Raw genomic sequence first — 230,686 nt, 5'->3', positions numbered from 1 at the left:
CTTCATCGGGGTTTCCGGGGGTACGGTGCCGGAGCCGGCCGTGGCTTCCATGGCCGAGGGTGCGTTCGTCTTCGCGATGGCCAACCCGAATCCCGAGGTGCACCCGGATGTGGCGCACAAGTACGCGGCGGTCGTCGCCACCGGGCGGTCGGACTTCCCGAACCAGATCAACAACGTGCTGGCGTTTCCGGGGATCTTCGCGGGGGCGCTCCAGGTGCGGGCGTCCCGGATCACGGAGGGGATGAAGATCGCGGCGGCGGAGGCGCTGGCGGGTGTCGTCGGGGACGATCTCGCCGCGGACTATGTCATTCCGTCGCCCTTCGACGAGCGGGTCGCGCCTGCGGTCACCGCGGCTGTGGCTGCGGCGGCGCGGGCGGAGGGGGTTGCCCGGCGGTAGCTCGAACGGCCCCGTCCGTCTTGGGCGGGGCCCTTCTTTACCCACCCGCCCGCCCGTTCGGGGGATGTGGAGGGTGGACGTTGCCTGTGGGTGGCTGGTGTCGCTTGGCGGCCTCGGGGCGTGGGGGCTTTTTTGTTTCCCGCCCGCCCGTTTCTGGCCGGTTGAAGGGTGATCCTTTGCCGTGGAGGGCAGGGGTCGCTCGGCGGCTGCGGGCGGTGGACGGTGGGGTCTGGGGGCGCAGCCCCCAGGAAACGGTCACGCAGACACCCCGCACCCCTCGCGCAAGAGGGCATGTGTCACAACCCGAGGTAGTTCCCTGGTCAACCGGCGGAGCCTATCGTCGGGGGCATGTTCGCCGTCTACGCCGCCCGAATCGACCGCGACCAGCCGCTCTCCGGCCTTGAGTTGGGGGAGCGTCCCGCCCCCGAGGCCCGGCCGGGCTGGAGTGTCGTCGACGTCAGGGCCGCCTCCCTCAATCACCATGACCTCTGGTCCCTGCGCGGCGTCGGCCTCGCGGAGGACAAGCTGCCGATGATCCTCGGCTGTGACGCCGCAGGTGTCGACGAGGACGGCAACGAGGTCGTCCTGCACTCCGTCATCGGGCAGACCGGTCACGGCGTCGGTCCCAAGGAACCCCGTTCCATCCTCACCGAGCACTACCAGGGCACCTTCGCCGAGCGGGTCGCCGTACCGACGTGGAACGTGCTGCCGAAGCCGAAGGAACTCTCCTTCGCCGAAGCCGCCTGTCTGCCCACCGCCTGGCTGACGGCGTACCGCATGCTCTTCACCAACTCCGGTGTACGGCCCGGTGATTCGGTGCTCGTACAGGGTGCCGGCGGGGGCGTCGCCACTGCCGCCATCGTCCTTGCCAAGGCGGCCGGGCTGCGCGTCTTCGCGACCAGCCGGGACGAGGCCAAGCGGAAGCGGGCGCTGGAACTCGGTGCCCTGGAGGCGGTGGAGCCGGGTGGGCGGCTGCCGCAGCGCGTCGACGCCGTCATCGAGACCGTCGGCGCCGCCACCTGGTCCCACTCGGTCAAGTCGCTGAAGCCCGGCGGCACGATCGTCATCTCCGGTGCCACCAGCGGCGACCGCCCTTCGCACGCCGAACTCACCCGCATCTTCTTCCTCGAACTCAAGGTCGTCGGCTCGACCATGGGCACCAAGGACGAGCTGGAGGATCTGCTCGCCTTCTGCGCGACCACCGGTGTACGGCCGGTCATCGACGAGGTGCTGCCCATGGACCGCGCCCGCGAGGGCTTCGAACGCCTCGACTCCGGCGGCCAGTTCGGCAAGATCGTCCTCACGAACGGTTAGCGACCCCGGTTTCAACCCCTTCCCTGTGTGTGGCTCTGTGCGTGGCTCAGCGCGTGGCTCTGTGCGGCCGGTCCGGTTCTCCGGGCCGGCCGTCTGCGTGTGTCGCCCTTGCCCGTCAACTTTGGTTGACATCTGGGGCGCGTCAACTTAGGTTGACATCATGACCGAAGCAACGGATCTCGCCGAGCGCGCGGGTGACCGTGATCCACGGGTCGGCCTGCGTGCCGTCTCCGCGCTGCGCAGGCTGGTGGAGCAGTTGGAGGCGGTGCAGGTGCGCAGTGCGCGCAACCAGGGCTGGTCGTGGCAGGAGATCGCCGCGGAACTCGGTGTCAGCAGGCAGGCCGTGCACAAGAAGTACGGGAGGCAGTGATGTTCGAACGGTTCACGAAGGACGCCCGCGCCGTGGTGCAGGGCGCGGTGGAGCACCGCGAGCGGTCGGGGCCCGGTTCCGTCGACCCCGAGCACCTGCTGCTGGCCCTCCTCGACCGCCGGGGCAGCCGCGCCTCCTTCGCCCTGACCGCCCTCGGTCTCGCCCCCGAGGAACGCAAGGAGTCCGTACGGCAGGCTCTCGGCGACGCCCGTCGGCGTGCGGGGCTCTCCCAGGCCGAGGCCGACGCGCTGGCCGGGCTCGGTATCGACGTCTCGGAGATCGTCGCCCGGGTCGAGGAGGTGCACGGCGTCGGGGCGATGTCCGGTGAGGGGAAGTCCAGGGAGTCGTGGTCGGGGCGCCGGACCTTCAGCCGAGGCGCCAAGAACGTCCTGGAGAAGTCCCTGCGCATCGCCGTCGCCCACCGCGACCGGCACATCGGCGACGAGCACCTCCTCCTCGCCCTGACCATCCTCCCCGGCGTACCGGGTGAGGTGCTCGCCGATCACGGGGTGACGCACGAGGCGGCCACGCGCGTGCTCTACGGCGGGGGAGAGGCGAGGGCGGCGGGCTGAGAGGCCTGGGACTTGGTGATCCGCGCGCCGGGGTGGTGCGCCTGGGATTGATCCCCTGGGCGCACCACCTGCGGTTCGCGGCTCCGGCTCAGCCCTTGCGGCCGCCGCGCAGCACCGCCCCGATGTGCGCCGCCGCCGCGGACAAGTGGCGCCGGGTGTCGCGGAGTTGGTCCTCGGTGACGCCATGGTCGCGGGCCGCGTCACGGATGTCGTCCCGGAAACGGTCGAGGAGCCGGTCCAGATCGCGGGCCGGTTCACCGGTGGAGTCCTCGTGGGCCCAGGTCGGTTCGTACTCGGCGGGGAAGTCCTCCGGGGTCTGGCCGTACTCGGGTGTCGATCCCCCGGGTGTCGTGGTCGGGGCCGACTTGCCGGTACTCGGCCGCCCCCCGAACCCGAAGTCCTTGCCGAACTCCTTCCCGAAGTCGCCGAACTCCTTGGCCAGTTCGGTCAGGCTCTCCCGTACGCCCGTGGGCCAGTCGCCGCGCGCGAAGTGGTCCTGGGCGTGCTCCTGGACCTGGCGGCCGATGCGCTGCATCTCCTCCTGGGCCTGCGCCCACGCCCGCGTCTGCGCCTCCTTGGCCTGGCGCCGGGCCTGCTGAGCCTCCTCGCGGGCTCGTCGGCTCTCGTCTTTCGCGCGGCGGGCCTGTTCCTTCCACTCCTGCTTGGCGCGGCGCATCTCCTCCTTGGCGGCGCGCCACGACTCCTTGTCACCGAAGTCCGTGAAGTCCCCGGCGGGGCCTTCGTGTTCACTCCGATGACCGCGCCCGGTCCCGTTTCCCTGCCGGGCCTCCGTGGCCGCCGCGCGCATCTCGCGGCGCAGGTCGCCCGCGGCGCCCCGGACGTCGGCCCGGATCTCGGCGGCCAGTTCGGCGACCGACTCGCGGATCTCCAGCTCCAGGTCGGCCAACTCGCCGCTGCGGTCGGCCAGTTCGGCGCGGCCGGCGTCCGTGATGGCGTACACCTTGCGGCCGCCCTCGGTGGTGTGGGTGACCAGGCCCTCGGCCTCCAGCTTGGACAGGCGCGGGTAGACCGTGCCCGCCGAGGGCGCGTACAGCCCCTGGAAGCGCTCCTCCAGGAGGCGGATGACCTCGTAGCCGTGTCGGGGGGCCTCGTCCAGCAGCTTCAGCAGGTAGAGGCGGAGGCGGCCGTGGGCGAAGACGGGAGGCATGTCAGAGCACCTTCTTGTCGGTCGTGCCGTCGGCTGCGGTGGTGCCGGAAGCACCGCCCGGGCCGGAAACGGAATTGTCCCCCGAGTTGCCCTGAGCCCCGTCCACAGGGGCGCCGGAAGCGTCGTCCGTCACGCCGGGCGCGGGCGCGTCCGCAGAGTCGTCCGAAGCGTCCGGCCCCGTTTCCCGCGGCCTCGCATCCTCGGCCGTGTCACCCGGCCCACTGTCCTCGGGCCCCGTCGCCACAACAGGCTTCGCCGCTGCATCGGGCCCCTTCGTCATGTCAGCCCGAGGTGTCTTGTCAGCCCGCGTCGCGGAGACGGTCGCCTCCGCGTCCCCGCCCCGCGGCCCGTCGTCCTCGCCCTCGTCCTCCGCCGCCGGGCGGCGCAGCAGCGCGATCGAACCGGAGACGGTCGTGGCGCGCAGCTTCCCCGTGCCCGCGCCCAGGCGGCCGGTGATCTTGTGGGCGCCCCACTGGCCGTGCACCCGGAGTCCGTCGAAGGCGTTGGAGATCGAGCCGCTCGCCGTGTTGGCCTCGACGTCCGCGTCCGCGGGATGCGGGAGGCGGATGGCGATCTCGCCCGAGACGTTGGTGAGGCGGACGTCGGTCGGGCCGTCCGGGTCGAGGTCCACGATCATGGAGCCGCTCACGGACTCGGCGCGCACGGAGGGGCCCGAGCCCTCGACGACGGTGAGGTCGCCGGAGACCGAGTTGAAACGGAGGTCGCCGGTGACGGCCTGGGCCTCCAGGTTCCCGGAGACGGTCTCGGCGCGGACGGATCCGGAGAGGCTGACGAGGGTCGTGTCGCCGGTGACCCCGCGTACCACCGAAGGCCCGCTGATCCCGGAGACGACGGCAGCGGCGCCGACCACCCCGACCTCGACCCGGGTGCTCGCGGGGACGGCCAGGGAGACCACCGCGCTGCGCCGCCAGCCCTTCCGGTCGAGCCACTTGAGGAAGCCCTTCCAGGGGAGGTCCTCGTACGCCACCGTCAGCGTGCCGTTCTGCTGGGTCACCACCAGAGGTGGCCCGTCGATCTCGGAGATTTCCATGCGGGCGGAACCCTCGTCCGTCCCCACGACGTTCACCGTTCCGTTGACGATGCGCACGTGGAGATCGCTCACGGGCTCGTCGAACGTGAGCTTCTTGGGCTCTGCGACGGACCACTCGGACATGATGCAGACCTCCTCGGCCTAACCGGACGGAACATGACGCGCCATATCGCGTCTTCCGAGAAACACGATATATCGCGGATGCGGAAAGTCAAGACACTCGTTCCGGTGACCACCGGAGGTCGGACGTCGAGCACCGGGCGTCGAACAACCGGCGGAAAAGGGTGCATTGCCCTAGCGTGTGACCATGTCGACGGAGAAGCCGCAGGCCAGACACCGGACCGGTGCCACCCCGGGCGCCCTGCTGCTCTGCCGGGCGGACCCCGAGTCCGTCGCCCAGGCGGCCCATCCGCTCCGCGAACGCATGCTGCTGACCCGCGCGGGCGACGACTGGAGCGTGCTCGTCCCCGAGGGCAAGCCCTGGCTGCACGGCGGGAAACCGGTCGACCGCGTCCTCACCGGCTGGGCCACCGCACTCGCCGTCGGCGCCCCCTGGCCCGTACTCGCCCTGTGGTGGGACGCCGACCGCGCGGGCTACACCCTGGCCTCGGGATTCCGCCGCCCCGTCGGCTACGTCTGGCTCACCGACGGCACCCCGGCCGGCGAGGACGAGGCGATGCGCACCTTCGCCGCCCGCCTCGGCCTGGACCCCGTACTGGACCTACAGTCCCTGGACCAGCTCACGAGACCGGACCCCGAAGCCGACGCCCGCGCCCGCCTCCGTGGCCTCCTGGCGGTCCTCACGCGCGCGGGAGTGGCCCTGCCCACCGGCCTCACCCCGGGCGAACCCGCCGACCGGCTCCGGGAGATCGCCCGCGTCCGCCCCGATGCCCGGCAGGTCGAACGGGCGGGTTGGCGGGAAGCGGTCCGCGCGGAACTCGACGCCGTCGACAGCAGCCGTCTCGGCCCCTGGATGCCCTGGTCCGGCACCCCCAGGGCACGCGCCCTGGCCCTGACCCAGGCGGCAGCGGGCCTCCCGCTCGCTACCTGGGGCCTACGACGCCGTAGCGGAGGCTGGTCCGTCGCGGGGGCGCTGCTCCTGGCCCACGGCACGCTGGGCCTCGCCTACGACCTCGCCCGCCCGCGCGACTGACGGACAGGGGCGGCACGGCCGTAGGAACTACTCGTCGTCGTCCTCGTCGTCCAGTCGGGCCAGCCAGGTCGCCAGGCGTTCCACCGGGACCTCGAAGTCCGGGTTCAGATCGACGAACGTCCGCAGCTGCTCGGCGAGCCACTCGAAGGTGACTTCTTCCTCGCCGCGCCGCTTCTCCAGTTCTTCGATGCCACGGTCCGTGAAGTACATGGGTCAAGGATAAGTGCGCGCAAACGGCCGGGCCGCACCCCCGGAGTGGGGGTGCGGCCCGGCCGCGTACGACAGTGCGGGGCGCTTACGCCTCGAACACCTCACGCACCAACTGCTCCTGCTCCGCCTGATGCCGCTTGGCCGAACCCACCGCCGGCGACGAGCCGTGCGGGCGGGAGATCCGCCGCAGGCGCTCGCCGTGGGGCACGTCCGCGCCGACCGCCAGGTCCAGGTGGTCGATCAGGTTCAGGGCGATGAACGGCCAGGCGCCCTGGTTGGCCGGCTCCTCCTGGGCCCAGAGGTACTTCTCGGCGTTCGGGTACTTGGCGATCTCGGCCTGGATCTCGGCACCGGGCAGCGGGTACAGCCGCTCAAGGCGGATGATCGCCGTGTCCGTGGTGCCGCGCTTGGTGCGCTCGGCCTCCAGGTCGTAGTACAGCTTGCCCGTCACGAAGACGACCTTGCGGACGGCCGCCGGGTCCGTCACCGACACGTCGCCGATGACCGGGCGGAACTGGCCCGTCGTGAATTCCTCCGTCTTCGACGCGGCGGCCTTGAGGCGCAGCATCGACTTCGGGGTGAAGACCACCAGCGGCTTGTGGTGCGGGTTGTGCACCTGCCACCGCAGGAGGTGGAAGTAGTTCGACGGGAGGGTCGGCATCGCGACCGTCATGTTGTTCTGCGCGCAGAGCTGGAGGAAGCGCTCCACGCGAGCAGAGGAGTGGTCCGGCCCCTGGCCCTCGTGGCCGTGGGGGAGGAGGAGCGTGACGCCGGACGTCTGGCCCCACTTCTGCTCCGCCGCCGAGATGTACTCGTCGACCACCGACTGCGCGCCGTTGACGAAGTCGCCGAACTGCGCCTCCCACATCACGAGCGCGTCGGGGCGGGCCAGCGAGTAGCCGTACTCGAAGCCCATGACCGCGTACTCGGAGAGGAGGGAGTCGTAGACGTTGTAGCGCGCCTGCTCCTCGGAGAGGTACTGGAGCGGGGTGTAGTCCTCGCCCGTCTGACGGTCGATGAGGACCGCGTGGCGCTGGCCGAACGTGCCTCGGCGGGAGTCCTGGCCGGAGAGGCGCACCGGGGTGCCCTCAAGCAGCAGGGAGCCGATCGCCAGCGTCTCGCCCATGCCCCAGTCGATCGTCCCGTCCTCGACCATCGTCGCCCGGCGCTGCAACTGGGGCAGCAGACGCGGGTGGACGTGGAAGGTGTCCGGGATGTTGACCTGGGACTCGGCGATCCGCTTCACGACCTCCGAGGAGATCGCCGTGGACACCGCGACCGGGAACTCCGCCTGCGGGTCCGACATCGGGGCGGCACCCGGCTGGGCGGTCGCCTCGCGGACCTCCGTGAAGACCTTCTCCAGCTGGCCCTGGTAGTCCTGGAGCGCCTGCTCCGCTTCCTCAAGGGTGATGTCGCCCCGGCCGATCAGCGACTCGGTGTACAGCTTGCGCACCGAGCGCTTCTTGTCGATCAGGTCGTACATCAGGGGCTGGGTGAAGGCCGGGTTGTCCGACTCGTTGTGACCGCGGCGGCGGTAGCAGATGAGGTCGATCACCACGTCCTTGTTGAACGCCTGACGGAACTCGAAGGCCAGCCGCGCGACGCGGACCACGGCCTCCGGGTCGTCGCCGTTCACGTGGAAGATCGGGGCCTCGATCATGCGAGCCACGTCCGTGGCGTACATCGAGGAACGCGACGACTCGGGAGCCGCCGTGAAGCCGACCTGGTTGTTGATGACGATGTGGATCGTGCCGCCGGTGCGGTAGCCGCGCAGCTGGGACATGTTGAGCGTCTCGGCCACCACGCCCTGGCCCGCGAAGGCCGCGTCACCGTGCAGGGCGAGGGGCAGGACCGTGAAGTCCGTGCCGCCCTTGTTGATGATGTCCTGGCGGGCGCGGACGATGCCCTCGATGATCGGGTCGACCGTCTCCAGGTGGGACGGGTTCGCCGCGAGCGTGACCTTGATCTGCTCGCCGTCCAGGCCGGTGAAGGTGCCCTGGGCGCCCAGGTGGTACTTCACGTCGCCGGAGCCGTGCATCGACTTCGGGTCGAGGTTGCCCTCGAACTCGCGGAAGATCTGGGCGTACGACTTGCCGACGATGTTCGCGAGCACGTTCAGGCGGCCGCGGTGGGCCATGCCGATGACGACCTCGTCGAGGCGCGACTCGGCCGCGCTGTCGATGACCGCGTCCAGCAGCGGGATGACCGACTCGCCGCCCTCAAGGGAGAAGCGCTTCTGGCCGACGTACTTCGTCTGGAGGAAGGTCTCGAAGGCCTCCGCCGCGTTCAGGCGGCGCAGGATGCGCAGCTGCTCCTCGCGCTCCGGCTTGGAGTGCGAGCGCTCGATGCGGTCCTGGATCCACTTGCGCTGCTTCGGGTCCTGGATGTGCATGAACTCGATGCCGGTGGTGCGGCAGTAGGAGTCCCGCAGCACTCCCAGGATGTCGCGCAGCTTCATCAGGGACTTGCCGGCGAAGCCGCCGACCGCGAACTCCCGCTCCAGGTCCCACAGGGTGAGGCCGTGCTCGGTGATGTCCAGGTCGGGGTGCTTGCGCTGGCGGTACTCCAGCGGGTCGGTGTCGGCCATGACGTGGCCGCGGACCCGGTAGGAGTGGATCAGCTCGAAGACGCGGGCGGCCTTCGTCACGTCGTTGTCGTGCGACGCGTCGATGTCCTTGAGCCAGCGGACCGGCTCGTACGGGATGCGCAGCGCCTCGAAGATCTCGTCGTAGAAGCCGCTCTCGCCGAGCAGGAGGTTCGCGACGTTCCGCAGGAACTCGCCGGAGGCGGCGCCCTGGATGACCCGGTGGTCGTAGGTCGACGTGAGCGTCATGACCTTCGAGATGCCGAGCTTGTTGAGGGTGTCCTGGCTCGTGCCCTGGAACTCCGCCGGGTAGTCCATGGAGCCGACGCCCATGATGACCGACTGACCGGGCATCAGACGCGGCACCGAGTGGACGGTGCCGAGGCCGCCGGGGTTGGTCAACGACACGGTGACGCCCGTGAAGTCATCCATCGTCAGCTTGCCGTCGCGGGCACGGCGGACGATGTCCTCGTAGGCCTGCCAGAACTCGAAGAAGTTCAGCGTCTCGGCCTTCTTGATGCCGGCGACGACGAGCTGGCGGTCGCCGTTCGGCTTCACCAGGTCGATGGCGAGACCGAAGTTGACGTGCTCCGGCTTGACCAGCGTCGGCTTGCCGTCCTTCTCGACGAACGAGTAGTTCATCGACGGCATGGCCTTGATGGCCTGCACCATCGCGTAGCCGATGAGGTGGGTGAAGGAGATCTTCCCGCCCCGGGCACGCTTCAGGTGGTTGTTGATGACGATGCGGTTGTCGAAGAGCAGCTTGACCGGGACCGCGCGCACGGACGTCGCCGTGGGCACCTCGACCGAAGCGTTCATGTTCTTCGCGACCGCGGCGGCGGGACCGCGCAGCGTGATGAACTCCGGGCCACCGACGGCCTCGGCCGCCGGCTCGGCCTTCTTCGGCTGAGCGGCCGGGGCCGCCGCCTTCGCAGGCGCAGGAGCCGGGGCTACGGCCTTCACCGGCGCCGGAGCGGCCGCTGCGGGCGCCGGCGCGGGGACCGCCGGAGCGGCAGGCGCGGCGGGCGCAGCAGGAGCCGGGGCCGGGGCGGCGGGTGCCGCCGGGGCCGGGGTGGTTCCTACGGCCCCCGCGGCCGCAGTACCCGCCGAAGTCGAGGTCGGGGCGGCAGCCGCGCCCGGCTTGTAGTCGGCGAAGAAGTCCCACCAGGCTCGGTCTACCGAGTTCGGATCCTGGAGGTACTGCTGATAGATCTCGTCGACGAGCCACTCGTTGGGCCCGAACGCCGCCGCGGGATTCTTACCCGCGGCTTGGTCGGACTCGGTCGAGATGGTCGAGTTACTGGGGGACTGTGACGACACGGCGGCAACCGCCCTCTTCCGCTTCACAAGGTGATGGACAGCGGGAATTAAGGCTACGCCCCCATGACGGCCAAGGTCAGGTCGGGCCGGTCCATCGTCGCGTAAGTCACATCGGAAAGTGTGTTTCGAGCACTGAAATGGCGGGAAACAAGCGTGGTTCCGCTACGGAAGACGCGCGTCGATGCGGGCCGGACGCGCCGATGGCGCGGGCCTGTGCCTGATCACACGTGTCCGTCGGCGCGGACCGTCGTGGATCTTGGGGCTCCGGTTCGAACTTTACGTCAACTTGGCATGGAGGGCAGTCCCGGGAGGGTGACGATGATCCGGCAGCCACGGTCGGATTCGGCCACACCGATCCGGCCGCCGTGCAGATCCACCGCCCAGCGGGCGATCGCCAGGCCGAGGCCCGTACCGCCGTCGCTGCCCGGTCCGTGCGGCGAGCTGACCGCTCCCCGGTTGAACCGCTCGAAGATGTGCGCCCACTGCGCCTTCGGGATGCCGGGCCCCTCGTCCAGGACCTCCAGCTCCAGCGACTCCGGCCGCGAACCGCGCCGCGCCTTCACCGTCACCCGGCCGTGCGCGGGGCTGTGCTTGACCGCGTTGTCGATCAGGTTGGCGACGACCTGGTGGATGCGCTCCGGGTCGGCGAGCGCGGTCAGCTCGGGCGGGGTCACGTCGAGGTGCAGATGGACGTCCGTCCGCGTGTGACTGCCCGAGCCCGACGCGATGCCCGCGCGCGCGGAGGCGACCATGTTGGCCTCCTTGAGCACGCCCGAGAGATACGGCCACACCTCGAACCGGCGCGTCTTCAGCGGTACGACGCCGTTGTCCAGCCGGGAGAGATCGAGCAGCGTCTCGACGAGACGTCCCAACCGCTCCGTCTGCTTCAACGCCGTCCGCATGGTCTCCGGATCGGCGGCCGAGACGCCGTCGACGACGTTCTCCAGTACGGCGCGCAGGCCCGCGATGGGGGTGCGCAGCTCGTGCGAGACGTTCGCGACGAGTTCCTTGCGCTGGCGCTCCTGCGCCTCCAGCTCGTCGGCCATGACGTTGATCGTCCCGGCCAGGTCGCCCAGTTCGTCACGGCGGTTCTCGCGCACCCGGCGCGTGTAGTCGCCGCGCGAGATCGACCGGGCCACCGTGTTCATCTCGTCCAGCGGCGCGGTGAGCGAATGCGCCACGAACTGCGTTATCAGCAGTGTGGCGATCATCGAGAAGACCGTGATGAAGCGCAGCTCCGTCGCCGTGCGCATGGCGATCATCATCAGCCCGGTGGTGATGAGCACCGCGATGACGACCAGCGCGCCCAGCTTGGTCTTGATCGAGAACGGGCGTACGCCGCCCCAGGGTTCCCCGGGGCTCCTCCGTGACGTCGGCCCTTCGTTCGTCATGGCGTCGGTGTCTCCAGTGCGTAGCCGACGCCGTGCACCGTGCGGATCCGCTCGGCGCCGATCTTCCGGCGCAGCGCCTTGATGTGGCTGTCGACGGTGCGGGTGCCGGAGGCATCCGCCCAGTCCCACACCTCGGCGAGCAGCTGCTCGCGCGAGAGCACGGCACGCGGGGTGTTCGCCAGGCACACCAGCAGGTCGAACTCGGTGGGCGTGAGATGAACGTCCTCGCTGCGCACCCGTACCCGGCGCTGCGCGTGGTCGATCTCCAGCTCGCCGAGGCGCAGGATGCCCGAGCGCGGGGTGGACGCGGCCACCACGGCACGCTCCACCCGGCGCAGCAGGACGTGCACGCGCGCCGCCAGCTCCCGCATCGAGAACGGCTTGGTCATGTAGTCGTCGGCGCCGACCCCGAGCCCGACCAGCATGTCGGTCTCGTCGTCGCGCGCGGTGAGCATCAGCACCGGCACCGGGCGGGCGGCCTGCACACGGCGGCAGACCTCCAGCCCGTCGAAGCCGGGCAGCATGATGTCGAGGATCAGCAGATCGGGCTGCCAGGCCTCGGCGGTGTCGACGGCCGAAGGCCCGTCGCCCGCGGTCTGCACGAGAAATCCCTCGGCACGCAGACGGGCCGCGATGGCGTCGACGATCGTCGGGTCGTCCTCGACCACGAGCACCCGGCGCTGCGCGCCCGGCGTGGCCGTGGCCGTACCGTTGTGGGAGGTGTGTGTCTGCTCCATCGCCCGCCCCTGAAGTGTGCTTTCCGGAACCAGTGGGGTGATCCCATGACTGCGCTTGACGCTTGAATGATCTGCGCCAGGGAAGCAGAGTACGGGGAGTGACGTCGCCTTTGCTATCCAGGTCGTACGGCGAGATGCACGACGTCGGGAACTCCTCGGGCAACCGGGATCTCTTCGGTACGCACCCGTTGGAACCCGGCATTCCATAAGGTTCGCTCAAATTCCGGAGAGGGCTGCGCCGACCATACGGCGAGTACCCCTCCCGGTCTCAACACCCTTGCGCAGCTTGCCAGTCCGGCCGGTGAGTAGAGGCTGTCGTTGCCCTCGGTGACGGTCCAGCCGGGGCCGTTGTCGATGTCGAGACAGAGCGCGTCGAAAGTGGCGCAAGTCTCATTGACGAAAGCGACTAGATCCGTTTTCACAATGTCGGTCCGCGGGTCGGCGAGAGCGGCCGCGGAGAGGGCCGAGAGCGGGCCTGAACGGTGCCATTCGACGATCGCGGGTTCCCGTTCGACGACCGTGATCCGGCCCCAGCGCGGGTCGGCGGCGGCATGCGCGAGCGAGAACCCGACGCCGAGCCCGCCGATCAACACGTCCGGCGGCACGTCGGGTTCGGGGCGCGGGTCGAGGGCGTCGCGTGCGGCGTCGACCAGCAGCCGCTCCGACCGCCCGTCCGAAGTGTCCATGAGGAAGCACCCGTTGGCGATGATCTGGAGCAACTCCCCGTGCCGGCGCAGCACGACCTCGCCGTAGGGGCCCTCGCGACGGTCCAGGACAACAGGGGTGTCATACGGGGAGGTGTCGTACGCGGTGGTCATGCAACTCATCCTGGCAGTTTCACCGGATCGTGCGGCCGAATTAACCCAGGGCGAACACGTCCGGGTGCAAGGTACCTGCGGACGCGCGGGAAGGCTTTCAGGTTGCTGTGAATCGGCTCTCGCGTGGCGTCGGTCATAGACAGGGGCAGGTGGGACGGCGAAGGGTGGGGTGTGAACCGGAAGGAGCGCCTCACCGTGGAACGGATCGCGACGGCCGACACCCAGGCCTCCGCCACGCCTTCGGGCGGGCCCCTGGCCGATGAGTCCGGGCCGGCTTCGTCCCTGGATTCCGGGCTGCTGGACGCGATGCCGAGACAGCGGGAAGTGCCGGACGGGGCTGGGGAGTTGAGGTTCGCCACGCCGACCCCGGCGGCGGTGTCCGTCTCGGCATCCACCCCCGCCGTCCCCGGAGAATCGCGCGTCCTGCTCGCGCTCCGCGGCCTCCACCCGTGGCGGCTGCTGCCCACGCCCACCGGGACGCCGTTCACCTTCTGTTACGGGTTGCTGCTCGTCGTGACGTCACTCGTGGCGCAGTACGCCGATCCGACCTTCGTGAACCATCTCCACCAGGCGTCCAGCACGGACGTCACCCACCTGCTCCGCGACCCGTTCCTCGTGCTGGTCGCCAGCGCGCTGTGGATCGTGGGCGGGGTGGTGTCGCCGTACGCGTTCCTGTTCCTGCTGGTGCTGACCGCGCTGGAACGCCGGATCGGCGGGGTACGGGCGGCCGGAGTCTTCCTGTCCGGACACATCCTGGCCACGCTGGCGACCGAAGGCACCGTGGGAATCGCGGTGTTGGTGGGCCACCTCCCCGACAGCTCTCTCCACCGCCTCGACTACGGCATCAGCTTCGGCGTGGCGACGAGCATAGGAGCGCTGGCGGGTCTGCTGCGGCCGTGGCTCGGCCTCCCGCTGATCACCCTGTTCGGCTGGTCACTGGTCACGGACCTGATCGCCTTCACCGACCCCATGACGAACTGGGGCCACCTGATCTCCCTGACGATAGGCATCGCGACCTGGCCGCTGATACGACGCTGGGCGCGGGCGGCGCAGGTGGATCGGGCGGCAAGGGCGCCTGGGGCGGCTCGGGTTGAGGTCGCGGGGGTCTGACTCCCTGCCCAGTCGGCCGCGTTCAGCTTCTTCTCTGGTCCCGCCTAGTCCCAGGGTGCCAAGTCGGCGCTCTTACCGGCCGGTTGCTCCGGTGACCACACGTACGGCGTGGTCGTGGTGATCGCCCGGAACCCCAGCCGGCGCAGGATCGGCGCGCTGTCGTCCGAGGCGTCCACCTGTAGATACGGCACTCCGCGGGCGACGGCGAGAGCGGCTCGGGTGGCCACGAGGGCGCGGTAGATGCCCTTGCCGCGCCACTCGGCGCGTGTCGAGCCGCCCATCATGTTGGCGAACTCCGTCCCCGGCCGGAAGGCGAGCCAGGCCGCGGAGACCATCTCGCCCTCCGCCTCCACGGCGTAGACGGCCATCTCGTCCGGAGCGGCGGCGATCCGGCCGAGCAGGTCGGTGGCCAGCCAGTTCAGGTCCATGTCCCAGATAGCCGATTGCAGGGCGCCGATCCGCCGCAGGTCCGCCACGGCGGTCACCCGGCGGATCGTGACCCCCTCCGGCAACACGGGCTCTCCTACGGCCATCTCCTCGGCCAGCCCGATCAGCACGGTCTCCGGTTCCTCGGGCACGAACCCCGCCGCGCGCAGCCGGTCGGTGAGGTCGGCGGGCACGTCGTGGGATCGGGTCTTCCACTCCACGCTCTCCCCGCGCACGGCGAAGAAGTCCCGCTGCCGGACGATCAGTTCGTCCAGTTCCCGCCCCTGTACGCCCAGGTCATGCGGCCCGCTCACCAACCCCCGGAACTGCCCGACGATCCGTAGCAGCGGCCCGTCCTTCTCGTACGTCACTCCGGCGGGCGGGATGGGCGGGGTGCCGCGCATCTGGTTGTCGTAGGCGGAGAGGAGGGTCTGGGTCTCGGTTTCCGGTTCTGTCACGGGGTGACGGTACGGGGAGGTGTGCGAGCCGGGGCAACTGGTTATCGGCGGGCGGTGGTGGTCTTGATGTGCCGTAGGAGGGCGGTGAGTTGGGGGCGGTGGGTGTGGAGCACGGTGGTGGGGGTGTCGCTTTCGCGGAGGGCGAGGGTGAGTGGAGTGGCGCCGATTTCAATGCAGTTCGTCTCTGCCGATCCGGAGAACGACGACTTCTGCCAGGTGATCTCGGGCATGTCCCCAACTTTCAGGTGCTGTCCGCAAGGGCGCGGATGAACTCCCGTGACTCCTTCACGGGGAGCGCGGCCTTGGTGACGCGCTCCATCAGTGCACGGTAGTTCGCCAGTTGGGTCTGCGCATCAAGGAATTCAGTGGTGGTCGCCGTGTCGAGCTGAACGGTGTCGAGCTGCGGCACGGCGCCGGAGGCGTAGGTCATCGTGAGCCCGGGGACAGGGAAACCGCCCGCGCTGAAGGGGATCACCCGCACGGTGACGTTCCGGCGGCGGGAGGCGTCGACGAGTTCCTGGAGCTGGGTGCGCATGATTTCCTGGGTGCCGAACCGGAGCCGTAGCGCTGCCTCGTGGATCACGAAGGTGCACGTCGGTGGATCATCCCGGTCGAGGATGTCGCGGCGCCGCATGCGGTGCGAGAGCCATCGCCGGAGTTCGGGCATAGGCCGGGCGGGAACGGTCTCGGACAGGACCGCACGCGCGTACAGCTCCGTCTGCAACAGGCCGGGCACGTGCATGGCCACGAAGACGCGCAGGCTCGTCGCGTGGTACTCGAGTTCGGCGAGGTCGAGACCGACTGCCGCGATGGATCCCCGGTATCCTTCCCACCATCCGCGCGTGCGGTCGCCGGCCATCGCGGCAAGGGCGTCCACGTAGCCGGTGTCCGGGCAGTCGTAGAGGGTGGCCAGCGTGCGCACGCGCTCGGCGCTCACTCCGAAGCGGGCCAGCTCCATGTTGGTGACGTGGGAGCGGTTCGTGCCGAGTCGGTCGGCCGCCTCCTGGATGGTCAGCCCGCAGTTCTCGCGCATGCGCCGCAGTTCGGTGCCCAGCCGCCGCTGGCGCTCGGTGATGAAGGTCCGTGAAGCCATGCCCCCTTCCTATCGGTCGCCGGACGACATGTCATTTACTCGTTCGGGTTATCAGGCTGCCAATCTGCGCCATTCGGTGGCACTAGTTAGGTGCGCCAGCCTACGGTGAGTCTTGAATCAACTCCACCTCGTCATAGGAGAGTTGCCATGGACGAACGCCTGCCCGAACCCCCTTCCGAGTGGCGCTACATCCTCCGCGTTCCCCACGACCCCCTCGCCCCCGCCATCGCCCGCGACACCGTCCGCTCCGTCCTCACCGGCCACGCCCTTCCCGAACTCGCCGACACCGCCGTTCTGTTGACCTCCGAACTGCTCACCAACGCCTGGCGCCACGCGCCCGGCCCTGCCTCCTTGAGTCTCAAGTGGGCGGACAAGCGGCTGAGGGCCAGTGTCTGGGACGCGGGCTTCCTGCTGTCGTACCCGACGGGCTGCCCGGAGCCGTACGCCGAAGGTGGTCGGGGGCTCGCCCTCGTGGAGCTGTGCGCCGATGCCTGGGGGAGCTTCGTGATGGGGCCTGCGCAGGGAAAGGTCGTGTGGTTCGAGCTGCTGCCGGACGCGCGGGGCCGCGTGGCGGCGTGAGAGCGGTCGCCGCACCCGGGGTACCCCCTCCAGAAAAGTGTGACACTTTAGCCGCAAGTGTCACACTTTCGCGGCTCACCCTTCCCTGATCGCGCGATCGCGATACTCCTGGAACGCATGCCAGCCCGAGGGCCCTCCCGGAGTGATCAGTTCTCCTGAGGAGCAGTCCAGCACCTTGCAGCCGAAGGCGCCCGCGAGGCGGAAGGCGGAGGCGAGCACGTCGTCGCCGGAGCCGCGGACGTGGAGCATGATCGAGTCCACGGGATCATCCGAGCCGATGTTGAGTTCGATGGACCAGGTAGGTCCGGTGAGGTCGCCCCAGGTGGGATCCGAGAGGTCGGCTGAGGGCTCGGCCCGGCTCACGGTCGCGAGGACCTCGTGCAGCGGGCCGAAGGGGCGCGGGGCGTAGTCGTCGGGTATGTCCTGCGCCGAGGTGATGTCGTCGGGCAGATGGAGGAGAAGAACGTCCCAGCTCATGTGGACCTTCCGGGTCGGGAACGGGCGGTTGGGCTGTCGGCGGGGGTCCAGGTGAGGCTGAGCTGTTCTCCTGGCGGTCGGGGTGTGAGCGTGCTGCGGAGTCGGCTGACGGTCGCCCGCCAGGGGGCGCCGTCCGGTCCGTCCCAGAGCTCCAGGAGTTCGGACGGCTCGGTCATCACGCGGTCGAGGGCCTGGAGGGCGAGGGCGCGTAGACCGGTGAGGTCGGGGAGTGGTTCGTCCGGTCCGTAGTGGGGGTGGGCGGGCTCGCCGCCGGGGCTTTGCGCGGCGACCAGGGCCGCTGCCGCGACGGCTTCGTCGCCGACGTCCGCGTAGAGGAAGTCCGTGGTGTCGGCCGCTCGGACGAGTGCGTCCCGCACCAATCCCTGACGCGCGTCCGGAGAGGCGTCGTCGAGGCCGCCGCACCAGTCCGCCGCGGTGTCGTTGTCGAAGGGGCCGGTGTCCCAGGTGCCCATACGTCTCCCCTGAACCGTGATCGTGATTGTGATCGTGATGGCGTCGCGTCAGGGGATCGTGGCAGGCGCCACTGACATCGACCGCCGATGCCGACCGCCGATGCCGACCGTCGAGCCCCGGCCAGCCCGTAAGAGCACCCCGTCAGCGCACCCCGTCAGCGCAGCCCCAACGCACCCCGCTCCCCGGGAAGCCCCCACCGCATTTCCGTGTTGACCTGCACAGAACCCGGCGCACTACCGCTGATCGCTCACGGCGAACACGGGGTGGGGAACAATCGAAGACGCCCAAGCATTGAGTCGGCATAGCTCAACTTGACTGCCTAAGGGGAGATCATGGCTTCGACGTCCACACCGCTCACCCTGCCCGTGCTGCCGCTCGACGACGAGGTCGTGCTGCCCGGAATGGTGGTTCCGCTGGACCTGAACGACACCGATGTACGCGCCGCCGTGGAGGCCGCTCAGGCCGCCGCGCGGTCCGAGTCCGGAAAGCCCAAGGTCCTGCTGGTGCCACGGATCGACGGGACCTACGCGAGCACGGGTGTGCTCGGCACCATCGAGCAGGTCGGCCGGCTGGCCGACGGTGACCCGGGTGCGCTGATCCGCGGCCGTAGCCGCGTGAAGATCGGGGCCGGGACCACCGGGCCCGGTGCCGCGCTCTGGGTCGAGGGCACCGCGCTCGACGAGAGCCTGCCCGAACCCTTGCCCGGCTCCGTTTCCGAGCTGGTGAAGGAATACAAGGCGCTGGCCACCGCCTGGCTGCGCAAGCGCGGGGCCTGGCAGGTCGTCGACCGCGTGCAGGCTATCGATGACGTGTCCACGCTTGCCGATAACTCCGGCTACTCGCCTTTCCTCACCACCGAGCAGAAGATCGAGCTGCTGGAGACCGCCGAACCGGTGGCCCGGCTGAAGCTCGCCACCCAGCACCTGCGCGACCACCTCGCCGAGCAGGACGTTGCCGAGACCATCGCCAAGGACGTGCAGGAAGGCGTCGACAAGCAGCAGCGTGAGTTCCTGCTGCGGCGCCAGCTCGAAGCCGTCCGCAAGGAACTGCGCGAGCTGAACGGGGACACGAGCGACGGCGAGGAGTCCGATGACTACCGGGCCCGGGTCGAGGCAGCCGATCTTCCCGAGAAGGTCCGCGAGGCCGCGCTCAAGGAGGTCGAGAAGCTGGAGCGGTCCTCCGACCAGTCGCCCGAGGGCTCGTGGATCCGCACCTGGCTGGACACCGTTCTCGAACTGCCGTGGAACGAAAGGACCCAGGACGAGTACGACATCCAGGGCGCCAAGGCGATCCTCGACGCCGAGCACGCCGGTCTGAACGACGTGAAGGAGCGCATCACCGAGTACCTGGCCGTGCGCAAGCGGCGCGCGGAGCGGGGCCTGGGTGTTGTCGGGGGCCGGCGCGGTGGTGCCGTGCTCGCGCTCGTCGGTCCGCCCGGTGTCGGCAAGACCTCGCTCGGTGAGTCCGTCGCGCATGCCATGGGGCGGAAGTTCGTCCGGGTCGCGCTCGGTGGGGTTCGCGACGAGGCCGAGATCCGCGGTCACCGGCGTACGTACGTGGGTGCCCTCCCCGGTCGTATCGTCCGGGCCATCAAGGAGGCCGGGTCCATGAACCCGGTGGTCCTGCTGGACGAGATCGACAAGGTGGGGTCCGACTACCGGGGCGACCCGGCGGCCGCTCTGCTCGAAGTGCTCGACCCCGCGCAGAACCACACCTTCCGTGACCACTACCTGGAGGTCGAACTCGACCTGAGCGATGTGGTGTTCCTGGCGACGGCCAACGTGCTCGAAGCCATCCCGGAGGCACTGCTCGACCGTATGGAACTGGTGCGGCTGGACGGTTACACCGAGGACGAGAAGGTCGTCATCGCCCGTGACCACCTGCTCCCGCGCCAGCTGGAGCGGGCGGGGCTCAAGGACGACGAGGTCGTCATCGACGAGAGCGCGCTGCGCAAGCTCGCCGGCGAGTACACCCGTGAGGCGGGCGTCCGTACCCTGGAGCGGTCGATCGCCCGGCTGCTGCGCAAGGTCGCGGCCCAGCACGAACTGGGGCAGCGGGAGCTGCCGTTCACGGTGACCGACGCCGACCTGCGCGCGCTGATCGGACGGCCGCACCACGTGCCCGAGTCCGCCCAGGACCCGGCCGAGCGCCGCACGGCCGTACCCGGTGTCGCCACCGGACTCGCGGTCACCGGCGCGGGCGGTGACGTCCTCTACGTCGAGGCGTCGCTGGCCGACCCGGAGACGGGCGCGGCGGGTCTGACCCTGACCGGTCAGCTGGGTGATGTGATGAAGGAGAGCGCGCAGATCGCCCTGTCCTTCCTCCGCTCGCACGGCGCCGAACTGGAGCTGCCGGTGGGCGACTTGAAGGACCGGGGCGTGCACATCCACTTCCCGGCGGGTTCGGTGCCGAAGGACGGCCCGAGCGCGGGTGTCACGATGACGACGGCCCTGGCGTCGCTGCTCAGCGGCCGCCTGGTCCGCACGGACGTGGCGATGACGGGTGAGGTCTCCCTGACCGGTCGGGTCCTCCCGATCGGCGGCGTGAAGCAGAAGCTGCTCGCCGCGCACCAGGCCGGGGTCACCACCGTCATCATCCCGAAGCGCAACGAGCCCGACCTGGACGACGTCCCGGCCGAGGTCCTGGACAAGCTCGACGTCCACGCGGTGACGGACGTCCGCCAGGTCCTGGAACTGGCGCTGGCGCCGGCCACGAACGGCGCGACGTCGGAGGTTCCGGTGGCGGCGTGACGGACGTCCACCGGTAGGTGAAGGCCCGGGTCCCCTTTCGCGAGGGGCCCGGGCCATCGCCGTAGTACGGATGGCTGCTCAGCCGTTGGCCAGGGCGACCACCCGGTCCAGCGCGCCGTTGAACTTGTCGTGGTCCCCGACCGTCGTCCCGGACGACGTGTACTGCCACATCGTGTAGAACGACCATCCGCCCGGCAGCGTCCCCGGGTCCGACGCGTACCGCGCGATCCACAGCGGGTCGGCGGACGCGAAGGCGCCGGAGTTGCCGGTGCAGTCCGACCACCAGCTCGTCGCCGTGTAGATCACCACGTCCCGGCCGGTGCGGGACTTGTACGTGGACAGGAAGTCGGCGATCCAACTCACCATCGCCGCGGCCGACTTGCCGTAGCAGGACGCGCCGTACGGGTTCCACTCGATGTCGAGGACACCGGGGAGGGTGCGGCCGTCCTTGGACCAGCCGCCGCCGTGGTCGACGAAGTAGTTGGCCTGGGTGGCGCCGCTCGTCGTGTCCGGGGTCGCGAAGTGGTAGGCGCCGCGGATCATGCCGACGTCGTAGGCGCCGTTGTACTGCTGGGCGAAGTACGGGTTCGTGTAGTACGTCCCCTCGGTCGCCTTCGTGTAGGCCCACTTGACCCCGCTGCTCCACAGGGTCGACCAGGCGACGTTGCCCTGGTAGCCGCTGACGTCGACGCCCTCCGTCTGGGTGGCGTCACCGCCGGTCGGGGTGCCGTCCTGGCCGTCGTGCGCCAGGACGCCGATGCCGAGGTAGGCGGAGCCGCGGGCCGGGACCGTGGCGGCGCCGGCCGGGTGGGAGAGGCCCGCCAGTAGGAGTCCGGAGAGGGCGAGGGCGAGGGAGAGGTGCCGCAGGCGTGGGGTTCGGGGTCCGTACACCGGCACGGGTGTGGGCGTGGGCATGGCGTGCCTCCGAGGGCGCGGTCGAGCGCGGTGGGGGAGTGGGGGGAGGAGCGTTGATGTTGGCGTGGCCATGCCAGTCGTTGCGTGGTAAGGAAGCTACGCATCCAGAAGACCGCGTGGGAAGGGGGTCCGGACGACGCCGTTGGTCTAGCCCTGCGAAATACTGGCGGAGCTGCGGCGATGACGGTGTTTGGCGGAAACTTTCACGATCGGGAAAGCGGACCAATGGGTGCTGACGTGCACAAGGGCGAGGACAGGAACGGCGGCGGGCCTCCCGTGGACGGCGGCGGCCTGTCCGGAGACGGCGACGCGCTGTCCGTGGGCCCCGACGGACTCGCCGTCGACCACGAATACCTGTCCCTGGAGCGCGAGTTGACGTTCCTCTTCCGCCGGGCCCGGGCCAACCAGGGCGAGATGGCCCGCGAGGTCCACCCCGACCTGGAGTCCGCCGCGTACGGCCTGCTGGTCCGGCTGGACGAGTACGGCCGGCAGCGCGCCACCGAACTGGCCGCCTACATCGGCGTCGGCAAGGCCACGATGTCCCGGCAGCTGCGCGCCCTGGAGGACCTGGGCCTGATCGCCCGCGAGCCCGACCCGGCGGACGGCCGCGCCTGGCTGGTCGACCTCACCGTCGAGGGCCGCCGCCGGGTCGCCCACGTCCGCGAGGCCCGGCGGGCGCGCTACGTCAGCCAGCTCTCCCACTGGGACCGCCGCGAGGTCGCCGAACTGGCCCGGCTGATCCACCAGTTGAACGGGGTCATGGAGAAGTGAGACCGGTGTAGGGGCAGTTCACGGTTCGACATGCCCGGGACATCGATGTGGCGGCCGGTCACAGCTCGACGTACACGACCGTCGCGTCGTCGTGCGTCTTGCTCCGGCGCAGATACGTCCGCTCCTCCGCGTCGGCCCGCTCCAGCGCCCGGACCCGGGCCACCAACTCCGGTGCCCCTTCCTTCCGTACGAGGGCGAAGCAGTCCGCCCAGTCGCCCTGGCCGAACTTCTCCACCCACCGGGTCGCCCCGTCCGTGAGGGCGGTGAGGGCGCGGACGTCGGCGCGGGGGAGTGACCCCGTCACCGCCCGGGCCGCGACCGAGGGATCGGCGGCGGCCGTGAAGAAGCCGCCCTCCTTGTTACGGAGCGTGGTGTCGATCATGGCGTCCGTCGCGAGGGCGCTGCGCGGAAGGCGGGAGAGGCGGTCGTCCAGTACGGCGGTCACCTCGCCGGCCGGGGATACGGCCAGCAGGGCGGAGTCCGAGAGGACCAGGTATTCGACCTCCTGGGGGGACCAGCGGGCCACTACGACGGTTGCCTGTGGGGTGCGTGGGTGAGAAAGGTCACAGGTGGTGGCGTGGGCCTCAGCTGTTCGGAGGATCGCCCGGGAGAGAATCTCCGACAGGGGCAGATCCCGGTAGGAAACGGTCAGTTCGGTCAGCGCGCCGCCCAGGCGCGCGGTGTACCAGGGGACCGAATGCAGACAGCCCGTCCCCCCTCTCGGGGGCGTCACACCGTCCAGGACGATCAGCGAACCGCCCTGTCCCGAGGCCGGAAGGCCGACGCTCGCGAAGTCCTCGTTGGGGCGGTCCGGGTCGCCGGGTTCCGACACAAGTTCCGTACGCATACGGCCAGTCTGCACGACCTCTTCACAGGCTCCGCAAAAGCTTGGCACTCATGGTCGAATGGGCGCAGTCGCGCAGGTCAGACGCCTGGTTTGGGCTGTAATGGATCACTCCGGAAATGCGTGGCGGCGAATCCTGCCAAAGCCCGCCGCTCACGTCCAACCGGCACGCGCCGCGAGGGCTTTGGACCGGCCGCCGGAACTTGCCCGCCAACTCCCGTCCGGGGTTCACTCCTTCGGGTGGCGGGCCGGACGATGCGCGGCCACTGCCTACCGGCACTGGGAGGGTCGCCGTACCGGGATGACGGAGCGTCACCCGGGCCCATGGGTATCACGAGTCAGGAATGCGAGCACCGGTGCAGAAAAAGCGGCCGCGGCGCACAGGCAAGCAGACGGCCCCTCAGGGGGGCGCCACCGGTGCCGCCGTGCCCGACCCCGCGGGCAGGGGGCGCCGTACCCACGTCCGCAACCGGCTCATCATCGCCGTGGCTGTCGTGGCCGCCGCCATCGCCGCCGCCGGTGTCCCCTCCCTCATCACCGCCTCGGGCCAACTGAGCGACTCCCAGGACCTGGTGACCCTCGCCGGGCAGACCCAGGACGCGCTGTCGCTGGCCCACTCCCTCGCCGACGAGCGGGACGCGGTCACCTCCTACATCGCCGCCGGACGCCCCAAGTCCCAGGCGCCCGACGAGGACCACAGCGCCCGCGTCGACCGCCAGGTCGAGGAACTCCGCGCCGACACCGACATCTCCGCCGCGCTCCGCTCGGACCTCGACGACGTCGCCGCCGTACGACGGGCCGCGCTCACCGGCAAGAGCAGCGCGCTGGAGGCGCACGTCGCGTACTCCGGCGCCATCACCGAACTGCACCGGCTCGCCGAGCAGTTGGCGGAGAAGATGCCGCCGCGGGCCGGTTCCGGCGCCTACGCGCTCGCCGAACTCGACGCCGCCGTCCAACAGGCCGCCGCCACAAGGGGACTGCTCCTCGCCGCCCTGAACGTGCCGACGACCACCGAGACGGTCATCAGCCCCATCACCGGTCTCTCCGTCACCGAGACCACCTCCACGAAGGCCCAGGCCAAGGAGCGCGACGCCCTCAGCGCCGCCGCCCAACAGGCCCGGCTGCGCTCCGACGCCGCCCTCGCCGACTTCCGCGACGGTGCGACGAAGGACGCCGTAGCGGGCTACGACTCCGTGGTCACCGGGACCGAGGTCAACTCCGCCGAGAAGTACCTCAGCTCCCTCACCGCCCAACCCACGCTGTCCGACGACCAGTTGGACACCAGCACGAAGAAGCTCGACGCGGCGCTCTCCGCCCGCGTCGACCTGATGCGCGGCGAGGAGTCCGCGCTCTACGTGGACCGCGCCAAGAACCTCGCCCAGCTCCGCGACGACGACGTCACCGCGCTGGAGATCCGCATCGCGCTCCTCGGCGCCCTCATGCTGCTCGCCGTGGGCATCGCCACCGCCATGGCCCGCACCCTCACCCGCCCGCTCTCCGTCCTGCGCCGCGGCTCGACGCGGCTGGCCGAGGCCGAGGACCCGGCGGCCGAGGAACCCATCAAGTTCACCGGCCGCAACGACGAGTTCGCCCAGGTCGTCCGCTCGGTCAACTCCCTGCACACGCACGCCGCCGCCCTCCACGAGCGCATCGTCACCCTGGAGGCCGACCGCAAGCACCTCGTCGGCCAGCGCCAGAAGATGGCCGACGCCCGCGAGGAACTCCGCGCCGAAGTCACGGACTCGGCGGGCCAGTTGGAGCGCCTGCGCACCACCATCGGCGGCACCTTCGTCAACCTCGCGCTGCGCACCCTGGGCCTCGTCGAGCGCCAACTCGCCGTCATCGAGGGCCTGGAGGAGCGCGAGCAGGACCCCGACCGCCTCGCCACCCTCTTCAAGCTCGACCACTTCGCCACGGTCATGCGCCGCCACAGTGAGAACCTCCTCGTCCTCGCCGGCACCGAACATGTCCAACAGCACGCGGGACCCGTCCCGTTGGTGGACGTGGTCCGCGCGGCGGTCAGCGAGATCGAACGCTACGAACGCGTCCGCATCTCGGCACTCCCTCCGCACGCGCACGTGGCGGGCTTCGCCGCCGACGACCTGAGCCACCTGCTGGCCGAACTGATGGAGAACGCGAGCTCGTTCTCCCCACCGGACGCCCCCGTCGAGATCTCCGGCTGGCTCCTGGAGAACGGCGAGGTCATGCTCTCCGTCCAGGACGAGGGCATCGGCATGACCATCAGCCGCATGGCCGGCCTCAACACCCGCCTCACCGAGTTCGACCCGGAGTCTCCCTACGACCAGGAGGGCGAGGAGGGTCTGGGCCTCGGCCTGTACGTCGTGGCCCGCCTGGCCCACCGCCACGGCGTCCGGGTCCAGCTCCGCGACCAGAAACAGGGCGGCATCGCGGCGGTGGTGGTCCTCCCCGGCCCCCTGCTCGCGGCAGCCCCCACGTCTGCGGTCCCGTCCGCCACCCCGCTGACCGGCGACACCCACTCCTACTCCCTCCCCGGCGCCTCCGCGGAGGCCAACTCCAACGTCCTGCACGGCCGTTCGGACCACACGGACCCCCTGGTGGCCCTCGCGGAACAGGCGGTACGGGAGACTCCGTCGGAGACGTCGGCGGAGATCCCGGCGGAAACGTCGGCGGAAACGACGGCGGAAACGACGGCGGAGGCTCCGGCGGGAATCCCGGTGGAGATCCCGCCGGAGTCTCCCGCGGAGATGACGATGGAACTCCTGCTGCCGCTGGTGGCGGAGGACCGAGCAGCGACGGAACCCCCGCGAGCGGCAGACGGACGGGGAGCAGACGCACGGGCAGCCGCGCACGAACGGTCGGCCGCCGACGGCGAGTTCGCCCCACAGGGGCCACTCGCACCCGACGACGATGGCCGCACGGGCGGTGCGGGTGGGAACAAATTCACGGCTGACGGCGAAGCCGAAGCCGTGGAACACGAACGAGCCCAGGACGAGGACCCCGTCACGGACAAGGGCCTCCCCAAACGCACCCCCAAGATCACCCAACCCGCCCAAGCCCCGCGCCAGCGGACCGGCACAGTCGACGCGGACGCCCTACGCCGCAGACTGGGCGGCTTCCGCGCGGGAGCCTCCGCGGGCTACAAGGACGTAGAAGCGGAAATCGCCGAAAAGACCGGCCAGAACCCGGTCCCGGCACCGCGAAGCGCAACCGCACGATCCGAAGAACCCACGGGGGGCACCGTCGAGGAGGCAAGCAGTTGACCGCGCCCAGTACCTTCGGACTGAGCAGTGAAGCCCGCAACCTGCACTGGCTGCTGAGCAACCTCGTCGAGGAGGTGCCCGGCATCCAGTCGGTCGCGGTCGTCTCCTCCGACGGCCTGCTGCTCCTCTCCTCCGATCCGGAGAGGAACGCCGAGGCCAAAGAGGCTCTCGAAACCAAGCGCACCGGCCCGCGAGGCTCCGCCGCGGACCTGGCCACCATCGTCTCCGGCATCGGCAGCCTCACCATCGGCGCCGCGAAACTGCTGGACTCCGGCCCGGTGAAGCACACCATGGTCGCGATGGAGGAGGGCAGCCTCTTCGTGATGTCGATCAGCGACGGTTCGCTGCTCGGCGTGCACGGCGCCGCGGACTGCGACATGAGCATCGTGGCCTACCACATGGCGCTCTTCGTCGGCCGCGCCGGCCACGTCCTGACGCCCGAACTCCGCAGCGAGCTACGGAAATCCCTCGAAGACGCGACCTCGGGGAGTGCGCGATGAGCCGTACGCCCAACAGGCTCCCGGTGCGCGGCGGCGACCGCAAACCCGCCCGGGTACGCCCCTACTCGCTCACCGGCGGCCGTACCCGATTCGGCCATGTCCTCCTCGTCGAGACCTTCGTGGCGGCTCTCGAAGCCCCGGAGGAGCGCAAGGAGTTGACGAACGGTTCCCTCAACACCCGGGTCATGCCGGAGATGCGGGCCATCGTCGAACTCTGCCGCCGTATGCGCACGGTGGCCGAGATCGCCGCGCTGCTGAAGATGCCGCTCGGCGTGGTCCGCGTGCTCCTGAGCGATCTCGCGGACCAGGGAAAGATCCGTGTGTACGGAACCGGAACCGCTCACGGTACGGGCCGTCCTGACCGCGCTCTGCTGGAAAAGGTGCTGAGTGGACTCCGTCGTCTCTGACGCCGCCGCCTACGGCGTCGCCCCGCTCCTCAACGACGAGAAGCAACTCCTCGATGGCGAGGAGCAGTTGAGGCCCTGGCAGCAGGACCGCACCCGCGCGCCCGTCGCCACGAAGATCGTGGTGGCCGGCGGCTTCGGGGCCGGCAAGACCACCATGGTCGGCGCCGTCTCCGAGATCCAGCCCCTCCAGACGGAGGCGCTGATGACCGAGGCCAGCGAGGAGACCGACGACCTCACGGCCACCCCCGGCAAGATGACGACCACGGTCGCCATGGACTACGGCCGGCTCACGCTCGACGACGACCTGGTGCTCTACCTGTTCGGTACGCCGGGACAGCAGCGGTTCTGGTTCATGTGGGACGACCTGGTGCGCGGCGCGATAGGCGCCGTGGTCCTCGCCGACACCCGCCGCCTCAAGGACTGTTTCCCCGCGCTGGACTACTTCGAGAGCTGTGGGCTGCCGTACATCGTCGCGGTCAACCACTTCGTCGGCAGCGAGCGGTTCGAACCGGAGGACGTGCGGGAGGCGTTGACGGTCCCCGCGCACGTACCTGTCATGATCATGGATGCGCGGCGGCGGATCTCGGCCATCGAGACCCTGCTCGCCCTTGTCGGCCACGCGCTGGACGTCACCCCCGAGTAGTCGCGACCAAGGAGCCACCACCCGTATGCGGAAGATACTCGTCGTCGGAGCCGGCCAGTCCGGGCTCCAACTCGCCCTCGGACTCCAGTCGCACGGGTACGAGGTCACCCTGATGTCCAACCGGACGGCGGACGAGATCCGCTCCGGACGGGTCATGTCGACGCAGTGCATGTTCACCACGGCACTCCAGCACGAGCGCGATCTCCAGCTGAACTTCTGGGAGTCCCAGGCCCCGAAGATCGAAGGACTCGGCGTCTCGGTCGCCGCCCCCGGCTCGCACGACCCGGGGCCGACACAGCGCGCGATCGACTGGGTGGGCAAGCTCGACGGGTACGCGCAGTCGGTCGACCAGCGGGTGAAGATGGCCGGCTGGATGGAGACGTTCGCCCAGCGCGGCGGCCAACTGGTCATCCACGGCGCGGCTGTTGGGGACCTCGACTACTTCGCCCGTACGTACGACCTCGTCCTGGTGTCGGCGGGCAAGGGCGAGCTGGTCTCGATGTTCGCCCGCGACCCGGAGCGGTCCCCGTACACCGAGCCGCAGCGCGCCCTGGCCGTCTCCTACGTCCACGGTCTCGGACCGCGTCCGGAGCACCCGGAGTTCGACGCGGTCCGCTGCAACCTGGTGCCCGGCGTCGGCGAGTTGTTCGTGATGCCGACGCTCACCACGTCGGGCCGTGCGGACATCCTGTTCTGGGAGGGCATACCCGGCGGGCCGTTGGACGCCTTCAACGGCATCAAGGACCCGGCCCGGCACCTCTCCCTGACCCTGGAACTCATGGAGAAGTTCACGCCGTGGGAGTACGAGCGGGCGCGGGGCGTCGAACTCACGGACGCGGGTGGGACGTTGGCCGGGCGGTACGCGCCCACCGTCCGTAACCCGGTCGGTCAGCTGCCGGGTGGTGGCCTGGTGCTGGGTGTCGCGGATGTCGTCGTCGCGAACGACCCGATCACCGGGCAGGGGTCCAACTCCGCGTCCAAGTGCGCCGCTTCGTATCTCGCGTCGATTCTTGAGCACGGGGAGAAGGAGTTCGACGGGGACTGGATGACGGCGACGTTCGAGCGGTACTGGTCGACTGCGCGGCACGTTACGAAGTGGACCAACGCGATGTTGGCTCCGCCGCCGGAGCATATTCTCAACCTCATTGGGGCGGCTGGGCAGTTGCAGCCGGTGGCGGATCGGTTCGCCAACGCGTTTGATGACCCCGCCGATTTTGAGAACTTCTTCTATGAGCCGGAGAAGACTGGGGCGTACCTGGCCTCGGTCGCCGGAGCCTGACGGGCATCTGACCTGCGGCCGAACAGTCGTCGTTGGTCGTTATTGGTCGTCGTGGGCCGTCCTTGGACGGCCCACAGACGGCCCCGGAGAGCGTGCGTGACCTGCTACGACGTGAGATCTGGCTAAGGGCGGAAACAGTGACGGCCTGCACCGTTCGGTGCAGGCCGTCACCATGGGCAGGGTTCAGCTGAGGGGCGGGCTGTAGCGCAGGACCCAGCCGGGGCTAGGGCGGTGCACGGTGACCTCCACGGCACGGCCGGTCTTCGTGTAGCCGGTGTGCGTGATCTGAAGCAGGTTGCTACCGACCTCAACCCCGAACGCCTCTGCTTCGATCGAGGTTGCCGGGTACAGAGAGACCTCCTCAATCGCTTCGGTCTGCTCGAACCCAGCGTCACGCATCCGGCTGATGATGCCGCCAAGCCCGGGGTCAGGGTTCTCTACGCCGGCGGCCTCCGCCACGTCCACAGGCACGTACGAGTCGGCAAGCTGCACCAGGCTCTCGCCGTTGTACATGTGCCGAGCGCGGATGACGGTCTGGTCGGTGGCCGCGATGCCGAGGAGTTCGGCCACGTGAGAGGGCGCGACGTCGCGACGGATCGCGGTTTCCACCCGGGGAGTCCCCCCGAGCCGCTTGATCTCGGTCTCGAAGGCGCCCCGGCTCTCACCTGCCTCCCGTCGAGCGGTGCGGTAGCGCTCTGTGGCGTCGCGGACGATGGCGGTGTTGCTGCTCACTTCGGTGTTTCCTCTCAGACTGCGGGCAGGTCGATGGGCCACTCATAGCTGAGTGACCAAAGGGTGATGGGCATAACGTGCACGCAGACCTCCACAGCCCTGCCGCTCTCGGTCAGGCCGACATGGGTGATCTCGTAGACCAACCTGTCGGCTGAGACACCAAGGGACTCGGCTTCAGTCTTGCTCGGGGGCCGTACGTCGATGGACTCTCGGATGCTGGTCTGCTGGTACCCGAGTTCGGCAAGACGAGACTTGCTGCCGCCGTCTCCTGTGTCCTGCTGTTCGAGCTGAGTGTCGAACGCCACATCCCCAGGGAAGTACGAGGCCGCCACCTGGACCACGGTGGCATCGGCGCGCATGATTCGCGCCCGCACCAGTGCCTTAGCGGCGTGATGGATGCCCAGAATCTCGGCAACCCGCTTCGGTGGCCGCTCCCGACTGATCACGGTTGTCGCGTTCGAGGTCATCCCCAGCCTGGCGATTTCCGCCGCGAACGCACCACGGGCGCCGGCCTCTTCCCTGGCCGACTTGATGTAGCGGCCAGTTCCGTCCCGGTGGATCTTCCCGAGGATCGGAGACACGAAGGTGCCCTCACCCCTGCGGGAAATGATCAAACCCTCGTCTTCGAGCACTCGATACACGTCGCGCACGGTCTGGTAGGCGACGCCTTCGGATTCCTGAAGTTCTCGGACCTTGGGCAGCGCGGACCCCGGGGGGTACACCCCCTGCCGAATCTTCGTCCGCAGCTCAGCGGCCAGCCGCTGAACCTTCGGAACCTTGGTCTCCTCCACGCGTGACTCCCTCGGATGTGTGGCTCGCGCCCCCAGTCTTGCAGAACTAGTCCTAAGAGGATAGCCGGGATCGTTTCGCGACCGCCCGAACGAATCTCGAAGACTCTGAACTAGTTCTGTTGACACCCCCTCCGGGGCGTGTCTTAATCGTCACAGCGCACCGCAGAACTAGTTCAGCGGAGCGCAGGGAGGGCCCTTCTTTGGGCTGCTTCGAACTACACGACCGCAGAGCGCCCGGCGGGTCTCGTGAGGACGAGAACCCCTCTGACCAGGGGTTACCGCGCTTGCCGGGGAGGATCTGTTCTTTGAAAACTCAACAGAGTGTTTGAGGGGGACCCGCCCCACCTCCGCAAACAAGCGGGCGGGCGCGCACGGTTTCTGTCCCGTGCGCGGTACAGCGCAACCCGACCTTTCCGCAGCTCAACAGCTACGGCCGGTTGCCTCCGCTGTTCGTCTCGTACGAGCGGCGCTGAGGGGAGCCGGATTCCCGACTTCAACGGCGCGCGGCCCCGGGTGGCTAGACCCGGGGCCGCTGTTCGGGCCGTTCCACGCTGAGAGGAACACGACCCAATGAAGCACATCGTCACTGTTCAAGAGACTGTTACCGCGTTCGCCGACTGGATCGAGCCCACGGACGCGGAACTGGACGCGATCGAGCAGGAGATGCCCGCCATCACGGCGGGCGTCAACCTGCTCAGCGCACAGATCATCACTCTTGACCGCACCCCGAGCGAGCTGGACCAGCAGCGCATCCGCCGTGCCTGGCGCCGCCTGCTGACGGCCCGCCGTGAGCAGGCCAACCGCACCACCGAGGGCATGCCGGGGGTGGGCGCATGAGCGCCACCGACCAGAACCTGACCGCTGCGCACGCTGAGGTGAAGGCGGAGATTGCGCGGACCGACAACAAGACCGCCCTGTTGCTGGCGTTCGTCGGCGCGGTCCTCGCCGGCGCCTGGACCATCGCCAGTTCCCTCCCGCTCATCCCGCCCGCCCTGGTGGTCGGCGTGCTCGGGATGGGGCTGCTGATCGGCGCGGCAGGGCTGTTGCTGCGCTCGGTACGCCCCAACCTGAGCGGCCGGCACGGCTTCCCGTTGTGGGCCACCCTCACCCCCGAGCAGATCGCCGACGCCGTGTCCGGTGACCTTGCCGCCGACATCGCGGGGCTGTCCCGCCTGGCGGTCGCCAAGTACACGGGCCTGCGCCGCGCGGTCGACCTAACCCTCACCGGCGGCACCCTGCTCATCATCGCCGTGCTGATCGCGGCAGGGGGTGCGGCATGAACGAGGACCTGACGCTGAGCGGCCTGAGTGGACCGCTTGCGACGCTGCGCCTGCTCGCGGTCGATTTCCCGCACCTGACCGCTCCCGTCGTGGAAGTGTCGCCCATCTACCCGAAGGTGCTGCGACTGTCGCTGCACGGGATGACGTGCGACAGCTTCGGCGCGTTCGAGCAGTGGCGCCACGCGCTGAGGATCGAGCCCGACTCGGTCGACTTCCACATCCAGTGCGACCACCGCACCGCCGTCCTCGATGGCCACGGCACGTACGGGGGCGCGGAGATCGAGCTGACCGCCTACGCCACCGTGCCCGCCGGCGACACGGCCCTTGCCGAGCAGGCGGGAGGTACACGGTGAACGCCAAGACCACCAAGACCGTGCTGCCGGCCGTCGCCATGACGGCCGTGTCCATGGTCCTCACCCTCGCCGTCGTCACGATGTGGCTGGGCAGCGCGATGCCGTGGCTCGTCGCCCTCGTCGTCGGACTCGGCATCGACGGCGGATGGCTCGCCACCCTCGCCTACGAACGCCGCTTGGCCGCGCAGGGCGACCACTCCCGCGTGGTGACCGGGGTCGGCTGGTGCTTCGGTGCCATCGCGGCCGGCGTCCTCGTCGCGCACGCGCTCACCGCTGAAGCGTCCTCCGGGGCGTGGTTGGCGGTGGCGTGGCTGCCGATCGCGGCCAAGGCTTTGTGGCTGGTCCACGGGATGTGGGAGCGGACCGCGCTCACCCCGACCGCGCTGGACGCGATCCAGGGCATTCAGCAGGAAGCACGTGACGAAGCCGCCGTCGCCCGCGCCCGCCTGCGGGCCGAAGCCGCCACGGAGGCAACCCGGTTGACGGCCGTGACGCAGGCGGGGGCGAGCGTCGCACGGGTGCAGGCCAAGACCGCGCAGAGTCTGTCGCGGGCGTGGTCGACGCTGGAGACGGCCCGGCAGGGCAAGGACACCGGCAGGGCACTGACCAGCGTGACGAGGCCCGTCACGCCCGGCGTCACCTCCCAGTGGGAACTTCCCGTATGGGGACGCTCCGAGCCCGTTCCCGCCCTCGGATGGGCGGCACCCGCGCTCAGCGACGGGGACCTTGACGGCCTGGTCGACGAGATCCGTACCAGCGAGACACCCGCCCTGTCGTACCGCGAGATGGCGATGCGGTTCCGTGCGGCCGGCCACTCCGCATCCGAGGTCCGCCTCCGCGCCGCCTGGAAGCGGGTCGCCTGATGGGCATGTGGCGGGACAAGACCCCGCGCAAGGACGACGAGATCACCCGCCCGGACCCCGGCCCCATCAACCCCGCCGGCAAGTCGCCCGGCACGTGGGGGCGCGCAGGGGTCCGGCCCGGCGACTCGCCCACCGGCCCGATGGCCACCCCCAACCGCCGCCGCAAGCCGAAAGCGAGCTGACCATGCGGTCCCAGCCTCTCGCCGCTACCGGCGCATGGCTGCTGGTCATGGAAGCGGCGGGCTACCGCTGCCAGTGCACGGGGGCGTGCGGCCAGCCTCACGCCAAGACGGACGGCCGCTGCCCGCGTGAGCACGACGGATACAGCAGCAAGCACGGCCACCGCATCCGCCTGATGGCCGCGCCCGTCGACCCGCTCGTCACCGGCATCGCCGCCGCCCGCCTTCCCGCCACGGAACTGCTCGCGTGGTGCCCCGACTGCCACAGCGCCGCCGCCCGGCTCGCACGCAAGCAGGCGCCCGCGTCCTCCGTGGACCAGGGCGGCCTGTTCGACCTCTGAGGGGGAGTTGACCGTGTCCAAGTCCGAGATCCGCCGCCTGGACCGCGAGATCCAGAAGGCACAGAACAAGCTGTCAGCGGTACAGCGGGGCGAGTGGTGGCCGCTGACCGCCCGCGAGCGTCTCTCCATGACGCGCGCCCTGGCCAGTGGTGCCCACAGCGTCCACAAGGGGCGCAGCACGGGCGGAGCCGAGAGCCGGATGGAGTCGATCGACTCCTCGATCACCGCCCGGCTGACCGCCGAACTGACCGCCTTCCACAACGAGAAGCAGCGCCTGCTCACCGAGGCGGCCCGCGCCAAGGCCGCCAAGAAGTCTTCCGGCTGGTTCTGACCAGCCTGTACGGCCCGCCAGGGTGGCCGCCCCGGCCTTTCCTCAACTCCCGCCCCCAAAGGGGCAGTCAGGAGCACTTCCAGCATGTCCGAGAACGTCGTACGCCTCGTCAAAACCCCGCCGACCGTTGCTGAGCCGGACGGGACGCCCACGGTGCTGACCGTGGTGCCCGACGCCCCGCCGGCGCCCGTGGTGCCGTTGTGGGTGCGCTCGGGGCGGGCCGTGAAGACTGCGGTCACGCACGAGAACACCAAGTCCGCCGCCCGCGCGGTCGCCCGCCACAGCCTCTACACGTTCAACGGCGGGCGGATCGTGGCCCGCCGCACCTGGGACGGGAAGACCGGGGCCCGTTACGAGCGGATGATCCGCGCGGCGGAAGCCGCGGGGAACCTTGAGTTGGCGGAGGAGTGGGAGGAGCGGTTGCAGCGCTTCCGCGCCGCCCGCCACCACCGCCGCATGGATCTGCTCCACTCGCCCGTGGAAGCCGCCAAGGGCGTCGGAGTCGGCGCCGCCATGAGTGTCGGGGTGCTGGTCGCGCTCGGGGTCGTGATGGCCATCAACACCCACGATGTCACCGATGTCATCACGCCGTTGATGGCCACGATCGACTTCATCGCGACCCTGATCCGGATCGTTCAGGTCATCTGGCCCACCGCTGTGATCCTCGGTCCGCTGTTCGCGCTGCTCGGTCTGTGGGCGGTCGGCAGCAAGCAGCAGGCCGCACCCCAGTGGGCGCTCCCCGCCAACGTCCGTACCGGCGAGGGTGAGCCGATCACCCCGTCCATCGTCGTCAAGGCCCTGCGCGACCTCGGGGTGCCCGCGCTGCGCAACGCCATCAAGGAGATGGGCGACGCCGGCGCGGCGATGCTCGGACCGATCCGGATCGCCGGATGCGGAGTCGAGGTCGACGTCACCCTCCCGTCCGGGGTGTCGACCAACGAGGTGCAGAACAAGCGGCGCAAGCTGGCCGAGAACCTCGCGCGGCACGAGCACGAGGTGTTCATCACCATCCCGACCGCCGCCCGCACGGTCCGTCTGTGGGTGGCCGACTCCGGGGCGTTGGATGAGCCGATCGGCCCGTCGCCGCTGGTCACCGACGAGACGATGACCGCCGACTACACCAAGGGCAAGGCCCCCTGGGGGCAGGACCTGCGCGGGGACGCTGCCGCGCTGAGCGTGTATCAGCGCCACCTGCTGATCACCGGGTTGTCGAACCAGGGCAAGACCGTCGCCCTGCGCTCCCTGGCCCTGTGGCTGGCGCTGGACAAGTCGGTGCAGTTCCTGATGGGCGACCTCAAAGGCATCGGCGACTGGAAGATGTTCGACGGCGTGGCCACCACCCTGATCCAGGGCCCGACCGACGAGCACGTCATCCAGGTGACCGAGATGGTCGAAGGCGCGGTGGACGAGATGAACCGTCGTCTGATGGCGCCGCCCGGCACCGTGTTCCCCGCGCTCATCGTCCTCGTCGACGAGGCGCAGGTCGCGTTCATGTGCCCGCTCAAGGACGACGAGGGCCGCTTCTACGGCGGCTCGAAGGCCACCTCCCGCTACTTCATGGCCGTCCGCAAAATCCACAACCAGGGCCGTGCCGTGAACGTGCTGATGTGGCAGGGCACTCAGGACCCCACCGACCAAAACCTCCCCAAGCTCGTCCGCGAAGGCGCCCACACGCGGGCCTCGCTCGCCCTGGGCACCGAGTCGCAGGCGCGCATGGCGCTGGGAGACAAGGCCGTCGACGGCGGCGCCGCACCGAACCTGCTGCGCCCAGGTCTGGATCAGGGAACCCTCGTCGTCGCCTCGTCGGGCATCGACATTCCCAAGGGGCAGTCGTCGATCACGGTGCGCACGCACTACGTCGACGACGACGCGGCAGAGGCCATCATCGAGCGCGCCAAGGCCCTGCGCGACGGCGTCACCACGCTGACCGTCATCGAGCGCGGCGAGGACCGCGACCCACTCGCGGACATCCTCGGGGTGATGGGCGATGCGTCGCGTCTGCTCACGCTGGACATCCTCAAGCGCCTCGCCGTGCTGGACGAGGCGGCCTACGACGGCTGGACGTTCGGCGACCTCAAGCGCGTGCTGGAGGCCGAGGGCGAGGAGCCCAAGAAGTCCAACGGGCGCATGGTCGTCCACCGCGATCACGTCCGGCGCGCCCTCACCAACCGCGACGACGAGGGTTCCGCTTCCACCGCCGGATGACAGGGAGGCACACCCTCCCAGGGCAGGGAGGCGGGGCAGAGTCCCCGCCTCCCTGCCTGACCCCGCATCCCCCGCATTGATCAGCGGAAACATCATTTCGGGGAGGCGGGGAGGCACCCCAGGTAAGCCCCCTGAAACCCCCTCCAGAGCGCCCCTCGAAGGGGGTGTCCCTGCCTCCCTGATCCATGTTCGGAAGGGATTCCGCATGCACCCCGAGACCACCCCCGGCACCACCCCGCCGGACGCCGTGATGAGCGACGTCGAAGCGGCTGCCGAGGCTCGCCGGATCATCGCCGACGCCTACCGGCCCACCGCCTACCGCGACACCACCCCCGTCCCCGCCCGGGGAGACACCCCGCCCGTGGCGCAGCCGGGACGCCCCCCGATGAGCCAGGGCGCCACCGACGCGAGCGTGCTCATGCTCGCCGGCGGCGTCACCACCACCATGGTCGGCGGCACGGCCGCTGTGCTCATGTACGTGTCCCAGTACGCCAACCCGCTCGTGTGCGCGCTCGTCTTCGGCGCCCCCACCGCCTTGGTCCTCGCGCTCTCCCGCCTCGCCAGGCACGCGAAGCCCGCCCCCGACATCCACCAGCACTACGAGGGCCCCGTCTACCAGGACCAGCGCAACATCCACACCCGGACCACCGGCTTGTGGGCCAAGACGCACAACGACCAGGACTGACCGCACCGCCCAACGCCCCAACCGCCCGACCGAGAGGAATCGCGCATGATGCGCATCCGGCTCAAGGCCCTCGGCTGCCCCCGCAGGACACTCTCGCTCATCGACACGGCCCGCCCCGACTGCCCCAACTGCCGGGGCACCGGCGGCATCGCACACGACTACGGCCACCCCGAGACGGGCGAGTACGAGGGCACCCGCTGGGAGCCCTGCCTCTGCTGCCCCTGCCGCGCTGGCTGCGCCGCACCCCGCGCGGCGGCTACAGCAGCGAACCGCCCTTCTAGCCGCGCCAAGGTTGGCTCCGCAACGCTCGGTTGCCGAGTTCGAACCTCGATCAGCGGTTGTACGACTGCCGTTCGACCTGGTTGAGGACCTGGTTGGCCAGCTCCATGAACCTGCTGATTGACGGCGCTTCCACGAACAACAGCTTGCCGCGATCGCTCCCGTTCCCGAACCCGCAACCGCTGTCACGGACCAGAGGCGTCAGCCAGTGAACGGTCAGGCGTTCGGCCGCGAAGTAGACGACCGGCCGATCAGACCACGAACCGCCCGAGGCATGGCTCCGGCAGCTCGCCGCTGGAAAACACCCGACGGAGGAGAGCGCAAAAGACAGTCCCGCCACCCCGATCTCCAAGCCGTCCAGGACGCCTTCCTCACGGTCGCCGTCCCCGACGATCTCCAGAATCTCGCTGCCCGGGTGGCGCTCCGCGAAGCCGGCCGGCAGGGAGTCGGGATCACCGCTCTCCACGGCGCCGGCGACGGCCTCGAACTCCTCAGGCGTCGTGGTCACTTGATCCACCAGGTGAGCCAAGTGCCGCTCTTCTTCCACGATCGCGCGGGCCTCCTCGTGGGTGACACCGCTGATGTCCCACACGCCGCGGAAGAAGCCGTATCCCTCCTCGCTGATCTCGTCCTCCGCAGGCATGTCCATGGGCACACCCTCCGGGAATGACGGATCGACCTTCACGTCGATGAGTGGGATCACGAAAACCTCCTGATGGCTGCCGGAACACCCCGGTGCACGCCGAACGCCCACCTCTAGCCACGCCAAGAGCGACCCCGACCTCACGCCAATGAATCCGGGGCCGCTCTTTGTCCACCAGCACCCTCAACAGGACTGGAGACATTCAGCATGACCGATCCAACCGACATCCGGCGAGCCCTCATCGAGCCGCCGACGATCGTTGCCCTGTGTGCCGGCTACGGCGGACTCGAAACGGCGATCCGTTCCGGGATCGGCGGCCAGGTCGCCGCGTTCGCGGAGAACGACCCGTACGCCGCGGCCGTGTTCGCCGCGCACCACCCCCAGGTGCCCAACCTCGGGGACATCACCACCGTCGACTGGCAGATGGTCCGGGACCTGTACGCGCCGGACGTGGTCGGCGCCGGTTTCCCCTGCCGCAACATCTCCAACGCTGGACGAAGGGACGGAATCAATGGCCAGTGGTCTCGGGTCTGGAAAAACGTCGCTCAGGCTGTGGGCGTCCTTCGACCGCGCCTCGTCTTCCTGGAAAATGTGGCGGCGATCCGCTCGCGGGGGCGGGGCCTGGACGTCGTCGCCGCAGACCTGGCCGCGCTCGGGTATGACGCGCGGTGGACATGTCTACGAGCTGGTGACCCCGAAGTCGGCGCCCCGCACCCGCGGGATCGCTGGTTCGCAGTTGGCTATCCCGCTGATGCCGACCCCGACCACGGCGGACGGTACCGGTGGGCCCGGCACCTCCCCCAACCGCAAGGGCGGACTGAACCTGCGCACCGCCGTGACCAGGCTGCCGGCGCCCCCGGAGGAGTGAGTCTGTTCCCCACGCCCACCGCGGCCGATTCGAGGGGGACCGCGAATTTCAGGGCCGACGGATCACCGTACGGAACCGGGTACGGCAGCACCCTGACGGACGCCGTCCGCAACCTGCTGCCCACCCCGGCCGCGCGGGACTGGAAGTCGGGCGCCTCCAACCTGTTGGGCCGCAACGCGCGGCCGTTGAACGAGGTGGTCGTCAACCTGCTGCCCACCCCGACCGCACACCGCTACGGCCGCAACCGGTCTGCCTCGCAGGGTGCGAGCTCGCGTCCGTCCATCGAGTACCTGGCCCGCGACCTGGCCGACGGCCAGCAGTGGGTGGCAACGGACGGCACGGACTTCGGGCCCGCGATCCGCCGGTGGGAGCGCGTGACCGGGCGGCCAGCGCCGTGCCCGACCGAGCCCGGCACCCGCGGCAACCGACGCCTGTCGCCGGCGTTCGCAGAATGGCTCATGGGCCTGCCCGCCGGCTGGGTCACCGCCGTTGACGGCATCCCCCGCAAGGAACAACTCAAGATCCTCGGAAACGGCGTTGTGCCCCACCAGGCCCACCACGCCTACGGCCTCCTCCTGGGCGCCCACACCACCGCGCGGCGGGAATGGGGGACCGCAGCATGAGCCACCTGCGGACCGCGCTCGACCTGGCCGCGCACGGCGTGCCGGTGCTGCCGCTGCGGGCGGGGAAGGTCCCGTTCGGCAACTGCCGTACCTGCGCGAAGAACGCGTGCGGCGGCCGGCCGAACATGAAAACCCCCGGCCCCTGCCAGTGCCCGGGCGTCTGCCACGCGTGGGCCGCCGCCACCACCGACCCGAACGTCCTCAACTCCCCTCAGTGGGCCATCGCGTGGCGGCGGGCGGCGGCGGTCGCCTACCACCCTGGAGGCGCCGGGGTGACCGTCGTCGACCTGGACAACGCGGCAGCCATCGCGTGGGCCCGCGCGACGCTGCCCACCACCCGGACCGTGCCGACGACTCGCGGTGAGCACTGGATCTACCAGGGCACCATGCAGTCCGTGAACGCGGTCCGGTCCGGCATCGACATCAAGTCCCTTACGGCGTACGCCCGTTGGCTCGGAACCGGAAACGGCTCCATGGCCTCTCTACCGGACGCTGTGCGCTCTCTGGCATTGAGGCAACCGTCTACGACCCACAGGGCGCCGCAGGCAGCCTCAGCGCCTCTGAGGGGGCAGGGCGGGGTGTGCCCGCACCGTACGCCCGCCTTTCTTGACCGTGGGATCGCCATGGCGGAGCGGCAGATCACCGGCGCCCGGGAGGCGATCCACTCGACCGTGTACCGGACGTTCCTGGCCGTGCTGTCGACGCATGGGCGGTGCGGCTGCCTCACGGACACGCACGTCGCCCGGCTGTTCACCGCCGCGCAGGCCAAGGGCGAAACGCCCCGGCACTGCACCGACGCGTGGACCAACGCCCTGACCACGTTGGGACTGTGACATGTCCGAGGACGAGAAGAACCCCGCCCGCGAGATCATCGCGGACTACGCGCAATCCCACTTCCGCTACTTCCGCACCGCAGACGGGACCGTGTACGCGCAGCGCAACGGCCACCCCGTGGCCCGCCCGATGCGCTCCCAGGGCACCACCGGCAGCCACCGGCAGGAACTCATCGTCGGCATGTACCGGGACGGGGTCGGCGTGTTCAACGGGACCGCGCTCAAAGAGGCGTTGGACCTGATCGAAGCACTCGCGCTGTACGAGGACACGCACGCCGTGAACATCCGCGTCGCCCCCGGCTTCGACGGGGCAACGTGGCTGGACTTGGGCCGCGATGACGGGCAGTCCGTGCGTATCCACCCGACCGGGTGGGACATCCTCACACCCGACCCGCAGGAAGTGTGCTGGCGGCGCACCCAGCTCACCGGGGAACTCCCCCTGCCTGTCAAGGACACGAACGGCAAGGGCATCGACCTGTTGATGCGGCTGTGCAACTTCTCCGGTGCGGAGACCGAGTGCCTGGCCATCGCGTGGCTGATCGGCTGCCTCGGACCCTCCGTGCCCGTCCCCGCCCCCTTCCTCACCGGCCCCCAGGGCGCCGGGAAGTCCACCGGCGGACGCATGCTCGTGCGGATCATCGAGGGCATGAGCGGTGACCTGCGCCGGGCCCCGAAGGATGAAGAGAACCTGATCGCAGCCGTGGCAGCGGGATGGGTCACCGCGCTGGACAACCTCTCGCACATGACGCCAGACCTGTCGGATGCGATGTGCTGCATCGTCACCGGGGCCGAGAGCGTCAAGCGGGCTCTGTTCACCGACGGGGACGTGTTCCGCGTCGGCTACCGCCGGCCGCTGCTCCTGACCGGTATCGATGTGGGAGTCATCCGGCCCGACCTCGCCGAACGCCTGCTCCCGCTGCGGTTGGAGCGGCCCCGCGTGCGGCGGACCGAGGCGGAGTTGTGGGCTGAGTACGCGGAAGTCCTGCCCGTCGTGCTCGGCTCACTCCTGGACCTCACGGTCAAGGTCCGCGCGGCGCGGGCGGAGACCCCCACCGACCTACGCATGGCCGACTTCGCGCACCTCTGCGCGCAGCTCGACGCGGCCACCGGACTCGGGGCGCTCGCCGCCTACCGGGCCCGCCTGGACGACCTCAACGACGACGTGATCGAGGGCGACCTGCTCGCACAGACCGTCCTCCGGCACGCCGACACCATCGAGCCGGGCACGGCGGAGCGGATGACGTCCACGGAGTGGCTCAACTGCCTGAGCCGTCTCTACAGCGGCGACGACTGCCGGCCGCTGCCCAAGGGGTGGCCGACCACCGGCAAAGTCCTCTCCGACCGTCTCAAGCGCCTACAGCCCACCCTCGCCGCCCGGGGTGTCCTCGTCGACACGGGCCGCACCAGCGAAGGCAGGTACCTCGAAATGGCCCGCCCCGCCGCACCACCCCCCTACGAGCAGCAGACGCTCTGACCGCGCTCCGCAGGCTCACCCGGACAAACAAGAGGAGCACCGGCGCGCGATGCGGCGCGTGCTCCTCTTGCTGTTCGGCGCAGCGCGCCGCCCCAAGAACGCGCCGCGTAGCGGCCCCTTCTCTGCTCTTTGAGAGCGGCTCCGACTACGACAGACCCCCCCTGTTTGTCCTAAGAGGGGAAACGCTGCGTCATGTGCGTCATGCGAGCCGGAAAACGGCCCCTGATCTGCGATGACGGGCATGACGCAGACGGCCGCGCCTGCGTCATCCTGCGTCATCTGCGTCATGGTCCGCGTCACCCATGACGCAGCCCATGACGCACCCATGACGCAGGCCTCACCCCCTGCGTCACTCAAAGCCGCAGGTCAGAAGCCTGAATGACACTGATGACGCAATGACGCAGAAATCCGCACCTAGGACAGGCACCGCCCCCGCCCCCATGAACGAAGCCCCGAAGGAGTCTCACCGTGGCTCGCCCCAAGCTGCTCGAACTCCCCGACCCCCCTGACCGACCGGACCCCCGCGCGATCCTCCGGGAAGGCCTCCCGGACCGGTACCTCACCCCCGACGACATCGCCGAGATCTTCGAGGTCCCCAAAGAGACCGTCTACCAGTGGCGCAAGAAGCACGTCGGCCCGCCCGGATTCCGCATCGGCAAACACCTGCGCTATGACCCCACCGACGTTCGCGCCTACGTCACCCAACGCAAGAACGAGGACCAGGCCGCCGCCTGACCCAGCCACAACCTCACAGCTCAACACCCCAGGGAGGGCCACACCGTGGCCCTCCCTTCCCATGCCCCGAAGGGAACACCCCCGCATGGCAGGCCACATCCAAGACCGCTGGTACAAGACCGAAACCGACACCAACGGCAAGGAGAGCAAGGTCAAGACCGACCGCCACGGAACCGGCCTGCGCTACCGGGCCCGCTACGTCGGCCCCGACGGCACCGAGAAGTCCAAGAGCTTTCGCGACGGTCAGAAGCGGCTCGCTGACCAGTGGTTGAAGGACATCGAGGCCGACATGACGAGTGGTCAGTACGTTGACCCCCGTGCGGCCAAGACGACGTTTCAGCAGTACACGGAAAAGTGGCTCAGCACTCTCGGGGCCGACCCCAACACCATCGAGTCCATGAACTCCCAACTCCGGTTGCACGCCTTCCCGTACATCGGGTCTCGCCCGCTCGGGTCGTTCAAGCCGGAGCACATCCGTGAGTGGGTGGCACAGCTCGAAGCGAGCGTGCCCGGCTCATACGGCCGGATCATCTACGCGAACGTGCGTGGCGCCCTGAGCGCTGCCGTTGACGACGGATACCTGAGCCGCAACCCGGTTTCCGCGCGCTCCGTCAAGCCGCCGGCGGTTGACCCCAAGCGCGTGGTGCCGTGGTCGGCTGAGCGCGTGTTCGCGGTGCAGGCCGCGATGCCTGCGCGGTACCGGGCGATGGTCGACCTGGGGGCGGGGTGCGGCATGCGGCAGGGGGAGATCCTGGGCATCGAGGTAGACGCGCTCGACTTCGACTCCGACACGCTCCACGTGGTCCAGCAACTCAAGCTCAGCAGCAGCAAGCCCGTGTTCGCTCTGCCGAAGGGCGGCAAGACACGCGACGTGCCGATTCCTGGGCCCGTGGCCGATGCGCTCCGGGCCCACATGAAGCAGTTCCCGCCGGTTGAGATCACCCTGCCCTGGAAGACACCTGACGGCCCGAAGGTGACCAAGCGGCTCGTCTTCATGGCGCCGGGCGGAAACCACGTGTGGCGTACGAGCCTGAACGAGGAATCATGGAAGCCCGCTCTCGTGGCGGCCGGAGTGATCCCCAAGCCTGAGACGAAGGCAGATGGGTATGCCGCCGCTCGCGAGCACGGTATGCACGCGCTGAGGCACTTCTACGCGTCCGCCCTTCTGGACGGCGGGGAGAACATTAAGGCCGTCAGTGAGTACCTTGGTCACAGCAATGCGGCCCTGACGCTGAGGATCTACGCCCACCTCATGCCGAGCAGTCAGGAACGCACGCGCACGGCGATTGCGACCGTCTACGACAACGCCCCACGTCTGGCCTGACGGTGAGCCAGGCCCGCTAGTGCCAGAGGGCGCGCTGGCACTAGCGGGCCATTCGGTGAGTAGTGGCGTGGACGACGTTGCGCCAGCCCAGCTTCTTCTTCGTGCACTGTCAGTGACCTGCCGGTTCTCCGACCATGCGGTGGATTCTGGTCCGGTGGACGACCCAAACGCCATCACCAATGCTGAGGGACCGGGTGTGCATGAGGGCGCGCAGATCTGGTGGCCACATAGTGGCTGCTGTCCAGCGGGCTCCGGAGAGGCGCAGGAGACCGCGGCTGCTGGCTTCCCACGGGCCGGAGTCGATGTCCATGAAGATGGCGCCGCTGAGGTCGGCTTCTTCGAAGTCGGCCTTCCAGAGCAGGGCACCGGTGAAGTCGACGTCTCGCAGATCTGCACTGCCAAGGTTGGCACCTCGAAGATCTGCCCCCCTCAGATCGCAACCTCGGAGTCTGCCTCGCATGAGTTCGTGCCGTCGCAGATCTGTGCCCCTGAGGTCGGTCCCCTCCAGGTTCGCCGTGTGAAGAGCCGTCCGCAGGCATGCACCTCTCAGGTCGGCGCCCCGCAAGTCGGTATGGCTTAGATGGGCATTCCTCAGATCGGCGCCCCGCAAGTCGGCGGCGTGAAGGATCGTGTCCGAGAGCGTTGCTTCCCGTAGGTCGGCACCGGCAAGGTTGGCGTGGGCGAGGGTTGCGCTCCGAAGGCGCGCGTAGCGCAGATCAGCGTCCGTCAGATCAGCCTGCCGCAGGTCACACTCGTTCAAGTGGGCGTCCCTCAGGTCGGCTGTGTGCAGGTTGGCGCCTTCCAGAGTGGCCGAGGTGAAATTGGCTACCTGGAGATTCGCGCCGCGGAGGTCAGCCTCCCTGAGATCCGCGCCGCGGAGGTCAGCGCCGCGCAGGTTCGCGTCCGACAGCACGACTCCGCGCAGATTGGCCTTGGGCAGGTCCACGTTGACCAGCTGCGCTTGCGATGCGCCCCCGGCCCCGCTGCCTGCGCGTTTCGAGTACTTCCTCAGTTCACGGGCGGGTTGACGGTGCGGTGTGCCGGGGCTAGGCGCAGAGCGAAATGCCGGCGCGCGGCGCGAGAGCACGGAGATAATGCGGCCAACGAGGCCGTCTGCACGCATAGCAGTCAATCTCCCTTGGGGGCGGAAGTTGTCTGTCCGGCTGCCGTATTGGATCGAGCAGGCAGGTTCCCTGGCTGCTGTTCCGGCCCCGTTGGGCTGCCGTCCACCTGTTGCAGCGGGACGCTCTTGTCGCCGTGGATGACGAGTGGGACTAGCACGGTCACCTTCTCCAGGACCAGCGGCGCGGTGGCACCCGTAAGCACGGCGATCCAAGCCGAGGCAGTCTGGGGCGACGTACTCACCACGGTCGCAGACAAGCCCGCGCCGATCGCGATGCGCAATGTGCCCGCGATGGTGTAGGCGAGTAGGCCCGGTGCGGCCAACTCAATGGGCGGCTGATGGCCATGATGATTCGGAGCAACCATACGATCAGGGGTGAGCGTGCTCGCCCCCACACTCCACGGCAGTCTGCGCCACCGGCGAACCGCAGTGATGTAGTCCAGCGCTTCCATGGCGAATCCGCCAAAGGCGCCCCACGCCATGCCTTCCCAGAATTCCATGGAAGGGACGATAAGAGCGCGTCCAGAGGGCCGTGATCGATGACGGAAAGCAGGGAACACGTGAACTGAATCGTCGCTCCCACGACCTGACAAAGGCCAAGCGGTGGCGCATCGTGACCAATCGCGATTCCCGCAGTGTCTGATGCGGCCCTGCCCTCGCAGCGTGGAGCTTGTGATGACAGGGGACGTTGGGAGTCATGGGGGAGACGCGTCGGAGGTTCAATCCGACAAGACTCAGCGCTCGGCCTGACGGCCCACAGACGGCCCACGGCTCTCTACGGGAACGCCAGTTGGTGGAAACCTGCTGGTAGAAAGCCTGTGGGGCCGTGGGCAAGTTTCTATGAGCCGGAGAAGACTGGGGCGTACCTGGCTTCTGTGGCCGGGGCCTAGTCGCCGTTGGGGTTGTGGGGAGTGGGCGGCTGCCGGTCCGATGTGGCTGGTCGCGCTCACGCGGCGGAGCCGCACAATGTCTCAGCCCCGCGCCCCTTCAGGGCGCGAGTCTGGACGTACTGCTCCAAGGATTGGGTAGGACGCGATGGGCGACACCTGGACCTTCTCGCCTGTGCGGGGGGCCTGCACCACTTGGCCTGCGCCCAAGTACAGCGCCACGTGTGTTGCCTCGGGGAAGTAGATGACCAGGTCGCCGGGGCGGAGTTCGTTGAGTGGGACTCTGGGCAGCTCGGCCCACTGCTCTTGGCTGGTCCTCGGGATTGTCGTCCCCGCGTAGCCCCAGGCCTCGGACGTCAGGCCCGAGCAGTCGTACGTCTTCGGGCCCTCCGCGCCCCACTCGTAGGGCTTGCCGATCTGTTGTACGGCGTAGCGCAACGCCCGGTCGCCCTCGCGTGAGGGTTCGCGGGAGTCGTCGCCCAGTGCGCCTGAAGTGACGAGCTTCTGCTGGGCCTTGTCGACGTCGGTCTTCTCGAAGGCGGCCAGCGCGGTGAGTTGGTCGGGGGTGAGGGACGTGAGGAGCTTCTCGACGTCGGTGAGGCGCTTGCGGACGTCGTCCTGGTCCTTCTTCTGGTGGGCGGCCAGGGTGAGTTGGGTGTCCAGGGCCTTGCGGGCCTCGCGGGCCAGGCCGTCGCTCTTCTTCTCGCTGCCGACCAGGCGGCCCACCGTCTCGGCGCGCTCCCGCGCCAACTGGCCGATGACATGGCCCTCGTCGAGCGCGTGCTGCGGATCGCGGGCGAGGAGCAGTCGTACGTACGGGGAGATGGCGGTGCTGTTCTGGTACTGCTCGCGGGCCAGGCGGCCGGCGGCGCCTCGGCTGTCGTGCAGGGTGAGGCGGGCGCGGGAGAGTTCGGAGTCGAGGCGGTCGACCTCGGTGCGCTGCTTCTTCAGCTTCTCCTCGGTGGCGTTGTACGTCTCCGAGGCCTGTTCGGCATCGCGGTACAGGGTCTGAAGATCCGTCAGCAGTTCGGCGACGGGGCGTTGTCCGGGTGCCTGTGGTTCGGGTACGGCCGCGGCGGGCAGCGGGGCGAGGACGGTGCCGGCCGCCACCGTTGCCGTACAGACCAGACGCAGAAGCCTTCCTGACACGTCATCACCTCCGGTGCGCGGCGGGCCTTCCGCCCCGCACCGTGAGCATCAGTCGGGGGCGGCGGGTCCGCGCGCGGGGTGTGCGCGGTTCGGCGTAACCCGGTCACCCGTGGGTGTCGTCCGGCTTGCCGCCCGGCGTGGCGTCTGGCTTGGACCATGGCCAGCGCACGGCGCTGCCGCGCTTCCCTTCCGGGTCGTACTCGTACTTCCAGCCCTTGGGGAGGCCGAGCCGTTTGCCGTGGGCGCGGGGGACGCGGCGGTACACGAGGACCGTGGGCGGGCCGCCGGCGTCGTCGGGGACCGGGATGCGGTAGGTCTTCGGCGGGGTTCCGGTCGGGCCGAGCAGGACGGGCAGGGAGCGACCGTCCATCGGGCCGCCCTCGAACGGGGTCTCTTCGCTCTTCACGGGACCAGTCTCAGCCATCCGCCGCGAGGCCCTGGACCAGCGCGGCCGTCTGCGGGTCCCGCCGCGCCGTCACCGACAGCACCGCCCCGAACTGCTCGACCAGCCAGTCCCGCAACTCGTCCAGCGGCGGCTGCTTGTCCTCGTCGAGCCAGATGAGAGACGCGGCTTCTACGGCCGTGATCCACATCCGTACGGTCATGCGGAGGCGGGGGCCGGGGTCGGCCACTCCGAGATGGCTGAGGATGTGCGTGGCCGCGGCCCTGCGGACGCCGTCCACGATGGCTGTCGTACGGGATGTCTCCACGACGCTGCCGCCCTGGAGCAGTGCGCTGAAACCGGCGTCGTGCTGGTCGACGAAGCCGAGGTAGCGGTCCAGGGCGCGGGCGAGGCGGGGGAGGAGCGGGCCTTCGCGGGGTTCGTCGAAGCACTGCTGGAGTTCGTCGGCGGCGGAGCGCAGGGCGGCTTCGTAGAGCTGCTGCTTGCCGCCCGGGAAGTACCGGTACACCAGGGGTCGCGAGACCCCGGCCGCCTCCGCCACGTCGTCCAGGGAGATCTCTTCGGGGGCGCGGTGCGCGAAGAGGGTGAGAGCGGCGTCGAGGAGCTGGCTGCGCCGCTCCTCGACGTTCAGGCGACGGTAGGCGGGGGTGGAGGCGGCGGGGGGCATGGGTGCAGGGTAGTCGGGCGGGTGCGGGTGCGTCGTGGCTGGCCGCGCCCCGCGGCGGAGCCGCTGATGTCACAGCCCCGCGCCCCTAAAAGACACCGGCCCGGCTGCGCTTTTAAGGGGCGCGGGGCTGTGACATCAGCCCCCACCGGGCCGCACTCCGAAATCAAGCCAATAGCCCCGACGCCTTCCACAGCCGTCGCCCCACACCCCGCAGCACACCGATGTCGTCCAAGAAGTCCGTCAGCTTCTTCGACCCGTTCTGCATGACCTCCCGCCGATGCCCACTCGCCTGCACCTGAGCCACCGCCTCCCGCCGATCGAGCCCCACGTTCGTGTACACCTCGGGATTGACGAAGGCGATCGAGAAGATACGCGCGAACTCCCCGGAGGTGACCCGCGTGAACTCCTGCGACCACCGCGGCGCCGTCACCATCTGCTGCCGCAACTCCTCCCGCGCGTACCGCACATGACGCGCTTCCTCGACGACATGGATCCGAGTGACCCCCCGGACCAGCGTCTGCACCCGCTCATCCGGAAACGTCAACCGCTGCATCCAGTCGAGGACTTCCTCCCCGAGCAGCGTGGCCGTGAACGAACCAGGCGTGGTGGAGATCGTCTTGAACAACCGCCCCAGGTTCTGATGGGCCCGGCTCACCGGATACCAGGGAGTCTCGCCCCGCGATATCAGCCGGGCGAACATCTTCGAGTGCCGGCACTCGTCCTCGATCTCGGTCAGCGCGTAGCGCACATGCGCACTCGTCGCCGCCTTGTCGTAGATGTGCCGCACGAGCAGCTGCATCAGGATCAACTCGAACCAGATACCCAGCGAGGCGAGCGCCGCGGCCTCGTGCTGGGAGAGCAGGACGCGCTGTTCCTCGCCCATCCGTTTCCAGAGCGGGGTGCCGTACAGGGACACCAGCTCCGGCGGCCAGAACCACTTGCCCTCCTCGAAGGGCGCGTCCCAGTCCAGTTCCTTGTCGGGGTCGAAGGAGTGCTTGGCGGACGACGCGAGCAACCGCTCGGCGACCTGCTCGCGGTCCTTCAGCAGCCCGAGGGCGTCACGCAGCCCGTCGACCGCGTCGGCTTCGGTCAGGGTCGTCATGGTTCTCCCACCTCGCGGATCAGCGTGTTACCCGGGGTCACATCCTCCGACGTCTTATGAGACTGCTTGTCAGCAAGCCCGTCAACCCTCGTGCGGAACTTATTGACCGGGCGGCGGCGATCCGTACACCTGTACGGTGCTGGCGTGTCCATGCCTCCCTCGCCCCCGCAACCCCCGCAGCCCCCGCAGCCCCCGCAGCAGTCACAGCCTTCACCGCCGGGGGGCCTCCACGGCCCGTCCGCCGCCTACGGCTGGGGAGTTCAGCCCGTCCCGGTACCGCCCTCCCCGCTTCGGCGGCGCACCCAACTGGCCCTGAGGGTCCTGGCCGTGATGCTCGGGCTCGGCTTCGTCGTCAACGTGGCGATCGTGCGGGTCCGGGAGGCGACCGCGGCCGAATTCCCCAAGGCGGAGTACGAGTTGACCCTCCCCGGGACACTGCTCGACGGCCGCTACCGACTCGCGCACGACCTCTCGGGCACCGCCGGCCGGGAGATGGAGGAGAAGCTGTCCCACAGCCGGAACTCCCGGGTCACCCACGCCGTCGTCGCCCGTTACAGCCTCTACGGTGACGCAGGCCAGGGCGCGTTGGTGATCTCCGGCTTCTCCGGCCGGCTCAGGAACACCGGCGCGATCCGTGTGGGCGCGCTGAAGGCATTCGGGGCCGGTGCCGGCAAGACGGTGATCGTCCCGCCGAAGGACGTCACCCCGGCGGGCTCGGACACCGGGATCAGCTGCGAGATCGTCACCGACAGGTCGGCCGGCCCGAAGTACACCTTCCCGGTGTGCACCTGGGCGGACGGCAACACGTCGGCCCTGGTCGCTGAGATGACCTTCGGCGGGGCGGTTCCGGACCTGGACCTGAAGTCGGCCGCCGGAGCGGTGCTCCGCGTGCGCTCCGAGGTGCGCACGCCGATCAAGTAGGCGGACGGTCCGCTACACCGAACAGCCCAGCCCCTCCGGGATGTTGACCGGCCCCACCGGCCCCGCCCCCTGCGCCGGGAACGACGTCCGCAACGTGAACGCGTACGGCGTCGGGCCGTGCGCCCGCAGATGCAGCAGCCGTTCCTCCGCCTCCGCCACCGTGGGCCGGTGGCCCGCCGGGACCCACCACAGGACCGCCATCGCCTCCCGCACCCGCTCGAACCACTCCCGGCGGCGGGCCAGCAACTCCCGGTGCTGCCCTTGGTACATGAACGCGGTGAGGGCGTCCGGGTCGCGCCACACCGACATGTTGATGATCAGCCAGTCGTCGCCCAGGACGGGGACGTCGGTCGCGTTGCCGGTGTCGGACTGGAGGCGCCAGACGAAGCCGTCGGCCGTGTCAGCCACGGCGTTCACCGGATCGAGGGCGGCTACGAAGTCCTTCAACTCCGGGGAGTCCAGGGGGAACGAGAGCCGGCCGACGTTGGCCTGGGCGAGTTCGTACGCGGGTGTCCTTAAGGGGTCGGTCATGACCGAACGGTAGGTCGGGGTGGACGTCTCCCGATAGACCCCGTCTCACGAACCGAGCACCGCCTGCATCACCGCTTTCGCGATCGGCGCCGCGTCGCCGCCCCCGCTGATGTCCGAGCGGTCCGCCGACGCGTCCTCCACCACCACCGCGACCGCCACCTTCGGCTCGATGTCGCGCTCGCCCTGCGCCCAGGACACGAACCAGGCATACGGCGTACCGGAGTTGCCGATGCCGTGCTGTGCGGTACCGGTCTTGCCGCCGACGGTCGCGCCGGGGATGGCCGCGTTCGTTCCGGTGCCCTCGGTGACCACGTCCTCCATGAGTTCCTTCATCTGTACGGCTGTTGCCGGGTGCATCGCCTGACGGACGGGGCGTGAGCCCGGCGTCGACACCGTCTCGCCGCCTCGCCTCGTCGTTCGTTCCACCAGGTACGGCTCCCGCACCTGCCCGCCGTTCGCGACCGCCGCCGCGACCATCGCCATCTGCAACGGCGTGGCCCGCGTGTTGTACTGCCCGATCGACGACAGCGCCAACTGGGCTTTGTCCAGCGTCGTGTCGAAGGTGCTGGGGGAGACCGAGAAGGGGATCCTCGCGTCGGTGTCGTTGAAGCCGAAGGCCTCCGCCGTGGTGCTCATGTTCCGCACGCCGACATCCACGCCCAGTTTCGCGAACACCGTGTTGCACGACCACTCGAAGGCGGAGCGCAGGGGCGCGTCCACGCAGCCGTCGCCCTCGTTCGTGAGGGTCGTCGAGGTGCCGGGAAGTGTGTACGGGTCGGGGGACTTGGTCGCCGCGTCCAGGTCCGTCACCACCCCCGCGTCCAGCGCCGCCGCCGCCGTGACCACCTTGAACGTCGAACCCGGCGGATAGGTCTGCCGTACCGCCCGGTTGAGCATCGGCTTGTTCGGGTCGGCGTTCAGACGGGCCCAACTCCGGTTCGCGGAACGGCTGTTGCCCGACAGGGCGCCGGGGTCGTAGGAGGGGGTCGAGACCAGTGCGAGGATGCGGCCGGTCGACGGTTCGATCGCGGCCACCGCGCCCGTGCGCGTGCCGAGTCCGGCGAACGCCGCTTGCTGTGCGGCCTGGTTGAGGGTGGTGACGACGTTGCCGCCGGGGTTCTGGGCGCGGGTCAGGTCGTTCCAGAGGGGGAACGGCGAGAGCATCGAGTCGGTGCCGGCGAGGATGTCGTCCTCGGAGTGCTCCAGGAACGTCGTGCCGTACTCCTGCGAGGCGAAGCCGGTCACCGGCGCGTACAACGGGCCGTTCCTGTACGTCCGTTCGTAGCGGAGCTGCTCGCCGGAGTCGCGGGAGCCGGTGATCGGTTTGCCGCCGACGAGGATGCCGCCCCTCGGCTGGTCGTAACGGGCGATGGTGTGGCGGCGGTTGGCGACGTTGTCGTCGTAGGAGCGGGACTCGAAGATCTGGATGCGGGTGGCGTTCACGAGCAGGGCCAGCAGGAGCAGGGTGCAGAAGGCCGCGGCGAGGCGGATGTGGCGGGTCATGGAGTCGGTCACGCGGCCACCTCGATGTCGTACTGACGGCGGGACGAGTCGCTCAGCCGGATCAGGAGGGCCACGATCGCCCAGTTGGTGACGACCGAGGAGCCGCCCTGGGCGAGGAACGGCATCGCCATGCCGGTCAGCGGGATCAGGCCCGTCACCCCGCCCGCGATCACGAACACCTGGAGCGCGACGATCGAGGCGAGCCCGACCGCGAGCAGTCGGCCGAAGGGGTCGCGGAGCGCCAGGCCCGCCCGGTAGCCGCGCTCCACGAGAAGGCCGTAGAGGATGAAGATCGCGGAGAGGCCGGCCAGGCCGAGTTCTTCGCCGGCCGTGGCCAGGATGAAGTCCGACTTGGCGGCGAAGCCGATCAGGATGGAGTGGCCGAGGCCGAGGCCCGTGCCGAGCATGCCGCCGGCCGCGAACGCGAAGAGGGACTGGGCGAGTTGGTTGGGGCCGTGGCCCGCGTCGATCGAGGCGAAGGGGTGGAGCCAGTCCTGGACCCGGCTGTGGACGTGCGGTTCGAGCCGGCCGACCGCGACCGCGCCGAGGGCCGCCAGCAGCAGGCCGACCGCGATCCAGCCGGTGCGGCCGGTGGCGACGTAGAGGAGGGTCACGAACAGGCCGAAGAAGAGGAGCGAGGTGCCGAGGTCGCGTTCCAGGATCAGGACGCCCACGCTCAACAGCCAGATCGCGACGATCGGGCCCAGCACCCGGCCGGTGGGGAGCTGGAGGCGCCAGACGCGGCGGCCCGCGTAGGCGAGCGCGTTGCGGTTGGCCGCGAGGTACGCGGCGAAGAAGACGGCGAGGAGCACCTTCGCGAACTCGCCCGGCTGGATGGAGAATCCGCCGATCCGGATCCAGATCCGGGCCCCGTTCACGGCCGGGAAGAGGACCGGGAGGGTGAGGAGGGCGAGGGCGGCGGCCACGCAGACGTAGGCATAGCGCTGGAGGACGCGGTGGTCGCGCAGGGCCACGACTACGACGATGAAGAGGGTCACGCCCAGGGTGGACCACACGAGTTGGGTGGGGGCGGCCCGGTCGCCGGGGGTCTCCAGGTCGAGCCGGTAGATGAGGACGAGCCCGAGGCCGTTGAGGAGGACCCCGATGGGGAGGAGGAGCGGGTCGGCGTACGGGGCCCGCAGCCGTACCGCGATGTGCGCGAGCAGGGCGAGCACGCCGAGCCCGGCGCCGTAGCCGGCGGCGCCGGGCGGGACCGTGCCGTTCTTGGCGAGACCGACAGCGCAGTAGCCGTACACGGAGAGGAGGACGGCCACGACGATGAGGGTGAGTTCGATGCCACGGCGCCGGGGGAGGCGTACAGCGGGTGTGGGAAGGTCCGCTGTGACGGTGGTTCCGGCGTTGGTCATGTCCGGAACTTACCCAAATGGGACAGGTTGTGTGCCTTGGGTGGTGCGTGTGTCTTGTCCGTCAGCACCAGCGGGGGGCGGGGCCGATGTTGTCGATGTACCGCGCCGAGCCCCAGGCCCAGGTGCCGTCCGTGAGCAGGTACCAGAGCGGGTTGCCCTGGACGTTCGAGCCGCCGGTCTTGCAGAAGATCGAGACGTGCTCGCCGCGGTAGGCGTACCGGATGATCCTGCTGCCGCGGTCCGGGCGGGAACGCAGGGCGAGTTGACCGGCCGTGACGATACCCCGGTAGAGGCGCGGGTTGTCGTGGTCGCCGTGGTCTCCGTGATCGCCCTGGTTGTCGTGGTCGCCGCGGCCGCCGAAGTCCTCGTCGCCCTGCTGGTTCCACCCACCGTCGTCCTGACGGCTGACGCCCGGGTCTTCGTCGCCCCACTCGTCGTCGGCCACGGCGGGCGCGACGGCGGCGGCGGTGACCAGCGCACCGGCGGCGACCGCTATGCCGATCCGGCGGAGGGAGAGGCTGAGGGACATGGGGGAACCTCCAGGGGTGGGGCGAACCTGACTTATCGCCACATTAGGAGGGGTGGACGAGGGGCGCTCGCCACACTGGTCCACACGAGCAGGGTTCATCGGAGCGGCGGCCCATACGAGCGCGGCCGGCACGAGCGCCCGGAAGGGGCGCGGGGCTGTGTCGATATGCGGCTCCGCCGCGTGGGCGCGACCAGCCCCCACCGACCCGCGGTCGACGAACTACCGCTCTCCACTCATCGGAGCGTCAACGTCGCAAGCGCCCCACCACCATCCCCGGCGTCCACATTCGAGAACTCCAACCGCGCCCCCAACACCTCCGCCTGCCCCAACGCGATGGTCAACCCGAGCCCATGCCCCGTCGCCCCACCCTCCGTACGGAACCGCTGCGGCCCATGCTCGACGAGGTACTCCGGATACCCGTCCCCGTGATCCCGCACAGCCACCACCGCCCCGTCGACGGTCACGACAACGGGCCCCCGCCCATGCCGATGCGCATTGGCGACAAGATTCCCCAGCACCCGCTCAAGCCGCCGCCGATCCGTCTCCACCCACTCGTCCCGTACGACGACGACCTCCGCGTCCGCCCCCGACGCCCGCACCACCCGCTCTGCCACCGCCCCCAGCCGCTCGGCGTCCAACTCCACCTTCTCCCGCCGCGTATCGAGCCGGGAGATCTCCAACAGGTCCTCCGTGAGCGTGCGCAACGCGGCCACCCGATCCCGCACCAGCTCGGTCGGCCGCCCCGGAGGCAACAACTCGGCCGCGGCGTGCAACCCGGTCAACGGCGTCCGCAACTCGTGCGCGACATCCGCCGTGAACCGCTGCTCGGTCAGCAGCTTCCCCTGCAACGACGAGGCCATCGTGTCGAGCGCGGCGGCCACCGCGGCCACCTCGTCCTGCGGCAGGGTCGCGTCCTTCGTACGTGGATCGTCGACCCGCGCGTCCAGGTCACCCGCGCTGATCCGCCGGGCCACCTGCGCCGTCCCGTGCAACCGCCGCGTCACCCGGGTCACCGCGAACGCGCCGACCAGCAGCGTCGCCCCGATCGCCAGCGCCGAGGACCAGACGATCGCCCGGTCGAGTCCGGCGATGGTGTCGGCGCCCTGCGAGTAGTCGACCGCGACGGCCAGCACCCGGTCGCCCGAGGCCGGTCCCGCCGCCCACATCGTCGGGTGCCCCCGGCGTTTGCCGACCATCGTGCCGCGCTCCCCGGCCGCCGCCAACTCCCTTAGCGGCAAAGGCATTTCCTCGGGATCGACGCCGGCGCCGTGCACGAGGGAGTCCCCGGCCTCGTACTGCGTCGTCGCCTCCTTCAGCCGCGACAGCGCCAGGTCGCGGGCCTGGCCCACGGTCCGGTCGGTCACCGAGACATGCACGAGTACGCCGAGCAGGGCGGCCAGCGCGCAGCACATCACGGTGATGAACACGGCCGCCTTGAAGGCGAGGGTCCCGGCCCATCTGGGCAGCGCGAGTCTCATCACGGGGTCGCCGAGGGGGACGTAGGAGAGGCGGGAGAGGCGGGAGAGGCGGGAGAGGCGGGAGAGGCGGGGGAACCGGGCGGCGCGGGGGTCGCGCGGCGGACTCCGTGCTTGCGGCTGCCCGTGCGCAGGAACTCGTCGTGGGTCAGCAGCATCGCCTTCTGATCGGCGTCCCAGGTCCACTGCACGCGGTATTCGTACCCCGCGAGCTCCGAAGGCGAGCGGATGATCACCGAATGCCCGGCCAGTTCGACCCCGCTCACGGCATCGTCGTTGGCCATGACCTGCACGAGCCGGTGCTTCTCGACGGTGTAGACGCGCACGGCGGTCATCCTGGTCGGCAGCAGCCGGAACCCGAGCGTCAGGTCGTCGCGTCCGTCGCCGGTGAGATCGCGGTAGTAGGGCTTGAGAACGGGACAGGCGCTACGGTCCCCACCTTGCCCGCAGTCGCCGATCCGCTCTGCTGTCCCCCGATACGGCGCTTTGGGGCCGTCGTAGTCACTCGGGTTCGCGGCGATCTCGGCGCGTACGACGGCGATCGGGTCCACTTTGCGGATGTCGTCGCCGGGGACGGCGATGCCCTTCACGGTCTCCGTGTCCGCCTCGTCGAAGTCGTAGGCGGGGGAGGCGGCGGGCGACAGATTCGGCCAGAGCTTGGCGGGGCTGGTCGCCGTCGGGGTCGCCCCCGCTGCCCGCAGCGCGCCGGTGTCACCGCAGGCCACCGCGGTCGCGAGCAGCAGGGCGACGGCGGCGGTGGTGCGGGCGGCACGGGTGGCACGCACGGGGCGACTGGGTGGCACTGCTCTCCTGCGGGGCGCGGGTGTGGGACCCGTACACCCTATTCGTAGGGAAGTCCTTTTTGTTCATATGTGCGGACGGGTTGAGGGAACGATTACTCGGCTATCCGGCTACTCGCCTACTCGGCCAGCTCCTCCAGCAGCCGGGCCGTGGACAGTCCGGTCCGCAGATACGCGACGAACAGTTCGTTGTGCAGCGCCCACGGGGACCGGCGGGAACGGATCAGCCGTATCGCCTCCTCCGTGGAGTACCCGCGGCGGACCAGCGCGTGGGCGACGACCAGGCCCGACCTGTTGTAACCGGAGTAGCAGCGGACGAGCACCTTCCGCCCCTCGTCCAGCGCGTCGCAGGCCGCTACGGCCAGCCGCATCACGCCGGCCAGCTGCGTCCCGTCGAGCGGCCCGTCCGGAATCGGCCACACATGGTGCTCGACGCCGGTGTCGGGCCCGTGCCCGGGCAGCCGTAGCAGCGTCTGTACGAGATCGAACTCGTCCCGCACCACCGCGAACTCCAGTTGCCCCGACCGCCCCCGGAACTCGTGCCCGCCCATCCACAGACCGGGCGTGATCTCGCTCCACGGACTGTCCGGAGCGGGTACGTCGGGTTGCTTCCTGCGCGTCCGCAACGGCGCCTCCCCAAGCCCCAGCGACTGACCCAAAGGTAACCGGGTTCTTGCCCCTTGAGCACCCCGCCTGTTCCCATGGTCGAGGGGTGATGGTGCATGAACGGACTGCGCGTCATACCGACCTGGCGCCATGGTCAGGAACGGCTGTACGTCTGTCACACCGACGGAAGGAACGTCGCCTGGTACGACAGGGAGGCGGCGCGGATCAACCTGCTGAGCGAGGACCGCAGAGAGGACGTCCTGCACGCTCTCGGCCCCTTCCTCACCGGCCCGGTCACGGTGGGCCCACCCCCGGTGCCGACGCCCGCGGAACTGGCCCGCCTGACCCTCCACCCCGACGACGACCTGGCCCCCAACCGCCCCGGCGAGGCCCTCCACGTGGCCCTCGACCGCGACCCGGGCCCGCCACACCGCCTGCGCGCCGACCCCCGCCGCCGAGCCCTGACCGCGGAACAAGCGGTGGGCGAAGCCCTGGACGCCCTGGACGGCGCGGGCTGGCACGCCCTCCACTCCATCCCTCTCCCCGGCGGTGACCGCCTCCACCACCTGCTGATCGGCCCCGGCGGTCTCTTCGCCCTCCACACGCTCTACGCCCGCAAACAACGCGTCCAGATCACCGACCCCATGATCACGCTGGGCCGCCGAGACCCCCTCCCCCTACTCCGCCGAGCCCGCTCCGACGCGGCCCGAGCGTCGTACGCACTGACGGCCGAGGTCCACCCGGTCCTCGCCCTGTCCGGCCCGGCGGACATCAGGATGACGACTCCACTGCGCGAGGTCCGCGTACTCCAGGACACGGAACTGTCCGGACTGGCAAGGACGGGCGGGGTGTTGAAGCCGGCGGATGTGGAGGCGCTGCATGCGATGGCGAGGGACCGGCATACGTGGGGGAGGGTGTGAGGGACATCTCTTGGGGTTGCTTCAGTCGTGCGAGGTGCCTTCACTCGGAGTGACGTGGGGACACGCCTGGCTTTCTTCAAGTGACCGTTGGGCCGCCCGCTTCTTGGCCAGTGTCGGGCTTCCACGGCCCGAGTAAAGGGCGCTTCGCTGCGCTACGCGTCGCCTGCGGCGATTCCGCTCCGCTCCACCCTTGACTAGGAGTTGTCTTCAAATGTCACGCCCACATCAGGAGCGATGCGAGGGTGACGGCTGCCTGGTAGGACTCGGCGGTCTTGTCGTAGCGGGTAGCGATGCCGCGCCACTGCTTCAAGCGGTTGAAGCACCGTTCCACGACGTTGCGTCGCTTGTAGAGCTGCTTGTCGAAGACCGGCGGGCGCCCGCCTCGGCTGCCGCGCCGGAGCCGGTTGCGGACCTGGTCGGACCGCTCGGGAATGGTGTGACCGATGCCCCGCCGCCTGAGCCACGTGCGGATGGCCCGGGAGCTGTAGCCCTTGTCGCCCAGCACATGGGCGGGCCGTGTGCGGGGCCGTCCCGGGCCGATGCGGGGCACCCGGATGGTTTCCATCATGGCGGTGAACTGGGTGCAGTCGTTGGTGTTGCCGCCCGTGAGGGTGAAGGCGAGCGGGCGGCCCACGCTGTCGCAGGCCAGGTGGATTTTGCTGGTCAGGCCGCCTCGGGAGCGTCCGAGGCCGGGACTGCGGGCCCCCTTTTTCGGGCCCCGGCGGCGTGCTGGTGGGCGCGGACGACGGTGGAGTCGACCGACACCAGCCAGTCAATGTCCCCGGCCGCGTCGGCGTGCGCCTGGGCGGCCCGGAGCATGCGCTCGAAGGTGCCGTCCAGCGCCCACCGGCGAAAGCGGGTGTGCAGGGTGGCCCACGGGCCGTACCGCTCGGGCACGTCCCGCCAGGCCGTCCCGGTACGGAACTTCCACACGATCCCGTTCAGCACCCTGCGGTCGTCCAGCCGCTTCCGGCCCCGCAGCGACACCGGCAGCAGCGGCCCGACGAACTCCCACTCGGCATCGGACAGTTCATGGCGACGTATCACCCCACCATGATCCACCACTCAAGATCTTTTGAAGACACGGCCTAGGGGCAATGCCGTTGCTTTACTGGGCTGTTGGTCTCGGTGGGCGGATGGTGACGGCGTCGTCGTGTGTTCTGGTGGGCTGGGGCCAGGCACGGTGCTCGGCCCGTTTGAGCAGGTAGTTGGACATCTTGCGCTTGACGACACGGGGCTGGCTGCGGAGCCGGCGCGGTGGCAGCAGCGTGGTCAGCAGGTCGTCGCGGAGCCGGACCAGCGCCGTGATCAGGTGCTCAGGGGGAAAAGATGCCGGGCGCGACGGTGACGCTGCGGCGGGCCGCACGCAGGGTGTCGGTGAACGAAAGCCGGTCCGGGTCGATGCCGTGGACGGCAGCGGTTCTGGATATCAGGGACCTCAGGGCGTGGTGGACCAGCAGGTGGGCCCAGATCTGCTGGCGCACGCCGTCGGGGGTCTTGCTGGCCAGGACGACGTGGGGGCCGCGCTGATGGGTCTTGATCTCGTCGAAGACCGACTCGATCTCCCACCGCTGGGCATACAGGGCCGCGAGTTCGGCCGCGGGGAAGCGTTCCGGATCGAGGAGGTCGGTGACCAGGCGGTAGTGCGTGTTCTGGGTGCTCGCTCCGCCGTCGGACAGCTGATAGGCGAGCACCCTCACGCGCACCGGATCGCGTTTCTTGCCGTCGGTGCCTGCGTGCAGGCGACTGAGCCAGGAGCCGTCGGGAAGGAGTTCCTGCACGGGCAGGACCCGGTTGGCCGACACCCGCCACAGCAGGTGGGCGCCGGTGGCGGTGAACGCTCTCCACAACGGCACCCCCAGGAACTCCCGGTCGGCCAGGACCAGCATGTCCGGCCCGGTGGAGCGGACCAGGCAGGCGGCGAGGGTGAGTTCACCGACCCGGCAGCCGGCCAGTTCCGCATCCAGCACGGCATGGGTGCCGCACTCGACCAGAGCGGCCATCCGCACCTGCGGGAACGCTGACCTGTCCGGGCCGCGGGTGTTGCCGGGACGGCCGAACTCCTGGTCGTTCGCGGCAGTGTCGGCGGCATCCCAGCAGGTGCCGTCCACCGCCGTCAGCCGCAGCCCGCGCCAGAACGCGCCCGGTGTCTCCTCATCCGCCAATGGACGGACGGTGGCCGCGAACAGCACCCGCAGGGGCTCGGAGCCCAGTCGGCCACGGGCCCTGAACAGGGAGGACTTCGCCGGGATCCGCCAGTTGCCCCACAGCCCGCACGCACGCAGTCCGTCGGTCAGATGCCGCAGCACCTCCAGATACGGAGCGGGCGAGAACAGGGCCAGACCGAGAACGAAGTACACCACCACCCGAGCGGGAAGCAGCCGTCTGCGCTGCTCGGTCCGGCCGCACGCAGCGACCACCCGATCCACCAGACCCGGCGGATACACCCAGGTCAACAATCCAAGACCGGATAACTCCGGGACACTCTCCGCCACCGGCACCACCCCCGACGCCCTGCCAGCAGGCTACGCCGCCAACTAAAGCAACGGCATTGGGCCTAGGGCCGCTCCAGCCCGTTTGAGAAGCGAGCGGGCGGCCCGAAAAGACGGTTGCCCAGGTAGGTAGGCCCTCGGGCCTGCTATGCCCTCACCCGGCACAGGGGGCGCGCTCGCGTCTCGCCAGCACGCCGCGTCGGCTCAGCGGCCAACGCCGAGTGGGGTCAGGTGAGATGAGGCGGGGTGTGCCGATGGAGCGGGCGGGATGGGTCGGGATGGGGCGGGGCGGAGCAGGTGGTGTCAGGAAGCTGTCGAAAAACTAACCGCCTACCTGCTACTTGACCGGTTAGAAAAACACCCAGCTTCCCGAACCCCCTCATACCCTGCGGCTCCCGGCAAGGGTCGCCAGCCCACCCGACGGCGTCCCGGGACCGACCGAACGCACCACCCGCCACTCGGACTCAGCCGCCGAGCCGCCCCGGCATGCCGTCTCCGGACTGACGTGCCCGCTTCCCACTCGCTCGCAGCCGCTAAGCCGACGCGGCGTGCCGCCGACCCGTCGACGCGCCACTCCCACTCGGCGTTGGCCGCTGAGCCGACGTGGCGTGCCGCCACCCTGCCGACGCGCCACTCCCACTCGGCGTTGGCCGCTGAGCCGACCCGGCGTGCTGGCGAGACGCGAGCGCGTTCCTCAACACTGGCCAGCCACGCAACCGCCGTAACGGGCCATCTCCCTGGGCAACCGTCATTCGGGGCCGCTCGCTCGCTTCTGAAACGGGCTGGAGCGGCCCTAGTCAAGGGTGGCCCGCAGGGCCATCGCCGAAGGCGACGCGACCGCAGGGAGCGCCCTTTACTCGGGCCGCGGAAGCCCGACACTGACCAAGAAGCGGGCGGCCCAACGGTCACTTACGAAAGAGCCAGGCGCATCCCCACGCAACCCCTCATCAGGGCAGCGCTCCCGCTAGTCCGGCGTCGAGCAACGGTTCCAGCAGATCGCCGTACTCAAGCAGCCGTACCTCCAACTCCCTTGCCGGAAAAGTGAGTTGATCCGGTTCACCGCACATCGACACCTCCTCCCACGTCACCGGCGCCGACACACACTCCGCCGCCCGAGCCCGCAACGTATAGGGCGCCGCCGTGGTCTTCCGCGCAGCGTTCTGGCTCCAGTCGACGAACACCTTCCCCACCCGCAGGCTCCGCGTCATCCGATGCACGACAAGCCGAGGAAGAGCCGCCTCCGCCTCCACGGCCAACGCCTTCGCGTACGAGACAGCCCGCTCCGAAGGCACCGGCGCCACCCCCGCCAACAGATGCAACCCTTTCGCCCCGGACGTCTTGACGTACGCCTCGATCCCGTCCACCGCCAGCCGTTCCCGCAGCCACACCGCAACCTCGCAGCACTCCACGACGGTCGCAGGCGCTCCCGGATCGAGGTCGAACACAAGCCGGTCGGCGACACCGGGTGCCGCGATCACCCACTGCGGCGTATGGAACTCGGTGACGAGATTCGCCGCCCACATCAGGGACGCCAGATCCTGCACCAGCACCATCCGGGCAGGCCCCTCCGACCGGGGCACTTCCGCGGTGGTGACCCAGTCGGGCGTACCCGGAGGCACGTTCTTGGTGAAGAACACCTGCCCCTCGGGCCCGTCCGGATATCGCAGAAAGGACACCGGCCGGTCGCGCAGATGGGGCAGCAGAACCTCGGCGATGGTCGCGTAGTAGTGCAGGACCTCACCCTTGGTGAACCCGGTCGCCGGGTACAGCACCTTGTCCAGGTTGCTGAGCGCGACCCTTCGCCCCTCCACCTCTGCGATCGGCGTCATACGATGAGAATCCCACGGAAACGTGACGAACCGGACGTGCGTCGGGCGTGAGCCGAAATCGGAAGGCGGGTGCGGCAGGTGCGATCCATATGGAACGGCGCCATATCCTTCGGCCTGGTCAGCATCCCGATCAAGCTGGTGAACGCGACCGAGAACCACTCCATCTCGTTCCGCCAGATCCACACGGAGGACGGCGGCCGTATCCGCTACCGCAAGGTCTGCGAACTGGAGGACCGAGAGGTCGCCCAGGCCGAGATCGGCAAGGCGTACGAGGACGCGGACGGCACGATGATCCCGATCACGGACGAGGATCTGGCGCAGCTGCCGATCCCGACGGCGAAGACGATCGAGATCGTGGCGTTCGTGCCGGCCGACCGGATCGACCCGCTCCAGATGGACGCGGCGTACTACCTCTCCGCGAACGGCGTCCCCGCGGCCAAGCCGTACACCCTGCTCCGCGAGGCGCTGAAGCGCAGCCAGAAGGTGGCCATCGCGAAGTACGCGCTACGAGGCCGCGAACGCCTCGGCATGCTACGCGTGGTCGACGACGTGATCGCCATGCACGGCCTGCTCTGGCCGGACGAGATCCGCGTCCCCGAGGGCGTCGCCCCCGACACGAACGTCAGCGTCCGCGACAAGGAACTCGACCTCGCGGACGCCCTGATGGACACGCTGGGCGAGGTCGACCTCGCGGATCTCCACGACGACTACCGCGAGGCGGTAGAGGAGATGATCACCGCGAAGGCATCCGGCGAACAGCCCGCGACGACTCCGTCCCCGGCCCCCGGCGCGAAGGTCCTCGACCTGATGGCGGCCCTGGAGAAAAGCGTCCGAGAGGCGAAGGAATCGCGAGGCGAGGAACCGGACAGCAAGCAAACGGGAACAAAGGCCGAGGTCAGGCGTATCTCACCCCGAGCGACCCCCAAACAGACCCCTGGCAAGAAGTCGACCTCCACGGCAACAAAGAAGACGGCAACGACGAAGAAGTCCCAGTCCGAGTCACCGCCACCGGCGAAGAAGTCAACGCGCGCAACCAAAAAGACGACGGCGACCAAGTCCACCGCGACGGCGAAGAAGCCCCCGCCGAAGAAGGCGACTCCCCGCAAGCGAACGGCCTGAGCCGCGGCCTCCTGGCCGGTCCCCATGTGGCGCTGTCCCTCATGAACACCGCACAGGGCAGCCAACCCAGGCACGCGGGGCTATATCAATGTGCGGCTCCGCCGCGCGGGCGCGACCAGCCACAACGAGCCCGCACCCGCCCCAAAACCGAACCTGGTCCCCGAGTAGCGCTGCCCCACCCGTCACCGCGACGAAGTCCACCGCGACCCCGGCGAAGACCTCAGTCAAGGCCCCCAGCGAAGAAGGCAACTCCCCGCGAGCGAACGGCCTGAGCCGTGGCCTCCTGGCCGGTCCCCGCGCAGCATCACCCCCACCCACTGCCCCCACCGCGACCAACTCGCCGCGCCAGCGAAGAAACCCCCGGCAAGGACTCCGGCGAAGCAGCCCCCCGCCCCCCCCGAAAACAACCAGCCCGAGCCGCAACCCCGTCGCCAACCCCCGCGCAGCGCTACCCCACCCGCCGCAACGCCAACACCGCGTTATGCCCCCCGAACCCGAACGAGTTGCTCAACGCGAGATCCCCCACCCCGGGCGCACCCCCGTCCCCGCCCCAAGGCAACTCCCGTGCCACCCCCGTCACCACATCCAGCCCGATCGAGTCATCCAGCTCACCCGCCGCCCCCAACGTCGCCGGCACCACCCCGTGATGCAACGTAAGCACCGCCGCCACAGCCTCAATCCCACCCGCAGCCCCCTGCAGATGCCCGAGATGCCCCTTGATCGCCGTGACAGGAACGTTTCTGCGGCCGAACACCGCCCGCAACGCCCCCGCCTCGGCGAGATCCCCCTCCACTGTCGCCGTCGCATGCGCGTTCACATGGACGACGTCAGCGATATGCCCGCCCGCGTCCCGCACGGCCCGCCGCACGGCGAGCGCGACCCCGGCGCCCGACGGATCCGGCGCAGCCATGTGGTGCGCGTCGGCCGACAGCCCCCACCCGGCCGCCTCGCAGTAGATCCGCGCTCCACGCGCGCGTGCGTGTTCCTCGGCCTCCAGGACGAGCACCCCCGCACCCTCCCCGTTCACGAACCCGTCCCGGTCCTTCGCGAACGGCCGTGACGGCGACGAACCGTCTGCCAGCCCCCGCGTGGACAACGCCCGCATCGCCGCGAACGACGCCATGATCGCCGGCGTGACGACCGCCTCGGCCCCGCCCGCGAGGGCGATGTCGACACGGCCGTACCGTATGCGGTCGATGGCCGCCCCGATCGCCTCCGTGCCGGAGGCACACGCCGCGGTGACCGTGCGGGCCTCGCCGGTGATGTGCAGGTCGAGGGAGACCTGGGACGCCGCCTGCGACGGAACGGTCATGGGCGTGGTGAGCGGCGAGACACCGCGCGGCCCCTTGTCCCGCAGCTTGCGGTCGCCGCCGACGAGCACGGACGCGTCCCCGAGGATCGCCCCGAGACTGACCCCGACCCGTTCGGGATCGAGCCCGCTCTCCCGCGTGCCGCCCGCCACGAACCCGGCGTCACCCCACGCCTCCCGCGCGGCCAGCACCGCGAACTGCGCGGCCCGGTTCATCCGCCGCGCCGCCTGCCGCGGCAGCAGCTCCATCGGATCGACGGGCACGGTCCCGGCCACCCGCACGGGCAGCTCCGCGAACTCCTCCCCGTCCAGTTCCCGTATCCCGTGCCGCCCGTCGAGCAGCCCCCGCCACAACTCGTCGACCCCTACCCCGAGCGGCGTCACGGCCCCCAGCCCGGTGACCACGACCCGCCGCGGCCCACCCGCGGCCGCCACCCGCTCCGGTCGCGGATGATGCCGTACGACGAACTCGCCACCGCCCGCCATGCCGGCACCCGGCGTCCCCACACCGGCACCCCGCGTCTCTCCACCAGCGCCCGGCGTCCCCGCACCAACCCGCGCATCAGCACCCGAGGTCTCCGAGCCGACCCCCACACCAGCCCCCGTAACCCCCGAACCACTCCACCCCCGAACCTCCGCATCGCTCAGAACGTCATCCCCCGACCCCCCGTCGAGATCCCGATGCCACACCCCCCACCGCCGCGCGTACGACACCTCGCCCGCCCCCGGATCCACCACCCGCAACGAACTCACCCGGTCGCCCTCCCGGAACCCGACGGACGAGAGGTCGTCGGAGACGAATCGCGGCACCGCCCCGACGTCCAGTCGCCGGCACCCGCTGATCACCCGGCGGTCGCGGCCGAGCACCTCGTCGTGGTCCGTGCCGCCGAGCGGCGGCCGCAGGGTGACGCGGATCGTCTCGGGCGTCTCGGGGAGGGTGTGGGTGACGACGTACCAGCAGGCGCGTTCGGCGTCGGCCGGGGTGAGGGCGATCAGATCACCCGGGATGACCTCGGCGGCGGACACCGGGTGCGGAGCGAAGGGGACTTGTGACGAATCGGATGAATTGGACATATCGATACACGCTTCCTGGGGGACGGAACGGGCTTATGCCCTACGGCAAACCATCCCGAGTGAACTGGACGAAACCGGAAAAAGCCACGGTTGAAAGTTGGACCTGTTGCGCCCCGAGACCTTTCAAGGTCCGCTGAAATAGGGCGAGTTGTCCAGTTGGTCACCAGGGTTATGTGTGGAACATCACTTTCATGGCCGTAACGCCCGTCCCCGCACTCACTTGTTCCCTGGATTTAACGCGGGCCCCTCTGGCAACTCCCTTTCTACGCGCGTAACTTGAGCCGACTCCCCACAGGCACCCCGTATCGGCAGCTACACGAAGTACGAGGAGACCGCCAGCGTGTCCAGACCTGAAGGGCGCAGACCCCGCGCCCGCCGCACCGCCCAAGCGATCGTCTCGGTGGGCGCGGCGGGAGCGTTCGCCTTCACCGCCCTGCCCGCCGCGTCCGCAACTCCGTCCGCCTCGGCGGTCATTGCCGAGGTGTACGGCGGCGGGGGCAACTCGGGAGCCACCCTGACCCGGGACTTCGTCGAACTCGGCAACGCCGGTTCGACGGCCTACGACCTGTCGGGCTACAGCGTCCAGTACCTGCCCGGTACGCCTTCCTCCGGCTCCACTTGGCAGGTCACCGCCCTCACCGGCGCGATCGCCCCCGGCGCCCGCTACCTGGTCGGCGAGGGCACCGGCAGCGGCGGCACGACCGCGCTGCCGACCACCGACGCCACCGGCTCGATCGCCATGAGCGCCACCTCCGGCACGATCGCCCTGGTCTCCGGCACCACCGCGCTCACCTGCAAGACCGCCGCGGACTGCGCGGCCGACCCGAGCATCGTCGACCTCACGGGCTACGGCACCGCGGTCGTCCGCGAGGGCAGCGGCCCGGCCACCGGCGCCTCCAACACGGCCGCCGTCGCCCGCGCCGACTCGCTCGCCGACACCGACGACAACGCGGCGGACTTCACCGCCGGCACCCCGTCACCGGTCAACTCGGCGGGCCAGACGCCCGGTTCGGGCGACGGCGGTGGCGACGGTGGCGGTGACGGCGGCTCGCCCACCGACCCCGGTACCGTCCGCGTCCACGACATCCAGGGCACGACCCGCCTCTCGCCGTACGCAGGCCAGACGGTCACCCGCGTCCCGGGCATCGTCACCGGCGTCCGCACCAGCGGCTCCCTCGGCTACTGGATCCAGGACCCGACCCCCGACACCGACCCGCGCACCAGCGAAGCCGTCTTCGTCTACACCGGTTCCACCAAGCCCACGGTGGCGGCGGGCGATTCGGTCCTGGTCACCGGCAAAGTCAGCGAGTACTACCCGAGCAGCACCAGCCAGTCGAACACCGAGATCACCGGCCCGACCACCACGGTCCTCTCCGGCGGCAACGCGCTGCCGGACGCCGTGACACTGGACGCGACCTCGGTCCCCGACGCCTACATCCCGACCGCGTCCGGCGGCAGCATCGAGTCACTCGCGCTCCAACCCACCGTCTACGCCCAGGACTTCTACGAGTCCCTGGAGGGCATGCGGGTCACCTTCAGCGACGCCCGCGTGGTCGGCGCTTCGGACGCGTACGGCGAGCTGTGGGTCACGGTCAAGCCGAACGAGAACGCCACGGCACGCGGCGGCACCCTGTACTCGTCGTACGACCAGCCCAACACGGGCCGCATCGAGGTGATGTCGCTCGACACGACCTCAACCTTCCCCGTGGCCAACGTAGGTGACGAACTCTCAGGTACGACCACGGGCCCCCTCGACTACTCCACCTACGGCGGCTACAACGTCCAGGCCACCCAGCTCGGCGCCCTCGTCGACAAGGGCCTGAAGCAGGAAGTGACCCGTCGTCAGAAGAAGGACGAGCTCGCGGTCGCCACGTACAACGTGGAGAACCTGGACGCGCTCGACACCCAGGAGAAGTTCGACCGGCTCGCCGAGGGCGTCGCGGTGAACCTCAACTCGCCCGACATCGTGGCCCTGGAGGAGATCCAGGACGACAACGGTGCGACGAACGACGGCACGGTGACGGCCGAGGGCACCCTGAAGCGCTTCACGGACGCGGTCCGCGCGGCCGGCGGGCCGGCGTACAAGTGGCGTTACATCTCGCCGACCAACGACCAGGACGGCGGCGAGCCCGGCGGCAACATCCGCCAGGTCTTCCTCTTCAACCCGAAGCGGGTCTCCTTCACCGACCACAAGGGCGGCGACGCGACCACCGCCACGAGCGTGGTGAAGACCCGCAAGGGCGTCGAACTCACCTACTCCCCGGGCCGTATCGACCCGACCAACGCGGCCTGGGAGGACAGCCGCAAGCCGCTGGTCGGCGAGTTCACCTTCCAGGGCGAGCAGGTCTTCGTGATCGCCAACCACTTCATCTCCAAGGGCGGCGACCAGCCGATCCACGGCCGCTACCAGCCCCCGGCCCGCAGCTCGGAGACCCAGCGCGCGGCCCAGGCGGCGGAGGTCAACACCTTCGTCAAGTCCCTGCTCGCGGCGGACAGGAACGCCAAGGCGGTCGTCCTCGGCGACCTGAACGACTACGAGTTCTCCCAGACGGTGACCACCCTGACGGCCGACAAGGTCCTCAAGCCCCTGATCACCACCCTCCCCGCCGCCGAGCGCTACACCTACGTCTACGACGGCAACTCCCAGACCCTGGACCACATCCTGACCAGCCCCGCGGTGACGTCCTTCAACTACGACGTCGTCCACATCAACGCGGAGTTCGCGGACCAGGCAAGCGACCACGACCCACAGATCGTCCGAATCGACCTCTCGAAGTGCCGTAGCCACTAACCCTGTTGAAGGCCAACGGGGCGGAACGGCCCAAGCCGTCCCGCCCCGTCAGCTCCTCGGTGCCGGACAGGGCAACCCCTTAAGGGGCGCGGGGCGGTGACATTTGCGGCTCCGCCGCGCACGTCCCGCCTCCCTGTACCGGTCAAGGCAACTCCCCCAAGGGGCGCGGGGCTGTGCCATTTGCGGCTCCGCCGCGCGCCTCCCGCCTCCCTGTACCGGACAGGGCAACCCCTTAAGGGGCGCGGGGAACTGCGCGACCAGCCACAACGCGCTCGCACTCGCCAGACAACACAAGCCACTCAGACGCCAAGGCGCACACCCCGGTCCACCACACTCCGCCCCGTCACCATGACCAGCCCAACCCCCACGGCCAACCCCAACGCGGGCAGCACCGGAAACCGCCCTCCATAGGCGAACCCATGCCCCGCGAACCAGATCAGCGCACTCACACTCGCCGCCATCCCACCCCACAACGCCCAAGGCCAACGCGGGAGTTCAAACGGCAGATCCCCCGGCCGCGTCCACTCGTACACCACCACGAGCCCCCGCTCCAACGGCCGCAACGCCGCGACGACCCCCACCAGCACAACCCCCAGCACGACCAGCCAGGGCACCCGCAACGCCCACCAACTCCCCGACCCGTACGCCGGTTCGGGAGCGAGCCCGGTGAGATAGAAGGCGCCGGCGACGACCAGCACCGGCAGCATGTGCCACAGGTAGAGCGTCATACTGGCGCCCCCCAACGGCCGTACCAGCCACCAGAGTTGCTCGCGCTCCAACAGCCGCCGCAGCACCGGCGCAAGCAGCAGCGCCACCCCGACCTGCCCAACTACCCACGCCAGCATGGCCACCGACGGGGGATCGGTGTTGCTGGGACTCTGCCCGGTCACCAGGATCAGGCTCACCGGAAACGGCCCGAACGAGACCAGCCCCGCGAAGGCGACCGCACCGCCCGCGGCCATGACGCCGGGCAGGACGGCCCGTTCGGTGAGCAACATGTCCCGCCAGCAGAAGCCCAGTTGATAGGCGACGCCCCACACGAGCACGTAGTTGAGCAGCCCGACGAAGGGCGCGTGCACGGCGACCACCAACGCATCGGCACCGACCGCGACCACCCCCATCACCACCGGCACCCGCAACCCCCACCGCCGATGTGCCGCGTGCAGAACGGGAGTTGCCGCGCTGAGCAGCAGATACACCGGCAGGAACCAGAACTGCATCGCCATCGCCCACCCGACGAGCGCGAGGATGCCGGGGTCCACCCCGACCGCCGAACAGATCGCGACGGCGACCAGCACCAGCCCGCTGTACACCCCGGCCGGCAGCAGCAGCCGTAGCGCCCGCTGCCCCACCCAACCGGTCGCCGTACGGCCCTCGTTCCGGGCCCGCGCCCAGGAACCGCCGGCGGCATGCCCGCCGGCCAGGAAGAACAGCGGCATGATCTGGAACCCCAGGGTGAGCCACTGGGTCCAGGGCACGGTGGCGAGCAACTCCGGTGCGGTGAACACCCCGTTGGGGTCCCGCACCAGCCCGGTGATCAGCCAGTGCCCGACCACCACCAGCACGATCGCCCACGCCCGCAAGAAGTCGACGTAGCGATCCCGGCTCCCGCTGCCCCCGCTCAAATCCCCCATGGGACGCCATGGTGCCGCCGCCGGACGGCAGTTGTGGGGGAGCGGCGCCGTCCCGCAACCAATCCGTGCCCGTCACGACACCCGTCGCCGATCCGCGGCGGGCCCGCCGTCGCTCCCCAAATCCCTTGACCCGCCCTTGCCTTGACTCGCCCCTGTCAACGCTGCTTCCCTGAGCCCACACAGCGAATTGGTCTGCACCAATATCGATCCAGGATTGAATCGATTCACCCGGGCGATTGACCCCCACTTGGAGGACGTTGCATGCGCACCCGATCGAGATCCCGCTCCCTCCTCTCCGCCCTCTCCACCACGCTCCTGACCGGAGCCCTCGCGGCCGCCGGTCTCACCGCGGCGACCCCCGCATCGGCGGCCTCGTCCCCGAATGCCTGGCCCGCCCACGTCTTCGCGCCCTACTTCGACGCGGGCTCGGGAAACGTTTCCCTCACCGACGTGGCCAACAACTACGGCACCAAGTTCTTCACCGCCGCATTCGTCGACGGCCCCGGCTGTCAGTGGCAGGTGCCGGGCCAGTCCGCCCTCCAGTCGCAGATCGACGGCATCCGCGGCCTCGGCGGCGACGTCTCCGTGTCCTTCGGCGGCTACACCTCCGACACCGCGCTCACCGAGATCGGCGACTCCTGTTCCAGCCCGGATGCGGCGGCAGCGCAGATCGAGAACGTCATCACCACCTTCAACCTCTCGCGCGTCGACTTCGACATCGAGTCGGCGTCCCTCACCAACTCCTCCGGCATCGACCGCCGCGACAAGGCCCTTGCCCAGGTGCGCACTTGGGCCGCCAACAACGGCCGCGCGCTGTCGATCTCCGTCACCCTCCCCGCCCTCCCCAGCGGCCTCTCGGGCGATGGCCTGAACGTCCTCAACAACGCGCGCTCCAACGGTTTCACCCCGGACGTCGTCAACCTGATGACCATGGACTACGGCTCCTCGGGCACCGACATGGGCAACGCGGCCAACACGTCCGTGGACGCGGCGGCCGGCCAGGTCGCGAGCGCCTTCGGCATCTCCACCTCCGCCGCGTACGCCAAGCTCGGCAACACCCCGATGATCGGCCAGAACGACAGCGCCGGCGAGGTCTTCACCCTCGACAACGCCCGCAGCGTCGAGGCCTTCGACGCCTCGCGGGGGATCGCCCTGACGTCGTACTGGTCGCAGAACCGCGACAACGGCGGCTGCGCGGGCTCGACTTCGGCACAGAGCACGTGCAGCGGCGTCAGCCAGAACTCCGGTGACTTCGCACGGATCTTCCAGGCGTTCACCTCCGGCAGCAGCAGCAGCGGTGGCGGAGGAACCGGTTCAACTGTGCAGTCCCTGCCCGGGACTTGGACCCAGTGCGCGAGCGAGAACGGCACCTGCGCGGTCAGCGGCACGACCGCCGTCGCCTACGGCGCGAGCGGCAGGTTCAACTACGCCACGGAGACCGGCTCCACGGCGTGCACCAACGCGGTCTTCGGCGACCCGATCTCCGGCACCGCCAAGTCCTGCTACGGCCAGAGCGCCCCGCCCGCGACCAACGTCTGGACCTCCTGCGCCACCGAGGGCGGAACCTGCGCCTTCTCCGGCGTGATGACAGTGGCCTACGGCGCGGGCAGTTCCTTCAACTACGCGACCCTGCCCGGCGGTACGGCGTGCTCCAACGCCGTGTTCGGCGACCCGGCCTCCGGCACCGCCAAGTCCTGCTACCTGATCGGCGCACCGCCCTCCTTCGCCACCTGGACCAACTGCGCGGCGGAAGACGGCACTTGCACCTTCTCCGGCACCCACGAGGTGGCGTACGGCGCGGCCGGACGGTACGTGTACCGGTCCGTGTCCGGCTCCACCGGGTGCTCCAACGGGGTCTTCGGTGACCCGACCTCCGGAACGAGCAAGTCCTGTTACGTCCAGTAACGCACTCCTCACGAGGAAGGCCGGACGATGTTCAGATCGAAGTTGAGAGGAAAGGCCGCGCACACCACCGGACGTAGGTGGAGGTCAAGGCCGAGGTCGAGACGCCTGATCTGGCTGGCGACTCTGGCCCCGATGGTCGCCCTCCTCTACGGCACCACGACCACCCAACCCGCGCTGGCCGCCGCCCCCGGAGCCCCCTCCGGCTGGTCCACCGTCTTCACCGACGACTTCAACGGCTCGGCGGGATCGGCCCCTTCGGCGGCCAACTGGAAGTTCGACACCGGCCCGGGTTCCAGTTTCGGGACCGGTGAGATCGAGACGATGACCGACTCCACGGCCAACACCCACCTCGACGGCAACGGCAACCTCGACATCACCGCGCTGGGCTCCGGCAGTTCGTGGACCTCGGGCCGGATCCAGACCCCGACCGCGAACGTGGGCGCACCGGCCGGCGGCAAGCTGGAGGTCGCCGCGTCCATCCAACAGCCCAGCCCCTCAAGCGGGTTGGGTTACTGGCCCGCGTTCTGGATGCTCGGCCCGGGCCAGTGGCCGGAGAACGGCGAGATCGACATCATGGAGGACGTCAACGCCCTCTCCGACGTGGCCGGCACGATCCACTGCGGCACCTCCCCGGGCGGCCCCTGCAACGAGGGCACCGGAATCAGCAGCGGCCTGCGCGCCTGCTCCGGCTGCCAGAGCGGCTTCCACACGTACGCGATGATCCTCGACCGCACCAACACCTCGGCGGAGACGATCACGTTCTACCTGGACGGCAACGCCTACTACTCGGTCTCCGAGTCCCAGGTGGGCACGGCCACTTGGCAGGCGGCCTTCGACCACAACCAGTCGATCATCCTGGACCTGGCGATGGGCGGCACGTTCCCGGACGCGGCCTGCGGCTGCACAACGCCGTCAGGCTCGACGACATCGGGCGGCACCCTGAGCGTCGACTACGTAGCGGCGTACACCACAACAGGAAGCACCACAGGCTCCACCACCCAAGCCCTGCCCGGCACTTGGCCCAGTGCGCGAGCGAGAACGGCACCTGCACGCTCAACGGCACATCGGCGGTGGCCTTCGGAGCGAACGGCCGCTTCAACTACACGACGGCCACCGGCTCAACTCCCTGCACCACGGCGGTCTTCGGCGACCCGACCTCCGGAGTGGTGAAGTCCTGCTACGCGGAAGCGGCACCCCCGGCAACCGACATCTGGTCCTCCTGCGCGTCCGAGAACAACACCTGTTCCTTCTCCGGCGTGATGACGGTCGCGTACGGCGCCGCGGGTTCGTACCGCTACGCCACCCTGCCGGGCGGCACCCCCTGCACCAACGCGGTCTTCGGCGACCCGATCTCAGGCACGGCGAAGAGTTGCTACGTCGTCTCGCCACCCCCGACGTTCGCGACCTGGACGAATTGCTCGGCGGAGAACGGCACCTGCTCCTTCTCCGGCACGCACGAGGTGGCGTACGGAGCGAACGGCCAGTACTTCTACGGCTCGTTCAACGGGGGCACCCCGTGCACCAACGGAGTGTTCGGTGACCCGGCATCAGGAACGGCGAAGTACTGTTACTACCAGTAACAATGCGCAGGTCGGCGGCCCGCCGTTACTCACTTTCGGGTGACGCTCCCGACGGGCCTGGGGTGGCGCACCATGGCGAAAACGGGACCCGGCCCAGTGCCCACAAGGTCCGTCGCCCCGCCAGGGCGTCAACCTGGTGCATCACGCACATAAATGGACGGTACAGCCGACAGTCACGGAAATACGACCGACTCGTAACACGATTCACGTATCGCTCATATCCCGTCCGCCCGGTGGAGAAGGTGTGGGTGTGCGGCCAACAGGCCGCCACCCGCACACCGCACAGCCCGGGGTCCGGCCGTAGCCGTATCCAGGGAAGTGCCCGCACCATGCTGGGGGAACCCGTGACCTCTTCACCTTCCGTGTCCGTCCGCCGTCTGGCCGCAGCCGCTCTGGCCGCCGGCGCTCTCGTCGGCGCGGCGGCACTGCCGGCGACCGCTGCCGACCACCACGCGGCCCGGGCGAACGTGGAGATCAGCCGCGTGCAGTACGACTCTCCGGGACCGGAGGACCGCTCCAACCGCTCCCTGAACAACGAGTGGGTGGAGATCACCAACCACACCCGCAGCGCCGTCAACCTCGACGGCTGGAAGCTCTCGAACAAGGACGGCCAGACCTACACCTTCCGCCACTACCGCCTGGACGGCCACGCCACCGTCCGCGTCCACACCGGTGTCGGCCGCGACACCAACCGCGACCTCTACCAGGACCGCCACAACTACACCTGGGACAACCGCTCCGACACCGCCACCCTCCGCAACGACCACCGCCGCCTCGTGGACGACAAGTCCTGGGGCAACCACGGCGGCGGCCACGGCGGTGGCGGCCACAACGGCGGCGGCGGTCACAACGGTGGCGGCGGTCACGGTGGCGGCGGCCACCACTGATCACCCGCACTACGGCGTCCTGGCGCTATGACGCCGTGAGGCCCGAGCGGTGACGTGACATCCGCGGCGCGCTGCCCCATCCAAGGGCGGCGCGCCGCTTGTTTCTGCGCCGGGAGCAGGTGTGGGTAGCTTGGCCCCAACCACACGGCAGGGACGGGGCGTTCACACGATGGCGAAGAAACCGGTACGCGCGGCGGTGGGAGACATCTGGCTCAAGTGCCAGGTCTGCCAAGGAGATCTGTTCCGCGACCGGGGCGTCCTCCTGAACAGCACCGGCATGGAATTCATGAAACTGGCCTGGGCCGACGAGAACGCCACCGGCCTGATCTGCTGGCGCTGCGGCTACGTCCACCTGTTCGTGAACAAGGACATCAAGCTGTACCGGGCGGGCGAGTAGCGGAGCCCGCCGCGCCAAGTGGACTGGCCGGCCGACCTGTTGGGGTCGGCGGCCCGGACAACAGGTCCGCAGGCCGAGGCGGACGGAAGCTCCGGACCGCGCAGAAGCTCAGGGCTAGGCCGCACGGTTCTGGACACTGCTCCATTGCCCAACTGCCCAACTGCCCAACTGCTCTACGGCGGCTAACCGCACGAGTCGCAAACGCCCGTCGCGGGGAGCTGGACGAAGCACCTGCCACAGATCTGCGGAGGCCTTTCGACACGCGCGCGTCGGCGCTCGACGGCTGCCTGATGTCTGGGAGCGAGCGCAGGGACGCCACCACCGGGCGGCAGGGTCGCTCCGAAGTGCCGATAGCAGGCGAGCCGGGCATCGGCGGCATGCTGCTCACGCTCCAACACGTCCTCCACCGGCGTTTCTCCGGCGACTTCCAGCACTTCCTTGTAGCCGTTGCCCACCATGCCGTCGTCGCTGTGAACCACCAGCGCGGTCAGCGGCGGATCGCCCCGCCGATGCGCTTCACGGACCACCTTGCCGAGCGTGGAGCCGATCCAGTGATGCAGGCGAACCTTCGTACGGAATCCCGTACCGCTCTGGATCTCCTCAGCCAACTCCTTGTAAGTGATGACGGCGTGATAGCTGCGCGCCACGCCCACGAGCACGGAGTACGCCTCCACGGCCCAGGCTTCGCGAACCTCCTGCGTCGTAGGCAAAGCACCGTCGACCTCACGCTCAGGCTCGCTGTCCTTCATCCCCACCTCGCCATGGACTCGTTGAACGATGCCCCGCCGCGGCAGTGTGATCAGCAACAAACGGCGGTTTCCATTGACACCCGCCTGAACATACGCGAAGACCCCGTCCTCAGCTAAAGCGCTGACGGCGGGGTCTTTGGGCACCTAGTACAAGGTGCCCCCGGCAGGATTCGAACCTGCGCACACGGCTCCGGAGCCCAGGTGAGACCGTGACGCTTTTGTAGGCCTGACCTGCGGGGGAGGGGCGTCGGTGGGGCCCGCTGAGCAAGGTCATCACGTCCCTATTACGTGGGCGGCCTGTCGAGCGGCGAGGCGGCGCCGTATGGTCGAAGGCATGATCTCGGGCAGCGGCGGGGACCAGGACGGCGGCACGGAGTTCACGGAGGAGGGCCTCGGGGCTGTCCTGCGCGAGGCGTGCGCGAAGGCCCAACTGGACCCGGACGGTGCCGAGTTGCTGAGGCTCGGCTCCAACGCGGTGTACCGCTTATCGAAGTCGCCGATCATCGTTCGCGTTGCCCGTGACCTCGATGTCCTCGAAGACATGGAGCGGGCCGTACGAGTGGCGCGATGGCTGGAGGCGGAAGACCTTCCGGCTACTCGGGTGCCGGCGGGCATCACGCAGCCGCTCGTTGTCGGCGGTCGGGTCGTGACCTTCTGGGAGAGCGTTCAGGAGCACGAGGAGTACGCCACGGTGGGCGAGTTGGCCGACCTGCTGCGCCGACTTCACTGGCTTGAGGAGCCTGAGTCCCTGAGACTCCCGTACTTCGATCCGTTCGCGAATCTGTCGGCCTCCCTGAGGCGGATGGACGGCGTCACGGAGGAAGACCGCACGTTCCTGGAGGACCGTGCCGCAAAGCTCCACAAGGACTACGACCGGCTGGACTTCGTCCTCCCCTTCGGGATGATTCACGGGGACGCGAGCATCGGCAACGTGCTCCGCCACCGGGACGGTCACGCGGTGCTCATCGACCTCGATGGCTTCGCGCTCGCTCCGCGCGAGTGGGATCTGATCCAGACCGCGATGTTCTACGACCGGTACGGCTGGCACACGAAGGCTGAGTACGCCGAGTTCGTTCACCGGTATGGCTTCGAGCTGATGAACTGGCCCGGCTACGAGACCTTGGCGGATCTCCGTGAACTGATGATGGTGTCCTGGCTCGGCCACCAGGTCGCCGGCAGCGAGCGTTCCGCGGCGGAGTTCGCGCGGCGCGTGCGCTCACTGCGTACCGGCGAGGGACGAGACGAGTGGGGCCCGTTCTGAGCGGCGGCCCTACACGCGGGAGTCAGACACTGACGTGGGCCTCGGAAGCCACCCAGAGTCTGTGCTCTCCGACTTGCTCCGTGAAGGCTCGCGCTTCCGTGGTGTTGCCGACGGCGGCTAGGCCCTGCCGAAACTCGGCGAGGTAGCTGACACACCGGGCTGACTTGAGCTGTTCGCCGAGGTCCAGCGCATCGAGCGCCACCCTGCACGCCTCCTCGACATCGCCGGCACGTAGGTGCGCGTCGGCGAGAACCATGGTCGCGAAGAAGTCACTCCGCACGTGATTGCCGCTCATGGCGTTCTCGGCGTGAGAGACGGCCTGCCAGGCGCTGTTGACGTCACGGAAGCAGTGCGCGGCCTCGGCGGCAAGCTCTGTCTCGTCGAAGTAGCTGATCCACTCGGGCTCGTCGTCGCTGTTCCGGCTCTCCAACGCCCCGGTGGCTGCGCTCAGAGCGGCTTCGCAGGCTCGCACGTCGCCAGTTCGGGCTAGAGCGCGGGCTTCCATGACGTGGAACTGGGCGCGCAGTGTCGGAGTAGCCACGGGGGAGATGCCCATCAGGGCGGCACGGGCGAGTGTCGCGGCCTGGGTGTAGCGACCGAGGAACGTCGCCTGATGACTCATGGCGGACAGGATGCTCCCGGCGAGCCGGCGGTCGTTGGCGTCCTGGGCCAGTCGGAGGGCCTGGAGGAAGTACCGCTGCGCCAAGCCGTGGCGGCAGGCGTCGTAGGACATCCAACCGGCCAGGAGAGTTGCCTCGGCCACGGTGGAGAACAGGGCCCGCCCGACCTGCTCGGTGTACTGCCCGCGCAGGAGCGGTGTCACTTCGGTGCTGAGGTATTGGACAGCAGCGTGCCGAGCATGGTCGCCACCGAAACGGTCGTCCAACTCGGCGAACATGTCCGCGGTGGTCTTGATGGCGGCCACGTCTCCGAAACCGACGCGCATTCCATCCCGATGTTGCCGAGGAGAGGCTGGCTCGGGTGCGACCAGCCACCGAAGCGAGGCTTCGTTCCATGCGGGCTCGGACGGCTCGGCCTGTAACAGGGGCTCGTACCGGTTCAGATCAGCGCGCCACAGCAGGCCGACGGTCTCGATTGCCCCTTCGGGGCTTGCCGGATAACTGGCGTCGAGGAGTCCTGTGTCTCGCTGGCCCTCGTGGTTCAGCCCCAACTCGGCGGCGCTGAGTCCGTACGCCTCACACAGAAGTGGACCGTAGAAGTCGTCCGGCGTGCTGTGCCCGTTCTCCCAACTGGCGATACGGCGCTTCACGCTGGCGTCCGACGGAAGGTGGTGGCCACGGCGGAGCGCAACCTGACGCAGCTCCCGTACCAACCGCGGCTGACTCCAGCCGCGACCTACACGGGCTTGCCGTAAGTGAACGCTGATCGGCTCCAGCGAGGACGTGACCGTTCCCTCCCCACTTGTACATGGGTGCGACTTCTGGGGCACGCGATTCTTTGGCTTCTCGACCGAATGTACGCGCTGTTCACCGGTGCGCGCTGCAAGTAACCGGAGTTCGCGGGTTGTTGACCCGTGACGGGGGATGACGCGTGCACTCGGGACGTGTCATCCCCCGTCACCTCTCGTCATCTGCCCTCACCAGGGTGGTGCCCCTGAGTCTGGACACCAGGCGGCATTGCGGCCGCAACTGGGTTCTGACCGAGGTGAGATGACGTGCAGAGGATGACCAGAAGTGGCATGGAGTGGCTCTCCGCCGCAGCGGACGATCCCGCCGAGTGTCGGCAAGTGTGGGCGGACGATCCCCGGAGGCCCTGCGCGCTGTCGACCGGCCGCTTCTTCGACGTGCTGAGCGTGGACCAGCGTCTCGGGCTGGAGATGTTCGACCGTCTTCGACGAAATGGCATGCTGTTCGGGCCGGCGGTCGTCGACCGGAGGGCGCAGCGAGTCGGCTTCTTTCTGGGCTCGCAGGGCCGCGAGGTCTTCACGTACTACCTCGAACGCGAAACGTCATCGCCACCGTCGTACCGGTACCTCGACCACGGCTGCGCCATTGTCGTCCCCGGAGCCATCCCTCTGTCCGAGGACCGCTACCAATGGCTTCGCGCACCTACCCGCCGACCGGAAGCCAATCCGCGGCGCCCGGTCGCCCTCGCAACCGTTCTGGTCGCCTCCGCGGAACTCCTGGCACGGATGGACCGCTTCGACGAGGAGTACCCGACGCCCTACTCAGCGGTCGTTGCCCTCCCTGAGGAGACGACCACAGATGCCGGATGAGCCGACCCACGGGCGCGACGCTGCCGCGTGGTCACCTCTAGACAGCGACGGCTGGTACGCGGCCCGAGACGCGACCACTGCATTGCGCGACGTCCTTGTTCGCGCCGGCCTGGAAAAGGACTTCCCTTACCTGCGCGCGGACGTGAACGCCTTCGGACACGGTCTCGTCGACTTGGGCCGAGTGTCCCCCGCCACGGCCGAGCGCCTCGCAGAACTCCTTCGCCTGGCGCTGGCAAGCGGATACCGCCGAGACGGAGACGACGGAAGTCACGGATCGTCCATTGCCGAAGAACACGAGGGAAGGGCCTGACGCCATGACCGACCGGCGCGGAGTGGTGGCCAAACGAGCCGAGGACTTGTCCCCTGGCGTGCCCTACGTACGCGGCTGGAACCGCGCACGGCGAGGCGCCAGCACCCTGGCTGATCAGCTCGTGTTGCTCGGCCTGGACTCCGACTTCGCCGGCCTGGCGGCCGACGTGAACGTCTTCGGTGACGGGATCGTGCAGGTCGGGACCGTTCGGCCTGAAGCGGCCGAGCTGCTGGCGAGGTTGATTGCGGCCGGGCTCGCTGCGGAATCGAGTGACATGACGACGAAGGCGCCTCGGCTCTCGCCTCGGGAAGCTCCTGCGGCATGAACCACTGCTCGGTGGCGGTTGGTTGTCCTGCCGCTCGGCCGGGACCGGCGCCCCAGCGCCGCAGCCCGGACGAACGGCAGGACAACTACTACATCAGCTTGGGAAGCTGCGATCACTTGTAGCTTGCCGCCACTTGGCCGAACTGTCTCGACAGCACCGAACTTCGTAGGCACGTCGCAAGGGGCCCGCTGGAGGGCAAGAGCTGTGCCGCCCTTGGGAGAACAGCCCGGGAAGCTTGGGTTATCTGGCGACAGTTGCTGCGCTAACCAGCGGAGGAGTGGTGTTGGAGTCCCGGTTCGTAAATGTGGCCAGCCTCCTTGTTGTTCTTCACTGTGTATCGATCGGCTGCTGTCGACAGAACGGCTGCGCCGGTCTCAATCTTATTTACCGCTCGGTCAATAAGATTGAACTCGTCACTGTGTTTCTCCTCGGCGTCGCGGCATGAATTTGGACGTTAAGGGAACTCGGCCGGACCTTTTTCGCGTCACCTGGTTGATATTTTCGAGGGCGCGCCGCGCGAGCAGAGTGCTTGGATGGCCCTCGCCGAGGACACGCTCACGGTAGGCCAATACGCTACTGAGCAGGGCGAGCGCTTTATCTTCTTGGCGATTGGATGCGTACATCTTGCCAAGAGTGTAGCGAATTGAATAAATGGCAGGGTGATCCGCATCAAGAACGTCCTCATGGCGCTTTAGAGCAGCCTCGTGAGTCGAGATGGCATCTTCTAGGCGCCCGGCATCCTTAAGAGCTGAAGCAAGACAACGATGCGCTTCCAAGGTACTTGGGTGGTCAAACCCAAGTATACGTTCACGGTCAGACAGTACCTTCCTGTGTAATTCCAAGCCTTCTGAGTGCTTACCTGCTGAAGTGAGTGCGTGAGCAAGACTGTGCTGAGAACTCAAAGTATGCGGATGGTCTGTGCCGAGTACTCGTGTTTGGTCAGCTAGGACGGAATAGTGTAGCTTCAACGCTTCCTCGATAAGACTCATAGAATTGTAGGAATTGGCAAGACAATGACGGGCCAGGAGGGTGTGAGGATGATCCCCGCCCAGGACTCTCTCCCGGTCAGATGCGAACGCGCGATGAAGATCCAGGGCCTCAGATTTCTGATCTGCACCATCAAGTGCATGAGCGAGGCTATGCAGTGTCTCCAGCGTCGCCGGGTGATCAGTACCGAGCACTCGGCGTCTATCGGCTAGCACGGATCGAAGAAGACTGACTGCTTCTGGAATTTTGTCAGCCGAGTGGTACACATCGGCAAGCTTGTGCTTTGCGCTTAATGTTCGTGGATGTTCTGGACCGAGCGTCTTCTCGTACTTTCCGGCCACGGCGGTTTGCAAAGCGATGGCATCACTGTGCCGTTCGGCTTTGCTTAAAACATTCGCCAGACTCTGTCGGACGATGAGCGTACTGGGATGCTCTGAACCGAGTATCCTTTCGTGATCAGTTAGAGTGCTTCTGTATAGATCGATGGCCTCGTTGTACTTCCCATTGGCGCTTACAGCGGAAGCTAGGTTGTGCATGGAGGTGAGGTAATTTGAGTGATCAGACCCAAAGACCCGGGCTCTGTCTTCTGTCACTGACCTAAGGAGCGCAACTGAATCGTCACCGCGCCCCATTGCATTAAGGGCGCGTGCGAGCCCCTCGCGGGCATCGAACACATCAGGGTGATCGGGGCCCAGAAAGTTCTCCTGATCGGTCAAGATTTTTCGATGGAGTGCCAGAGAATCATCCGAACGCCCGGCTTTTCGATAGGCTGCCGCTAGACAATGCCTGGCTTCAAAAGAGGACGGGTGGTTAGCCCCGAAGAGCCTCTCTCGGTCAGCCAATACGTGCTCGTGGAATCTCACTGCGTCAGCGTGTCGGCCGGCTGAGCTGTAAGCGTGCGCGAGGCTATGTCTGGATGCCAGCGTGTCTGGATGATCTGATCCTAGAGACTTCTCACGGCTTTCTAGCACTGTTTGGTGGAGTGAGAGAGACTCGACAGTACGCCCTTCAGCGTTGTAAGCCGTGGCTAGACAGTGGCGGGCTCGATCGAACTCGCGATGACGGGGTCCGTAGGTGGCACGATAGGCTTCGAGTAATTCCTGGTGACGGATGAGCGCCTTATCCTTGAACCCCGCCTCTCCGTAAGCGTGGGCGAGGCTATGCCGAGCTGCTAGCGTTGCTGGGTGAGAGTTTCCGATAACTTTTTTGCAATCCGTGACAAGAAGCTCGCCCATTGAAATTGCTCTTACGCCATCACTGACTTCAGTGAGATAACGCAAAGACCAGGTGCGAGTCTCTATTAAAGCCAGCGCCAGGTCCTTATTGTGTCGAGCAAGCGGCACCTGTAGGTACTTTGATGTGACCGCTATCTGCTCGACCAATTGGAATCCTTCTACTCGATTCTGCCACGAGTGATCTTGTGGAATGCGGCTATGCAGGAAATGTTGAACTATTTTCTCGCCAATGGACATTAATGACCCTGTGGCTGCGCCGTGATCGCGGATGATGCGTTGAACGAGTCGATGGGCTATCACGGTAGAACGATCTACGCTGTAGGAGATGAGCGATGCATCAGCGAGATCGCCGAGTGCTCGATCTATTTTGGCAGGCGAGACATCCTGAAACACGCTTGAGAGTGAAGAGCGCTTCACGCCTGCAGGGGGGAGTAGTGCAAGCGCCTCAAGCACTTGCCGGGGAGTGCGGTCGCGCGCTGAGGCTTCGACCTGTTCGACTGCGAGAAGAACGGTCTGTGCAGTCCCGTGAGGGTACGTATCACCTTGGGCGGCCTGTAGAATTTCTGCGACTGGCGTAGTATTTAGAATTTCGAGGTATTGTGAATAAGTATAGCCTCGAATCTTGATGAGCCAAGCCGCTTGCGCGAGGGCGAGGGGTAGGTATCCGACCTCCTCTGCCAGAAATTGCGCCCCCTGTATATCTTCAATCCCCGTTCGTTGGATTAGGTATTCGATCGCCTGATCCGCAGTATAAGTGGAGACGCTGATGGCTTGTGCTGCATTTTCAAAGGAATGCTTATTGGTGGTTATGATGACTTGGGCGCTTCCAGAGGTGGGAACCCAAGGGAGGACATCACCAGGATCTTCAGCGTTATCGATAACTAGCAGTGTTGGCACGTCTGTGATCTCAAGCCACGACTGAGCCGCCCTTGCGGCTGTTGCGGTATCGTGATCTGGATCTGATAGGCCCAAGCGTGATGCAAGAACAGATAGGCCGCTAACGATCTGGTCAGAGCTTTCGCCAGTGATCCAAGCGACTACGGGCCAGTTATTTTGCAAACACATTCGAGCGTACGCTGCTGCTAGGTGGGTTTTGCCGACTCCGCGGAGCCCAGTGAGGGCCTGGACGATCGCCAAGCCCTCACTTCTTGCAGTTACTTCCAATTGCTGGAGGAGTGCGCTGCGAAGCTGGTAACCCGGTGGCTCACGCGGGATCTCCCCCAGCCTGATTACTTTTGGGCGAACCACCTCCGACCCTTCAGCGTGCGGAGGTGTAGAAGTTGACGACGTCCCGAAGTTGAAGGTGGCACCTTGAAAGTTTTGGCCGCCATCGCCAGCAGATAGATTGAACCCAGATCCACCGATGCTCTGAGTCGGAGGGGGTGCTGGGTCGGACTGAGCTTGCTGATCTTCGGGCTGATTGGCATTGCTTGGTTCCGCCCTGCGCTCTGCCCAGCCGGGAGCCCAAGCGCCGACGAGCCCGCCGATTACGCTGCCGACTGCTGTGCCAATGGCAATCCGGTTCGAGACATCACCCGGAACCAGAACGTAGGCCAGACCTGTGGATGCTGCGAGTACTAGGACGGCTACGCCAACGGCGGTGAGCCATTTTGATGTTGTTGACACTCAAGTCCCCCTGATCGCATCTCTGTCACTAGCTCAGCACAAGTCGCACCCGGTGTCAGCTACTAGCACAACCTGGCTCTTCGCGGCACTTCAGGTCGACTGATCGGGGACCGCGCTGACTGGTCAATCCAGTCAGGCTTTATGTGCATGAGCGCCTCTGGCGTTGCTCGACGCGGGCCCCGGACCGGGGCGGAGGCAGGAGCGCAGGCCCGCTCAGCGACCGGGCCGCGCGCGGTGAGCGGAGCGAGCCGCCTTGATGACGTGGAGAAAGTCTGAGCCAACTGAGGTTCGGCTACAGCCTGAAGGACAGTTCCAGATCGTCGCCGGGAAGGTGGAACTCCTCTAGGGCCAGCGGCTTGTCTCCCTCGGCGAGCGTCACGCGAATGACATGCAGGAGCGGGACACCTTCGGGCAGGCGGAGGGCTTGGGCCTGGTCCGGTAGGGGCATGCGGGTGCGGATGTACTCCGTGAAGTGGAGTTCGTGGCCCAACGCGGCGAGCGCGACGTAGAGCTCTGGCGCTGGCGGCGGTGCCTCCTCCTCGTACTTCGTGTCGACCAGGACGGAGAACGGCACGTAGGTGCGGTGGAGTTGGCGGAGGCGGCCGTGGTCGGCGGTCTGCAACACGTCGTACGTGAACATCGGCTCGCCTGGCGGGATGCGGAGGAGATCCGCCAATGCCAAGGGGGCGTCCGTGCGCGTGGCTACCGGTGGCTCGCCGTTCGTCCACTGGATGCCGTCGGCCTCCATGTACCGCCCGTCGGGGGCCAGGCGTACGCCGCGCGGGCGCGTGAGGCTTGGGCGGCTCTGGGGTGAGCGGGCGAATGTGCCTCGGCCCATGATCACCTCGACCAGGCCGGATGCCCGTAGCTCTGTGAGGCCCTGACGGACTGTGGGACGCGTCACGCCGAACTGCTTTGCCAACGCCTCCTCGGAGGGGAGCGGTTGGCCGGCGGGGAAGGTGCCGTTCAGGATGCCTTCGCGCAGGTAGTCGGCGATCTGCCGATACTTCGGCTGCGTGTTCTTCGGCGGCATGCGGGCCCTCCGTGGCCGTGATCGTCTCTCGGCTGTGCGTCTGCGTGGACAGTTCGTCCACGTGCGTAGACAGCCTCTCTCATCACAAGGCGGTTGACAACCCGTACTACGGGTCGCACTCTGGACTCCGGTCACCCGTACTACGGGTGGTCTAGCAACCCGAAGGATTGGCTTTCGGGTGCCAGAGATGAGGAGTTCAGATCAGTGGCAAGCCTTCCGATCGACACCGCGAAGTTCACGGGGATCATCTGTGCCGTACCCCCGGCTCCGCGGGTTGCGAATCGCGAGACCGGTCAGCTTCGCGTTGACCGTGACACCGGCAAGACCGTGTACCAGGTCGGTCTTTGCCTGATGGCCGGGTCATCGGCGGACGTGGTGAACGTGAGCGTCGCCGGCGAACCGGCCGGTGTGCAGCTCGGTATGCCCGTGGCCGTACGGGACTTGGTCGCCACGCCGTGGGAGAACGACGGGCGGCACGGGGTCGCATTCCGTGCGGCAGAGATCCGGCCCCTGAGTGCTCCGGCGGGGAAGGGGGCCGGGCAGTGATGATGCTGGCTTCCTCCACCTCCTCGGCCGGGACGGTCTGGCCGAGTTGGGTTCTGGTGGTGGCCGCAGTGCTGGTGTCGGGTCTGCTTCTCGCAGGCCCGGCCCTGCGCCGCCGCTACCCCGTGGCCTGGTGGCTGTTACTCGGCTTCCCGGTCATGGTCGTCCAAGTGGTGCGCACCTGGCGGCCGTTGATGGCCGGGTGCGGACTCGCCGTGAGCCGTCGGCCGGCGCTGACCGTGGTGTCCGGGCTCGTCGGCAACGGAGCGCCTCCGCCTCAGCCGCGTGTCCCGCGGCACGGGCTCATACGTCCGACGGGCGGCGGATTCTGGTTGCTGGTACGGCTGTTGCCGGGACAGGTGCCCGAGGACTTCGTCAAGGCGGGGCCCGCCATGGCGGAGGGCTGGCAGGTCCATGGGGTGCGGGTCACCTCCTGGAAGCCGGGAGTTGTACGGATCGCCGCCTCGGTGGCCGATCCACTGGCCTCTCCTCGGTTGCCGAAGCAGCGTGGGCCCGCTCAGCTACTCCGAGTCGCCGTGGGTGTGTTGGAGACCGGTGCCGGTTGGGTCATCGATCTGCGCCGCGTGCCGCACTGGCTGATCGTCGGTGCCACCCGGTCCGGCAAGTCGACGTTGATCAACGCACTCGTAGCGGGTCTGGCTCCGCAACCGGTCGCTCTGGTCGGCATCGACTGCAAGGGCGGCATGGAACTGTCGCTCTACGAACCCCGGTTGTCCGCCCTGGCGACCAATCGTGAGCAAGCGGTTCGGCTCCTGGCGGCGCTCGTCGACCTGACCCTCGACCGCATGACTGTCTGTCGGGCGGCCCGCGTACGCAACATCTGGGGTCTGTCGGAGGAGGAACGCCCGGTCCCTGTCGTCGTGATCGTCGACGAGATCGCGGAACTGTTCCTCGTCGCGAGCCGCAACGAGAAAGACGAAGCGCACGCGGCCGGTACGGCGTTGATCCGACTTGCTCAACTCGGCGCTGCGCTCGGGGTGTTCCTCGTCGTGGCCGGCCAACGGGTGGGCTCCGACCTGGGGCCGGGCGTCACGGCACTGCGTGCCCAACTCGGCGGACGCGTGTGCCACCGAGTGGCCGATCCCGGTACGGCGGAAATGGCGCTCGGCGACCTCAATCCCGACGCGCTCAAGGCCGCACAAGCCATCACCCCGGAACAGGCCGGTACGGCCGTGCTGGCCTCCGGCGACGGCTGGGAACGCGCCCGCTCGCACCTGGTCACAGAGGCGGACGCGGAAGCCATCGCGGCCGAGTACGCGCACCTCGCCCCGGTCCTGCCCGAACTGCTCACCGCGGCCAAGTGAGAGGGGGGCTGTCGTGCTGGTGTCCATGTCGGCCGTACTGCTGCTCGGCCTGTTCATCTGGTTCCTGCTGCGCATCCGCTACCTGCGCTGGGCGGACACGTTGCTCTGCGGGACCTTCGGCTTCCTGGTGGCAAAGACCGTGGCCGCGCCGGTGGTTCAGGCGGTCCTCGTCGCGGTCAGCGGCTTCCTCGGCCAACTCCGCTTCTGAAGCGACCTCACCTGATCTCCGAACAACAGAGAGGTGGGCGAGCCATGTCCACGTACGAAATCCGCTCCGGTGACAGGGCTGCGTTCATCGCCGGCCTGCGCGAGCTGGCGGACTTCCTCACCGCGAACCCCAGTGTCCTCGTACCGCGCAACGCATCGTTCGGCGTCTTCGTCGACGCGGCTGACTCCACCGCACGCAGGGAGGGCGCGGAACACGTCGCCGCTCCGCTCGACGTCCCTGTGGAAGACCTCGGCGAGGGCTACTACGACGCACGTCGCGCCTTCGGACCGATCGCGTACAGCGTCGTCGCGATCCCGCCCAAGGAACAGCAGTGATCGCCCGTATGACGGGCTCCCGACGGGGCGCGAAGTCGCCAAACCCGACCCCGTCAGGAACCCACTCCATCCGCCACGTGAGCAGTGAAAGGAGTACTCACACTTTGTCCACCGCGCATCGATCGCGCAAATCCCCTCTGCCCGAGTGCGAATTGAGGGTCGTCGACTCTGAGGTGTCGACCTGCGACGGACGGGAACAGATCGTCCTCGTCGGGCTCGACGGCTTCGAGCGGCATCTGTGCCCGGCACACGCCGCTGCACTCTGGCTCACGGACCCGACACTCCGGTTCAGCGCCAAGACTCGTACGGAAGCAATCGCCGCCGTGATGGGGCAGGCGTTCGGAGGCGGTGGTCGGCAATGACGGCACCCCTGCCGAAGAACGTTGCTGCCCTGCTCACCAGAGCAGTAGAGCCGGAGTTCGCAGCCTGGCGGCGCAACATCGTCAGCCTCGCCGGCTGCACCAACCCGATCCACCTGGTCGGCGGTGCAACCGTCGTCGACACGACCACGGGCGAGGCCCTGTTCTCGTACGCGTCGGACGTCTACGGCGGTCGGCTCCTGACCGCATGCGGCAACCGGCGTGCATCGGTCTGCCCGTCCTGCTCCCGCCTCTACCGAGCCGACACCTATCAACTGATCCGGGCTGGACTGGTCGGCGGCAAGAACGTCACGGAGGCGGTGACCGGGCACCCTCGGGTGTTCGCCACACTCACCGCTCCGGGCTTCGGGCCGGTTCATACCCGTCGTGAGCGTGCGGGGCATGTACGGGCGTGCCGTCCCCGGAAGGCGGGGGAGTGCTGCCCGCATGGCTCGCTCGTCGGATGCCATGAGCGACACGCAGAGGGTGAGCCCCGTCTCGGTGAGCCTCTGTGCCCGCGCTGCTACGACTATGCCGGGGTTGTCCTCTGGCAGGCGTGTGCCGGTCAGTTGTGGCACCGGTTCGCACTGGAGCTGCGTCGCGAGGTCGCGCGGCGGGCTGGGCTGTCCCGTACCGAACTCGGAGACGTGGCCCGGTTGTCGTACGCGAAGGTGGCCGAGTACCAGCGGCGGGGCCTGGTCCACTTCCATGTCGTGGTCCGCCTCGACGGACCGGATGGACCGGCCTCGGCTCCGCCCGGTTGGGCCACAACGGCTCTGCTGATGGACGCGATACAGGCGGTCGTCGGTCGCGTGCGGCTCATCGCTCCTGGCGTGGATGTCGTCGGCACTCGCGTGCTGCGGTTCGGCGAACAGGTCGACGTGCGGCCTATCGCGGCGTTCGGAGCGGGGGAGCGGCTGACCTCCGCGGCTGTTGCGGGCTACATCGCGAAGTACGCCACGAAGGGTGCCGAGTCCGCTGGTGCGGTCGACGGTCGGATTCACCAGGCGCGGGAACTGGTCATGTTGCCGGTACGGGCTCACGTCCTCCGCATGATCAGTACGTGCTGGTGGCTCGGCGGTCTGCCTCCCTTCGAGCCTCTGGGGCTGCGCCGTTGGGCCCACATGCTCGGCTACGGCGGCCACTTCTCCACCAAGTCACGGCGCTACTCGACGACTCTGACCGCACTCCGTGATGCGCGTGCAGAACACCGTGCGGAGGAGCAGCGGACCGCCCTCGGTATCAGCGGGCGGACAACCGTCACCGTCGGGCAGTGGCGCTACGCCGGCCGTGGTTACTCGCCGGAGGCGGCCCTCCTGGCGGCCTCCGTACGGGAGGTCGGTGGTCCTCATGGCGCGTGAGAAGACGGCCGAACTGCTCACCGTGCGGCAGGTGCTCGAAGAGCTGGGCGGGATCTCCCGGCGCACCTTCTATCGCTGGCGGGAACTGCGCCTCGCGCCGGCCTGTATCCGTTTACCCAACGGGGAGTTGAGGGTCCGCCGCGACGTCCTCAACGACTGGTTGGCGGAGCGTGCGGAGGGGGCCGCGTCGTGAAGTCGTACAAGGTCGTCATCTGGAAGTTGAGTATCAACCGCTCCGCGAAGAAGCCGACGTACCTCGTCCGCTGGTCCGTGGATGGCGAGCCGTTCCACGAGTCGCACAAGACGAAGGCGCTCGCTGACCGCTTTCGGGCCAAGCTGCTTCGAGCCGCCGACAAGGGCGAACCGTTCGACACAGTGACCGGTCTGCCTGACTCGCTCCGCGGTGGGAAAGCGGCGTTGTCGTTCCTCGACCTGGCAGTGAAGTACGTGGCAGCGCGCTGGGCGGAGGCGTCGGCGAAGCAACGGGACAGCATGACCGATGCCCTGGCGACGGCCGTTCCTCTCCTCGTCAAGCCGGGGAGGGGGCGGCCCGGTCCCGAGATGCTGCGGAGGGCACTGCGCTCGTACGTCCTGCCAGTCTCCCGCAGGGAACGAGAGCGGCCGGAAGAGATCGCGGCGGCCGTGCGGTGGATCGAGAAGGCCTCGCTCCCCGTGGGTGAGTTGCAGGAGATCGCGCGAGTGCATGAGCTGATCGACGGGTTGGGCCGGAGGATGGACGGCAAACCTGCGGCGACACAGACGTACCGCCGACGCAGGGCGGTGGTCTTCAACTCACTTGAATACGCAGTGGAGTTGGAGCACTTGCAGTCCAACCCGCTGAGCCGAGTGCGGCGTAAGCGAGGCAAGCGTGCGGTGCAGGAGGTTGACCGTCGAGTGGTGGTCAATCCTCTGCAGGCTCGCGAACTGCTGACCGCCCTCACCTACGTTGGTGGCTATGAGCGTGCGAGCGGCCGACGGCTGAAAGCGTTCTTCGGGTGCCTGTACTACGCGGCCATGCGGCCAGGCGAGGCGCTGGGACTCCGCCGCTCCGACTGCACACTTCCGTCGTCCGGCTGGGGGCGGATTGAGCTGGCGGAGACCCGTCCCACGGCCGGGAAGGCGTGGACGGACTCCGGGGAAGCCCACGATCGACGCGGCCTGAAGCAACGGGCCAGCGGTGAAGTGCGCATCGTGCCGATTCCGCCTCCGCTGGTGCGACTGCTCCGCGAGCACCTGAAGGAGTTCGGTACGGCGAAGGACGGCCGGCTGTTCTCCAGCGAGCGGGGCAACGTGATCGCGGCCTCGTCGTACTCACGAGCGTGGAAACAGGCTCGGGAACTGGCGCTCATACCGCATCAGGTGTCATCGGTCCTGGCCTTCCGGCCGTACGACCTCCGTCACGCGGGCGTCTCCCAGTGGCTCAACTCCGGTGTCCCTGCTCCCGAGGTGGCGGCCCGTGCCGGTCACTCGGTCGACGTCCTTCTGAAGATCTATGCCAAGTGCATCGACGGACAGGAGCAGGAGATGAACGACCGGATTCTGAAGGGGCTGGGGGAGGAGGACAAGCCCAAAGAGTGAAACGGTCCGCAGGACCAGCGGGCGCGAGCCCTGGAAAGATTCGGGGCTCGCGTCGTGCTCAGGGAGTCGCGTTGCGGGAATCACGAAGGCGACTCTGGACTACTGACTGGAGCCCTACGATCACTCTGGCCGTCCGAGTTGGCGGCTTTGGGTTCACTCTGAGAGGACGCTGGTGCCCCCTCGTGCTCGCGCCAAGTTCGTCGCCGTAGTCGCTGGCGCTGCTGCCGTTATTGTCGCGCTACTGCCGGTCAGTTTCACTAGCGATGTAGATGGAGCCACATACTCATGTGGGACGGCGATTTCTGCGGCCTTCCACCGGTGGCCCGGGTGCCGGAATGCCGCCCCTCCCTACCTGATTGGTGCGGTTGTGATCGCTGCTGTCGGTGCGTTGGTCGCCGTTGGTATGGCGAGCAAGGACGAGTGATCTCGTGGCGTCCAGCTTGATGCGAGCGAAGGTTCCGTGAGGTGGCACTGCTGACCTGCAACGAAGCCCTCAAGATCATTACGTCGTCATTACGTGATCACTGACAAACGGCTGCTTTCAGCGGCATCCGCCTGCACACACGCGAAGACCCCGTCTTCAGCTAAAGCGCTGATCGCGGGGTCTTTGGGCACCTTATAAGGGGTGCCCCCGGCAGGATTCGAACCTGCGCACACGGCTCCGGAGGCCGTTGCTCTATCCCCTGAGCTACGGGGGCGTGTCCGTCGCGGTGATCGCGGCGACGGGTAGAACCCTACCAGCTCCCTACCGGTGTTCATGAACAGGTTTCTCGGTGGTCAGGGAGGTGGGCAGTGAGGGGTGGTGGGTCGCTCGCAGGGGGTGGAAGTGGGGAAAACCCGGACGCGGTGGCCGGTCCGGACCTACTCTCGGAGTTGTGCCAGGCGCGTCGGGTCGGGTGCTTGTTGTGGACGACAACAAGGTCATCCGGCAGTTGATCAGGGTCAATCTCGAGCTGGAGGGTTTCGAGGTCGTGACCGCGGCCGATGGTGCCGAGTGTCTGGACGTGATTCATCAAGTGCGGCCCGATGTCGTGACCCTGGACGTGGTCATGCCTCGGCTGGACGGGCTGCGTACCGCCGCTCGGCTGCGTAGCGATCCCCGGACCCGTGATCTGCCCCTCGCCATCGTCAGCGCCTGTACCCAGTACGAGGTCGACAGCGGGCTCGATGTCGGCGTCGACGCGTTTCTCGCCAAGCCCTTCGAACCTGCCGAACTCATCGCTCTGGTACGGCAGTTGATCGAGCGGGGGCGACGTGAGCCGCGGGACCCGCGGGGCCCGCATGATCCGGCTGACGGTCTCTCCCTCGGTGGTGCCTTCGGTGCCGGCGCCGGTGAGGGTGAGCGGGCTGGGCGGGGCGGGCGTAGCGGCGGCTGAGGGCGAGACGAGACTGCCTACGGCTCGCCACTTGTCGCCACTACTTGTAGGTCCCCTCACTTGCTCCCTCTATTACTTGCTCCCCGTATATACAGACCCGCCTCCGCGGATGCAGCGCCCGCTCCATCCCGTCAGCCCCGTGCCCGTCATGTCCACATCCCGGACCACCAGACAAACCGGCTGGCCTACCCACCCCCCTCCTCCCATACGCTTGTCCCGTGACCCCCGTCGAGCTCTCCCGTACCGTGCTGCGCGCGGTGCGTCGTGCTGTCGAGGACGGGGAGCTGCACGTCGCCGTACCGGAGAAGGTGTCGGTGACCGTGCCGGGGGCCGGCGGGTGGGGTGACTACGCCACCAACATCGCCCTCCAGCTCGCCCGGCCCGCGGGGGAGACGCCCCGCCGTGTCGCCGAGCTGCTGCGGCCGCATCTCGCCGGTGCGCATGGCGTCAGCGGTGTCGAGATCACCGGGCCCGGGTTCCTCAACATCAGCCTCGGGAGTACGGCGTCCACCGCCCTCGTCGAGGAGATCCTGCGGCGCGGACCGCGGTACGGGTACGGGTACGGGTACGGGTACGGGTACGTCGACAAGGCCGCGGCCGGCATCAGCCATGACGCCCCCGCCGGCCAGCCCGCCGTCGGCAGCCCGGATCCCCTCATCGGCCAGCCCGCCTCCGGCAGCCCGGACGCGCCCACCTGCCAGCCCGCCTCCGGCAGCCCGGACGCGCCCACCTGCCAGCCCGCCTCCGGCAGCCTGAACCCCCTCAGCCGCCAACACACCCCCATCCCGTACCTCGTGCAACTGCACGCCCCTCACGACCCCCGCGCCCTCGTCGTCATGGAGGTCGTCGCCCGCCTCCTGCGTTCGCAGGGCTCCCTCGTCCGCACCAGCTGCGAGGCCCGGCCCGAGCCCGAGTGGACGACGGTCCTCGGTGTAGGGGTCGACGCGTACGGCACCCCGGCGGCACCGGCCCCCCTCGACGTCAACGTACGGCCCGTGCCCGCCCCCGACCCCGCGGAACTCCTCTCCCTCGGCCGTGACGCCGCCCGCTGGGCCCTCCTTCACCCCGCGGCCCACGACCGGCCCCGTCTCACCGCCGACCATCTCGTGCAGCGGGAGAGCAACCCTCTCTTCCGGGTCCGTTACGCCTACGCCCGCACCCGGGCCGTCAGCCGTAACGCCGCCGACCTCGGCTTCACCGCCGAACCCGGCGACGTACGACAGGACACACAACAAGACGTACGACACGACGTACGAGAGGGCACCGCCCCCCCCACCCCCGCGGACCCCACCCCCCTCCTCACCCACCTCGCCGACCACCCCCGCCTCCTCACCCGCGCGGCAGCCCACCGCACCCCGGACCTGCTCGCCCGTCACCTGGTCGCCGTAGCCGACGCGACGCTTCCTCTGCTCGCCGGCACGTTGCCGCTCGGGGACGAGAAACCCTCGGCCGCCCACCGTGCCCGGCTCGCGCTCGCCGAAGCCGCCGGGGCGGTGCTCGCCGGTGGCCTGTCCCTGCTCGGCATCGATGCCCCCGAACACCTCTGAGCGCCACGACCGACAAGACACCGCACGATCTGAGCGCCAGGAAGAGACAGAAGAGAAGACGACATGAGCCGTTCCGCACATCCCGCCGGTCCCCGGCACGCCGACGTTCTGCCCGAGGGGCACTACTCCGCCCCGGCCGCCGACCTCAACGAACTCGACCCCAAGGTGTGGGCGCAGACCGTGAGTCGTGACGCGGACGGTGTCGTCACCGTCGGCGGTATCGACGTGAAGACGCTCGCCGAGCAGCACGGCACCCCGGCGTACGTGCTCGACGAGGCCGATTTCCGGGAGCGCGCCCGGGCCTGGCGTACCGCGTTCGGGCAGGACGCCGACGTCTTCTACGCCGGCAAGGCGTTCCTGTCCCGTGCCGTCGTGCGGTGGTTGGACGAGGAGGGGCTGAATCTCGACGTGTGTTCCGGTGGGGAGCTCGCCACCGCCCTCTCCGCCGGGATGCCCGCCGACCGCATCGCCTTCCACGGCAACAACAAGTCCGTCGGCGAGATCACGCGGGCCATCGAGGCCGGTGTCGGGCGGATCGTGCTCGACTCCTTCCAGGAGATCGTGCGGGTCGCTCATATCGCGCAGTCCCTCGGCAAGCGGCAGCGCGTGCAGATCCGTATCACCGTGGGCGTGGAAGCGCACACGCACGAGTTCATCGCCACCGCCCACGAGGACCAGAAGTTCGGGATTCCGCTTGCCGGGGGCCAGGCCGCCGAAGCCGTGCGGCGCGCTCTTCAGCTCGACGGGCTCGAAGTCATCGGGATCCACAGTCACATCGGGTCGCAGATCTTCGACATGTCCGGGTTCGAGGTCGCGGCCCATCGGGTTGTCGGGCTACTCAAGGCCGTTCGTGACGAGCACGGTGTCGAGCTTCCCGAGATCGACCTCGGGGGCGGGCTCGGCATCGCCTACACCAGCGACGACGACCCCCGCGAGCCGCACGAGATCGCCAAGGCGCTCACCGAGATCGTCACCCGTGAGTGCGAGTCCGCGAAGCTGCGGACCCCGCGGATCTCCGTCGAGCCGGGGCGCGCCATCGTCGGGCCGACCGCCTTCACGCTCTACGAGGTCGGCACCATCAAGCCCCTCGACGGGCTGCGGACGTATGTGTCGGTCGACGGGGGCATGTCCGACAACATTCGGACGGCGCTCTACGACGCCGAATACAGCGTCGCTCTCGTGTCCCGGCGCTCCGACGCCGAGCCCATGCTCGCGCGGGTCGTCGGCAAGCACTGCGAGAGCGGGGACATCGTGGTCAAGGACGCCTTTCTGCCGGGGGATCTGGCACCGGGTGACCTGATCGCCGTACCGGCCACGGGTGCGTACTGCCGTTCCATGGCCAGCAATTACAACCATGTGCTCCGGCCGCCGGTCGTCGCCGTGAAGGATGGGGAGTCGCGGGTCATCGTCCGCCGGGAGACGGAGGACGACCTCCTGCGTCTCGACGTCGGCTGAGATCTTCCATAAAAGAGGAAGCAAGAAAGGGTGGAAGATCTTCGGTCTTCCACCCCCCTGTAAATGAAATCGATGTCTCACGATCCGGACCATGGATAGAAACTCCCGTCCGGTGAGTGAGACTGGTCCAACCGATGACGGTATGAGGAAACGAGGTCGGATGATGCGTACGCGTCCGCTGAAGGTGGCGCTGCTGGGCTGTGGAGTGGTCGGCTCAGAGGTGGCGCGCATCATGACGACGCACGCCGACGACCTCGCCGCCCGCATCGGCGCACCCGTCGAGCTCGCGGGCGTCGCCGTACGACGGCCCTCCAAGGTCCGCGAAGGCATCGACCCCGCCCTCGTCACCACCGACGCCACGGCTCTGGTGAAACGCGGCGATATCGACGTCGTAGTAGAGGTCATCGGGGGGATCGAGCCCGCGCGTTCGCTCATCACCGCCGCCTTCGAGCACGGTGCTTCCGTCGTCTCCGCCAACAAGGCGCTGCTCGCCCAGGACGGTGCCGCGTTGCACGCCGCCGCCGAGCAGCAGGGCAAGGATCTGTACTACGAGGCCGCCGTCGCCGGTGCGATTCCCCTCATTCGTCCGCTGCGCGAGTCCCTCGCCGGTGACAAGGTCAACCGGGTGCTCGGGATCGTCAACGGGACCACCAACTTCATCCTCGACAAGATGGATTCGACCGGCGCCGGTTACCAGGAGGCCCTCGACGAGGCCACCGCCCTGGGGTACGCCGAAGCCGACCCCACCGCCGACGTCGAGGGCTTCGACGCCGCCGCCAAGGCCGCCATCCTCGCCGGAATCGCCTTCCACACGCGCGTGCGTCTCGACGACGTCTACCGCGAGGGCATGACCGAGGTCACCGCCTCCGACTTCGCCTCCGCGAAGAACATGGGCTGCACCATCAAGCTGCTGGCGATCTGCGAGCGGGCCGAGGACGGCGGGTCCGTCACCGCGCGTGTGCATCCCGCGATGATCCCGCTCAGCCACCCGCTCGCCTCCGTACGCGGCGCCTACAACGCCGTGTTCGTCGAGTCCGACGCCTCCGGGCAGCTGATGTTCTACGGCCCCGGCGCGGGCGGCGCCCCCACCGCCTCCGCCGTGCTCGGTGACCTCGTCGCCGTGTGCCGCAACCGGCTCAACGGGACCACCGGGCCCGGCGAGTCGGCGTACGCCGGACTGCCCGTGTCGGGCATGGGCGAGGTCGTCACGCGGTACCACATCAGCCTCGACGTCGCCGACAAACCGGGTGTTCTCGCACAGGTCGCCACCGTGTTCGCCGAGCACGGAGTCTCGATCGATACGGTTCGGCAGCAGGGGAAGGACGGCGAGGCATCCCTCGTCGTCGTCACGCACCGCGCGTCCGACGCCGCCCTGGGCGGGACCGTCGAGGCGTTGCGCAAGCTCGACACCGTGCGGGGTGTCGCCAGCATCATGCGGGTTGAAGGAGAGTAACCAGCAATGACCCACCAGTGGCGCGGAATCATCGAGGAGTACCGGGACCGGCTCCCGGTGTCCGACAGCACGCCGGTCGTCTCCCTCCGCGAGGGCGGCACGCCCCTCGTGCCCGCGCAGGTGCTCTCCGAGCGCACCGGCTGCGAGGTCCACCTCAAGGTGGAGGGCGCCAACCCCACCGGGTCCTTCAAGGACCGCGGTATGACCATGGCCATCACACGGGCCAAGGAGGAGGGCGCGCAGGCCGTCATCTGCGCCTCCACCGGCAACACGTCGGCCTCCGCCGCCGCCTACGCCGTACGTGCCGGGATGGTCTGTGCCGTCCTCGTGCCGCGCGGCAAGATCGCGCTCGGCAAGATGGGCCAGGCCCTCGTGCACGGCGCGAAGATCCTTCAGGTCGACGGAAACTTCGACGATTGCCTCACCCTCGCCCGCGAGCTGAGCGACAACTACCCTGTGGCGCTGGTGAATTCGGTCAACCCGGTGCGCATCGAGGGTCAGAAGACGGCCGCCTTCGAGATCGTCGACATGCTCGGCGACGCACCCGACATCCACGTCCTGCCGGTGGGCAACGCGGGCAACATCACCGCGTACTGGAAGGGCTACAAGGAGTACGCCGGGGATGGGATCGCCGCCAAGTCGCCCCGCATGTGGGGCTTCCAGGCTTCCGGGTCCGCGCCCATCGTGCGGGGCGAGATCGTCAAGGACCCCTCGACGATCGCCACCGCGATCCGCATCGGCAATCCCGCGTCCTGGCAGTTCGCGCTGGACGCGCGGGACGAGTCCGGCGGGTTCATCGACGAGGTGACGGACCGTGAGATCCTGCGCGCCTACCGGCTGTTGGCCGCTCAGGAGGGCGTTTTCGTCGAGCCCGCGTCCGCCGCTTCCGTCGCCGGTCTGCTGAAGGCGGCCGAGCAGGGCAAGGTCGACCCGGGCCAGACCATCGTCTGCACGGTGACCGGAAACGGCCTCAAGGACCCCGACTGGGCCGTCGCCGGCGCCCCGCAGCCGGTCACGATCCCGGTCGACGCGCCGACGGCCGCCGAGCGCCTCGGGCTGGCGTAAAGCCGCCTGGCGGGTATTCGCCACGGGGGGTGCACAGGGGGCTTACGACACGCATCGTGCGCCTCCTGTGCGCCCTATGTCGCCACAGAACCTTCCTTCGATAGGCTGTACCGAACCCGCCCGCCGCATATGCCTGCGCGCATGGCTCGGCACCGCGCCGTCTCCACGGCCCGAGGGTCTTCACGTACCTATCGAATCTCATCGAATGTCTTCGACAGTCACGCAGCTCAAGGAGAGTCATCGAGCGATGGCCGGTCCAGCCTTCCGCGCCGCCGCCGTCCGGGTGCGCGTCCCCGCCACCAGCGCCAACCTCGGCCCGGGCTTCGACGCCTTCGGCCTCTCGCTGGGGCTCTACGACGACGTCGTCGTCCGTGTCGCCGACTCCGGGCTGCTCATCGACATCGCCGGCGAGGGCAGCGAGACCCTCCCGCGCGACGAGAACCACCTCCTCGTACGGTCCCTGCGCACCGCCTTCGACCTGCTCGGCGGACAGCCGCGCGGCCTGGAGATCGTGTGCGCCAACCGCATTCCGCACGGCCGCGGCCTGGGCTCCTCCTCCGCCGCCATCTGTGCCGGCATCGTCGCCGCGCGCGCCGTGACCATAGGCGGGGACTCCCGGCTCGACGACACGGCCCTGCTGGAACTCGCCACCGAGATCGAGGGCCACCCCGACAACGTGGCGGCCTGTCTGCTGGGCGGCTTCACGCTCTCCTGGATGGACGGCGGAGCCGCGCGGGCGATCAGGATGGACCCCGCCGACTCGATCGTTCCGGTGGTTTTCGTGCCCGGGAAACCGGTACTCACCGAGACCGCGCGCGGCCTGCTCCCGCGCAGCGTCCCGCACGTCGACGCCGCCGCCAACGCGGGTCGCGCCGCACTGCTCGTCGAGGCCCTCACCCGGCGCCCCGAGCTGCTGCTGCCCGCCACCGAGGACCGCCTGCACCAGGAGTACCGCGCTCCGGCGATGCCCGAAAGTGCCGCGCTGGTCGACCGGTTGAGGGCGGACGGGGTTCCGGCCGTCATCTCCGGTGCCGGACCGACCGTGCTCGCACTGGTCGACGCCGACAACGCCGACAAGGTGTCCCACCTCGCCGGTGAGGGCTGGGCCGCCAACCGGCTGGATCTCGACGCACAGGGCGCCTGCGTACTGCCGCTCGCGGCCCCGAGTGCCAATTGACTACGTACCGTCGCCGGATTTCGAGAGGGGGAATGTTTGTTGGATCCGGTAGTGTTAATCTCAAGTCTGCACCCGACCCCACCATGGCGAGGTGCTTGTTGTCCCCGTCCGGGACAGACATTCTTCCGGGAGCCTCCCAAGCCGCACCGTGTTCTGTAGGGGCACAGAGCGGTTCGCCGGGCACGCTCCGGAATTGGTGCGACCAAGCCACGTGACACAGACACTCGGTGCCACTGCTTCGGGAAGCGCCGTCACCAGCAATCTCTTCCGCCGCTTAGGCGGACCACCGCCCCGGCACGGTTCACACAGCAAGAACCGAAGCCGGACAGCACAACCGGTCGCCGAGCCAGACAGGCCGACGTCCGCTCCAGGGAAGGACCCTTCGTGAGCGACACCACCGATCTGATGGGCGCGCGTGTCGAGGAGACCGCTGCCGCGCCCGCCACGGACGCCTCCGCGCCTGCCACCGGTGCCGGCTCCCGGCGGCGCCGCGGTACCGGCCTCGACGGCATGGTGCTGGCCGAGCTTCAGCAGGTCGCATCCGGCCTCGGCATCAGGGGCACCGCGCGGATGCGCAAGAGCCAGCTGATCGAGGTCATCAAGGACGCGCAGGCCGGCGGGGGTGCTCCGGCCAAGGCCGAGACCGCCACCGAGACCAAGCCGAAGCGCCGCGCCACCTCCAAGACCCGTACGGGCGACGAGGCGGCCGCCCCGGCCGAGCAGAAGGCCGAGAAGGTCGCCGCCGAGAAGGCCGTGGCCCAGCAGCAGATCGAGATCCCCGGCCAGCCCGCCAGCGACGACGCGCCGGTTGAGCGCCGTCGTCGCCGTGCGACCGCCGAGGCCGGCAGCCCCGAGACGGTCGTCGCCGAGGCGAAGAGCGAGCCGAAGGCCGAGACGACCGCCGCCGCGCAGGGCGAAGCCGGTGACGACGGCCGTCAGGGCCGCCGGGACCGTCGCGACCGCGACCGGGGTGACCGCGGTGGCCGTCAGGACCGCCAGGACCGCGACCGCGGCGACCGCCGCAAGGACAACGAGCAGCAGGGCGGCGGCCAGCAGCAGAGCGGCGGCCGTCAGGACCGCCAGCAGGGCGGTCAGCAGCAGGACCGTCAGCAGCAGAGCGGTGGCCGCCAGGACCGTCAGGACCGGCAGCAGCGCGACAACGGCCCGCAGGACGACGACGACTTCGAGGGCGGCCGGCGCGGCCGTCGCGGCCGGTACCGGGACCGCCGTGGCCGTCGCGGACGCGACGAGTTCGGTGGCAGTGCCGCGGGTGAGCCGCAGGTCGCCGACGACGATGTGCTGATCCCCGTCGCGGGCATCCTCGACATCCTCGACAACTACGCGTTCATCCGTACGTCCGGCTACCTGCCGGGCCCGAACGACGTGTACGTGTCCCTCGCCCAGGTCCGCAAGAACGGCCTGCGCAAGGGCGACCACGTCACGGGTGCGGTCCGCCAGCCCAAGGACGGCGAGCGCCGCGAGAAGTTCAACGCGCTGGTCCGCCTCGACTCGGCGAACGGCATGGCGGCCGAATCCGGGCGCGGGCGACCGGAGTTCAACAAGCTGACGCCTCTCTACCCGCAGGACCGGCTCCGCCTGGAGACCGACCCGGGTGTGCTGACGACCCGCATCATCGACCTCGTCGCGCCGATCGGTAAGGGCCAGCGCGGTCTGATCGTGGCCCCGCCGAAGACCGGCAAGACCATGATCATGCAGGCCATCGCCAACGCGATCACGCACAACAACCCCGAGTGCCACCTGATGGTCGTCCTGGTCGACGAGCGTCCGGAAGAGGTCACCGACATGCAGCGGTCGGTGAAGGGCGAGGTCATCTCCTCGACCTTCGACCGTCCCGCCGAGGACCACACCACGGTCGCCGAGCTCGCCATCGAGCGCGCCAAGCGCCTGGTGGAGCTGGGCCACGACGTCGTCGTCCTGCTCGACTCGATCACGCGTCTCGGCCGTGCGTACAACCTCGCGGCGCCCGCCTCCGGCCGCATCCTCTCCGGTGGTGTCGACTCCACGGCGCTGTACCCGCCCAAGCGCTTCTTCGGTGCCGCGCGCAACATCGAGGACGGCGGTTCGCTGACCATCCTCGCCACCGCGCTCGTCGACACCGGCTCGCGCATGGACGAGGTCATCTTCGAGGAGTTCAAGGGCACGGGCAACGCCGAGCTGAAGCTCGACCGGAAGCTCGCCGACAAGCGCATCTTCCCGGCGGTGGACGTCGACGCGTCCGGTACCCGTAAGGAAGAGATCCTGCTCGGCAGCGACGAGTTGGCCGTCACCTGGAAGCTCCGCCGGGTGCTGCACGCGCTCGACCAGCAGCAGGCGATCGAGCTGCTCCTCGACAAAATGAAGCAGACGAAGTCGAACGCCGAGTTCCTGCTCCAGATCCAGAAGACCACTCCTGGCAACGGGGACTAAGGCAAGTCAGCGTTATCAAAGGGCCGCTCCCTGTTAAGGGGGCGGCCCTTTGGGTTGTCAGTGGCTGGCTGTACGATCGCGCCCTTCGGACTTGTTTTCGATAATCGTCCGAACTTCTGATCCCGAGGGGGGACTTGAGTGGGTACGCCCATGCCTGGGGCCGGTCGGCACAGACGCCGGATACGTTTCGGCCTGCCTGTCGCCGCGGCCGGTATCGCCGCCGCCGTGACCGCCGCACTGATCACCACGTCCGCCGGCGCGGCCACCGCGCTGCCGACGCCGACCGTGAAGCCCGCCGTGAGCACCACGTCGCTCGCCACGCTGAAGAAGCGCGTCGCGGGCGCCGAGGCCGGTGACGACATCGCCGGGGAGACGACCAAGAAGGCGTCCCTGAGCGCGAGCACCACCGGCACGACCGCCGGCCCGAAGATCATCGGTGGCACGACCACCACCATCAACACCGCGCCGTTCATGGCGCAGCTCTGGTACTACGACGACAAGGGCACCACCGACGAGAGCGACGACCTCGGCTTCTTCTGCGGCGGCTCGGTCATCTCGCCGTCGAAGATCCTGACGGCCGGGCACTGCACCAAGGACGAGCACGGCAAGGCCTACAACTGGGCCAAGTACGGTGCCGTCGTCACCAGCGCCACCGTGCTGCCGACCACGGACACCGACGGCAACACCGACCTGCACGGCGGCCAGGCCACCGCGGTCCTGCGTCAGTGGACCCACCCGTCGTACAGCCCGACGACCATCGACAACGACATCGCGGTCCTCACCCTGGCGGCCCCCGTCAAGGCGACCCCGATCCGTATGACGACGAACACCGACACGGCGTCGTACACGGGCACGCCCGCCAAGACCGCCAAGGTCTACGGCTGGGGCCGCACCAGTTCCCAGACCCAGGACATCTCCCAGACGCTGAAGACGGCCACGCTGCCGATCCAGTCGGACGCCACCTGCACCGGCGCCTACGGCAGCCTCGTCATCAAGGCCCACATGGTCTGCGCGGGCACGCCCGCCACCGGCAGCGACACCGGTACGACGGCGATCTGCAACGGCGACTCCGGCGGCCCGCTGGTCGTCGGCGGCCGGATCGTCGGTGTCGTCTCCTGGAGCGGCGACGACGGTGACGCCACCACGGTCAACGACTGCGTCGTCGAGGGCACCTACGGCGTCTTCACGAAGGTCAGCGCCTACGTCGGCGCGGCCTACGCGCAGGTCGACGACGGCAACCTGAGCTACACCGACAACAAGGCCGACATCTACGCCCGCAAGTCCTCCAACAAGGTGGGCTACGAGCTGGACTCCAAGGGCACCTCGCTGGCCACGCGCGTGTCCCTGGGCGACTGGGGCGGCGTCAACCTGGTCCGGTCGGCCGACCTGAACCGGGACGGCTACCAGGACTGGATCTACCGGACCACCGCCGGCGCGGTCTACTGGGACCACTTCCAGCTCAACAGCGCGCGGGACGACGGCAGTTGGGTCAGCACGAAGATCTTCGCCAACTGGAAGACCCGCACCCGGATCATCGCTCCCGGCGATGTCACCGGCGACTACCTGCCCGACCTGGTCTCGGTCGACAGCGCGGGCGTGCTGTGGATCTACCCGGGCAAGGGCAACGGCACCTTCTCCTCGCCGTCACGGGTCGGCGGGGGCTGGAGCCAGTACAACACCCTGGTCGGCCACGGCGACTTCAACGGTGACGGCAAGGCCGACCTGCTCGCCCGCAACAAGAGCACCGGCGTCGTCTACCTGTACAAGGGCGCCGGCAAGTCCGGCTCGGGTGCCTTCGCGGCCCGCGTCAAGGTGCGCACCTGGGGCAGCTACAACGCCTTCGACGCCGTCGGTGACTTCACCGGCGACGGCAAGGCGGACCTCCTGATCCGCAACGCGAGCAACGTGCTGTACCTCTACCCGGGCACCGGCAAGGCCACGAGCGAGATCTTCGGCACACCGAAGTCGCTCGGCACCGGTTTCCAGCAGTACGACATCTTCGGCTGACATCGCAGGTGAGCGGGGCATTACCCGCTCGCTCGACTACGCGGAGTGCCCATCGCCGTACGCGATGGGCACTCTGCGTTGTGCAACCCTTTCCCGAGTTTCCCTGTCTGACCTGGCGGAGCGACCATAGAGCGAGGATTGAGCGGTATCGGTCGCTTCGGCCAGGCCTGAACCCTGAAAGCAGGGGGTAACCGACCCGGAACGAGATGCGAGGAGCCCATGTCCGCCGAGAGCACGCCGGAGCCCGCCATACCGGGCAATGACGGCACCAACGGCCCGCGCCACCGCGCAGGACGCCGTAAGAAGGACCGCAGTCCGCGTCACAAGGCCCTGCTGATCACGGCCTGGGTCGCGGCCGGCGTCGTCGTGCTGGGCGGCACCGGCGCCGGGTACGTGTACTTCAAGCTCAACGGCAACATCAAGAGCGTCGACATCAACCAGGCCCTCGGCACCGACCGGCCGGTCAAGGTCGACAACGGCTCGGAGAACATCCTGGTCCTGGGCTCGGACAGCCGCTCCGGCACCAACAAGAAGCTCGGCGGCGGCACCGACGACGGCAGCGCCCGCTCCGACACCGCGATGATCGTGCACGTCTACAAGGGCCACAAGAAGGCCAGCGTGGTGTCCATCCCGCGCGACACCCTCGTCGACCGCCCCGAGTGCACCGACACCAAGGGCGTCACGCACGACGCGGCGTCCGGCGTGATGTTCAACGAGGCGTACTCCACGGGTGGCGCCGCCTGCACGGTGAAGACCGTCGAGTCCGTCACCGGGCTGCGTATGGACCACTACCTGGAGGTCGACTTCGCCGGCTTCGAGAAGCTCATCGACGAACTCGGCGGCGTCCCGGTCACCACGACCAAGGCCATCAAGGACCCGCAGAGCCACCTCGACCTCAAGGCCGGCACCCACACGCTGAGCGGCCAGCAGGCCCTCGGCCTGGTCCGCACCCGGCACGGCGTCGGCGACGGCTCCGACCTGGGCCGCATCCAGCTCCAGCAGGCCTTCATCAAGGCCCTGGTCAACCAGGTCAAGCACATCGGCGTCCTCACCAGCCCGACCAAGCTCTACGACCTCGCCAACACCGCCACCGAGGCCGTCACCACCGACTCCGACCTCGGCTCGGTGAACTCCCTCACGTCCTTCGCCAACGGCCTCAAGACCATCAGCTCGAAGAACATGAACATGGTCACGATGCCCGTCGAGTACGACCCGGCCAACCCGAACCGGGTGATCGTGGAGAAGACGAAGGCCCAGATGGTGTGGACAGCGTTGAAGAACGACCTGCCGATCCCTACGGCGGCGACCAAAGGCACGGCTACCGGTGAAGCCAAGGGTGTGGTGACGAGCTCTTAAGGGGCGCGGGGCTGTGTCGATTAGCGGCTCCGCCGCGGGGGCGCGCTCAGCCCCCACCGGCCCGCAGGGAATAGACAACGCTAACCCCCGGTTTTGGGAGATGGCTCCAGTGCTGGCAGACTGGACAGTCGGCCCCGGTTCACGTCCCGCAACCCGCGGAGCGACCCGGCGCCCTCCCGAAACTAGGAGACACCCTTGAAGCGCGAGATCCACCCCGAGTACGTCGAGACCCAGGTCAGCTGCACCTGTGGCGCGTCGTTCACCACCCACAGCACGATCGCGAGCGGCACCATCCGCGCCGACGTCTGCTCCGAGTGCCACCCGTTCTACACGGGCAAGCAGAAGATCCTCGACACCGGTGGCCGCGTGGCCCGCTTCGAGGCCCGCTTCGGCAAGGCTGCTGCCGGCTCCACGAAGTAGCGAGCTTCCCTAGGGCCTGTCCGGCGGATCCTGTCGGAGACGCGGGGCCTGGCACGCACATCTGCGGCGTTGTCGTCGGTCGCCAACGCTCCGCGTTGACTCCGTCCTCCGCCTTGCAGCTGCACGCACCAGGCCCCGCTCACCGGCATTTATGAGGTTCGGCGGATTTCCTCCGACCTGATCCGCCGGACAGGCCCTAGCGCCGGTCCACGGCCACGCCCTCCACAGGTGTGCCGGGACCGGCGTTTTTGGTCGCCCGCCTTCCCTTCCGTACGCATTTCAGGAGCCCAAGATGTTCGAGGCTGTCGAGGACCTCATCGGCGAGCACGCCGACCTTGAGACGAAGCTCGCCGACCCGTCGGTCCACGCCGACCAGGCCAACGCGCGCAAGCTGAACAAGCGCTACGCCGAGCTCACCCCGATCGTCGCCACGTACCGCTCCTGGAAGCAGACCGGCGACGACATCGAGACCGCGCGTGAACTCGGCGCCGACGACCCGGAGTTCGCGGCCGAGGTCAAGGAGCTGGAGAAGCACCGCGAGGAGATCACGGAGAAGCTGCGGCTGCTGCTCGTGCCGCGTGACCCCAACGACGACAAGGACGTGATCCTTGAGGTCAAGGCGGGCGCCGGCGGCGACGAGTCCGCGCTGTTCGCGGGTGACCTGCTGCGCATGTACCTGCGGTACGCGGAGCGCGTCGGCTGGAAGACCGAGATCATCGACGCCACCGAGTCCGAGCTGGGCGGCTACAAGGACGTCCAGGTCGCGGTGAAGACCAAGGGCGGCAACGGCGCGACCGAGCCCGGCCAGGGTGTCTGGGCCCGCCTGAAGTACGAGGGCGGCGTGCACCGCGTGCAGCGCGTCCCGGCGACCGAGTCCGCGGGCCGTATCCACACCTCGGCGGCCGGTGTCCTGGTCACCCCCGAGGCGGAGGAGGTCGACGTCGAGATCAACCCGAACGACCTCCGCATCGACGTCTACCGCTCCTCGGGTCCCGGCGGGCAGTCCGTCAACACGACCGACTCCGCGGTGCGCATCACGCACATTCCGACCGGAGTCGTCGCTTCCTGCCAGAACGAGAAGAGCCAGCTGCAGAACAAGGAGCAGGCACTGCGTATCCTGCGCTCCAGGCTGCTCGCCGCGGCACAGGAGGAGGCGGAGAGGAATGCCGCCGACGCCCGCCGCAGCCAGGTCCGCACGGTCGACCGCTCCGAGAAGATCCGTACGTACAACTTCCCGGAGAACCGCATCTCGGACCACCGCGTCGGATTCAAGGCGTACAACCTCGACCAGGTCCTGGACGGCGACCTCGACGCGATGATCCAGGCTTGCGTGGACGCGGACTCGGCCGCCAAGCTCGCGGCGGCGTAAGGCACGGCACGGTTCGGCACGGACGAGTACGACACGGAGGACTTGCGTGAACCTGCTGCTCGCAGAGGTGGCCCAGGCCACCCAGCGGCTGGCCGACGCCGGCGTGCCCTCGCCGCGCAACGACGCGGAGGAGCTCGCCGCGTACGTGCACGGTGTGAAGCGGGGCGAGCTGCACTCCGTGAAGGACGTGGACTTCGACGCCCGCTACTGGGAGACCATCGCCCGGCGCGAGCAGCGTGAGCCGCTCCAGCACATCACCGGCCGGGCCTTCTTCCGGTACCTCGAACTCCAGGTCGGGCCAGGGGTGTTCGTGCCCCGCCCCGAGACCGAGTCGGTGGTCGGCTGGGCCATAGACGCGGTCCGCGCGATGGACGTCGTAGAGCCGCTGATCGTGGACCTCTGCACCGGATCCGGCGCCATCGCCCTCGCCCTCGCGCAGGAGGTCCCGCGCTCCCGGGTGCACGCCGTGGAGCTGTCCGAGGACGCCCTCCAGTGGACCCGCAAGAACATGGAGGGGTCGAGGGTCGACCTGCGGCAGGGGAATGCCCTGGACGCCTTTCCCGACCTCGACGGCCATGTCGACCTGGTCATCTCCAACCCGCCGTACATCCCGCTCACCGAATGGGAGTACGTCGCTCCCGAGGCGCGGGACTACGATCCCGAACTCGCCCTGTTCTCGGGCGAGGACGGCCTCGACCTGATCCGCGGCATCGAACGCACCGCCCACCGACTTCTCCGCCCGGGCGGTGTCGTCGTCATCGAGCACGCCGACACCCAGGGCGGCCAGGTGCCGTGGATCTTCACCGAGGAGCGTGGCTGGGCCGACGCGGCCGACCACCCCGATCTCAACAACCGCCCGCGCTTCGCGACCGCCCGCAGGGCTACGCCATGACAGCCGCGTTCGCCTGGCAAGCAGCGAGTGAGCCGAAGGGGCGCGTCGGTGTCGAGAGCCCGAGCGCGCGGAGGCCCGAAGGGGTGAGCACGGTCGGGGGCTCGACGCCGACAACAGGCGCCCCGGAGGCGAACCGAGCTACAAAAAAAGGAGACCGCTAGACATGGCACGGCGATACGACACCAATGACGCGACCGACCGCACGACGGGTCTGCGCGAGGCCGCGTCCGCCGTCCGCCGGGGCGAACTCGTGGTCCTGCCGACCGACACGGTCTACGGCATCGGGGCCGACGCGTTCTCCTCGGAGGCCGTCGCCGATCTCCTGGACGCCAAGGGCCGGGGCCGCAACATGCCCACCCCCGTCCTCATCGGCTCCCCGAACACGTTGCACGGCCTCGTCACGGACTTCTCCGAGCTGGCCTGGGAACTCGTCGACGCGTTCTGGCCGGGCGCCCTCACACTGGTCGCCAAGCACCAGCCGTCTCTCCAGTGGGACCTGGGCGACACCCGGGGCACGGTCGCCGTACGGATGCCGCTGCACCCGGTCGCGATCGAGCTGCTGACGGAGGTCGGTCCGATGGCGGTCTCCTCGGCGAACCTCACCGGCCACCCCGTGCCGGAGGACTGTGACGCGGCCCAGCAGATGCTCGGCGACTCGGTCTCCGTGTACCTCGACGGCGGTCCTACGCCCGGCAACGTGCCGTCGTCGATCGTCGACGTCACGCGCGAGGTGCCGCTGCTGCTGCGCGCGGGCGCGATCTCGGCCGAGGAGCTGCGGAAGGTCGTCCCCGACCTTGAGGTGGCGAATTGACAGCCCCTGACGCGGGGCGTGGCATAGGCAACGGGGAAGTGACGGGGACCTTCGGTCTCCCCATGGACAGCTTCCGCATCCTCCACGTCAGCACCGGCAACGTGTGCCGCTCGCCGATCACCGAGCGGCTGACCCGTCATGCCCTGGCGGACCGGCTCGGCGACCCGCTGTGGGGCGGGCTGATCGTGGAGAGCGCCGGCACGTGGGGCCATGAGGGCGCACCCATGGAGACCAACGCGGCGACCGTCCTCACCGACTTCGGCGCGGACCCCTCCGGGTTCACCGGCCGCGAGCTGCTCGACGACCACGTGATCCGCGCCGACCTGGTCCTGACGGCCACCCGGGACCACCGCGCCCAGGTCATCTCGATGGGCCACTCTGCGGGCCTGCGCACCTTCACCCTCAAGGAGTTCACCCGCCTGGTGAAGGCCATAGACCCCGCGACCCTCCCACCCCTGGAGGACGGCATGGTGGCCCGCGCCCGCGCCCTGGTCCGCGCGGCGGCGGCCCTACGAGGCTGGCTCCTGGCCCCCACAGCGGAAGCGGACGAGGTCTTCGACCCGTACGGCGCACCCCTGCCGTTCTTCCGCTCCATCGGCGACGAGATAAATCAGGCGATCGACCCGGTGGTGACCGCCCTCACCGGCGTTCCGGCGAAGACGTAGCAACGCCCGCGCGGAGGTGATCCGGCGGTAGCGGAGTCGGCGACGCCCGCCGCGGAGCGGCTGATGTGGCTGAATCAGGCGATCGACCCCGCGGTGACCGCCCTCACCGGCGTCCCCGCGAAGACGTGGCAACGCCCGCGCGCCCCACCCGCCCCGGGCCTACATTGGACGTACGTCACCGTCGACGGTCCGGAGTCCATCATGTCGGTCACCCCTGTCCTTGAGGCCGATGTCCTGCGTCGGCAGGACCCCGAGCTGGCCGAGATCCTGCTCGGGGAGCTGGCGCGGCAGTCGACGACGCTCCAGTTGGTCGCCGCCGAGAACTTCACCTCGCCCGCCGTGCTGGCCGCGCTCGGCTCCCCGCTCGCCAACAAGTACGCCGAGGGATACCCCGGCGCCCGCCACCACGGCGGCTGCGAGATCGTCGACGTCGCCGAGCGGGTCGCCGTGGACCGGGCGAAGGCGCTGTTCGGGGCCGAGCACGCCAACGTGCAGGCGCATTCCGGGTCTTCGGCCGTGCTGGCCGCCTACGCCGCGCTGCTGCGGCCCGGTGACACCGTCCTCGCGCTGGGGCTGCCGTACGGCGGGCATCTCACGCACGGGTCGCCCGCGAACTTCTCCGGGCGGTGGTTCGACTTCGTGGGGTACGGGGTGGACGCGGAGACCGGGCTCATCGACTACGAGCAGGTCCGCGGTCTCGCCCGCAGCCACCGCCCCAAGGCGATCGTGTGCGGGTCCATCGCCTATCCCCGGCACATCGACTACGCCTTCTTCCGCGAGGTCGCCGACGAGGTGGGCGCCTATCTCATCGCCGACGCCGCGCATCCCATCGGGCTCGTCGCCGGGGGAGCGGCGCCGAACCCGGTGCCGTACGCCGATGTCGTCTGCGCGACCACGCACAAGGTGCTGCGCGGGCCGCGCGGCGGGATGCTGCTGTGCGGGAGCGAGCTGGCCGAACGGGTGGACCGGGCCGTTTTTCCGTTCACGCAGGGTGGCGCGCAGATGCACACCATCGCCGCCAAGGCCGTCGCGTTCGGCGAGGCGGCGACGCCGGCCTTCACGGCGTACGCCCATCAGGTGGTCGCCAACGCCCGGGTGCTCGCGGCGGGGCTGGCGGCGGAGGGGCTGGTCGTCACGACGGGCGGTACGGATACCCATCTGATCACCGTCGATCCGTTGCCCCTCGGCGTCGACGGACGGGCCGCACGGGGTCAACTCGCCGCCGCCGGGATGGTGTTGGACTGCTGCGCGCTGCCGCACGGTGACTCGCGCGGGTTGCGGCTCGGTACCGCCGCGGTGACCACGCAGGGCATGGGGGAGGGCGAGATGGCGGGGATCGCGGCACTGCTGGCGGGGGTGCTGCGCGGGCGGGTCGACGCCCGGCGGGCCCGTGACGAAGTGCGGGATCTTGTGGGTGGATTCCTGCCGTATCCGGGCTGAACGGGGGTACCCGCACCAAGGTGCACAGCCACACGTGCAACCATCGTCGCTACCCGGAAGTCCCCAACCATATGCGTCCCTCGCTAGGGTGTGGGGCTGTGATGGCCAGCGAGACCTGTGGGGAAGCCTGTGCGTGAATACCTGCTGACGCTCTGCGTGACGGCCGCGGTGACGTATCTGCTGACCGGGCCGGTGCGGAAGTTCGCGATCGTGGCCGGGGCGATGCCGGAGATCCGGGCCCGTGACGTGCACCGGGAACCCACTCCGCGGCTCGGCGGTATCGCCATGTTCTTCGGCCTGTGCGCCGGTCTGCTGGTCGCCGACCACCTGACCAACCTCAGCGCGGTCTTCGAGAACTCGAACGAGCCGCGCGCCCTGCTCTCCGGAGCGGCCCTGATCTGGCTGATCGGCGTCCTGGACGACAAGTTCGAGATCGACGCCCTGATCAAGCTGGGCGGCCAGATGATCGCCGCCGGCGTGATGGTCATGCAGGGTCTGACGATCCTGTGGCTGCCCATCCCGGGCGTCGGCAACGTGGCGCTGACCCAGTGGCAGGGCACCCTGCTCACCGTCGCTCTGGTCGTCATCACCATCAACGCGGTCAACTTCGTCGACGGCCTCGACGGCCTGGCCTCCGGCATGGTGTGCATCGCGGCCGCCGCGTTCTTCCTGTACGCCTACCGGATCTGGTACTCGTACGGCATCGAGGCCGCCGCCCCGGCCACGCTCTTCTCGGCGATCCTGATGGGCATGTGCCTGGGCTTCCTGCCGCACAACATGCACCCCGCGCGGATCTTCATGGGCGACTCCGGCTCGATGCTGATCGGCCTGGTGCTGGCCGCGGGCGCCATCTCCATCACGGGACAGGTCGACCCGGACGCGCTTCAGCTGTTCGTCGGCTCCGAGAAGGCGGCGGTGCACCAGACGGTGCCGGTCTACATCCCGCTGCTGCTGCCGCTGACGATCATCGCGGTGCCGGCCGCCGACCTGGTGCTGGCGATCGTCCGCCGTACCTGGCGCGGACAGTCGCCGTTCGCCGCGGACCGCGGCCATCTGCACCACCGGCTCCTGGAGATCGGCCACTCGCACAGCCGGGCGGTGCTGATCATGTACTTCTGGTCGGCGCTGATCGCGTTCGGGGCGCTGTCCTACTCGGTCAACTCGGCCTCGATGTGGATCGTCCTCGGCATCGTCTTTCTGAGCGCGATCGGGCTGCTGCTGCTCCTGCTGCCGCGCTTCACTCCGCGCGCCCCGCGCTGGGCGGAGCACCTGGTGCCGCCGCGATATCGCCGTCGCAGGGCCGCAGTTGACCCCGTGGCCGTGCTGGCGGAGGAGGACCGTGACCCGCGTCCTCCGGTTGTCACCGGAGTGTCAGGAGTCAACGGGGCGACCGCAGTCGGCCGCCGTTCGCGCCTCCTGGACGGACGTAAAGCCGAGTCCTCGCGCTGACGCCAAGGTAAGAATCTGACTAAAGCGTTGCCATCCCGTGGGCAGACAAAGCCTCCCCATACCAGACAAGTTGGCCGCTATTTTGCACAGACGCGCACTGTCACTCTCATGTGTGACAGCAAGCACACCTTCTAGGTAAAGACCGCATCAAATAGTTTGTGATACGGTTCACGAGAACCCGGGACAGAGCCGAAGGACCGTAGTGCGAGGGTCCATTGGCGTGAGGTTCTCTCTCATCCCGGGACTACGCTCGTCCATGACGACACGCCCCCCTTAGCAAGCGGAGTTGCCGCCATGCCGTCCAATGACGCCCGGATTCTCCTTCAAGCCGCTGTGCCCACAGCTGCCGTCGGCGCGATTGCCGCCGTCGTCAGTGCCGTGGTCGCCGGCGGCGAAGGAGCTATTGGGGCAGCCGTTGGGACGCTGATCGTGATCCTCTTCATGGGAATCGGGCTCTACGTTCTGCAGCGCACTGCCAAATCGCTTCCGCACCTGTTCCAGGCGATGGGCCTCATGCTCTTCGCGGCGCAGATTCTTCTGTTGTTCATTTTCCTCGCCGCGTTCAAGCACACCTCGCTGTTCAATCCCAAAGCCTTCGCGTTCACCCTGCTCGCCGGAACGATCGTCTGGACCGTCGCGCAGACCCGTGCCCACATGAAGGCCAAAATCCTCTACGTCGAGCCCGAGAAGTCGGGGCATTCGTCGTGAGAGGTAGGGCCGGGATAAGAGCACGTAAGCGACCCTGCTATCGTCCGGTGCCAACTGCGGCATCGCGGGCGCGGGCATCTGAGCTGACGCCTGCTCAATCGCGAGGCTCGATGCCCCACTGCCGCCCCCACATCCGTTACACCAGTCCAGTGCCGAACCGCGGCTGCGCGCCGCGCCGACACAACGAGGTTGCCGTACCTATGCGCCACGCTGAAGGAGCCCGCGGTGAGTGCTGACCCGACGCAGGTGCTCGCCTTCGAGACCGACTGCCACATCTTCGACGGCTGTGGCTTCCCGGCTCCCGGCCTGCACTCGTTCCTGTTCAAGCCCCTTATGGGGGACGGCGACAGCAACGTGTACTTCAACAAGCCGATGCTGCTGGCGCTGCTCGGCTCGGTCATCGTCGTCGGCTTCTTCTGGGCCGCCTTCCGCAAGCCGAAGGTCGTCCCCGGCAAGCTGCAGATGGTCGCCGAGTCCGGCTACGACTTCATCCGCCGCGGAGTCGTCTACGAGACGATCGGAAAGAAGGAGGGCGAGAAGTACGTACCGCTGGTCGTCTCGCTGTTCTTCTTCATCTGGATGATGAACCTCTGGTCGATCGTGCCGGTCGCCCAGTTCCCGGTGACATCGATCATCGCGTACCCCATCGTCCTCGCGGCGATCGTGTACACCACCTGGGTCTCGCTGACGTTCAAGCGGCACGGATTCGTCGGCGCCTTCAAGAACTTCAGCGGTTACGACAAGTCGCTCGGCGCGGTTCTCCCGCTGGCGATGGGCATCGAGCTGCTCTCGAACCTGATCGTCCGGCCGTTCACGCACGCGGTGCGACTGTTCGCGAACATGTTCGCGGGCCACACCCTGCTGCTGCTCTTCACGATCGCCAGCTGGTACCTGCTGAACGGCATCGGCATCGCCTACGCGGGTGTCTCGTTCGTCATGGTCATCGTGATGACGGCCTTCGAACTCTTCATCCAGGCCCTGCAGGCGTACGTCTTCGTGCTGCTGACCTGCACCTTCATCCAGGGCGCGCTCGCCGAGAACCACTGAGCACCCCCCACCAGAACCCCCCTTAGCGTCCGGTGGCCAACCTCCGCCGGTCCGTACAGATAAGGAAGAATCAGCATGGCTGCCACTGAGACCCTCGCTGCCGTCTCCGGTTCGCTCGGCTCCATCGGCTACGGCCTCGCCGCCATCGGTCCGGGCGTCGGCGTCGGCATCATCTTCGGCAACGGCACCCAGGCTCTTGCCCGTCAGCCCGAAGCTGCCGGCCTGATCCGTGCCAACCAGATCCTCGGCTTCGCCTTCTGTGAGGCCCTTGCCCTCATCGGCCTGGTCATGCCGTTCGTCTACGGCACCTGATCGACCGCGATCAGCGACAGCCCACTAGACGAAAGGCACTGACATGAGCCAGCTGCTCATTCTGGCGGCCGAGAAGGAGAATCCTCTCGTCCCGCCGATCCCCGAGCTTGTCATCGGCCTGATCGCCTTCGTCATCGTCTTCGGCTTCCTCGCCAAGAAGCTCCTCCCGAACATCAACAAGGTTCTGGACGAGCGGCGCGAGGCCATCGAGGGCGGTATCGAGAAGGCCGAGGCCGCCCAGACCGAGGCACAGAGCGTGCTTGAGCAGTACAAGGCTCAGCTCGCCGAGGCCCGGCACGAGGCCGCGCGGCTGCGCCAGGAGGCGCAGGAGCAGGGCGCCACGCTCATCGCCGAGATGCGCGCGGAAGGCCAGCGGCAGCGCGAGGAGATCGTCGCCGCCGGTCACACGCAGATCGACGCCGACCGCAAGGCCGCTTCGCAGGCACTGCGCCAGGACGTGGGCAAGCTCGCCACCGACCTGGCCGGCAAGCTCGTCGGCGAGTCCCTTGAGGACCACGCCCGGCAGAGCCGCGTGATCGACCGTTTCCTTGATGAACTTGAGGAGAAGGCCGAGGCCGCACGATGAACGGAGCGAGCCGCGAGGCCCTGGCAGCCGCACGTGAGCGTCTCGACGCGCTGACGGACTCCACGTCCGTGAACGCGGCGCGGCTCGCCGACGAGCTGGCCGCCGTCACCGCGCTGCTCGGCCGTGAGGTGTCCCTGCGCCGGGTCCTCACCGACCCGGCGCAGGACGGCGAGGCCAAGGCCCAGCTGGCCGAGCGCCTGCTCGGCGCCCAGGTCGGCGGCCCCGCCCTCGACCTGCTGTCCGGCATGGTGCGCTCCCGCTGGTCGCAGTCCCGCGACCTGGTGGACGCGCTGGAGGAGCTGGCGGCCACCGCCGACCTCACCGCCGCCCAGCAGTCGGGCGAGCTCGACGACGTCGAGGACGAGCTGTTCCGGTTCGGCCGGATCGTCTCCTCGAACACCGGACTGCGCGCCGCGCTGACCGACCGCGCCGCCGGCACCGCGGCCAAGAGCGAGCTGCTCGGCAGCCTGCTCGGCGGCCGTGCCAAGCCCGCCACGGAGCGACTGGTGACCCGCCTGGTGACCGCGCCCCGGGGACGTAGCCTGGAAGCGGGACTCGAGTCCCTCTCCAAGCTCGCCGCCGAGCGCCGCAGCCGCCTGGTCGCGGTCGTCACCACGGCGGTCCCGCTGAGCGACCCGCAGAAGCAGCGCCTGGGCGCCGCCCTCGCGAAGCTCTACGGCCGCCACATGCACCTGAACATCGACGTGGACCCCGAGGTCCTCGGCGGCATTCGGGTGCAGGTCGGCGACGAGGTCATCAACGGCTCCATCGCGGACCGCCTCGATGACGCCGCTCGCCGCATGGCGAGCTAGCAGCACCCATACAAAGACGTAGTAAGGCGGCCCGAGTTGGGCCGTGCAGAGGATTCACCTCGTCACGGGGGGAGTCCCCCCATCCCCCCAAGTGAAACTTCGGGCCCAACAAGGAGAGCAGGGAACCCAGATGGCGGAGCTCACGATCCGGCCGGAGGAGATCCGGGACGCGCTGGAGAACTTCGTCCAGTCGTACAAGCCGGACGCGGCCTCGCGCGAGGAGGTCGGTACGGTCACCCTTGCCGGCGACGGCATCGCGAAGGTCGAGGGCCTCCCCTCGGCCATGGCCAACGAACTGCTGAAGTTCGAGGACGGCACCCTCGGTCTCGCGCTCAACCTCGAAGAGCGTGAGATCGGTACCGTCATCCTCGGCGAGTTCAGCGGTGTCGAGGAGGGCCAGCCGGTCACCCGCACCGGAGAGGTCCTGTCCGTCGCCGTCGGCGAGGGCTACCTCGGCCGTGTCGTCGACCCGCTCGGCAACCCGATCGACGGCCTCGGCGAGATCGAGACCACCGGCCGCCGCGCCCTGGAGCTGCAGGCCCCGGGCGTCATGGTCCGCAAGTCGGTGCACGAGCCGATGGAGACCGGCTACAAGGCCGTCGACGCGATGACCCCGATCGGCCGTGGCCAGCGTCAGCTGATCATCGGCGACCGCCAGACGGGCAAGACCGCCCTGGCCGTCGACACGATCATCAACCAGCGCGACAACTGGCGCTCGGGCGACGTGAACAAGCAGGTCCGCTGCATCTACGTCGCCATCGGTCAGAAGGGCTCCACCATCGCCTCCGTGCGTGGTGCGCTCGAAGAGGCCGGCGCGCTGGAGTACACGACCATCGTCGCCGCCCCGGCGTCCGACCCGGCCGGCTTCAAGTACCTGGCGCCGTACACCGGTTCGGCCATCGGCCAGCACTGGATGTACGACGGCAAGCACGTCCTCATCATCTTCGACGACCTCTCCAAGCAGGCCGACGCCTACCGCGCCGTGTCCCTGCTGCTGCGCCGTCCGCCGGGCCGCGAGGCCTACCCGGGTGACGTCTTCTACCTGCACTCCCGTCTGCTGGAGCGCTGCGCGAAGCTCTCCGACGAGATGGGCAAGGGCTCGATGACCGGTCTGCCGATCGTCGAGACCAAGGCCAACGACGTCTCGGCGTTCATCCCGACCAACGTCATCTCCATCACCGACGGCCAGTGCTTCCTGGAGTCGGACCTCTTCAACGCCGGTCAGCGCCCCGCGCTGAACGTCGGTATCTCCGTCTCCCGAGTCGGTGGTTCCGCGCAGCACAAGGCGATGAAGCAGGTCTCCGGCCGACTGCGCCTCGACCTCGCCCAGTACCGCGAGCTGGAGGCGTTCGCCGCCTTCGGTTCCGACCTGGACGCCGCGTCGAAGGCCCAGCTGGAGCGCGGTCAGCGTCTGGTCGAGCTGCTCAAGCAGGCTCAGTACCAGCCGATGGCCACCGCCGACCAGGTCGTCTCCGTGTGGGCCGCGACCACCGGCAAGATGGACGACGTACCGGTCGCCGACATCCGCCGCTTCGAGACGGAGCTGCTGGAGTACCTGCACCGCAAGGAGCAGGGCCTCATGACCTCCATCAAGGAGGGCGGCAAGATGTCGGACGACACCCTCACCGCTGCCGCCGACGCCATCGCCGAGTTCAAGAAGCAGTTCGAGACCTCGGACGGCAAGCTCCTCGGCGAGGACGCCCCGGCCGCGGCCAAGTGACGTAGGAAGGGACCTGACTCATGGGAGCCCAGCTCCGGGTCTACAAGCGTCGCATCCGATCCGTCACCGCGACCAAGAAGATCACCAAGGCGATGGAGATGATCGCCGCTTCGCGTGTCGTCAAGGCGCACCGCAAGGTGCAGGCCTCGACGCCGTACGCGAAGGAACTGACGCGCGCGGTCACGGCGGTCGGTACGGGTTCCAACACCCGGCACCCGCTGACCACCGAGGCGGAGACGCCGACCCGTTCCGCGGTACTGCTCCTCACGAGCGACCGCGGTCTGGCCGGCGCCTTCAACTCCAACGCCATCAAGGCCGCGGAGCAGCTGACCGCACGTCTTGAGGCCGAGGGCAAGGAGGTCGACACGTACATCGTCGGCCGCCGCGGTGTCGCCCACTACAACTTCCGTGAGCGCAAGATCGCGGAGCAGTGGACCGGCTTCACCGACCAGCCCGAGTACGCGGACGCGAAGAAGGTCGCGGGTCCGCTGATCGAGGCGATCGAGCTGGACACGGCGGAGGGCGGCGTGGACGAACTCCACATCGTCTACACCGAGTTCGTCTCGATGATGACGCAGACGCCGATCGACAGCCGGCTGCTGCCCCTCAGCCTCGAAGAGGTCGCGGAGGACGTGCCCTCGGGCGAGATCCTTCCGCTGTACGACTTCGAGCCGTCGGCGGAGGACGTCCTGGACGCCCTCCTGCCGCGGTACGTCGAGAGCCGTATCTACAACGCGCTGCTCCAGTCGGCTGCCTCCAAGCACGCCGCCACCCGCCGCGCGATGAAGTCGGCGACCGACAACGCGGGAGACCTGATCACCACGCTCTCCCGTCTTGCCAACGCGGCCCGCCAGGCCGAAATCACCCAGGAAATCAGCGAGATCGTCGGTGGCTCCGCAGCCCTGGCCGACGCGACCGCGGGGAGTGACAAGTAATGACGACGACAGTTGAGACGGCCGTTGCCACGGGCCGCGTCGCCCGGGTCATCGGCCCGGTCGTCGACGTGGAGTTCCCCGTCGACGCGATGCCGGAGATCTACAACGCTCTGCACGTCGAGGTGGCCGACCCGGCCCTGGACGGTGCGAAGAAGACGCTGACCCTGGAGGTCGCCCAGCACCTGGGTGACGGCCTGGTCCGCACGATCTCGATGCAGCCCACCGACGGTCTGGTCCGCCAGGCCGCGGTCACCGACACCGGCAACGGCATCACCGTCCCGGTCGGCGACTTCACCAAGGGCAAGGTGTTCAACACCCTCGGTGAGGTGCTGAACAGCGACGAGAAGTACACGGGCGAGCGCTGGTCCATCCACCGCAAGGCCCCGCGCTTCGACGAGCTCGAGTCGAAGACCGAGATGTTCGAGACCGGCGTCAAGGTCATCGACCTGCTGACCCCGTACGTCAAGGGCGGCAAGATCGGCCTGTTCGGCGGTGCCGGCGTCGGCAAGACGGTGCTCATCCAGGAGATGATCTACCGCGTCGCCAACAACCACGACGGTGTCTCCGTGTTCGCCGGTGTCGGCGAGCGCACCCGTGAGGGCAACGACCTCATCGAGGAGATGGCCGACTCGGGCGTCATCGACAAGACGGCGCTGGTCTTCGGCCAGATGGACGAGCCCCCGGGCACCCGTCTGCGCGTGGCCCTGGCCGGTCTGACCATGGCGGAGTACTTCCGCGATGTGCAGAACCAGGACGTGCTGTTCTTCATCGACAACATCTTCCGCTTCACGCAGGCCGGTTCCGAGGTCTCGACCCTGCTCGGCCGCATGCCCTCCGCGGTGGGCTACCAGCCGAACCTGGCCGACGAGATGGGTCTCCTCCAGGAGCGCATCACCTCGACCCGCGGTCACTCGATCACCTCGATGCAGGCGATCTACGTCCCCGCGGACGACCTGACCGACCCGGCCCCGGCCACCACCTTCGCCCACCTCGACGCGACGACGGTTCTCTCCCGTCCGATCTCCGAGAAGGGCATCTACCCGGCCGTGGACCCGCTGGACTCCACGTCCCGCATCCTGGACCCGCGCTACATCGCGGCCGAGCACTACAACACCGCGATGCGCGTCAAGACGGTCCTCCAGAAGTACAAGGACCTCCAGGACATCATCGCGATCCTCGGTATCGACGAGCTGGGCGAGGAGGACAAGCTCACCGTCCACCGTGCCCGTCGCGTGGAGCGCTTCCTGTCCCAGAACACCCACGTCGCCAAGCAGTTCACCGGCGTCGACGGGTCGGACGTCCCGCTGGACGAGTCGATCGTGGCCTTCAACTCGATCATCGACGGCGAGTACGACCACTTCCCGGAGCAGGCGTTCTTCCTCTGCGGTGGTATCGAGGACCTGAAGGCGAACGCGAAGGAGCTGGGCGTCTCCTGACCCCCGTGCTTCACCTGAGGGGGTGGGGCGTGTCCCACCCCCTCTTTCATGCCTACTAGAATTGAACCCACACCCGGCACGACCGCCGGGTGGTGACCCGAGGAGCCCACCTTGGCTGCTGAGCTGCATGTCGAGCTCGTCGCCGCGGACCGCCAGGTCTGGTCCGGCGAGGCCACCCTGGTCGTCGCGCGCACCACGTCCGGCGACATCGGCGTCATGCCCGGTCACCAGCCGCTGCTCGGTGTGCTGGAGTCGGGCCCGGTGACCATCCGTACGAGCGACGGCGGGACGGTCGTCGCCGCGGTGCACGGCGGTTTCATCTCGTTCGCGGACAACAAGTTGTCGCTGCTCGCCGAGATCGCCGAGCTGTCGGACGAGATCGACGTCCAGCGCGTGGAGCGGGAGCTGGAGCGCGCGAAGGCGGAGGGCGACGAGTCCGCCGAGCGTCGCGCCGACGTCCGACTGCGTGCGGTGGAGACGCGCTGAACCCAGGTTCGACGCGATGACGTGACTCAGCCGCGGCTGGGACCGGAGGAATCCGGACCCAGCCGCGGCTGAGGCGAATGTGGGTGTTTTTTCCGTTCCGTTACCTGTTTTACCTAGGAGACGAGGAGGTCGGTGTCGATGGTCCTCGCTCTGACTGTGTGCGGAATCGTGGTGGCCCTGGTTGTGGTGGGGCTGTTCGTCTTCGGCCTGCGCCGCAGACTCATCCAGCGCTCCGGCGGCACCTTCGACTGTTCGCTCCGCTGGGACGTCCCGGAGAAACCCGACACCAACGGCAAGGGCTGGAGCTACGGCGTCGCCCGCTACAACGGCGACCGCATCGAGTGGTACCGCGTCTTCTCCTACGCCTACCGCCCGCGCCGGACGCTGGAACGCTCCGCGATCGAGGTCGCCGGCCGCCGCCTCCCCGAGGGCGAGGAGGAGCTGGCCCTGCTCTCCGACGCGCTCATCCTGACCTGCCTGCACCGGGGCACGCGCCTCGAACTCGCCATGAGCGAAGACGCGCTGACCGGTTTCCTCGCGTGGCTTGAGGCAGCCCCGCCCGGTCAGCGCGTCAATGTCGCTTAGTCGCTACGGGTAGTTCCTGTCGGCAACTCGCTTATGAGAGACCGCTGTTGATGGCGGTCACCAGCTCACCGTTGCTGGTGTCGCCGCTGAAGTCCCAGAAGAACGCGCCGCCCAGACCCTGGGTCTTGGCCCAGCTCATCTTTCCGGCGATCGTGCTCGGGGTGTCGTAGGACCACCAGTTGGTGCCGCAGTGGGCGTACGCCGTGCCCGCGATGGTGCCGGTGGCGGGGCAGGACGTCTTGAGGACCTTGTAGTCCTCGATGCCCTGTTCGTAGGTGCCGGGTGCCGGGCCCGTGGCCGTGCCGCCCGGGGCGTCCTGGGTGACGCCGGTCCAGCCTCTGCCGTAGAAGCCGATGCCGATGAGCAGCTTGTTCGCGGGGACGCCCTTCGACTTGAACTTGGCGATCGCGTCGGCCGTGGTGAAGCCCGGTGTCGGGATGCCGCTGTAGGTGGTGAGCGGGGAGTGCGGGGCGGTGGGGCCGGTCGGGTTGAAGGCGCCGAAGAAGTCGTACGTCATCACGTTGTACCAGTCGACGTACTGGGCCGCGCCCGCGTAGTCGGCGGCGTCGATCTTGCCGCCGGAGGTGCCGTCGGCCGTGGTGGCGGCGGTGACCAGGTTGCTGGAGCCGAACTTGGCGCGCAGGGCCTGCATCAGGTTCTTGTACGCCGCCGCACCGCTGGTGTCGCAGGACAGACCGCAGGCGTTCGGGTACTCCCAGTCGATGTCGATGCCGTCGAAGACGTCGGCCCAGCGCGGGTCCTCGACCAGGTTGTAGCAGGAGTTGGCGAACGCGGTCGGGTTGGCCGCGGCCTGCGCGAAGCCGCCGGACCAGGTCCAGCCGCCGAAGGACCAGAGGATCTTGATGTTCGGGTACTTGGCCTTCAGCTCGCGCAGCTGGTTGAAGTTGCCGGCGATCGGCTGGTCCCAGGTGTCGGCAACGCCGCTGACCGACTGGTCGGCGGTGAACGTCTTCTGGTAGTCGGCGTAGGCGTCACCGATCGCGCACTGCCCGTTGGTCACGTTGCCGAAGGCGTAGTTGATGTGCGTGATCTTCGCGGCGGAGCCGGAGGTCACCAGGTTCTTGACCTGGTAGTTGCGCTGGTACGTGCCCCACTCGGTGAGGTACCCGAGCTTGACCGCGCTGCCGGTGGCCGGGGGAGTGGTCGTACCGCCGGTGGTGTGCACGGCGACCGCGCCGCTGACCGGGCCTGTCTGGTCCGCGGTGTCCCGGGCCTGCACGGTGTACGAGTAGTCGGTGCCGGCGGTGAGACCGGTGTTCGTGTACGACGTCGTCGTCACCGTGGCGACCTTGGTGCCGTCGCGTAGGACGTCGTAGTTCTTGACGCCCTTGTCGTCGGTGGCCGCGCTCCAGGACAGGTTCACCGAGGTGTTGGTGATCGCGGAGGCGGTGGGGGTGCCGGGGGCGGAGGGGGCCGCGTCACCGGGGACGGTGGTGCCGCCGTCACAACTGCCGCCGTTCAGCAGACAGTTGGAGGGCGAGCCGCTGCCGGCGCCGTTGAAGCCGAAGGAGACGGAGGCGCCCGCGGCGATGGTGCCGTTGTAGGACTTGTTCTTCGCGGTCCAGTGGTTGCCTGAGTTGGTGACGTCCGCGTCCCAGGCCGAGGTGACGGACGTACCGGAGGGGAAGTCCCACTCGACCGTCCACGAACTGATCGCGCTGGTACCGGTGTTCTTGACGGTCCACTGACCGCCGAAGCCGGTACCCCAGTCACTGGACTTGGCGAAGGTGGCGGTGGCGGTCGAAGCGGCCTCGGCGGGCGCGGCCAGACCGACGAGAGCGGCGAGCGGAAGCAGCAGGGTCGCGAACCCGGCAACTGCTCGATGTCTGAAGCGCATTGAGCGCCTCCTCTTTTGTTTTACGCCTCCGGCGCGCTGGAGCCGGTGTCGAGAGTGCGACCGTGCTCAGCCCTTCGGGCCTCCGCGCGCTCGCACTCTCGACACCGTCGCGCGCCTTTGGCGGGGGGTGTCGGGGGTATCTCGGGGATGCCGGGGCGCGACTGAGCCTTCGCACCCGCGGTGCCGCGAGAATAGAAAGGTCTGGACCACGGGTCAATAGGTCTGGACCACTTTGGTATGCGTGTGCTAAACCCCAATTCACGCCCCGGCAAAGCCACTTGGACCCGGCTGTGCGGTCCCGCCTCGGTCGGCAACCGACTGACGTGCGACTTTCATCTCGCGGGCCGACCTGACGCGACTCCTCGACCGCATGACGACGGGGAGCCGACCGTCATCACGCGCGGCGGCATCGCGGTGGCCGCGATCGTGCCCATGTCCGACTGCGACGCGCTGGAGGAGGCGGCGGACGAAGTGCTCACGCGGACGGCCCTGCGGACTCTCGCCGAGGAGCGCGCCACCCTCGCGGACTTACTCGCGGACATCTTCGGCAGGCCGGCGCCGGACGGGATGTGACGTACGCCTTCGAGTTCACCGCCACCGCCCCCGCCGGGACGTCTACCGCCGCCGCTGACCGCCGGTCAGCGCTCCCCGCCCGGTACCCAAAGGACGTCCCCCGCCTCCTTGTTGGCCGTGCGGGCCAGGATGAAGAGGAGGTCCGACAGGCGGTTCAGGTAGGTCGCCGTCAGGGGGTTCATCACCTCGGCATGGGCCTCCAGGGCCGACCATGTCGACCGCTCCGCCCGGCGTGCGACCGTGCAGGCCTGGTGGAGGAGGGCCGCGCCCGGGGTGCCGCCGGGGAGGATGAAGGAGCGGAGTTTCTCCAGCTGCTCGTTGAAGTGGTCGCAGTCCGACTCCAACTTGTCGATGTAGAACTGCTCGACGCGCAGGGGCGGGAACTCCGGGTTCTCGACCACCGGTGTGCACAGGTCCGCGCCCACGTCGAAGAGGTCGTTCTGGACGCGGGTGAGGACCTTGACGATGTCCTCGGGGAGGGCGCCGAGGGCGATGGCCGTGCCGATCGCCGCGTTCGCCTCGTTCGTGTCGGCGTAAGCCGAGATGCGGACGTCGGTCTTGGCGACCCGGCTCATGTCGCCGAGGGCGGTGGTGCCCTGGTCGCCGGTCCTGGTGTAGATGCGCGTCAGATTGACCATACGGCCAGCGTAGTCAGGGTCGACCGGTGCTCAACTAGGCCGTACGGGGGGTCGAATGACCCGTGGCGGTGTGATGTCCGTCAGATGAGACGTGACGCGCGTTACTTACCGGTCACACAGCGCCGCACCTTCGCTAGTGTCCGCCGAGAGGCATACGGATACACGCTGTAAGCGTTTCAAAGGGGAGTCGCACAGTGGCACGGAAGCTTGCCGTCATCGGCGCCGGACTCATGGGTTCCGGTATCGCCCAGGTCTCCGCCCAGGCGGGCTGGGACGTCGTCCTGCGCGATGTCACCGACGAAGCCCTGAAGCGTGGAACCGACGGCATCAAGGCCTCGTACGACAAGTTCGTGAGCAAGGGCAAGCTGGAGGCGCACGACGCCGACGCGGCTCTTGGGCGCATCACCGCGACCACCGATCTCGACGCCGTCGCCGACGCGGACATCGTCGTCGAAGCCGTCTTCGAGAAGCTCGAAATCAAGCACGAGATCTTCCGCGCGCTGGACAAGATCGTGCGCGAGGACGCCGTCCTCGCCTCCAACACCTCCGCCATCCCGATCACGAAGATCGCGGCCGTGACGGAGCGTCCGGAGCGCGTCGTAGGAACGCACTTCTTCTCACCGGTCCCGATGATGGGGCTGTGCGAGCTGGTGCGCGGATACAAGACGAGCGACGAAACCCTCGCCACCGCAAGGGAGTTCGCCGAATCCGTCGGCAAGACCTGCATCGTCGTCAACCGTGACGTGGCCGGGTTCGTGACGACCCGTCTCATCTCGGCGCTCGTCGTCGAGGCGGCGAAGCTGTACGAGTCGGGCGTCGCCACCGCCGAGGACATCGACCTCGCCTGCAAGCTGGGCTTCGGCCACGCGATGGGCCCGCTGGCCACCGCGGACCTCACCGGCGTCGACATCCTGCTGCACGCGACGAGCAACATCTACACCGAGTCGCAGGACGAGAAGTTCGCCCCGCCGGAGCTGATGCGCCGAATGGTGGACGCCGGTGACATCGGACGCAAGAGCGGGCAGGGCTTCTACAAGCACTGAGACCGCACACGCCCCTGCCCCATCACACGCAGGGGTGAATTCGGTATCGGTTCGCTCACAGACGGCAACCTCGTGGCACTTCACGCAGTCAGAGGTTGCATCACCTACATCACGGAGAACGCCACCGCACTCACGGGGAGCGCATATGTACATCAGGGGCGACCACGTCGAGCTGGTCGTCGGGGGCCGCCTCGACGTCCGCAGCGCGGCGGACGCCCGTACGGTCCTGCACTCGGCCGTCGACGACGGAGTCGGCGATCTGGTGCTGGACCTGTCCGAGCTCGACTCCTGGGACGCCACCGGCCTCGGCGTCATCATGGGAGCCCACCGACGGGCCGGCCGCTGCGGCCGGCGCCTGGTGCTGCGCCGCGTACCGCCGCAGATGCAGCGCCTGCTCGTGGCCACCCGGCTGCACCGCATCCTCGCCATCGAGGGCGGGATCGGGGTGGAGTCGCTTCCCAGGGTCTGATCCCAAGGTCCGACGTCGGCCGCGCGCAATCCTCATGAGACTGTGACGTCTCGCACCGCGCGGTACCCCGGCCTGTCGTAGATACTGTGCGAAGGTTTACGGTTCGGTTGCCCGCTGCCTCACCACCCTTCGAGCGGGCCCGGACCAGAAGCGACAGCGCGGTGTGCACAAGGCCGGGAGGGGCCTGGGTCCTGTCGACCCGCACACGACGCTTTTGGGGGGCTTGGACCTATGGACCCGATCGACCGGGGACCCGAGGAGTACGGCCATGACGGCGACGACACGTCGTCGCGTCAGCGGCCGCTCCGGGAACCCCTCACACCTGACTTCGGCCAGCACACACCCGCACTCGCCCGCACCGTGCAGTTGGTCACCGGCGACCTCCTGCTCACCGTCAACCCCGTCGACGGCAGCGAGATCGAGGTCTGCCCGCCCGGACAGCGGCCCGGCCGGCCCGCGAAGTTCGCCGCCGCCGAGCGCGCCGAGGCGGCCCGAGCCGCCAGACCACCGGTCCCGCCCGGCCTGAACCGCCCCGAACTGCCGCTCCTGGAGCGCCAGGAGGAGCGCGAGCGTCTCGTACGGCTGCTCGCCCGCGGCCGTTCCGTACGCCTCACCGGCCCCTCGGGCTCCGGCCGCACCAGCCTGCTCGACCTCGTCGCCGAGGACTGCCTGGACCTGGCCCCCGACGGCGTGATCCGCCTCACCGGCTTCCACCGCACCGCCGGCGACCTCCTCCACGACCTCTTCCACGCCGTCTACGACGCACCCCTGCACCGGCCCGGCCGGGAGGAACTCCTCGCGCTGACGCGGGAGATCGGTGCGGTCGTCGTCCTGGACGACATCGAGTTCGGCGCCGCAGCCCTCGACGAACTCCTCGACGCGACGCCCGAGTGCGCCTTCCTGATCGCCGCGACCCCGGAGATCCCGGCGCCGTCCGCGGACTCCGCCATCGAGGAGGTCTTCCTCGGCGGCCTCGGGCGGCCCGGTGCCGTGGAGGTCCTGGAGCGTGCCGTGGGCCGCGTCCTCACCGAGGAGGAGGCGAACTGGGCGGGCGACCTCTACTTCGAGTCCGAGGGCCTGCCCCTGCGCTTCGTCCAGGCCGGCGCCCTGCTCCGCCAGCGCGACCAACTGCGCGTCGGCACCAGCGCCGTCGAGGAGTTCGGCGTCTTCCAGGACGCGACCCCGGCCGACGCGCCCTTCGACACCCCGCCCCTCGACCCGGACGAGGCCGACGCCGTACCGCTGCCGTCCCTCGGCGAGGCCGCCGCGCCCGCCCCGCTGCTCGCCTCCCGGCTCAGCACCTCGGCGCGGGCCACCCTGCGCTTCGCCGTCGCGCTCGGCGGTGAGGTGCCGCACCAGGCGCATCTGCCCGCGCTCGTCGGCGACACCCATGCCGACGCCGCCCTCGGTGAACTCGCGGGCTGCGGACTGGTCTCCCCGGTCGGCTCCCGCTACCGGCTCGCCACCGGCGTCCAGACCCAGCTGGAGGCCGCCGGATACGGCGACGACGTCGCGTCCGGCGCCCTCATCGCCGCCCTGCACTACTCCTGGTGGGCCGGGCACCCCTCGGTCACACCCGAGCGCGTGTGCGCCGAGGCGGACGCCCTGCTCGCCGCGCTCGTCGCCCTCCTGCCGGCGACGACACCGCCCGGCGACGGCGAGGAGAGCACCACCGTCCACCTGGCCCGCACGGCGGCGCCCGCGTTCGCCGCCGGACTGCACTGGAGCGACTGGGAGCGCGTGCTGCGCTCCGGCATCGAGGCCGCGCAGCTCGCCGGCGATGTGGGTGAACAGGCCTATTTCCAGCACGAGTTGGGTGTCCTCGCGCTCTGCGAGGGCGACCTCGACCGGGCCCGTGCCGAACTGGAGTCGTCCATCGCCCTGCGCGGCGAGGCCGCCGACAAGCGCGGCGCGGTAGCGGGCCGCCGGGCCCTCGCGCTGGTCGCCGACCGCTCCGGCGTCGCGCTCGGCCTCGGTTCCACGGCGGGTGAGGAAGTACCGGACGCGCGCTACGAGGAGTCGGCCTCGCCGCCCGGCGGCACACCGACGCCCTTCCCGCCGCTCCAACTGCCCGGCGACACCTCCTACACCCTCGTCGCACACCAGCCCTCGCCCCCGAAGCCGCACAACAAGGCCCGGGGCGGCCTGCGCGGCTACGCCCGGCGCAACCTCGTCGCGGCCGGCGCGGGCGTCCTGCTCGCCGCCGTCCTCGGCACGGTCGTCACCCTCGGCGCCACGTCCAACAACAACGCCGACAACCCGTCCGACAAGGTCGGCGTCAACCCGTCGGCCAGCCAGGGCAGCGACGACGACAGCCTCGGCGCCGACAAGGCGAAGAACGGCGACAAGAACGACACGGGCACGGTGACCAGTCGGCCCACCGACCCGGGCCCGGACGGGACCTACGGGACGTCGGACGATCCGACACCGACGAACGGTGGCGGGACGCCTTCGGACAAGCCGAGCGGGACGAGCGGGTCGGGGAACGGGTCGCACACGCCGTCGCCGACCAAGTCGACTTCGCCGACCAGCAAGCCACCGTCCTCGCCGTCCACCCCGTCGGGTGGTTCCTCCTCGTCCGCGCCACCGTCGGGTGGTTCCTCTTCGTCCGCGACGCCGAGCGGCGGTTCGTCCTCGTCCGCCACGCCGACCGACGGCACCACGAACCCGTCCGCCGACACCTCGGCAAGCGGCGCAGCCTCAAGTGCCCCCGTCGAGACGGCCAGTTCGGTCGCGCCCGGGAGCGGCGGCGCGGACACGTCGAGTAGTGCGGGTGCCGTGATCTGACTCCCGTACGGCAGTCCCGTACGACATGAAAGGGCCGGCTCCGATGATCGGAACCGGCCCTTTTCGTCGTGGTGAAGTCGGTGTCTGGCGGCGGCTGTTCGGAACAGGCTCAGAAGAGGCGCAGTTTGTCGTCCTCGATGCCGCGCAGGGCGTTGTAGTCGAGGACCGTGCAGCCGATGCCGCGGTCGGTGGCGAGGACGCGGGCCTGCGGCTTGATCTCCTGGGCGGCGAAGATGCCGCGGACCGGGGCCAGGTGGGGATCGCGGTTCAACAGCTCCAGGTAGCGCGTGAGTTGCTCCACGCCGTCGATCTCGCCGCGCCGCTTGATCTCGATCGCGACGGTCTGGCCCTCGGCGTCCCGGCACAGGATGTCGACCGGTCCGATGGCCGTCATGTACTCGCGGCGGATCAGCGTGTAGCCCTCGCCGAGGGTGTCGATACGGTCGGCGAGCAGCTCCTGGAGGTGCGCTTCCACGCCGTCCTTGATCAGGCCGGGGTCCACGCCGAGTTCGTGCGAGGAGTCGTGGAGGATCTCCTCCATCGTGATGATGAGCTTCTCGCCCGCCTTGTTGATGACGGTCCAGACGCCCGCGGGATCTTCAGGGTCCCCCGAACCCTCCTTCAGCGTGCAGGGCGGAGACATCCAGTTGAGGGGCTTGTAGGCCCGGTCGTCCGCGTGGATCGAGACGCTGCCGTCCGCCTTCACCAGGATGAGACGGGGGGCGGAGGGGAGGTGGGCGGTGAGCCGGCCCGCGTAGTCCACGGAACACCGGGCAATGACGAGACGCATGGTCGGCAACGCTACTCGACGGGCGTGGGTGCACGCGATTCGCCCACCCGTCTCCCACCACCACCCTCAACCGAGGCCCTGCGGGCCGCCCCTGTTGTCCTGGAAGACCCGTGACGCCCGTTGTTCATTCTTGGCCGATTGTGGGCCCATTGAGAGTTCCCTATGTACGCATTCTCCTGGTGCCGCCCTCCTCCGTTGCCTACCGTATAAGCGGGAGGTCGCGAGACATGTACGCAGCGTGTTCGTCATCGCGAACTCCCTTACCTGTCCGGCAACCCCCGCGAGTTGGGGGTGCGAGAGGAGAACCCATGTCGCTCGACGTCTCACCGGCCCTACTCGAAAAGGCCGAGCGAGGCGAGGTCGACGAAGCTGAATTCGTCGACTGCGTCCGGACCTCCCTGCCTTACGCATGGGAGATGATCAGCTCCCTGGTGGCTCAGCTGAAGGTCGACGGCGGTGCGTTCGCCGACAACCAGACGCCGCCGCCGGACGAGCGGGCACGCGGTCAGTTGCTGCGTGCGCTCGCGAGTGACGCGATACGCGGCGCGCTGCAGCGGCACTTCGGTGTACGCCTTGCCTTCCAGAACTGCCACCGGGTGGCGGTGTTCCCGCTGGACGGCTCGGTCGACGAGAAGCTGGCCCGCTTCACCTCGGTGCGCAGCCAACTGCTGAACCAGTCCCCGGAGTTCAGGGACTGCTGACGCGGCGGGTGCTGCACTGCTTGCCGCTCCGTACGCGGGAGGTGCTCTGTACGGGGCGGCAAGCTCCCCGCGGATCGTCCAGCGCGGTTCGCTCAGCCGAGGTGAGGGAGCACCTCGGCTCCGAGCCGCCGTACGTTCTCCTCGGTCGCCGCGAGGTCCCCGGACCCCTCGACGAGCAGCGCGAAGCGGGAGATGCCGGTCCGCTCCGAGGTCGCCGCGAGCCGGTCGGCGCACAGCCGCGGGGTGCCCACCGGGTGCAGCCCGCAGAGGAGTTCGGTGTACGCGAGCGGGTCGCGCATCCGGCGCTCGCGGTCGTCCACCGTCACATGGGCGTCGAGCCCCTGCTTCAGCCAGCCCGGCATCGCCTTCACCAGGGCCTCCACCGCGTCGGCACGCTTGTCCGCGATCTGGCAGACGCCGGCCGACACATGGGCCGCCCCGCGGATCTCCTCCGCCGGGCGACCCGCAGTCCGCGCCAACTGCCGCCACAGGGCGACCATTTCGGCCTTCTCCTCGTCCCCGACATGCATGCCCAGCAGCATCGGCAGGCCCCGCTCGGCCGCCAGCCGCACGCTCGCGGGGGAGGTGCAGGCGACGACGACCTCGGGGCCCGGCGCGTCCGACAGCGCCTCCGACGGCCTGGGTACGACGGGCACTTCACGGAACGCGAAGCGGTCCCCGGTGCCCGCGACCGACGGCTCGCGCAGCCAGCTCATCAGTAGATCGAGTGATTCCGGGAACCCCTGTTCGTACGCGGCGAGACCCGAGCCGAACACCTCCAGGTCGACCCACGGCCCGCCGCGCCCCACGCCCAGCGAGAAGCGCCCCCCGCTCGTCACGTGCAGCAGCGCGGCCTGTTCGCCGAGGGCGACCGGGTGCACGGTGGGCAGCACGCTGACCGCGGTGCCGACGCGGATGCGCCGGGTGCGGCCCAGCAGCAACGCGGCCAGGGTGACCGCGGACGGGCAGGTGCCGTAGGGCACGAAATGGTGCTCGGCCAGCCAGGCCGTGTCGAGACCGGCCTCCTCCGCGACCTCCACCGAGCGGACCGCGCGGTGCAGGGCCTCCCCCTGGCCCTGCCCCGGGAACTGGGCCGCCAACACAAAACTTCCGACGCGCATGGCTTTTCCTGCTTCCTTGGCTCCGACACGGAGCTCCCCCACCGGGCATAACCGTCCGACACGTGCCGAGGACACGGCCTGGCAAAGAGATTTGCGGATTGTCTGCAGAATGCGCGGTCCCGAGGGGGACTTGTGGTGGTTGATGCCCTTCGCGTACCCCTGTCCGCGCCACGTAGGCTGGACATAGCCCTTGCCTCCTGTATAGCCCCGTGAGGTGTTCTGTGTCCCCGCGTCGCAACCGACCCAAGGAGTCCGGTTCCTCCGGCCAGAGTGCCGACGACGAGCGGTCGGGCCGCTACGGCGGCTGGCAGTCCGCCGAGCACTGGCAGGGCGAGGAGTGGAGCGTGCGCCACGTCGCCGGGGCGAGCGCGCAGGGCAAGACGTACCGCTGCCCCGGCTGCGACCAGCAGATCCCCTCCGGCGTCCCGCACGTCGTGGCCTGGCCGGAGCACGCGGGCGTCGACGACCGCCGCCACTGGCACAAGGCCTGCTGGAACGCGAAGGACCGCCGCACCACACGGGTGCAGCGGTCCAGGAACGCGCCGAGGTTCTGAGGGCCCTACGGTCTACACGTCCCGCTTCTCCAGCAGCGCGACCGCGCCCGCGAACGCCACGGCCGTCACGCCCACGATGATCCACAGCGGGTCCCAGCCCGAAGGGCCGCTCTCCGTCAGGGAGTTGGAGTAGAAGACGCTCATCTGGTTCGGGATCGAGTACTCGAACAGCGCCTGGCGCACGCCCTCCAGCGACTGCGAGAACATGAACAGCGCGACGACCAGCGGGGCGAGCACCGCGCCGATCATGACGGTGATCGCGCCCGCCGAGTGCCGGATGATCGAGCCGACGATCAGCGAGAGCAGCCCGAGCAGCGCGATGTAGAGCGAGACGCCGACCGTCCCCTTGAGCCACTCGCCGGCGGACGGGTCCTTGGCGCCGTTGTTCTCCAGCAGCGCGGCGTCCACGAAGGCGATGAACGCCGACGCCACCAGCGTGACCACGAAGGCGACCCCGAAGAACACGATCGACTTCGCCGCGAGGACCCGGCCCCGGCTGGGGCACGCGGTCATCGTCGTGCGGATCATGCCGGTGCCGTACTCCGAGGCCGTGGTCAGCACGCCGAGCGTGATGATGCACATGCAGCCGAGCAGCAGCCCGAAGAAGCCGTAGGACAGCGGGTTCTCGCCGTTCAGCTCCGAGGAGGAGTCGCTGACCACGACGGCGGCGAGCAGGCCGATGCCGACGACGAGGACCACGAACACGCCGAGCGTCCAGATCGTCGAGCGCACCGACTTGATCTTCGTCCACTCGGAGGCGAGCGCGTGCCCGAGATGCGTGCGCACCACCGGGATCGGCGAGGTGTACCCGCCGTACGAAGGACCGGGCGCCGCCTGCCAGTTGGGCGCGGCTGCCTGCGGCATCGGGGGCTGGGGCGTACTCATCGGGCGTCCTCGGGCTTGGTCAGGTCGGCGGCGGGTGCGGGGGAGGAGGGCTGCGCGGGTGCGGGCGCGGCCGGGATCGCGTCCGCGACCGGAGCCGGAGCGGCCGCCGGGGCACCCTGTGCCGGGCCCTGGGGCGGCTGTGCCGCCGTCTGCGGGGTCAGGGGCGGTGGAGGACCGTACTGGCCGGGCGCGGCCGCCACTGGCGCCGCAGGGGCGCCGTACGGATTCGGGGCGCCGTAAGGATTCGCCGGCGGCTGGCCCATCGCGAACGGCTGGCCGCCCTGCTGCGGTGACGGCGGCGCGTACCAGCCCGGCTGGCCCTGGCCCGGTACCGGCATGGGCGGCTGCGCGCCCGGCGGCAGTTGCTGCATCAGACCGGCCTTCTGGTCGATCGTCGAGCGGTAGTCGACCGCCCCCTGCGTCATCCGCATGTACGCCTCCTCCAGCGAGGCCTGATGCGGGGACAGCTCCCACAGCCGTACGTCCGTGTCGTGCGCGATGTCGCTGATGCGCGGCAGCGGCAGGCCCGTGACGCGCAGCCCGCCGTCCTGCTCGGGCAGCACATGGCCGCCCGCCTCGGTCAGCGCGGAGGTCAGCTTCTCGCGGAGCTGGGGCTCGGTGTCGGGGGTGCGCACGCGCGCGAAGTCGGCCGAGTTCGCCGAGATGAAGTCCCGCACGCTCATGTCCGACAGGAGCTGCCCGCGCCCGATCACGATGAGCTGGTCCGCCGTCAGCGCCATCTCGCTCATCAGGTGCGAGGAGACGAAGACGGTACGGCCCTCCGCCGCGAGCGCCTTCATCAGGTTCCGCACCCAGAGGATGCCCTCCGGGTCGAGGCCGTTGACCGGCTCGTCGAAGAGCAGCACCTGGGGGTCGCCGAGGAGCGCGGCGGCGATGCCGAGCCGCTGGCCCATGCCGAGGGAGAAGCCCTTGGAGCGCTTTCTCGCCACGTCCTGGAGGCCCACGACCCCGAGCACCTCGTCCACGCGCCGGGCCGGGATGCCCGAGAGCTGGGCCAGGCTCAGCAGATGGCTGCGGGCGCTGCGGCCGCCGTGCACGGCCTTGGCGTCGAGCAGGGCACCGACCTGTCTGGGGGCGTTCGGCAGCTTGCGGTAGGGGAAGCCGCCGATCGTCACCTGTCCTGACGTGGGGTTGTCCAGGCCGAGGATCATGCGCATCGTCGTCGACTTGCCCGAGCCGTTGGGCCCGAGGAAACCGGTGACGGCACCGGGCCGCACCTGGAAGGAAAGGTTGTACACGGCGGTCTTGTCGCCGTAGCGCTTGGTCAGGCCGACAGCCTCGATCATGCTCCGCACCCATCGAAAGGATCAGGACAGCAGGGCACACGCCCCCGTAAGGGTTAGGAGGATATCGGGGCGCTGACGGTTCCGCCCAAGAGAAAGTAAAGCAACGCCCGAAGCCGAGGCCCGAAACCGAGGCCCGAAGCTAGGCGTCCCGCCGCTTCAGCAGGACGTAGGCGCCCACGAGTGAGGCGAGCACCCACAGGGCCATGATCCCGAACCCGCCCCAGGGGCCGTACGGCGCCGAGTCGTCGACCGGGGTGACCACCTGCATGATCTTGCTGCCGGCCTGGTCGGGCAGGTACTGGCCGATCTTCTTCGTCGCGGAGACGTTGCCGAGGATGTTGGAGATCAGGAAGAAGAACGGCATCAGGATGCCCAGCGACAGCATCGGCGAGCGCAGCATCGAGGCGACGCCCATGGAGAACAGCGCGATCAGGGTCATGTAGAGCCCGCCGCCGATCACCGCGCGCAGCACACCCGGGTCGCCGATCTCCGCCCGGTGGGAGCCGAGCATCGCCTGCCCGAGGAAGAACGTGAGGAAGCTCGTCACCAGGCCGACCACGAGACACAGCCCGGCGGCCACCGCGATCTTGCTGAACAGGAAGGTGCCGCGCTGCGGGACGGCCGCGAGCGAGGTGCGGATCATGCCAGTGCTGTACTCGTTCGACACGACCAGCACCCCGAACACGATCATCGCGAGCTGACCGAGACTCATCCCGGCGAAGCTGATGAACGTCGGGTCGAAGGACAGCTTGTCCTTGGCGCTCATGTCGTCGAACTGGCTCTTCGACAGCGCCGAGATCAGCATGCCGAGCCCGATCGTCACCACCACGGCCAGCGAGAGCGTCCACACCGTCGACGCGACGGAACGGATCTTGGTCCACTCCGAGCGGATGACCTGGGTCGCCGCCATGTCAGCCCTTCTTCCAGCCGTCGCCCCAGCCCTGCTGCGGAGCAGGTGCCACGGGGGGTGGTGGTGCGTCGGAATGCGCGTGGTACTCCACCGACTCCGCGGTCAACTGCATGAACGCCTCCTCCAGGGAGGCCTGTTGGGGACTCAGCTCGTGCAGCACGAGCTGGTGCGACGCGGCCAGCTCACCGATCTGCTCGGACTTGCCCCCGTCGACTTCGAGAACCCCGCTGCCGGACTCGACCACGGTGATCCCGGCCTGGTGCAGGACATCGAGCAGCCGCTCGCGCTGCGGGGTGCGGATCCGGACGTAGGAGCGCGAGTTCTGCTGGATGAAGTCGGCCATGGAGGTGTCCGCGAGGAGCCGGCCCTGGCCGATGACGACGAGGTGATCGGCCGTCAGCGCCATCTCGCTCATCAGGTGCGAGGAGACGAAGACCGTACGGCCTTGTGCGGCAAGGGACTTCATCAGGTTGCGGATCCAGTGGATGCCCTCGGGGTCGAGCCCGTTGACCGGCTCGTCGAACATCAGGATCTCCGGATCGCCGAGCAGCGCGCCCGCGATGCCGAGCCGCTGGCCCATGCCGAGCGAGAACCCCTTGGCCTTCTTCTTCGCCACGGTCGTGAGCCCGACGGTGTCGAGTACTTCATGCACCCGGGCCTTGGAGATGCCGTTGCTCTGCGCGAGACACAGCAGGTGGTTGAAGGCGCTGCGGCCGCCGTGCATGGCCTTGGCGTCGAGGAGGGCGCCGATGTACGTCAGCGGGTCCTTGAGCTGGTCGTAGTGCTGGCCGTCGATGCGCACGTCACCGGCGGTCGGCCGGTCGAGACCGAGCATCATGCGCATCGTCGTCGACTTGCCGGCGCCGTTCGGGCCGAGGAAGCCCGTGACGATGCCGGGTCTGACGGTGAAGGTGAGGTTGTTGACCGCCACCTTCTCGCCGTACCGCTTGGTCAGCCCCTCAAGCTCGATCATGCGGCCACGCTAAGACGGGCGTTCGGCGGATGCCACCCGAACGGGCAAACAGAGTCCGACGAAGCAGGCAACAACGGTGAACGCCGTCGCCCAGGCGAACGCGTGCGGGAAGGCGGAGCCGCCGTGCCCGTGCGCGAGGACCGTCGCGAGTACGGCGGTGCCGACGGACCCGCCGAGCTGCTGCACGATCCGGACGGTGGTGCTGGCGTGCGGGATGCGGGCCCGGTCGAGGCCTTGGTACGCGCCCACCATGACCGCCATGTTGGCCGCGCTCACCCCGAGCCCGCGCACGACCAGCGCGCCGAGGAGCAGCGCTCCACCGGGGTGCGGGAGGAGGAAGGGGAGGGTGCCCAGCGCGCACAGCAGCATCCCCGCCACGGTGACCGGGCGTGGCCCGAGCCGGTCGGTCAGTGGGCCGGTGACCCGGGCCAGCAGACTGCCGAGACCCTGCGGCGCCAGCAGCAGCCCGGCCGCGATCACGCCCTCGCCGCGCGCCTGTTGGTAGTAGAGGGGGAGCAGGAACATCCCGCCGAACAGGGCGAGCCCGTTCAGGAACGTCAGGATCGAGGAGACGGCGAACGCGCGGTCCTGGAACAGGCGCAGGTCCACGAGGGGTTCGCGGGCGCGCCGTGCGTGGCGGGCGAACAGGGCGATGAGTACGGCGCCCACCGGGATCGCCGTCGCGCGGGCCATGCCGGTCTCGGACAGGCCGTAGACCAGGGCGGCGAGGCCGGGGGAGAGGAGCAGGAGGCCGGTCAGGTCCAGGCGGTGGCCGGGGCGCGGGGTGTCCTTCGGGACGCCGCGCCAGGCCAGGGCGAGGGCCAGCAGGCAGACGGGCAGGTTGACGTAGAAGATCCAGCGCCAGCTGAGGTGGCCGACGATCAGGCCGCCGACGACCGGGCCGAGGATCGGTACGACCATGGCGGGCAGGGTGATCACCGCCATCAGGCGGCCGAGGCCGCGGCCGCCGGCGGCGCGCATGACCAGGGTCTGGAGCACGGGCAGGAGTAGTCCGCCGCCGATGCCCTGGATCACTCGGAAGGCGATCAGCGAGTCGATGTTCCAGGCGAGGCCGCAGAGGAGCGATCCGGCGAGGAAGAGGATCAGCGCGCCGAGCCAGACGCGGCGGGAGTCGAAGCGTTCGACGGCCCAGCCGGAGACCGGGACGACCGTGGCGAGGGCCAGGAGATACGCGGTGCTGACCCATTGCAGGCTCGTCGTGGAGGCGCCCAGGTCGTGGCCCAGGGTGTGCAGGGCGATGGAGACGATCGTGCTGTCGAGGAGCGGGGCGAGGGCGCCGAGGACGAGGATGCCGGCGAGTTTGCGGACGGCGGGGTCGAGGTGTTCGGCGGGGCGGACGGTGGTGTCGGACATGGCGGTTCCCCCTTTGGAGACGCCTTTAGAGACGGTGCGTCTCTAAAGGGCCACGTTAGACTGGACCCGGTAAGAGACGCAAGGTCTCCTAGTGGGAGTCGGGGGTGCCGGTGATGGCCGCAGAGCAGACGCGGCGGCGCGGGGCCGCGCTGGAGGCCGACATCCTGGACGCCGTCTGGGAGGAAATCGCCGAGGTCGGCTACGCCCGGCTCACCATGGAGGGCGTCGCGGCCCGGGCCAGGACCGGCAAGCAGGTCCTCTACCGGCGCTGGGCCAACCGCGCCGAACTCGTCAAGGCCGCCCTGCCGCACCGCACCGGCTTCATCGTCGACCAGGTGCCCGACACCGGGGAGCTGCGCGAGGACGTGCTGACCCTGCTGCGGCTGATGGCCGAACGGCAGCGGGAGATCGGCCCGGACGTCATCCGGGGTCTGCTCGCGGAGGTGACCGACCTGGACCCGAAGGTCTTCGGGATCATGCACGACATCCTGCTGACGCTGCTTCAGCGGGCCGTGAAGCGGGGCGAGATCCCCACCGCGGACCTCCCCCGACGGGCCGTCACCGTCCCCGCGGACCTGCTGCGGTACGAGATGGTCGTCTCCCGCGACCCGGTCGCCGACGCCGTCCTCGTCGGGATCGTCGACGACGTGTATCTGCCCCTGCTGGCCGGACACGGCTGAGACACCGCCGGGACACGGCTGAGACCCGCACCCCCGAAGGGAGTGCGGGCCTCAGCTTTACGACAGGTGCTTACCGGGACTGCTGAGCCGGAACTCCACGAGAGATCGGCTCGTCCTCGACCGGCGAGCTCGCGGCGGCCACCGCGGCACCGGTGAGCGTGGCGAGCATCTCGCGCACGTTCGTCAGCTGGGCGTTGATGCTGTCGCGACGGTTCGTCAGGGCGGCCAGCTCGCGCTCGGATTCCGAACGGATGCGGTCGGCCTTGGCGTTCGCGTCGGCCACGATGTCCTCGGCCTGGCGCTGAGCCGTCTCCACCGTCTGACGGGCGCGACGCTCCGCGTCCGTACGCAGCTTCTCGGCCTCAAGGCGGAGCTGCTCCGCGCGGTGCTCGATCTCCGCGAGGCGCTTCTCGGCCTTCTGCTGACGCGACGCCAGGTCGCGCTCGGACTGCTCGCGCCGCTTGGCGAGGTTCGTCTCGAAGTCGGCGGCGGCCTGCGCGGCCTTGGCGCGGGTCTCCTCGAAGAGGGCGTCGGCCTCCTCGCGCTTCTGCTGCGCGTCCTTCTGGGCCTCGCCCCGCAGCTGGGAGGAGTCGCTCTTGGCCTTCTCGACGATCCGGACGCCCTCGTCCTCCGCCTTGGACTTGCGCTCCGCAGCGAACGATTCTGCGTCGTTGCGGACCTGCTGGGCAGCGGACTCCGCGAGTTCGCGGTGCTGCTCGGCCGCGCGCCGTGCCTCCTCGCGCAGGTCCTTGGCCTCTTCCTCGGCGAGGCGGAGGATCTTCTCGACCCGCGCGCCGAGACCGGCGTACGACGGCTCGGCGTCGCTTACCTGGGCCGCGGCGTTCTGCGTTTCGAGGTGGAGCTCCTCGATGCGCTTTTCAAGAGCAGTGATACGGGCCAGAGCGCTGTCACGGTCGGAGACGAGCTTCGAGATGCGTTCGTCCACCTGAGCGCGGTCGTACCCACGCCGCACAAGCTCGAAGCCGTAGGGGGAAGTGTCGCTCATGGGGTTCCTGTCGAATGAGACCGGTGAGGTGATAGGTGGAATCCTAGGGGCCGAAGCGGTGTGTCATCGAGCGGATACGTGTTTGATCTGGAGAATGACACCTCTTTTGAGTGGCTAACCGTCGGACCGCTTGCCAAGGACCGGGTCAAAGGCCCCAGAACGCCCGAACCTCACAGGAGGTTCCCAGCTTTCCCTAGCCTTCAACGGACTTGCCACCCGAACGAGTTGCGCCCGCCGTGGCTCCCGCCTTGACCCCGCCGTCCTTGGCCGCTGTCGGGGCCTCGAAAGACTCCAACGCTTCCAGGACGTCCTGGACACGGGAGATTTCGGCGTTGATGTCCTCGCGGCGGCGGACGAGCACCTCCAGATCGCGCTTGCCCTCCTCGACCGTGCGCCGGGCCTCGCGGATCGCCTCCGCCTTCAGCTCCTCGGCCTCGCGGATGAGCGTGGACTTCTTCTGCTCGGCCTCCTTGAGGAGACCCTCCGCCTTCTTCACGGCGGCGATACGGACCTTGCCCGCCTCGGAGTTGGCGTCCGAGACCAGTTCCTTGGCCTTCATCTGGGCCTTGCCGAGCTGCTCCTCGGCCGCCTTGATGAGCGCGTCGCAGCGGTCGCCGGCCGACTTCATCGTCTCGGCGGACTCACGGCGGGCCCGCTCGTGCAGGTTCTCGATCTCGGTCGTGATGCGGTCGCGCAGCTCCTCGGACCGCTCCCTTATGGCGGTGGCGTCCCGGCGCGCGCCGACCAACAGCTCGTCCGCGTCCGTACGGGCCCGCTCCACCCGGGAGTTGCCCTCGACCGTGCCCTCGGACACCAGCCGGTCGGCCTCGTTGCGGGCCGCGCCGACCATCGAGTCGGCCTGCGCCTCGGCGTCAGCCGTCGTCTTCTGTGCCTGCTGCTGGGCCTCGCTGAGCAGCTTGTCGGCCTCGGCCGCGGTCTCCGTGATGAGGGTGTCGACCTGCTCGGCCGCCTCGGAGCGCCGTTTGTTGGCCTCCTTACGGGCCTCGTCCAGCGTCCGCTCGGACTCCTCGCGCGCCGCCGAGGTGACCCGCTCGGCCGCTGCCTCCGCGTTCGCCTTGAGACGGTTGGACTCGTTACGGATCCGCTCGGCCTGCTGCTGCGCGGAACCCACCGTGTCGGCGGCCTCGGCACGCAGCCGCTCCGCGTCCCCGGTCGCGTCCGAGACGAGCTTCCCCGCCTTGGCCACGGCCTCCGAGCGCACCCGCTCGGCCTCGTTGATCGTCTCCGTCTGGAGCCGCTCCGCCTCCGCCGTCACCTCGGTGATGAGGGTGTCGGCCTGCGTCGCCGCGTCCGAACGGATCCGGTTGGCGTCCTCGCGGGCGTCGGCACGGGCCCGCGCCGCGTCCTGGTCGGCCTGCGCGATCGTGTCCGAGGCCTGGGTACGCACCTGCTGGGCGTGCTCGGCCGACTCCGACCGCAGCCGCTCGGACTCCGCGATGGCGTCCGAAACGGTGCGCTCCGCAAGGGCCTTGGCGGCGTCCGTCTCCTCGGCCGCCCGGCGCCGGACGCGGTTGGCGTCCTCGGTGGCCCGCTCCCGCTCGCTGTACGCGTCGGCGCGGACCCGGTCCGCCTCCTCCTGCGCCTCGCGCCGGGTGCGGTCCGCCACGTGCTCGGCGGCCGACCTGATCCCGGCGATCTCCTCCTGCGCCTGCTCGTGCAGCCCGGCGACGGACTCCCGTACCTGCTGGGCGTGTTGCTCGGCGCCCGACACCATCTCGTTCGCGCGCCGGTCGGCCTCCTCGACCAGCCGGACGGCCTCGGACTGCGCCTCCTCGACGCGGTTGCGCGCCGAGGCCAGCAGCTCCTCGCTCTGCTCGCGGGCCCGCTCGCGCTCCTGCCCGGCCTCCTCACGGGCCGACCCGAGCAGCTCCTCGGCCTCACGACGACGCCGTACGGCCTCCTCCTGGGCGGCGGCCAGCGTCTCGGACGCCTCCGTGGCCAGTCGCTCGGCGGCGGCCTGGGCCTCCGCGCGGACGCGGTCGGCGGTGTCCTGCGCCTCGGTCTTGAGCCGCTCGGCCTCGGCCGACGCCTCGGACCGCAGACGTACGGCGATGGCCTCGCCCTCGGCGCGGGACGCGGACGCGTCGCCCGCGGCCTCGTTGCGCAGCCGGTCGGCCTCCGTCTCGGCCTGCGCCTGGAGGGAGCGGATGCGGTCGGCGGCCTCGCCGCGCAGTCGCTCGGTCTCCTCGGCGGCCTCGCGGCGGATCCGCTCGGCCTCCTCGCGGGCGTCGGTGAGCGCCTGTTCGGCAGCGGCGAGCCGCTCCTCGGTCTCCGTGTGCAGCCGCGTCAGGCCCTCGGCGGCCTCCTCGCGGCGTGCCTCTATGGCCCGCTCGGTCTCGTCGCGCAGGTCGCGTGCGGCCTGTTCGGCATCCGCCTTGATGCCCTCGGACTGCTCGATGACCTCGGAGCGGTGCCGCTCGGCCTCCTTGCGGGTGCGGTCGAGGGTCTCCTCGGCCTGCCGGCGCAGCGTGGTGGCGCGCTCGATGGCCTCGGTGCGGACCTTCTCGCTGTCCGTGGTGGCGGTCTGGCGCAGCTCGTCGGCGTCGGCGCGGGCCTTGGACAGCAGTTCCTCGGCGGTCCTGGCCGCCTCCTCGATCTGCTGGACGGCCTCGCGGCGGGCCTCGGCGCGGATGCGCTCGCCCTCGCCGACCGCGTCGGCGCGCAGCTGCTCGGCCTCGCCGCGCAGCCGGCGCGCCTCCTCCTGCAACTCGACCGTCTTGGCCCGGTACTCCTTGGTGTCGTCCTTCGCCGCGCCCTTGAGCCCCTCGGCGATGTCGTGCGCCTGGGCGCGCAGCCGGTCGGCCTCGGCCTCCGCCTCGGAGCGGATCCGCTCGGCCTCCTCGGTGGCGGCCTTCGTGGTGTTCTTGGCGTCCTCGGACGCCTTGTCGAGGACGTCCTCGGCGGTACGGGCGGCCTTCGCGAGCTGGGAGGCGGTCTCCTCGGCGGTGAGGCTGCGGGCGTTCTCCTCGGCCTCCGCGACGATCTTGTCGGCCTTGGCCTGGGCCTCGGCGACGACCTGCTCGGCGTCCGACTTGGTGGACTCGGCCTCCTTGGTGGCCTCCGTCACCAGCCGGGCGACCTGCTCCTTCGCCGTACGGGTGCGCTGCTCGTTGGCCGACTCGGCGCTGGAGAGCGCCTTGGCGGCGGCCTCCTTCGCCTCGGAGAGGACCTTCTCCGCCTCCAGGCGCGCCTCACGCAGTGAGGTTTCGGCCTCGGCCATGCGGGTCTCGGCGGTCCGGCTCAGCTCGGTGGCCTGACGGCGGGCGGAATCCGACTCGTTGACCGTGGAGCTGCGCAGCTGCTCGGCGTGGTCGGTGGCCTCCTGGGCCTGCGAGGACGCCGCGTTCAGCAGCCGCTCGGCGTCCGTGCGGGCGCGGCGCAGCAGCTGCTCGGCCTCCGCGCGGGCCGTCTCGGCGTCGATCTCCAGCCGCTGCCGGGCCTCGGTGGCGACGCGCTCGGCCTCGGCGCGGGCGGCGGCCAGCGCCTGCTCGGCCTCGGCGCGCGACTCGTCCACGAGACGGCGGGCCTGCGACTCCGAGCGGGCGCGGAGCTGCTCGGCCCACGCCACGTTCTCGTTGACGTGCGACTCGACGGTCTGCCGGCGCTCTCCCAGCTCCTGGTCGAGCTGCTGGCGCCGGGTCACCGCCTCCTGGTGCAGCTCCGCCTGGAGGCGCGCGGCCTGCTCGGCGTGCTCCTGGAGGATGCGCTGGGTCTGCGCGCGGGCCTGGCTCAGCTCCCGCTCGGCGTCCTGCCGCAACTGGTCGGCCTGGACCTGGGCATTACGAAGCATCTGCTCGGCCTGATAGCCGATGTCACCGCCGTCGTAAGCCGGTCGGGACATGAGGGTGCGGCGCGCCTCGTGCAGCTTGGCGCGCAGCACCTCGACCTGGTAGCCGAGGTCCTCGGCATGCTGGATCGCCTTTTCCCGCTCGGTCTTCAGCCGCTCCATCTCGGCCTCGAACCGAGAGAGGTGGTCGACGTCAGCCGCCGGCTCTCGCTCCTGGCGTTCGTAGCCCCGCACTGCGCGGTCCCATCCGTCCCCTGGTCGCGGTTTACTCCAACGAGCACCGTCCATCCAACGGACGGTGCTCCCGGGGAATGGTGTCAGATCAACGACGGAGCATGGGCTGCTGCCCGACGCTCGCCCCCCGAAACCCGGACCCCGGCATGCCGTTGCCCTGGTTGCGAGCGACGACCGACCCCAACCCTACCGGCCCATATGTACGAGGGTCAGTGCTCAGGTGACTCAACAGGCGCCGAAGTGACCAGTTCTGTCAGTACGCCATGGCAATCCTTTGGGTGCAGGAACGTGATCCGTGACCCCATGGAACCGCGTCGGGGCTCCTCGTACAGAACGCGTACGCCCTTCCCCCGGATGTCCTCGGAGTCCGTATCCACATCCGCCGTACCGAAGGCGATGTGATGGACCCCCTCCCCGTTCTTCGCCAGCCACTTTCCTACGGCGGAGTCCTCGCGGGTGGGCTCCAGGAGCTGGAGGTAGGAGGCGCCGCCGTCGTCCGTGTTGTTGATCTTCAACATGGCCTCGCGTACGCCCTGTTCCTCGTTGACCTCGGAGTGGAACACCTCGAAGCCGTACGTGGCCCGGTAGAACTCGACGGTCGTGTCGAGGTCGAAGCAGGCGATCCCGATGTGGTCGATTCGCGTCAGCATGTATGTAGTGCAGCGCGAGCGCGATGGTTACGCAACGTGCGCGCGATCACACCGACGGCCCGATGACGGGGTGGACTACCGCTCAGTACATTTCAAGTAAACCCTCGTTCACTCCTCAGCTGAAACACGCTGGAAGGGGATCGCACCTCATGTCTGGAACGAACAGCACGACCTCGGTGATCGTCTCGGGCGCCCGGACGCCCATGGGACGCCTGCTGGGCTCCCTGAAGTCCTTCTCCGGAGCCGATCTCGGCGGCTTCGCGATCAAGGCCGCTCTCGACCGTGCGGGTATCGGTGGCGACCAGGTGCAGTACGTGATCATGGGCCAGGTGCTCCAGGCCGGGGCAGGGCAGATCCCGGCACGCCAGGCCGCCGTCAAGGCGGGCATCCCCATGAGCGTCCCCGCGCTCACCATCAACAAGGTCTGCCTCTCGGGCCTCGACGCCATCGCGCTCGCCGACCAGCTCATCCGTGCAGGTGAGTTCGACGTGATCGTCGCGGGCGGCCAGGAGTCCATGACCAACGCCCCCCACCTGCTCCCCAAGTCCCGCGAGGGCTACAAGTACGGCGCGATCGAGATGCTCGACGCGATGGCCTACGACGGCCTCACCGACGCCTTCGAGAACATCGCGATGGGCGAGTCCACGGAGAAGCACAACACGCGGCTGGGTATCGCGAGGCCGGAGCAGGACTCGGTGGCCGCTCTCTCCCACCAGCGGGCGGCAGCCGCCCAGCAGAACGGCGTCTTCGAGGCCGAGATCACCCCGATCGAGATCCCGCAGCGCAAGGGCGAGGCCGTCGTCTTCAGCAAGGACGAGGGCATCCGCGCGGAGACCACGGTCGAGTCGCTCGGCAAGCTGCGCCCCGCGTTCACCAAGGACGGCACGATCACCGCCGGCACCTCCTCACAGATCTCGGACGGTGCGGCGGCCGTGGTCGTGATGAGCAAGACCAAGGCGCAGGAGCTGGGCCTGGAGTGGATCGCCGAGATCGGCGCCCACGGAAATGTGGCGGGACCCGACAACTCCCTCCAGTCGCAGCCCTCGAACGCGATCCTGCACGCCCTGAAGAAGGAGGGCCTGGAGGTCGAGAGCCTCGACCTGATCGAGATCAACGAGGCCTTCGCCGCCGTCGCGGTGCAGTCAATGAAGGACCTCGGGGTGTCCACGGAAAAGGTGAACGTCAACGGCGGCGCCATCGCCCTGGGCCACCCCATCGGCATGTCGGGCGCCCGCCTGGTCCTGCACCTCGCCCTGGAGCTCAAGCGGCGCGGCGGCGGGGTCGGCGCGGCGGCACTGTGCGGCGGCGGCGGTCAGGGTGACGCGCTGATCGTGCGGGTACCCAAGGCCTGAGCAGCAGTACCTTCTCGCACATCCGCAAGTGATCGGAGCCGTGATGCAGGACGTCGCCTCGCTGGTGGCCCAGGCCAGGGAAGGCCGGCCGCGGGCCGTGGCCCGGCTGATCTCCCTGGTGGAGGGGGCGTCCCCGCAGCTCAGGGAGATCATGGCGACCCTCGCACCGCTGACCGGCGGGGCCTACGTCGTGGGCCTCACCGGATCGCCCGGCGTGGGCAAGTCCACGTCCACGTCCGCGCTGGTCACGGCGTACCGCAAGCAGGGCAGGCGGGTCGGCGTCCTGGCCGTCGACCCGTCCTCGCCGTTCTCGGGCGGCGCCCTGCTCGGCGACCGTGTCCGCATGTCGGACCACTCCTCCGACCCCGGCGTCTACATCCGCTCGATGGCCACCCGCGGCCACCTCGGCGGCCTCGCCTGGTCCGCCCCGCAGGCGATCCGCGTCCTGGACGCGGCGGGCTGCGACGTGATCCTGGTGGAGACGGTGGGGGTCGGCCAGTCGGAGGTCGAGATCGCGTCTCAAGCGGACACGAGCGTGGTGCTGCTGGCCCCGGGGATGGGCGACGGCATCCAGGCGGCGAAGGCCGGAATCCTGGAGATCGGCGACGTCTACGTCGTCAACAAGGCCGACCGTGACGGCGCCGACGCGACCGCCCGCGAGCTGAACCACATGCTCGGCCTCGGAGAGTCCCGAGGCCCCGGCGACTGGCGCCCCCCGATCGTCAAGACGGTCGCCTCCCGCGCCGAGGGCATCGACGAGGTCGTGGAGGCACTGGAGAAGCACCGGGCGTGGATGGAGGAGCACGGCGTCCTCGCGGAGCGCCGCACGGCCCGGGCGGCTCGCGAGGTCGAGACGATCGCGGTCACGGCCCTGCGCGCGCGCATCGGCGACCTGCACGGAGACCGCCGTGTCGGCGCTCTCGCGGAACGGGTCGTGGCGGGCGAGTTGGACCCGTACCGGGCGGCGGACGAGCTGATCGCGGGCATCACGGAGAGCTGATCGCGGAGATCACGGAGGGGTGATCGCGGGTACTGCGGGCGGCTAACTCGATGGTCAACGCCCCTGTCCCGTTGGTACGTTGACCGCATGTTCCTTCTCTTGGCATAGGGCCCGCCCAGGCCCGCGCACGGCAGACACCAGTCGGATCGCCGTCGCGCGGCGCACAGGCGTCCCCTTCTCCTGCCTCCAGTTGAGGAACATCTCGCATGTCCGCGTCTTCTTCCACGCCGGTTTCGGCGTGCCCTTCGTATGCCGCCGTACTCCAAGTCCCGTACGCCCGCCGCACGTTCGCGGCCGCACTGGTAGGCCGCCTTTCCTACGGGATCGTCTCCCCGGCGGTCCTGCTCGCGGTCGTCCGCGCCACCGGCTCCTACGCCGCCGCCGGCACGGTCATGGCCGTCTTCGGCACCGCGACCGTCCTCCTGCTCCCCCTGCGCGCGGCCCTGGTGGACCGCCACGGCCCGCGCCGCGCCGTGCTCCCCATGGCTCTCCTCTACGGCGGTCTCCTGTGCGTCCTCGCGGCGGTGACCTGGAGCCCCGGGACGCCGGAGGTGGTGCTCGGCATCGTGGCCGCGCTGACGGGCATGTGCGCGCCCCCACTTGGACCCACGATGCGCTCCGTGTGGGCCGAACTCGTCGGTGACCGTGGGCTGTTGCGGCGCGCTTACAGCCTCGACGGCGTCGCGGAGGAACTCCTGTACGTCATCGGCCCGTTGGCGGTCGGCGCGCTGCTCACCATCGCTCCACCGGCTGCCGGGGTCCTGCTCAGCGCGGCCCTGATCGTGACCGGGACGATCGCCTTCGTCATGTCACCGGCGCTGTCCGGAGTGCGCGTATCCGCGGGCGCCGGGCGGGGGTTGAGGCCGGCCCGGGTGCGTGGGCTGCTCGGTCCGGTGGTCGTGGCCGGGGGGATGGGGCTCGCGTTGAGTGCGGTCTATCTGTTGGTGATGGCGTTCGTGGAGCAGCGGGGGTACGGCGATGACGTCGTGCCGTGGGTGCTGGCGGCGGTGTCGGCGGGCAGCGCGGTGGGTGGCCTCTTGAACGGGGCGGTCAACTGGCGTGTGGCCGCGCGGGTTCGGTTGCCCGGGGCCGCGTTGGGGCTTGGGCTGGCGTTGGCCGCGGCCGGGTTCGCCTCGGGGGTGTGGTCGCTCACCGTGGCTGTGGGGTGTGCGGGGTTCTTTGTGGCACCGGCGTTGACCACCGCGTATCTGCTCGCCGACGAGGTGGCTGCGCCGGAGGCGCGGACTCAGGCCGGGGCGTGGGTCAACATGGCGGTGAACGCGGGGAGTTCGGGTGGGTCGGTGCTGACGGGGCTGCTGGTGGGGCGGGTGCCGTTGGGGGTTTGTTTTGTGATCGCCGGGGTGGTGGCGGGGGGTGCGGGGGTTGTGTCTTGGGTGCCGGTGCGGTGTGGCTGGGCGCGCCGTTCCCCGCGCCGCTAAAAGCTGTCATGACACCGGGTCTCAGCGGACCCGGTGTCATGACGAGGCCGGTACGATCCAGCCCGTCCGGTGCCTCGCCAAGACCGGCCGCGCAATCTAGCCCGTCCGGTATCCGTCCAACGCAGGTCGGCGCAATCCCGGCCGTTCGGCGCTTCTCTAACGCGGGCCGGCACAAGCCGGTCCGACCGGGGCCTCTTCAGCGCAGGTCGGCACTATTCAGCCCGTCCGGCGTTTGAGGACGAGGCCCCTTCAGGGCCGATGCGGGGGTCTGGGGGCGGCAGCCCCCAGAACAGCCCCGCCCCGACGGACGGTCAGGGACGTCCCCGCTGGCCCCGCAGGTGTTCCGCGATCGGCTTCAGGGTCTTGCTGAGGTCGGACAGACCCTCGGGGGTGGCGAGGTCGATGAAGTGGCGGCGTACGGAGGCGACATGGTGGGGCGCGACCTTCTGCATCGTCTCCAGACCGTGGTCGGTCAGCACCGCGTACAGGCCCCGGCGGTCCGACTCGCAGTTCTCCCGGCGGACCAGGTCCGCGTTCTCCATGCGGGTGATCTGGTGCGAGAGGCGGCTCTTGGACTGGAGCGTGGCGGCCGCGAGGTCGCTCATCCGCAGTCGTACGCCCTCCGCCTCGGAGAGATTCACCAGGATCTCGTAATCGTTCATCGTCAGGCCGAACGGCTGCAGATCCTTTTCGAGTTGGTACGTCAGCAGCCTGTTGACCTCCAGGTGGGTGCGCCAGGCGCACTGCTCCTCTTCGGTCAGCCAGCGCGTGGCCGTCTCGGTCTCCATGAATGAAGTCTACCTAAAATGTTGAAAGGCGAACTAGTGAGGGGTGGCGTGACGGCGCGCACACGTTCGACGTCACACTCCGCAGACTACCGCTCACAGCCCGAAGCGACGCTGGAGGTCCCCCAGCTGTCCGGGAAGGCGCGGTGCCCCCGCTTGCTGTGAGGGGCCTGTGGGGGCCCCGCCCCCGCCCGGCACCCCCGGCTCGTGCGGCACAACCCCTGTGGCCTGCTCGGGCATCAGGTTCTCCGACGACTGGAGCAGCACCGTGCCGGCCCCGACGAACTCGAACTGGTGCTCCTCCCCGGAGGCCCCGCCGATGCCCGTCATCGCACGTAGACCGCCCATCAGGCCGGTCATGTACGTGTGGTCGTAGTGATGGCAGGGGGAGGGGCAGTCGGCCCAGCCGACGAGGGCCTGCGGGTCCACCCGGATCGGGGGTTCCATGAACACCACGGGGCCGCTCGACGCGGCCACGATCTTGCCGGTTCCGATGAGTGTCAGAAAGCCGGGAACAATCGACTGCTTGAGAGCGAGACTTGGCTGAAAAGCGAGCAGGTTGCCCGAGCGAATGGTCATGTTGGCGTCTTCGAGGTCGTACGCGTTCACATCGAAGGCCCGGTCGGCGAGCAGCATCTTGCCCGAGCCGTCCGCCACGACCCAGTCGCTCGCGTGCAGAGGCGAATGGAACGACGTACGGACAAGTCGGTCGAGTCGCCCGTGCCCGATGCCGTTGAACTCCATCGAGCCGTAGTAGGCGATCATCTTCCCCTTCTGCAGGAACCACTGGCTCCCCTTGAGCTCCACGCAGAAGGTGTACTTGTTGACGTTGTCGTCGACCGGGAGGGTCATCGGGTCGTAGATCGTGGGGCCGGACCCCGCGTACTGGCTCACAGCTTCTCCTCCGACGCCTGGACGTACACCGCGCCGCTGCCGCTCAGCTCCAGCTGGAACGCCTCGCCGGAGCCCCGGCCCACCATGTCGCGCCAACCGAGCGCCGTGGACAGCTTGTTGCGTACGTCGCCGTGGTGGGCGACGTAGGCCTGCGGGTCGACGTGGACCGGGCGCCCTGGGGTGATCGGGACCTCGAAGACGCCGCCGTGGGCCATCACGGCGACCGCGCCCTGCCCCTGGAGGGTGGTGGTGAACAGGCCCTGGCCGGTGACCTGGCCGCGGACCATGCCCATGACGCCGCCCTGGGAGCCCATGAACATCGTGCCCTGTTGGAGGGTGCCCTCGAAGGCGAGGAGGCGGTCGGCCTCCACGTAGAGGGTGTCGCCGGTGAGGTTGATGATCTGGATGTGGTGGCCGCCGTGACCGAACATCACGGTGCCGCTGCCCTCGACGGTCATCAGGGGGGTCGCCTCGTTCGCCACCCGGCGCCCGAGCATCGACATGACGCCGCCCTGGCCGCCCTGGATGTTGGGGGTGAAGGAGACGTCGCCCTTGTAGGCGAGCATCGCGCCGCGCTGGCTGAACAGTCGCTGGCCCGGCATGACCGTGGCCTGGATCATCTTCGAGTTGATCTCGGTGAACGTCATGTCACACGTCCCCCGCGATCGTGTTCCGCTCGCTGGGCTGGACGTAGACGAGTCCGTCGCCCTCGAAGCGGATCTGGAAAGCCTCGCCGCCGCCCTCCCCGAAGAGCGTGCGGAAGGTCACACCGGACTGGAAGGACTGCTGGAGGTTCCCCTGGTGCGCGATGTACGCGCCCGGGTCGACGGTCAGCGGGTACTGCCGGCTGACCCGCAGCACCACCGCCGGACCGTCCGACATGATCGCCGCCTGGCCATGTCCTTCGACGGTCGTCGTGAACAGCCCGTTGCCCTGCGAGGCGCCGCGCAGCCCGGTGAACGTGGTCCCCGTCCGCAGCCCGGCGTCGGTCACGAGCAGATTGCTCGACTCCACGTACAGCTTGTCCCCCTGGAGATTCACGAGGTTGATCTCGGAGGCCCGGTCCGCGAACCAGCACGTCCCCTGCCCCCTCACCTCCATCACCGTCATCTGCTCACCGGTGAGCCGCCGGGTCACCATCCCCCGGATGCCCTCACCGCCACCGCTCATCTTCTTGAAGGCCATCTGCCCGTCGTACGCGACCATCGAGCCGTTCTTCGCCTTCACGGCGTCCCCGGTCATGTCGACGGCGAGCACCTTGCTGCCCTGGAGCCGAAACATCGCCACGCTGCGAAGGTAACCGCACGGGTGCGGTCGAGGACAGGGCCCGTGGGTGGAGAACGACCCTGACCTGGCCCCTAGGGCGGAGCCGGGGGTGAACTCTGGGCGGGTCGGGGGCGTGTTGGGGGCGGTCAGGGTGGGCTCGGGACGGGCTTGAGGTGTGTCGAGGGGCGGGCTCAGGGTGGGCCTGGGTCCAGGGCAGGTCGCGGGGTGGATTCGGGCGGGGTTTGGGGCTTGCTGCGGGGACGCACCCGGGGGTGTCCAAGACTCGCGGCGGGCAGGCGGGCAGGCGGGCAGGCGGGCAGGCGGGCAGGCGGGCAGGCGGGCAGGGGTGGTCCGGGGACATGTCGTGACGACGGGCGCAAGGCGGGCCGAGGCCTGTCGCTGGGGCGCAGGGCGGGGTTGTTGTGGGGGCGGACCCGGTGGGGCCCGGGGCTTGTTGTCCGGTGACCCCGGGGCTTCTCGCGGGGCGGCCCCGGAGTGGGTTGTGGTTCGTTGCGAGCGGGGGCCTGGGGCAGGTCGTGGGGCGGATCCCGGGCCGGGCCTCCGACTTGCTGAGCCACAGAGCCGACGCGGGCCGAGGGCTGGTCACGGGCGTATCCCGGGCGGGCCTGCGACCTGCTGCGCCGCAGACCTGACGCGGGCCCACGACATGTTGTTGCGGGGTGGGCCGCGGTTTGTGCGGGCGCCGGCGCGGACTCGGGGTGGGCCCAAGTTTTGTCGTGGGGTGACTCCGGGACAGGCCCGGGGTTCGTTTCAGGGGCCGACCCGGGATGCCTTCAGGGTGCGCTGCGGGGTGACCCCAGGGTGTACCCAAGACGTGCCGCCGCGCGTGATGCTCCCGCCTGCCGAGACGCGGTGCTCCCGCCTGCCGTCGGGCGGTGCTCCCCGTGTGCCGCCGGGCCGTAGTACGACGACGTCGCCCGGCGCTACGCCGTGTCGCGGGACCTGTTCAGCCGGATGACCGCCGTGCCCGCGTGCAGGTCGACGGTCGACCAGGGCGGGTCCCCGTCCTCCTCGTCGTCCCGCATCACCAGCGCGCTCTGCCGTTCCTTCAGCTCGGTCTGCTTGCCCGGCGACAGGCTCGCGTGGAGCTGCTCGAAGCCGGTCGCGGATATCTGGCCCTGCCGCCCGGAGTTCCGCCAGGGGAGCATTCCGGCGCGGCCCATCTTCAGGAGCAGCTGGTCGAGGAACGCGAGGGCGGTCAGCAGGACCACCAGCCCGGGCAGCGTCATGAAGAAAACGAACTGCACGGGCACTCCCGGGGCTCGGCGACGGACCCCCAGTCTCGGGTCGCTCAGCCGTTTGCCACAATGGGTGAACGTTTGTGCTCGCGTTCACAAACTGTGGACGTCTCCCTCACCGAAGGTGACCCGTGGACATCAAGACCGCCACCGCCATCCGCCGCCTCCGCCTGGTGTCGGCCCCCGAGGCCGTGTCCTTCCTCCTGCTGCTCGTCTGTTCGGTGCTGAAGCGGACCACGGACTTCAACGCGGTGCCCGTCATGGGCATGGTCCACGGTGTCCTCTTCATCCTCTACGTCCTCTTCTGGGCCGACGCCTGGAACCGCACGAAGTGGGGCGCCAAGACGGCCGCCTTCTACTTCGTCCTCTCCGTACTGCCCACCGGCGGCTTCTTCGCCGAGCGCAAGCTCAAGCGCGAGGCCGAGAACGCGGTCATCGCCTCCCGCGTCCGCCAGGAAGGGATCGTGAACGCATGATCGTCGCCTTCTCCGTGACGCCCCTCGGTGTCGGCGAGGACGTGGGGGAGTACGTCGCCGACGCCGTCCGCGTGGTCCGCGAATCCGGCCTGCCCAACCGCACCGACGCGATGTTCACGTCCATCGAGGGCGAGTGGGACGAGGTGATGGACGTGGTCAAGCGAGCCGTCGCCGCCGTCGAGGCCCGCGCCCCGCGCGTCTCCGTCGTCCTCAAGGCAGACATCCGCCCCGGCGTGACGGACGGCCTCACGTCCAAGGTGGAGACGGTCGAACGGCATCTGGCGGAGTAGCGGGGGCGCCGTCCGGCGGGGGCGGGTCGTGGGAGCCAGGTGAGCCAGGGTTCGAGGCCCTGCTCCACGGCCCCCAGCACCTCACCCCGAGCCAGCTCATCGGCTCGCTCGCGCCGCGGGTACGTCACCGTCGGCCCGATGTCCCCGAAGTCAGGACAGCTGGTGGAGCCGGGGTTTGAGACCTTGCCCACTGCCCCCAGCACCTCACCCGGAGTCAGCCCATCGGCCCGTTCCACCGCAACAAGCCCTCCTTGGGCCGCCGTCCGCTCGCGCCGCAGGTATGCCACCGCAGCCCCGGGGCCACCGCCGGCCGGGCTCACGTCGTAGGCGCCGAGCTTGCCGGCGTACGAGCCGAGCCACTCCGGCCCCGCGCGTTTCCCGGCGCGGGACAGGGTGGCCTCGGCGTTCTCGAAGTCAGGGGTGCTGGGGAAGCCAGGGTTTGAGGCCCTGCCCCACTGCCCCCAGCACCTCATCCGGCGTCAGCCCATCCGCCCCTTCGACCACAACGAGCCCCCACTCCTGCCGCCGCACCGCGCCGAGCGTCACGGCGCGCTCGCGCCACAGGTAGGCCACAGCTGACGCGAGGTCGGCGACGGGCGGGCTCACCTCATACGCGGCGAGCTTGCCGACGTACCAGCCCAACCACCCCGGCCCCTCCCGCTCCGCCGCCCGGGACAGCGCGGCGCCGGCGTCCCCGTCGAGGAAGACCACGACCGGGCGGACCGGCGCCAGCACGCGCGTGAGGTCGGCCATGAACGCGTCGATCGCCTCCTCGCCGTGCCCCATCGCCAGCAACGTCGGCACGAACGGCATCAGCGCGTCCGCGATCACCACGTCGTCGCCGCTCGCCAGAACAGAAGCGACAAACCGCTCCGTCGCCGCGACCAGCGTCTCCAGACCGACCGCTCCAGTCGCCCCGAACTCCTCAGCCACCGCAGCGAATTGAGGCCGGCTCAGGATCTCCTCCTCGCGGAAGTGATCCACCCGCAGCCCCGCCCCGGCGAGCGACCGGGACAGCCCCGCGCACAGCGTCGACTTGCCCACGCCGGGAGCCGCTCCCCACACCGACACCAGAACGGTCACCCCCAACTCCCCTCCACCGCCCCGCACTCGATCACCCCACCCGCCCCACCGCCGCACTCAACCGCGACACGACCGCCAGATCCGGCACCCAACCCATCGCGGTGACGACCTGACCGCTCCCGAACTCCCTCTGCGCGGCCGTCACCGTCGGGTCGATCGCGCAATCGGCCTGCACCCGCACGTAGTTCAGCGCGGTAGCGAAAAGCATCGAGAACGACTGCGGACCCTGTACGACGGCACGCCCCCCGGCACTCCGATACGCCCGCGCCACCCGCACGCCCACCTCCACATCCCCCTCGTTCCAGCCCGACCACACGAACAGGGCGCGGGCCAACTCCCGTTCCGCGGAAGCGGATCCGGCGTTGTCCCAGTCGAGGAGGACGGGACCGTTCCGGCCGACCAGGACGTTCTGGGGCTGTAGATCGAGATGGGACGTGACCAGACCATCGGGGTCGGACGGGGTCACCCAGTGCGCCAACTCCCTTGCGGAGGTGGCGATGAAGCGGCCCAGTTCGTCCGCCCACGGCATCCCCGCCCGCCGGACCTCCGCGTGCAGCACCGCCCACTCGTCGTCCCCCGGGCACCGCTCGTACCAGGCGGACGGCATCGCACTCTCGCCCTCGCCCGCCCGGTGCAGCAGCGCCATGGTCCGCCCGAACCAGTCCAGGACGTCCGGGTCGGACACGTCCGCGGGGGCGCCGTCGATCCAGTCGTACAGCTTGATGTGGGAACCGGCGGAAGAATCGGAACCGGAGGTGGTGGAAGCGAGACCGGAGCCGGAGCCGGAGTCCAGGTGCGAGACGTACGCCCCCTCCCGATTGGCCAGCAGCCGCGGCGACGCGATGCCCAGCCCCTCCGATGCCTCCCGTAACGCGGCCTCCCGGCGGACCTGCTCCTCGTCGCAGCCGAAGAGGAGTTCCTTGACCGCCCACGAGGACCCCGACCCCGAGCCGTCGCCGGACAGCTTCCAGATCTGCCCCAGCGCGCCCCGGGTGACGGGCGTCAGCGTCCACGGTCCGGCGCCGAGCGCGTAGGTCTCGGCGACGAGATCGGCGGTGTCGTGCATGCGGGTACCTCCGGAACGCTGCTGAGGATCATGGCCGAGGCATTCTCGCCGAGCCGCACCCGAACCCCGCTCCACCACCGGAAGCATCCCGCTCCACCGCCGGAGGCACCCGTTCCGCCGCCGGAGGCAACTCCCCACCCACCTGGACGCACCCAGTTCGACATGCCCCTATATGTCCACTTGTGTATGGGTATCGGCCCGGTCGATCTTCGGTCCCCGGGCGTCGATCACTCCTCAATCATTGGAGGGCACTGTGCGGCCGGAGGGCTACGACTACGACACCTACAGCCGACTGGCCGGACCGCTCGCGGAGCCGTCCGGTGCGTCGTACCAGGTGCAGTACAACTCGCTCCTCTCGCGCGAGCCCCACCGAATACGCGCTGTCCTCCTGATGAGCCTCGCCCCGGTGCTCACCGCCGCCCTGCTCGTCTATCTCGTCTGGCCCTCCCACTGGGTCGAGCGCGAGGGCGGTCAGGAGTGGATGGTCGGGCTCGACGTCACGATGCTGATAGCCATCGGGCTCATCGAGCTGTTCATGGTCGTCAACGTCGCCTCCGTCGCCCACGCCACGCTGGTCGCCCGCGACCCGATCCCCGTCGTCCCCGCCCCCGGCACCCGCGTCGCCTTGCTCACGACGTACGTCCCGGGCAAGGAACCCCTCTCCATGGTCCGCGCGACTCTCGAAGGCGCGGTCAATGTCACCCACACCGGACCGGTCGACGTCTGGCTCCTCGACGAAGGTGACGACGAGCAAGCCAAGGCCCTGTGCGCCGAGTTGGGCGTACGGCACTTCACGCGGCACGGAGTTCCCGAGTGGAACCGCCCCAAGGGTGTCCACAAGGCCCGTACGAAGCACGGGAATTACAACGCCTGGATCGCCATGCACGGCGGCGACTACGAGTTCTTCGCCTCCGTCGACACCGACCATGTGCCGCTCCCCAACTTCCTTGAGCGGATGATGGGTTACTTCCGTGACCCGGACGTCGCCTTCGTCGTAGGACCGCAGGTGTACGGGAACTACCACAACCCCGTCACCAAGGCCGCCGAGTCGCAGCAGTTCCTCTTCCACGCGCTGATCCAGCGCGCCGGAAACCGCTACCGCGCCCCCATGTTCGTCGGCACCAACAACGTCGTACGGATGGCCGCCGTCAAGCAGATCGGCGGGCTGTACGACTCCATCACCGAGGACATGGCCACCGGGTTCGAGCTGCATCGGCACCGCAATCCCCTGACCCGTACGCACTGGCGGTCCGTATATACGCCCGATGTGCTCGCCGTCGGAGAGGGGCCGGCTTCCTGGACCGACTTCTTCACTCAGCAGATGCGGTGGTCGCGCGGGACGTACGAGACGCTCATCAAGCAGTACTGGAAGGCGCCGTTCACGATGCCTCCGGGGCGGCTGTTCTCGTACACGATGATGCTCGTCTACTACCCGATGACCGCCGTCAACTGGCTGCTGGGCATCATGAGTTGCTTCCTGTTCCTGTGGTTCGGGGCGTCCGGTACCCAGGTCGCGGCCTCTGTGTGGCTGATGCTCTACAGCGACGCGGCCGCGCTTCAGATCGGGCTCTATCTCTGGAACCGGCGGCACAACGTCTCCCCGCACGAGCCGGAAGGGTCGGGTGGGTTGGCGGGTATGGCGATGTCGGCGCTCTCCGCGCCCATCTACCTCAAGTCCCTCGGCGAGGCGCTCATCCGCCGGCCGAGCCGGTTCGTCGTCACGCCCAAGGGCGGCGACGCCAGCCCGGACCGGGTGATGACCTTCCGTATCCATCTCTTCTGGGCGATCCTCCTGGCGACCTCGCTGGCCGCCTCCGTCGTCCTCGATCACACCCACGCGGCCATGCGCACCTGGGCGGTCCTCGCGATGGTCATCTCCCTTTCGCCGCTTGGGGTTTGGGTCGGCTCGCTGCTCAAGGAACGCCGAGAACGCCGCTCGTTGCTCGGCGGCGCGCGCACCCTCGACACCGCCGAGCCCGCGCTCGCCACCACCGGGGCCGGTCCGTCCGTCTCCAGCACCACGACAGGGGGCAACTAGACCATGGCCTTCCAGCCGTCCCAGAAAACCAGGAAGACCGTCCTCGGCATCGGCGGTATCGCCGTCCTGGCCGGTCTCAACGCCCCGGCCGCCCTCGACTTCGCCGGCGAGCAGTACCACGAGTACAAGATCACCCGGCCCGGCTACATGGCCAAGTACGGCTCCTGGGACCAGATCGACATCCCGAAGGAGTACCGGACCAACGCCATCCACGCCTCGCTGCTGCACACCGGCAAGGTGCTGATCGTGGCGGGCTCCGGAAACGAGCAGAAGAAGTTCAACGCCGGGTCCTTCGACACCGTGCTGTGGGATCCGAAGGCGAACACCTTCAAGAAGATCCCGACCCCGGTCGACTTCTTCTGCGGCGGACACAGCCAACTCCCCAGCGGCAACCTGCTGGTGGCCGGCGGCACCGCCCGCTACGAGCGCCTCGACGGCGAGGTCAAGCGGGCCGGCGGCGGTATGCGCGTCAAGAACGAGAGCCCCAACAAGGCGATGTTCCTCAAGAAGGGCACCCGCTTCCGCTCACCGGCCGGCGTCGACTACGTCACCAAGTTCGATGTCACCGTCCCCAAGGCCAAGCGCGAGTTCAAGGTGACGTACAACGCCCGCGGGGCGATGCAGCCCTGGCAGACCAAGGTCACCGCGAGCGAGGTCCGCGTCTTCGTCGAGGCCGCCGAGGCGGGCCCGATGTCGGTCACCGAGAACCAGGCCCAGTACGACATCGTCGGCCTCAAGGGCAAGGACGCGAACAACACGTACGGCCTCTCCGAGAAGATCACCCTGGAGAAGCAGGACTACCAAGGCATCCGCGCCGCCTACGAGTTCGACCCCAGGGCCGAGCGGTACATCTCCGTCGACCCGATGGACAAGGCCCGTTGGTACCCGACCCTCGTCGGCCTCGACGACGGCCGCGTCCTCGCCGTCTCCGGCCTGGACGACGTCGGTGTGATCGACCAGGGCGACAACGAGATCTACGACCCGAAGACCAAGAAGTGGACCCCGGGCCCCAAGCGTTACTTCCCCACCTACCCGGCCCTCTTCCTCACCAAGGGCGGCAAGCTCTTCTACCCGGCCTCGAACGCCGGCTACGGACCCGCCAACAAGGGCCGTGAGCCCGGCCTTTGGGACCTGAAGACCAACAAGTTCACCAAGGTCGCCGGACTGCGCGACCCCGAGGAGACCGAGACCTCGTCCTCGCTCCTCCTGCCGCCCGCGCAGGACCAGAAGGTGATGATCCTCGGCGGCGGAGGCGTCGGCGAGTCCAAGAAGTCGACCCCGCGCACCGCCGTCGTCGACCTCAAGCAGGACAGCCCCGTCTTCAAGGACGGCCCCAACCTCCCCCAGGGCACCCGGTACTTGAACAGCGTGATCATGCCGGACGACTCGGTCTTCACCACCAACGGCTCCTCGGACTACCGCGGCCGCAGCGCCAGCAACATCTTCAAGGCGCAGTTCTACGACCCGAAGGGCAACGCCTTCCGCGAGGCCGCCGCCCCGATGGTCGGCCGCAACTACCACTCCGAGGCACTGCTGTTGCCCGACGGCAGAGTCGTCACGTTCGGCTCCGACCCGCTCTTCGACGACCAGGCCAACACCAAACTGGGCCACTTCGAGCAGCGCATGGAGATCTTCACCCCGCCCGCGCTGCACAAGAACGGCAGCAACAGGCCCGTACTGCAGGACGGTCCGGAGACCCTGGACCGGCACCACCGCGCGACCTTCCGCACCGACCACCCCGAACGCGTCGTCAAGGCCCGTCTGATGCGCCCGAGTTCGGTCACGCACACGACCGACGTCGAGCAGCGCTCCATCGAGCTGGGCCTGGTCAAGGACGGCAAGTCGGTGACGGTGGACGTTCCGAACGACCGGGCTCTGGTGCCGCCCGGCTGGTACATGCTCTTCGTGACGGACGCCCAGGGCACGCCGTCGGAGGCCAAGTGGATCCAGGTGAACTGAAGTTGCTGAACTACCGGTCTACGCCTTGGAGTTGCGCGCCAGCTCCAAGGCGTACTCCGGCCACCACTGGCCGGCATCCGGACCGCCCTCACAGGTGCCGTCCGAGGCGCCGGGCCGCTTGATCCACAGATAGGCGTCCAGGGACTGCTCGCCGGTGTCGGTGGTCGGCCGGGTGCCCAGGCCACGGCCCGGCGGGTTGCACCAGGCGCCGGCCAGCGGTCCGTTGCCGTTGCGGCTGGTGTCGACGACGAAGTGCTTGCCGCCGAGGTTCCGCGACAGCTGGACGCCGTACTTCTTGGTCACCGCGTCCGTCTGGAAGTTGGACACGTTGAGCGAGAACCCGTCGGCCTCCTCGACCCCGGCCCGCTTCAACGGCTCCACGAGCTTCGAAGAGTCCTGGATCCAGGACGGGTTGCCCGCGTCGAGATACACCCTCGTCCCCGACTGCTGCTTCAGCCGGACGACCGCCTCGCTCAGCAACTGCTCCCGCTCGCCCTGGTATTCGCCCGGCGTGCAGCCGTCCACCATGTGCGCGACGGCGTCGGGCTCCAGCACGACCAGTGCCTTGGAATCCCCCAGCGCGTCGGCGAACTTCCCGATCCACGCCCGGTAGGCATCGGCGTCCCCGGCTCCGCCGGCCGAGTGCTGACCGCAGTCGCGGTGCGGAATGTCGTACGCCACGAAGACCGCCGTACGACCCTCCTGGCGCGCGGCCGCGGTCGCCGCCCTGATCACCGGGCCGGGGTCGATCTCACCGGCCGGCCACAGCGCGGTCGGCTCGTCGGCGATCCGCTTGAGGAGAGTGGCGTCCTGCTTGCGGCCCTCCCGCTCCCACATCTGGATCTGCTCGGCCGCCGGGCTCGCCGGGTCGACCCAGAAGGTCATGTCGCCCATCGGCCCCTTGGACCGGGCACCGGCGACGGAGGCCTCGTCGACGTCGGACGCGGACGAACAGCCCACCGCGAGCCCGAGGACCGTGAGCGCCGCGAACGTACGGATCAGCCGGGACATGCCGCTCCCTTGCGCGAGGGGACATTCAGTGACAATCAGTCAGTAATCCTGGCACAAGGCGCACGGCCCGCTCCGATACGACACCGGGCACACGGGTACGGCCCCGCAGCGCCTCGCGTAACTTCGCGGCACCTCCCGGGACCGATGGGCGAGACGGGGCTGACCACGATGTGACCGGCCGGTAAGGTCTGGTGCCGTGTCAAAGCCGCTCAGTCTTCCTTTCGACCCCATCGCCCGCGCCGACGAACACTGGAAACAGCGCTGGGGAAACGTGCCGTCCATGGCCGCCATCACCTCGATCATGCGAGCGCAGCAGATCCTGCTCGCCGAGGTCGACTCGGTCGTCAAGCCGTACGGACTGACCTTCGCGCGCTACGAGGCACTCGTGCTGCTCACCTTCTCCAAGGCGGGCGAGCTGCCGATGTCCAAGATCGGCGAGCGGCTCATGGTGCACCCCACGTCCGTGACGAACACCGTGGACCGCCTGGCCAGGTCCGGCCTCGTCGCCAAGCGCCCCAACCCCAACGACGGCCGCGGCACCCTCGCCTCCATCACCGACAAGGGCCGCGAGGTCTGCGACGCGGCCACCCGCGACCTGATGGAGATGGACTTCGGTCTGGGCGCCTACGACGCCGAGGAGTGCGGCGAGATCTTCGCGATGCTGCGGCCGCTGCGGGTCGCCGCGGAGGACTTCGACGAGGAGTGACCCGGGGGCCCGGTCGGGGGTCGACCCGGGGAAAGATCGCCCGGAACGGGTGGTTACGCTCGTCCTCATGAAAAAGAGCGTGTTCACCCGCTACCGCGTTTTGGCGTACACCACGGGTGTGCTGCTGGTCCTGCTCTGCCTGAGCATGATCGCCAAGTACCTCCTGAAGATCGACGGCGCCGGGAGCTTCACCGAGGTCGTCGCCATCGCGCACGGCTGGCTGTACGTCGTGTACCTCCTCTTCGCCTTCGACCTGGGCTCCAAGGCGAAGTGGCCGGTCGGCAAGCAGCTGTGGGTGCTGCTCGCGGGCACGATCCCGACGGCCGCGTTCTTCGTCGAGCGGAAGATCAGCCACGAGCTGGAGGGTCACTTCGCCGAGCCGGCTCCGGTCGCCGCGAAGGTCTGAGCCTCGCGGCTCTCGCCGCTCTCACCGCCGTACGAGTTGTGTACGGCGGTCAGCCATCGACATTTACTAGGACGTCCTAGTAAATTCGAAGGTATGGACGCTGACGCCATCGCAGAAGGCCGCCGACGCTGGCAGGCCCGTTTCGACGCCGCACGCACGCGTGAGGCCGATTTCACCACGCTCTCCGGCGATCCCGTGGAGCCGGTGTACGGGCCCCGGCCCGGGGACACGTACGACGGCTTCGAGCGGATCGGGTGGCCCGGCGAGTACCCCTACACGCGCGGGCTGTACGCGACGGGCTACCGGGGGCGGACGTGGACGATCCGGCAGTTCGCCGGGTTCGGGAACGCCGAGCAGACCAACGAGCGGTACAAGAAGATCCTCGCCAACGGCGGCGGGGGTCTGTCGGTGGCCTTCGACATGCCGACGCTCATGGGCCGCGACTCCGACGACCCTCGCTCGCTCGGCGAGGTCGGGCACTGCGGGGTCGCCATCGACTCCGCCGCCGACATGGAGGTCCTCTTCAAGGGCATCCCGCTGGGTGACGTCACGACGTCGATGACGATCAGCGGGCCGGCCGTCCCGGTCTTCTGCATGTACCTGGTGGCGGCCGAGCGGCAGGGCGTGGACCCGGCCGTCCTCAACGGCACGCTCCAGACGGACATCTTCAAGGAGTACATCGCCCAGAAGGAGTGGCTCTTCGAGCCCGAGCCGCACCTGCGTCTCATCGGCGACCTCATGGAGTACTGCGCGACCGGCATCCCCGCGTACAAGCCGCTGTCCGTCTCCGGCTACCACATCCGCGAGGCCGGCTCCACGGCCGCGCAGGAGCTGGCGTACACCCTCGCGGACGGCTTCGGGTACGTCGAACTCGGCCTGTCCCGGGGCATGGACGTGGACGTCTTCGCGCCCGGCCTCTCCTTCTTCTTCGACGCGCACGTCGACTTCTTCGAGGAGATCGCCAAGTTCCGCGCGGCGCGCCGCATTTGGGCCCGCTGGATGCGGGACGTCTACGGCGCGCGGTCCGAGAAGGCGCAGTGGCTGCGCTTCCACACCCAGACCGCCGGCGTCTCGCTGACCGCGCAGCAGCCGTACAACAACGTGGTGCGTACGGCCGTAGAAGCGCTCGCGGCGGTCCTCGGCGGGACCAACTCGCTGCACACCAACGCCCTGGACGAGACCCTCGCGCTGCCGAGCGAGCAGGCCGCGGAGATCGCGCTGCGCACGCAGCAGGTGCTGATGGAGGAGACCGGGGTCGCCAACGTGGCGGATCCGCTGGGCGGTTCGTGGTACGTCGAGCAGCTCACCGACCGGATCGAGGCGGACGCCGAGAAGATCTTCGAGCAGATCCGGGAGCGCGGCCTGCGGGCTCACCCGGACGGTCAGCACCCGATCGGGCCGATCACCTCCGGCATCCTGCGCGGCATCGAGGACGGCTGGTTCACCGGCGAGATCGCCGAGGCGGCGTTCCAGTACCAGCGGTCCGTGGAGAAGGGCGACAAGCGGGTCGTCGGCGTCAACGTCCACCACGGGTCGGTCACCGGAGACCTGGAGATCCTGCGCGTCAGCCACGAGGTGGAGCGCGACCAGATCCAGGAGTTGGGCACACGCAAGGGCGTACGGGACGAGGCGGCCGTGCAGCAGGCCCTGGGTGCGATGCTCGCGGCCGCGCGGGACGGGTCGAACATGATCGGGCCGATGCTGGACGCTGCGCGGGCGGAGGCGACGCTGGGGGAGATCTGCGGGGTGCTGCGGGAGGAGTGGGGGGTTTACACGGAACCCGCGGGCTTCTAGCCCCGTCGGGCGGATCAGGCCGCGGGAGATCGGCGGGGCCCGATCGGCGCCGGTGATCGGGACCTGGTGCGTGCCCCTGCGAGGCGGAGGCGGGCGAAGCCGAGGGTGGGAGCCGTGGCGGTCGGGGACAGCGCCTCAGGTGTGCGTGCTGGGCCCGGCGTCTTCGGAGGTGGGCTATGCCGGGGGCGGGGGAGTCGGCGGCCGACGACGGCGTCGTAGGTGTGCGTGCTGGCCCGGCGTCTGCGGAGCTATGCCGGGAGCGGGGGAGTCGGTGGCCGGGGGCAGTGCTGCGGATGTGCGTGCCGGGCTCTGCGGCTGCGGAGGTGGGTGAAGCCGAGAGTGGGGGAGTCGCGGCGGGAGGCGGCAGCGCTTCGAGTGTGCGTGCAGGGTCCGTGTCTGCGGAGGTGGGTGGAGCTGGGGCCGGGGAAGTCGGTGGCCGGCGGCAGCGTCGTAGATGTGGGCGCCAGGCCCAGTGCCTGTGGAGGTGGGTGAAGCCCGGGGGCGGGGGAGCCGGCGGGCGATGACAACTTCGCAGATGCGCCTGCCGGGCCCGCGTCTGCGGACGTGGGCGGAGCTGAGACCGGGGGAGTTGGCGGCCGATGGCGGCGCCGTAGGTGTGGGTGCTGGGCTTCGCGGCGGGTGGCGGCAGTGCCTCAGGGGTGCGTGCTGGCCCGGCGTCTGCGGAGCGATGCCGGGAGCGGGGGAGTCGGCGGCCGGGGGCGGCGCTGCGGGTGCGCGTGCCGGGCTCTGCGGCTGCGGAGGTGGGTGAAGCCGAGAGTGGGGGAGTCGCGGCGGGCGGCGGCAGTGCCTCAGGTGTGCGTGCAGGGCCCGTGTCTGCGGAGGTGGGCGAAGCCGGGATGGGGGAGCCGGGGCCGTCGGCGGCAGTGCCTCGGGTGTGCGTGTCGGGCCTGGGTCTGCGGCCGGATGCGGCGGGCAGGTCCTAGGGGTTGTTCAGCGAGGTCAGGCCGAGCAGGAGGACCTGGGTGAAGCTGTGGACCCACTCCTCGTCGGCCGGTTCCGCGCTTACCAGGGTGCGGTGGACCACCGCACCCGCGACCACGTCGAAGATGAGGTCGGCCGTGCGGGCGGCTTCCTGCGGGTCGGTCTCCGGGGGGAGTTCGCCGCGGGCCTGGGCGCGTGCTCTGCCCTCCAGGACCAGGCATTTCTGGCGGTCGACGATCGATTCGCGGATGCGGTCCCGCAGGGCGTCGTCGTGGATGGACTCGGCCACCACCGCCATCAGGCCGCTCTTGGCCTCCGGGCGGGCCAGGATCGCCGCGAACTGGAGGACCACGCCCTCGATGTCGGCGGCCAGCGTGCCCCGGTCGGGGAGGTGGAGTTCGTCGAAGAGCTCGGCCACCGCGTCGACGACGAGTTCGTTCTTGCCTGCCCAGCGGCGGTAGAGGGTGGTTTTTGCAACCCCCGCGCGCGTGGCGACGTCTCCCAACGTGAGCTTGGACCAGCCGAGTTCGACCAGGGCCTCCCGGGTCGCCGCCAGGATCGCGGTGTCCGCGGTGGTGCTGCGGGGGCGTCCCGCGGCGCGTGGGGCGGGAGTGCTGCTCTGCATCCCTCGACCATAACCGGCGGTTCCTGTGGTGCAGTGAGGGAGATCACCGGGTATCCGTATCCAGGAAGGGGCCTGTGCTATTACGCTACGGGTCGTAGCGTAACCACTGGGTGCGGGGTGGGGACCCGGCGCCGAACAGCTCACAACTGGCTTGTGACAGACCGGCTTTCACAACGCTTTTCATTCACACGCGCGGACGGGGGAGGATGGGCGCATGCAGCCACGGAACATGTCCATGAGCGGAGTCGTCGACCTCGCCGCGGTGAAGGCGGCCCAGGAGGCCAAGGTCAAGGCGGAGCAGGCGCGCGCCGAGACCGCCAGGCAGGGCGGCGGCGGGGCCGTCTCCCCGGCCGACCTGGTGATCGACGTAGATGAGGCGGGGTTCGAGAGCGAGGTCCTTCAGCGGTCCACCGAGGTCCCGGTCGTCATCGACTTCTGGGCCGAGTGGTGCGAGCCGTGCAAGCAGCTGAGCCCGCTCCTGGAGCGGCTCGCGCTTGATTACAACGGGCGCTTCGTCCTTGCCAAGATCGACGTCGACGCCAATCAGATGCTGATGCAGCAGTTCGGGGTGCAGGGCATCCCGGCCGTCTTCGCGGTGGTCGCCGGCCAGGCGCTGCCGCTCTTCCAGGGTGCCGCCGCCGAGTCGCAGATCCGGGAGACCCTCGACCAGTTGATCCAGGTCGCCGAGCAGCGCTTCGGCCTCACCGGTCTCGACGTCGACCCCGACGCCGCGCCGGGCGACCGGCCCGAGGTCGTCGCCGAAGTTCCGGCGGGACCGTACGACGCGCTGCTCGAAGCCGCCGTACAGGCCCTGGACGCGGGGGACTTCGGCGGGGCCGTGCAGGCGTACAAGAACGTGCTGAGCGACGACCCGGGCAACTCCGAGGCCAAACTGGGGCTCGCCCAGGCCGAGTTGCTGCACCGGGTGTCGACGCTCGACCCGCAGCAGGTGCGCACCGAGGCCGCCGATAAGCCGGGTGACGCGACGGCGCAGATCGCCGCCGCCGACCTGGATCTGGTGGGCGGCCATGTCGAGGACGCGTTCAGCCGGCTGATCGACACCGTGCGGCGCACGGTGGGTGACGACCGGGATGCCGTACGGCTGCGGCTGCTGGAGCTGTTCGAGGTCGTCGGGGCCGATGACCCCAGGGTGACGGCGGCCCGGCGGGCACTGGCGCGGGCGCTGTTCTGAGCGGGGCGCGGGGCCGGTTCTGACCAGTCGGTAAACCTCGTGACCTGTGATGCCGGAGTGAAAGATTTGCCGACGGAGTGTCACTGCGGCCGCGCTTTACCAAATCTTGGTAATCGCGGCCGCTGTTACTTGGAGTAAGTCAGAGGCGTTGATCTGTCGGATTCCGCCCGGGTGTCAACTGATTTGTCCTGGCCCACGATGACACCCAGCGTCGTCGACCGATACCGGCGGGTCGTTGTTCGGTTATCCGGCCGTTACTACCCAGTAACGAAGCCCCTTGTGCGGGCGGCGAGAATGCACCACGATCGGCGACGCTCGGTCCATTTCCGTACCCCGACAGCCGGTCGGGCCGACGGGGTTTCCTGGGTCCCCACCGAGTAGAGCCGGAAACAATGGAGTCGGCTCTTGGGCAGGGGGGTCTTCGCCGCCAGGCGGAGCCTGTCCAGCAAGGTTGTGCGTGATGTGCGTCAGGCGCGACCAGTGGTTGTCGCTCGGGGGTGATCGCCGGTGATCGGTGCGCGGTTCGCGCCTCCGAGGACGGGCGCTCCCCTTCCCGAGGACGTAGCACTTCTCCCATCCCTGCCCGGCTGAGCCGCCAATAGGGGGCAGTCAGGGCCAGGAGATGTACGTCCGAGAAGGAGGAAATATGGAGTCCCAGGTGCGTGGCGGGACGAGATGGAAGCGCTTCGCTGTGGTCATGGTGCCCAGCGTCGCCGCTACGGCGTGTATAGGTGTGGCCCTCGCGCAGGGTGCTCTCGCCGCGTCATTCAGCGTTTCCGGTCAGTCGTTCAAGGTGACGGCCGACCAGCTCAACGGCACGGGCTTCGCCCAGTACGGAGCCCTGGACTCGGGCTACAACCTGGACGGCAGCAAGTCGCTCCACCCCGTCGCGGTCTCGTCGTTCAAGTCCGCGTCGATCACCAACATGTGCCAGTCGGTGGTCACCCCGAACATCCCGCTGCTCGGGTCCGTCAGCCTCGTGCTGAAGGCCGGCGGCAGCGGTACGCCGGTCGAGGCCTCGAACCTGTACATCGACGTCGAGGACCTCAGCGCCGACGCTGTGTTCCACAACATCGACATCGGTGTGGCGGCCGGCAACACGGGCGCCGACAAGGGCGGCAAGGGTCCGGGCATGAAGGGCGGCAGCGAGGCTGCCAACCCCTACGGCTTCGCCCAGCAGGCCGAGTCGGCCGAGCTGAGCAACGTGAAGCAGACGGCGTGGGCCACCACTGCCGGAACCTTCAAGCTCAGCGGGCTGAAGATGTCGGTCTCGGCCGGCACCCACGAGTGCTACTAGGCACTTGACGGCGGGCGGGGGAGCCGGTGGCGCCCCCGCCCGTCCCACTTCCACCAGCGCCTTCACACAAGGTGCGACTCTCCACCACAGCAACGCCGTACCAGGGAGCTGTTTTCCATGAGCGCCGAGACTCCTGCCGCACCCGGCCAGTTCGCCCGCCGGAGGCTGCAGTTTCGTGCCTGGCGTGGCACGAGGCCGTTCTGGGCCGGTCTGTTCGTCATGCTCGGCGGACTCCCGATCGCCTACTTCCCGTACGCACATCTCCAGGTGGGCCATCTGACGCTGGCGATGGCCACCACCGCGGGCTCCGGGTCCCTGATCATCGGCGTACTGCTGGTCGTCCTGGGCTTCAGCCTCTGGTACCAGAAGCACGTGCGCACCTTCGCGGGTGTCGCGGCGATCCTGCTGGCGCTGGTGTCCATCCCCGTGTCCAACCTCGGCGGCTTCCTGGTCGGCTTCCTCCTCGCCATGGTCGGCGGGGCACTGGCCGTGTCGTGGGCGCCGGGCGCACCGCCGGAGCCGCAGTCGCTCCAGGACGTCGCACAGGGAGAGGGCGGCGCCCCCGCCGCGGCCGCACCGTACGAGGCGGCACCGCACGACTCCGCGTCGTACTACGCCAAGCCTCACGAGCCCGCGCCGTACGAGTCCGCCGACGGCATGGACGAGCCGAACGATCTGTCAGGAACGAGCCCGGTGAACAACGGGGCGAACGGGAGGCACAGTGCCGGCTGACGAGGTGACCCACGGGACTGATGTGGACGAGTCCCGTGTGAGAACCGGGCCGCGGCATGCGGCACCCAAGAAGCCGCTGTTCACCAGGCTCCACATGCCCGCCGGCAAGGCGATAGCCACGGTGGCGATGCCGACCGCCGTGATCATGGGGATGGGCTTCACGTCCTCCCTCGCCCTCGCCGACAACGGATCGACGACCTCGCCGTCGTCGAAGAGCCTGACGGCCGACGAGTACAAGGACTGTGTCGCCGCCATCGCCGGGTCGACGGCGAGCCCCTCGGCGACGCCGTCCACGTCCGCGAGCGAGTCCGCCGACTCGTCCAAGGACGACGCGACGCCCTCGGCCACGGCCACGGACGAGTCGAAGTCGGACGACTCCGACTCGGGCAAGACATCTTCGGGTTCGTCGGATTCAGGTTCCGACGACACGGCCACGCCCACGCCTTCCGCGAGCAAGTCGGCGGATTCGAGCGGTTCGTCCAGCAGCACCGCTACGGCGACGCCCTCCGCGTCCGCGAGCAGCGGCGGCCTGCTGGACAGCATCGGCGACGCCATCACCGGGATCCTCACCGGCGGTTCGTCGAGCTCCGACTCGACGGCGAGCGCCACCCCGACGCCGACCGCGTCCGCCTCGGCGAGCGCCACGAAGGACGCGTCCACCGGCGACTCCTCCAGCGTGTCCGACACCGTCAAGGACACGACGAAGAAGGTCACCGACACGGTCGAGGACACCGTCAAGGACACGACCGACACGGCGACCAAGGCGGCCGAGGACACGGCCACCGCGACGCCTTCGGCCACGGCCACCCCGAGCCCGTCCGCGAGCGCGAGCGCCGACACCTCGGACTGCCCGGTCGCCACGGACGACACCAGCGGCGTCGACAACAAGGTGCTGCTGCCGGACGACCCGTGGTACCTGAACGCCAGCTCGCTGCTGCTCAAGGGCGCCGACTACCAGGGCGTCGTCGAGGTGAAGACCGCCAGCGGCAAGGTCAAGAAGGTCCTGAAGTACGTCATCTCCGGCGGGACCGACATCGGCGACCTGCACCAGACGGTGAACGACAAGCAGTCCGGCAAGACCTACCACGTGCAGGCGGCCTCGGGCTCGACGTCCACCATCCGCGACGGCGACACCGTGATGTACACGGAGTCCATCTCGGGCAACCTGTTCGGTCTGATCCCGATCACGTTCGACCCGGACAACCCGCCGCCGCTGAACATCCCGCTGATCTACTTCACCAACGTGAAGGTGGTCCAGGCCGGCCAGTTCGGCGGCACGCTGACCGTCCCCGGCCTGCACAGCTACCAGAACTGAGCCCGCCGACAAGCCCGTTCGGGAGCCGCGAAGGAGCAGTGCCCCGCCGAGTACCCACTCGGCGGGGCACTGCTCTGTCCCGGGCGAGGGGCCTCCGGCCAAGGTCGAACTGAGCTGGGAGGAACTGCGCGGGCTCGTGGAGCGGGCGGAGGCGGAGGCCGTACGGCTGATCACCACCGCCCACCCCGAGCTGCGCGCCGACACATGGCGCCGGTAGACGGCCGGAACACCCTCGGCCGCGTGATCGACGGCCGAAAGACCGAGGGCGCCCCCTGTCGCAGGGAGCGCCCTCAGCGCCGTACAAGAGCCTTCAGCGGTACGTCAGTTGCCCTCGCCGCCGCCGAGGTGGTGGACGCGGAGCATGTTCGTCGTGCCGGCCACGCCGGGGGGCGAACCGGCGGTGATGATGACGGTCTCGCCCGGGTTGAAGCGGTTGATCTTCGCGATCTCGCCGTCGACCATGTCGACCATCTCGTCCGTGCTGTTGACGAACGGCACCACGTGCGACTCCACGCCCCAGCTGAGCGTGAGCTGGTTGCGGGTGCTCTCGTCGGTCGTGAACGCGACGATCGGCTGCGAGGCGCGGTAGCGGGACAGCCGGCGGGCGGTGTCACCGGACTGCGTGAACGCCACCAGGGCCCGGCCGCCGAGGAAGTCCGCGATCTCGCACGCGGCACGCGCGATCGAACCACCCTGCGTACGCGGCTTCTTGCCCGGCACGAGCGGCTGCAGGCCCTTGCTGAACAGCTCCTCCTCGGCCGCCTGGACGATCTTCGACATCGTCTGCACGGTCTCGATCGGGTAGGCGCCCACCGAGGACTCGGCGGACAGCATGACCGCGTCCGCGCCGTCCAGGATCGCGTTGGCCACGTCGGAGGCCTCGGCGCGCGTGGGGCGGGAGTTGGTGATCATCGACTCCATCATCTGGGTCGCCACGATCACCGGCTTGGCGTTCCGCCGGCACAGCTCCACCAGGCGCTTCTGCACCATCGGGACCTTCTCCAGCGGGTACTCGACGGCGAGGTCGCCACGGGCCACCATCACCGCGTCGAACGCCGCGACCACGGCCTCCATGTTCTCGACCGCCTGCGGCTTCTCCACCTTGGCGATGACGGGGACCCGGCGGCCCTCCTCGTCCATCACCTTGTGGACGTCGTACACGTCGCCCGCGTCGCGCACGAAGGACAGGGCGACCATGTCGCAGCCCATCCGCAGCGCGAAGCGCAGGTCCTCGACGTCCTTCTCGGACAGCGCGGGCACGTTCACGGCCGTGCCGGGCAGGTTGATGCCCTTGTGGTCGGAGATGACGCCGCCCTCGATGACGATCGTCTTCACGCGGGGGCCTTCGACGCTGAGGACCTTCAGCTCGACGTTGCCGTCGTTGATGAGGACCTGGTCGCCGCGGGAGACGTCACCGGGCAGGCCCTTGTACGTCGTACCGCAGATGGTCTTGTCGCCCGGGACGTCCTCGGTGGTGATGGTGAACTCGTCACCGCGCACCAGCTCGACGGGACCCTCCGCGAAGGTCTCCAGGCGGATCTTCGGGCCCTGAAGGTCGGCGAGGACGCCGATGGCACGGCCGGTCTCCTTGGCCGCGGCACGGACGCGGTCGTACCGCCCCTGGTGCTCGGCGTGGGTGCCGTGGCTGAAATTGAAACGGGCCACATTCATACCGGCCTCGATCAGCGAGACCAGTTGTTCGTGGGAGTCGACCGCGGGGCCGAGAGTACAGACGATTTTCGAACGGCGCATGGGACGATCCTATCGGTTTGTTTCGCTACGGAATATTCCGTCTGGCGGAAGATACAAATGGGCGGGCATGCGCTCAGGCGTTGTAATTTCCGACCAGTGCATAGGTCTGTGTGGCGATCTCCAATTCCTCGTCCGTCGGCACCACCGCGACCGCGACCCGCCCGGACGCCGGCGAGATCAGCCGCGGCTCATCACTCCGTACGGCGTTCAGCACGCCGTCCACCTCAAGCCCCAGCAGCTCCAGGCCCGCGACGGCGGCCTCCCGCACGGCGCCCGCGTTCTCCCCGACCCCCGCGGTGAAGGCGACCGCGTCCACTGTGCCGAGTACCGCGCAGTAGGCACCGATGTACTTCTTCAACCGGTGAATGTAGATGTCGAAGGCGAGTTCCGCCTGTTCGTCGCCCTCGTCGATCCGGCGCCGGATCTCCCGCATGTCGTTGTCCCCGCACAACCCGATCAGACCGCTCTTCTTGTTGAGAAGAGTGTCGATCTCATCGGTGGACATTCCGCCAACACGCGTCAAATGGAAGATGACGGCCGGATCCAGGTCTCCCGACCGCGTCCCCATCACCAGCCCCTCCAACGGCGTCAGCCCCATGGAGGTGTCCACACACCGCCCACCCCGCACGGCCGAGGCGGACGCCCCGTTCCCGAGGTGCAGCACGATCACGTTGACGTCCTCGGGCGCCTTCCCCAGCAGCTTCGCCGTCGCCCGCGACACATACGCGTGCGAGGTCCCGTGGAACCCGTACCGCCGGATCCGGTACGCGTCCGCGGTCGCCACGTCGATCGCGTACCGCGCGGCCGACTCCGGCATCGTCGTGTGGAACGCGGTGTCGAACACGGCCACCTGCGGCAGATCGGGCCGCAACGCCATCGCGGTCCGGATCCCGACGAGGTTCGCCGGATTGTGCAACGGCGCGACAGGGATGAGCCGTTCGATCTCGGCGAGCACGGCGTCGTCGATGACGGTCGGCGCGGTGAAGGCCTGCCCACCGTGCACGACCCGATGCCCGATGGCCGCCAACTCCGGTGAGTCCAGGCCGAGTCCGTCCCTCGACAGCTCTTCCGCTACGGCCTTCAGGGCGGCCTCGTGATCGGGGATCGGGCCGGTCCACTCACGGGTGGCGTCCGTGCCGATGTGGGTGTGCTTGAACCGGGAGGTCTCCTCACCGATCCGCTCGACGAGTCCTACGGCGAGACGGGTGCCGGCCGCCATGTCGAGCAGCTGGTACTTCACCGACGAGGAGCCGGAGTTGAGGACGAGGACACGCGTGGGACTCACTGGGCGGTTGCCTTCTCGATCGGGTGCTGCGCCTGGATCGCCGTGATGGCGACGGTGTTGACGATGTCCGAGACGAGGGCGCCCCGAGACAGGTCGTTGACCGGCTTGCGCAGCCCCTGGAGCACCGGCCCGACCGCGATCGCGCCGGCCGAACGCTGCACGGCCTTGTAGGTGTTGTTGCCGGTGTTCAGGTCGGGGAAGATCAACACGCTTGCCTGACCGGCGACTTCGGACTCCGGCATCTTGGTGGCGGCGACACTCGGCTCGACGGCGGCGTCGTACTGGATCGGCCCCTCGATCCGCAGGTCGGGCTGCCGCAGGCGCACCAGTTCGGTCGCCTCGCGCACCTTGTCGACGTCGGCGCCCGAGCCGGACGTACCGGTGGAGTACGAGAGCATCGCGATGCGGGCGGAGACGCCGAACTGCTCGGCGGTGGCGGCCGATTGGATGGCGATGTCGGCCAACTGCTCCGCGTTCGGGTCGGGGTTGACCGCGCAGTCGCCGTACACCAGCACCTTGTCGGCGAGGCACATGAAGAAGACGGACGAGACGATGTCGGCGTCCGGCTTGGTCTTGATGATCTCGAAGGCGGGCCGGATGGTCGCGGCGGTGGAGTGCACGGCGCCGGAGACCATCCCGTCGGCGAGCCCCTCCTGGACCATCAACGTCCCGAAGTAGTTCACGTCGGCGACGACGTCGTAGGCGAGTTCGACGGTCACGCCCTTGTGGGCGCGGAGCTTGGCGTACCGCTCGGCGAAGCGGTCGCGGAGTTCGGAGATGTGCGGGTCGATCAACTGGGCGGCGGTGAGGTCGATGCCGAGGTCGGCGGCCTTCTTGCGGATCTGGTCCTCGGGGCCGAGCAGGGTCAACTCGCAGACACCGCGCCGGAGTAGCACCTCGGCGGCGTGCAGGACGCGGGCCTCGGTGCCCTCCGGGAGGACGATCCTGCGCTTGTCCGAGCGGGCCCGCTCCAGGAGCGTGTGCTCGAACATCATCGGGGTGACCCGGTCGCTGCTCGGCGCCGAGACGCGCTTGAGGAGGTCGCCGGTGTCGACGTACCGCTCGAAGAGGCCGAGCGCGGTCTCCGCCTTGCGCGGGGTGGCCGCGTTCAACTTCCCCTCCAGGGAGAAGAGTTCGGCGGCGGTGGGGAAGGAGGTGCCGGGCACGGAGACCACCGGCGTACCCGGCGCGAGACGCGCTGCGAGGGTGAGGATGCCGTGGCTGGGCACCTCGTTCAGGGTGAGCAGCACGCCGGCTATCGGCGGGGTGCCGGCGCTGTGCGCGGCGAGGGCGCCGATGACGAGGTCGGCGCGGTCGCCCGGGGTGACGACGAGCGCGCCCGGGGTCAGCGCCTTGAGGAAGTTGGGCAGCATCGCCCCGCCGAACACGAAGTCGAGCGCGTCCCGGGCGAGCCCGGAGTCGTCCCCGAGGAGGACCTTGCCGCCGAGGGCGTGGGTGATCTGCGCGACGGTCGGCGCGGAGAGGGCGGGCTCGTCCGGTACGACGTAACAGGGCACCGGCAGCCGGGTGGTGAGCCGCTGGGCGATCTCGTCCCGGTCCTCGCGGGCGACCCGGTTGGTGACCATGGCGAGGACGTCGCAGCCGAGGCCGTCGTAGGCGCGATAGGCGTTGCGCGTCTCCGCGAGCACGGACTCGGCGGTCTGCTTGCGGCCGCCGACGACGGGGATCACGGAGGCGCCGAACTCGTTCGCGAGGCGGGCGTTGAGGGACAGCTCGTCCGGGAACTGGGTGTCCGCGTAGTCGGTGCCCAGGACGAGGACGACGTCGTAGTCACGGGCGACGAGATGGAACCGGTCGACGAGCGTCGACACCAGCTCGTCCGTCCCCTGCTCGGCCTGGAGGGCGGAGGCCTCGTGGTAGTCCATGCCGTAGACGGTCGCGGGGTCCTGGGAGAGCCGGTAGCGCGCACGCAGCAGTTCGAACAGGCGATCGGGGCCGTCGTGGACGAGGGGTCGGAACACCCCCACCCGGTCGACCTGCCGGGTCAGGAGCTCCATGACCCCCAGCTCGACGACCTGACGGCCGTCGCCGCGGTCGATCCCGGTCACGTACACGCTGCGGGTCACGCGTGGTCTCCCCTTCCGGCGGGTTCTCAGGGCTTTGGTTCTCAGGACTTCTGGCTGCCCGTTTCGACGGTCATAAAAATCGCCCACCTGGGTGAGCAGAACCCTCTTGACAATACCTCCGGGGGTGGTTAAGGCGCCCGCCAGTCCGACGGGAGCGGCGACGCCCTGAGGGACGTGAAACAATCGGGTCCGGCTCACCGGTGTCAACAGCGAGCAGGAGACACAGCACGATGCGTATCGGAGTTCTCACCGCAGGCGGCGACTGCCCCGGCCTGAACGCCGTGATCCGGTCGGTCGTGCACCGAGCGGTCGACAACTACGGCGACGAGGTCATCGGCTTCGAGGACGGCTATGCCGGACTGCTCGAAGGCCATTACCGCACCCTCGACCTGGACGCGGTCAGCGGCATCCTCGCCCGCGGCGGCACGATCCTGGGTTCGTCACGACTGGAGCGGGACCGCCTCCGCGAGGCCTGCGAGAACGCGCTGGACATCGCGCGGGACTTCGGGATCGACGCGCTGATCCCGATCGGCGGCGAGGGCACGTTGACGGCGGCCCGCATGCTGTCCGACGCGGGCCTGCCGGTCGTAGGAGTCCCCAAGACGATCGACAACGACATCTCGTCGACGGACCGCACGTTCGGCTTCGACACGGCGGTCGGGGTCGCGACGGAGGCGATGGACCGCCTGAAGACGACGGCGGAGTCGCACCAGCGGGTGATGGTCGTCGAGGTCATGGGCCGGCACGCGGGCTGGATCGCGCTGGAGTCCGGGATGGCGGCGGGCGCGCACGGCATCTGCCTGCCCGAGCGCCCCTTCGACCCGGCCGACCTGGTCAAGATGGTCGAGGAACGCTTCGCCCGCGGCAAGAGGTTCGCCGTCGTGTGCGTGGCCGAGGGCGCGCACCCCGCCGAGGGTTCCATGGACTACAACAAGGGCGAGATCGACCAGTTCGGCCACGAGCGCTTCCAGGGCATCGGCACGGCGCTGGCCTACGAGTTGGAGCGCCGCCTCGGCAAGGAGGCCAAGCCGGTCATCCTCGGCCACATCCAGCGCGGCGGCGTACCGACCGCGTACGACCGGGTGCTGGCGACCCGCTTCGGCTGGCACGCGGTGGAGGCCGCGCACCAGGGGGAGTTCGGGCGGATGACCGCGCTGCGGGGGACGGACGTGGTGATGGTGCCGCTGGCCGAGGCGGTCACCGAGCTGAAGACGGTGCCGAAGGACCGGATGGACGAGGCGGAGTCGGTTTTCTAGCCGTTTTCGTTGGTACGGCGCTCAGTAGGTACTCGCTCAGTAGGTACTCCGCTCGACCATGGACCAGAACCGGCTGATGATCTGGTCGAGGAAGTCCCGGCCGGCCTCGCCCGCTTCGACGGCGGAGTTGCCGCCGCCCCAGGTCAGGGTGGCGACCATCTGCGCCTGGTAGTCCTCGTGCAACTCCTGGAGGGAGTCCTCCAGGAGGCGCCGGTCCAGCGGCACCATCTTGCCGATCGGGCGTACATACGCCTGCCACCGCGTGGTCATGGCGCTGCGCAGCAAATCCGCGAGGCGGCTGTCGCGCCCGGTGACGCTGATGAAGTCGGGCAGCGAGAGGTCGAGGAGATCGGCGAGCGCGGAGGACTGGCGCTCGGTGCCGCGCCACTGGTCGTGCTCCTCCATCCGCAGATACGCGAGGAGTTCGAGCCCGACGGTCCGGGCGACGTCCTCCGGCGCGAGGCCCCGGGCGAGGCGATGCTCACGCAGCGTGCGTGGCTTGCCGATGAGTTCGGCCGGGGAGCACCACAACACGCCGGACAGCGCGGTGAGTTCGGGACCGGAGGGCGCGGTGAGCCCGCGCTCCCAGGCGATGACCAGGTCAGGCGTGACATAGGGCAGCCCGTACGAGGCACGCATGCCGTACGCGACGTGTTCCGGGCCCATGTTGAGAGCGGTACGGAGCCGGTGGGCGGCGGGCGCGTTGAAGGGCGGAGTGGGCGGTGTCGGCGGCGTGGACGGGCTGGGTTGAGCTGGGGGTCGGCGCACGGGCCACAAGCTAGGGGTGCCTGAGTGCGGTGACTACGGTCTGTTCGGCCAGGATTACGGATTGTAGGAACGTACGGATTCGGTCGACCGGAGGGCATGCGGTGCGGCCGGGGTGGGGGAGATCGGTGACGCTGAGTGGTGGCGACGAGGATTGAGGGGCGGGCAGAGGATGGCCGCCGCCTGGTGAATATGCCGCCCTACCTTGCCATTCGCCGGTGCGGCGGACTCCGGGGACCGTTTCGGCGGCGTCGGGTGTGTGGGCGGGGGTCGAAGGGGAGTGCGTTTGTGGTGGGGGTGGTGATCGGGTGTGGGGGGAAGTGGGGGGTGGCGGGATTTCGACGGTCGGCTGCGGCGGGGCGCGGAGGTTGGCGGTTCGGGGGTGCGCGGCGCGTTCCGCGGCGTCGGATGTCAGACCCCAGGGGCTTCCTTTGGGCCGGCCTCGTCCTGGTGGGTTCGAACTGCCGGTGATGTGTGGCTGGTTGGCGCAGGTGATGGTGGCGATGGGGCGTGGGCCGACTGGCCCGGTGCCCCCGCCACACCCTCTTCGCTACGTTGGCCCCCGCTCTCCCGTTCCCAGGGGAGGGCGGGGGTTCCAGCACCCCGACACGACACTGAGGAGCGACGCCGTGCCCGTACCCCATGACATCCCGGCCGAGACCGAACTGTGGGACGCCTACGCCGAGTCGGCCTTCAAGGGCGATGCTGAGCCCGCGTTCTGCTGGACGCAGTACGCCGGTCATGGGCCCGGCCCTGAACTGCTCGGTGCGCCGCGCGGTGTGTTGGAGATCGGGTGTGGAACCGGTCGGGCGCTCGCCTACCTGGCGCGGCGCGGGATCAGCACGCAGGGCGTCGATCTCTCGCCGGTCATGGTCAAGAAGGTGAGCGAGCGGTGGGGTGACACCGGCGCGGAGTTCGTGTGCGGTGAGGTTCTGGAGTACCTCGCCTTGTGCGACGACACGTATGACGCGGTCTACTCGATCTTCGGTGCGGCTTGGTTCACCGACCCGACTCGGCTCTTCCCGCTTGTACGGGCGCGATTGAACCCGGGCGGCGTCTTCGTATTCTCCCAGCCGCCGGCGATTCCCGGTGCGTACGGCCCGCAGGGCATGTACAAGGGGGGCTTCGCGGGCAAGGCCATGTTCACGTACCGGTACAGCTATCGGCCTGCTGTTTGGGAGCGGTTGCTGACTCGGGCCGGGTTCTCGGCGGTTGTGGCGGCTGTTGTTGGTGCGCCTGAGCCTGGTCATATTGGGACGTTGATCGTGCGGGGCGAGGCTTAGCGTCGGACCATGGCGAATGAGGCGGGCGTGCGCGTTGCTTCCCTTGCCGGTCGGCGGCGGCCTGCTGTGTGCGGCGGCGCGCGGCGTTGCGGGTGTTGGGGTGCGTGGTACGGGGGAGTGGTGGTTATTACTGTTCTTCGGCCCGGGTGCGGGCTTGGGCGGCTTCGGTGGGGGCGTTGGCGCGGGTGTATGCGTCGGCGGACTGGAGGAAGCAGGCGCGGGCCTCGGCGGGCCGGGCGGCGTTCTTGTGGGTGAAGGCCAGGTTGTAGAGGGTCTGGCCCGTCTCGTACCAGTCCTCGAACTCCCGGAAGCCCTCCAGGGCCTTCTCGTACGCCTCAACCGCATCCTCCACTCGGCCCGCGGCACTCAGGGCGATGCCGAGGTTGTTCCACGCCCTGGCCTCACCATGGTGGTCCCCGATGGCCTCCAACAGGTCGCGGGCGCGGGTGTGGACGTCGATGGCCTCCTCCGCCCGGCCGGCCTCCCACAGAGCGATGCCGAGGTTGTTCCACGCCCCGGCCTCACCATGGCGGTCCCCGGCGGTCTGGTGCAGGTCGCGGGCGTGGGTGTGGGCGTCGATTGCCTCCTCCGTCCGGCCGGCCTCCCGCAGGGCGCTGCCGAGGTTGTTCCACGCCTCGGCCTCGCCATTGCGGCCCCCGGCCATCCGGTAAAGGTCGCGGGCGCGAGTGTGGACATCGATGGCCTCCTCTGCCCGGCCCATCTGCCGCAGGGCGATGCCGAGGCTGGTCCACGCGATGGCCTCGCCTACCCGGTTACCGGCGCGGTGAGCAGCCTCCCGCGCGACACTGCACACCGTGATCAAGTCGTCGAAAGAGCGCCGCCAGCCCAGATAGTCCGTCAGACACTGGGACAGCCACACCGCCGTGTCCGCGAACCGCTCCTCCCGCGCCCACTGCACCGTCGCCACCAACCCAGCCCGCTCACCGTCAAACCACGCCAACGCCCCCGCCCGATCCGCAAACCGCTCCGGCTCCGCCATCCCCGGCAGCCACCGCAACCGGTCATTCGCCGCATCCGCCCACCGGTAGTAGAACTCCAGCACCCGCTCCTGCGCAGCCTCCCCCTCCTCCCGCAACCCCACATCCCCCTTGACCACACCCACCCCGAACGCCCGCACCAAGTCATGCAACCGCCACCGCCCACCGGAAGCCGAGCCATCGACATCCTCGACTGACGCGACCAGATGAGTAGCCGCCAGATCCTCCAGCAAGGTCAGAGCAGCCCTCACGGTGACATCAGCCAGCGCGGCCACAGCCTCAGTGCCCGTCTCCGCGCCGGGAGCGAGGGCCAGAAGTCGTAGCAACCGGGCCTGGTCGGGCGGCAGTCGGCGGTACGACGTCTCCAGTACAGGTCGGAGGACGAGCGAGCGGCCGTACAGGTCGCTGCCCGGACTGTCCTTGTCGAGTACGGCGGTTGGGTCCTCGGCCTCCTTGATGTCGGTCACCAGCGAGGCGATGCCGCGCCGACGCTTACGGAGCAGGCCGGCCGCGATCTGGAGGGCGAGGGGCAAGTGCCCGCACAGGGCGGTCAGTTCGTGCAGGGCGTCGGGCTCACGGGCCGGGCGGTCGTCCCGTTCGTCGGTGTCGTGGAGGGCGCGAGTAATGAGCGCGGCCGACTCGTCCGGAGTGAGTGATTCGAGGTCGATGAGGCGGACGGGAAGGGAGTGAGGGCGGTCCCGGGAGGTGATCAGGACCCGGTGGCGGTCCGTGCCGGGGAGGAGCGGGAGGAACTGGGACGGGTCCGAGGAGTTGTCCAGGACGAGCAGGGTCCGTTCCCGGTGCTCGGTGAGGAGTTGGCGGTATCTGTCGTACTGCTGGGCCGTCGTGTGGGGCAGATCCGGGCCGCGCACCCCGAGCGCGTCGAGCAGTGCCACGACCGCTTGATCGGCGGTGACGGGGTTGTCGTCGTAACCCCGCAGGTCCACGAAGAGCGTCCCGCCCGGGAACCAGCCCTCGCCGTGTGCCCGGTGTGCGGCCTCGATCGCGAGTGCTGTCTTTCCGATGCCCCCCATTCCGGTGACGGCGAAGATCAGGACGGGGAGGCCGGGTGCTTCGGGTGAGGTCGGGGCGAGGTGAGGGAGCAGCCGCTCCAGTTCCGCCGACCGGCCGGTGAAGCCGAGGGGGCGGTGCGGGAGGACGGCGGTGGCGGTCGGTACCGGGCCGTGAGTCGGTGTGGGTGCCGTGGTCGGGGCCGGGGTCGGAGTCGGCTCCAGTTCCGTCAGTACGGCTACGGCCGCCTCGGCCGCGTTCGCCGCCGCCGTCAGGTAGTTGGGCTCCGCGCCCGCCCTCCCACTGATCCCCCGGATGATCAATGCCCCTGCCGTACCTGCCAGATGGGCAGCGTGAGCGACGCCGGAACCCTCCGTCTCGACGGCCACGGCGTCGTTGAAGCGGCGGTGGATGCGCTGGGCGAGGGGCGAGGCGGGGTCGGCAATGATCACGTCGCCCGCGGCTATCGGTTCGAAGTGGGAGCGGACGTGCTGGTGTCCCCGTAGGGCGTGGCGCGCCGCCTGTTCGAGGTGGTGCGGTGCGTGCCAGGTCTCCGGGTGGTCGAGGAAACCGTCCGGGGTCTGCCTGCCGCCGTGGATGGCGTACACCTTGGTCGCGATCACGACGTCGCCGGTGCGGATGTCCTCCCGTAGACCGACCGCCGTACCGACGAAGAGCACCGCGTCCGGCTTGAACCACGACATCACCCGCTCGGTGAGCGCGGAGGCCCCGAGCGTGCCCTCGCCCACCTCCAGCAGGGCCACCCGCCAGGCGGTTCCGGGGAGTTGGCCGGTCTCGGCGCGCGTGCCGGTGGGGTGCACCCGCTTCTCGATGTCCGTCAGACGGGCATGTACTGCCGTGAATTCGAGCGGCTGTGCGGTCAGGACGGCGACCGTGGGCGGTGTGTCGGGCACCTCTTCACGGTACTGCCAAGTCGCCTGGCCAGACCGGGCGTTGGGCGGGGGCCGTGGGCGTACTGTGTTGGCACGCGATTCGGGGGCGGCGGCACGGGGACGGCGCGATGGGCGAGCAGTACGGCGGGGATCATCAGGATTTCCGGGGTGGGGAGTTCAACGGGGACTTCACGGCGAAGAAGGTGGAGTACCACCAGCACGGGCCGGCGCCCACCGCGCTGGACGCCCTGCCTCCGAAGGTGCCTGGGTTCACCGGTCGCCGTGACCAACTCGCGGAGCTGCTCGGCGCGTTCGACCGGGCTGGAGGTGAAGCGCCGGGAGCCGTGCTGGTCGCCGCGGTGTCCGGGCTCGGTGGTATCGGCAAGACCGCGCTCGCGGTGGAGGCGGTGCACGCGGCTTGTGGCAAGGGGTGGTTCCCGGGTGGAGTCCTCTTCGTCAATCTCCATGGGTACGACGATGATCGCGTTACGGCGGAGCAGGCGCTGGAGACTCTACTGAGGGCTCTTGGGACGTCTCCGGAGCACATTCCCAACGGGGTTGATGCGCGGGCCGCGCTGTATCGCTCGGTGCTCGCGGCGCGGGAGCGGGAGTTGGGGGCCGTGCTGGTCCTGGCCGACAATGCGTCCTCGGCGGAGCAGGTGCGTCCGTTGCATCCCGGGGGTGCGCGGCACCGGCTGCTTGCCACGTCGCGGAGCAAGTTGCCCCAACTGGGGGCGAGGCTGCTGGCGTTGGGGGAGTTGAGCCCGGAGGAGGCATACGAACTTCTGGACCGGGTGTTGCGGATCGCCGATCAGGATGATGCGCGGGTGGCGAATGAAGGTGAGGCGGCTGCCGAACTCGCCTTGCTCTGTGGGCATTTGCCCCTGGCCCTTCAGATCGCCGCGGCCTTGCTCGTCCTCGACAGGGACAAGCCCGTGGCCGAGCTCGTGGCGGAACTTGCTGAGTCCGGTGACCGACTCCTGCACCTCGACGACGGTGAGCGCAGTGTGCGGGCCGCCTTTGACTTGTCGTATCAGCGTCTGCCGGCTGAACAGGCCCGGTTGCTAAGGCTGTTGGCCCTGGCTCCGGGGCCCGAGGTGACGGCTGAGGTCGTCGCCTCGCTGGACGGGGCGGACACTGCGCCGGTGCGTGTGCTTGATGCGTTGTGCCGCGCCCACCTTGTTGAGCCGGGGAGTGGGCGTGGGCGGTGGCGGTTGCATGACTTGGTGCGGGTGTTCGGGGTGGGTGTGATTGAGAGGGATGCGCGGTTGTGGGAGGAGGGGGAGGCGGCGCGGGAGCGGGTGCTGGAGTTTTACCACAGGTGGGCAAGGGTGGCGGATGGCTGGTTGCGGTGGCTGCCGACGATGCCGGAGCCGGAGCGGTTTGGGGATCGGACTGGGGCGTTGGCGTGGTTTGACAGTGAGCGGGCTGGGTTGGTGGCGGCGGTGCAGTGGGCACAAGACGATCGGTTCGCGAGCATGGCGGTGTGGCTGTCTGAGTGTCTGGGGGAGTATCTGGCATGGCGGCGTTCCTTCGATGACTTGATCACGGTGTGCGGTGTCGCGCGGCAGGCCGCGAACCGCGCAGGTAACCGGGTGGACGAGGCCATCGCTTGGAACAACCTCGGCATCGCCCTGCGGGAGGTGGGCCGGGCGGAGGAGGCGGTCGATGCCCAAATCCGCGCCCGCGACCTGTACCAGGCTGTCGGGGACCGCCGTCGCGAGGCCATGGCATGGAACAGCCTTGGCAACGCCCTGCGGGAGGTGGGCAAGACGGAGGAGGCCATCGATGCCCATACCCGCGCCCGCGACCTGCACCAGGCCGTCGGGGACCGCCACGGCGAGGCCATGGCGTGGAACAACCTCGGCGCTTCCCTGCGGGAGGCGAGCCGGGTAGGGGAGGCGGTCGACGTCCATACCCGGGCCCGCGACCTGTTCCAGGCCGTCGGGGACCGCCTTGGAGAGGCCATCACGTGGAACAACCTCGGCGCCACCCTGCGTGGGCTGGGCCGTGTGGAGGAGGAAGCTGAGGCGTACGAGAAGGCCCTGGAGGGCTACCGGGAGATCGACGACTGGTACGGGACAGGCCAGACCCTCTACAACCTGGCTCTCGCCCACCATGACGCTGCGCGCCACGCCGAGGCCCGCACCCACTACCTCCAGTCCGCCGACGCCTACACCCGAGCCAAAGCCCCCACCGAAGCCGCCGAAGCCCGCACCCGAGCCGAAGCCATCACCCCTTAACCGCCCCACCCAAAGCAAACCCCCCACCCAACCGCCTCGCCACCAGCAAATACAACAAAATCACCGGCGTCGAATAAACAACGGAAAACGCCGCCAGCTGCCCGTAAGCCACCATCCCCCGATTCCCGAAGAACTCATTGATGCTCACGCTCGCCGGCATCTGGTCCGGCGTGAGCAGCAGCATGAACGGGACGAAGAAGTTCCCCCACATCATCACGAACGAGAAGACGGTCACCACCGCGACCCCCGGTCCCATCAGCGGAAGAACGATCCGCACGAGGGACTGGAGCGACGACGCGCCGTCGGTCCACGCCGCCTCCTCCAGTTCCTTCGGTACGCCGTCCATGAAGTTCTTCATCAGCCAGATGGCGAAGGGGAGTTGGGACGCCGCGAAGAAGAAGATCGTGCCCTGCATGGTGTCGATGAGATTCACCTGTACGAACAACGCGTACACCGGCACCATGATCGCCGTGATCGGAAGGCTCGTCGCGAAGAGGATCGTCAGCAGGAACGGGCGGTTCAGGCGCGACCGGAAACGCGACAGGGGATACGCCGCCAACGCCGAGCACACCACCGTCAGGAGTGTCCCGAACCCGCACAGGATCAGGCTGTTGAGGAGCGGCGTGAAGGTGATGTCCGAGTTCAGGATCGCGTGGAAGTTGTCCAGGGTCAGGCCGTCGGGGGCCTTCACCTTGAGGTCCGCGTGGGCGTCGAGGGACGACAGGACCACCCAGAGCAGCGGCAGCGCGAACGTCGCCGCGACCACCAGCAGCCCCGCGTCCGCAGCCAGGCGTCGGCTCTTGCGGCGGGAGGAGAGGGCGAGTGCCATGGGTCAGACCTCCGTTCGCAGCAGGCGCATGTAGATCACCGAGAAGAGCGAGCCGACCAGGAGCAGGAGCAGCGCGACCGCCGTGGCGTAGCCGATCATGCTGTTCTGGAAGGCCTGTTCGTACATGTAGAGGGGGAGGGTCTGGCTCTTGTTTCCCGGGCCGCCTCTCGTCATCACCCAGATCAGGCCGAAGACGGACAGGGTCTGGAGGGTGTTCAGCATCAGGTTCGTGCCGATCGAGCGGCGGATCATCGGCAGCGTGATGTGCCACATCCGGCGCCAGCCGCTCGCGCCGTCGACCTCCGCCGCCTCCGTGATCTCCTTGGGGATCTCGTTCAGGGCCGCTGAGTACACCAGCATCGAGAACGCCGTTCCCCGCCATACGTTCGCGAACGACACCGCCAAGATGGGGAGCGTGAACAGCCAGTTCTGGGACGGGAGATGGAGCCAGTCCAGGATGGCGTTCAGGGTGCCTTCTCGGCGGAAGAAGGCGTAGAGGAGAAAGCCCGCCACCACCTCCGGCAGTACCCACGCCGTGATGACGACCCCGCCCGTGAGCGTGCGCACCGGCTTCGACGCGCGCTGCATCAGCGCGGCCAGGGCCAGGCCGATCGTGTTCTGGCCGACCAGGGACGACAGGACCGTGAACACCAGCGTCAGCCATACGGCGTTCAGGAATTCCGAGTCCTTGAAGGCCGTGCGGAAATTCGCGAAGCCTACGAAGGAGGGGTGGGCCTGACCGGTGAGTTGGAGGTCGGTGAAAGCGATGTAGGCGCAGTAGCCGATCGGGACGGCCAGGAAGAGGAGCAGGAGGACCAGGGCGGGGGAGAGGGGGAGGAGGCGGGTGAGGGTTTGGGTGAACGGGCGTTTCTGGGGCCGGAGTTGGGGAGTTGGGGTGTCGGGGCCGGAGGGGACCTTTGCCACGTCCGGGCCCGCGTGCTGCGGTGTTGTGGTCATCGGCGGTCGCCGCCGCTCATTTCTCGGTGACCTGGTTGTCCGTGGCCGACTTGAGTTCGTCGTCGTACGAACTCGCCGCCTTGTCCACCGACATGTCGCCCGTCGTCACGCCCTCCATCGCCTCCTGGATGGCGGTGGAGACCTTCGGGTACGCCGGGTACGCCGGGCGGTAGTGCGTGCTCGCGACCAGGTCCGTGAAGAACTTGATGCCGGGCTGGGCGGTCGCGTAGGCGGGGTCGGCGGCGACGTCCTTCCGCACGGAGATACCGGAGTTGGCGATGTACCACTTCTCGGCGTTCGCCTTCGTCTGCATCGTCTTGATGAAGTCGAAGGCCAGGTCCGGGTTGCCGGCCTTGGAGGGGATCGCCCAGGTCCAGCCGCCGGACATGCTCACCTTGCCGGGGGCCTGGCCGTTCTGGGTGGGCATGTACGCGAGGCCCAACTCCTTTGACCAGTCCGGCCATTCGTGCCCGCTGCCCTTCAACCAGGCCTGGGGCAGCCACGATCCGTCGAGCGCGATGCCGAGTTTGCCCTTGGGGAGCAGTTCACCGGCCACGTACGTCTGGATGTTGGGGTCGAGGGCGTCGGACACGTCCGGGCCGAGCTTCTCCTTGTAGACCGTGTGGACGAAGGAGAGCGCGTCCTTGAAACCCTGGCCGCCGGCGATCCACTTCTTCGACGACTTGTCGTAAAGGGGGTCCGTGGTGCTGTTGTTGGTGCCGTAGAGCAGCATCTCGAAGCCCTGCATGGTGGCGGCCTCGCCGGCCGGCTTGCCGGTGTAGACGTTGAGGGGGGTGACGTTCGGGACCTTCTGCTTGATCGTGCGGGCTGCGGCGAGGACGTCGGCCCACGTCTTCGGCTGCCAATTCGCGGGCAGGCCCGCCTTCTTGAAGATCCCCTTGTCGAACCAGAGGCCTCGCGTGTCCGTGCCGTCCGGGACGCCGTACGTCTTTCCGTCCTCGGCCTTCGCTGCGGACTTCGACGTGTCGATGAACTGGTTCCAGTCCGGCCACTTGTCGAGGTAGGAGTCGAGGGGCTTGAGGTAGCCGGAGGTGATGTCGCTGTTGATGAGGAACGTGTCCTCGTAGACCAGGTCGGGGGCGGTCTTCGGCGAGCGGAGCATCTGCTGGAGCTTGGTGTAGTACTCCGAGTCCGGGGCCTTGATCGGGACGAGCTCGACCTTCTTGCCGGGGTACTGCTTCTCGAACTGCTTCTTCATGTCGGCGAGGTAGGTGTCCATCACCTTGATGGAGTTGTCCGTCGACTGCTTGAAGGAGATCTTGACGGTGTCGGGGCTGCTGCCGGAACTGCTGCTGCACGCGGTGAGGGTTGTCGCGGCGAGGGAGAGGGCGGCGAGAGCAACTAGAGGTGTGAGTAGGGCAGTTCGGTGGGGGCTGGCGGCGGTGGGGCGCACGGGCATGACCTCCTACGGGCTCACTGCGTTGTGGCCTGGGCGGATGGCTGCCCGGTGAAGGTAAGTGGAGTGGTCTAGTCAGGTCAATGCGTCTGCGCGGGATTGGGCGGCGGCGGCTTCGGTGGGGGCGTTGGCTCGGGTGTAGGCGGCGGCGGACTGGAGGTAGTGGGTGCGGGCCTCGGTGGGGCGGGCTGCGTCCGCGTGGGCGTGGGCCAGGTTGGAGAGGGTGCGGCCCGTCTCGTACCAGTCGTCGAACTCCCGATAGCCCTCCAGGGCCTTCTCGTAGGCCTCCACCGCTTCCTCCATGCGGCCTGTCTCACGCAGGGGGGCGCCGAGGTTGTTCCACGCGCTGGCCTCGCGGTGGCGGTCCCCGACGGCCTGGTACAGGTCGCGGGCCCGAGTGTGGGCGTCGATAGCCTCCTCTGCCCGGTCCGCCTGCCGCAGGGCGGTGCCGAGGTTGTCCCACGCCTTGGCCTCGCGGTGGTGGGCTCCGACGGCCTGGTACAGGTCGCGGGCCCGGGTGTGGGCGTCGATAGCCTCCTCCACGCGGCCTGCTTCACTCAGGGCGGCGCCGAGGTTGTTCCACGCGCTGGCCTCGCGCAGGGGCTCCCCGGCAGCCTGGTACAGGGCGCGGGCGCGGGTGTGGGCGTCGATCGCCTCCTCCGTCCGGCCCGTCTGCCGCAGGGCGACGCCGAAGTTGTTCCACGCGATGGCCTCGGGCACCTGATTGCCGGTGTGGTGGGCAGCCTCCCGCGCAACACCGCACACCGTGATCCAGTCGTCGAAAGAGCGCCGCCAGTTCAGATACTCCCCCAGACATTGCGACAGCCGCACCGCCGTGTCCGTGTACCGCTCCTCCCGTGCCCACTGCACCGCCGCCACCAGACCCGCCCGCTCGCCGTCAAACCACGCCAACGCCCCTGCCCGGTCCGCAAACAGTTCGGGCACAGGCATCCCCGGCAGCCACCGCAACCGGTCATCCGCCGCCTCCGCCCACCGGTGGTAGAACTCCAACATCCGTTCTCGCGCCCCCTCCCCCTCCTCCCACAACCCCGCATCCCCCTTGACCACACCCGCCCCGAACGCCCGTACCAAGTCATGCAACCGCCACCGCACGTCCGCTCCTCTCGGAACAGGCGTTACAAGGTGCGCTGCGGCGAGCGCTTCGAGCAGGTCGAACGTCCGGTCGACGCTGAGGTCTGCCAGCGCGGCTGCCGTTTCGCCGCCGACTTCGGCCGCCGGAGCCAGAGAGAGCAGACGCAGCAACCGGGCCTGCGCAGACGGCAATTGCCGGTACGCCGCTTCGAAGACCGGGCGGAGTCCGACAGCCGCCGTCCGATCCTCGGCACCCCGCAACTCGTTCACAAGGGATGCGACGGAGCGGTGGCGGCGCTTGCGCAGCATGCCGGCGGTGATCCTCAGCGCGAGCGGATGGTGGCCGCAGAGCGTGGCGAGCTCTGACACGGCCTCCGGTTCGCGCGTCGCACGATCGTCGGCGCGGTCGCTGAGCCGCAGGGATCTGTCGATGAGGTCGGCGGCATCCTCCGCGTTGAGCACATCGAGGTCGATCAGCTGAGCGTCCAGATCGGTGAGTCGATCCCGTGAGGTGACCAGCACCCGGTGACGATCGGTTCCAGGAATCAGCGGCATCACCTGCCCCGCATCCGAAGTGTTGTCGAGCAGCAACAACATCGACCGTGGCTCATCCGCCAACAGCCGCAGATACAGGCCGTATTGCCCCGCCGTCGTCCGCGGAAGATCCGCCCCCCGCACCCCCATCCCATCCAGCAACGCGACCACCGCCTGATCCGCCGTAACCGGATCCGCGTCGTACCCCCGAAAGTCGACGAACAGAGTCCCGCCCGGAAACCACCCGTCCCTGACCGCCTTATGGGCCGCACACAACGCCAACGACGTCTTCCCGATCCCCCCAAGCCCGGACACCGCGCAGATCACCACCGGCAGATCGGACTCAGCGGCCGGGTCCAGCACGGGAAATAGCCGCGCCAAGTCCTCGTCCCGCCCGGTGAACCCCGGCGGCACCCCAGGCAACGCGGCAGTGGCCACCGGCACCGGACCGTGAACGGACCCGCGTCCGGAGTCGCTACCGCTCCCGGTCCACCCGCTTGGCAACGAACGGCCCGTTGAAGGTGCTCCCCCGAAAGTCGAGGTGATCCCCTCCGTACGTGGCCCCCGCCGCCCCCGTAGCCCCCCGATGGGGCCCCTCCTCGGAGTCCTCGACCTCCCTGTCGGAACCCCCGACCCGCCCACCCCGGAACGGCCGCAGCTCCCGCAACACCGCCACCGCCGCAGCCGCCGCGTTCTCCGCGGCCCGGGGCTGCCAACCCTCCCCGTCCGCAAGGGACTTGTCCGCGTCGGCCCGGTCGCTGATACCCCGGATCACCAGCGCGTCCCCGCCCGCGAGATCCACCGCGCTCACGACCCCCGAGCCCTCCATCTCGATGGCCGCTGCGTCGTTGTAGTGCCGCCGGAGGTGTTCCGCGAGCGCGGACTCCGGTGCGGCCAGGACGACATCGCCCGCGGCGATCGGCTTCAGGTGGGCATGGGGGTCGTCCCGCAACGCCTCCCGGGCCGCCGAGGTCAGCCGGTGCGACGCGCGCCACGCCTCCGGCCGTACGAGAAAGCCCTCCGGTGTCTCCTTGCCGCCGTGGATTCCGTACACCTTCGTCGCCACCACGACGTCGCCCAGGCCGATGTCGCTCTTCAGGCTCCCGGCGACCCCCACGAACAGCACCGCCTGCGGCTCCAGCCACGTCATCACGCGCTCGGTGAGGGCGGCGGCCGTCAGGGTTCCCTCGCCCATCTCGACCAGGGCGACGGACCAGGGTGTGCCGGGGAGTTGACCGACCGCGGCGCGGGTGCCTCGCGGGTGCTCCCGCTTCCGTACGTCCGTGAGATGGGCCTGCACGGCCTTGTACTCCAGCGGCAGCGCGGTCAGCACCGCGACAGTGGGTTGAAACTCAGGCATCTCAGGCACTCCCTTAAGGTACTTCCAAGTCGCCTGCGCAGATGCTGTGTTGGCACCACTCGGGGGAGAGGCGAGGGCAATGCCTGAACGTGACGTCACCGTCGGCCAGTTGCTCCTCGCCGAGTACCAGACCGTCAAGGACGAGCAGAAGACCCGTATCGGCTTCCGCGACAACCTCCTCTACGTCACCCTCACCGTCGTCGCCGCCGTCATCGCCGCCGCGGCCCAGGCCAAGCAGTCCGAGATGCTGCTCGCGCTGCCCCCGGTGTGTGTCGTGCTCGGCTGGACCTACCTCGTGAACGACGAGAAGATCTCCGCGATCGGGATGTACGTACGGGACGACCTGGGGCCCCGGCTCGACCATCTAGTCCGAGGCGAACTCGCCTCCGCCGGAACGGCGTTCGGCTGGGAGACCAGCCACCGTTCCGACAGCCGCCGCCGTTCCCGCAAGGTCATCCAGTGTGTGATCGACCTGCTGGCGTTCTGCGTCGTCCCGCTCGCCGGGCTCGTCGTCTACTGGTTCGCGGGCCAGACGTCCTCCGGCCTGCTCGTCCTGTCCGTGGCCGAGGCGCTCATCGTCGTCGGCCTCGGCCACCAGGTCCTCAGTTACGCGCGGCCCTTCAACTCGCCCCGCCCGCCTACCCCTTGACCCACCGGTACTGCAACTCCGGCCGCCCCACGGTCCCGTACTGCGGACTCCGCGCAGCCCGACCCGCCTCCACCAAGTGCTCCAGATACCGCCGAGCGGTGATCCGGGAAATCCCCACCGCCTCCGCGACCCCCGCCGCGGTGAGCCCCTCCCCGCAGTCCCGCAGAGCGACAGTCACCTTCTCCAACGTCGGCGCACTCAACCCTTTGGGCAGCGCCGCCGGCGAAGGCGCCCGCAACGCGGCCAGCGCCCGGTCGACCTCGTCCTGACCGCTCGCCTCGCCCGCCGCCGCATGGAACTCGGCGTACCGCACCAGCCGATCCCGGAGCGTCGCGAACGTGAACGGCTTCAGCACGTACTGCACGACCCCCAGCGACACCCCCTCCCGCACCACCGCCAGATCCCGCGCCGAGGTCACCGCGATGACGTCGGCGTGATACCCGGCCGCCCGCAAGGACCGCGCAAGTTGCAGCCCGTGCGCGTCCGGCAGATGCAGGTCCAGCAGCAACAGGTCCACCTGCGTACGCTCCAGCGCCCGCCGCGCCTCCGCCCCCGTGTGCGCCTTGCCCACCGCCACGAACCCCGGCACCCGGCCCACGTACATGACATGCGCGTCGGCGGCGACGGGATCGTCCTCGACGATGAGGACGCGGATCGGCTCGGCCGTAGTCACGAAGTACCACCTTTGGAAACAGAACCCTGGGACGACGCCCGCGCACGACCCGCACCGGAATCCGAAGCCGCACTCGAATCCGCCCCCGCCCCCACCCCCCACAAAGGCAACCGCACCTCGAACACCGCCCCGCCCCCCTCCGCCTCAGCCACTGTCAACGTCCCCTCATGCCGATTCACCGCCTGCCGCACCAACGCCAGCCCCAGCCCCCGACCCCCGGGCCCGGCCGGCTTCGTAGAGAAGCCCCGTTGGAACACCGCCTCCGCGTGCGCCGGGTCCACTCCCGCCCCCGTGTCCGCGACCCGCAGCACCAGCGCGGAACCGTCCGCCCCCGCCTCCGTGTACGCCGTCACCGTCACCCGCGCCCGCAGGCTTCCCTGAGCCGCGTCCACCGCGTTGTCGATCAGGTTGCCGAGGATCGTCACCAGGTCCCGCGCGGACAACGAGTCCGGCAGCAGACCGTCGTCCATGCTGCTGTCCTCGGACACCACCAACTCCACGCCCCGCTCGTTCGACTGGGCCGTCTTGCCCAGCAACAGGGCAGCCAGTACAGGCTCGTTGACCGCCGAGACCACCTGGTCCGTCAGCGTCTGGGCCAGCTCCAACTCGGCCGTCGCGAAGTCCACCGCCTCCTCCGCGCGCCCCAGCTCGATCAGCGAGACGACCGTGTGCAGGCGGTTCGCCGCCTCGTGGGCCTGCGACCGCAGAGCCTGTGTGAAGCCGCGCTCCGAGTCCAACTCACCCATCAGCGACTGGAGTTCGGTGACGTCCCGGAGCGTCACCACCGTTCCGCGACGCTCACCGCCCGACACCGGTGAGGTGTTCACCACCAGCACTCGGGACGCCGTCAGGTGCACCTCGTCCACGCGCGGTTCGGAGGACAGCAGTGCCCCCGTCAGTGGTGCGGGCAGGCCGAGGCTCGCGACAGACCGGCCCACCGCGTCCCCCGTCACCCCGAGCAGCTCCCGCCCGCCGTCGTTCATCAGCGCCACCCGGTATTGACCGTCGAGCATCAGCAGCCCTTCGCGCACCGCGTGCAGCGCGGCCTGGTGGTAGTCGTGCATGTGGCTCAGCTCGGTCGCGTTCATGCCGTGGGTGTGGCGGCGCAGGCGGGCGTTGACGACGTACGTCCCTACGGCACCCAGTGCCAGGGCGCCCGCCGCCACCCCGATCAACGCCGTGACCTGGTCCTGCACCCGCTGGGTGATCGCCTCGACCCGGATGCCCGCGCTGACCAGGCCGATGACCTTGTCGCCGCTCTTGACGGGGGTGACCGCGCGGACGGACGCGCCGAGGGTGCCGGTGTAGGTCTCGGTGAAGGTGCGGCCCTGCTGGGCGGGCCCGATGTGGCCCAGGAACTTCTTGCCGATCTGGTTCCGGTCCGGGTGGGTCCAGCGGATGCCCTGCGGATTCATGATCGTGATGAAGTCGACCTGGGTGTCCCGCTGGACCTTCAGGGAGTACGACTCCAGGTGCGCGGTCGGGTTCGACGTACCGATCGCCGCGATCACCGACGGCGAGTCCGCGACCGAGCGCGCCACCGCCATCGCCTGGCGGCCCGCCGCGTCCTCGGCCTGGCTGCGGTCGCTGACGTAGGTGAACAGCGCGTACCCGGCGACGACGACCGCTATCAGCACGGCCTGCATGCCGAAGAGCTGGCCGGCCAGGCTCCGGGGACGGGGGACGTGCGGGAGGCGCATGTCGTCAGTGTGCCTCTCCGGCTAAGCATGAACTAAATGAACGGAAGGGTGACCGCCCTCACATGCCGGGAGATAGTCACCGCAACCCCCGGAAGCAGCCGCCTCCCGGACCGGTCCGCAGGGAGACCTGTACGGAGATCCCAACAGAGATCCGCACAGTGATCGGCGTGGACCGCTTGAAATCCCCAAACCCCGGACGTGAGCCGCACTCGCCACCCGGGTTCCGCCGGTCGTGAGCCGCACGCCGGATGATGCCGACGACGTCGTCAAGGAGGGCAGCCGTGGCCAGCACCCCCGCACCCGCACCTGCCGCACCCGCAGCACCGCCCGTGAAGCGGGACCGCACCCACTACCTCTACATCGCGGTGATCGTCGCGGTCGCCCTCGGCATCGCCGTCGGGTTCGCCGCGCCGGGCTTCGCCGAGGAGCTCAAGCCGCTCGGTACCGGCTTCGTCGCGCTGATCAAGATGATGATCTCGCCGATCATCTTCTGCACGATCGTGCTCGGCGTCGGCTCGGTCCGGAAGGCCGCTCAGGTCGGCAAGGTCGGCGGGCTCGCGCTCGCCTACTTCATCGCGATGTCGTTCGTGGCGCTGGCCATCGGCCTGGTCGTCGGCAACATCATCCACCCGGGCAGCGGCATGCACCTGACCGAGGCCGTCAAGGGCGTCGGACACACGCAGGCCCAGGCCGCCGCCGAGGGCCCGGTCGACTTCCTGCTCGGGATCATCCCGACCACCTTCATGTCGGCGTTCACCGAGGGCCAGGTCCTCCAGACGCTGCTGATCGCGCTTCTCGCGGGCTTCGCGTTGCAGGCCATGGGCCGGACCGGCGAGCCGGTGCTGCGCGGTGTCGAGTACATCCAGAAGCTGGTCTTCCGCATCCTCGGCATGATCATGTGGGCTGCGCCCATCGGTGCCTTCGGCGCGATGGCCGCCGTGATCGGCGAGACCGGCATGGACGCGCTGAAAGCACTGGGCGCGATCATGGCCGGCTTCTACATCACCTGTGCGCTCTTCATCGTCGTCGTGCTCGGCACGCTGACCAAGCTGGTCGCCAAGGTCAACCTCTTCCAGCTGCTGAAGTACCTCGGCCGTGAGTTCCTGCTGATCGTCTCCACCTCGTCCTCCGAGTCCGCGCTGCCGCGGCTCATCGCGAAGATGGAGCACCTGGGTGTCAGCCGCCCGGTCGTCGGCATCACCGTGCCGACCGGCTACTCCTTCAACCTCGACGGCACGATGATCTACCTGACGATGGCCTCGCTGTTCATCGCCGACGCGATGGACCAGCCGATGAGCATCGGCCAGCAGATCGGCCTGCTGCTCTTCATGATGGTCGCCTCCAAGGGCGCGGCCGGTGTCTCCGGCTCCGGTATCGCCGTACTCGCCAGTGGTCTCCAGTCGCACAAGCCGGCCCTGGTCGACGGTGTCGGCCTGATCATCGGCATCGACCGCTTCATGAGCGAGGCCCGCGCGGTCACCAACTTCGCCGGCAACGCCGTCGCCACGCTGCTCATCGGCACCTGGACCGGCGAGGTCGACAAGGAGCGGGTGAACCGGGTCCTCGCGGGTGAACTCCCCTTCGACGAGAAGACGTTGCTCGACGCGAAGGACGGCGACGACCACCTCGACGCCGTACCGGAGCAGGGCGGCGAGAAGGAACTCGCCAAGGCCTGAGTGCTCGTCGACGCTCCCCCGAACCGGGGCGCCTGGACCCGCCTGAACACGGCCCGGACGCCCCACGGACTCCGGGCGGCTGGGTGTCCCCCCGTCGCTCAGCCGCCCGGTCCTTACAGGGATGTACCAGGGATGTACTAGCGTGCCGTGCCGTGCCGGAAACCTCCGGCGCGCACGGCACGTTCGCGTTCGGTGGGAGTCACGGGGGCCATGGGCATGAAGATCGACTGGGACCGGCGGCACTGCGCACGGCACGGGCACGCCACGTACGCGCCCGACGAGACGCCCTTGCGGGAACGGCTGCGTACCGAGACCGGGTTCGGGGAGGCCTGGCGCTGTCTGCGCTGCGGCGACTTCGTCCTCGGCGAACCGCACGGTTCGGGGCCTGCCGACCAAGCGCCCCTGGTGCCGCGAGGCAAGGTGCTGCGGGACCTGTTCATCCTGCGGTTCCTCGCCATCGAGCGGGCCGTGCGCGGGGTGTTCATCGTGCTGGTCGCCGCCGCCGTATGGAAGTTCAGCAACAGCCAGGACTCGGTGCGCCAGCTCTTCGACGAGTACCTCGACGTCTTCCGGCCCGTCTTCAGGCACTTCCACTACGACCTCGACCACTCGCCGATCGTCGGCACCATCCAGAAGACCTTCGGCTACAAGCACTCCACGCTGGTCCTGGTATCCGTACTCCTGCTGGCGTACGCGCTGATCGAACTCGTCGAGGCCGGCGGACTCTGGTACGCCAAGCGCTGGGCGGAGTATCTGACGGTGGTCGCCACCGCCGCGTTCCTGCCGCTGGAGATCTACGAACTCACCGAACACATCAGCTGGTTGAAGATCGCCACCCTCGTCCTCAACATACTCGCCGTCCTCTATATCGCCCTGGCCAAGCGGCTGTTCGGGCTGCGCGGCGGGCGGAAGGCCTTCGACGAGGAGCGGGAGAGCGCGTCCCTGCTGGAGGTGGAGACCTCGGCCGGCGTCATGGTCTGACGTCCGCGGGGCTCATGTCTGACACCCTGGTCCGAAACATCGGAACCCGGGTGCTACGGAGGCAGATATGGACGAACCGGTCGGACTGGAGCTCATGAGCAAGGCCGAGTACGAGCGCCGGTACGGCCCCGAACGCGAGGCCTCGCCCCTCTCGTTGCAGCAGATCAGCGAACTCTTCTACCAGTTCCTCGCCGCGGTCGCCCGCCCCAAGTCCAAGGACTGCGACCCCGCCCGCAACCTCACCGAACGCCTCCGCGCCCACCTCGGCTCCGCCCCCGGCGACCGGCCCGTCGTCAAGGCCGCGTATCCGCCGTACGACCTCCCGAACGTGCATCTCGCGCTGGAGCACTGGTTCGCCGGGGAGGACCGCTCCTACGAACTGGTGGGCATGCGCGGCGCGTCGAACCGCAGCGACCTCACCCTCGGCGACATCCTCGAAGCCGCCGACCGCCACGACAGGTTCACCATCGGAGCCGTCGACTACGCCCATCTGCCGGTCTCGCCCGACGACGAACTCGCCTGTGTCTCCTGCGGGTTCTACCTCGGCGCGGAGGGCGAGGACCGGTTCGCGGTGCTGCTGCGCGGGCCGGGGGACGAGTACGGGCGCGACAAGGTGGAGATCGAAGTCCTCGCGCAGGACAAGGAGTTCGCGGACCGGCTGCTCGCCGAGATCGACGTGCTGGTGCGCGAGCACAACATCTTCCGCGGCCAGGTGCTCTCCTTCGAGGGCTCGGAGTTCGGCCACGGCCTCGGCCCGTTCCGCTTCCACCGCCGCCCGACTCTCACCCGCGACGACATCGTCCTCCCCGAGGGACTGCTGGAACGCGTCGAGCGCCAGGTCGTCGGCGTGGCCCGCCGCCGCGAGCAACTCCGCGCCGCCGGCCAGCACTTGCGCCGCGGCCTCCTCCTCTACGGCCCGCCCGGCACCGGCAAGACCCACACGATCCGCTATCTCCTCTCCCACCTCCCGCAGTTCACGGTCGTCGTCCTGTCCGGCACGAGCATCGAGGCGATCGGCCCCGCCTGCGCCCTGGCCCGCATGCTCCAGCCCGCGCTCGTCGTCCTGGAGGACTGCGACCTGATCGCCGAGGCCCGCGACCACGGCAGCGGCGAACAGCCCCTGCTCTTCCAGATCCTGAACGAGATGGACGGCCTGGGCGACGACGCCGATGTCGCCTTCCTCCTCACCACCAACCGCGCCGACCTCCTCGAACCGGCCCTCGTCCAACGCCCCGGCCGCGTCGACCTCGCCGTGGAGATCCCCCTCCCGGACGCCCCGGGCCGCGCCCGCCTCCTTGACCTCTACGGCACCGGCCTGGACCTCGACGAGACGGTGGCCGCCGAGGCGGTGACCCGCACGGCGGGCACGACGGCGTCATTCACGAAGGAGCTGGTACGCCGGTCCGTCCTGATCGCGGCCGAACGCGAGTCGCCCCGCACGGAACCCGCCGACCTCCGCGCGGCCCTCGACGAACTCCTCTCCGACCGCGACCAGTTGACGCGCCGGCTGCTCGGGGTGCGTGGGGCCGGGGACGGTGGGGAGGGCGAGCGGGCGGACGCGGACGAGCCGGCGTTTCCCTGACGCCGGCGTCGTCGCCTTGATGCCGGCGTCGTTGCCTTCACGCCGACGTCAAGGATTACCGTCGTAGGCATGCGAATCGGCGAGCTGGCCGCGCGGGCCGGGACCACGACGCGGGCCCTGCGGTACTACGAGGCGCGGGGGCTGCTGCCCGCGCGGCGGGGCGGCAACGGGTACCGGACGTACGACGAGGGTGATCTGAAGCTGCTGCGGCAGATCAGGACGCTTCAGGACTTCGGGTTCGACCTGGAGGAGACGCGGCCCTTCGTGGAGTGTCTGCGGGCCGGGCATCCCGAGGGGGACTCGTGCCCGGCCTCGCTCGCCGTCTATCGCCGGAAGCTGGCCGAACTGGATTCCCTGATCGGGGAGTTGCAGGCGGTGCGGGCGGAGATCGGGGTGCGGCTGGCGACGGTGGAGGAGCCGGTGCCGTTGTGCGAACTGGGAGGGCATGAACTGTGATCGACGTGACCCACGTAATGGACGTGACGGACGAGAATTTCGCGGCGGAGGTGATCGGGGCCGAGTTGCCGGTGCTGGTGGAGTTCACGGCGGACTGGTGTCCTCCGTGCCGGCAGATGGGACCGGTGTTGCGGGCCCTCGCCGTCGAAGAGGCGGATCGGCTGAAAGTGGTGCAGCTGAACGTCGATCAGAATCCGGAGACCACGAACGCCTACAAGGTGCTCTCGATGCCCACGTTCATGGTCTTCCGGGGTGGTGAGCCGGTGAAGGCCATGGTGGGGGCCCGGCCCAAGCGCCGGCTGCTGGAGGAACTGGCCGATGTGACCTGAACCCCGGAAACGAGGCCGGGAACGAGGCCGCGAACGAGAAAATCCCCTGAGCAATTGCGCTCGGGGGATTCTTTTGCGTATATTCAATGGTTCGCGACTTCGCGGAAATTGAGTCGCAAAGAGGCTTAGTGAGCACAGTATATATGTCCGGGAGTGGAATTGTCAAACAGCGATGAAATTCACGGTGAGCAGGAATTCATCGACGGCCTGTACGCGCGCGTGGACGCGCTGCGCGGCGCGACCGAGGTCTCCGTCACGGACGCGCTCGGGCAGGGCAACACGCCCATGCAGGCCCGGCTGGAGCGGGACATCCTGGTCGCCGAGCGCTCGGGGCTGCTCGCCGCGCTGAACGCCGTGGACGGCTCGCTCTGCTTCGGCCGGATCGACCTGACCTCCGGCGTCAGCCACCACATCGGCCGTATCGGCATCCGCTCCGACGACGCCGACCTCACGCCGATCCTGATCGACTGGCGGGCCGACGTGGCCCGCCCCTTCTACCTGGCCACCGGCCACACCCCGATGGACCTGCGCCGCCGCCGGCACCTCACCACCGACGGGCGCCGCGTCACCGCCCTGCACGACGAGATCCTCGACCTCGGCGACGCCACCCGCACCGGCCACGAGGACCCGAGCGGCGACGCCGTCCTGCTCGCCGCGCTCAACTCCGCGCGCACCGGCCGGATGAGCGACATCGTGCAGACCATCCAGGCCGAACAGGACGAGATCATCCGCGCGCCCTACCGCGGGGTGCTCGTCGTCGAGGGCGGCCCCGGCACCGGCAAGACGGCCGTCGCGCTGCACCGGGCCGCGTATCTTCTTTACGAATACCGGGAGTTGCTCGCCAAGCGCGCGGTCCTGATCGTCGGTCCGAACCCCGCGTTCCTCGGTTACATCGGCGAGGTGCTGCCCTCCCTCGGCGAGACCGGCGTGCTGCTGGCGACCGTCGGCGAGCTGTTCCCCGGCGTGAAGGCCACGGCCACCGACAGCCGGGCGGCGGCCGCCGTGAAGGGCCGCGCCGACATGGCCGACGTCCTCGCCGCCGTCGTACGCGACTGGCAGTCGCTGCCCGACCCGGTGATCGCCATCGAGCACGACCGCGAGATCCTGATGCTCGACGACGGTCTCGTACGGGTGGCCCGCGACCGTGCCCGTGAGGCCCAACTCCCGCACAACGCGGCCCGGGAGCACTTCGAGGGCCACATCCTCAACACGCTCACCGAGATGGTCGCCGAACGCATCGGCACCGACCCCTTCGACGGCAGCAACCTCCTCGACCCCAGCGACATCACCCAGATCCGCGACGAACTCGCCGAGAACCCCGAAGTCTGGGCCGCCATCGACCAGTTGTGGCCGCGGCTGACCCCGCAGTACCTCGTCGCGGACTTCCTCGCCGACCCCGTGGGCTACGTCTCCGACGACGACGCGGACGCGATCCGCCGCCCGGTGACGCGCGCGTGGACCGTGGCGGACGTACCGCTGCTCGACGAGGCGGCGGAGCTTCTCGGGCGGGACGACCGGGTGCGGCTGGCCCGGGCCCAGCGGGAGCGCGAGGAGCAAGTGTCGTTCGCCCAGGGCGTGTTGGACGTGTCCTTCGCCTCCCGGACGTTCGAGTTCGAGGACAAGGAGGAGGGCGATCCCGAGGGTTCCGAGGTGCTGTCGGCGCACGACATCATCGACGCGGAACGCTTCGCGGAGCGTCAGGAGGAGGAGGACCACCGCAGCGCCGCCGAGCGCGCGGCGGCCGACCGTACCTGGGCGTTCGGACACATCATCGTCGACGAGGCGCAGGAACTCTCGCCGATGGCCTGGCGGTTGCTGATGCGGCGGAGTCCTACGCGGTCGATGACCCTGGTCGGCGACCCGGCGCAGACGGCGGAGGCGGCGGGTGTGGGGTCCTGGTCGGAGATCCTCGCCCCGTACGTCGAGGACCGCTACGACCACACCCGCCTCGGCGTCAACTACCGCACCCCCGCCGAGATCATGGACCTCGCGGCGGCGGTCGTCCGTGCGGAGAATCCGTCCTTCGAGCCGCCGAGTTCGGTGCGGTCCACTGGCGTGCGGCCTTGGGTGCGGGCCACCGACGATCTGCCGGGGGCTGTGGCCAAGGCCGTGGGTGAACTCACGCCTGCGGAGGGGCGGTTGGCGGTGATCGCGCCGCGTGATCTGCATCGGCGGCTTGCTGCGCGGCTGGACGGGGTGACGGCCGGCGCCGAGCCGGATCTGACGCGGAGTGTCGTTCTGCTTGATCCTCGGCAGGCCAAGGGGCTTGAGTTCGACTCGGTGTTGGTCGTCGAGCCGGGGCGGTACGGGACGAGTGATCTGTATGTGGCGCTTACTCGGGCTACGCAGAGGTTGGGGGTGTTGCACACGGGGTCGCTGCCGCTGAGCTTGGCGGAGGCGGGGGTGGTGTGAGGGCGGCTGGTGTTGGTGGCCGGTGTTGACGTGGGCGTCCCTGGGTGCTGCGCCCCCAGACCCCCGTCGGCCTGAACGGCCTCGTCCTCAAGCGCCGGACGGGCTGGATATAGCCGGCCTGCGTCAGTAAGTGCCGGGCAGACTGGATTTTGCCCACCGGCACTTACAACGTCAGGTTGCTATGCCGGGCGCAGCCAGACCGTCGCCAACGGCGGCAAGGTCACTCGGATGCTCGTCGGGCGGCCGTGCCACGGTTGGGGTTCCGGCTTGATGGGGTCCGGGTTGGTGATGTCGCTGCCGCCGTAGAGGGCTGTGTCGGTGTTGAGGGTCTCGTGCCAGGCGGGGATGTCGTCGGGGGTGCCCAGGCGGTAGTCGGGGCGGACGACGGGGGAGAAGTTGCTGACGGCGAGGAGGGGGGAGCCGTCGGTGTCGTAGCGGAGGAAGGCGAAGACGTTGTCCTCGCTGGCGTCGCCGGTGATCCACTGGAAGCCGGACGGGTCGGTGTCCAGTTGCCAGAGGGCGGGGGTGTGGCGGTAGACCGTGTTGAGGTCGCGGACGAGGTCGCGTACGCCTCGGTGGTCGGCCTCGGCGCCGTAGGAGGGGTCCAGGAGCCACCAGTCGGGGCCGTTGGTCTCGGACCACTCGGCGCCCTGGGCGAACTCCTGGCCCATGAAGAGGAGTTGCTTGCCGGGGTGGGCCCACATGAAGGCGAGGTAGGCGCGGAGGTTGGCGCGTTGTTGCCACCAGTCGCCGGGCATCTTCGACACCAACGAGCGCTTGCCGTGGACCACTTCGTCGTGGGAGATGGGGAGGACGTAGTTCTCGCTGTAGGCGTACACCATGGAGAACGTCATCTCGCCGTGGTGGTGCTTGCGGTGGACGGGCTCGTGCGACATGTAGTCGAGCGAGTCGTGCATCCAGCCCATGTTCCACTTCAACCCGAAGCCCAGGCCGCCGAATCCGCCGGGGCCGATGTGGTGCGTGGCGCGGGTGACGCCGTCCCAGGCGGTGGACTCCTCGGCGATCGTCACGACTCCCGGCACCCTGCGGTACACGGTCGCGTTCATCTCCTGGAGGAAGGCGACGGCGTCGAGGTTCTCCCGGCCGCCGTGCTCGTTCGGGGTCCACTGGCCCGGTTCGCGTGAGTAGTCGAGGTAGAGCATCGAGGCGACCGCGTCCACGCGCAGGCCGTCGATGTGGAACTCCTCGCACCAGTAAACGGCGTTCGCCACAAGGAAGTTGCGGACCTCACGGCGGCCGAAGTCGAACTCCAGCGTGCCCCAGTCGGGGTGCGCGGCCCGGAGCGGGTCCTCGTGCTCGTACAGGGGGCGGCCGTCGAACTCGGCCAACGCCCAGTCGTCGCGCGGGAAGTGGGCCGGCACCCAGTCCATGAGGACGCCGATACCGGCCTGGTGCAGCGCGTCGACCAGGAACTTGAAGTCGTCGGGGGTGCCGAGGCGGGCGGTCGGGGCGTAGAAGCCGGTGACCTGGTAACCCCACGAGCCGCCGTACGGATGCTCGGCGACCGGCATCATCTCGACGTGGGTGAAGCCCAAGTCCTTGACGTAGGCGGGGAGTTGCTCGGCGAGCTGGCGGTACGTCAGGCCCGGTCGCCAGGAGGCGAGATGGAGTTCGTAGATGGAGAGGGGTGCTTTGTGGGCGGGGAGTTCGGTGCGCTGGGCGAGCCATTCCTCGTCGTTCCACTCGTAGTGCGAGGCGTGGACGATCGAGGAGGTGGCGGGCGGGACCTCGGTGCGGCGGGCCATGGGGTCGGCGCGCATCGTCTTCGAACCGTCGGGCCGGGTGATCTCGAACTTGTACAGCTCGCCCTCGCCGACACCCGGCATGAACAGTTCCCACACTCCGGTGCCGCCGAGTGAGCGCAGCGGGGCGCCCGTCCCGTCCCAGAAGTTGAAGGTACCGGCAAGGCGGACGCCCTGCGCGTCCGGCGCCCACACGGTGAAACGGGTACCGGTGACCCCCTGATGCGTCATCGTCCGCGCCCCGAGCGCCTGCCACAACTCCTCGTGCCGGCCCTCACCGATCAGGTGGAGATCCAGATCACCGAGCGCGGGCAGGAACCGGTACGCGTCCTCGACCTCCTGCACGGTGCCTTCGTAGGCCACGGCGAGCCGATACTCCGGCACACCGTGGAGGGGAAGCAACCCGGAGAAGAACCCGTCCCCGTCGTCATGCAACTCGGCCTTCAACTGCCCTGCCACGACGGTGACTCCGAGCGCGAACGGCCGGAACACCCGGAACGCGACTCCGCCGGGGACCGAGTGGGCGCCGAGTACGGAGTGGGGGGCGTGGTGGGTTCCGTGGAGGAGGCGGTCGCGGTCTGGGGCGTCCAGGGCGGGGGAGATGGTGGGGGTTGGGGGAGGGGTGGGGGAGGTCGGTGGGGTGGGCTGTGTGGCCAGGTCTGGGGTGTTGGCCGGGGTCGGCAGCGGGGCGGGGGCCGGTGCGGTGGGCGGGGCCGAGGGCGTGGCCAACTGCGGGGTGGTGACGGGTGCTGCCGACGGAGCCGATGGGGTTGTGGGTGTGGTCGGCTTCGAGGCTTCGGCCGAGGCCGATGGTACGGGTGAGGCCGGTGTGGTGGGCGGTGCCGCCGGTGTGGCCGCCTTCGGGGTGTCAGCCGCAGCCGTCAGCGGGGCCGGTGCCGAAGCGGGAGCGGCGGGCGAGGTCGGTGTCGTGGTCGGCGTTGGCGTTGTGGCCGGTTCCGGGGCGTCGGCCGATACCGGCGGCGTGGCCGGCGCCGGAGCCGGAGTGGCGGGCGAGGTCGGTATGGCTGACGGGGGCGCCGGTGTGACCGACTTCAGATCCGGGGTGTCGGCCCGGGTCGGCAGCACCGCCGGAGTCGGAGTGGTCGGCGAGGTGGACGGGGTTGTCGGTGTGGCCGACTCCGACTCCGAGGTGTCGTCCGGAGTTGGCAGCACAGCCGGAGCCGGTGCGGTGGGCGGTGTCGATGACGTGGTCGGCTCTGCATCCTCGGTCGCCGCCAGCGGCGTGGCTGACTCGGAAGTGGGACCGGAATCCGAAGCGAGACCCGACTCCGAGGTGGGACCCGACTCCGAGGTGGGATCCGACTCCGACGTGGGACCCGGCTCCGGGGCGGACGCGACGCCGGGGTCAGCAGTCGCCTGACCCGGTGTGGAGGCCTCCTGCTCTGCTGCGGAACCTCCCTGCTCCGGTGCGGAAGCCTCCTGCTCCGGTGCGGAAGCCTCCTGCTCCGGTGCGGAAGCCTCCTGCTCCGGTGCGGAAGCCTCCTGCTCCACTGCGGAAGCCCCCTGCTCCGGTGCGGAATCTGCCTTTTCCGACAAGGGCGCGGCGCTTCCCCGTGCGGGAGGAGCCGTCCCCTCTCGTTCGGCAGTCTCCCCGTCCGGTGCGGGAGAAGCCGCCCCCGAATCCACCCCCGTGTCGGCACTCACCGTCCTCCGCGTGGACTTCTCGTCGGCCGCGATCGTCTTCCTGGCCAGGCCCTTCTTCGCCGAGTTCTTCTTCCCGGCACCCTTCTTGGCGGCGACCTTCTTGGTCACGCCCTTCTTCGCTGCGGCCCTCTTCGTCACGGTCTTCCTCGCGCTGCTCGTTTCCGCCACGACTTCTTCCGCCGAGCCCGTCTCCGCCGGGATCCTCGCCGTCACGTTCGTCCTCTTCGCCGTACCCGTCTTCGCGGCGCCCGTCTTCGTCATGGCCTTCTCCGTCGCAGCTTCTGTCGCCGAGGTATCTTCCGCCGAACCAGTCTTCGCCACGGCGTTCTTCTTCGTCGCTCGCTCGGCCGCGGCCTTCTTGATCACGGCGTTCTTGGCCGCCGCCTTCGTCGCCGCTGCCTTCTTCGTGCCGGCGATCGTCGTCGTCGCCCTCTTGGCCGCGGCCTTCCCGGGCTCAGTGGCCTTGGCCGGCATTTCCTTCTTCGCCGTTTTGGCTCCGGCCTTTCCCGGCTTGGGCGTTTCAGCCCGCGCGTCCTTCGCCACCGTCTTCTTGGCTGCCGCCTTCCCAGGCTCAGCCGTCTCGGCCGAGGCGTCCTTCGCAGCCGCCTTCTTGGCCTTGGCCGTCCCGAGCTTCCCGGGCGCAGCCGCGTCGGCCGGCGTGTTCTTCTTCGCCGTTTTGGCCCCGAGCTTCCCAGGCTTGGCTGTCTCAGCCCCCGAGTCCTTCGCCACTGCTCTCTTGGCCCCGGCCGTGCCGACCTTCCCGGGCGCAGCCGGCTCAGCTGCCGCCACCTTCTTCGTCCCGGCCTTCTTCGCGACGGCGCTCCCCGTCCCGCCCCTCTTCTTCGTCGCCTTCTCCGCAGCCGCCCCCTCGCCCGCACCCCTCTTGGCCTTGGCCTTCTTGACCGCAGCCCTCTTAGCCGCACTTCCCTTAACCGCGCCTCCCTTGCCCGCAGCCTTCCTCGCAACCTCGGCGGCCTTCTTCACGCCGCTGCGGCCATCAGCGCCCCCCTTCTCCCCAGAAGCCGTCGGCTGCACTTCCGCACCGCTCTTCCCCTCAGCCGTTTTCTTCCTCGGCTTCGGATCAGAACCGTTGGACGGGGGACGCGGGGTCACGGGTGGAGCCTCCTGGGCGGGGTGAGGGCGGGGTGGGTGGGGTCAGGTCGTGGGGTTGGCCAGGCGGCGGACCGCTGACAAGGGGACCGGGAGCCAGTCGGGGCGATGGCGGGCCTCGTAGAGGACTTCGTAGATCGCCTTGTCCGTCTCGTACGCGCGGAGCAGCACCGGATCCGTCCGCGGATCCACCCCCGTCACCTCCGCGTACCCCGAGCAGTACGCCGCCCGGCACATGTCCGCCCAGCCCGGCGCCGCCGGCGTCGTCGAGTGGGCCGCGTAGTCGAAGGAACGGAGCATCCCCGCGATGTCCCGTACCGGAGGCTGGGGCATACGGCGTTCCGCGAGGGGCCTGGACGGCTCGCCCTCGAAGTCGATCAGGGACCATTCCCCGGACGGCGAGTGCAGGCACTGGCCCAGGTGCAGGTCGCCGTGGATGCGTTGGGCGGTCCAGGTCTGGCCCTCCGCCGCCAAGTTAGCCAAGGCCGAGAACGCCGAGTGCAGGCCGGGGGCGTAAGGGCGGAGCGCCGGTACCGCCTGCGCCGCCGCCTCCAGGCGCTCGGTCATGCCGTGCACCAGCAGTTCCAGCTGCGCGTGGCCCAACGTCATCGTCGGCAGCGCTCGCGCCAGGGCCACGTGGACCTCCGCCGTCGCCCTGCCCAGTGACCTCGCCTCCGCGCCGAAGTCCTCGCCCTTGGACAACTCGCTCAGCGCCAGTTCCCAGCCGTCCGCCGCGCCCTGCACGAAAGGTTGGAGGACTCCCAGGACGTACGGCTCGTCGGCGAACTCCGCCCGTAGCCACGCCGTCGGGGCCGGTACCCGGGGGCAGCCCTCCCGGGCGAGAGCCAGCGGGAGTTCCAGGTCGGGGTTGGTGCCGGGGACGATCCTGCGTAGGAGTTTCAGGATGTACGTATCGCCGTAGACCACCGACGAATTGGACTGTTCGGCCGTCATCAGGCGTGGGGTCAGGCCGGGGGCGATCTCCGGGGCGTCCGGGGCCCGTTCGAAGCGCAGCCCGCCGATGCGGGCCTGGGTGCGCAACGCCTCCAGGAGCACCTCGGCGGGCCGGGGGTCGTACAGGGCCTCGTACACCGTGTGACCGGCGAGCGGGCCTTCCTCCACATGTCCGATGAGCGCGGGCGCGAGCCGGGGTGGCAGCGCCTCGCGCACGCCTATGAGGAGTTGGTAGCAGTCGCCGGGGTTGGGGGATTGGTGGGCCTGGACCAGGAGGTGGTGGAGGCCTGGCTTGTTGCCGTCCAGCGGGAGCAGTTCGGTCGCCGCCACCAGCGTGAAACCCGTGACGGGACGGCCTTTGCCCGCGAACCACCGTTGCCTGGGCAGCCACTCCCGCAGGAGGGGGTCGAGGGATGCCAGGAGGCCGGGGCTGGTCCGGCCGGAAATTGTGACAGTCTCCGCCATAGGTGTCACATTCCTTTCCCCGGGGGTGGGTCGGGGTGTCACTGTTGCGTGCCCCGGGCGGGGCGGGGGAAACCGAAACCGCCCCGCCCCACCGGGATCCAGCACGGATCCGGCAGCGATCTAGGCGGCTTCCTTGCGGAGCCGGAACCAGTAGAAGCCGTGGCCCGCCAGCGTCAGCAAGTACGGCAGCTCGCCCACGGCCGGAAAGCGCACCCCGCCGAACAGTTCGACCGGATGCCTCCCATTGAACGCCCGCAGGTCCAGTTCCGTCGGCTGCGCGAACCGGGAGAAGTTGTTCACGCACAGGACGAGGTCGTCCTCGTACTCGCGAAGGAACGCGATCACCGCGGGATTCGACGACGGCAGTTCCCGGTACGAGCCGAGGCCGAACGCCAGGTTCTGCTTACGGATCTCGATCATGCGGCGCGTCCAGTGCAGCAACGACGAGGGCGACGACATCGACGCCTCGACGTTGGTGACCTGGTAGCCGTAGACGGGATCCATGATGGTCGGCAGCGACAGCCGGCCGGGGTCACAGGACGAAAATCCTGCGTTGCGATCCGGTGTCCACTGCATCGGCGTGCGGACGGCGTCGCGGTCGCCGAGCCAGATGTTGTCGCCCATGCCGATCTCGTCGCCGTAGTAGAGGATCGGCGAGCCGGGCAGCGACAGGAGCAGGGCCGTGAACAGCTCGATCTGGTTGCGGTCGTTGTCCAGGAGCGGGGCCAGGCGCCTGCGGATGCCGATGTTGGCGCGCATACGCGGGTCCTTCGCGTACTCCGCCCACATATAGTCGCGTTCCTCGTCGGTGACCATCTCCAGGGTCAGCTCGTCGTGGTTGCGCAGGAAGATGCCCCACTGGCAACTCGACGGGATCGCGGGGGTCTTGGCGAGGATCTCCGAGACCGGATACCTCGACTCCCGGCGGACCGCCATGAAGATGCGAGGCATGACCGGGAAGTGGAACGCCATGTGGGCTTCGTCCCCGCCGCTCTGGAAGTCGCCGAAATAGTCGACGACGTCCTCGGGCCACTGGTTCGCCTCCGCCAGCACCACCGTGTCCGGGTACTGCGCGTCGATCTCCTTGCGCACCCGGCGGAGGAACTCGTGGGTTGCCGGAAGGTTTTCGCAGTTGGTGCCCTCGGCCGCGAACAGGTACGGGACCGCGTCCAGGCGGAAGCCGTCGATGCCCAGGTCCAGCCAGAACTTCAGCGCGGAGATGATCTCTTCCTGGACGGCCGGGTTCTCGTAGTTGAGGTCCGGCTGGTGGGAGAAGAAGCGGTGCCAGAAGTACTGCTTGCGGACCGGGTCGAAGGTCCAGTTGGAGGCTTCGGTGTCGACGAAGATGATGCGGGCGTCGGGGTACTGCTTGTCGTCGTCGGCCCACATGTAGTAGTCGCCGTACGGGCCGTCGGGGTCCTTCCTCGACTCCTGGAACCACGGGTGCTGGTCGCTGGTGTGATTCATGACGAAGTCGATGATGACGCGCATGCCGCGTTGGTGGGCGGAGTCGACGAACTCCACGAAGTCGGCGAGGTCGCCGAACTCGGGGAGTACGGCGGTGTAGTCGGAGACGTCGTAACCGCCGTCGCGCAGGGGGGATTTGAAGAACGGTGGCAGCCAGAGGCAGTCGACGCCGAGCCACTGGAGGTAGTCGAGTTTGGCGGTGATGCCCTTGAGGTCACCGACGCCGTCGCCGTTGCTGTCCTGGAAGGAGCGGACCAGGACCTCGTAGAAGACGGCGCGTTTGAACCACTCGGGGTCCCGGTCCTTGGCGGGAGTGTCCTCGAAGGTGTCCGGGACGGGCTCGTTGACGATCATATGGTGGGTGACCCTCCGATCTGCGGGGACGGTCGCAGGACGGTGAGGATGTGTGCGGGCCGGTTACCCGGCTCCAGGCGCACATAGTTGGCCCTGCCCCAGTGATAGGTCTCGCCGGTGAGCTCGTCGCGCACCGGCACCGACTCGTGCCATTCCAGGCCGAGTTGCGGCATGTCCAACGAGACCGTGGCCTCCTGGGTGTGGTGAGGGTCGAGGTTCGCGACCACCAGAACCGTGTTCGAACCGCTCCGCTTCGAGTACGCGATCACCGCCTCCTGATCCACATCGTGGAAGTGGAGGTCGCGCAGCTGCCGCAACGCCGGGCTGCGGCGCCGGATGTCGTTGAGCTTGCCCAGCAATGGCGCGATGCTACGTCCTTCTCGCTCGGCCGACACCCAGTCGCGGGGACGGAGTTGGTACTTCTCGGAGTTGAGATACTCCTCGCTGCCGGGCCGCAACGGTGTGTTCTCGCACAACTCATACCCGCTGTACACCCCCCACGTGGGAGCGAGGGTCGCGGCGAGCACCGCGCGCAGTTCGAAGGCCGGGCGACCGCCCTCCTGGAGGAACTCGTGCAGGATGTCCGGGGTGTTCACGAAAAAGTTCGGCCGCATGTAGGCAGCCGCCTCGCCGGACAACTCGCTCAGGTACTCGGTGAGTTCCTGCTTCGTGTTGCGCCAGGTGAAGTAGGTGTACGACTGCTGGAAACCGACCTGCGCGAGCGTGGCCATCATCGCGGGACGGGTGAACGCCTCGGCCAGGAAGATGATGTCCGGGTCGGTGCCGTTGATCTCCGCGATCACCCGTTCCCAGAACACCACCGGCTTGGTGTGCGGGTTGTCCACGCGGAAGATCCGTACCCCGTGGTCCATCCAGTGCCGCAGCACGCGGACGGTCTCGGTGATCAGTCCGTCCAGGTCCCGGTCGAAGGCGATCGGGTAGATGTCCTGGTACTTCTTCGGCGGGTTCTCCGCGTACGCGATCGTCCCGTCGGGGCGGTGGTGGAACCACTCCGGGTGCTTCTCCACCCACGGATGGTCCGGCGAGCACTGGAGCGCGAAGTCGAGCGCGATCTCCATGCCCAGCTCGGCGGCCCGCGCGACGAACGCATCGAAGTCCTCCAGCGTGCCCAGCTGCGGATGGATCGCGTCGTGCCCGCCCTCCGGTGAGCCGATCGCCCACGGGACACCGACGTCCTCACGTCCTGCGGAGAGGGTGTTGTTCGGGCCCTTGCGGAAGGTGCTCCCGATCGGGTGGATCGGGGGCAGGTACACCACGTCGAAGCCCATCGCCGCGATGCCGTCCAGACGTTTCGCCGCCGTACGGAACGTGCCGTGGGGCTGGGCCGCAGTGCCCTCGGAGCGTGGGAAGAACTCGTACCAGGCGCCGTACAACGCCCGCTCCCGCTCGACGAGCAGGGGCCTGGGCTCGGAGGGCGTGACCAGTTCCCGCAGGGGATAGCGGGCCAGTACCCCGTCCACCTCCGGCGCCAGCGCGGCGGCGAGGCGGGACGCGGGCGGGCGGGTCTCGTCGCGGAGGGCGGTGACGGCGGCGCGGAGGACGGGGCGGAGGCCCTTGCCCTTCGGGACGCCGGAGATGGCGCGTTCGTACAGGCGCGCGCCCTCCTCCAGGACCAGTTCCGTGTCCATGCCGGCCGGGATCTTGATCCGGGCGTGGTGGCGCCAGGTGGCGACCGGGTCGCTCCAGGCCTCCACGGTGTAGGTCCACCGGCCCGGTTCGCCGGGTGCGACCGTGGCGCCCCAACGGTCGGAGCCGGGGGCCAGCTCCCGCATCGGGGTCCAGGGGCCCGGGCGGCCCTCCGGGTCGTGGAGGACCGCGTTGGCGGCGACCGCGTCGTGGCCCTCGCGGAAGACGATGGCCGAGACCTCGAACGCCTCACCGGTCACCGCCTTGGCGGACCGGTGGCCGTGCTGGACGACCGGCCGGACATCGAGGACGGGGATGCGTCCGATGCCGGGCGATGAGCCGTCCGCGGAGGGTGGCTCCGGGGCGGGTGGTGCCGTGCCGGCGGGGCGCACGCGGGGCGTGGCCGTGCCGGGTGTCGGGGGTGGTGACGAGTGGTGCGTGGCGGGCATGACCGCTCCTGTCCGCGTCAACGTGGGTGTGGGCGGATGGATGTGGGGAGGTGGGTCCTGCGAAGGAGATCCCGTGGTGCGTCTGGGGGCGTACCGGTGGAGCCTTCCCACCCTATTCGGGTTAGCAATCCGGCAGGTTGCTAACTACTTACGCGCAGATCTCCACAGAAAGATCCGGCCCCGTCCAGGGCGAACGGGGCCGGAGCCGTCACTCCCGCACTACGACCGCGGTACTTGCAGAAGTTTGTCCGGCGAACCGATCCCCGCGCCGGACACCTTCCCGGAAACGGCCCCCGCGACGAGTGCGGCGGAGACCTGTGCCGGGGTGGCACGCGGGTGACCGGCGAGATAGACGGCCGCCGCGCCTGCCGCGTGGGGGGACGCCATCGACGTACCGGAGAAGGTCGCCTTCCCCGTGTCGCTCGCGTACGACGCGGAGGTGATCGAGACGCCCGGGGCGAACAGGTCGACGGCCGGGCCGAAGTTCGAGAAGGCGGCCCGGGCGTCGGTCCTGTCGGTGGCGCCGACCGTGATGGCCTCCTTGACGTCCGCGGGGGAGTACAGGCCGGCCCGCAGCCCGTCGTTGCCCGCCGCGACCGTGTACGTGACACCGGAGGCGATCGAGTTGCGTACGGCCGTGTCCAGCTGGGCGCTGTGGATGCCGCCGAGGCTGAGGTTGGCGACCGCGGGCTTGTGCGCGTGCCGGGTGACCCAGTCGATACCGGCGATGACCTGCGAGGTCGTACCCGCTCCGGCGTTGTCGAGGACGCGTACGGCGACGACCTTGGCCTTCTTGGCGACGCCGTACGTGGTGCCGGCGATCGTGCCGGCGACATGGGTGCCGTGGCCGTTGCCGTCCTGGGCGGTGGCGTCGTCGTCGACGAAGTCCCAGCCGTAGCTCGCCCGGCCGCCGAAGTCCTTGTGGGTGATCCGGATGCCGGTGTCGATCACGTACACCGTCGCCCCGCTGCCCCCGGACACCGGCGAGGTGTAGCTCTTGCTCAGCGGCAGGCTCGGCTGGTCGAGCCGGTCCAGGCCCCAGGACGGCGGATTGCGCTGGACACGGTTCGCGGCGCCACGGCTGCTGCCGTCCAGGGTGACGCGGGTGTCCTGGGCGACCGAGGCGACCCGCGCGTCCGCCGCGAGGAGTCTCGCCTGTCTCTCGTTGGCCTTGATGGCGTAGCCGTTGAGGGCCGTGCCGTAGGTGTGGCTTATTTTCGCCCCGTACTTCGTGGCCAGGTCCTTTCCGGCGGCCGACGGAGCCTTCGTCCCCCCTTTCAACGTCACCAGGTAGCTACCGCTGACGGAACCGGGTTCACCGGCGCCGAGTATGGTCCCCTCCGGTGCGGCGTGCGCGGGCAGGGTGATGGCCGAAACGACCGCGGCCGTGATGACCGCGGTCAGACCCCCCGCCCGACGCAGACGCCGCGTGCGCGTCCGTGCCATGTCGAGTTCCCCTCCTTCAACTCTCCACTGGGCAGCCTCTCGTGAGGCGCGAAGCACCACAAGGGCGCATGAGGGGCCCGTATTAGTTCAGGGTGGTAATAATCAGCCCGTTGGGGTCTGGGGGCGAAGCCCCCAGCGAGGGCGACACCATCGCCGGTACCGTCATCACACACGACGACGCACATAGCCGTGTGTCATCCAGCGAACGCGCCGAGGTGGAGCTGTGAAGGCGATCCGTCGATTCACCGTCCGTCCCGTTCTCCCCGAACCCCTCCGACCTCTCAGTGATCTGGCGCGCAATCTGCGCTGGTCCTGGCACGCCGACACCCGTGATCTCTTCCAGTCCGTCGATCCCGAGCGCTGGGCCGCCTCGGAACGCGATCCCGTACGACTCCTCGGCAGCGTCTCCGCCGAGCGGCTCGCGGAGCTGGCCGAGGACGGCCGTTTCCTGCGCCGGCTCACCGAGGTCGCGGGCGACCTCGCCGACTACGTGGGCGGTGACCGCTGGTACCAGACCCAGGGCGGTGAACTGCCCGCCGCCGTCGCCTACTTCTCACCCGAGTTCGGCGTGACGGCCGCCCTGCCGCAGTACTCCGGCGGCCTCGGCATCCTCGCCGGCGACCATCTCAAATCGGCCAGCGACCTCGGCGTACCGCTGATCGGCGTCGGGCTCCTCTACCGGCACGGCTACTTCCGTCAGTCGTTGTCCCGGGACGGCTGGCAGCAGGAGCACTATCCGGTCCTCGACCCCAACGAACTCCCGGTCGCGCTGCTGCGGGAGGAGGACGGCTCCCCGGCCCAGGTCTCCCTGGCGCTGCCCGGCGGGCGTTCGCTGCGCGCCCGGATCTGGCTCGCGCAGGTCGGCCGGGTGCCGCTGCTGATGCTGGACTCGGACGTCGAGGAGAACGACGTCGGCGAGCGCGGTGTGACCGATGTCCTCTACGGCGGCGGCAGCGAACACCGGCTGCTCCAGGAGATGTTGCTCGGCATAGGGGGTGTGCGGGCGGTACGGACGTACTGCCGCCTCGCCGGTCACCCCGAGCCCGAGGTGTTCCACACGAACGAGGGACACGCGGGCTTCCTCGGCCTGGAGCGGATCGCCGAACTCTGCGACGCGGGGCTGGACTTCGACGCCGGCCTGGAGGCGGTGCGGGCCGGCACGGTCTTCACCACGCACACGCCCGTACCGGCCGGAATCGACCGTTTCGACCGGGAGTTGGTGGCCCGGCACTTCGGTTCCGAGGCCGAACTCCCGCGCCTGGACGTCCAGCACATCCTGAGCCTCGGCATGGAGACCTACCCCGGCGGCGAACCCAACCTCTTCAACATGGCCGTGATGGGCCTGCGGCTGGGTCAACGGGCCAATGGCGTCTCCCTGTTGCACGGTCAGGTCAGCCGCGAGATGTTCTCCGGTCTCTGGCCGGGGTTCGACGCCGAGGAGGTGCCGATCACCTCCGTGACCAACGGGGTGCACGCGCCGACCTGGGTCGCCCCCGAGGTGTTCCGGCTGGGCGCGCGGCAGATCGGCGCCCAGCGCACCGAGGACGCGCTGACGGTGGGCGGTTCGGACCGCTGGGACGCGGTCGCGGAGATCCCGGACCAGGACATCTGGGAGCTGCGCCGCGATCTGCGCGAGCAGTTGGTGGTGGAGGTACGGGAACGGCTCCGCGCGTCCTGGCGTCAACGCGGCGCCGGATCGGCCGAGTTGGGGTGGATCGACGGCGTCCTGGACCCCGACGTCCTCACGATCGGATTCGCGCGCCGCGTCCCGTCGTACAAACGCCTGACGCTGATGCTGCGCGACCGGGACCGGCTGATGGACCTCCTCCTGCACCCGGACCACCCGATCCAGATCGTGGTGGCGGGCAAGGCGCACCCGGCGGACGACGGGGGCAAGCGGCTGGTGCAGGAGCTGGTGAAGTTCGCGGACGACCCGCGCGTCCGGCACCGGATCGTCTTCCTGCCCGACTACGGCATGGCGATGGCGCAGAAGCTGTACCCCGGCTGCGACATCTGGCTCAACAACCCGCTGCGCCCGTTGGAGGCGTGCGGCACGAGCGGGATGAAGGCCGCCCTGAACGGCTGCCTCAACCTCTCGGTGCTGGACGGCTGGTGGGACGAGTGGTTCCAGCCCGACTTCGGCTGGGCGATCCCCACGGCGGACGGCACGGGCACGGACCCCGACCACCGGGACGATGTGGAGGCCGCGGCCCTCTACGACCTCCTGGAGCAACGTGTCACCCCGCGGTTCTACGAGCGCGGGCAGGACGGGTTGCCCGATCGCTGGATCGAGATGGTCCGGCAGACGTTGACGTTGCTGGGTCCGAAGGTGCTTGCCGGGCGGATGGTCCGGGAGTACGTGGAGCGGTTGTACGGTCCGGCCGCGCACGCCCATCGCGCGATGACCCCGGACGCGGCTCGTGAACTCGCCGCCTGGAAGGGGCGGGTGCGGGCTGCCTGGCACGGGGTGACCGTCGATCACGTGGAGACGGCTGCGGCTACGGCCACCGCGGAGCTCGGTACGACGCTGAATCTCCGGGTGCGGGTGGGGTTGGCGGGGCTTGCTCCGGACGATGTGGAGGTGCAGGCGGTTTCGGGGCGGGTGGATCCGGAGGACCGGATCGGGGACGCGACTACGGTGCCCTTGAAGCCGGCGGGGGGTCCGGATGCGGAGGGGCACTGGTTGTACGAGGGGCCGCTTGCCCTTGATCGGACCGGGCCCTATGGGTACACGGTCCGGATTCTGCCTGCGCACCGACTGCTGGCGTCCGGTGCGGAGTTGGGGCTTGTGGCGGTGCCTTCGGAGGATGGGGTGGAGGGTGCGGGGGTGTTGATGCGGTAGTGCCCTGCTGAAGTCCGGTGCTGTCTGCGGGTCCGGTGGGGGCTGGTCGCGCAGTTCCCCGCGCCCCTAAAAAAGGGGCGTTGTCCGCGAGCACCGGACTTCGGCACGCCCCTCACACCTCCGAAAAGCCGGACATCGGCTGGCCGCCCTACACCTCCGAATACGGCGCGCACATCTGGCGCAGCGTGCTGCCGATCCTTCGCGCGTACGCGTGTTGCAAGCCCCTCGTTGCCGGGCCGCCCAGGCGGGCGTACCACTTGGCGCCTCGGCTGAAGGCGGAGACTGTCAGCCAGACTGTGCCGTCGCCTGTGCGGTCGACGACGAAGGCTTCCTCGCCGCATTCGGGGTGGCCGGGGAGGGTGCCGTAGGCCCAGCCGGCTCTGCGGTGTTCCTCTACCGTCCAGACGATGCGGCAGGGGCCCTTGATGAGGCCGGCGAGGGTGACCGTTACGTCTACGCCGGGGGCCGCTTTTTCGGCGCTCGCCTCGATGCCGACGCCCATCTCGCGGTGCATTTCCCAGGTCAGGACCGCTTCGGCGGCTCGGCGGAAGACCTTCTCGCCCTCGCCGATCCGGGTGCGCACATACAGGGGGTGGAAGCCCGGGGGGCAGAAGCCGCGTTCGCGGGTCGCGCCGACGTCGTCGTACGTGAAGGACATGGAACCCAAGAGTAGGGCGGTACCCGGAATTGCCTTCGCTCCGGGTACCGCCCTAGTCACTTACCTGTCAACTCGGCTGTCGTCAGCTGACGTTGACGGCCGTCCAGGTGGCCGCCACCGCGGCGTACTCGGCGGAGCTGGAGCCGTAGAGCGCGGCCGCCGCGCTCAGGGTGCCGGTGCGGGCGCCCGCGTACTTGGTGGTCGACGTGAAGTACGTCGTCAGGGCCTTGTACCAGATCTGCAGCGCCTTGGCGCGGCCGATGCCGGCGAGCGTGGCGCCGTTGGACGTCGGGGAGTTGTAGGCCACCCCGTTGATCGTCTTCGAACCGCTGCCCTCGGACAGCAGGTAGAAGAAGTGGTTGGCGACGCCCGACGAGTAGTGCACGTCGAGGTTGCCGACCGAGGAGGACCAGTAGTTGGCGGAGCCGCCGTCCTTGCTGGGCTGGTCCATGTAGCGCAGCGGGGTGCCGTCGCCGTTGATGTTGATCTTCTCGCCGATGAGGTAGTCGCCGACGTCGGAGCTGTTGTTGGCGTAGAACTCGACGCCGGTTCCGAAGATGTCCGAGGTCGCCTCGTTCAGGCCGCCGGACTCGCCCGAGTAGTTCAGGCCCGCGGTGTTGGAGGTGACGCCGTGGCTCATCTCGTGGCCGGCCACGTCCAGCGAGGTCAGCGGGTGGGTGTTGCTCGACCCGTCGCCGTACGTCATGCAGAAGCAGCTGTCGTCCCAGAACGCGTTCACGTACGAACTGCCGTAGTGGACACGGGAGTAGGCGCCGACACCGTTGTTCTTGATGCCGCTGCGGCCGAACGTGTCCTTGTAGAAGTCCCACGTCTCCTGGGCGCCGTAGGCGGCGTCCGCGGCGGCGGTCACGTCCGTGGTGGAGCTGGACGCGGCGCCGGTGCCCCACGTGTTGGTGGTGTTGGTGAAGAGAGTGCCGGTGCCGGACGTCCCGTGCTTCAGGTTGTACGTCTTGTGGCTGCCGCGCGAGGCGTCGGTCAGCGAGTACGTCGTGCCCGACAGCGAGGTGGTGAGGCTGACGGTGCCCGAGTACAGCGTCTTGCCGGTGCCGGTGGCGTTCTCGATGCCCTGGTACTCGAAGAGCTTCTTGCCGGTGGCCGCGTCGGTGATGACGTGCAGCTGGTTGGGGGTGCCGTCGTCCTGGAAGCCGCCGACGATCGTCTCGTAGGCGAGGACGGGGGTGGCGCCACCGGCCCAGATGACCTTGCGGGCACCGTCGGCGGCGGTCTTGTCCGAGCCGGCCGCCTTGGCGATGGTCAGCGCCTGCTTCTCGGCCTTGGCGGTGGAGATCTTCGGCGTGACGGTGGCGACCTTGATGGCCGCGGCGTGCGCCTTGGTGACACCCTCGGTCTTGCCCGACGGCGCGGTGTGGACGACCAGGTCGCCACCGAGGACCGGGAGGCCCGCGTAGGTGCGCTCGTAGCGGGTGTGGAGCGTGCCGTCGACGTCCTTGACGACGTCCTTGACGACCAGCTTCTCCTTGGTGCCGAGGCCTATCTGCTGGGCCGTCTCGGGCGCGGCGGCCTGCTTCTCCTGGACCAGCGCGACGCGCGCGGAGTTGGAGAGGAGCTGCGGGGCGGCGGCGAGGGGCGCCGGCTTGGCCGCGGCGGGCTGGGCGGAGGCACCGGTGGAGACACCGGTGGCGAGCAGGGCGCCGGCGGCAACCGCGGTGGCGATGGCCAGGGTGGTGCGCTTGTGACGCGCGTAGAGGGGGGTCACGCAAGCTCCTCTGTGGGGGAGTCCGGCAGTGTGGGGTTACTGACCGGAGCGGGTTGTGAATCGGCTGTGCTGAAGCGGCGTGAGGGAAGAGTGGCATCAGGGGCGCGTACATGTCAGGACCCCCAAGTGATGTTGGCTGAAAATCGACTGTCCGGGAAACATTGCGGCAATGTAAACGTCCACAACAGAGCGCCGCCCCGGAGTTGAAACCCCGAGGCGGCGCCCAGTTCGTGCGGCCGGAAGTGGACGGCTGGTTTTTACGGGAACGTAAGCTTCCAGCTGTTGATGTAGCCGGTGTCCTGTGCCGCCACGTCCTGGACCTTCAACTTCCAGACGCCGTTGGCGACTTCGGAGGACGCGTTGACCGTGTAGGTCGCCTGCACGTTGTCCGCCGAGTCGGACGAGCTGGAGTTCTTCAGGCGGTACGTCGACCCGTCCGGAGCGACCAGGTCGATCACCAGGTCACCGCGCCAGGTGTGCACGATGTCGACCGCGACCGCGAGGTTCGTGGGCGCGTTGCCCGTCCGCCCGGACACGGTGACCGACGAGGTAACTGCCGCCCCGTTGTCCGGAATCGACACGTCGGCCGTGTTCTCGAACGACGTACCGGTACCCCCGCCGCCCCCGGAGCGCGCACCGACCGCGACGGCCGCCCACGCGTCCTGCACCGCCTTGTACTCGGCGCCCGTCGTGCCGTACAGCTCACCGGCCGCCGCGAGCGTCCCGGTGCGGGCCGCCGCGTAGTTGGTGGTGGACGTGAACTTCGTGGTGAGCGCGCGGTACCAGATCTGGAGTGCCTTGTCCCGGCCGATGCCGGTGACCGGAAGCCCGTCCGAGGTGGGCGAGTTGTAACTGACGCCGTTGATGACCTTGGCGCCGCTGCCCTCGCTCAGCAGGTAGAAGAAGTGGTTGGCGATGCCCGACGAGTAGTGCACGTCGAGGTTGCCGACCCCCGAGTACCAACTGTCCGCCGAGCCGCCGTCCTTGCTCGGCTTGTCCATGTAACGCAGCGGCGTGCCGTCGCCGTTGATGTCGATCTTCTCGCCGATGAGGTAGTCGCCCACGTCGGTCGAGTTGTTGGCGTAGAACTCCACGCCGGTGCCGAAGATGTCGGAGGTCGCCTCGTTCAACCCGCCCGATTCACCGGAGTAGTTGAGCCCGGCGGTGTTGGAGGTGACGCCGTGGCTCATCTCGTGCCCCGCCACGTCGAGGGCGGTCAGCGGGTCCGCGTTGCCGGAACCGTCGCCGTACGTCATGCAGAAGCAGCCGTCGTCCCAGAACGCGTTGACGTACGAATTCCCGTAGTGGACACGGGAGTAGGCGCCGACGCCGTTGTTCTTGATGCCGCTGCGGCCGAACGTGTTCTTGTAGAAGTCCCAGGTCTCCGCGGCGCCGTAGTGCGCGTCCGCGCCGGCCGTCGCCGCGTTCGACGTGGTGCTGTTGCCCCAGGTGTTGCTGGTCTGCGAGAACAGCGTGCCGGTGCCGGACGTCCCATGGTTCAGGTTGTACGTCTTGTGGCCGCCGCGGTCGCCGTCGGTCAGGGTGTAGTTCGAGCCCGACTGGGTGGTGGTCAGTGGGACCGAACCGCTGTACTGGGTGTTGCCGGTGCCGGTGGCGTTCTCGATGCCCTGGTACTCGTAGAGCTTCTTGCCGGTGGCCGCGTCGGTGATGACGTGGAGTTCGTTCGGGGTGCCGTCGTCCTGGAGGCCGCCGACGACCGTCTCGTACGCCAGCACCGGCTTGCCGCTCGCCGCCCAGATCACCTTGCGGGCGGAGTCGGCGGCCGACTTGGTGGAGCCGAGGGCCTTGGCGCGGGAGACGGCCTGCTTCTCGGCGGCGCCGGTTGTGACGCTCGGGGTGAGGTCGGCGACCGCGATGGTGGCGTTGGTCGCTTTGACGACGCGCTCGGTGGCACCGGACTTGGCGGTGTCGACGACCAGGTCGCCGCCGAGCACCGGAAGTCCGCCGTAGGTGCGCTCGTAGCGGGTGTGGACCGTGCCGTCGGCGTCCTTGATGACGTCACGGACGACGAGCGCCTCCTTGGCGCCGAGGCCGATGTCCTTGGCCGTCGAGGTCCGCGCCGTCGAGGCGTCGCGGAGCAGCTCGGCGCGCTGCGAGGGGGAGAGTGAGAGGGCCATGTGCGCCGGATTCCCCTTGCTGGCAAGGGGGTTGGCCGGAGCGGCGGAGGAGGTCGCGCCGGCCTGGACGGCCGCGGCGAGCAGAGCGGTGACGCCGACTGCGGCGACTATGTGGGAGGTGCGTCTGCGCGAGGAATTGCTTCTCAACACTGACTCCTTCGGGACGGTCGCGGATCGCGCGACCAGGGGAGATCACAGGGATCACAGTGATCACTGGTGTGAAGCTGTGGGGTTGCTGTGAAGCGCCAGTGGGAAGAGTGGCAGCAGTCCGCGCTTTCTGTCAGGGGCGCGTCAGGAGGTTGGCCGGAATTCGTTCGTTGTCCGGGTGTTCAAGTCCGTTATCCGGAGCGTCAATTGACGCTTCCTTGACCGTGAACAGAAATTTTCCGGGCCGACATGCCCCCGGAACCAACCGGAAAAAGATCCGGCACGATCCTGCCGTTCGAACCGGCGGTCCTGCCGGACCGCCGCTCCCACGAGGGGAGTTGACGGTTGCAGTGATTCCTTATCCCAACTGGCTGGACGCGGGCGACAACGCCTGGCAGCTCGTCGCGGCGACACTCGTCGGCCTGATGAGCATCCCCGGCATCGCGATCCTCTACGGAGGCCTGGTCCAGCGCAAATGGGTCGTGAACACCATGTTCATGGCCTTCACCGGCTTCTCGCTGGTCCTGGTCGGCTGGGTCCTCTGGGAGTTCAAGATGGGGTTCGGCGAACCCCTGGACTCCCACTGGCCCGGCATCCTCGGCGCGTTCGTCGGCCGGCCCGGCGCGATCGTCGGTTCGGCGAGCGAACAACAACAGGCGTGGATACCGCTCGTCAACGGCAACGACCTGATGCCGAGCTTCCACTTCTCGCAGTCCACGCTCGCCTACTTCCACTTCGCGTTCGCGGCGATCACGCCTCTGTTGTTCATGGGCAGCGTGGTCGGCCGAATGAACATCCGCGCATGGTTCCTGTTCGTGCCGCTGTGGTCGACGCTGGTCTACACGGTCAACGCCTTCCTGCTGTGGGGCGGCGGCTGGTGGGCGGCCAAGGGCGCGCTCGACTACTCCGGCGGTTACGTCATCCACCTGGCCGCGGGCACGTCGGGCTTCGTCGCGGCGGCGGTGATCGGACCACGCCTGGCCCGCGACCGCGCCCACGGCGTGCCCAACAACCTCCCCATGGTCGCCGTCGGCGCGGGCATCCTCTGGCTCGGCTGGAACGGCTTCAACGGCGGCGACATGTACTTCGGCGGTCACAACGCCGCCCTCGCGGTCCTCAACACCAATCTCTGTACGGCAGTTGCCCTACTCGTCTGGGTGTTCTGGGACATGTTCGTCGGACCGCAGCGCAAGCCGACCTTCCTCGGCGGCATCAACGGCATGATCGTCGGCCTGGTGGCGATCACCCCGGCGGCCGGCTTCGTCACCGGGATCGGCGCGATCTACATCGGCATCATCGCGTCGTCCATCGTCTGGCTGGCCTGGAACTACCTGTCCAAGGTCCCGCCGTTCAACAAGGTCGACGACGCGCTCGGCGTCGTCTACACCCACGGCATCGCGGGCCTCGCCGGCGGCATGCTCGTCGGCATCTTCGCCGACCCGGCGGTCGCGGTGTACCTCAACAAGGACGGCACCACGGCCTGGTCCACCAGCGGTTGGCTCTACGGCAACGTCGACCAGCTGTGGAAACAGGCGGGTTCGGCCGGCACGGTCATCCTCTACGACGCCGTGATGACCTTCCTCATCCTCAAGGCGATCGGCCTGTTCGTGAAACTCCGGGCGTCGGACGAGGTGTTGGAGGCCGGCGACATCGCGGTCCACGACGAGGAGGCGTACCCGGCGGAGTCGGCGGTGGCGTCGGCGGTGGCGTCGGTCTCCGTGTCCGAACCGGTGGCGGCGGTGGCACCGGCACCGGTCGCGGAGAAGACCAGGGAACCGGACTCGGCCTGAGATGCCGGGAGTTGAGGACGGGTGCTGTATCACCCGGGGGACAACCCCCGGACCCCCGGCGGACAGATGTCTCACCGGCACTCCAAGTCGAGGGGGCTCCCGTGAAGTTGGTCACCGCGGTCCTCCCGCCCCACCGCGTCCCGGACGTCATGAAGGCCCTCCAGTCGTTCGGGGTGCGGGGAGTGACCGTGACCGAGGTGCGGGCCTATGAGTCCCGGCCGGTCCGGGTGGAGGTCTACCGGGGCAGCGAGTACCGGGTGAACCTTGCCCCGCGACTCCGGCTCGACATCCTCACCCTCGACTTCGACGCCACCGACCTGGTCCGCGTGATCCGTGCCGCGGGAGCCCGCGGCACGGGTGGCGGCACGGTGTGGGTGACGCCGGTGGAGGAGGTGGTGCGGATCAGGACGCGGGAGCGGGGGCCGGACGCGGTGTGAGGCGTCAACTGCCGGTCGGGATCCTCGGTACGCGCCTCGATCACGCGGGCGTATGGGCTGCGGCCGACCATCGTCCGAAGCTCCGGCGGCCGTCTGCGGGCCGCACAGCGCTTCCGGATCACCCGGAGCGGTCAGATGAGTTGAGGGCCTGCCGAGCCGCACTGATGATCCGGTGGGCGTCGGCCCCGTATACGGCGCTCTCGCGGAGCGTGTTCCAGGTGCGCAGATAGGTGCTCACGCTGGTGCCGTCCTCGATCCACAGCTCGGAGTGCCACGTCTCGACGATCACGCGTTTGTCGTCGTAGATCCAGAAAGCGGTGGCGGGCGGGATCTTGAGGGACGCGCAGAAGGGGATGATCCCCAGCTCGACCGTGTCCAGGCCGACGGCGCCGGAGAGGCGGTCGAGCTGCGCGGCGAGCACCGATGGCGGGCAGATGAGCGCCCGCAACGCGGCCTCCCACAGGATCAGGTGGAAGCGTTTCGTGGGGTCGTAGAGCGCCTGTTGGCGCTGCATACGGGACCGCACGGCCTCTTCCGTGTCCCGGGGGGACTGCTGGAGTTCGGCGTACCTGGTGAAGATCGAACGGGCGTAGTCCGGGGTCTGGAGAATCCCGAAGATCATGGAGGATTCCCAGCCCCGGAACACGGAGGCGTCGGTGTGCGCGCTCAGGTGTGTGTCCTGCACGGGCTTGTGCCCCGAGGCGAGCTGGCGCCGCCATGAGCGGATGTGGGACTCGAACCCCCTGAGCCGGGCGAGGAGTTCGTCGTAAGCGTCCGGTTGGCCGGTCTCGTCGGCCCAGGCGCGGAGGTCATCCGGAGTTGCGGTCTGCCTGCCGTTCTCCAGCTTGCTGATCTTGGGCTGCGGCCAGCCGAGCCGCCGGGCGAGTTCGGTACCGGTGAGCCGTCCGTCGGGGGCCGACATGCGCAGCTCACGCAGCCGCACCCCGAGCGCTTCACGCGCCTGCTGGTAGTCCGTGGTCACCGGTCCCGATCTCCCGTCTACTCGCCGGCGGCGAGCCTCGCCGCGAACTCCTCGTACGGTTCGGCGTAGTGCGTCGCCGCGTCGCGTGCCTGGGCGTACCGGTTCACCTCGACCGGCTCCGTGATCAGCTCCACGTTCACGAGGTCGTCGGTGTCGTCGAAGTTGAGCAGCACGACCAGCCGGGAATCGAAGATCCAGAAGTCCTCTTCGGGGAGCTGGAGCCGCTCGGCGTCCGCGCGAGGGAGATTCCGGATGTCCTCGCCGACCGAGCTGTTCCGCCGGGCGTTGTCGAGCAGGTAGAGCTGCCCCGGGGTGGGCGGGCTGTCGATGATCCGCACCCGCTCGAACCGCTTGCCGAGCGCGGTCTGTGCCCGCCGCTCGGCGCACCATTCCGCGTCCTTGCCGTCCCAGTCCACGGGCTCGCCCCGGGTGAACTGCGCGTAGGTGTCGGTGACCTCGTCCGAGGCGTACCGACGGTGCGTCTCCAGCCGCCAGGCGGTGTGCTCGAACTGTGTGAACAGCCGGTCGAACTCGTCCAGGCCGATGACGTTCGGCACGCGTGTGACCTCCTTGGGGCCGAAGTCGACGAGCAGTTCGCGCGGGACCACGATCGGTACCTCGTCCTGTCCGAGGTGGCGGAGGCGCGCGATGTCGTCGGGGTCGGTGAGCGCCGGGCCGTGAATGATCACTTCACCGGTGTCCAGGTCTTCGTGGACGGCCGGGCAGCCGTTCACGCCGCTTCCGGTGCCGTTGAAGCGCAGGCGACGAGCCATGATCAGTTCCTTTCGCCGGGATTTCGATCAGCTTGTCGCCGGGGCGCCCCGCCCGGCTATGGCCTTCCTGACGCTCCGTGAGAATTCTCGGACATAAGACACACTTACCCGAGAATAACCGCGCATACCCGCTCGCCGGTTCAACTGCCCTGCCGTGACAGTGAGTTCATGACCACTGCACAGAAGTCGGGCACGGCCGGAGCCGTCGAGGCGGTCGAAGGGCTGCGCGGAGCGCTGGCGGCTGCGGGGATCGTCCTGCCGTCCCTGGGAGCCGACACGGCCTCCCCCGACCTGAACCTGATCAACCTGGGGCGGGTGCGCGCGGACGTCGCGCTGCGCCTCGCGGACGCCCTCCGGCGGGGGTGCGCATGAGCGAGTTCACCCCTGAGATCGGTGATCTCGCGTTCGACGAGGCGGTCTGTCAGGTCGGCCGGGCCATGGGCCACGAGGGGCCGCACTGGCAACTGCGGCCGGTCGGCGGGGGCCGTGAGTGGGACGCGGAGGGTCCGATCCGGCCGCCGACCGATGCCGAGCGGCTGTCGGCGGACGTGGCCGTGGCCAACGCCCGCAGCCGGAGTGGGCTGTGAGCGCGCCGGTCGGCAAGGGGACGTCGTCGCCGTCGTACGACGTTGCCGCGTACCGCAGGCTCCTTGACCACGGGCAGTCGTGCAAGGCGTGTGTGAAGGTCATGTGCCCCGAGGCCCGGGTCATGTGGAGAGCCGTCAAGCGGCGTCAGCTGTAGGTGCCCCAACTGCCTTAAGCGCTGCCGGAGTTGAGTCAGTGAGGCGTCAACTGCCGGGCGGGGAACGGTCTTTCAGCCCCCCCCGGCGTCAGCCCCCCGCCCCCCGCCCGTCCCCGTGCCACGAGTTCCACAGCGCCGCATATGCGCCCCCCGCCGCCACCAACTCCTCATGCGGCCCCAGTTCGGTCAGCAGGCCGCCCTCCATCACCGCGACCCGGTCCGCGTCGTGGGCGGTGTGCAGCCGGTGGGCGATGGCGATGACGGTGCGGCCCTCCAGTACGGCGGCCAGGGCGCGCTCCGTGTGCCGGGCGGTGGCCGGGTCCAGCAGGGCCGTCGCCTCGTCCAGGATCAGAGTGTGTGGGTCGGCCAACACCACGCGGGCGAGGGCGAGTTGCTGGGCCTGGGAACCGTCCGTGGCCGAACCGCGGGGGCCCAGGCGGGTGTTCAGGCCGTCCGGCAGGTCCCGGACCCACTCCTCCGCGCCGACCGCCGTCAGGGCCGCCCACAACTCCTCGTCCGTGGCGGCCGGTTCGGCGATCAGGAGGTTGTCGCGGACCGAGCCCAGGAAGACGTGGTGCTCCTGGGTGACCAGCACGACCTGGCGGCGCAGCGTCTCCGGGGCAAGACCCGAGACCGGGACCCCGCCGACCGTCACCGTGCCCTCGGTCGGCGCGTCCACGCCCGCCAGCAGTCGGCTCAGCGTGGTCTTCCCGGCGCCGGACGGGCCGACCACCGCGAGCCGTTCACCCGGCCGTACGGTCAGGTCGACGCCGTGCAGCACCTCGCCGCCGCGCTCGTAGGCGTACCGCACGCCCGTCACGTCGATCCGGTCGTCCGCCGGAACCGGGGCGTCACCGTCGCCCTCCGCCCGAGGCGCCTGGGCCAGCCCCTCCACGCGGGCGAACGAGGCGCCGCTGCTCTGGAGTTGCTCGATCCGCATCAGGATCTGGTCCAGCGGTTCGGTGAACTGCCGTAGATACAGCGCCGCCGCGACCACCGCGCCCAGGCCCACCTCCCCGCGCCCGTGCAGCCACCCGCCGACGAACAGCACGCCCGCCACCGGGATCGTGTACGACACCTCGACCGCCGGGAAGAACACCGTCCGCAGGAACAGGGTGTAGAGCCTGCTCCGTAGCGCCGTCCGCAGGGTGTCGCGGCTCGCGGTGACCCGTCGCTCCCGGAGCCGGAACGCCTCCACCGTGCGGGCCCCGGCCACGGTCGCCGTGAGGATCTCGGCGACCTCCGAGTTGGCCGCGCCCTCCGCGAGATAGCCGTCCCGGGCCCGGCGCAGATACCAGCGCAGCACGAACCAGACCGGCGTCAGACCCAGCACCCCGAACAGCCCGAGCAGCGGGTCGAGGACGAACACCGCGCCCATCACGAACAGCGCCTGCACCGAGTTGACCAGCAGCTCCGGCCCGACATCGCGCAGGGTCGTGCCCACGATCGCCACGTCCGCCGTACCGCGGGCGGTCAGGTCACCCGTCCCGGCCCGCTCCACCACCGACGCGGGCAGCGCCAGCGCCCGGTCCACGAAGTCCTCCCGCACCCGCGCCAGCGTGCGCTCACCGAACCGGTGCCCCACGTACCGCGCCCAGCGCGCCAGCAGCAACTGGGCCAGCGCACACGCCACGATGACGAGCGCCAGCCGGTCCACGACCCTCACCCCGGCCCCGGCCCGCACATCGTCCACGATCCGCCCGAGCAGCCACGGCCCGGCGAGCCCGGCCCCGGCGGCCAGCGCGTTCACGACGAGGACGATGGCGAACGCCCGCCGGTCCACTCGTACGAGCCGCAGCGCGGCCCGCCGTACGTCCGCCCGTCCCGCGACGGGCAGTTGACCCTTGGCCAGTGAGGACTGCGTCACCGTACGACCTCTTCCTCTTCCACGTCCCGGGCCACCAGCGCGCGGTAGCCGGGTTCCTCCGCCAGCAGCCGGCGATGGCCGCCGCTGGCCGCGACCTTGCCGTCGACCAGGTAGTGCACGGTGTCCGCGTGGTCGAGGACCAGCGGGGACGTCGTGGTCACCACCGTCGTACGGCCCGTGCGCTCCGCGTGCAGCCGTCGCGCGACCGCCGCCTCCGTGTGCGCGTCGAGCGCCGAGGTCGGCTCCACCGCGAGCAGCACTTCCGGCTCGGCGAGCAACGCCCTTACCAGGCGCACCCGTTGACGCTGTCCCCCGGAGAGGCTGCGCCCCTGCGCGGCCACCGCCGAGTCCAGGCCCTCCGGCAAACCCTGCACGATGTCGTCGGCGGCGGACGCGCGCACGGCCCTCGCCACCGCCTCCGCCGACCGCTCGTGGCGCCCGGACACGACCTCCGTCAGCGGTCCGGCGAACAGGTCGGCCTCGTTGTCGGCGACCAGGATCCGCGCCCGCACCTGGTCCAGCGGAATCGCGTCCAGCCGCACCCCGCCCCAGGTCGCCACCGACGGCGCGTACCGCCCGAGCCGGTCCACCACCGCCAACGCGTCGGCGGGCCGCGCCCCGACCAGCGCGGTCAGCCGCCCCGGCAGCACCCGCACTCCCGAGTCGGGATCGTGCAGGACGGCCGGCTCGGCGGGAGCGTCCAACTCCCCCTTGTCCGGCACGGGTTCGAGCCGCAGCAGCTCTACGACCCGCCGCGCGGCCACCACGCCCCGGCTCAACTCGTAGACCATCTGCACGAAGAACGCCACCGGACCGATCAGCACCGCGACATAGCCGTACACGGCGACCAACTCACCGATGCTGAGCTGCCCTTGGGCCGCCAGCCGGGCCGCGAGCCAGGTCACCACGGCCAGGAACAGCGTCGGCAGCCCGACCCCGATCGCCTGCACCCAGCTCGCCACCGCGCCCACCCGGTAGCCCTGCGCGCGCAGCCGCTGCGAGTCACCCCGGAACGCGTCCGCGAACAGCCCTTTGCCGCCAAGGCCGTTGAGGACACGCAGACCGCCCGCGAGGTCGCCGATGCGCGCGGTCAGCACGCTCTGCCGCTCCCGGTACTCCGTCTCCACGCTCTGCAACCGCAGCGTCAACGGCCCCGCGAGCAACGCGATCACCGGCACACCCAGCAGCACCACGGCGGCCAGCGGCGCCGAGATCGACAGCAGCACGCCCGCGACCACGCCGTAGACGACGAGGGCGCCGAAGCCGGGGCCGACGACGGTGAGGGACTGGGCGATCGTCCACACGTCGCCGACGCCGGTGGTGATGACCTCGCCGGCCTGCGCACGGCGCGACAGCACGGCGCCGAGCCGGACCGTCTGGCCGACGATCAGCTTGACCGTGCGGAAGTTGGCGTCGATCCGGACCCGGGTCATCGTGCGGTGGCGCATGATGCTCAGCCACGAGTTGACCGCACCGACCACGAACAGCACCCCGGTCCACCAGGCCAGCGCGCCCATGTTCCCCGGCACCAGCCCGTCGTCGACGGCCCGGGACATCAGATACGGCGCCGCCGCCATCAGCACCATCCACACACTCGACAGCAGCGCCCCGGACGCCGCCCGCCCCGGCTGTTGCCACACCAGCCACCACAGGAACCGCCAGCCGCCCCGGCAGTCGGGTGTCCCGGGATCCTCGTACGCGTCGATCATGTGCCTCCTTGCTCGGGCTGCCGGGAGCGCGCAGCCGTGAGCGAGCCGGGGGTGGTTGGAGGCAACGAAGATTACCGAGCGTGAGCGCGGTTGCCCATCGAATATCGCCCGCCGCATGCCGAGGGGCCGGTACGCAGAGTGCGTGTACCGGCCCCAACAGGTGTGCCTCCGCCGGGAGTTACCCCTGGGCGGTCCTACGGAGGAGAACGTGTGCGAGGTGTGGTTTCCCTGAGAGGTGTCCCTCCGGGCTCTCAGAAGACGGCGAGCGGGTTGACGGGAACTCCGGTCAGGCCGTGGACGCGTGGGGGCGCGACCGTGAGCAGGAAGGTGTGGCGGGACAACTCCCCGCACACGGCGGCCAGTTCCTCGACGTTCGCCGCGTCGATCAGCGGCATGCCCAGCCGTACGAGGCCGATGCCGTGCAGGGGGAGCGGTGCCCCGGGGTCCGCTGACGGGATGGCGTCGCCGGTGTCGCCCGCGTAGAGCGATACCCCGCGGCGGTGCATCCATCGCACGGCGTCGACGCTGATGCCGGGCATCGGTGGACCGGGCGTGGGCGACGGTCCGAACCTCACCACCAGCGCGTCGCCGGACTCCACCGTGACGCCCTCGCGCTCCTCGGCGGCGTCGAGGTCCCGCGCGGTGACCGCGTGACCGGCGGGAAGCGGGCCGGTCGGCGCGAGATCGAGCAGGACGCCTCGCGTGACCACGCCGGCGGCGAAGGCCGTCGTAGAACCGTGGGTGACTCCGGACGGGGAGACGCTGTCGGCGAGGAACCGGCCGGGGTAGACCCGGCCGTCGATCGACTGGTGGGTGAGGGCGTCCAAGTGGGTCGAACGCGGGTGGTGGTTGGTGATCAGGACGACGTCCGCGGTCGCGTGTGCCGCTGGGGCGGTGAGGGCCATCAGTTGGTGGACCGGGGAGGCCTCTGCCGTGGTCGGGGCGAAGGGGCCGCTGATGAGGGGCGTCGGGCGGATCGGCAGGGCCAGGGACACCGAGCGGCCGGTGCGGACCTCGGCGGCGGCTCTGGCGCGGGTCTCGTCGGTGATCAGGTTGAGCGTGCCGAGTTCGTCGTCGGCGCCCCAGCGGCCCCAGTTGCTCGGCAGGTTGCTTGAGTCCGCTGAGTCCTCGGAGTTCTCTGCTGCCATCGCTGCTCTACTCCTTACTCCTTGCTCTGTAGTTTTCCCAACGGGGCCGGGTCTTCGGCCAGTTCGGCGGCTGCCTTCTGCCACGCGGTGTCCTCGGGGTGGAGCGCGCTGTGCAGGAACGCCGTGGTGAGGCGTTGGAGCAGGGCGACCCGGGCGGGGCTTTCGTCCGTCGTCTCGGCGACCTCGTAGCCGGGGATGCCGCCGAGTGAGTGCTCCGCGCCGTAGAGGGTGAGCAGGGTCTTGTCGCCGGGGCTGTAGGTGTACGGGTCGGTGAACCAGTCCGGGCCGCGGGTGGAGAGCCGGGACTGGTCGTGGTCTCCGGCGACGATGAGTGCCGGTGGGGTCATCGTGGCGAACGACGGCCTCATGAAGGGGAGTTGCTCGGCGGCGAACGGGGTCAGGTCGTCGCCCAGGCCGGTCAGGGCGAGCAGTACGCCCGCCTTGACGCGGGGGTCGGAGAGGTCTTCGCCGGGTGAGCCGTCGGGGTCGAGGACGCGGGCGCCCAGCAGTGTGCTCGCCGTCTGGGCTCCCCAGGAGTGGCCGGCCACGGCGATGCGGTCGTGGTCGACGCGTCCCGCGAGGCCCGGCACCGACGCTTCCAGGACGTCGAGTTCGTCCAGTACGCGCTTGAGGTCCTCGATGCGGATGCGCCAGATCTCCGGGAAGCGGGGGTCCTCGTGCGGGATGCCGAGCGTCCTGGAGTCGAGGTGTGTCGGCTGGACGACGACGAAGCCTTGCGCGGCCCAGTGGTCCGCCAGCGGGGCGTAGCCGTCCATCGACCAGCCGAAGCCGTGCGAGAAGACGACGACCGGCAGATCACCGCCGGTCACGGGCGCGGAGACGCGGACCTGGAGGTCCTCGCCGCGGCCCGGGGCGGGCAGGATGACCGGCTTCACGGACACGATCGCGGGGTTCGGGTCGGACATGGCTGTGCTTCCGTTCTCTCTGTTGTCCGGTTGCTGTCCGGTGGGCCTCAGCGGCGGCGCAGGGTCGGGTCGAGGAGTGCGGGCGGGGTGTCGTTCTTCTCGTGGGCGGCGAGGTCGGTGCCGGGGGCGACGATCGTGTCGATCGCGTCGAGCACGTCGGCGGTGAGCACGGTGTCGGAGGCGGCGAGCTGGGTGTGCAGGTGGTCCAGGGTGCGGGGGCCGATCAACGCGCTGGTCACGGCCGGGTGCGCGGTCACGAAGCCGAGCGCGAGCTGGATCATCGTGAGGCCGGCCTCGTCGGCGACCTTGGCCAGCTGTTCGACGGCGTCGAGCTTGGCCCGGTTGGCGGGGACGGTGGTGTCGAAGCGCTGGGGCATGAACGCGGAGCGGCTGGTGGTGACCTCCCGGCCCTCGCGGATCGCGCCGGACAGCCAGCCCGAGGCGAGCGGGCTCCAGGCCAGGACGCCGAGGCCGTACTCCTCGGTCACCGGCAGTACGTGGGTCTCGATCCCGCGCTGGAGGATCGAGTAGCTGGGCTGCTCGGTGACGTAACGGCCCAGGTGGTTCTCGCGGGCGGCCCACTGCGCCTGGACGATGCGGTACGCGGGGAAGGTCGAGGAGCCGAAGTAACGGATCTTTCCCGCGCGTTGGAGGTCGGTCAGTGCGGAGAGGGTCTCCTCGTCGCTGGTGCGGGGGTCCCAGCGGTGGATCTGGTAGAGGTCGACATGGTCGACGCCGAGCCTGCGCAGGCTGTTGTCCAGCTCGGTGACCAGCCAGCGGCGCGAGGCGCCCTGGTGGTTGCGCTCCTCGCCCATCGGCAGGCTCGCCTTCGTGGCCAGCACGATGTCGTCGCGCCGACCGGCGATCGCCTTGCCGAGCAGCTCCTCGGACTCGCCTCCGCTGTACGCGTCCGCGGTGTCGATGAGATTGACCCCGCCCGCGAGAGCGGCGTCGACGATCGCGGTGACCTCCTCCTGGCTCGTGCGCCCGATCCTGCCGAAGTTCATCGCGCCGAGAGCGAGGGTGCTGACCTGTACGCCGGTGCGGCCGAGGGTGCGGTATTGCATGGCTACGTCCTCTGAAATGGGTAAGCGGAACCTTGTTCCGGTAACGATACGGAACGGGGTTCCGCTTCGCAAGCGGGGAGGGGGGAGGGGTGGGGGTGGGGGCTGAGGTGCGTTGGCGGCTTGCGGTGCGTTGTGGCTGGTCGCGCAGTTCCCCGCGCCCCTAAAAGACGCGGCGGGTCGGCATCTTCAGGGGCGCGGGGAACTGCGCGACCAGCCCCCACCGGCCGGCAGCCGAACAACCACGCAACGCGCGGAGCGTCGGGCCCGGGTGCGATCCATCGCCGCTTCCCGCCCCGCGCCGCGGACCCCGCTTACGCCAGGCTGTCCCGCCAGGCCCGGTGCAGATCCGCGAAGCGCCCCGTCCCCGCGATGAGCTCGGCCGGGGCGCCGTCCTCGACGACTCGGCCGTGTTCCATGACCAGGACCCGGTCCGCGATCTCGACCGTGGACAGTCGGTGCGCGATCACGACCGCCGTGCGGCCGCGCAGGACCGTCGACATGGCGCGCTGTACGGCCTGTTCGCCCGGGACGTCGAGGGAGCTGGTCGCCTCGTCGAGGATGAGGACGGCGGGGTCGGCGAGCAACGCGCGTGCGAACGCGACGAGTTGGCGCTGACCGGCCGAGATACGGCCACCCCGCTTGCGTACGTCCGTGTCGTAGCCGTCGGGCAGCGCGCTGATGAAGTCGTGCGCGCCGATCGCCTTCGCGGCCCGCTCGATCTCCTCACGCGGTGCGTCCGGACGGCCGATCGCGATGTTCTCGGCGACCGTGCCGGAGAACAGGAACGCCTCCTGCGTCACCATCACCACCCCGCGCCGCAGTTCGGGCCCGGACAACTCGCGCAGGTCGACGCCGTCGAGCAGGACCCGCCCGTCCGAGGGGTCGTAGAAGCGGGCGAGGAGCTTGGCCAGGGTGGACTTGCCCGCGCCCGTTGAGCCGACCACGGCGACCGTCTGGCCTGCGGGGAGGGTGAGGTCGAAGACGGGCAGCACCTCGCCGCCGGTGCGGTAGGCGAAGCGGACGCCGTCGAAGACGACCTCGCGGCCGGGCTGCTCCGACTCAAGTGCCGGGAGTTGGACGGGGGTTGAGGGTTCGGGGACGGTCGGGGTCTGGGCGAGCAGGCCCGCGATCTTCTCCAGGGAAGCGGCGGCCGACTGGTAGGAGTTGAGGAACATGCCGAGGCGGTCGATCGGGTCGTAGAGCCGCCGTAGGTACAGCACCGCGGCGGCCAGTACGCCCAACTCCAGTGAGCCGTCCGCGACCCGGGTCGCGCCCCACAGCACGATCGCCGCGACGGCCGTGTTGGCGACCAGGCGGGAGCCGGTGACATAGCGGGCCATCTCCAACAGGGCGTCGCCGTTGGAGCGTTCGTGCTGTTGGTTGAGAACCTGGAAGTCGGCGTCGTTCACGGCCTCGCGGCGGAAGGCGCGGACCGGGCGGATGCCGTTCATCGTCTCGACGAACTTCACGATCACGCGCGCGATCGCCGTGGACCGGATCGCGTACACCCGTACCGCGCGCCGCTGGTAGACCCGCACCAGCAGGTACAACGGCACGAAGGACGCCACCGCGACCGCGCCGAGGCCCAGGTCGAGCCAGAGCAGCATCGCCGAGATGTACACGAACGACAGGATGACCGTGATTAGCTCCTGGAGTCCCTCGCTGAGCAGTTCGCGCAGGGCCTCGATGTCCGTGGTGGAACGGGAGATGAGCCGGCCGGACGTGTACCGCTCGTGGAAGTCGATGCTGAGCGCCTGCGCGTGCCGGAAGATACGGCCGCGCAGATCGAGCAGCACGTCCTGGTTGACGCGGGCGGAGGCGCCGATGAACGCGTACTGGAGTCCGCCGGAGATCAGCGCGCAGAGCAGGTAGCCCGCCCCTACGGCGATCAGCGGGCCGTGGTTGTCGTCCCGGAACGCCGGTACCGCGCGGTCGATGGCGTACGCCACGAGGAGCGGGCCTACCTGTACGGCCGCCTGCTGGAGCAGAAGGAGGAGGGTTGTGACGGTGACGCGTGCCTTCATGGGGGCGAGCAGGGAGCGTAGGAGGGTGGCGGTCGCGCCTGGGGGAGTGGGCAGGGTGTCGTGATCGAAGGGGTCGCCTGCGGCGGGCCTGCGCGGGGGGTCCGGGGTGTTGTCGGTGGTGGGTGCCGATGTGGTGGGCGCGGTCATCGGGCGTCCTTCTGCTCACCGATCGGGTGGTTGTGAGTCTGCGGGCCGGTGGGGGCTGGTCGCGCCCCGCGGCGGAGCCGCATATCGACACCGCCCCGCGCCCCTTGGGGGGTCTCCTGCTCGGCACCAGACATCAGGTACGCGTACTCCGCGTTCGTCCGTAGGAGTTCCTGGTGGGTGCCGACGGCTGTGATGCGGCCTTCGGACAGGAGGGCCACGCGGTCGGCGAGCAACACCGTGGACGGGCGGTGGGCCACGATCAACGCCGTTGTGTCGGACAGGACTTGACGGAGGGCTGCCTCGACGGCGGCCTCTGTGTGGACGTCCAGTGCGGAGAGCGGGTCGTCGAGGACCAGGAAGCGGGGATTGCCCACCACCGCCCTTGCCAGGGCGAGGCGTTGGCGTTGGCCGCCGGAGAGGCTCAGGCCCTGTTCGCCCACCTGGGTGTCCGTGCCCTGGGGGAGGGCGTGCACGAAGTTGGCCTGTGCGACGGCCAGCGCTCGCTCCAACTCGGTTTCTCCTGCGGCCTTTTCCGCTCCCATGAGTACGTTCTCCCCGACGCTGGCCGAGAACAACGTCGGTTCCTCGAAGGCCACGGCGACGAGGGCGCGCAGCGATTCCCGGGGCATGGCGGTGATGTCCTCGCCGTCCAGTGTGATCTGGCCGGAGGTCACCTCGTGGAGGCGGGGGACGAGGGCGGTGAGGGTGGTTTTGCCGGTGCCGGTTGCGCCTACCAGGGCCATGGACTCGCCGGGTCTGATGTGTAGGTCTATGCGGTCGAGGGTGGGTGGGGAATCTGGCGGGGCGTCGGGGTAGCGGAAGGAGACTTTGGTGAAACGGATGCCGTCGTTTTCGGGTGCCGGTTCGTGGGGGCTGAGCGCGCAGTTCCCCGCGCCCCTTTGGGGCGCGGCCCTCAAAGGCGCTTCCTCCTCCCGGATTTCATCCATCACCTCGAAGAACCGCTCCGTCGCCGTCGCCGCCTCCTGGCTCATCGCCAGCAGGAAGCCGATCGACTCCACCGGCCATCGCAGCGCGAGTGCCGTGGACAGGAACGCCACCAACGTGCCCGCCGACAGCCCCCCGTCCGCGACCTGCACTGTCCCCACCACCAGCGCCGCCCCGAG

At 69.2% G+C, this 230,686-nt stretch carries 200 protein-coding genes, 1 tRNA gene and 2 pseudogenes (2 of these 203 only partly in view); 112 read left to right on the top strand and 91 right to left on the bottom strand.

The window, feature by feature from the left end; genetic code table 11:
* The 4 genes from OG194_RS15060 to OG194_RS15045 all read left to right on the top strand — a co-directional run.
* Positions 1–397 carry the final stretch of an NAD(P)-dependent malic enzyme gene (locus OG194_RS15060; protein ID WP_327401361.1) on the top strand. Its footprint begins 827 nt before the window's first position, so the window shows 397 of its 1,224 coding nt (coding positions 828–1,224); its start codon lies off the left edge, out of view; the stop codon is at positions 395–397.
* 348 nt (positions 398–745) lie between these two features.
* Entirely contained in the window at positions 746–1,711 is a 966-nt protein-coding gene (locus OG194_RS15055; protein ID WP_327401360.1) for a zinc-binding dehydrogenase, read from the top strand.
* Between the two features lie 160 nt (positions 1,712–1,871).
* Entirely contained in the window at positions 1,872–2,081 is a 210-nt protein-coding gene (locus OG194_RS15050; RefSeq protein WP_266772466.1) for a helix-turn-helix domain-containing protein, read from the top strand.
* Positions 2,081–2,653 (top strand): Clp protease N-terminal domain-containing protein, encoded by a 573-nt coding sequence (locus OG194_RS15045; protein WP_327401359.1) that lies wholly within the window; start codon positions 2,081–2,083, stop codon positions 2,651–2,653. The genes OG194_RS15050 and OG194_RS15045 overlap by 1 nt, the downstream gene beginning before the upstream one ends.
* Before the next feature lie 88 nt (positions 2,654–2,741).
* Here OG194_RS15045 and OG194_RS15040 read toward each other — a convergent pair whose 3' ends face one another.
* Together OG194_RS15040 and OG194_RS15035 are read right to left on the bottom strand one after the other, a co-directional pair.
* Entirely contained in the window at positions 2,742–3,821 is a 1,080-nt protein-coding gene (locus OG194_RS15040) for a helix-turn-helix transcriptional regulator (RefSeq protein ID WP_327401358.1), read from the bottom strand.
* 1 nt (position 3,822) lies between these two features.
* Positions 3,823–4,995 (bottom strand): DUF4097 family beta strand repeat-containing protein, encoded by a 1,173-nt coding sequence (locus OG194_RS15035; protein ID WP_327401357.1) that lies wholly within the window; start codon positions 4,993–4,995, stop codon positions 3,823–3,825.
* Positions 4,996–5,179: 184 nt separating this feature from the next.
* Here OG194_RS15035 and OG194_RS15030 point away from each other — a divergent pair, with 184 nt between their 5' ends.
* Positions 5,180–6,025 (top strand): hypothetical protein, encoded by an 846-nt coding sequence (locus OG194_RS15030; RefSeq protein WP_327401356.1) that lies wholly within the window; start codon positions 5,180–5,182, stop codon positions 6,023–6,025.
* A 27-nt stretch (positions 6,026–6,052) separates the two neighbouring features.
* Here OG194_RS15030 and OG194_RS15025 read toward each other — a convergent pair whose 3' ends face one another.
* From OG194_RS15025 to OG194_RS15005, 5 genes are all read right to left on the bottom strand, one after another.
* Positions 6,053–6,235, bottom strand: coding sequence for a DUF6104 family protein (locus tag OG194_RS15025; RefSeq protein WP_019075209.1), 183 nt, complete (start codon positions 6,233–6,235; stop codon positions 6,053–6,055).
* 85 nt (positions 6,236–6,320) lie between these two features.
* Positions 6,321–10,139, bottom strand: a complete 3,819-nt coding sequence (locus tag OG194_RS15020) for a multifunctional oxoglutarate decarboxylase/oxoglutarate dehydrogenase thiamine pyrophosphate-binding subunit/dihydrolipoyllysine-residue succinyltransferase subunit (protein WP_327401355.1) — start codon at positions 10,137–10,139, stop codon at positions 6,321–6,323.
* A gap of 281 nt (positions 10,140–10,420) precedes the next feature.
* Positions 10,421–11,530, bottom strand: coding sequence for a sensor histidine kinase (locus OG194_RS15015; RefSeq protein WP_327401354.1), 1,110 nt, complete (start codon positions 11,528–11,530; stop codon positions 10,421–10,423).
* On the bottom strand, positions 11,527–12,267 hold the full coding sequence (locus OG194_RS15010; protein WP_033282112.1) for a response regulator transcription factor: 741 nt from the start codon (positions 12,265–12,267) through the stop codon (positions 11,527–11,529). Before OG194_RS15010 ends, OG194_RS15015 begins: the two co-directional genes overlap by 4 nt.
* Positions 12,268–12,380: 113 nt before the next feature.
* Positions 12,381–13,085: a spermidine synthase gene (locus tag OG194_RS15005; RefSeq protein ID WP_327401353.1), complete on the bottom strand. Its 705-nt coding sequence runs from the start codon at positions 13,083–13,085 to the stop codon at positions 12,381–12,383.
* 195 nt (positions 13,086–13,280) lie between these two features.
* On the opposite strand from OG194_RS15005, the gene OG194_RS15000 reads away from it, so the two are divergent.
* The gene (locus tag OG194_RS15000; RefSeq protein WP_327407081.1) at positions 13,281–14,195 is read left to right on the top strand and encodes a rhomboid-like protein; all 915 of its coding nucleotides are present in this window, start codon (positions 13,281–13,283) and stop codon (positions 14,193–14,195) included.
* 44 nt (positions 14,196–14,239) lie between these two features.
* On the opposite strand, the gene OG194_RS14995 is transcribed toward OG194_RS15000, so the two are convergent.
* From OG194_RS14995 to OG194_RS14985, 3 genes are all read right to left on the bottom strand, one after another.
* Positions 14,240–15,025 carry a GNAT family N-acetyltransferase gene (locus OG194_RS14995; RefSeq protein WP_327407080.1) on the bottom strand — a complete coding sequence of 262 codons (786 nt, stop codon included), beginning with the start codon at positions 15,023–15,025 and terminating at the stop codon, positions 14,240–14,242.
* A gap of 95 nt (positions 15,026–15,120) precedes the next feature.
* Entirely contained in the window at positions 15,121–15,309 is a 189-nt protein-coding gene (locus tag OG194_RS14990; RefSeq protein WP_327401352.1) for a DUF397 domain-containing protein, read from the bottom strand.
* 11 nt (positions 15,310–15,320) lie between these two features.
* On the bottom strand, positions 15,321–16,172 hold the full coding sequence (locus OG194_RS14985; RefSeq protein ID WP_327401351.1) for a Scr1 family TA system antitoxin-like transcriptional regulator: 852 nt from the start codon (positions 16,170–16,172) through the stop codon (positions 15,321–15,323).
* Positions 16,173–16,319: 147 nt separating this feature from the next.
* Here OG194_RS14985 and OG194_RS14980 point away from each other — a divergent pair, with 147 nt between their 5' ends.
* Entirely contained in the window at positions 16,320–16,751 is a 432-nt protein-coding gene (locus tag OG194_RS14980) for an ATP-binding protein (protein ID WP_327401350.1), read from the top strand.
* Between the two features lie 75 nt (positions 16,752–16,826).
* Here the strand turns inward: OG194_RS14980 and OG194_RS14975 are convergent, their stop codons facing one another.
* The gene (locus OG194_RS14975) at positions 16,827–17,228 is read right to left on the bottom strand and encodes a hypothetical protein (protein ID WP_327401349.1); all 402 of its coding nucleotides are present in this window, start codon (positions 17,226–17,228) and stop codon (positions 16,827–16,829) included.
* On the bottom strand, positions 17,225–17,701 hold the full coding sequence (locus OG194_RS14970; protein ID WP_327401348.1) for a DUF4259 domain-containing protein: 477 nt from the start codon (positions 17,699–17,701) through the stop codon (positions 17,225–17,227). The genes OG194_RS14975 and OG194_RS14970 overlap by 4 nt, the downstream gene beginning before the upstream one ends.
* 333 nt (positions 17,702–18,034) lie before the next feature.
* On the opposite strand from OG194_RS14970, the gene lon reads away from it, so the two are divergent.
* Positions 18,035–20,452: an endopeptidase La gene (gene lon, locus OG194_RS14965; RefSeq protein ID WP_327401347.1), complete on the top strand. Its 2,418-nt coding sequence runs from the start codon at positions 18,035–18,037 to the stop codon at positions 20,450–20,452.
* Between the two features lie 78 nt (positions 20,453–20,530).
* Here lon and OG194_RS14960 read toward each other — a convergent pair whose 3' ends face one another.
* A complete protein-coding gene (locus tag OG194_RS14960) occupies positions 20,531–21,367 on the bottom strand; it encodes a lysozyme (RefSeq protein WP_442811558.1) in 837 nt (278 codons plus the stop codon).
* Between the two features lie 225 nt (positions 21,368–21,592).
* Here OG194_RS14960 and OG194_RS14955 point away from each other — a divergent pair, with 225 nt between their 5' ends.
* Positions 21,593–22,138, top strand: coding sequence for a MarR family winged helix-turn-helix transcriptional regulator (locus tag OG194_RS14955; protein ID WP_327401346.1), 546 nt, complete (start codon positions 21,593–21,595; stop codon positions 22,136–22,138).
* Positions 22,139–22,196: 58 nt separating this feature from the next.
* Here OG194_RS14955 and OG194_RS14950 read toward each other — a convergent pair whose 3' ends face one another.
* Positions 22,197–22,985, bottom strand: a complete 789-nt coding sequence (locus tag OG194_RS14950) for a protein phosphatase 2C domain-containing protein (RefSeq protein WP_327401345.1) — start codon at positions 22,983–22,985, stop codon at positions 22,197–22,199.
* A 353-nt stretch (positions 22,986–23,338) separates the two neighbouring features.
* Here OG194_RS14950 and OG194_RS14945 point away from each other — a divergent pair, with 353 nt between their 5' ends.
* From OG194_RS14945 to OG194_RS14925, 5 genes are read left to right on the top strand one after another with little or no spacing between them, the layout of a single operon-like run.
* Positions 23,339–26,224, top strand: coding sequence for a sensor histidine kinase (locus tag OG194_RS14945; RefSeq protein ID WP_327401344.1), 2,886 nt, complete (start codon positions 23,339–23,341; stop codon positions 26,222–26,224).
* Positions 26,221–26,724: a roadblock/LC7 domain-containing protein gene (locus OG194_RS14940; protein ID WP_327401343.1), complete on the top strand. Its 504-nt coding sequence runs from the start codon at positions 26,221–26,223 to the stop codon at positions 26,722–26,724. The genes OG194_RS14945 and OG194_RS14940 overlap by 4 nt, the downstream gene beginning before the upstream one ends.
* The gene (locus tag OG194_RS14935; RefSeq protein ID WP_327401342.1) at positions 26,721–27,131 is read left to right on the top strand and encodes a DUF742 domain-containing protein; all 411 of its coding nucleotides are present in this window, start codon (positions 26,721–26,723) and stop codon (positions 27,129–27,131) included. Before OG194_RS14940 ends, OG194_RS14935 begins: the two co-directional genes overlap by 4 nt.
* On the top strand, positions 27,112–27,774 hold the full coding sequence (locus OG194_RS14930) for a GTP-binding protein (RefSeq protein ID WP_327401341.1): 663 nt from the start codon (positions 27,112–27,114) through the stop codon (positions 27,772–27,774). The genes OG194_RS14935 and OG194_RS14930 overlap by 20 nt, the downstream gene beginning before the upstream one ends.
* Before the next feature lie 25 nt (positions 27,775–27,799).
* Complete coding sequence (locus OG194_RS14925) at positions 27,800–29,053, top strand: styrene monooxygenase/indole monooxygenase family protein (RefSeq protein ID WP_327401340.1); 1,254 nt, start codon at positions 27,800–27,802, stop codon at positions 29,051–29,053.
* Positions 29,054–29,236: 183 nt separating this feature from the next.
* Here OG194_RS14925 and OG194_RS14920 read toward each other — a convergent pair whose 3' ends face one another.
* Together OG194_RS14920 and OG194_RS14915 are read right to left on the bottom strand one after the other, a co-directional pair.
* The gene (locus OG194_RS14920; protein WP_327401339.1) at positions 29,237–29,785 is read right to left on the bottom strand and encodes a UTRA domain-containing protein; all 549 of its coding nucleotides are present in this window, start codon (positions 29,783–29,785) and stop codon (positions 29,237–29,239) included.
* Positions 29,786–29,799: 14 nt separating this feature from the next.
* Positions 29,800–30,576, bottom strand: a complete 777-nt coding sequence (locus OG194_RS14915; RefSeq protein WP_327401338.1) for a GntR family transcriptional regulator — start codon at positions 30,574–30,576, stop codon at positions 29,800–29,802.
* A gap of 570 nt (positions 30,577–31,146) precedes the next feature.
* Here OG194_RS14915 and OG194_RS14910 point away from each other — a divergent pair.
* From OG194_RS14910 to OG194_RS14870, 9 genes are all read left to right on the top strand, one after another.
* Complete coding sequence (locus OG194_RS14910; protein ID WP_327401337.1) at positions 31,147–31,413, top strand: DUF6284 family protein; 267 nt, start codon at positions 31,147–31,149, stop codon at positions 31,411–31,413.
* Entirely contained in the window at positions 31,410–31,856 is a 447-nt protein-coding gene (locus tag OG194_RS14905; protein ID WP_327401336.1) for a Pycsar system effector family protein, read from the top strand. Before OG194_RS14910 ends, OG194_RS14905 begins: the two co-directional genes overlap by 4 nt.
* Positions 31,853–32,209, top strand: coding sequence for a hypothetical protein (locus OG194_RS14900; RefSeq protein ID WP_327401335.1), 357 nt, complete (start codon positions 31,853–31,855; stop codon positions 32,207–32,209). Before OG194_RS14905 ends, OG194_RS14900 begins: the two co-directional genes overlap by 4 nt.
* Before the next feature lie 38 nt (positions 32,210–32,247).
* Positions 32,248–33,072 (top strand): protein spdB, encoded by an 825-nt coding sequence (locus OG194_RS14895; protein ID WP_327407078.1) that lies wholly within the window; start codon positions 32,248–32,250, stop codon positions 33,070–33,072.
* 5 nt (positions 33,073–33,077) lie between these two features.
* Entirely contained in the window at positions 33,078–33,254 is a 177-nt protein-coding gene (locus tag OG194_RS14890; protein ID WP_327401334.1) for a hypothetical protein, read from the top strand.
* A gap of 2 nt (positions 33,255–33,256) precedes the next feature.
* Positions 33,257–33,592 carry a hypothetical protein gene (locus OG194_RS14885; RefSeq protein WP_327401333.1) on the top strand — a complete coding sequence of 112 codons (336 nt, stop codon included), beginning with the start codon at positions 33,257–33,259 and terminating at the stop codon, positions 33,590–33,592.
* A 13-nt stretch (positions 33,593–33,605) separates the two neighbouring features.
* Positions 33,606–33,923: a hypothetical protein gene (locus OG194_RS14880; protein WP_327401332.1), complete on the top strand. Its 318-nt coding sequence runs from the start codon at positions 33,606–33,608 to the stop codon at positions 33,921–33,923.
* A gap of 84 nt (positions 33,924–34,007) precedes the next feature.
* On the top strand, positions 34,008–36,128 hold the full coding sequence (locus tag OG194_RS14875) for an FtsK/SpoIIIE domain-containing protein (RefSeq protein ID WP_327401331.1): 2,121 nt from the start codon (positions 34,008–34,010) through the stop codon (positions 36,126–36,128).
* A 205-nt stretch (positions 36,129–36,333) separates the two neighbouring features.
* On the top strand, positions 36,334–36,813 hold the full coding sequence (locus tag OG194_RS14870; RefSeq protein WP_327401330.1) for a hypothetical protein: 480 nt from the start codon (positions 36,334–36,336) through the stop codon (positions 36,811–36,813).
* A 331-nt stretch (positions 36,814–37,144) separates the two neighbouring features.
* On the opposite strand, the gene OG194_RS14865 is transcribed toward OG194_RS14870, so the two are convergent.
* On the bottom strand, positions 37,145–37,795 hold the full coding sequence (locus tag OG194_RS14865; protein WP_327401329.1) for a hypothetical protein: 651 nt from the start codon (positions 37,793–37,795) through the stop codon (positions 37,145–37,147).
* 147 nt (positions 37,796–37,942) lie between these two features.
* On the opposite strand from OG194_RS14865, the gene OG194_RS14860 reads away from it, so the two are divergent.
* The 5 genes from OG194_RS14860 to OG194_RS14840 all read left to right on the top strand — a co-directional run bounded on the left by OG194_RS14860 (position 37,943) and on the right by OG194_RS14840 (position 43,592).
* The gene (locus OG194_RS14860; RefSeq protein ID WP_327401328.1) at positions 37,943–39,226 is read left to right on the top strand and encodes a DNA cytosine methyltransferase; all 1,284 of its coding nucleotides are present in this window, start codon (positions 37,943–37,945) and stop codon (positions 39,224–39,226) included.
* The gene (locus OG194_RS14855) at positions 39,223–40,059 is read left to right on the top strand and encodes a bifunctional DNA primase/polymerase (protein WP_327401327.1); all 837 of its coding nucleotides are present in this window, start codon (positions 39,223–39,225) and stop codon (positions 40,057–40,059) included. The genes OG194_RS14860 and OG194_RS14855 overlap by 4 nt, the downstream gene beginning before the upstream one ends.
* Before the next feature lies 1 nt (position 40,060).
* Positions 40,061–41,533, top strand: a complete 1,473-nt coding sequence (locus OG194_RS14850; protein ID WP_327401326.1) for an ATP-binding protein — start codon at positions 40,061–40,063, stop codon at positions 41,531–41,533.
* Positions 41,534–42,001: 468 nt separating this feature from the next.
* Positions 42,002–42,268 (top strand): helix-turn-helix domain-containing protein, encoded by a 267-nt coding sequence (locus tag OG194_RS14845; protein WP_327401325.1) that lies wholly within the window; start codon positions 42,002–42,004, stop codon positions 42,266–42,268.
* A gap of 85 nt (positions 42,269–42,353) precedes the next feature.
* On the top strand, positions 42,354–43,592 hold the full coding sequence (locus tag OG194_RS14840; RefSeq protein WP_327401324.1) for a tyrosine-type recombinase/integrase: 1,239 nt from the start codon (positions 42,354–42,356) through the stop codon (positions 43,590–43,592).
* 109 nt (positions 43,593–43,701) lie between these two features.
* On the opposite strand, the gene OG194_RS14835 is transcribed toward OG194_RS14840, so the two are convergent.
* The 6 genes from OG194_RS14835 to OG194_RS14810 all read right to left on the bottom strand — a co-directional run bounded on the left by OG194_RS14835 (position 43,702) and on the right by OG194_RS14810 (position 48,923).
* Positions 43,702–44,715: a pentapeptide repeat-containing protein gene (locus OG194_RS14835; protein WP_327401323.1), complete on the bottom strand. Its 1,014-nt coding sequence runs from the start codon at positions 44,713–44,715 to the stop codon at positions 43,702–43,704.
* A 5-nt stretch (positions 44,716–44,720) separates the two neighbouring features.
* Positions 44,721–45,215, bottom strand: coding sequence for a hypothetical protein (locus tag OG194_RS14830; protein WP_327401322.1), 495 nt, complete (start codon positions 45,213–45,215; stop codon positions 44,721–44,723).
* 471 nt (positions 45,216–45,686) lie between these two features.
* Positions 45,687–46,751, bottom strand: a complete 1,065-nt coding sequence (locus tag OG194_RS14825; RefSeq protein WP_327401321.1) for a C40 family peptidase — start codon at positions 46,749–46,751, stop codon at positions 45,687–45,689.
* A 103-nt stretch (positions 46,752–46,854) separates the two neighbouring features.
* A complete protein-coding gene (locus tag OG194_RS14820; protein ID WP_442811557.1) occupies positions 46,855–47,157 on the bottom strand; it encodes a hypothetical protein in 303 nt (100 codons plus the stop codon).
* Between the two features lie 10 nt (positions 47,158–47,167).
* Positions 47,168–47,821, bottom strand: a complete 654-nt coding sequence (locus OG194_RS14815; protein WP_327401319.1) for a TetR/AcrR family transcriptional regulator — start codon at positions 47,819–47,821, stop codon at positions 47,168–47,170.
* Positions 47,822–47,984: 163 nt separating this feature from the next.
* Positions 47,985–48,923, bottom strand: a complete 939-nt coding sequence (locus OG194_RS14810; RefSeq protein WP_327401318.1) for an AurF N-oxygenase family protein — start codon at positions 48,921–48,923, stop codon at positions 47,985–47,987.
* A 144-nt stretch (positions 48,924–49,067) separates the two neighbouring features.
* Between OG194_RS14810 and OG194_RS14805 the strand changes: the two genes are divergently transcribed.
* Positions 49,068–49,844: a hypothetical protein gene (locus OG194_RS14805; RefSeq protein ID WP_327401317.1), complete on the top strand. Its 777-nt coding sequence runs from the start codon at positions 49,068–49,070 to the stop codon at positions 49,842–49,844.
* Between the two features lie 12 nt (positions 49,845–49,856).
* On the opposite strand, the gene OG194_RS14800 is transcribed toward OG194_RS14805, so the two are convergent.
* The 7 genes from OG194_RS14800 to OG194_RS14770 all read right to left on the bottom strand — a co-directional run bounded on the left by OG194_RS14800 (position 49,857) and on the right by OG194_RS14770 (position 56,675).
* Complete coding sequence (locus OG194_RS14800) at positions 49,857–50,375, bottom strand: DUF3291 domain-containing protein (RefSeq protein ID WP_327401316.1); 519 nt, start codon at positions 50,373–50,375, stop codon at positions 49,857–49,859.
* Between the two features lie 45 nt (positions 50,376–50,420).
* Positions 50,421–51,878 (bottom strand): penicillin-binding transpeptidase domain-containing protein, encoded by a 1,458-nt coding sequence (locus tag OG194_RS14795; RefSeq protein ID WP_327407077.1) that lies wholly within the window; start codon positions 51,876–51,878, stop codon positions 50,421–50,423.
* Positions 51,879–51,886: 8 nt separating this feature from the next.
* Positions 51,887–53,245, bottom strand: coding sequence for an FtsW/RodA/SpoVE family cell cycle protein (locus tag OG194_RS14790; protein WP_327401315.1), 1,359 nt, complete (start codon positions 53,243–53,245; stop codon positions 51,887–51,889).
* 61 nt (positions 53,246–53,306) lie between these two features.
* A complete protein-coding gene (locus OG194_RS14785) occupies positions 53,307–53,774 on the bottom strand; it encodes an SH3 domain-containing protein (protein WP_327401314.1) in 468 nt (155 codons plus the stop codon).
* Positions 53,775–54,007: 233 nt separating this feature from the next.
* Positions 54,008–55,252 carry a HAMP domain-containing sensor histidine kinase gene (locus OG194_RS14780; RefSeq protein ID WP_327401313.1) on the bottom strand — a complete coding sequence of 415 codons (1,245 nt, stop codon included), beginning with the start codon at positions 55,250–55,252 and terminating at the stop codon, positions 54,008–54,010.
* A complete protein-coding gene (locus tag OG194_RS14775; protein WP_327401312.1) occupies positions 55,252–56,034 on the bottom strand; it encodes a hypothetical protein in 783 nt (260 codons plus the stop codon). Before OG194_RS14775 ends, OG194_RS14780 begins: the two co-directional genes overlap by 1 nt.
* 134 nt (positions 56,035–56,168) lie before the next feature.
* A complete protein-coding gene (locus OG194_RS14770; RefSeq protein ID WP_327401311.1) occupies positions 56,169–56,675 on the bottom strand; it encodes a protein-tyrosine phosphatase family protein in 507 nt (168 codons plus the stop codon).
* A 96-nt stretch (positions 56,676–56,771) separates the two neighbouring features.
* Between OG194_RS14770 and OG194_RS14765 the strand changes: the two genes are divergently transcribed.
* Entirely contained in the window at positions 56,772–57,575 is an 804-nt protein-coding gene (locus OG194_RS14765) for a nuclease-related domain-containing protein (RefSeq protein ID WP_327401310.1), read from the top strand.
* Between the two features lie 214 nt (positions 57,576–57,789).
* Here OG194_RS14765 and OG194_RS14760 read toward each other — a convergent pair.
* The 3 genes and pseudogenes from OG194_RS14760 to ligD all read right to left on the bottom strand — a co-directional run bounded on the left by OG194_RS14760 (position 57,790) and on the right by ligD (position 61,896).
* Positions 57,790–58,619 (bottom strand): annotated as a pseudogene (locus tag OG194_RS14760) (IS5 family transposase).
* Between the two features lie 272 nt (positions 58,620–58,891).
* Entirely contained in the window at positions 58,892–60,079 is a 1,188-nt protein-coding gene (locus tag OG194_RS14755; protein ID WP_327399358.1) for an IS4 family transposase, read from the bottom strand.
* Positions 60,080–61,014: 935 nt separating this feature from the next.
* The gene (gene ligD, locus OG194_RS14750) at positions 61,015–61,896 is read right to left on the bottom strand and encodes a non-homologous end-joining DNA ligase (protein WP_327401309.1); all 882 of its coding nucleotides are present in this window, start codon (positions 61,894–61,896) and stop codon (positions 61,015–61,017) included.
* A 78-nt stretch (positions 61,897–61,974) separates the two neighbouring features.
* Between ligD and ku the strand changes: the two genes are divergently transcribed.
* On the top strand, positions 61,975–63,015 hold the full coding sequence (gene ku / locus OG194_RS14745) for a non-homologous end joining protein Ku (RefSeq protein WP_442811556.1): 1,041 nt from the start codon (positions 61,975–61,977) through the stop codon (positions 63,013–63,015).
* 448 nt (positions 63,016–63,463) lie between these two features.
* Here ku and OG194_RS14740 read toward each other — a convergent pair whose 3' ends face one another.
* A complete protein-coding gene (locus tag OG194_RS14740) occupies positions 63,464–65,398 on the bottom strand; it encodes a beta-ketoacyl-[acyl-carrier-protein] synthase family protein (RefSeq protein WP_327401307.1) in 1,935 nt (644 codons plus the stop codon).
* 400 nt (positions 65,399–65,798) lie between these two features.
* On the opposite strand from OG194_RS14740, the gene OG194_RS14735 reads away from it, so the two are divergent.
* Positions 65,799–68,189: an endonuclease/exonuclease/phosphatase family protein gene (locus OG194_RS14735; protein ID WP_327407076.1), complete on the top strand. Its 2,391-nt coding sequence runs from the start codon at positions 65,799–65,801 to the stop codon at positions 68,187–68,189.
* Positions 68,190–68,488: 299 nt separating this feature from the next.
* On the opposite strand, the gene OG194_RS14730 is transcribed toward OG194_RS14735, so the two are convergent.
* Entirely contained in the window at positions 68,489–69,823 is a 1,335-nt protein-coding gene (locus OG194_RS14730; protein WP_327401306.1) for an acyltransferase family protein, read from the bottom strand.
* A gap of 261 nt (positions 69,824–70,084) precedes the next feature.
* Here OG194_RS14730 and OG194_RS14725 point away from each other — a divergent pair, with 261 nt between their 5' ends.
* The 5 genes from OG194_RS14725 to OG194_RS14705 all read left to right on the top strand — a co-directional run bounded on the left by OG194_RS14725 (position 70,085) and on the right by OG194_RS14705 (position 74,592).
* Positions 70,085–71,728: a chitinase gene (locus OG194_RS14725; protein WP_327401305.1), complete on the top strand. Its 1,644-nt coding sequence runs from the start codon at positions 70,085–70,087 to the stop codon at positions 71,726–71,728.
* 132 nt (positions 71,729–71,860) lie between these two features.
* Complete coding sequence (locus OG194_RS14720; RefSeq protein WP_327401304.1) at positions 71,861–72,898, top strand: glycoside hydrolase family 16 protein; 1,038 nt, start codon at positions 71,861–71,863, stop codon at positions 72,896–72,898.
* Positions 72,895–73,308, top strand: a complete 414-nt coding sequence (locus OG194_RS14715) for a hypothetical protein (protein ID WP_327401303.1) — start codon at positions 72,895–72,897, stop codon at positions 73,306–73,308. Before OG194_RS14720 ends, OG194_RS14715 begins: the two co-directional genes overlap by 4 nt.
* Positions 73,309–73,652: 344 nt before the next feature.
* A complete protein-coding gene (locus OG194_RS14710; protein WP_442811555.1) occupies positions 73,653–74,195 on the top strand; it encodes a lamin tail domain-containing protein in 543 nt (180 codons plus the stop codon).
* Between the two features lie 169 nt (positions 74,196–74,364).
* A complete protein-coding gene (locus OG194_RS14705; protein WP_327401302.1) occupies positions 74,365–74,592 on the top strand; it encodes a hypothetical protein in 228 nt (75 codons plus the stop codon).
* 182 nt (positions 74,593–74,774) lie between these two features.
* On the opposite strand, the gene OG194_RS14700 is transcribed toward OG194_RS14705, so the two are convergent.
* Complete coding sequence (locus tag OG194_RS14700; RefSeq protein WP_327401301.1) at positions 74,775–75,485, bottom strand: hypothetical protein; 711 nt, start codon at positions 75,483–75,485, stop codon at positions 74,775–74,777.
* A gap of 190 nt (positions 75,486–75,675) precedes the next feature.
* Between OG194_RS14700 and OG194_RS14695 the strand changes: the two genes are divergently transcribed.
* Positions 75,676–76,602, top strand: a complete 927-nt coding sequence (locus OG194_RS14695; RefSeq protein ID WP_327401300.1) for a phosphotransferase family protein — start codon at positions 75,676–75,678, stop codon at positions 76,600–76,602.
* A 22-nt stretch (positions 76,603–76,624) separates the two neighbouring features.
* Here the strand turns inward: OG194_RS14695 and OG194_RS14690 are convergent, their stop codons facing one another.
* Positions 76,625–77,872 carry a hypothetical protein gene (locus tag OG194_RS14690; protein ID WP_327401299.1) on the bottom strand — a complete coding sequence of 416 codons (1,248 nt, stop codon included), beginning with the start codon at positions 77,870–77,872 and terminating at the stop codon, positions 76,625–76,627.
* Positions 77,873–78,301: 429 nt separating this feature from the next.
* Between OG194_RS14690 and OG194_RS14685 the strand changes: the two genes are divergently transcribed.
* From OG194_RS14685 to OG194_RS14675, 3 genes are read left to right on the top strand one after another with little or no spacing between them, the layout of a single operon-like run.
* Entirely contained in the window at positions 78,302–78,838 is a 537-nt protein-coding gene (locus tag OG194_RS14685; RefSeq protein WP_398852571.1) for a bifunctional DNA primase/polymerase, read from the top strand.
* Positions 78,828–79,148, top strand: coding sequence for a hypothetical protein (locus OG194_RS14680; RefSeq protein WP_327401298.1), 321 nt, complete (start codon positions 78,828–78,830; stop codon positions 79,146–79,148). The genes OG194_RS14685 and OG194_RS14680 overlap by 11 nt, the downstream gene beginning before the upstream one ends.
* Positions 79,149–79,152: 4 nt before the next feature.
* Positions 79,153–79,473 carry a hypothetical protein gene (locus tag OG194_RS14675; RefSeq protein ID WP_327401297.1) on the top strand — a complete coding sequence of 107 codons (321 nt, stop codon included), beginning with the start codon at positions 79,153–79,155 and terminating at the stop codon, positions 79,471–79,473.
* A 413-nt stretch (positions 79,474–79,886) separates the two neighbouring features.
* Here the strand turns inward: OG194_RS14675 and OG194_RS14670 are convergent, their stop codons facing one another.
* Positions 79,887–82,832, bottom strand: coding sequence for a tetratricopeptide repeat protein (locus OG194_RS14670; RefSeq protein ID WP_327401296.1), 2,946 nt, complete (start codon positions 82,830–82,832; stop codon positions 79,887–79,889).
* A gap of 781 nt (positions 82,833–83,613) precedes the next feature.
* Positions 83,614–84,354: a GntR family transcriptional regulator gene (locus OG194_RS14665; protein ID WP_327401295.1), complete on the bottom strand. Its 741-nt coding sequence runs from the start codon at positions 84,352–84,354 to the stop codon at positions 83,614–83,616.
* Between the two features lie 204 nt (positions 84,355–84,558).
* Here OG194_RS14665 and OG194_RS14660 point away from each other — a divergent pair, with 204 nt between their 5' ends.
* The 7 genes from OG194_RS14660 (at position 84,559) to OG194_RS14630 (ending at position 90,063) form a co-directional block, all read left to right on the top strand.
* Complete coding sequence (locus OG194_RS14660) at positions 84,559–84,900, top strand: SCO3933 family regulatory protein (RefSeq protein WP_266772555.1); 342 nt, start codon at positions 84,559–84,561, stop codon at positions 84,898–84,900.
* Positions 84,900–86,222, top strand: a complete 1,323-nt coding sequence (locus OG194_RS14655) for an FtsK/SpoIIIE domain-containing protein (RefSeq protein WP_327401294.1) — start codon at positions 84,900–84,902, stop codon at positions 86,220–86,222. Before OG194_RS14660 ends, OG194_RS14655 begins: the two co-directional genes overlap by 1 nt.
* A 13-nt stretch (positions 86,223–86,235) precedes the next feature.
* A complete protein-coding gene (locus OG194_RS14650; protein ID WP_019060840.1) occupies positions 86,236–86,430 on the top strand; it encodes a hypothetical protein in 195 nt (64 codons plus the stop codon).
* 44 nt (positions 86,431–86,474) lie between these two features.
* The gene (locus tag OG194_RS14645) at positions 86,475–86,765 is read left to right on the top strand and encodes a hypothetical protein (protein ID WP_327401293.1); all 291 of its coding nucleotides are present in this window, start codon (positions 86,475–86,477) and stop codon (positions 86,763–86,765) included.
* 358 nt (positions 86,766–87,123) lie between these two features.
* Entirely contained in the window at positions 87,124–88,485 is a 1,362-nt protein-coding gene (locus tag OG194_RS14640; protein ID WP_327401292.1) for a replication initiator, read from the top strand.
* Positions 88,475–88,678 carry a helix-turn-helix transcriptional regulator gene (locus OG194_RS14635; protein WP_019060844.1) on the top strand — a complete coding sequence of 68 codons (204 nt, stop codon included), beginning with the start codon at positions 88,475–88,477 and terminating at the stop codon, positions 88,676–88,678. The genes OG194_RS14640 and OG194_RS14635 overlap by 11 nt, the downstream gene beginning before the upstream one ends.
* Complete coding sequence (locus tag OG194_RS14630; protein WP_327401291.1) at positions 88,675–90,063, top strand: tyrosine-type recombinase/integrase; 1,389 nt, start codon at positions 88,675–88,677, stop codon at positions 90,061–90,063. The genes OG194_RS14635 and OG194_RS14630 overlap by 4 nt, the downstream gene beginning before the upstream one ends.
* A 626-nt stretch (positions 90,064–90,689) precedes the next feature.
* On the opposite strand, the gene OG194_RS14625 is transcribed toward OG194_RS14630, so the two are convergent.
* Positions 90,690–90,761: transfer RNA gene (locus OG194_RS14625), tRNA-Arg, on the bottom strand.
* Between the two features lie 207 nt (positions 90,762–90,968).
* On the opposite strand from OG194_RS14625, the gene OG194_RS14620 reads away from it, so the two are divergent.
* From OG194_RS14620 to OG194_RS14495, 26 genes are all read left to right on the top strand, one after another.
* A complete protein-coding gene (locus OG194_RS14620; protein ID WP_327401290.1) occupies positions 90,969–91,439 on the top strand; it encodes a response regulator in 471 nt (156 codons plus the stop codon).
* 218 nt (positions 91,440–91,657) lie between these two features.
* Positions 91,658–92,986 carry an ArgS-related anticodon-binding protein NrtL gene (gene nrtL / locus OG194_RS14615; protein WP_327401289.1) on the top strand — a complete coding sequence of 443 codons (1,329 nt, stop codon included), beginning with the start codon at positions 91,658–91,660 and terminating at the stop codon, positions 92,984–92,986.
* Between the two features lie 63 nt (positions 92,987–93,049).
* Positions 93,050–94,441: a diaminopimelate decarboxylase gene (gene lysA / locus OG194_RS14610; protein WP_327401288.1), complete on the top strand. Its 1,392-nt coding sequence runs from the start codon at positions 93,050–93,052 to the stop codon at positions 94,439–94,441.
* A 160-nt stretch (positions 94,442–94,601) separates the two neighbouring features.
* Entirely contained in the window at positions 94,602–95,894 is a 1,293-nt protein-coding gene (locus tag OG194_RS14605; protein WP_318018838.1) for a homoserine dehydrogenase, read from the top strand.
* A 6-nt stretch (positions 95,895–95,900) separates the two neighbouring features.
* Entirely contained in the window at positions 95,901–96,959 is a 1,059-nt protein-coding gene (thrC, locus tag OG194_RS14600; RefSeq protein ID WP_033285390.1) for a threonine synthase, read from the top strand.
* 247 nt (positions 96,960–97,206) lie between these two features.
* Positions 97,207–98,136 (top strand): homoserine kinase, encoded by a 930-nt coding sequence (gene thrB / locus OG194_RS14595; RefSeq protein WP_033285391.1) that lies wholly within the window; start codon positions 97,207–97,209, stop codon positions 98,134–98,136.
* Between the two features lie 384 nt (positions 98,137–98,520).
* Positions 98,521–100,563: a transcription termination factor Rho gene (gene rho / locus OG194_RS14590; RefSeq protein WP_327401287.1), complete on the top strand. Its 2,043-nt coding sequence runs from the start codon at positions 98,521–98,523 to the stop codon at positions 100,561–100,563.
* A 150-nt stretch (positions 100,564–100,713) separates the two neighbouring features.
* Positions 100,714–102,570 (top strand): trypsin-like serine protease, encoded by a 1,857-nt coding sequence (locus tag OG194_RS14585; RefSeq protein WP_327401286.1) that lies wholly within the window; start codon positions 100,714–100,716, stop codon positions 102,568–102,570.
* A 219-nt stretch (positions 102,571–102,789) separates the two neighbouring features.
* Positions 102,790–103,926, top strand: a complete 1,137-nt coding sequence (locus OG194_RS14580; RefSeq protein WP_327401285.1) for an LCP family protein — start codon at positions 102,790–102,792, stop codon at positions 103,924–103,926.
* Between the two features lie 195 nt (positions 103,927–104,121).
* Complete coding sequence (gene rpmE / locus OG194_RS14575; RefSeq protein WP_317881999.1) at positions 104,122–104,346, top strand: 50S ribosomal protein L31; 225 nt, start codon at positions 104,122–104,124, stop codon at positions 104,344–104,346.
* A gap of 292 nt (positions 104,347–104,638) precedes the next feature.
* Positions 104,639–105,715 carry a peptide chain release factor 1 gene (gene prfA, locus OG194_RS14570; RefSeq protein WP_327401284.1) on the top strand — a complete coding sequence of 359 codons (1,077 nt, stop codon included), beginning with the start codon at positions 104,639–104,641 and terminating at the stop codon, positions 105,713–105,715.
* A 46-nt stretch (positions 105,716–105,761) separates the two neighbouring features.
* Positions 105,762–106,607 carry a peptide chain release factor N(5)-glutamine methyltransferase gene (gene prmC / locus OG194_RS14565; protein WP_043683121.1) on the top strand — a complete coding sequence of 282 codons (846 nt, stop codon included), beginning with the start codon at positions 105,762–105,764 and terminating at the stop codon, positions 106,605–106,607.
* A gap of 163 nt (positions 106,608–106,770) precedes the next feature.
* A complete protein-coding gene (locus tag OG194_RS14560) occupies positions 106,771–107,418 on the top strand; it encodes an L-threonylcarbamoyladenylate synthase (protein ID WP_327401283.1) in 648 nt (215 codons plus the stop codon).
* Entirely contained in the window at positions 107,415–108,083 is a 669-nt protein-coding gene (locus tag OG194_RS14555) for an arsenate reductase/protein-tyrosine-phosphatase family protein (RefSeq protein ID WP_026150979.1), read from the top strand. The genes OG194_RS14560 and OG194_RS14555 overlap by 4 nt, the downstream gene beginning before the upstream one ends.
* Positions 108,084–108,284: 201 nt before the next feature.
* The gene (gene glyA, locus OG194_RS14550) at positions 108,285–109,523 is read left to right on the top strand and encodes a serine hydroxymethyltransferase (protein WP_327407074.1); all 1,239 of its coding nucleotides are present in this window, start codon (positions 108,285–108,287) and stop codon (positions 109,521–109,523) included.
* A 129-nt stretch (positions 109,524–109,652) separates the two neighbouring features.
* A complete protein-coding gene (locus tag OG194_RS14545) occupies positions 109,653–110,972 on the top strand; it encodes an MraY family glycosyltransferase (RefSeq protein WP_327401282.1) in 1,320 nt (439 codons plus the stop codon).
* A gap of 294 nt (positions 110,973–111,266) precedes the next feature.
* Positions 111,267–111,680: a hypothetical protein gene (locus tag OG194_RS14540; RefSeq protein ID WP_327401281.1), complete on the top strand. Its 414-nt coding sequence runs from the start codon at positions 111,267–111,269 to the stop codon at positions 111,678–111,680.
* Positions 111,681–111,890: 210 nt separating this feature from the next.
* Positions 111,891–112,727 (top strand): F0F1 ATP synthase subunit A, encoded by an 837-nt coding sequence (gene atpB / locus OG194_RS14535; protein ID WP_327407073.1) that lies wholly within the window; start codon positions 111,891–111,893, stop codon positions 112,725–112,727.
* 75 nt (positions 112,728–112,802) lie between these two features.
* Positions 112,803–113,039 (top strand): ATP synthase subunit C, encoded by a 237-nt coding sequence (locus OG194_RS14530; protein ID WP_043683105.1) that lies wholly within the window; start codon positions 112,803–112,805, stop codon positions 113,037–113,039.
* A 43-nt stretch (positions 113,040–113,082) separates the two neighbouring features.
* Positions 113,083–113,625, top strand: a complete 543-nt coding sequence (locus OG194_RS14525; protein WP_200679770.1) for a F0F1 ATP synthase subunit B — start codon at positions 113,083–113,085, stop codon at positions 113,623–113,625.
* Positions 113,622–114,437, top strand: a complete 816-nt coding sequence (locus tag OG194_RS14520; protein WP_327401280.1) for a F0F1 ATP synthase subunit delta — start codon at positions 113,622–113,624, stop codon at positions 114,435–114,437. The genes OG194_RS14525 and OG194_RS14520 overlap by 4 nt, the downstream gene beginning before the upstream one ends.
* A 130-nt stretch (positions 114,438–114,567) precedes the next feature.
* Positions 114,568–116,157, top strand: a complete 1,590-nt coding sequence (atpA, locus tag OG194_RS14515; RefSeq protein ID WP_327401279.1) for a F0F1 ATP synthase subunit alpha — start codon at positions 114,568–114,570, stop codon at positions 116,155–116,157.
* A gap of 20 nt (positions 116,158–116,177) precedes the next feature.
* On the top strand, positions 116,178–117,092 hold the full coding sequence (locus OG194_RS14510) for a F0F1 ATP synthase subunit gamma (protein WP_327401278.1): 915 nt from the start codon (positions 116,178–116,180) through the stop codon (positions 117,090–117,092).
* A complete protein-coding gene (gene atpD, locus OG194_RS14505) occupies positions 117,092–118,528 on the top strand; it encodes a F0F1 ATP synthase subunit beta (protein ID WP_327401277.1) in 1,437 nt (478 codons plus the stop codon). Before OG194_RS14510 ends, atpD begins: the two co-directional genes overlap by 1 nt.
* A 111-nt stretch (positions 118,529–118,639) precedes the next feature.
* A complete protein-coding gene (locus OG194_RS14500; protein WP_266772606.1) occupies positions 118,640–119,014 on the top strand; it encodes a F0F1 ATP synthase subunit epsilon in 375 nt (124 codons plus the stop codon).
* Between the two features lie 138 nt (positions 119,015–119,152).
* Complete coding sequence (locus OG194_RS14495; protein WP_327401276.1) at positions 119,153–119,599, top strand: DUF2550 domain-containing protein; 447 nt, start codon at positions 119,153–119,155, stop codon at positions 119,597–119,599.
* Between the two features lie 31 nt (positions 119,600–119,630).
* Here the strand turns inward: OG194_RS14495 and OG194_RS14490 are convergent, their stop codons facing one another.
* A complete protein-coding gene (locus OG194_RS14490; protein ID WP_327401275.1) occupies positions 119,631–121,457 on the bottom strand; it encodes a glycoside hydrolase family 18 chitinase in 1,827 nt (608 codons plus the stop codon).
* 243 nt (positions 121,458–121,700) lie between these two features.
* On the opposite strand from OG194_RS14490, the gene OG194_RS14485 reads away from it, so the two are divergent.
* A complete protein-coding gene (locus OG194_RS14485) occupies positions 121,701–122,030 on the top strand; it encodes a hypothetical protein (RefSeq protein ID WP_442811554.1) in 330 nt (109 codons plus the stop codon).
* 65 nt (positions 122,031–122,095) lie between these two features.
* Here OG194_RS14485 and OG194_RS14480 read toward each other — a convergent pair whose 3' ends face one another.
* Positions 122,096–122,668 carry a cob(I)yrinic acid a,c-diamide adenosyltransferase gene (locus OG194_RS14480; protein WP_327401274.1) on the bottom strand — a complete coding sequence of 191 codons (573 nt, stop codon included), beginning with the start codon at positions 122,666–122,668 and terminating at the stop codon, positions 122,096–122,098.
* Positions 122,669–122,862: 194 nt separating this feature from the next.
* Between OG194_RS14480 and OG194_RS14475 the strand changes: the two genes are divergently transcribed.
* From OG194_RS14475 to OG194_RS14465, 3 genes are all read left to right on the top strand, one after another.
* A complete protein-coding gene (locus OG194_RS14475; RefSeq protein WP_318018851.1) occupies positions 122,863–123,711 on the top strand; it encodes a 3-hydroxyacyl-CoA dehydrogenase family protein in 849 nt (282 codons plus the stop codon).
* 145 nt (positions 123,712–123,856) lie between these two features.
* Positions 123,857–124,180, top strand: coding sequence for an STAS domain-containing protein (locus OG194_RS14470; protein WP_019060737.1), 324 nt, complete (start codon positions 123,857–123,859; stop codon positions 124,178–124,180).
* Between the two features lie 231 nt (positions 124,181–124,411).
* Positions 124,412–126,967: an ATP-binding protein gene (locus OG194_RS14465; protein WP_327401273.1), complete on the top strand. Its 2,556-nt coding sequence runs from the start codon at positions 124,412–124,414 to the stop codon at positions 126,965–126,967.
* 109 nt (positions 126,968–127,076) lie between these two features.
* Here OG194_RS14465 and nucS read toward each other — a convergent pair whose 3' ends face one another.
* Positions 127,077–127,757: an endonuclease NucS gene (gene nucS, locus OG194_RS14460; RefSeq protein WP_327401271.1), complete on the bottom strand. Its 681-nt coding sequence runs from the start codon at positions 127,755–127,757 to the stop codon at positions 127,077–127,079.
* A 308-nt stretch (positions 127,758–128,065) separates the two neighbouring features.
* On the opposite strand from nucS, the gene OG194_RS14455 reads away from it, so the two are divergent.
* The gene (locus OG194_RS14455; protein ID WP_327401270.1) at positions 128,066–128,458 is read left to right on the top strand and encodes an SCO5389 family protein; all 393 of its coding nucleotides are present in this window, start codon (positions 128,066–128,068) and stop codon (positions 128,456–128,458) included.
* Between the two features lie 92 nt (positions 128,459–128,550).
* Here OG194_RS14455 and OG194_RS14450 read toward each other — a convergent pair whose 3' ends face one another.
* The gene (locus OG194_RS14450; RefSeq protein WP_327401269.1) at positions 128,551–129,579 is read right to left on the bottom strand and encodes an LLM class flavin-dependent oxidoreductase; all 1,029 of its coding nucleotides are present in this window, start codon (positions 129,577–129,579) and stop codon (positions 128,551–128,553) included.
* Between the two features lie 221 nt (positions 129,580–129,800).
* Between OG194_RS14450 and OG194_RS14445 the strand changes: the two genes are divergently transcribed.
* Positions 129,801–130,133, top strand: a complete 333-nt coding sequence (locus OG194_RS14445) for an ATP/GTP-binding protein (RefSeq protein WP_327401268.1) — start codon at positions 129,801–129,803, stop codon at positions 130,131–130,133.
* Positions 130,134–130,145: 12 nt separating this feature from the next.
* Here OG194_RS14445 and OG194_RS14440 read toward each other — a convergent pair whose 3' ends face one another.
* From OG194_RS14440 to OG194_RS14420, 5 genes are all read right to left on the bottom strand, one after another.
* Complete coding sequence (locus OG194_RS14440) at positions 130,146–131,018, bottom strand: ABC transporter permease (RefSeq protein ID WP_327401267.1); 873 nt, start codon at positions 131,016–131,018, stop codon at positions 130,146–130,148.
* A complete protein-coding gene (locus tag OG194_RS14435; RefSeq protein ID WP_327401266.1) occupies positions 131,015–132,325 on the bottom strand; it encodes an ABC transporter ATP-binding protein in 1,311 nt (436 codons plus the stop codon). Before OG194_RS14435 ends, OG194_RS14440 begins: the two co-directional genes overlap by 4 nt.
* A gap of 139 nt (positions 132,326–132,464) precedes the next feature.
* Positions 132,465–133,235, bottom strand: a complete 771-nt coding sequence (locus OG194_RS14430) for an ABC transporter permease (RefSeq protein WP_318018857.1) — start codon at positions 133,233–133,235, stop codon at positions 132,465–132,467.
* A 1-nt stretch (position 133,236) separates the two neighbouring features.
* On the bottom strand, positions 133,237–134,208 hold the full coding sequence (locus OG194_RS14425) for an ABC transporter ATP-binding protein (protein ID WP_327401265.1): 972 nt from the start codon (positions 134,206–134,208) through the stop codon (positions 133,237–133,239).
* 9 nt (positions 134,209–134,217) lie between these two features.
* On the bottom strand, positions 134,218–135,582 hold the full coding sequence (locus OG194_RS14420; protein WP_327401264.1) for an MDR family MFS transporter: 1,365 nt from the start codon (positions 135,580–135,582) through the stop codon (positions 134,218–134,220).
* Positions 135,583–135,695: 113 nt separating this feature from the next.
* On the opposite strand from OG194_RS14420, the gene OG194_RS14415 reads away from it, so the two are divergent.
* Positions 135,696–136,262, top strand: a complete 567-nt coding sequence (locus tag OG194_RS14415) for a TetR/AcrR family transcriptional regulator (RefSeq protein ID WP_327401263.1) — start codon at positions 135,696–135,698, stop codon at positions 136,260–136,262.
* A 70-nt stretch (positions 136,263–136,332) separates the two neighbouring features.
* Here the strand turns inward: OG194_RS14415 and OG194_RS14410 are convergent, their stop codons facing one another.
* From OG194_RS14410 to mce, 3 genes are all read right to left on the bottom strand, one after another.
* Positions 136,333–137,268, bottom strand: a complete 936-nt coding sequence (locus OG194_RS14410) for a cellulose-binding protein (protein WP_327401262.1) — start codon at positions 137,266–137,268, stop codon at positions 136,333–136,335.
* A gap of 193 nt (positions 137,269–137,461) precedes the next feature.
* Positions 137,462–141,310: a polarized growth protein Scy gene (scy, locus tag OG194_RS14405; protein WP_327401261.1), complete on the bottom strand. Its 3,849-nt coding sequence runs from the start codon at positions 141,308–141,310 to the stop codon at positions 137,462–137,464.
* Between the two features lie 209 nt (positions 141,311–141,519).
* Positions 141,520–141,960: a methylmalonyl-CoA epimerase gene (gene mce, locus OG194_RS14400; protein WP_019073152.1), complete on the bottom strand. Its 441-nt coding sequence runs from the start codon at positions 141,958–141,960 to the stop codon at positions 141,520–141,522.
* Positions 141,961–142,109: 149 nt separating this feature from the next.
* Here mce and OG194_RS14395 point away from each other — a divergent pair, with 149 nt between their 5' ends.
* The 3 genes from OG194_RS14395 (at position 142,110) to OG194_RS14385 (ending at position 145,751) form a co-directional block, all read left to right on the top strand.
* Positions 142,110–143,312, top strand: coding sequence for an acetyl-CoA C-acetyltransferase (locus OG194_RS14395; RefSeq protein ID WP_327401260.1), 1,203 nt, complete (start codon positions 142,110–142,112; stop codon positions 143,310–143,312).
* Between the two features lie 43 nt (positions 143,313–143,355).
* On the top strand, positions 143,356–144,312 hold the full coding sequence (meaB, locus tag OG194_RS14390; protein WP_327401259.1) for a methylmalonyl Co-A mutase-associated GTPase MeaB: 957 nt from the start codon (positions 143,356–143,358) through the stop codon (positions 144,310–144,312).
* A gap of 206 nt (positions 144,313–144,518) precedes the next feature.
* Positions 144,519–145,751 carry an MFS transporter gene (locus OG194_RS14385; protein ID WP_327401258.1) on the top strand — a complete coding sequence of 411 codons (1,233 nt, stop codon included), beginning with the start codon at positions 144,519–144,521 and terminating at the stop codon, positions 145,749–145,751.
* A gap of 311 nt (positions 145,752–146,062) precedes the next feature.
* On the opposite strand, the gene OG194_RS14380 is transcribed toward OG194_RS14385, so the two are convergent.
* The 5 genes from OG194_RS14380 to OG194_RS14360 form a co-directional block, all read right to left on the bottom strand.
* Complete coding sequence (locus OG194_RS14380; protein ID WP_327401257.1) at positions 146,063–146,539, bottom strand: MarR family winged helix-turn-helix transcriptional regulator; 477 nt, start codon at positions 146,537–146,539, stop codon at positions 146,063–146,065.
* 93 nt (positions 146,540–146,632) lie between these two features.
* The gene (locus tag OG194_RS14375) at positions 146,633–147,430 is read right to left on the bottom strand and encodes an AIM24 family protein (RefSeq protein ID WP_327401256.1); all 798 of its coding nucleotides are present in this window, start codon (positions 147,428–147,430) and stop codon (positions 146,633–146,635) included.
* Entirely contained in the window at positions 147,427–148,077 is a 651-nt protein-coding gene (locus OG194_RS14370; protein ID WP_327401255.1) for an AIM24 family protein, read from the bottom strand. The genes OG194_RS14375 and OG194_RS14370 overlap by 4 nt, the downstream gene beginning before the upstream one ends.
* Before the next feature lies 1 nt (position 148,078).
* Complete coding sequence (locus OG194_RS14365) at positions 148,079–148,711, bottom strand: AIM24 family protein (RefSeq protein ID WP_327407071.1); 633 nt, start codon at positions 148,709–148,711, stop codon at positions 148,079–148,081.
* 929 nt (positions 148,712–149,640) lie between these two features.
* Positions 149,641–149,964, bottom strand: a complete 324-nt coding sequence (locus OG194_RS14360; protein WP_327401254.1) for a DUF6191 domain-containing protein — start codon at positions 149,962–149,964, stop codon at positions 149,641–149,643.
* A gap of 122 nt (positions 149,965–150,086) precedes the next feature.
* Here OG194_RS14360 and OG194_RS14355 point away from each other — a divergent pair, with 122 nt between their 5' ends.
* Both OG194_RS14355 and OG194_RS14350 read left to right on the top strand, forming a co-directional pair.
* A complete protein-coding gene (locus OG194_RS14355) occupies positions 150,087–150,431 on the top strand; it encodes a DUF3817 domain-containing protein (protein WP_327401252.1) in 345 nt (114 codons plus the stop codon).
* Positions 150,428–150,721, top strand: coding sequence for an MTH1187 family thiamine-binding protein (locus OG194_RS14350; protein WP_019060761.1), 294 nt, complete (start codon positions 150,428–150,430; stop codon positions 150,719–150,721). Before OG194_RS14355 ends, OG194_RS14350 begins: the two co-directional genes overlap by 4 nt.
* Positions 150,722–151,135: 414 nt before the next feature.
* On the opposite strand, the gene OG194_RS14345 is transcribed toward OG194_RS14350, so the two are convergent.
* Complete coding sequence (locus OG194_RS14345) at positions 151,136–151,804, bottom strand: hypothetical protein (protein WP_327401251.1); 669 nt, start codon at positions 151,802–151,804, stop codon at positions 151,136–151,138.
* Between the two features lie 31 nt (positions 151,805–151,835).
* Entirely contained in the window at positions 151,836–152,870 is a 1,035-nt protein-coding gene (locus OG194_RS14340; RefSeq protein WP_327401250.1) for a phosphotransferase enzyme family protein, read from the bottom strand.
* A 253-nt stretch (positions 152,871–153,123) separates the two neighbouring features.
* On the opposite strand from OG194_RS14340, the gene OG194_RS14335 reads away from it, so the two are divergent.
* Entirely contained in the window at positions 153,124–154,908 is a 1,785-nt protein-coding gene (locus tag OG194_RS14335; RefSeq protein WP_327407070.1) for a glycosyltransferase family 2 protein, read from the top strand.
* A 3-nt stretch (positions 154,909–154,911) separates the two neighbouring features.
* Positions 154,912–156,867, top strand: a complete 1,956-nt coding sequence (locus tag OG194_RS14330; protein ID WP_327401249.1) for a kelch motif-containing protein — start codon at positions 154,912–154,914, stop codon at positions 156,865–156,867.
* An 18-nt stretch (positions 156,868–156,885) separates the two neighbouring features.
* Here the strand turns inward: OG194_RS14330 and OG194_RS14325 are convergent, their stop codons facing one another.
* Positions 156,886–157,878, bottom strand: a complete 993-nt coding sequence (locus OG194_RS14325; RefSeq protein ID WP_327401248.1) for a glycoside hydrolase family 6 protein — start codon at positions 157,876–157,878, stop codon at positions 156,886–156,888.
* Between the two features lie 196 nt (positions 157,879–158,074).
* Between OG194_RS14325 and OG194_RS14320 the strand changes: the two genes are divergently transcribed.
* The 3 genes from OG194_RS14320 (at position 158,075) to OG194_RS14310 (ending at position 160,784) form a co-directional block, all read left to right on the top strand.
* A complete protein-coding gene (locus tag OG194_RS14320; protein WP_327401247.1) occupies positions 158,075–158,584 on the top strand; it encodes a MarR family winged helix-turn-helix transcriptional regulator in 510 nt (169 codons plus the stop codon).
* A 67-nt stretch (positions 158,585–158,651) separates the two neighbouring features.
* Complete coding sequence (locus tag OG194_RS14315; protein ID WP_318018875.1) at positions 158,652–158,990, top strand: DUF3817 domain-containing protein; 339 nt, start codon at positions 158,652–158,654, stop codon at positions 158,988–158,990.
* Between the two features lie 93 nt (positions 158,991–159,083).
* Positions 159,084–160,784, top strand: coding sequence for an acyl-CoA mutase large subunit family protein (locus OG194_RS14310; protein ID WP_327401246.1), 1,701 nt, complete (start codon positions 159,084–159,086; stop codon positions 160,782–160,784).
* 940 nt (positions 160,785–161,724) lie between these two features.
* Here the strand turns inward: OG194_RS14310 and OG194_RS14305 are convergent.
* Positions 161,725–162,351: a TetR/AcrR family transcriptional regulator gene (locus OG194_RS14305; RefSeq protein ID WP_327401245.1), complete on the bottom strand. Its 627-nt coding sequence runs from the start codon at positions 162,349–162,351 to the stop codon at positions 161,725–161,727.
* A gap of 214 nt (positions 162,352–162,565) precedes the next feature.
* Between OG194_RS14305 and OG194_RS14300 the strand changes: the two genes are divergently transcribed.
* From OG194_RS14300 to OG194_RS14285, 4 genes are all read left to right on the top strand, one after another.
* A complete protein-coding gene (locus OG194_RS14300) occupies positions 162,566–163,543 on the top strand; it encodes a tetratricopeptide repeat protein (protein WP_327401244.1) in 978 nt (325 codons plus the stop codon).
* Positions 163,544–164,189: 646 nt separating this feature from the next.
* The gene (locus OG194_RS14295; RefSeq protein ID WP_327401243.1) at positions 164,190–164,840 is read left to right on the top strand and encodes a DUF6230 family protein; all 651 of its coding nucleotides are present in this window, start codon (positions 164,190–164,192) and stop codon (positions 164,838–164,840) included.
* Positions 164,841–164,957: 117 nt separating this feature from the next.
* A complete protein-coding gene (locus OG194_RS14290) occupies positions 164,958–165,572 on the top strand; it encodes a DUF6114 domain-containing protein (RefSeq protein ID WP_327401242.1) in 615 nt (204 codons plus the stop codon).
* Positions 165,562–166,887, top strand: a complete 1,326-nt coding sequence (locus OG194_RS14285; RefSeq protein WP_327401241.1) for a hypothetical protein — start codon at positions 165,562–165,564, stop codon at positions 166,885–166,887. Before OG194_RS14290 ends, OG194_RS14285 begins: the two co-directional genes overlap by 11 nt.
* 321 nt (positions 166,888–167,208) lie before the next feature.
* On the opposite strand, the gene pyk is transcribed toward OG194_RS14285, so the two are convergent.
* The 3 genes from pyk to pta form a co-directional block, all read right to left on the bottom strand.
* Positions 167,209–168,639: a pyruvate kinase gene (gene pyk, locus OG194_RS14280; protein WP_327401239.1), complete on the bottom strand. Its 1,431-nt coding sequence runs from the start codon at positions 168,637–168,639 to the stop codon at positions 167,209–167,211.
* A gap of 73 nt (positions 168,640–168,712) precedes the next feature.
* Positions 168,713–169,924, bottom strand: a complete 1,212-nt coding sequence (locus OG194_RS14275) for an acetate kinase (protein WP_327401238.1) — start codon at positions 169,922–169,924, stop codon at positions 168,713–168,715.
* Positions 169,921–172,011, bottom strand: coding sequence for a phosphate acetyltransferase (gene pta / locus OG194_RS14270; RefSeq protein WP_327401237.1), 2,091 nt, complete (start codon positions 172,009–172,011; stop codon positions 169,921–169,923). Before pta ends, OG194_RS14275 begins: the two co-directional genes overlap by 4 nt.
* Positions 172,012–172,241: 230 nt before the next feature.
* Here pta and OG194_RS14265 point away from each other — a divergent pair, with 230 nt between their 5' ends.
* Positions 172,242–173,267, top strand: coding sequence for an ATP-dependent 6-phosphofructokinase (locus OG194_RS14265; RefSeq protein ID WP_327401236.1), 1,026 nt, complete (start codon positions 172,242–172,244; stop codon positions 173,265–173,267).
* A gap of 36 nt (positions 173,268–173,303) precedes the next feature.
* Here the strand turns inward: OG194_RS14265 and OG194_RS14260 are convergent, their stop codons facing one another.
* Positions 173,304–173,933 carry an XRE family transcriptional regulator gene (locus OG194_RS14260; protein ID WP_327407069.1) on the bottom strand — a complete coding sequence of 210 codons (630 nt, stop codon included), beginning with the start codon at positions 173,931–173,933 and terminating at the stop codon, positions 173,304–173,306.
* Between the two features lie 728 nt (positions 173,934–174,661).
* On the opposite strand from OG194_RS14260, the gene OG194_RS14255 reads away from it, so the two are divergent.
* Entirely contained in the window at positions 174,662–175,315 is a 654-nt protein-coding gene (locus OG194_RS14255) for a class I SAM-dependent methyltransferase (protein ID WP_327401235.1), read from the top strand.
* Between the two features lie 127 nt (positions 175,316–175,442).
* Here OG194_RS14255 and OG194_RS14250 read toward each other — a convergent pair whose 3' ends face one another.
* Positions 175,443–177,368, bottom strand: a complete 1,926-nt coding sequence (locus tag OG194_RS14250; RefSeq protein WP_327407068.1) for a tetratricopeptide repeat protein — start codon at positions 177,366–177,368, stop codon at positions 175,443–175,445.
* Between the two features lie 204 nt (positions 177,369–177,572).
* A pseudogene (locus OG194_RS14245) lies at positions 177,573–178,238 on the bottom strand (5'-methylthioadenosine/S-adenosylhomocysteine nucleosidase family protein); the annotation flags it as partial.
* Between the two features lie 107 nt (positions 178,239–178,345).
* Here OG194_RS14245 and OG194_RS14240 point away from each other — a divergent pair.
* Positions 178,346–180,460 (top strand): tetratricopeptide repeat protein, encoded by a 2,115-nt coding sequence (locus OG194_RS14240; protein WP_327401234.1) that lies wholly within the window; start codon positions 178,346–178,348, stop codon positions 180,458–180,460.
* On the opposite strand, the gene OG194_RS14235 is transcribed toward OG194_RS14240, so the two are convergent.
* From OG194_RS14235 to OG194_RS14215, 5 genes are all read right to left on the bottom strand, one after another.
* Positions 180,450–181,289: a carbohydrate ABC transporter permease gene (locus OG194_RS14235; RefSeq protein ID WP_327401233.1), complete on the bottom strand. Its 840-nt coding sequence runs from the start codon at positions 181,287–181,289 to the stop codon at positions 180,450–180,452. The genes OG194_RS14240 and OG194_RS14235 overlap by 11 nt on opposite strands.
* Positions 181,290–181,292: 3 nt before the next feature.
* On the bottom strand, positions 181,293–182,246 hold the full coding sequence (locus OG194_RS14230) for a carbohydrate ABC transporter permease (RefSeq protein WP_327401232.1): 954 nt from the start codon (positions 182,244–182,246) through the stop codon (positions 181,293–181,295).
* A 16-nt stretch (positions 182,247–182,262) separates the two neighbouring features.
* The gene (locus OG194_RS14225) at positions 182,263–183,666 is read right to left on the bottom strand and encodes an extracellular solute-binding protein (RefSeq protein ID WP_327401231.1); all 1,404 of its coding nucleotides are present in this window, start codon (positions 183,664–183,666) and stop codon (positions 182,263–182,265) included.
* Between the two features lie 72 nt (positions 183,667–183,738).
* The gene (locus OG194_RS14220) at positions 183,739–185,727 is read right to left on the bottom strand and encodes a tetratricopeptide repeat protein (RefSeq protein ID WP_327401230.1); all 1,989 of its coding nucleotides are present in this window, start codon (positions 185,725–185,727) and stop codon (positions 183,739–183,741) included.
* A gap of 37 nt (positions 185,728–185,764) precedes the next feature.
* A complete protein-coding gene (locus OG194_RS14215; protein ID WP_327401229.1) occupies positions 185,765–186,649 on the bottom strand; it encodes a 5'-methylthioadenosine/S-adenosylhomocysteine nucleosidase in 885 nt (294 codons plus the stop codon).
* 79 nt (positions 186,650–186,728) lie between these two features.
* Here OG194_RS14215 and OG194_RS14210 point away from each other — a divergent pair, with 79 nt between their 5' ends.
* On the top strand, positions 186,729–187,298 hold the full coding sequence (locus tag OG194_RS14210; protein WP_327401228.1) for a hypothetical protein: 570 nt from the start codon (positions 186,729–186,731) through the stop codon (positions 187,296–187,298).
* Here the strand turns inward: OG194_RS14210 and OG194_RS14205 are convergent.
* Entirely contained in the window at positions 187,288–187,971 is a 684-nt protein-coding gene (locus OG194_RS14205) for a response regulator (protein WP_019073117.1), read from the bottom strand. The two genes, OG194_RS14210 and OG194_RS14205, sit on opposite strands and share 11 nt — an antisense overlap.
* Positions 187,968–189,671, bottom strand: coding sequence for a sensor histidine kinase (locus OG194_RS14200; RefSeq protein WP_327401227.1), 1,704 nt, complete (start codon positions 189,669–189,671; stop codon positions 187,968–187,970). The genes OG194_RS14205 and OG194_RS14200 overlap by 4 nt, the downstream gene beginning before the upstream one ends.
* 248 nt (positions 189,672–189,919) lie before the next feature.
* On the opposite strand from OG194_RS14200, the gene OG194_RS14195 reads away from it, so the two are divergent.
* The 6 genes from OG194_RS14195 (at position 189,920) to OG194_RS14170 (ending at position 197,107) form a co-directional block, all read left to right on the top strand.
* A complete protein-coding gene (locus tag OG194_RS14195) occupies positions 189,920–191,347 on the top strand; it encodes a cation:dicarboxylate symporter family transporter (RefSeq protein WP_442811551.1) in 1,428 nt (475 codons plus the stop codon).
* Between the two features lie 216 nt (positions 191,348–191,563).
* A complete protein-coding gene (locus OG194_RS14190; RefSeq protein WP_327407066.1) occupies positions 191,564–192,328 on the top strand; it encodes a DUF2127 domain-containing protein in 765 nt (254 codons plus the stop codon).
* A gap of 67 nt (positions 192,329–192,395) precedes the next feature.
* Positions 192,396–193,910: an ATP-binding protein gene (locus OG194_RS14185; protein WP_327401226.1), complete on the top strand. Its 1,515-nt coding sequence runs from the start codon at positions 192,396–192,398 to the stop codon at positions 193,908–193,910.
* Between the two features lie 69 nt (positions 193,911–193,979).
* Complete coding sequence (locus OG194_RS14180) at positions 193,980–194,366, top strand: MerR family transcriptional regulator (RefSeq protein ID WP_327401225.1); 387 nt, start codon at positions 193,980–193,982, stop codon at positions 194,364–194,366.
* 17 nt (positions 194,367–194,383) lie between these two features.
* Entirely contained in the window at positions 194,384–194,695 is a 312-nt protein-coding gene (locus OG194_RS14175; protein ID WP_327407065.1) for a thioredoxin family protein, read from the top strand.
* A 159-nt stretch (positions 194,696–194,854) separates the two neighbouring features.
* On the top strand, positions 194,855–197,107 hold the full coding sequence (locus OG194_RS14170) for a HelD family protein (protein ID WP_442811549.1): 2,253 nt from the start codon (positions 194,855–194,857) through the stop codon (positions 197,105–197,107).
* A gap of 179 nt (positions 197,108–197,286) precedes the next feature.
* On the opposite strand, the gene glgB is transcribed toward OG194_RS14170, so the two are convergent.
* Complete coding sequence (gene glgB / locus OG194_RS14165) at positions 197,287–199,599, bottom strand: 1,4-alpha-glucan branching enzyme (RefSeq protein WP_442811548.1); 2,313 nt, start codon at positions 199,597–199,599, stop codon at positions 197,287–197,289.
* 43 nt (positions 199,600–199,642) lie between these two features.
* On the opposite strand from glgB, the gene OG194_RS14160 reads away from it, so the two are divergent.
* Together OG194_RS14160 and OG194_RS14155 are read left to right on the top strand one after the other, a co-directional pair.
* Entirely contained in the window at positions 199,643–200,251 is a 609-nt protein-coding gene (locus OG194_RS14160) for a hypothetical protein (RefSeq protein ID WP_327407432.1), read from the top strand.
* Positions 200,252–200,545: 294 nt separating this feature from the next.
* On the top strand, positions 200,546–201,673 hold the full coding sequence (locus tag OG194_RS14155) for a hypothetical protein (protein WP_327401224.1): 1,128 nt from the start codon (positions 200,546–200,548) through the stop codon (positions 201,671–201,673).
* Positions 201,674–201,690: 17 nt separating this feature from the next.
* Here OG194_RS14155 and OG194_RS14150 read toward each other — a convergent pair whose 3' ends face one another.
* The 4 genes from OG194_RS14150 to OG194_RS14135 form a co-directional block, all read right to left on the bottom strand.
* The gene (locus tag OG194_RS14150) at positions 201,691–203,064 is read right to left on the bottom strand and encodes a maltokinase N-terminal cap-like domain-containing protein (RefSeq protein ID WP_327401223.1); all 1,374 of its coding nucleotides are present in this window, start codon (positions 203,062–203,064) and stop codon (positions 201,691–201,693) included.
* Positions 203,065–203,184: 120 nt separating this feature from the next.
* Positions 203,185–204,885: a maltose alpha-D-glucosyltransferase gene (gene treS / locus OG194_RS14145; RefSeq protein ID WP_327401222.1), complete on the bottom strand. Its 1,701-nt coding sequence runs from the start codon at positions 204,883–204,885 to the stop codon at positions 203,185–203,187.
* On the bottom strand, positions 204,882–206,981 hold the full coding sequence (locus tag OG194_RS14140; RefSeq protein WP_327401221.1) for an alpha-1,4-glucan--maltose-1-phosphate maltosyltransferase: 2,100 nt from the start codon (positions 206,979–206,981) through the stop codon (positions 204,882–204,884). Before OG194_RS14140 ends, treS begins: the two co-directional genes overlap by 4 nt.
* 219 nt (positions 206,982–207,200) lie before the next feature.
* Positions 207,201–208,427, bottom strand: coding sequence for a S8 family peptidase (locus OG194_RS14135; RefSeq protein ID WP_327401220.1), 1,227 nt, complete (start codon positions 208,425–208,427; stop codon positions 207,201–207,203).
* A gap of 223 nt (positions 208,428–208,650) precedes the next feature.
* On the opposite strand from OG194_RS14135, the gene glgP reads away from it, so the two are divergent.
* Positions 208,651–211,269 carry an alpha-glucan family phosphorylase gene (gene glgP / locus OG194_RS14130; RefSeq protein WP_327401219.1) on the top strand — a complete coding sequence of 873 codons (2,619 nt, stop codon included), beginning with the start codon at positions 208,651–208,653 and terminating at the stop codon, positions 211,267–211,269.
* 148 nt (positions 211,270–211,417) lie between these two features.
* Here glgP and OG194_RS14125 read toward each other — a convergent pair whose 3' ends face one another.
* The 3 genes from OG194_RS14125 to OG194_RS14115 all read right to left on the bottom strand — a co-directional run bounded on the left by OG194_RS14125 (position 211,418) and on the right by OG194_RS14115 (position 215,950).
* Positions 211,418–211,927, bottom strand: a complete 510-nt coding sequence (locus tag OG194_RS14125) for a DUF1990 family protein (RefSeq protein ID WP_317883535.1) — start codon at positions 211,925–211,927, stop codon at positions 211,418–211,420.
* A gap of 82 nt (positions 211,928–212,009) precedes the next feature.
* Complete coding sequence (locus OG194_RS14120) at positions 212,010–213,665, bottom strand: M4 family metallopeptidase (RefSeq protein WP_327401218.1); 1,656 nt, start codon at positions 213,663–213,665, stop codon at positions 212,010–212,012.
* Positions 213,666–213,922: 257 nt separating this feature from the next.
* Positions 213,923–215,950, bottom strand: a complete 2,028-nt coding sequence (locus OG194_RS14115) for a M4 family metallopeptidase (RefSeq protein ID WP_327401217.1) — start codon at positions 215,948–215,950, stop codon at positions 213,923–213,925.
* Between the two features lie 350 nt (positions 215,951–216,300).
* On the opposite strand from OG194_RS14115, the gene OG194_RS14110 reads away from it, so the two are divergent.
* Together OG194_RS14110 and OG194_RS14105 are read left to right on the top strand one after the other, a co-directional pair.
* Positions 216,301–217,740: an ammonium transporter gene (locus OG194_RS14110; RefSeq protein ID WP_327401216.1), complete on the top strand. Its 1,440-nt coding sequence runs from the start codon at positions 216,301–216,303 to the stop codon at positions 217,738–217,740.
* Between the two features lie 101 nt (positions 217,741–217,841).
* On the top strand, positions 217,842–218,177 hold the full coding sequence (locus tag OG194_RS14105) for a P-II family nitrogen regulator (RefSeq protein WP_327401215.1): 336 nt from the start codon (positions 217,842–217,844) through the stop codon (positions 218,175–218,177).
* 118 nt (positions 218,178–218,295) lie between these two features.
* Here the strand turns inward: OG194_RS14105 and OG194_RS14100 are convergent, their stop codons facing one another.
* Positions 218,296–219,159: a helix-turn-helix domain-containing protein gene (locus tag OG194_RS14100; RefSeq protein ID WP_327401214.1), complete on the bottom strand. Its 864-nt coding sequence runs from the start codon at positions 219,157–219,159 to the stop codon at positions 218,296–218,298.
* A 17-nt stretch (positions 219,160–219,176) separates the two neighbouring features.
* A complete protein-coding gene (locus OG194_RS14095; protein WP_327401213.1) occupies positions 219,177–219,932 on the bottom strand; it encodes a DUF6879 family protein in 756 nt (251 codons plus the stop codon).
* 168 nt (positions 219,933–220,100) lie between these two features.
* Between OG194_RS14095 and OG194_RS14090 the strand changes: the two genes are divergently transcribed.
* A complete protein-coding gene (locus OG194_RS14090) occupies positions 220,101–220,304 on the top strand; it encodes a hypothetical protein (protein ID WP_327401212.1) in 204 nt (67 codons plus the stop codon).
* Positions 220,301–220,519 carry a hypothetical protein gene (locus tag OG194_RS14085; RefSeq protein ID WP_327401211.1) on the top strand — a complete coding sequence of 73 codons (219 nt, stop codon included), beginning with the start codon at positions 220,301–220,303 and terminating at the stop codon, positions 220,517–220,519. Before OG194_RS14090 ends, OG194_RS14085 begins: the two co-directional genes overlap by 4 nt.
* 243 nt (positions 220,520–220,762) lie before the next feature.
* On the opposite strand, the gene OG194_RS14080 is transcribed toward OG194_RS14085, so the two are convergent.
* The 7 genes from OG194_RS14080 to OG194_RS14050 all read right to left on the bottom strand — a co-directional run.
* Entirely contained in the window at positions 220,763–222,526 is a 1,764-nt protein-coding gene (locus OG194_RS14080) for an ABC transporter ATP-binding protein (RefSeq protein ID WP_327407062.1), read from the bottom strand.
* An 11-nt stretch (positions 222,527–222,537) separates the two neighbouring features.
* Positions 222,538–224,250: an ABC transporter ATP-binding protein gene (locus tag OG194_RS14075; RefSeq protein WP_327401210.1), complete on the bottom strand. Its 1,713-nt coding sequence runs from the start codon at positions 224,248–224,250 to the stop codon at positions 222,538–222,540.
* Positions 224,251–224,501: 251 nt separating this feature from the next.
* Complete coding sequence (locus OG194_RS14070; RefSeq protein ID WP_327401209.1) at positions 224,502–225,398, bottom strand: cyclase family protein; 897 nt, start codon at positions 225,396–225,398, stop codon at positions 224,502–224,504.
* 14 nt (positions 225,399–225,412) lie between these two features.
* Positions 225,413–226,324 carry an alpha/beta hydrolase family protein gene (locus OG194_RS14065; RefSeq protein ID WP_327401208.1) on the bottom strand — a complete coding sequence of 304 codons (912 nt, stop codon included), beginning with the start codon at positions 226,322–226,324 and terminating at the stop codon, positions 225,413–225,415.
* A gap of 47 nt (positions 226,325–226,371) precedes the next feature.
* Positions 226,372–227,391, bottom strand: a complete 1,020-nt coding sequence (locus OG194_RS14060) for an aldo/keto reductase (protein WP_327401207.1) — start codon at positions 227,389–227,391, stop codon at positions 226,372–226,374.
* A gap of 311 nt (positions 227,392–227,702) precedes the next feature.
* Positions 227,703–229,562 carry an ABC transporter ATP-binding protein gene (locus OG194_RS14055; protein WP_327401206.1) on the bottom strand — a complete coding sequence of 620 codons (1,860 nt, stop codon included), beginning with the start codon at positions 229,560–229,562 and terminating at the stop codon, positions 227,703–227,705.
* Positions 229,559–230,686: the 3' portion of an ABC transporter ATP-binding protein gene (locus OG194_RS14050; protein ID WP_327401205.1), read on the bottom strand. 807 nt of this gene lie beyond the right edge of the window; 1,128 of the gene's 1,935 nt are visible here — the last part of the coding sequence; the start codon falls outside the window, past its right edge; its stop codon occupies positions 229,559–229,561. Before OG194_RS14050 ends, OG194_RS14055 begins: the two co-directional genes overlap by 4 nt.

It is taken from the genome of Streptomyces sp. NBC_01288 (genome assembly GCF_035982055.1).
In the GTDB taxonomy this organism is placed as follows: Bacteria; Actinomycetota; Actinomycetes; order Streptomycetales; family Streptomycetaceae; genus Streptomyces.
This window is presented reverse-complemented; position numbering and strand designations above follow the sequence as displayed.

What these genes read in the sequence shown, in the direction of transcription:
- OG194_RS14175 (WP_327407065.1), top strand. Translation starts at nt 194,384, where the DNA reads ATGGACGTGACGGACGAGAATTTCGCGGCGGAGGTGATCGGGGCCGAG.
- OG194_RS14840 (WP_327401324.1), top strand. Translation starts at nt 42,354, where the DNA reads ATGGCAGGCCACATCCAAGACCGCTGGTACAAGACCGAAACCGACACC.
- OG194_RS14885 (WP_327401333.1), top strand. Translation starts at nt 33,257, where the DNA reads ATGCGGTCCCAGCCTCTCGCCGCTACCGGCGCATGGCTGCTGGTCATG.
- OG194_RS14465 (WP_327401273.1), top strand. Translation starts at nt 124,412, where the DNA reads ATGGACCCGATCGACCGGGGACCCGAGGAGTACGGCCATGACGGCGAC.
- OG194_RS14950 (WP_327401345.1), bottom strand. Translation starts at nt 22,985, where the DNA reads ATGCGTACGGAACTTGTGTCGGAACCCGGCGACCCGGACCGCCCCAAC.
- OG194_RS14425 (WP_327401265.1), bottom strand. Translation starts at nt 134,208, where the DNA reads ATGATCGAGCTTGAGGGGCTGACCAAGCGGTACGGCGAGAAGGTGGCG.
- OG194_RS14385 (WP_327401258.1), top strand. Translation starts at nt 144,519, where the DNA reads ATGTCCGCGTCTTCTTCCACGCCGGTTTCGGCGTGCCCTTCGTATGCC.
- OG194_RS14180 (WP_327401225.1), top strand. Translation starts at nt 193,980, where the DNA reads ATGCGAATCGGCGAGCTGGCCGCGCGGGCCGGGACCACGACGCGGGCC.
- OG194_RS15015 (WP_327401354.1), bottom strand. Translation starts at nt 11,530, where the DNA reads ATGACGAACGAAGGGCCGACGTCACGGAGGAGCCCCGGGGAACCCTGG.
- OG194_RS14140 (WP_327401221.1), bottom strand. Translation starts at nt 206,981, where the DNA reads ATGCCCGCCACGCACCACTCGTCACCACCCCCGACACCCGGCACGGCC.
- OG194_RS14440 (WP_327401267.1), bottom strand. Translation starts at nt 131,018, where the DNA reads ATGAGTACGCCCCAGCCCCCGATGCCGCAGGCAGCCGCGCCCAACTGG.
- OG194_RS14835 (WP_327401323.1), bottom strand. Translation starts at nt 44,715, where the DNA reads ATGCGTGCAGACGGCCTCGTTGGCCGCATTATCTCCGTGCTCTCGCGC.
- OG194_RS14635 (WP_019060844.1), top strand. Translation starts at nt 88,475, where the DNA reads ATGGCGCGTGAGAAGACGGCCGAACTGCTCACCGTGCGGCAGGTGCTC.
- OG194_RS15005 (WP_327401353.1), bottom strand. Translation starts at nt 13,085, where the DNA reads ATGACCACCGCGTACGACACCTCCCCGTATGACACCCCTGTTGTCCTG.
- OG194_RS14330 (WP_327401249.1), top strand. Translation starts at nt 154,912, where the DNA reads ATGGCCTTCCAGCCGTCCCAGAAAACCAGGAAGACCGTCCTCGGCATC.
- OG194_RS14605 (WP_318018838.1), top strand. Translation starts at nt 94,602, where the DNA reads ATGATGCGTACGCGTCCGCTGAAGGTGGCGCTGCTGGGCTGTGGAGTG.
- OG194_RS14655 (WP_327401294.1), top strand. Translation starts at nt 84,900, where the DNA reads ATGATGCTGGCTTCCTCCACCTCCTCGGCCGGGACGGTCTGGCCGAGT.
- OG194_RS14415 (WP_327401263.1), top strand. Translation starts at nt 135,696, where the DNA reads ATGGCCGCAGAGCAGACGCGGCGGCGCGGGGCCGCGCTGGAGGCCGAC.
- OG194_RS14300 (WP_327401244.1), top strand. Translation starts at nt 162,566, where the DNA reads ATGCAGCCACGGAACATGTCCATGAGCGGAGTCGTCGACCTCGCCGCG.
- OG194_RS14870 (WP_327401330.1), top strand. Translation starts at nt 36,334, where the DNA reads ATGCACCCCGAGACCACCCCCGGCACCACCCCGCCGGACGCCGTGATG.
- OG194_RS14780 (WP_327401313.1), bottom strand. Translation starts at nt 55,252, where the DNA reads ATGAGACTCGCGCTGCCCAGATGGGCCGGGACCCTCGCCTTCAAGGCG.
- OG194_RS14730 (WP_327401306.1), bottom strand. Translation starts at nt 69,823, where the DNA reads ATGGGGGATTTGAGCGGGGGCAGCGGGAGCCGGGATCGCTACGTCGAC.
- mce (WP_019073152.1), bottom strand. Translation starts at nt 141,960, where the DNA reads ATGCTGACGCGAATCGACCACATCGGGATCGCCTGCTTCGACCTCGAC.
- OG194_RS14085 (WP_327401211.1), top strand. Translation starts at nt 220,301, where the DNA reads ATGAGCGAGTTCACCCCTGAGATCGGTGATCTCGCGTTCGACGAGGCG.
- OG194_RS14060 (WP_327401207.1), bottom strand. Translation starts at nt 227,391, where the DNA reads ATGCAATACCGCACCCTCGGCCGCACCGGCGTACAGGTCAGCACCCTC.
- OG194_RS14990 (WP_327401352.1), bottom strand. Translation starts at nt 15,309, where the DNA reads ATGCCCGAGATCACCTGGCAGAAGTCGTCGTTCTCCGGATCGGCAGAG.
- OG194_RS14365 (WP_327407071.1), bottom strand. Translation starts at nt 148,711, where the DNA reads ATGTTTCGGCTCCAGGGCAGCAAGGTGCTCGCCGTCGACATGACCGGG.
- OG194_RS14860 (WP_327401328.1), top strand. Translation starts at nt 37,943, where the DNA reads ATGACCGATCCAACCGACATCCGGCGAGCCCTCATCGAGCCGCCGACG.
- meaB (WP_327401259.1), top strand. Translation starts at nt 143,356, where the DNA reads ATGCAGGACGTCGCCTCGCTGGTGGCCCAGGCCAGGGAAGGCCGGCCG.
- OG194_RS14955 (WP_327401346.1), top strand. Translation starts at nt 21,593, where the DNA reads ATGGGTGCTGACGTGCACAAGGGCGAGGACAGGAACGGCGGCGGGCCT.
- OG194_RS14580 (WP_327401285.1), top strand. Translation starts at nt 102,790, where the DNA reads ATGTCCGCCGAGAGCACGCCGGAGCCCGCCATACCGGGCAATGACGGC.
- OG194_RS14350 (WP_019060761.1), top strand. Translation starts at nt 150,428, where the DNA reads ATGATCGTCGCCTTCTCCGTGACGCCCCTCGGTGTCGGCGAGGACGTG.
- OG194_RS14740 (WP_327401307.1), bottom strand. Translation starts at nt 65,398, where the DNA reads ATGTCCAATTCATCCGATTCGTCACAAGTCCCCTTCGCTCCGCACCCG.
- OG194_RS14430 (WP_318018857.1), bottom strand. Translation starts at nt 133,235, where the DNA reads ATGGCGGCGACCCAGGTCATCCGCTCGGAGTGGACCAAGATCCGTTCC.
- OG194_RS14470 (WP_019060737.1), top strand. Translation starts at nt 123,857, where the DNA reads ATGTACATCAGGGGCGACCACGTCGAGCTGGTCGTCGGGGGCCGCCTC.
- OG194_RS14055 (WP_327401206.1), bottom strand. Translation starts at nt 229,562, where the DNA reads ATGACCGCGCCCACCACATCGGCACCCACCACCGACAACACCCCGGAC.
- OG194_RS14665 (WP_327401295.1), bottom strand. Translation starts at nt 84,354, where the DNA reads ATGCCGCCGAAGAACACGCAGCCGAAGTATCGGCAGATCGCCGACTAC.
- OG194_RS14540 (WP_327401281.1), top strand. Translation starts at nt 111,267, where the DNA reads ATGCCGTCCAATGACGCCCGGATTCTCCTTCAAGCCGCTGTGCCCACA.
- OG194_RS14695 (WP_327401300.1), top strand. Translation starts at nt 75,676, where the DNA reads ATGATCTCGGGCAGCGGCGGGGACCAGGACGGCGGCACGGAGTTCACG.
- OG194_RS14065 (WP_327401208.1), bottom strand. Translation starts at nt 226,324, where the DNA reads ATGTCCGACCCGAACCCCGCGATCGTGTCCGTGAAGCCGGTCATCCTG.
- OG194_RS14905 (WP_327401336.1), top strand. Translation starts at nt 31,410, where the DNA reads ATGAGCGCCACCGACCAGAACCTGACCGCTGCGCACGCTGAGGTGAAG.
- OG194_RS14725 (WP_327401305.1), top strand. Translation starts at nt 70,085, where the DNA reads ATGCGCACCCGATCGAGATCCCGCTCCCTCCTCTCCGCCCTCTCCACC.
- OG194_RS14410 (WP_327401262.1), bottom strand. Translation starts at nt 137,268, where the DNA reads ATGAGCGACACTTCCCCCTACGGCTTCGAGCTTGTGCGGCGTGGGTAC.
- OG194_RS15050 (WP_266772466.1), top strand. Translation starts at nt 1,872, where the DNA reads ATGACCGAAGCAACGGATCTCGCCGAGCGCGCGGGTGACCGTGATCCA.
- OG194_RS14315 (WP_318018875.1), top strand. Translation starts at nt 158,652, where the DNA reads ATGAAAAAGAGCGTGTTCACCCGCTACCGCGTTTTGGCGTACACCACG.
- atpD (WP_327401277.1), top strand. Translation starts at nt 117,092, where the DNA reads ATGACGACGACAGTTGAGACGGCCGTTGCCACGGGCCGCGTCGCCCGG.
- OG194_RS14645 (WP_327401293.1), top strand. Translation starts at nt 86,475, where the DNA reads ATGTCCACGTACGAAATCCGCTCCGGTGACAGGGCTGCGTTCATCGCC.
- OG194_RS14420 (WP_327401264.1), bottom strand. Translation starts at nt 135,582, where the DNA reads ATGTCCGACACCACCGTCCGCCCCGCCGAACACCTCGACCCCGCCGTC.
- OG194_RS14910 (WP_327401337.1), top strand. Translation starts at nt 31,147, where the DNA reads ATGAAGCACATCGTCACTGTTCAAGAGACTGTTACCGCGTTCGCCGAC.
- OG194_RS14395 (WP_327401260.1), top strand. Translation starts at nt 142,110, where the DNA reads ATGTCTGGAACGAACAGCACGACCTCGGTGATCGTCTCGGGCGCCCGG.
- OG194_RS14900 (WP_327401335.1), top strand. Translation starts at nt 31,853, where the DNA reads ATGAACGAGGACCTGACGCTGAGCGGCCTGAGTGGACCGCTTGCGACG.
- OG194_RS14290 (WP_327401242.1), top strand. Translation starts at nt 164,958, where the DNA reads ATGAGCGCCGAGACTCCTGCCGCACCCGGCCAGTTCGCCCGCCGGAGG.
- OG194_RS14090 (WP_327401212.1), top strand. Translation starts at nt 220,101, where the DNA reads ATGACCACTGCACAGAAGTCGGGCACGGCCGGAGCCGTCGAGGCGGTC.
- OG194_RS14895 (WP_327407078.1), top strand. Translation starts at nt 32,248, where the DNA reads ATGACGGCCGTGTCCATGGTCCTCACCCTCGCCGTCGTCACGATGTGG.
- OG194_RS14435 (WP_327401266.1), bottom strand. Translation starts at nt 132,325, where the DNA reads ATGATCGAGGCTGTCGGCCTGACCAAGCGCTACGGCGACAAGACCGCC.
- OG194_RS15040 (WP_327401358.1), bottom strand. Translation starts at nt 3,821, where the DNA reads ATGCCTCCCGTCTTCGCCCACGGCCGCCTCCGCCTCTACCTGCTGAAG.
- OG194_RS14925 (WP_327401340.1), top strand. Translation starts at nt 27,800, where the DNA reads ATGCGGAAGATACTCGTCGTCGGAGCCGGCCAGTCCGGGCTCCAACTC.
- OG194_RS14890 (WP_327401334.1), top strand. Translation starts at nt 33,078, where the DNA reads ATGTGGCGGGACAAGACCCCGCGCAAGGACGACGAGATCACCCGCCCG.
- OG194_RS15025 (WP_019075209.1), bottom strand. Translation starts at nt 6,235, where the DNA reads ATGTACTTCACGGACCGTGGCATCGAAGAACTGGAGAAGCGGCGCGGC.
- OG194_RS14850 (WP_327401326.1), top strand. Translation starts at nt 40,061, where the DNA reads ATGTCCGAGGACGAGAAGAACCCCGCCCGCGAGATCATCGCGGACTAC.
- OG194_RS14125 (WP_317883535.1), bottom strand. Translation starts at nt 211,927, where the DNA reads ATGTCCTTCACGTACGACGACGTCGGCGCGACCCGCGAACGCGGCTTC.
- OG194_RS14855 (WP_327401327.1), top strand. Translation starts at nt 39,223, where the DNA reads ATGAGCCACCTGCGGACCGCGCTCGACCTGGCCGCGCACGGCGTGCCG.
- lon (WP_327401347.1), top strand. Translation starts at nt 18,035, where the DNA reads ATGGCTTCGACGTCCACACCGCTCACCCTGCCCGTGCTGCCGCTCGAC.
- OG194_RS14790 (WP_327401315.1), bottom strand. Translation starts at nt 53,245, where the DNA reads ATGACCAACGCCGGAACCACCGTCACAGCGGACCTTCCCACACCCGCT.
- OG194_RS14480 (WP_327401274.1), bottom strand. Translation starts at nt 122,668, where the DNA reads ATGGTCAATCTGACGCGCATCTACACCAGGACCGGCGACCAGGGCACC.
- OG194_RS14225 (WP_327401231.1), bottom strand. Translation starts at nt 183,666, where the DNA reads ATGCCCGTGCGCCCCACCGCCGCCAGCCCCCACCGAACTGCCCTACTC.
- OG194_RS14685 (WP_398852571.1), top strand. Translation starts at nt 78,302, where the DNA reads ATGGAGTGGCTCTCCGCCGCAGCGGACGATCCCGCCGAGTGTCGGCAA.
- OG194_RS15035 (WP_327401357.1), bottom strand. Translation starts at nt 4,995, where the DNA reads ATGTCCGAGTGGTCCGTCGCAGAGCCCAAGAAGCTCACGTTCGACGAG.
- OG194_RS14265 (WP_327401236.1), top strand. Translation starts at nt 172,242, where the DNA reads ATGCGTATCGGAGTTCTCACCGCAGGCGGCGACTGCCCCGGCCTGAAC.
- OG194_RS14815 (WP_327401319.1), bottom strand. Translation starts at nt 47,821, where the DNA reads ATGCCCCCCGCCGCCTCCACCCCCGCCTACCGTCGCCTGAACGTCGAG.
- treS (WP_327401222.1), bottom strand. Translation starts at nt 204,885, where the DNA reads ATGATCGTCAACGAGCCCGTCCCGGACACCTTCGAGGACACTCCCGCC.
- OG194_RS14380 (WP_327401257.1), bottom strand. Translation starts at nt 146,539, where the DNA reads ATGGAGACCGAGACGGCCACGCGCTGGCTGACCGAAGAGGAGCAGTGC.
- OG194_RS14935 (WP_327401342.1), top strand. Translation starts at nt 26,721, where the DNA reads ATGAGCCGTACGCCCAACAGGCTCCCGGTGCGCGGCGGCGACCGCAAA.
- OG194_RS15010 (WP_033282112.1), bottom strand. Translation starts at nt 12,267, where the DNA reads ATGGAGCAGACACACACCTCCCACAACGGTACGGCCACGGCCACGCCG.
- OG194_RS14210 (WP_327401228.1), top strand. Translation starts at nt 186,729, where the DNA reads ATGCCTGAACGTGACGTCACCGTCGGCCAGTTGCTCCTCGCCGAGTAC.
- OG194_RS14765 (WP_327401310.1), top strand. Translation starts at nt 56,772, where the DNA reads ATGAACGGACTGCGCGTCATACCGACCTGGCGCCATGGTCAGGAACGG.
- OG194_RS14295 (WP_327401243.1), top strand. Translation starts at nt 164,190, where the DNA reads ATGGAGTCCCAGGTGCGTGGCGGGACGAGATGGAAGCGCTTCGCTGTG.
- OG194_RS14800 (WP_327401316.1), bottom strand. Translation starts at nt 50,375, where the DNA reads ATGACCGACCCCTTAAGGACACCCGCGTACGAACTCGCCCAGGCCAAC.
- OG194_RS14195 (WP_442811551.1), top strand. Translation starts at nt 189,920, where the DNA reads ATGATGCCGACGACGTCGTCAAGGAGGGCAGCCGTGGCCAGCACCCCC.
- OG194_RS14305 (WP_327401245.1), bottom strand. Translation starts at nt 162,351, where the DNA reads ATGCAGAGCAGCACTCCCGCCCCACGCGCCGCGGGACGCCCCCGCAGC.
- glyA (WP_327407074.1), top strand. Translation starts at nt 108,285, where the DNA reads ATGTCGGTCACCCCTGTCCTTGAGGCCGATGTCCTGCGTCGGCAGGAC.
- OG194_RS14585 (WP_327401286.1), top strand. Translation starts at nt 100,714, where the DNA reads ATGCCTGGGGCCGGTCGGCACAGACGCCGGATACGTTTCGGCCTGCCT.
- OG194_RS14150 (WP_327401223.1), bottom strand. Translation starts at nt 203,064, where the DNA reads ATGGCGGAGACTGTCACAATTTCCGGCCGGACCAGCCCCGGCCTCCTG.
- OG194_RS14995 (WP_327407080.1), bottom strand. Translation starts at nt 15,025, where the DNA reads ATGCGCGGCACCCCGCCCATCCCGCCCGCCGGAGTGACGTACGAGAAG.
- OG194_RS14525 (WP_200679770.1), top strand. Translation starts at nt 113,083, where the DNA reads ATGAGCCAGCTGCTCATTCTGGCGGCCGAGAAGGAGAATCCTCTCGTC.
- OG194_RS14070 (WP_327401209.1), bottom strand. Translation starts at nt 225,398, where the DNA reads ATGGCAGCAGAGAACTCCGAGGACTCAGCGGACTCAAGCAACCTGCCG.
- OG194_RS14135 (WP_327401220.1), bottom strand. Translation starts at nt 208,427, where the DNA reads ATGGCACGGACGCGCACGCGGCGTCTGCGTCGGGCGGGGGGTCTGACC.
- OG194_RS14215 (WP_327401229.1), bottom strand. Translation starts at nt 186,649, where the DNA reads ATGCCTGAGTTTCAACCCACTGTCGCGGTGCTGACCGCGCTGCCGCTG.
- OG194_RS14235 (WP_327401233.1), bottom strand. Translation starts at nt 181,289, where the DNA reads ATGGCACTCGCCCTCTCCTCCCGCCGCAAGAGCCGACGCCTGGCTGCG.
- OG194_RS14325 (WP_327401248.1), bottom strand. Translation starts at nt 157,878, where the DNA reads ATGTCCCGGCTGATCCGTACGTTCGCGGCGCTCACGGTCCTCGGGCTC.
- OG194_RS14075 (WP_327401210.1), bottom strand. Translation starts at nt 224,250, where the DNA reads ATGATCGACGCGTACGAGGATCCCGGGACACCCGACTGCCGGGGCGGC.
- OG194_RS14675 (WP_327401297.1), top strand. Translation starts at nt 79,153, where the DNA reads ATGACCGACCGGCGCGGAGTGGTGGCCAAACGAGCCGAGGACTTGTCC.
- thrB (WP_033285391.1), top strand. Translation starts at nt 97,207, where the DNA reads ATGGCCGGTCCAGCCTTCCGCGCCGCCGCCGTCCGGGTGCGCGTCCCC.
- nucS (WP_327401271.1), bottom strand. Translation starts at nt 127,757, where the DNA reads ATGCGTCTCGTCATTGCCCGGTGTTCCGTGGACTACGCGGGCCGGCTC.
- OG194_RS14980 (WP_327401350.1), top strand. Translation starts at nt 16,320, where the DNA reads ATGGACGAACGCCTGCCCGAACCCCCTTCCGAGTGGCGCTACATCCTC.
- OG194_RS14230 (WP_327401232.1), bottom strand. Translation starts at nt 182,246, where the DNA reads ATGACCACAACACCGCAGCACGCGGGCCCGGACGTGGCAAAGGTCCCC.
- OG194_RS14560 (WP_327401283.1), top strand. Translation starts at nt 106,771, where the DNA reads ATGGCACGGCGATACGACACCAATGACGCGACCGACCGCACGACGGGT.
- lysA (WP_327401288.1), top strand. Translation starts at nt 93,050, where the DNA reads ATGAGCCGTTCCGCACATCCCGCCGGTCCCCGGCACGCCGACGTTCTG.
- OG194_RS15030 (WP_327401356.1), top strand. Translation starts at nt 5,180, where the DNA reads ATGTCGACGGAGAAGCCGCAGGCCAGACACCGGACCGGTGCCACCCCG.
- prfA (WP_327401284.1), top strand. Translation starts at nt 104,639, where the DNA reads ATGTTCGAGGCTGTCGAGGACCTCATCGGCGAGCACGCCGACCTTGAG.
- OG194_RS14340 (WP_327401250.1), bottom strand. Translation starts at nt 152,870, where the DNA reads ATGCACGACACCGCCGATCTCGTCGCCGAGACCTACGCGCTCGGCGCC.
- OG194_RS14720 (WP_327401304.1), top strand. Translation starts at nt 71,861, where the DNA reads ATGGTCGCCCTCCTCTACGGCACCACGACCACCCAACCCGCGCTGGCC.
- OG194_RS14530 (WP_043683105.1), top strand. Translation starts at nt 112,803, where the DNA reads ATGGCTGCCACTGAGACCCTCGCTGCCGTCTCCGGTTCGCTCGGCTCC.
- OG194_RS14450 (WP_327401269.1), bottom strand. Translation starts at nt 129,579, where the DNA reads ATGCGCGTCGGAAGTTTTGTGTTGGCGGCCCAGTTCCCGGGGCAGGGC.
- OG194_RS15045 (WP_327401359.1), top strand. Translation starts at nt 2,081, where the DNA reads ATGTTCGAACGGTTCACGAAGGACGCCCGCGCCGTGGTGCAGGGCGCG.
- OG194_RS14495 (WP_327401276.1), top strand. Translation starts at nt 119,153, where the DNA reads ATGGTCCTCGCTCTGACTGTGTGCGGAATCGTGGTGGCCCTGGTTGTG.
- OG194_RS14985 (WP_327401351.1), bottom strand. Translation starts at nt 16,172, where the DNA reads ATGGCTTCACGGACCTTCATCACCGAGCGCCAGCGGCGGCTGGGCACC.
- OG194_RS14520 (WP_327401280.1), top strand. Translation starts at nt 113,622, where the DNA reads ATGAACGGAGCGAGCCGCGAGGCCCTGGCAGCCGCACGTGAGCGTCTC.
- atpA (WP_327401279.1), top strand. Translation starts at nt 114,568, where the DNA reads ATGGCGGAGCTCACGATCCGGCCGGAGGAGATCCGGGACGCGCTGGAG.
- OG194_RS14830 (WP_327401322.1), bottom strand. Translation starts at nt 45,215, where the DNA reads ATGGAATTCTGGGAAGGCATGGCGTGGGGCGCCTTTGGCGGATTCGCC.
- OG194_RS14875 (WP_327401331.1), top strand. Translation starts at nt 34,008, where the DNA reads ATGTCCGAGAACGTCGTACGCCTCGTCAAAACCCCGCCGACCGTTGCT.
- OG194_RS14240 (WP_327401234.1), top strand. Translation starts at nt 178,346, where the DNA reads ATGGGCGAGCAGTACGGCGGGGATCATCAGGATTTCCGGGGTGGGGAG.
- OG194_RS14705 (WP_327401302.1), top strand. Translation starts at nt 74,365, where the DNA reads ATGGCGAAGAAACCGGTACGCGCGGCGGTGGGAGACATCTGGCTCAAG.
- ligD (WP_327401309.1), bottom strand. Translation starts at nt 61,896, where the DNA reads ATGACGCCGATCGCAGAGGTGGAGGGGCGAAGGGTCGCGCTCAGCAAC.
- OG194_RS14370 (WP_327401255.1), bottom strand. Translation starts at nt 148,077, where the DNA reads ATGACGTTCACCGAGATCAACTCGAAGATGATCCAGGCCACGGTCATG.
- OG194_RS14310 (WP_327401246.1), top strand. Translation starts at nt 159,084, where the DNA reads ATGGACGCTGACGCCATCGCAGAAGGCCGCCGACGCTGGCAGGCCCGT.
- thrC (WP_033285390.1), top strand. Translation starts at nt 95,901, where the DNA reads ATGACCCACCAGTGGCGCGGAATCATCGAGGAGTACCGGGACCGGCTC.
- OG194_RS14975 (WP_327401349.1), bottom strand. Translation starts at nt 17,228, where the DNA reads ATGAGCTGGGACGTTCTTCTCCTCCATCTGCCCGACGACATCACCTCG.
- OG194_RS14260 (WP_327407069.1), bottom strand. Translation starts at nt 173,933, where the DNA reads ATGGGCCCGGAACACGTCGCGTACGGCATGCGTGCCTCGTACGGGCTG.
- OG194_RS14490 (WP_327401275.1), bottom strand. Translation starts at nt 121,457, where the DNA reads ATGCGCTTCAGACATCGAGCAGTTGCCGGGTTCGCGACCCTGCTGCTT.
- OG194_RS14185 (WP_327401226.1), top strand. Translation starts at nt 192,396, where the DNA reads ATGGACGAACCGGTCGGACTGGAGCTCATGAGCAAGGCCGAGTACGAG.
- OG194_RS14970 (WP_327401348.1), bottom strand. Translation starts at nt 17,701, where the DNA reads ATGGGCACCTGGGACACCGGCCCCTTCGACAACGACACCGCGGCGGAC.
- OG194_RS14190 (WP_327407066.1), top strand. Translation starts at nt 191,564, where the DNA reads ATGAAGATCGACTGGGACCGGCGGCACTGCGCACGGCACGGGCACGCC.
- OG194_RS14095 (WP_327401213.1), bottom strand. Translation starts at nt 219,932, where the DNA reads ATGGCTCGTCGCCTGCGCTTCAACGGCACCGGAAGCGGCGTGAACGGC.
- OG194_RS14960 (WP_442811558.1), bottom strand. Translation starts at nt 21,367, where the DNA reads ATGCCCACGCCCACACCCGTGCCGGTGTACGGACCCCGAACCCCACGC.
- OG194_RS14200 (WP_327401227.1), bottom strand. Translation starts at nt 189,671, where the DNA reads ATGCGCCTCCCGCACGTCCCCCGTCCCCGGAGCCTGGCCGGCCAGCTC.
- OG194_RS14810 (WP_327401318.1), bottom strand. Translation starts at nt 48,923, where the DNA reads ATGACGACCCTGACCGAAGCCGACGCGGTCGACGGGCTGCGTGACGCC.
- OG194_RS14795 (WP_327407077.1), bottom strand. Translation starts at nt 51,878, where the DNA reads ATGACCCGCCACATCCGCCTCGCCGCGGCCTTCTGCACCCTGCTCCTG.
- OG194_RS14640 (WP_327401292.1), top strand. Translation starts at nt 87,124, where the DNA reads ATGACGGCACCCCTGCCGAAGAACGTTGCTGCCCTGCTCACCAGAGCA.
- OG194_RS15055 (WP_327401360.1), top strand. Translation starts at nt 746, where the DNA reads ATGTTCGCCGTCTACGCCGCCCGAATCGACCGCGACCAGCCGCTCTCC.
- OG194_RS14510 (WP_327401278.1), top strand. Translation starts at nt 116,178, where the DNA reads ATGGGAGCCCAGCTCCGGGTCTACAAGCGTCGCATCCGATCCGTCACC.
- OG194_RS14455 (WP_327401270.1), top strand. Translation starts at nt 128,066, where the DNA reads ATGTCGCTCGACGTCTCACCGGCCCTACTCGAAAAGGCCGAGCGAGGC.
- OG194_RS14785 (WP_327401314.1), bottom strand. Translation starts at nt 53,774, where the DNA reads ATGTCCCTCAGCCTCTCCCTCCGCCGGATCGGCATAGCGGTCGCCGCC.
- pyk (WP_327401239.1), bottom strand. Translation starts at nt 168,639, where the DNA reads ATGCGCCGTTCGAAAATCGTCTGTACTCTCGGCCCCGCGGTCGACTCC.
- OG194_RS14680 (WP_327401298.1), top strand. Translation starts at nt 78,828, where the DNA reads ATGCCGGATGAGCCGACCCACGGGCGCGACGCTGCCGCGTGGTCACCT.